196 protein-coding genes, 1 tRNA gene and 1 pseudogene (2 of these 198 only partly in view) are annotated in these 230,686 nt (G+C 56.7%); 113 read left to right on the top strand and 85 right to left on the bottom strand.

Annotation, left to right across the window (positions count from 1 at the left end; translation table 11 throughout):
* A protein-coding gene (locus AM218_RS13070; RefSeq protein WP_054414298.1) for a PA14 domain-containing protein crosses the window boundary here: on the top strand, positions 1-104 show its end. Its footprint begins 2,806 nt before the window's first position; only the last 104 of its 2,910 coding nucleotides appear in the window; its start codon lies beyond the left edge, outside the window; it ends in the stop codon at positions 102-104.
* 86 nt (positions 105-190) lie between these two features.
* Here AM218_RS13070 and AM218_RS13065 read toward each other — a convergent pair whose 3' ends face one another.
* A complete protein-coding gene (locus AM218_RS13065) occupies positions 191-940 on the bottom strand; it encodes a head GIN domain-containing protein (RefSeq protein ID WP_082318228.1) in 750 nt (249 codons plus the stop codon).
* Positions 941-1,124: 184 nt separating this feature from the next.
* On the opposite strand from AM218_RS13065, the gene AM218_RS13060 reads away from it, so the two are divergent.
* Positions 1,125-1,595: a nuclear transport factor 2 family protein gene (locus tag AM218_RS13060; protein WP_054414296.1), complete on the top strand. Its 471-nt coding sequence runs from the start codon at positions 1,125-1,127 to the stop codon at positions 1,593-1,595.
* A gap of 77 nt (positions 1,596-1,672) precedes the next feature.
* Here AM218_RS13060 and AM218_RS13055 read toward each other — a convergent pair whose 3' ends face one another.
* Positions 1,673-3,733, bottom strand: coding sequence for a M13 family metallopeptidase (locus AM218_RS13055; RefSeq protein WP_054414295.1), 2,061 nt, complete (start codon positions 3,731-3,733; stop codon positions 1,673-1,675).
* A gap of 282 nt (positions 3,734-4,015) precedes the next feature.
* Between AM218_RS13055 and arfB the strand changes: the two genes are divergently transcribed.
* Complete coding sequence (arfB, locus tag AM218_RS13050; protein WP_054414294.1) at positions 4,016-4,429, top strand: alternative ribosome rescue aminoacyl-tRNA hydrolase ArfB; 414 nt, start codon at positions 4,016-4,018, stop codon at positions 4,427-4,429.
* A gap of 16 nt (positions 4,430-4,445) precedes the next feature.
* Here the strand turns inward: arfB and mgtE are convergent, their stop codons facing one another.
* A complete protein-coding gene (gene mgtE, locus AM218_RS13045; protein WP_054414293.1) occupies positions 4,446-5,834 on the bottom strand; it encodes a magnesium transporter in 1,389 nt (462 codons plus the stop codon).
* 255 nt (positions 5,835-6,089) lie between these two features.
* On the opposite strand from mgtE, the gene AM218_RS13040 reads away from it, so the two are divergent.
* The 4 genes from AM218_RS13040 (at position 6,090) to AM218_RS13025 (ending at position 10,376) form a co-directional block, all read left to right on the top strand.
* Positions 6,090-6,908 (top strand): cyanophycinase, encoded by an 819-nt coding sequence (locus AM218_RS13040; protein WP_054414292.1) that lies wholly within the window; start codon positions 6,090-6,092, stop codon positions 6,906-6,908.
* A gap of 156 nt (positions 6,909-7,064) precedes the next feature.
* A complete protein-coding gene (locus AM218_RS13035; protein WP_071843789.1) occupies positions 7,065-8,324 on the top strand; it encodes an OmpP1/FadL family transporter in 1,260 nt (419 codons plus the stop codon).
* Positions 8,325-8,345: 21 nt separating this feature from the next.
* Positions 8,346-9,713, top strand: coding sequence for an SGNH/GDSL hydrolase family protein (locus AM218_RS13030; protein WP_054414290.1), 1,368 nt, complete (start codon positions 8,346-8,348; stop codon positions 9,711-9,713).
* Positions 9,714-9,818: 105 nt separating this feature from the next.
* On the top strand, positions 9,819-10,376 hold the full coding sequence (locus AM218_RS13025) for a hypothetical protein (protein WP_157547657.1): 558 nt from the start codon (positions 9,819-9,821) through the stop codon (positions 10,374-10,376).
* 75 nt (positions 10,377-10,451) lie between these two features.
* Here the strand turns inward: AM218_RS13025 and AM218_RS13020 are convergent, their stop codons facing one another.
* From AM218_RS13020 to polA, 3 genes are all read right to left on the bottom strand, one after another.
* A complete protein-coding gene (locus AM218_RS13020) occupies positions 10,452-11,453 on the bottom strand; it encodes a YpdA family putative bacillithiol disulfide reductase (protein ID WP_054414288.1) in 1,002 nt (333 codons plus the stop codon).
* 451 nt (positions 11,454-11,904) lie between these two features.
* Entirely contained in the window at positions 11,905-12,321 is a 417-nt protein-coding gene (locus AM218_RS13015; RefSeq protein WP_054414287.1) for a DoxX family protein, read from the bottom strand.
* A gap of 66 nt (positions 12,322-12,387) precedes the next feature.
* Positions 12,388-15,261 (bottom strand): DNA polymerase I, encoded by a 2,874-nt coding sequence (gene polA, locus AM218_RS13010; protein WP_054414286.1) that lies wholly within the window; start codon positions 15,259-15,261, stop codon positions 12,388-12,390.
* Positions 15,262-15,701: 440 nt separating this feature from the next.
* Here polA and AM218_RS13000 point away from each other — a divergent pair, with 440 nt between their 5' ends.
* Positions 15,702-16,340, top strand: coding sequence for a DUF1684 domain-containing protein (locus AM218_RS13000; protein ID WP_054414284.1), 639 nt, complete (start codon positions 15,702-15,704; stop codon positions 16,338-16,340).
* A gap of 83 nt (positions 16,341-16,423) precedes the next feature.
* Here AM218_RS13000 and AM218_RS17140 read toward each other — a convergent pair whose 3' ends face one another.
* The 3 genes from AM218_RS17140 to AM218_RS12985 form a co-directional block, all read right to left on the bottom strand.
* Positions 16,424-17,245 carry a TPM domain-containing protein gene (locus AM218_RS17140; protein ID WP_054414283.1) on the bottom strand — a complete coding sequence of 274 codons (822 nt, stop codon included), beginning with the start codon at positions 17,243-17,245 and terminating at the stop codon, positions 16,424-16,426.
* A complete protein-coding gene (locus tag AM218_RS12990) occupies positions 17,242-17,697 on the bottom strand; it encodes a TPM domain-containing protein (protein ID WP_054414282.1) in 456 nt (151 codons plus the stop codon). Before AM218_RS12990 ends, AM218_RS17140 begins: the two co-directional genes overlap by 4 nt.
* Before the next feature lie 90 nt (positions 17,698-17,787).
* Positions 17,788-18,366, bottom strand: coding sequence for a LemA family protein (locus AM218_RS12985; protein ID WP_054414281.1), 579 nt, complete (start codon positions 18,364-18,366; stop codon positions 17,788-17,790).
* 225 nt (positions 18,367-18,591) lie between these two features.
* On the opposite strand from AM218_RS12985, the gene AM218_RS12980 reads away from it, so the two are divergent.
* The 8 genes from AM218_RS12980 to AM218_RS12945 all read left to right on the top strand — a co-directional run bounded on the left by AM218_RS12980 (position 18,592) and on the right by AM218_RS12945 (position 30,689).
* On the top strand, positions 18,592-19,590 hold the full coding sequence (locus AM218_RS12980; protein WP_054414279.1) for a sugar phosphate nucleotidyltransferase: 999 nt from the start codon (positions 18,592-18,594) through the stop codon (positions 19,588-19,590).
* Between the two features lie 339 nt (positions 19,591-19,929).
* Positions 19,930-21,273 carry a hypothetical protein gene (locus tag AM218_RS12975; protein WP_054414277.1) on the top strand — a complete coding sequence of 448 codons (1,344 nt, stop codon included), beginning with the start codon at positions 19,930-19,932 and terminating at the stop codon, positions 21,271-21,273.
* Positions 21,274-21,364: 91 nt separating this feature from the next.
* Positions 21,365-21,757, top strand: a complete 393-nt coding sequence (locus tag AM218_RS12970; RefSeq protein ID WP_054414275.1) for a hypothetical protein — start codon at positions 21,365-21,367, stop codon at positions 21,755-21,757.
* Positions 21,758-21,906: 149 nt separating this feature from the next.
* Complete coding sequence (locus AM218_RS12965; protein ID WP_054414274.1) at positions 21,907-23,355, top strand: hypothetical protein; 1,449 nt, start codon at positions 21,907-21,909, stop codon at positions 23,353-23,355.
* A gap of 302 nt (positions 23,356-23,657) precedes the next feature.
* Positions 23,658-27,128 (top strand): hypothetical protein, encoded by a 3,471-nt coding sequence (locus AM218_RS12960; protein WP_054414272.1) that lies wholly within the window; start codon positions 23,658-23,660, stop codon positions 27,126-27,128.
* A 4-nt stretch (positions 27,129-27,132) separates the two neighbouring features.
* Positions 27,133-27,519, top strand: a complete 387-nt coding sequence (locus AM218_RS12955; protein WP_054414270.1) for a hypothetical protein — start codon at positions 27,133-27,135, stop codon at positions 27,517-27,519.
* 54 nt (positions 27,520-27,573) lie between these two features.
* Positions 27,574-29,067 carry a hypothetical protein gene (locus AM218_RS12950; protein WP_157547656.1) on the top strand — a complete coding sequence of 498 codons (1,494 nt, stop codon included), beginning with the start codon at positions 27,574-27,576 and terminating at the stop codon, positions 29,065-29,067.
* A 161-nt stretch (positions 29,068-29,228) separates the two neighbouring features.
* On the top strand, positions 29,229-30,689 hold the full coding sequence (locus tag AM218_RS12945; RefSeq protein WP_054414267.1) for a MotA/TolQ/ExbB proton channel family protein: 1,461 nt from the start codon (positions 29,229-29,231) through the stop codon (positions 30,687-30,689).
* Positions 30,690-30,730: 41 nt separating this feature from the next.
* On the opposite strand, the gene AM218_RS12940 is transcribed toward AM218_RS12945, so the two are convergent.
* Positions 30,731-31,420: a DUF4386 domain-containing protein gene (locus AM218_RS12940; RefSeq protein ID WP_054414265.1), complete on the bottom strand. Its 690-nt coding sequence runs from the start codon at positions 31,418-31,420 to the stop codon at positions 30,731-30,733.
* Positions 31,421-31,584: 164 nt separating this feature from the next.
* On the opposite strand from AM218_RS12940, the gene AM218_RS12935 reads away from it, so the two are divergent.
* The 4 genes from AM218_RS12935 to AM218_RS12920 all read left to right on the top strand — a co-directional run bounded on the left by AM218_RS12935 (position 31,585) and on the right by AM218_RS12920 (position 35,544).
* Complete coding sequence (locus AM218_RS12935; protein WP_054414263.1) at positions 31,585-32,268, top strand: hypothetical protein; 684 nt, start codon at positions 31,585-31,587, stop codon at positions 32,266-32,268.
* A 104-nt stretch (positions 32,269-32,372) separates the two neighbouring features.
* On the top strand, positions 32,373-34,589 hold the full coding sequence (locus AM218_RS12930) for a prolyl oligopeptidase family serine peptidase (protein ID WP_054414261.1): 2,217 nt from the start codon (positions 32,373-32,375) through the stop codon (positions 34,587-34,589).
* A gap of 96 nt (positions 34,590-34,685) precedes the next feature.
* Positions 34,686-34,922 carry a hypothetical protein gene (locus tag AM218_RS12925; RefSeq protein WP_157547655.1) on the top strand — a complete coding sequence of 79 codons (237 nt, stop codon included), beginning with the start codon at positions 34,686-34,688 and terminating at the stop codon, positions 34,920-34,922.
* A gap of 118 nt (positions 34,923-35,040) precedes the next feature.
* A complete protein-coding gene (locus tag AM218_RS12920) occupies positions 35,041-35,544 on the top strand; it encodes a GNAT family N-acetyltransferase (RefSeq protein ID WP_054415604.1) in 504 nt (167 codons plus the stop codon).
* Positions 35,545-35,629: 85 nt separating this feature from the next.
* Here AM218_RS12920 and AM218_RS12915 read toward each other — a convergent pair whose 3' ends face one another.
* The 6 genes from AM218_RS12915 to AM218_RS12890 all read right to left on the bottom strand — a co-directional run bounded on the left by AM218_RS12915 (position 35,630) and on the right by AM218_RS12890 (position 41,958).
* On the bottom strand, positions 35,630-35,983 hold the full coding sequence (locus AM218_RS12915) for a DUF4286 family protein (RefSeq protein WP_231717490.1): 354 nt from the start codon (positions 35,981-35,983) through the stop codon (positions 35,630-35,632).
* Between the two features lie 16 nt (positions 35,984-35,999).
* Complete coding sequence (locus tag AM218_RS12910; protein ID WP_054414258.1) at positions 36,000-36,449, bottom strand: DUF6526 family protein; 450 nt, start codon at positions 36,447-36,449, stop codon at positions 36,000-36,002.
* A gap of 99 nt (positions 36,450-36,548) precedes the next feature.
* On the bottom strand, positions 36,549-37,787 hold the full coding sequence (locus tag AM218_RS12905) for an MFS transporter (protein ID WP_054414256.1): 1,239 nt from the start codon (positions 37,785-37,787) through the stop codon (positions 36,549-36,551).
* 153 nt (positions 37,788-37,940) lie between these two features.
* On the bottom strand, positions 37,941-38,891 hold the full coding sequence (locus AM218_RS12900; RefSeq protein ID WP_054414254.1) for a cation diffusion facilitator family transporter: 951 nt from the start codon (positions 38,889-38,891) through the stop codon (positions 37,941-37,943).
* Positions 38,892-38,999: 108 nt separating this feature from the next.
* Positions 39,000-41,426, bottom strand: a complete 2,427-nt coding sequence (locus AM218_RS12895; RefSeq protein ID WP_071843788.1) for a TonB-dependent receptor — start codon at positions 41,424-41,426, stop codon at positions 39,000-39,002.
* A gap of 169 nt (positions 41,427-41,595) precedes the next feature.
* Entirely contained in the window at positions 41,596-41,958 is a 363-nt protein-coding gene (locus tag AM218_RS12890) for a hypothetical protein (RefSeq protein ID WP_054414252.1), read from the bottom strand.
* Between the two features lie 423 nt (positions 41,959-42,381).
* Between AM218_RS12890 and AM218_RS12885 the strand changes: the two genes are divergently transcribed.
* The gene (locus AM218_RS12885; protein ID WP_054414250.1) at positions 42,382-42,843 is read left to right on the top strand and encodes a hypothetical protein; all 462 of its coding nucleotides are present in this window, start codon (positions 42,382-42,384) and stop codon (positions 42,841-42,843) included.
* 137 nt (positions 42,844-42,980) lie between these two features.
* On the opposite strand, the gene AM218_RS12880 is transcribed toward AM218_RS12885, so the two are convergent.
* A complete protein-coding gene (locus AM218_RS12880; protein ID WP_054414248.1) occupies positions 42,981-43,280 on the bottom strand; it encodes a YidH family protein in 300 nt (99 codons plus the stop codon).
* Positions 43,281-43,479: 199 nt separating this feature from the next.
* Here AM218_RS12880 and htpG point away from each other — a divergent pair, with 199 nt between their 5' ends.
* Together htpG and AM218_RS12870 are read left to right on the top strand one after the other, a co-directional pair.
* Positions 43,480-45,312: a molecular chaperone HtpG gene (gene htpG / locus AM218_RS12875; RefSeq protein WP_054414246.1), complete on the top strand. Its 1,833-nt coding sequence runs from the start codon at positions 43,480-43,482 to the stop codon at positions 45,310-45,312.
* Between the two features lie 132 nt (positions 45,313-45,444).
* Entirely contained in the window at positions 45,445-46,398 is a 954-nt protein-coding gene (locus AM218_RS12870; RefSeq protein WP_071843787.1) for a toxin-antitoxin system YwqK family antitoxin, read from the top strand.
* Positions 46,399-46,407: 9 nt separating this feature from the next.
* Here the strand turns inward: AM218_RS12870 and AM218_RS12865 are convergent, their stop codons facing one another.
* Positions 46,408-46,767 (bottom strand): YraN family protein, encoded by a 360-nt coding sequence (locus AM218_RS12865; protein ID WP_054415597.1) that lies wholly within the window; start codon positions 46,765-46,767, stop codon positions 46,408-46,410.
* A gap of 131 nt (positions 46,768-46,898) precedes the next feature.
* On the opposite strand from AM218_RS12865, the gene AM218_RS12860 reads away from it, so the two are divergent.
* From AM218_RS12860 to porN, 11 genes are all read left to right on the top strand, one after another.
* Positions 46,899-47,900 (top strand): bifunctional phosphoglucose/phosphomannose isomerase, encoded by a 1,002-nt coding sequence (locus tag AM218_RS12860; RefSeq protein WP_054414242.1) that lies wholly within the window; start codon positions 46,899-46,901, stop codon positions 47,898-47,900.
* Positions 47,901-47,956: 56 nt separating this feature from the next.
* Positions 47,957-48,754, top strand: coding sequence for a lipoyl(octanoyl) transferase LipB (gene lipB, locus AM218_RS12855; protein ID WP_082318225.1), 798 nt, complete (start codon positions 47,957-47,959; stop codon positions 48,752-48,754).
* A 7-nt stretch (positions 48,755-48,761) separates the two neighbouring features.
* Positions 48,762-49,178 carry a hypothetical protein gene (locus tag AM218_RS12850; protein WP_054414239.1) on the top strand — a complete coding sequence of 139 codons (417 nt, stop codon included), beginning with the start codon at positions 48,762-48,764 and terminating at the stop codon, positions 49,176-49,178.
* A 70-nt stretch (positions 49,179-49,248) separates the two neighbouring features.
* Entirely contained in the window at positions 49,249-50,304 is a 1,056-nt protein-coding gene (locus AM218_RS12845; RefSeq protein ID WP_071843786.1) for an MraY family glycosyltransferase, read from the top strand.
* A 13-nt stretch (positions 50,305-50,317) separates the two neighbouring features.
* Positions 50,318-51,487 (top strand): DUF4271 domain-containing protein, encoded by a 1,170-nt coding sequence (locus tag AM218_RS12840; RefSeq protein ID WP_071843785.1) that lies wholly within the window; start codon positions 50,318-50,320, stop codon positions 51,485-51,487.
* A 95-nt stretch (positions 51,488-51,582) separates the two neighbouring features.
* Entirely contained in the window at positions 51,583-52,416 is an 834-nt protein-coding gene (locus tag AM218_RS12835) for a uroporphyrinogen-III synthase (RefSeq protein WP_054414235.1), read from the top strand.
* 124 nt (positions 52,417-52,540) lie between these two features.
* Positions 52,541-53,533 carry a PorP/SprF family type IX secretion system membrane protein gene (locus AM218_RS12830; RefSeq protein ID WP_054415591.1) on the top strand — a complete coding sequence of 331 codons (993 nt, stop codon included), beginning with the start codon at positions 52,541-52,543 and terminating at the stop codon, positions 53,531-53,533.
* Positions 53,534-53,773: 240 nt separating this feature from the next.
* Complete coding sequence (porK, locus tag AM218_RS12825; RefSeq protein WP_054414233.1) at positions 53,774-54,793, top strand: T9SS ring complex lipoprotein PorK/GldK; 1,020 nt, start codon at positions 53,774-53,776, stop codon at positions 54,791-54,793.
* A 110-nt stretch (positions 54,794-54,903) separates the two neighbouring features.
* Entirely contained in the window at positions 54,904-55,668 is a 765-nt protein-coding gene (gene porL, locus AM218_RS12820; protein ID WP_231717488.1) for a type IX secretion system motor protein PorL/GldL, read from the top strand.
* Between the two features lie 63 nt (positions 55,669-55,731).
* Entirely contained in the window at positions 55,732-57,312 is a 1,581-nt protein-coding gene (porM, locus tag AM218_RS12815; protein ID WP_054414229.1) for a type IX secretion system motor protein PorM/GldM, read from the top strand.
* Between the two features lie 46 nt (positions 57,313-57,358).
* Positions 57,359-58,267 carry a type IX secretion system ring subunit PorN/GldN gene (gene porN, locus AM218_RS12810; RefSeq protein WP_054414227.1) on the top strand — a complete coding sequence of 303 codons (909 nt, stop codon included), beginning with the start codon at positions 57,359-57,361 and terminating at the stop codon, positions 58,265-58,267.
* A 76-nt stretch (positions 58,268-58,343) separates the two neighbouring features.
* Here the strand turns inward: porN and uvrC are convergent, their stop codons facing one another.
* The 3 genes from uvrC to porW form a co-directional block, all read right to left on the bottom strand.
* Positions 58,344-60,161 carry an excinuclease ABC subunit UvrC gene (gene uvrC, locus AM218_RS12805; protein WP_054414225.1) on the bottom strand — a complete coding sequence of 606 codons (1,818 nt, stop codon included), beginning with the start codon at positions 60,159-60,161 and terminating at the stop codon, positions 58,344-58,346.
* A gap of 145 nt (positions 60,162-60,306) precedes the next feature.
* Positions 60,307-62,643, bottom strand: coding sequence for a penicillin-binding protein 1A (locus AM218_RS12800; protein ID WP_082318223.1), 2,337 nt, complete (start codon positions 62,641-62,643; stop codon positions 60,307-60,309).
* Positions 62,644-62,710: 67 nt separating this feature from the next.
* Positions 62,711-65,668 carry a type IX secretion system periplasmic lipoprotein PorW/SprE gene (porW, locus tag AM218_RS12795; RefSeq protein WP_071843784.1) on the bottom strand — a complete coding sequence of 986 codons (2,958 nt, stop codon included), beginning with the start codon at positions 65,666-65,668 and terminating at the stop codon, positions 62,711-62,713.
* A 220-nt stretch (positions 65,669-65,888) separates the two neighbouring features.
* Here porW and AM218_RS12790 point away from each other — a divergent pair, with 220 nt between their 5' ends.
* From AM218_RS12790 to atpG, 8 genes are all read left to right on the top strand, one after another.
* The gene (locus AM218_RS12790) at positions 65,889-66,122 is read left to right on the top strand and encodes an AtpZ/AtpI family protein (protein WP_071843783.1); all 234 of its coding nucleotides are present in this window, start codon (positions 65,889-65,891) and stop codon (positions 66,120-66,122) included.
* A gap of 88 nt (positions 66,123-66,210) precedes the next feature.
* A complete protein-coding gene (locus tag AM218_RS12785) occupies positions 66,211-66,618 on the top strand; it encodes a hypothetical protein (RefSeq protein ID WP_054414221.1) in 408 nt (135 codons plus the stop codon).
* A gap of 33 nt (positions 66,619-66,651) precedes the next feature.
* Positions 66,652-67,725: a F0F1 ATP synthase subunit A gene (gene atpB / locus AM218_RS12780; protein ID WP_054414220.1), complete on the top strand. Its 1,074-nt coding sequence runs from the start codon at positions 66,652-66,654 to the stop codon at positions 67,723-67,725.
* Positions 67,726-67,787: 62 nt separating this feature from the next.
* Positions 67,788-68,048 (top strand): ATP synthase F0 subunit C, encoded by a 261-nt coding sequence (atpE, locus tag AM218_RS12775; RefSeq protein WP_044511419.1) that lies wholly within the window; start codon positions 67,788-67,790, stop codon positions 68,046-68,048.
* 153 nt (positions 68,049-68,201) lie between these two features.
* Positions 68,202-68,693 carry a F0F1 ATP synthase subunit B gene (locus tag AM218_RS12770; protein ID WP_054414218.1) on the top strand — a complete coding sequence of 164 codons (492 nt, stop codon included), beginning with the start codon at positions 68,202-68,204 and terminating at the stop codon, positions 68,691-68,693.
* Positions 68,694-68,784: 91 nt separating this feature from the next.
* Entirely contained in the window at positions 68,785-69,345 is a 561-nt protein-coding gene (atpH, locus tag AM218_RS12765) for an ATP synthase F1 subunit delta (RefSeq protein WP_054414216.1), read from the top strand.
* Positions 69,346-69,351: 6 nt separating this feature from the next.
* Positions 69,352-70,935, top strand: coding sequence for a F0F1 ATP synthase subunit alpha (gene atpA / locus AM218_RS12760; RefSeq protein WP_054414214.1), 1,584 nt, complete (start codon positions 69,352-69,354; stop codon positions 70,933-70,935).
* Between the two features lie 93 nt (positions 70,936-71,028).
* Positions 71,029-71,919, top strand: a complete 891-nt coding sequence (atpG, locus tag AM218_RS12755) for an ATP synthase F1 subunit gamma (protein ID WP_054414213.1) — start codon at positions 71,029-71,031, stop codon at positions 71,917-71,919.
* A gap of 162 nt (positions 71,920-72,081) precedes the next feature.
* On the opposite strand, the gene AM218_RS12750 is transcribed toward atpG, so the two are convergent.
* Complete coding sequence (locus tag AM218_RS12750; RefSeq protein ID WP_054414211.1) at positions 72,082-72,807, bottom strand: HAD family hydrolase; 726 nt, start codon at positions 72,805-72,807, stop codon at positions 72,082-72,084.
* A 159-nt stretch (positions 72,808-72,966) separates the two neighbouring features.
* Here AM218_RS12750 and pafA point away from each other — a divergent pair, with 159 nt between their 5' ends.
* The 4 genes from pafA (at position 72,967) to AM218_RS12730 (ending at position 77,158) form a co-directional block, all read left to right on the top strand.
* On the top strand, positions 72,967-74,685 hold the full coding sequence (gene pafA, locus AM218_RS12745; protein ID WP_054414209.1) for an alkaline phosphatase PafA: 1,719 nt from the start codon (positions 72,967-72,969) through the stop codon (positions 74,683-74,685).
* Positions 74,686-74,795: 110 nt separating this feature from the next.
* A complete protein-coding gene (locus tag AM218_RS12740) occupies positions 74,796-75,368 on the top strand; it encodes an inorganic diphosphatase (protein WP_054414208.1) in 573 nt (190 codons plus the stop codon).
* Between the two features lie 131 nt (positions 75,369-75,499).
* A complete protein-coding gene (locus AM218_RS12735; protein ID WP_054414207.1) occupies positions 75,500-76,183 on the top strand; it encodes a DUF6766 family protein in 684 nt (227 codons plus the stop codon).
* Between the two features lie 75 nt (positions 76,184-76,258).
* Positions 76,259-77,158, top strand: coding sequence for a UbiA prenyltransferase family protein (locus AM218_RS12730; RefSeq protein WP_054414205.1), 900 nt, complete (start codon positions 76,259-76,261; stop codon positions 77,156-77,158).
* Positions 77,159-77,160: 2 nt separating this feature from the next.
* Here the strand turns inward: AM218_RS12730 and AM218_RS12725 are convergent, their stop codons facing one another.
* Positions 77,161-78,678, bottom strand: coding sequence for a bifunctional ADP-dependent NAD(P)H-hydrate dehydratase/NAD(P)H-hydrate epimerase (locus AM218_RS12725; protein ID WP_054414203.1), 1,518 nt, complete (start codon positions 78,676-78,678; stop codon positions 77,161-77,163).
* Positions 78,679-78,788: 110 nt separating this feature from the next.
* Between AM218_RS12725 and msrB the strand changes: the two genes are divergently transcribed.
* The gene (gene msrB / locus AM218_RS12720) at positions 78,789-79,250 is read left to right on the top strand and encodes a peptide-methionine (R)-S-oxide reductase MsrB (protein WP_054414201.1); all 462 of its coding nucleotides are present in this window, start codon (positions 78,789-78,791) and stop codon (positions 79,248-79,250) included.
* A 154-nt stretch (positions 79,251-79,404) separates the two neighbouring features.
* The gene (sdaAA, locus tag AM218_RS12715) at positions 79,405-80,310 is read left to right on the top strand and encodes an L-serine ammonia-lyase, iron-sulfur-dependent, subunit alpha (RefSeq protein WP_054414200.1); all 906 of its coding nucleotides are present in this window, start codon (positions 79,405-79,407) and stop codon (positions 80,308-80,310) included.
* A 66-nt stretch (positions 80,311-80,376) separates the two neighbouring features.
* Here the strand turns inward: sdaAA and AM218_RS12710 are convergent, their stop codons facing one another.
* From AM218_RS12710 to ispF, 5 genes are all read right to left on the bottom strand, one after another.
* Complete coding sequence (locus AM218_RS12710) at positions 80,377-84,711, bottom strand: T9SS type A sorting domain-containing protein (protein ID WP_197273969.1); 4,335 nt, start codon at positions 84,709-84,711, stop codon at positions 80,377-80,379.
* Between the two features lie 2,294 nt (positions 84,712-87,005).
* Positions 87,006-89,903, bottom strand: a complete 2,898-nt coding sequence (locus AM218_RS12705) for a T9SS type A sorting domain-containing protein (RefSeq protein WP_197273968.1) — start codon at positions 89,901-89,903, stop codon at positions 87,006-87,008.
* 458 nt (positions 89,904-90,361) lie between these two features.
* The gene (locus AM218_RS12700) at positions 90,362-91,750 is read right to left on the bottom strand and encodes a LutB/LldF family L-lactate oxidation iron-sulfur protein (protein ID WP_054414195.1); all 1,389 of its coding nucleotides are present in this window, start codon (positions 91,748-91,750) and stop codon (positions 90,362-90,364) included.
* Between the two features lie 189 nt (positions 91,751-91,939).
* Positions 91,940-93,637: a M28 family peptidase gene (locus tag AM218_RS12695; RefSeq protein ID WP_054414193.1), complete on the bottom strand. Its 1,698-nt coding sequence runs from the start codon at positions 93,635-93,637 to the stop codon at positions 91,940-91,942.
* Positions 93,638-93,732: 95 nt separating this feature from the next.
* Positions 93,733-94,212 carry a 2-C-methyl-D-erythritol 2,4-cyclodiphosphate synthase gene (gene ispF / locus AM218_RS12690; protein ID WP_054414192.1) on the bottom strand — a complete coding sequence of 160 codons (480 nt, stop codon included), beginning with the start codon at positions 94,210-94,212 and terminating at the stop codon, positions 93,733-93,735.
* Between the two features lie 243 nt (positions 94,213-94,455).
* Here ispF and AM218_RS12685 point away from each other — a divergent pair, with 243 nt between their 5' ends.
* The 5 genes from AM218_RS12685 (at position 94,456) to AM218_RS12665 (ending at position 101,613) form a co-directional block, all read left to right on the top strand.
* Complete coding sequence (locus AM218_RS12685; RefSeq protein ID WP_054414191.1) at positions 94,456-95,067, top strand: TetR/AcrR family transcriptional regulator; 612 nt, start codon at positions 94,456-94,458, stop codon at positions 95,065-95,067.
* 21 nt (positions 95,068-95,088) lie between these two features.
* On the top strand, positions 95,089-96,615 hold the full coding sequence (locus AM218_RS12680; RefSeq protein WP_054414190.1) for a TolC family protein: 1,527 nt from the start codon (positions 95,089-95,091) through the stop codon (positions 96,613-96,615).
* A gap of 38 nt (positions 96,616-96,653) precedes the next feature.
* Positions 96,654-97,805 carry an efflux RND transporter periplasmic adaptor subunit gene (locus AM218_RS12675; protein WP_231717486.1) on the top strand — a complete coding sequence of 384 codons (1,152 nt, stop codon included), beginning with the start codon at positions 96,654-96,656 and terminating at the stop codon, positions 97,803-97,805.
* Positions 97,806-97,868: 63 nt separating this feature from the next.
* A complete protein-coding gene (locus AM218_RS12670; RefSeq protein WP_054414189.1) occupies positions 97,869-101,315 on the top strand; it encodes an efflux RND transporter permease subunit in 3,447 nt (1,148 codons plus the stop codon).
* 31 nt (positions 101,316-101,346) lie between these two features.
* Entirely contained in the window at positions 101,347-101,613 is a 267-nt protein-coding gene (locus tag AM218_RS12665) for an acyl carrier protein (protein WP_054414188.1), read from the top strand.
* Positions 101,614-102,045: 432 nt separating this feature from the next.
* Here the strand turns inward: AM218_RS12665 and AM218_RS17135 are convergent.
* Positions 102,046-102,207, bottom strand: a pseudogene (locus AM218_RS17135) (YkvA family protein); the annotation flags it as partial.
* A gap of 369 nt (positions 102,208-102,576) precedes the next feature.
* On the bottom strand, positions 102,577-103,185 hold the full coding sequence (locus AM218_RS12655) for a C40 family peptidase (protein ID WP_054414186.1): 609 nt from the start codon (positions 103,183-103,185) through the stop codon (positions 102,577-102,579).
* 317 nt (positions 103,186-103,502) lie between these two features.
* Here AM218_RS12655 and AM218_RS12650 point away from each other — a divergent pair, with 317 nt between their 5' ends.
* Positions 103,503-103,886 carry a hypothetical protein gene (locus AM218_RS12650; protein ID WP_054414185.1) on the top strand — a complete coding sequence of 128 codons (384 nt, stop codon included), beginning with the start codon at positions 103,503-103,505 and terminating at the stop codon, positions 103,884-103,886.
* A 234-nt stretch (positions 103,887-104,120) separates the two neighbouring features.
* Positions 104,121-104,816, top strand: coding sequence for a hypothetical protein (locus AM218_RS12645; RefSeq protein WP_157547654.1), 696 nt, complete (start codon positions 104,121-104,123; stop codon positions 104,814-104,816).
* Between the two features lie 132 nt (positions 104,817-104,948).
* Here AM218_RS12645 and AM218_RS12640 read toward each other — a convergent pair.
* Positions 104,949-105,021: transfer RNA gene (locus AM218_RS12640), tRNA-Thr, on the bottom strand.
* A 158-nt stretch (positions 105,022-105,179) separates the two neighbouring features.
* On the opposite strand from AM218_RS12640, the gene AM218_RS12635 reads away from it, so the two are divergent.
* From AM218_RS12635 to AM218_RS12605, 7 genes are all read left to right on the top strand, one after another.
* Entirely contained in the window at positions 105,180-105,635 is a 456-nt protein-coding gene (locus AM218_RS12635; protein ID WP_054414183.1) for a hypothetical protein, read from the top strand.
* 68 nt (positions 105,636-105,703) lie between these two features.
* Positions 105,704-106,474 (top strand): FkbM family methyltransferase, encoded by a 771-nt coding sequence (locus tag AM218_RS12630; protein ID WP_157547653.1) that lies wholly within the window; start codon positions 105,704-105,706, stop codon positions 106,472-106,474.
* The gene (locus AM218_RS12625) at positions 106,474-106,758 is read left to right on the top strand and encodes a DUF4834 family protein (RefSeq protein WP_054414181.1); all 285 of its coding nucleotides are present in this window, start codon (positions 106,474-106,476) and stop codon (positions 106,756-106,758) included. The genes AM218_RS12630 and AM218_RS12625 overlap by 1 nt, the downstream gene beginning before the upstream one ends.
* Positions 106,759-106,976: 218 nt before the next feature.
* Positions 106,977-109,523 carry a YfhO family protein gene (locus AM218_RS12620; RefSeq protein WP_054414180.1) on the top strand — a complete coding sequence of 849 codons (2,547 nt, stop codon included), beginning with the start codon at positions 106,977-106,979 and terminating at the stop codon, positions 109,521-109,523.
* A 99-nt stretch (positions 109,524-109,622) separates the two neighbouring features.
* Positions 109,623-110,594, top strand: a complete 972-nt coding sequence (locus AM218_RS12615) for a 1-aminocyclopropane-1-carboxylate deaminase/D-cysteine desulfhydrase (protein WP_054414179.1) — start codon at positions 109,623-109,625, stop codon at positions 110,592-110,594.
* Between the two features lie 125 nt (positions 110,595-110,719).
* On the top strand, positions 110,720-111,352 hold the full coding sequence (locus AM218_RS12610) for a DUF4230 domain-containing protein (protein WP_054414178.1): 633 nt from the start codon (positions 110,720-110,722) through the stop codon (positions 111,350-111,352).
* 25 nt (positions 111,353-111,377) lie between these two features.
* On the top strand, positions 111,378-111,971 hold the full coding sequence (locus tag AM218_RS12605; RefSeq protein WP_054414177.1) for a GNAT family N-acetyltransferase: 594 nt from the start codon (positions 111,378-111,380) through the stop codon (positions 111,969-111,971).
* Here AM218_RS12605 and AM218_RS12600 read toward each other — a convergent pair.
* Entirely contained in the window at positions 111,968-112,468 is a 501-nt protein-coding gene (locus AM218_RS12600; protein WP_054414176.1) for a regulatory protein RecX, read from the bottom strand. The genes AM218_RS12605 and AM218_RS12600 overlap by 4 nt on opposite strands.
* Before the next feature lie 181 nt (positions 112,469-112,649).
* Here AM218_RS12600 and AM218_RS12595 point away from each other — a divergent pair, with 181 nt between their 5' ends.
* Positions 112,650-115,238 carry a DUF5686 and carboxypeptidase regulatory-like domain-containing protein gene (locus tag AM218_RS12595; RefSeq protein WP_054414175.1) on the top strand — a complete coding sequence of 863 codons (2,589 nt, stop codon included), beginning with the start codon at positions 112,650-112,652 and terminating at the stop codon, positions 115,236-115,238.
* Here the strand turns inward: AM218_RS12595 and AM218_RS12590 are convergent.
* Entirely contained in the window at positions 115,235-116,149 is a 915-nt protein-coding gene (locus AM218_RS12590; protein ID WP_071843782.1) for an EamA family transporter, read from the bottom strand. The two genes, AM218_RS12595 and AM218_RS12590, sit on opposite strands and share 4 nt — an antisense overlap.
* A 132-nt stretch (positions 116,150-116,281) precedes the next feature.
* On the opposite strand from AM218_RS12590, the gene AM218_RS12585 reads away from it, so the two are divergent.
* Together AM218_RS12585 and AM218_RS12580 are read left to right on the top strand one after the other, a co-directional pair.
* The gene (locus AM218_RS12585; RefSeq protein ID WP_054414174.1) at positions 116,282-118,780 is read left to right on the top strand and encodes a bifunctional UDP-N-acetylmuramoyl-tripeptide:D-alanyl-D-alanine ligase/alanine racemase; all 2,499 of its coding nucleotides are present in this window, start codon (positions 116,282-116,284) and stop codon (positions 118,778-118,780) included.
* Positions 118,781-118,864: 84 nt separating this feature from the next.
* On the top strand, positions 118,865-119,479 hold the full coding sequence (locus tag AM218_RS12580) for an OmpA family protein (RefSeq protein ID WP_071843781.1): 615 nt from the start codon (positions 118,865-118,867) through the stop codon (positions 119,477-119,479).
* Positions 119,480-119,538: 59 nt separating this feature from the next.
* Here AM218_RS12580 and AM218_RS12575 read toward each other — a convergent pair whose 3' ends face one another.
* Together AM218_RS12575 and AM218_RS12570 are read right to left on the bottom strand one after the other, a co-directional pair.
* Positions 119,539-120,399 carry a carboxypeptidase-like regulatory domain-containing protein gene (locus AM218_RS12575; protein WP_197273967.1) on the bottom strand — a complete coding sequence of 287 codons (861 nt, stop codon included), beginning with the start codon at positions 120,397-120,399 and terminating at the stop codon, positions 119,539-119,541.
* A gap of 122 nt (positions 120,400-120,521) precedes the next feature.
* Entirely contained in the window at positions 120,522-121,418 is an 897-nt protein-coding gene (locus AM218_RS12570) for a carboxypeptidase-like regulatory domain-containing protein (protein WP_054414171.1), read from the bottom strand.
* A 246-nt stretch (positions 121,419-121,664) separates the two neighbouring features.
* On the opposite strand from AM218_RS12570, the gene AM218_RS12565 reads away from it, so the two are divergent.
* Positions 121,665-121,886, top strand: coding sequence for a FeoA family protein (locus tag AM218_RS12565; RefSeq protein ID WP_316937416.1), 222 nt, complete (start codon positions 121,665-121,667; stop codon positions 121,884-121,886).
* A gap of 9 nt (positions 121,887-121,895) precedes the next feature.
* Positions 121,896-124,079 carry a ferrous iron transport protein B gene (feoB, locus tag AM218_RS12560; protein ID WP_082318217.1) on the top strand — a complete coding sequence of 728 codons (2,184 nt, stop codon included), beginning with the start codon at positions 121,896-121,898 and terminating at the stop codon, positions 124,077-124,079.
* A gap of 142 nt (positions 124,080-124,221) precedes the next feature.
* Here the strand turns inward: feoB and AM218_RS12555 are convergent, their stop codons facing one another.
* The 6 genes from AM218_RS12555 to AM218_RS12530 form a co-directional block, all read right to left on the bottom strand.
* The gene (locus tag AM218_RS12555; protein ID WP_054414169.1) at positions 124,222-124,929 is read right to left on the bottom strand and encodes an SAM-dependent methyltransferase; all 708 of its coding nucleotides are present in this window, start codon (positions 124,927-124,929) and stop codon (positions 124,222-124,224) included.
* 176 nt (positions 124,930-125,105) lie between these two features.
* Positions 125,106-125,885 carry an alpha/beta fold hydrolase gene (locus tag AM218_RS12550; protein WP_082318216.1) on the bottom strand — a complete coding sequence of 260 codons (780 nt, stop codon included), beginning with the start codon at positions 125,883-125,885 and terminating at the stop codon, positions 125,106-125,108.
* 66 nt (positions 125,886-125,951) lie between these two features.
* Positions 125,952-126,515, bottom strand: coding sequence for a PH domain-containing protein (locus AM218_RS12545; protein WP_054414168.1), 564 nt, complete (start codon positions 126,513-126,515; stop codon positions 125,952-125,954).
* 33 nt (positions 126,516-126,548) lie between these two features.
* The gene (gene selD / locus AM218_RS12540; protein WP_054414167.1) at positions 126,549-127,610 is read right to left on the bottom strand and encodes a selenide, water dikinase SelD; all 1,062 of its coding nucleotides are present in this window, start codon (positions 127,608-127,610) and stop codon (positions 126,549-126,551) included.
* A 42-nt stretch (positions 127,611-127,652) separates the two neighbouring features.
* A complete protein-coding gene (gene mnmH, locus AM218_RS12535) occupies positions 127,653-128,726 on the bottom strand; it encodes a tRNA 2-selenouridine(34) synthase MnmH (protein WP_054414166.1) in 1,074 nt (357 codons plus the stop codon).
* 31 nt (positions 128,727-128,757) lie between these two features.
* Positions 128,758-129,471 carry a pyridoxine 5'-phosphate synthase gene (locus tag AM218_RS12530; protein WP_054414165.1) on the bottom strand — a complete coding sequence of 238 codons (714 nt, stop codon included), beginning with the start codon at positions 129,469-129,471 and terminating at the stop codon, positions 128,758-128,760.
* A gap of 136 nt (positions 129,472-129,607) precedes the next feature.
* On the opposite strand from AM218_RS12530, the gene AM218_RS12525 reads away from it, so the two are divergent.
* From AM218_RS12525 to AM218_RS12460, 14 genes are all read left to right on the top strand, one after another.
* Positions 129,608-130,069, top strand: coding sequence for a GatB/YqeY domain-containing protein (locus AM218_RS12525; protein WP_054414164.1), 462 nt, complete (start codon positions 129,608-129,610; stop codon positions 130,067-130,069).
* A 76-nt stretch (positions 130,070-130,145) separates the two neighbouring features.
* Positions 130,146-130,667, top strand: coding sequence for a CvpA family protein (locus AM218_RS12520; RefSeq protein WP_054414163.1), 522 nt, complete (start codon positions 130,146-130,148; stop codon positions 130,665-130,667).
* A 51-nt stretch (positions 130,668-130,718) separates the two neighbouring features.
* The gene (locus tag AM218_RS12515) at positions 130,719-131,414 is read left to right on the top strand and encodes an anthranilate synthase component II (protein ID WP_316937415.1); all 696 of its coding nucleotides are present in this window, start codon (positions 130,719-130,721) and stop codon (positions 131,412-131,414) included.
* Positions 131,398-132,180: an alpha/beta fold hydrolase gene (locus tag AM218_RS12510; protein WP_054414162.1), complete on the top strand. Its 783-nt coding sequence runs from the start codon at positions 131,398-131,400 to the stop codon at positions 132,178-132,180. Before AM218_RS12515 ends, AM218_RS12510 begins: the two co-directional genes overlap by 17 nt.
* 103 nt (positions 132,181-132,283) lie before the next feature.
* Positions 132,284-132,961 carry a CBS domain-containing protein gene (locus AM218_RS12505; RefSeq protein ID WP_054414161.1) on the top strand — a complete coding sequence of 226 codons (678 nt, stop codon included), beginning with the start codon at positions 132,284-132,286 and terminating at the stop codon, positions 132,959-132,961.
* A gap of 84 nt (positions 132,962-133,045) precedes the next feature.
* Positions 133,046-134,413 (top strand): BamA/TamA family outer membrane protein, encoded by a 1,368-nt coding sequence (locus AM218_RS12500; protein ID WP_054414160.1) that lies wholly within the window; start codon positions 133,046-133,048, stop codon positions 134,411-134,413.
* 42 nt (positions 134,414-134,455) lie between these two features.
* Positions 134,456-135,352: an NAD kinase gene (locus AM218_RS12495; protein WP_054414159.1), complete on the top strand. Its 897-nt coding sequence runs from the start codon at positions 134,456-134,458 to the stop codon at positions 135,350-135,352.
* 129 nt (positions 135,353-135,481) lie between these two features.
* Positions 135,482-136,420, top strand: a complete 939-nt coding sequence (locus AM218_RS12490) for a DUF6089 family protein (RefSeq protein ID WP_054414158.1) — start codon at positions 135,482-135,484, stop codon at positions 136,418-136,420.
* 39 nt (positions 136,421-136,459) lie between these two features.
* Entirely contained in the window at positions 136,460-137,200 is a 741-nt protein-coding gene (gene porG, locus AM218_RS12485) for a type IX secretion system protein PorG (RefSeq protein ID WP_054414157.1), read from the top strand.
* A gap of 65 nt (positions 137,201-137,265) precedes the next feature.
* Positions 137,266-138,012, top strand: coding sequence for an undecaprenyl pyrophosphate synthase (gene uppS, locus AM218_RS12480; RefSeq protein WP_054414156.1), 747 nt, complete (start codon positions 137,266-137,268; stop codon positions 138,010-138,012).
* Positions 138,013-138,022: 10 nt separating this feature from the next.
* Complete coding sequence (gene bamA / locus AM218_RS12475) at positions 138,023-140,611, top strand: outer membrane protein assembly factor BamA (protein WP_054414155.1); 2,589 nt, start codon at positions 138,023-138,025, stop codon at positions 140,609-140,611.
* Between the two features lie 30 nt (positions 140,612-140,641).
* Positions 140,642-141,322, top strand: coding sequence for an OmpH/Skp family outer membrane protein (locus AM218_RS12470; RefSeq protein WP_054414154.1), 681 nt, complete (start codon positions 140,642-140,644; stop codon positions 141,320-141,322).
* Between the two features lie 38 nt (positions 141,323-141,360).
* Entirely contained in the window at positions 141,361-142,008 is a 648-nt protein-coding gene (locus tag AM218_RS12465) for an OmpH/Skp family outer membrane protein (RefSeq protein ID WP_054414153.1), read from the top strand.
* Positions 142,009-142,102: 94 nt separating this feature from the next.
* Positions 142,103-143,152 carry an RluA family pseudouridine synthase gene (locus AM218_RS12460; RefSeq protein WP_054414152.1) on the top strand — a complete coding sequence of 350 codons (1,050 nt, stop codon included), beginning with the start codon at positions 142,103-142,105 and terminating at the stop codon, positions 143,150-143,152.
* Positions 143,153-143,217: 65 nt separating this feature from the next.
* On the opposite strand, the gene AM218_RS12455 is transcribed toward AM218_RS12460, so the two are convergent.
* The 9 genes from AM218_RS12455 to mazG form a co-directional block, all read right to left on the bottom strand.
* On the bottom strand, positions 143,218-144,849 hold the full coding sequence (locus AM218_RS12455) for a tetratricopeptide repeat protein (protein ID WP_054414151.1): 1,632 nt from the start codon (positions 144,847-144,849) through the stop codon (positions 143,218-143,220).
* A gap of 48 nt (positions 144,850-144,897) precedes the next feature.
* A complete protein-coding gene (locus tag AM218_RS12450; RefSeq protein ID WP_054414150.1) occupies positions 144,898-145,869 on the bottom strand; it encodes a PstS family phosphate ABC transporter substrate-binding protein in 972 nt (323 codons plus the stop codon).
* A complete protein-coding gene (locus AM218_RS16835) occupies positions 145,859-146,107 on the bottom strand; it encodes a hypothetical protein (protein ID WP_157547651.1) in 249 nt (82 codons plus the stop codon). The genes AM218_RS12450 and AM218_RS16835 overlap by 11 nt, the downstream gene beginning before the upstream one ends.
* 176 nt (positions 146,108-146,283) lie before the next feature.
* Complete coding sequence (locus AM218_RS12440; RefSeq protein ID WP_197273966.1) at positions 146,284-147,093, bottom strand: energy transducer TonB; 810 nt, start codon at positions 147,091-147,093, stop codon at positions 146,284-146,286.
* Positions 147,094-147,299: 206 nt separating this feature from the next.
* Positions 147,300-148,124, bottom strand: coding sequence for an energy transducer TonB (locus AM218_RS12435; protein ID WP_231717485.1), 825 nt, complete (start codon positions 148,122-148,124; stop codon positions 147,300-147,302).
* Positions 148,121-148,642, bottom strand: coding sequence for an ExbD/TolR family protein (locus AM218_RS12430; RefSeq protein ID WP_054414146.1), 522 nt, complete (start codon positions 148,640-148,642; stop codon positions 148,121-148,123). The genes AM218_RS12435 and AM218_RS12430 overlap by 4 nt, the downstream gene beginning before the upstream one ends.
* Positions 148,643-148,652: 10 nt before the next feature.
* Complete coding sequence (locus tag AM218_RS12425; protein ID WP_054414145.1) at positions 148,653-149,276, bottom strand: ExbD/TolR family protein; 624 nt, start codon at positions 149,274-149,276, stop codon at positions 148,653-148,655.
* A 65-nt stretch (positions 149,277-149,341) separates the two neighbouring features.
* Positions 149,342-150,214: a MotA/TolQ/ExbB proton channel family protein gene (locus AM218_RS12420; RefSeq protein ID WP_197273965.1), complete on the bottom strand. Its 873-nt coding sequence runs from the start codon at positions 150,212-150,214 to the stop codon at positions 149,342-149,344.
* 253 nt (positions 150,215-150,467) lie between these two features.
* Complete coding sequence (gene mazG / locus AM218_RS12415; RefSeq protein ID WP_054414144.1) at positions 150,468-151,310, bottom strand: nucleoside triphosphate pyrophosphohydrolase; 843 nt, start codon at positions 151,308-151,310, stop codon at positions 150,468-150,470.
* 165 nt (positions 151,311-151,475) lie between these two features.
* On the opposite strand from mazG, the gene glmM reads away from it, so the two are divergent.
* From glmM to AM218_RS12395, 4 genes are all read left to right on the top strand, one after another.
* The gene (glmM, locus tag AM218_RS12410; protein WP_054414143.1) at positions 151,476-152,864 is read left to right on the top strand and encodes a phosphoglucosamine mutase; all 1,389 of its coding nucleotides are present in this window, start codon (positions 151,476-151,478) and stop codon (positions 152,862-152,864) included.
* A gap of 225 nt (positions 152,865-153,089) precedes the next feature.
* Positions 153,090-154,271, top strand: a complete 1,182-nt coding sequence (locus tag AM218_RS12405) for a cysteine desulfurase family protein (RefSeq protein ID WP_054414142.1) — start codon at positions 153,090-153,092, stop codon at positions 154,269-154,271.
* Positions 154,272-154,412: 141 nt separating this feature from the next.
* Positions 154,413-155,036 (top strand): hypothetical protein, encoded by a 624-nt coding sequence (locus tag AM218_RS12400; protein WP_054414141.1) that lies wholly within the window; start codon positions 154,413-154,415, stop codon positions 155,034-155,036.
* A gap of 66 nt (positions 155,037-155,102) precedes the next feature.
* On the top strand, positions 155,103-155,612 hold the full coding sequence (locus tag AM218_RS12395; RefSeq protein WP_082318213.1) for a PRC-barrel domain-containing protein: 510 nt from the start codon (positions 155,103-155,105) through the stop codon (positions 155,610-155,612).
* 77 nt (positions 155,613-155,689) lie between these two features.
* Here the strand turns inward: AM218_RS12395 and hemH are convergent, their stop codons facing one another.
* Positions 155,690-156,736, bottom strand: a complete 1,047-nt coding sequence (gene hemH, locus AM218_RS12390) for a ferrochelatase (protein WP_054414139.1) — start codon at positions 156,734-156,736, stop codon at positions 155,690-155,692.
* 228 nt (positions 156,737-156,964) lie between these two features.
* Between hemH and era the strand changes: the two genes are divergently transcribed.
* The 3 genes from era (at position 156,965) to AM218_RS12375 (ending at position 159,663) form a co-directional block, all read left to right on the top strand.
* Positions 156,965-157,867, top strand: coding sequence for a GTPase Era (gene era, locus AM218_RS12385; RefSeq protein ID WP_054414138.1), 903 nt, complete (start codon positions 156,965-156,967; stop codon positions 157,865-157,867).
* Between the two features lie 80 nt (positions 157,868-157,947).
* Positions 157,948-159,270: a ribosome biogenesis GTPase Der gene (gene der / locus AM218_RS12380; protein ID WP_054414137.1), complete on the top strand. Its 1,323-nt coding sequence runs from the start codon at positions 157,948-157,950 to the stop codon at positions 159,268-159,270.
* Positions 159,271-159,423: 153 nt separating this feature from the next.
* Positions 159,424-159,663, top strand: a complete 240-nt coding sequence (locus AM218_RS12375) for a hypothetical protein (protein ID WP_054414136.1) — start codon at positions 159,424-159,426, stop codon at positions 159,661-159,663.
* Between the two features lie 91 nt (positions 159,664-159,754).
* Here AM218_RS12375 and AM218_RS12370 read toward each other — a convergent pair whose 3' ends face one another.
* The 5 genes from AM218_RS12370 to AM218_RS12350 all read right to left on the bottom strand — a co-directional run bounded on the left by AM218_RS12370 (position 159,755) and on the right by AM218_RS12350 (position 163,072).
* Positions 159,755-160,321 (bottom strand): hypothetical protein, encoded by a 567-nt coding sequence (locus AM218_RS12370; protein WP_054414135.1) that lies wholly within the window; start codon positions 160,319-160,321, stop codon positions 159,755-159,757.
* Between the two features lie 80 nt (positions 160,322-160,401).
* On the bottom strand, positions 160,402-160,686 hold the full coding sequence (locus AM218_RS12365; protein WP_054414134.1) for a hypothetical protein: 285 nt from the start codon (positions 160,684-160,686) through the stop codon (positions 160,402-160,404).
* A gap of 7 nt (positions 160,687-160,693) precedes the next feature.
* Positions 160,694-161,518, bottom strand: coding sequence for an N-acetylmuramic acid 6-phosphate etherase (gene murQ, locus AM218_RS12360; protein WP_231717484.1), 825 nt, complete (start codon positions 161,516-161,518; stop codon positions 160,694-160,696).
* A gap of 6 nt (positions 161,519-161,524) precedes the next feature.
* Positions 161,525-161,821 carry a cytochrome b5 domain-containing protein gene (locus AM218_RS12355; RefSeq protein ID WP_054414133.1) on the bottom strand — a complete coding sequence of 99 codons (297 nt, stop codon included), beginning with the start codon at positions 161,819-161,821 and terminating at the stop codon, positions 161,525-161,527.
* A gap of 102 nt (positions 161,822-161,923) precedes the next feature.
* Entirely contained in the window at positions 161,924-163,072 is a 1,149-nt protein-coding gene (locus tag AM218_RS12350; protein WP_054414132.1) for a formimidoylglutamase, read from the bottom strand.
* Positions 163,073-163,204: 132 nt separating this feature from the next.
* On the opposite strand from AM218_RS12350, the gene AM218_RS12345 reads away from it, so the two are divergent.
* The 6 genes from AM218_RS12345 (at position 163,205) to AM218_RS12320 (ending at position 173,081) form a co-directional block, all read left to right on the top strand.
* The gene (locus AM218_RS12345; RefSeq protein ID WP_054414131.1) at positions 163,205-164,986 is read left to right on the top strand and encodes an AMP-dependent synthetase/ligase; all 1,782 of its coding nucleotides are present in this window, start codon (positions 163,205-163,207) and stop codon (positions 164,984-164,986) included.
* A 152-nt stretch (positions 164,987-165,138) separates the two neighbouring features.
* Positions 165,139-165,618, top strand: a complete 480-nt coding sequence (locus AM218_RS12340) for a MarR family winged helix-turn-helix transcriptional regulator (protein WP_054414130.1) — start codon at positions 165,139-165,141, stop codon at positions 165,616-165,618.
* 62 nt (positions 165,619-165,680) lie between these two features.
* Positions 165,681-168,089 carry a 3-hydroxyacyl-CoA dehydrogenase/enoyl-CoA hydratase family protein gene (locus AM218_RS12335; protein ID WP_054414129.1) on the top strand — a complete coding sequence of 803 codons (2,409 nt, stop codon included), beginning with the start codon at positions 165,681-165,683 and terminating at the stop codon, positions 168,087-168,089.
* A 153-nt stretch (positions 168,090-168,242) separates the two neighbouring features.
* Positions 168,243-169,421 (top strand): acetyl-CoA C-acyltransferase, encoded by a 1,179-nt coding sequence (locus AM218_RS12330; RefSeq protein ID WP_054414128.1) that lies wholly within the window; start codon positions 168,243-168,245, stop codon positions 169,419-169,421.
* Between the two features lie 314 nt (positions 169,422-169,735).
* The gene (locus AM218_RS12325) at positions 169,736-171,523 is read left to right on the top strand and encodes an acyl-CoA dehydrogenase FadE (protein WP_054414127.1); all 1,788 of its coding nucleotides are present in this window, start codon (positions 169,736-169,738) and stop codon (positions 171,521-171,523) included.
* 133 nt (positions 171,524-171,656) lie between these two features.
* Positions 171,657-173,081, top strand: coding sequence for a Glu/Leu/Phe/Val family dehydrogenase (locus AM218_RS12320; RefSeq protein ID WP_054414126.1), 1,425 nt, complete (start codon positions 171,657-171,659; stop codon positions 173,079-173,081).
* Positions 173,082-173,164: 83 nt separating this feature from the next.
* Here the strand turns inward: AM218_RS12320 and AM218_RS12315 are convergent, their stop codons facing one another.
* Positions 173,165-174,616, bottom strand: coding sequence for a hypothetical protein (locus tag AM218_RS12315; protein WP_054414125.1), 1,452 nt, complete (start codon positions 174,614-174,616; stop codon positions 173,165-173,167).
* A 386-nt stretch (positions 174,617-175,002) separates the two neighbouring features.
* Here AM218_RS12315 and AM218_RS12310 point away from each other — a divergent pair, with 386 nt between their 5' ends.
* On the top strand, positions 175,003-175,239 hold the full coding sequence (locus AM218_RS12310) for a hypothetical protein (protein ID WP_054414124.1): 237 nt from the start codon (positions 175,003-175,005) through the stop codon (positions 175,237-175,239).
* 50 nt (positions 175,240-175,289) lie between these two features.
* On the opposite strand, the gene recG is transcribed toward AM218_RS12310, so the two are convergent.
* The 4 genes from recG to mutY form a co-directional block, all read right to left on the bottom strand.
* On the bottom strand, positions 175,290-177,389 hold the full coding sequence (gene recG / locus AM218_RS12305) for an ATP-dependent DNA helicase RecG (protein WP_054414123.1): 2,100 nt from the start codon (positions 177,387-177,389) through the stop codon (positions 175,290-175,292).
* A gap of 103 nt (positions 177,390-177,492) precedes the next feature.
* Entirely contained in the window at positions 177,493-178,089 is a 597-nt protein-coding gene (gene gldD, locus AM218_RS12300) for a gliding motility lipoprotein GldD (RefSeq protein WP_054414122.1), read from the bottom strand.
* A gap of 117 nt (positions 178,090-178,206) precedes the next feature.
* Positions 178,207-178,629, bottom strand: coding sequence for a single-stranded DNA-binding protein (locus tag AM218_RS12295; protein WP_054414121.1), 423 nt, complete (start codon positions 178,627-178,629; stop codon positions 178,207-178,209).
* Positions 178,630-178,728: 99 nt separating this feature from the next.
* Positions 178,729-179,811, bottom strand: coding sequence for an A/G-specific adenine glycosylase (gene mutY / locus AM218_RS12290; protein ID WP_054414120.1), 1,083 nt, complete (start codon positions 179,809-179,811; stop codon positions 178,729-178,731).
* A gap of 193 nt (positions 179,812-180,004) precedes the next feature.
* Between mutY and AM218_RS12285 the strand changes: the two genes are divergently transcribed.
* From AM218_RS12285 to AM218_RS12275, 3 genes are all read left to right on the top strand, one after another.
* Positions 180,005-180,310: an HU family DNA-binding protein gene (locus tag AM218_RS12285; protein WP_044511619.1), complete on the top strand. Its 306-nt coding sequence runs from the start codon at positions 180,005-180,007 to the stop codon at positions 180,308-180,310.
* A 75-nt stretch (positions 180,311-180,385) separates the two neighbouring features.
* Positions 180,386-181,282 carry a tetratricopeptide repeat protein gene (locus AM218_RS12280; protein WP_054414119.1) on the top strand — a complete coding sequence of 299 codons (897 nt, stop codon included), beginning with the start codon at positions 180,386-180,388 and terminating at the stop codon, positions 181,280-181,282.
* Positions 181,283-181,608: 326 nt separating this feature from the next.
* Positions 181,609-183,216: an Rne/Rng family ribonuclease gene (locus tag AM218_RS12275; RefSeq protein ID WP_048825547.1), complete on the top strand. Its 1,608-nt coding sequence runs from the start codon at positions 181,609-181,611 to the stop codon at positions 183,214-183,216.
* Between the two features lie 90 nt (positions 183,217-183,306).
* Here the strand turns inward: AM218_RS12275 and AM218_RS12270 are convergent, their stop codons facing one another.
* On the bottom strand, positions 183,307-183,978 hold the full coding sequence (locus tag AM218_RS12270) for a porin family protein (protein WP_044511624.1): 672 nt from the start codon (positions 183,976-183,978) through the stop codon (positions 183,307-183,309).
* Between the two features lie 106 nt (positions 183,979-184,084).
* Between AM218_RS12270 and gldB the strand changes: the two genes are divergently transcribed.
* Together gldB and AM218_RS12260 are read left to right on the top strand one after the other, a co-directional pair.
* On the top strand, positions 184,085-185,095 hold the full coding sequence (gldB, locus tag AM218_RS12265; RefSeq protein WP_231717483.1) for a gliding motility lipoprotein GldB: 1,011 nt from the start codon (positions 184,085-184,087) through the stop codon (positions 185,093-185,095).
* Positions 185,096-185,244: 149 nt separating this feature from the next.
* Positions 185,245-186,450, top strand: a complete 1,206-nt coding sequence (locus tag AM218_RS12260; protein ID WP_054414118.1) for a glycosyltransferase family 4 protein — start codon at positions 185,245-185,247, stop codon at positions 186,448-186,450.
* Between the two features lie 53 nt (positions 186,451-186,503).
* On the opposite strand, the gene nth is transcribed toward AM218_RS12260, so the two are convergent.
* The 5 genes from nth to AM218_RS12235 form a co-directional block, all read right to left on the bottom strand.
* The gene (nth, locus tag AM218_RS12255; RefSeq protein ID WP_054414117.1) at positions 186,504-187,208 is read right to left on the bottom strand and encodes an endonuclease III; all 705 of its coding nucleotides are present in this window, start codon (positions 187,206-187,208) and stop codon (positions 186,504-186,506) included.
* A 21-nt stretch (positions 187,209-187,229) separates the two neighbouring features.
* Entirely contained in the window at positions 187,230-187,421 is a 192-nt protein-coding gene (locus AM218_RS12250; protein ID WP_231576213.1) for a hypothetical protein, read from the bottom strand.
* Complete coding sequence (locus AM218_RS12245; RefSeq protein ID WP_054414116.1) at positions 187,399-188,034, bottom strand: RNA polymerase sigma factor; 636 nt, start codon at positions 188,032-188,034, stop codon at positions 187,399-187,401. Before AM218_RS12245 ends, AM218_RS12250 begins: the two co-directional genes overlap by 23 nt.
* Positions 188,035-188,317: 283 nt before the next feature.
* Positions 188,318-188,884, bottom strand: coding sequence for a DUF6799 domain-containing protein (locus AM218_RS12240; RefSeq protein WP_054414115.1), 567 nt, complete (start codon positions 188,882-188,884; stop codon positions 188,318-188,320).
* An 83-nt stretch (positions 188,885-188,967) separates the two neighbouring features.
* Entirely contained in the window at positions 188,968-189,375 is a 408-nt protein-coding gene (locus AM218_RS12235; RefSeq protein ID WP_054414114.1) for a hypothetical protein, read from the bottom strand.
* 300 nt (positions 189,376-189,675) lie between these two features.
* On the opposite strand from AM218_RS12235, the gene AM218_RS12230 reads away from it, so the two are divergent.
* Positions 189,676-190,974: an MFS transporter gene (locus AM218_RS12230; protein WP_082318211.1), complete on the top strand. Its 1,299-nt coding sequence runs from the start codon at positions 189,676-189,678 to the stop codon at positions 190,972-190,974.
* 128 nt (positions 190,975-191,102) lie between these two features.
* Here AM218_RS12230 and AM218_RS12225 read toward each other — a convergent pair whose 3' ends face one another.
* Together AM218_RS12225 and AM218_RS12220 are read right to left on the bottom strand one after the other, a co-directional pair.
* The gene (locus AM218_RS12225; protein ID WP_054414113.1) at positions 191,103-192,518 is read right to left on the bottom strand and encodes an alpha/beta hydrolase family protein; all 1,416 of its coding nucleotides are present in this window, start codon (positions 192,516-192,518) and stop codon (positions 191,103-191,105) included.
* A gap of 363 nt (positions 192,519-192,881) precedes the next feature.
* Complete coding sequence (locus AM218_RS12220; protein ID WP_071843912.1) at positions 192,882-194,333, bottom strand: alpha/beta hydrolase family protein; 1,452 nt, start codon at positions 194,331-194,333, stop codon at positions 192,882-192,884.
* 353 nt (positions 194,334-194,686) lie between these two features.
* On the opposite strand from AM218_RS12220, the gene AM218_RS12215 reads away from it, so the two are divergent.
* On the top strand, positions 194,687-195,388 hold the full coding sequence (locus AM218_RS12215; protein WP_071843778.1) for an SGNH/GDSL hydrolase family protein: 702 nt from the start codon (positions 194,687-194,689) through the stop codon (positions 195,386-195,388).
* A gap of 23 nt (positions 195,389-195,411) precedes the next feature.
* On the opposite strand, the gene AM218_RS12210 is transcribed toward AM218_RS12215, so the two are convergent.
* The 4 genes from AM218_RS12210 to AM218_RS12195 form a co-directional block, all read right to left on the bottom strand.
* On the bottom strand, positions 195,412-196,635 hold the full coding sequence (locus AM218_RS12210; RefSeq protein ID WP_054414111.1) for a hypothetical protein: 1,224 nt from the start codon (positions 196,633-196,635) through the stop codon (positions 195,412-195,414).
* Positions 196,636-196,985: 350 nt separating this feature from the next.
* A complete protein-coding gene (locus AM218_RS12205) occupies positions 196,986-197,489 on the bottom strand; it encodes a hypothetical protein (RefSeq protein WP_054414110.1) in 504 nt (167 codons plus the stop codon).
* A gap of 210 nt (positions 197,490-197,699) precedes the next feature.
* On the bottom strand, positions 197,700-198,128 hold the full coding sequence (locus tag AM218_RS12200) for a hypothetical protein (protein ID WP_054414109.1): 429 nt from the start codon (positions 198,126-198,128) through the stop codon (positions 197,700-197,702).
* A gap of 127 nt (positions 198,129-198,255) precedes the next feature.
* Entirely contained in the window at positions 198,256-198,825 is a 570-nt protein-coding gene (locus tag AM218_RS12195) for a dihydrofolate reductase family protein (RefSeq protein ID WP_054414108.1), read from the bottom strand.
* A gap of 285 nt (positions 198,826-199,110) precedes the next feature.
* Here AM218_RS12195 and uvrA point away from each other — a divergent pair, with 285 nt between their 5' ends.
* The 9 genes from uvrA (at position 199,111) to AM218_RS12145 (ending at position 216,065) form a co-directional block, all read left to right on the top strand.
* Positions 199,111-201,948 (top strand): excinuclease ABC subunit UvrA, encoded by a 2,838-nt coding sequence (uvrA, locus tag AM218_RS12190; RefSeq protein WP_054414107.1) that lies wholly within the window; start codon positions 199,111-199,113, stop codon positions 201,946-201,948.
* 281 nt (positions 201,949-202,229) lie between these two features.
* The gene (locus AM218_RS12185) at positions 202,230-204,299 is read left to right on the top strand and encodes a T9SS type A sorting domain-containing protein (protein WP_197273963.1); all 2,070 of its coding nucleotides are present in this window, start codon (positions 202,230-202,232) and stop codon (positions 204,297-204,299) included.
* A gap of 155 nt (positions 204,300-204,454) precedes the next feature.
* A complete protein-coding gene (locus AM218_RS12180; RefSeq protein WP_054414105.1) occupies positions 204,455-205,255 on the top strand; it encodes a TspO-related membrane protein in 801 nt (266 codons plus the stop codon).
* Positions 205,256-205,306: 51 nt separating this feature from the next.
* Positions 205,307-206,071, top strand: a complete 765-nt coding sequence (gene tpiA / locus AM218_RS12175) for a triose-phosphate isomerase (protein ID WP_054414104.1) — start codon at positions 205,307-205,309, stop codon at positions 206,069-206,071.
* Positions 206,072-206,217: 146 nt separating this feature from the next.
* Positions 206,218-206,601 (top strand): 7(1) septoil knot domain-containing protein, encoded by a 384-nt coding sequence (locus tag AM218_RS12170; protein WP_071843777.1) that lies wholly within the window; start codon positions 206,218-206,220, stop codon positions 206,599-206,601.
* 214 nt (positions 206,602-206,815) lie between these two features.
* A complete protein-coding gene (gene prmA / locus AM218_RS12165) occupies positions 206,816-207,646 on the top strand; it encodes a 50S ribosomal protein L11 methyltransferase (protein WP_054415562.1) in 831 nt (276 codons plus the stop codon).
* Positions 207,647-207,870: 224 nt separating this feature from the next.
* The gene (locus AM218_RS12160) at positions 207,871-213,165 is read left to right on the top strand and encodes a hypothetical protein (RefSeq protein ID WP_157547649.1); all 5,295 of its coding nucleotides are present in this window, start codon (positions 207,871-207,873) and stop codon (positions 213,163-213,165) included.
* A 242-nt stretch (positions 213,166-213,407) separates the two neighbouring features.
* Complete coding sequence (gene plsY, locus AM218_RS12155; RefSeq protein WP_054414102.1) at positions 213,408-214,049, top strand: glycerol-3-phosphate 1-O-acyltransferase PlsY; 642 nt, start codon at positions 213,408-213,410, stop codon at positions 214,047-214,049.
* Positions 214,050-214,700: 651 nt separating this feature from the next.
* Complete coding sequence (locus AM218_RS12145; protein ID WP_054414100.1) at positions 214,701-216,065, top strand: dipeptidase; 1,365 nt, start codon at positions 214,701-214,703, stop codon at positions 216,063-216,065.
* Positions 216,066-216,138: 73 nt separating this feature from the next.
* Here the strand turns inward: AM218_RS12145 and AM218_RS12140 are convergent, their stop codons facing one another.
* The 5 genes from AM218_RS12140 to AM218_RS12120 form a co-directional block, all read right to left on the bottom strand.
* Positions 216,139-216,738: a porin family protein gene (locus tag AM218_RS12140; RefSeq protein ID WP_054414099.1), complete on the bottom strand. Its 600-nt coding sequence runs from the start codon at positions 216,736-216,738 to the stop codon at positions 216,139-216,141.
* A 131-nt stretch (positions 216,739-216,869) separates the two neighbouring features.
* Entirely contained in the window at positions 216,870-217,568 is a 699-nt protein-coding gene (locus AM218_RS12135) for a porin family protein (RefSeq protein WP_054414098.1), read from the bottom strand.
* A gap of 149 nt (positions 217,569-217,717) precedes the next feature.
* Positions 217,718-218,326 carry a porin family protein gene (locus AM218_RS12130; RefSeq protein ID WP_054414097.1) on the bottom strand — a complete coding sequence of 203 codons (609 nt, stop codon included), beginning with the start codon at positions 218,324-218,326 and terminating at the stop codon, positions 217,718-217,720.
* A 183-nt stretch (positions 218,327-218,509) separates the two neighbouring features.
* Positions 218,510-219,181, bottom strand: coding sequence for a porin family protein (locus tag AM218_RS12125; RefSeq protein ID WP_071843776.1), 672 nt, complete (start codon positions 219,179-219,181; stop codon positions 218,510-218,512).
* 157 nt (positions 219,182-219,338) lie between these two features.
* The gene (locus AM218_RS12120) at positions 219,339-220,061 is read right to left on the bottom strand and encodes a porin family protein (RefSeq protein ID WP_054414095.1); all 723 of its coding nucleotides are present in this window, start codon (positions 220,059-220,061) and stop codon (positions 219,339-219,341) included.
* 206 nt (positions 220,062-220,267) lie between these two features.
* Here AM218_RS12120 and AM218_RS12115 point away from each other — a divergent pair, with 206 nt between their 5' ends.
* A complete protein-coding gene (locus AM218_RS12115) occupies positions 220,268-221,368 on the top strand; it encodes an acyloxyacyl hydrolase (protein WP_082318208.1) in 1,101 nt (366 codons plus the stop codon).
* A 10-nt stretch (positions 221,369-221,378) separates the two neighbouring features.
* Here the strand turns inward: AM218_RS12115 and AM218_RS12110 are convergent, their stop codons facing one another.
* From AM218_RS12110 to AM218_RS12080, 7 genes are all read right to left on the bottom strand, one after another.
* Complete coding sequence (locus tag AM218_RS12110; RefSeq protein ID WP_054414093.1) at positions 221,379-222,413, bottom strand: quinone-dependent dihydroorotate dehydrogenase; 1,035 nt, start codon at positions 222,411-222,413, stop codon at positions 221,379-221,381.
* A gap of 186 nt (positions 222,414-222,599) precedes the next feature.
* Positions 222,600-224,138, bottom strand: a complete 1,539-nt coding sequence (locus AM218_RS12105) for a YifB family Mg chelatase-like AAA ATPase (protein WP_044511689.1) — start codon at positions 224,136-224,138, stop codon at positions 222,600-222,602.
* Between the two features lie 117 nt (positions 224,139-224,255).
* Positions 224,256-224,840 carry a D-sedoheptulose 7-phosphate isomerase gene (lpcA, locus tag AM218_RS12100; RefSeq protein ID WP_054414092.1) on the bottom strand — a complete coding sequence of 195 codons (585 nt, stop codon included), beginning with the start codon at positions 224,838-224,840 and terminating at the stop codon, positions 224,256-224,258.
* A gap of 9 nt (positions 224,841-224,849) precedes the next feature.
* A complete protein-coding gene (locus AM218_RS12095; RefSeq protein ID WP_054414091.1) occupies positions 224,850-225,356 on the bottom strand; it encodes a hypothetical protein in 507 nt (168 codons plus the stop codon).
* Between the two features lie 144 nt (positions 225,357-225,500).
* Positions 225,501-227,345: an ABC transporter ATP-binding protein gene (locus tag AM218_RS12090; RefSeq protein ID WP_054414090.1), complete on the bottom strand. Its 1,845-nt coding sequence runs from the start codon at positions 227,343-227,345 to the stop codon at positions 225,501-225,503.
* A 61-nt stretch (positions 227,346-227,406) separates the two neighbouring features.
* Positions 227,407-227,766, bottom strand: a complete 360-nt coding sequence (locus tag AM218_RS12085) for a hypothetical protein (RefSeq protein ID WP_054414089.1) — start codon at positions 227,764-227,766, stop codon at positions 227,407-227,409.
* A 21-nt stretch (positions 227,767-227,787) separates the two neighbouring features.
* Positions 227,788-229,728, bottom strand: a complete 1,941-nt coding sequence (locus tag AM218_RS12080) for a hypothetical protein (protein ID WP_054414088.1) — start codon at positions 229,726-229,728, stop codon at positions 227,788-227,790.
* Between the two features lie 156 nt (positions 229,729-229,884).
* Between AM218_RS12080 and AM218_RS12075 the strand changes: the two genes are divergently transcribed.
* Positions 229,885-230,686 carry the 5' portion of a GNAT family N-acetyltransferase gene (locus AM218_RS12075; RefSeq protein ID WP_054414087.1) on the top strand. The gene runs 146 nt beyond the window's last position, so the window shows 802 of its 948 coding nt (coding positions 1-802); its start codon is at positions 229,885-229,887; its stop codon lies off the right edge, out of view.

The following is a 230,686-nucleotide window of genomic DNA, read 5'->3' as shown; positions in this document are numbered from 1 at the left end:
CCGGCGAGTATCGGATAAATGCGCCGGGCCTGGCCCGGGGCGCCTACCTGGTGCGACTGATTACCCAAGGCGGCAGCACCACTCAAAAGCTGTTGATTGAATAGAAGCCCATTATTACACCAGAAAGCCCTGCGCTAGCTTTAGCGCAGGGCTTTTTGTTAAGTGAGGCAGAGAAAATGAGTGACTCTGCTTACGCTTTCCGGACGGTGCCCGAGCCCATAATATGCGAGGTAACCTGCGGGCTGCCCTGGTACAGCACATTGCCGGACCCGGAAATAGAAGCCTGCAGCGTCTGGCTGGCGTGCACCTGGCAGCTCCCGGAGCCGCTGATGCTGATTTGCGTAGCGTTAGTGCGCAGGTTGGGCGCTGCCAGGCGGCCGGAGCCGCTGATGGATACCTTATGCGCATCGGTGCTGCCGGAGAGGCTGATGCGGCCCGAGCCAGACAGGGAAGTGTTGAGTTGGTCGGTGACCAGGTTGAGGCGCATAGCCCCCGAGCCGGACATACTCACTTTCAGCGCTGGTGCTTTAATAGGCGCTTCACTGCTCATGGAGCCCGAACCGCTTACTCCCAGCATTTTGATAGTGGGCATGGTCACGTAGATTTTGATGGGCTGCCGAAAGGTGGTGCCTTTATACCACCCGGCTTGCCGGTCTTTTTCCGGCATCCGAATGCGCAGTCGGTTATCCTTTACCACCGTTTCTATGCGGCGCAGATCTTCATCGGCGCCCACAATTTCTACCCGCTGCGGGCTGCCCTGCCGCAAAACCACCTCCGCGGGAATGTTTAAGGATAGCTCCTCAAAGGCCGCTACTTCCCGCACCTCGCGGCGCTCGTCCACCGGAGCCGCGCTAACGGAATGCACAGGGGCGGGGCGGAATGCTGTCATCAGAGAGATGAAGGCCAGCAAAGGAAGCAGGAGAAGCGTAGCAGATTTCATAGGAAAGAAGATGAAGTTGGGGTGCTTTCCGGATAGATGGTTAGCTGCCCGGAACCGTTGCCTGACGTTCTAAAATTCCTGCCGGATAGGGGCGAAGAATGCAGGCATAAATCCTTAGAAGTCAGAAACGAAATAACGCAGCTTTCTCTACCTTAACCCGCTCACTCCCAAGCATCCTGTGCCCATGCACCCCCACGAAGAACTGCTGCACCGCTTCTATCAGGCCTTTCAGCGCCGCGACTGGCATGCCATGACCATGTGCTACCATCCGCAAGTCACTTTCCAGGATGCTGCCTTCTCCCTGACCGGGGCGCCCGAAATAGGCGCTATGTGGCGCATGCTCTGCGAGCGGGGCCACGACCTGCAGCTAACCTATAGTAACGTGCACGCCGATGACCACCAGGGACAAGCTGACTGGGAGGCCCGCTATACCTTCTCCCAGACCAAGCGCCCGGTGCATAACCGCATCCAGGCCCGCTTCACCTTCTCCGACGGCCTTATCTACTCCCACCACGATGCCTTCAGCTTCTGGCGCTGGTCGCGGCAGGCGTTAGGGCCGGTGGGGTGGCTGCTGGGCTGGTCGCCGTTTCTGCAACGGAAAGTGCAGGCCCAGGCAGCCAAAAATCTGCAGCAGTTCAGAGCGAAGCTTGCGTAGTGCCGGCCGCTATATCAGAATAAAAAAAGCCTCTCCGCAGCAAGCGGAGAGGCTTTTTGAGTAGCAAAAACTAATTGCTACCAGATGGTAACCCGGGTGCTGTCGGGGCGCCAGAGCTGCTGGCCTTCTTTCACGTTGAACGCTTCATAGAAAGCGGGCACGTCGGCAAAGGGGCCATTCACGCGGTACTGCGCCGGCGAGTGCACATCGGTGAGGATGCGCTGGGCCAGCACCTCATCCCGCTGGTGGTGCTGCCAGCCCAGGGCGTAGCCCAGGAAGTAGCGCTGCGTGGGCGTGAGGCCGCCAATTTTCTCGCCTTTCTTGTACTGATCGGTCTTTTTAAAGGCATCGAAGGCAATGACGATACCGCCCAGGTCGGCAATGTTCTCGCCGGCTGTGGCCTTGCCGTTGATGTGCAGGGAATCGAGCACGGTGTAGCCGTTAAACTGGCGCACAATGCTGTTCACGCGCTGCTGGAAAGCGGCGCGGTCCTGCTTGCTCCACCAGTTGCGCAGGTTGCCCTTCTCGTCATACTGGCTGCCTTCGTCGTCGAAGCCGTGCGTCAGTTCGTGGCCAATGGTAGACGCGCCGGCGTAGCCGTAGATGATGGCATCATCGGCATCGGCATCTTTCAGCCCGGGAACGGCAAAAATGGCGGCGGGCAGTACAATTTCGTTGTTGCTGGGGTTGTAGTAGGCATTGTACGTCTGGGGCGTCATGTCCCACTCGGTGCGGTCTACGGGCTTGCCCAGCTTGTTTACCTGGTAGCGGTACTTCCACTCGTTGGCGCGCATCACATTGCCCAGGTAAGAATCCCGGTTAATGGTGAGGGCCGAATAGTCGCGCCACTTATCGGGGTAGCCTACTTTGGGGGTGATTTTGGCGAGCTTCACCAGCGCCTTTTGCTTGGTGGCGTTGCTCATCCAGTCCAGAGCCTGAATATGCTCCCGGAATGAAGCCACCACGTTTTCGGTGAGCTTGGCGTAGCGGGCTTTGGTTTCGGGGGAGAAATACTCTTTTACGAACAGCTGGCCCAGGATTTCGCCCATGCCATCTTCCTCCTCATCCAGCACGCGCTTCCAGCGGGCACGCTGCTCTTTCTGGCCCTGCAGAATGGTGCCGTAGAAGCGGAAATGCTCATTATCGAAGGGGCGGCTGAGCTGGCTGGCAAAAGTATTCACCAGGTGCCACTGCAGGTAAGCCTGCCACTGGTCCAGCGGGGTGGTTTTCAGCAGCTGACCAGCTTTCTGGTAGAACTCCGGCTGCCCCACAATAACGGTATCTACTTTGGCCAGCTCCATTTGCGCGAGCCAGGGTTTCCAGTCGATGCCAGGGGTGAGCTTGCCGAGGTCGGTTACGGCGCGCTTGTTATAGTTGGCGTATGGGTCGCGGAGGGCTTCCAGCTTGCGCGAGGAACCGGCTAGTGCCGTTTCCAGCTGCATAATCTGCTGGCTGTGGCGCTGGGCCGTAACGGAGTCCTGCCCCAGCAGCTGCAGCATGCGCGCTACGTGCCGCACGTACTCCTTGCGGATGTTGCTGGTGCGGGTGTCCTTGTTAAAATAGTAGTCGCGGTTTGGTAAGCCCAGCCCGGCCTGATACAGGTGCAGGGCCATTTTTTCACTGTTTTTAGCGTCCTGCGCTATATACAGGCCAAGCAGCGAGTTCACGCCCAGTACCTTGTGGCGGGCAATTACAGCCTGCACATCGGCCAGAGACTTGATAGCGGCAATGCGGTCCAGCTCGGGCTTCAGCGGGGCAAGGCCCTGCTTATCAATGGCCACGGAATCCAGCCCGGCGGCCCAGAAATCACCAATTTTCTGCTGACTGGTGCCCGCCTTGGCGTTGGCTTTGGCGGCTTCCTGGTTGAGGGCGCGCAGGCGAGCATATACCTCGTCCTGCACCTCTTTGCCAATGCCCCAGGAGCTTTCGGAGGCGGGAATGGGATGCTTTTTCAGCCAGCCGCCATTGGCGTAGGTGAAAAAGTCGTCGCCGGGATGAATGGTGGTGTCCAGGTTGGCCTGGAGCAGGTCGGGCTGGCCGGCCGTGCCGGTAGAGCCGGATGATTGGCAGCCGGCTAACGCCAGGGCCAGAGCGGGGCCGAGCACCAGGCAGCGCCGGGCCGCAGAGGAAATTTTCATGCAGAACAGAGGAGAAGGTTGAGTGCGACGAAGATAGAGCGGCGCCGGGACATAAGACAAGAGCCTGCCGCGCAGGTTGCAATGCGCCGGCACTCGGCTGGCAGCGCCGCCGGGCACCAGCCAAATACTTTCGCCTCAACCTTATACTTGAATTCTGAAGTGCCGCCTGGCAAAAGCCGGCTTACGGTAGGAGAGAAATAGGCGAACTATATTGCCGTAGTGCCGGTATGCGCAGTTTGGTGCTACTTGCCGCCGCTATTCCCTGCTTTACTCTGCTTACCCATGCTGCCTGCTGCCGATGCTTTTCTGCCCGAAATTCAATTTCAAACCAGCCGCAGCAGCGGGCCGGGCGGACAAAACGTGAACAAGGTAGAGTCCAGGGTAGAGCTGCGCTTTCATGTAGCCGATTCCCAACTGCTCAGCGACGAGCAGAAAGAAGTGCTGCTCACGAAGCTGGCCAAGCAGCTTACGGCGGAGGGTTTGCTGCTGGTAGTAGCGCAGGAAGACCGCAGCCAGCTGCGCAACAAGGAAATTGCCCTGCAGAAGTTTCATCAGCTGCTACTGAAGGCCCTGCACAAGCCCAAAGCCCGCAAGGCCACCAAGCCCAGCAAAGGAGCCGTGCGCCAACGCCTGGAGTCCAAGAAAAAGCACAGCACCAAAAAGGCTAACCGCGGCAAGGGTGGCCTGGACTTTTAACGCCCGGCCCGGCCCGTTACAGCAGGGTGCCGCGCAGCACCATGGTAGCCACGGAGAAGTAGATAATCAGCCCGGTTACGTCTACCAGGGTAGCTACAAAAGGCGCGGAGGAAGTAGCGGGGTCCAGGCCCAGGCGCTTGAGCAGCATGGGCAGCATTGCCCCCGATAGCGCCCCCCACAGTACAATGCCCAGCAGCGAGAAGCCCACCGTAACGGCAATCAGCAGCCAGTAGGGGCCAAAATAGCCGGGGTCGATGTAGTTGGCCCACAGGATAATGCGCAGGGAGCCTACCACGCCCAGAATACCGCCCAGCAGCAGCCCCGAAATCAACTCGCGCCGCATAACCAGCCACCAGTCGGAGAGGGTGAACTCGCCCAGGCTCATGGCCCGGATAATAAGAGACGTAGCCTGGGAGCCGGCATTGCCGCCGGCCGAGATAATGAGGGGAATAAACAGGCCCAGCACGGCGGCTTTCTGCAGGTCATCCTCAAAATGGTGCATGGCGGAGGTCGTCAGCATCTCACCAATCAGCAGGATAACCAGCCAGCCGGCCCGCTTTTTCACCATGTTCCAGATGGAAGTGGCCAAGTACGGCTCGTCCAGGGCCTCGGAGCCCCCCAGCTTCTGAATGTCCTCGGTATCTTCTTCTTCCCGGATGTCGAGGATATCATCAATGGTCACGATGCCGAACAGCACGCCTTCGTCGTTCACCACGGGCAGGGCCACCCGGTCGTTTTTGCGGAACACGTCAATGGCCGCTTCCTGGTCCTGCATGGCCTGCAGGCTCACGTAGCGGCGGTCCATCAGTTCGCTCACGCGGCTATCCGGCTCGGCCAGCAGCAGCTGCCGGATGCGGATATCATCAATCAGCACGCCCCGGTTATCCGTAACGTAGAGCACGCTGATGGTTTCGGACTGCCCGCCGTGGCGGCGGATGTAGTCCAGCACCTGCTGCACCGTCCAGTTTTCCCGAATGGCAATGTAGTCGGGCGTCATCAGGCGGCCCACGCTGTACTCGGGGTAGCCCAGCAGCTCCAGCGTTACCTTGCGCTCCGACTCCGACAGGGTCTGGATCAGCTCCTTTACAAAGTCATCGGGCAGGAACTCCAGCAGGGCCGTCCGGTCATCGGGCGACATCTCATTGAGGATGTCGGCAATTTTCTCCTGAGAGAGGTTGGCCAGAAAGTGGCGCTGAATATCCAGGTCCAGATACTCGAATACCTCGGTGGCCAGCGTGAGGGGCAGCAGCCGGAAAATAATCAGCTGTTCGCGCTCCTCTTCCTTCTCCAGCAGCTCTACCAGCTCGGCCGGCTCAAACTGCTTGAGAACCTCCTTCAGCTTAAAGAATTCGCCCTCCTGAATCAGGGACGTGATGGTTTCCGCGGTGGGGTGCTGCTGAATCATCGGACTGAGGGAGCTAGTGCTTCGCTAGGCAAGCAGGTTGAGGTGAAAATCGGCCTGCAAAATTAGGATAAACTGGCGGCTAACCCGCATTGCCGCCCGAAATTTCGACCAGTAAAATGGGTTATTTCCCCTATGCCCGGTCGGTGTCCTGCCAAGGGCCCTGGCTGCCGGTAGTGGTTTTGCGTACAGGCCTACTACTTTCGGGGTAGCAGCCGGGCAACGGAGACCCGTTGTTGCTGTTGCGCTCTACGTTCTATGACCCAGTTATCCGGTTCTGCACTTGGTACGCTCATCGCCCTTGGCGGCGGCGACGATGACGTGCTGCTGTCCCTGCTCTGCGACCTGCTGCCCCATCGAGAGGCTCCTATTGAGATAATTACCACGGCTTCCAGTGAGCCCCTGGATTCGGCCAGGGCCTATGAGCAGGCCCTGCGCGACCTGGGCTGCGTGACCTCCCACCACCTGCACATTGACGAGCACCACCCGGCCGATGCCCCGGCCACGCTCCGGCGGCTGGCGCGTACCAAAGTGGTGTTTTTCACCGGCGGCGACCAGGAGCGCATTGTGCAGTTTTTGCACGGCACCGAGTTTTTGCGCCAGCTGCAGGAGCGCTTCCGCACGGAGGCCGACTTTATTGTTGCCGGTACCAGTGCCGGCGCCGCCGTGCTCTCCGATTTTATGCTGGTAGATGGCTATGGCTGGCGGGCCCTGCGCAAAGGCGGCATTAAAACCGTGCCCGGGCTGGAGCTGCTGCCTAAGCTGCTCATTGATCAGCATTTTGTGGAACGGGGCCGCTTTGGGCGGCTGGCGCATGCCGTGCTGGCCCACCCCATGTGCCTGGGGCTGGGCCTTTCTGAGGAAACCGGCCTCATTATCCGGGGAGGCATTGAGGCCGAAGTGTTCGGCGACGGGGTGGTGATGGTGGTAGATGGCTCCCGGCAGCGCGGCAACAACTTGGGCCGCATTGGGCGCGGCGAGCCGGTTAGCGGGCTGGACCTGCGCGTGCACCTGCTGGTGGCGGGCCAGCGCCTGCACCTGCCCAGCCGCCAGGTGAAAGAGCACCAGCCGGAATAATCCCTTCTTAGGGCCAAAGCCCAATTTTTTGCATACTAGCAGCCAAATTGGTGGCCCGCGTTGCTGTGCGCCGGTAAAATGGTAGGCACGCCGACTAATCGAACGTTTTTTCTCCCTACATTTAGTCCCAACTATCCCAACCCACATTTTTCTTGTATGAATGTAAAATCTCTACTTCTCGTAGGTAGTGCCATGCTGGCGGCAACCGCTGCCTCCGCTGGCGGATTTCAGGTGTCGCTGGCCGGCATCAAAAACAATGGTATGGGCGGCGTGGGCACGGGCTTAGCGCTTGACCAGGCATCCATGTTCTATAACCCCGGCGCCCTGGCCATGGTGCGGGAGCGGGGCGTACAAATGGGCGCAAACGCCACTTTTGCCCGGCAGGCTTTCCGCGCCGAGTTTGGTGGCGAGGAGCGTACCCTGCGTAACTCTGTGGTAAACCCCTTCAGCCTGTTTGCCGGCTTTGGCCCGGCAGAAGGCAAGTGGAAAGCGGGTATTGCCGTGTACACGCCCTTTGGCAGCAACCTACGCTACGCCGATGGCTGGGAAGGCCGTTTCTCCCTGACCGATATTGATCTGAAGTCCGTTTTCGTGCAGCCTACCGTGAGCTTTGCCTTAACGGATCAGCTGAGTGTTGGTGTAGGCGTGGCCGTTCTGGCCTATGGCTCAGTAAACCTGCAGCGCGATGTTCCCGTGACCAACGCCCAGGGCGAGTATGGCCACGTGGAGCTGGATGGCAAGGCCGAGAATAAAGTGGGCTTTAATGCCGGCGTTTTCTTCAAGCCTTCAGACAAGTTGAGCGTGGGGGTTTCCTACCGCTCCAAGATTGATGCTACCGTGAAAGGCGGCGACGTAACTTTAACTAACCTGCCGGCATCGGCCAAGGCTAGCTTCTCCGGAACGGAGTTCGATGTAACCATTCCGTTGCCCGCTACTACCACTATCGGTATTGGAGTAATGCCCACCGAGAAGCTGACGATAGCCGTGGACGTAAACCACGTGCAGTGGAGCAAATACCGCAGCCTCGATTTCACCTTCAACGGGCCCGTGGGCGGCGCTACCAGCAGCACATCCAAGCGCTTCTACCAGGATGCGCTTACCCTGCGCTTGGGTGGCCAGTACAAGCTGACCGACGTTCTCACGGTGCGGGCCGGTGGTTCGTATGATATGTCGCCGGTGAAAGATGGCTACGTGTCGCCGGAAACGCCGGACGCTGACCGTATTGGGGCTACCGCGGGTGTTTCCTACAAAGCAGGCGAGCATTTCTCAGTAGACGTCTCTACTCAGTTCATCAGCCTGATGAAGCGCACGCAGACCCAGCAGGATCTGCTGAACAATAAGACGACTGACCGGGTAGCAGGCACTTACAAAACGCAGATTGTAATTCCCGGTATTGGCCTCAACTACACTTTCTAAGCGTCTACTTCTCTGACTCCGATGATTACTCTGTTTAAAAAATCACTGCCGGGCCTGGCATTGCTGGGTCTGGTGCTGGGCGGTTGCCAGCCTGAGCTGGAAGCTCCCAAATCAGATAAAGGCTCCGCCGACTTCTCGAAATATGTAGCCGTAGGTAACTCCCTCACGGCCGGTTACTCCAATGGTGGTTTGTCCAACGCCTCGCAGGCGCTGTCTTACCCCGCTATTCTGGCCCAGCAGTTTGCCAAAGTAGGTGGTGGCAGCTTTGTGCAGCCTGCTTTCGCCGCCGGCCAGGAGAACGGCAGCGGCTTCCTGCGCTTCACCGGCTTCAACGCCAATGGCACGCCTAAGCTGGAAAACGTAACCGATAAGACGGCTTACACCGGTGCTACGCTCCCCAGCGGCCAGAACCAGCTGGCCGCCTACACCGGTGCCCAGTCTAATAACCTGGCGGTACCCGGTATTTCGGTTCTTTCCAGCGTATCGGCTCTCACGGGTGGTTTGGCTCCTTACGGCGTTATCAACCCCTTCTTCAACCGTTTGCTCCCCGCGGCCGAGGCTCCTTCTACGGATTACCTGACGTACATCGGCCAAGCCAGCCCCACGTTCTTCACCATGTGGCTGGGCAGCAACGATGTACTGACCTATGCCACCGCTGGTGGCGTGGCCAGTGCTACCAACCCGTTCAGCGCCATGACCGATACAACCCGCTTTGGCATTGGTTACCGCGCACTGCTGGCTACCATCTCCAAGAATGGTACGGTAAAAGGTGCCGTGGCCAATATTCCTGCGGTATCGGCCTTGCCTTACTTCACTACGGTACGGGTAGCGGCTATCAACGCCAGCATCAAAGCCAATCCTAATCTGCCCAATGCTTCCACTGCCGGCCTGTTTATTACCACGGGCAAAGGGGAAGTTCGCGCAGCACTGCCCACCGATTTGCTGGTGCTGACCTCCAGCGCTGTTATCGGTACGCCTTCTGCTGATCCGGCTACTAATCCCTTCCCGGTTGGGGTAGGCTACGCGCCCACGATGAGCAACCCGCTGCCCAGCCAGTATGTGCTGGATGCGGACGAGATTAGTGCTATTAACTCCCGCACGGCTCAGCTGAACTCTATCATTGCAAAGTCAGCCCGTCAGTACAAGCAGCCGGTGGTGGATATGAACGCCTTCTTCTCCACTATTGTGAACAATGGCTACGCCGTAAATGCCGTGAACAATACCACGGCTTACATTGCTGGTAACCTGTTCTCGCTGGACGGTGTGCACCCTACGTCCCGCGGTTATGCCGTGGTAGCCAATGAGTTCATCCGGGTAATCAACCAGACTTACAATGCTTCGGTACCTCAGGTAGATCCTAATGCCTACAGTGGCGTAACGTTCCCCTAGGTGTTCCTAAACACCCCAATAAAAAAGGCTCCCTGCCAGCAGGGGGCCTTTTTTATGTATTTTCCAGCCAGAAGTAAGCCGGAAAGACTATACTTGTGCCATACTTTGCGCCGGTTCTATCAGCAGGCATTTACAGACCACTTATTTACTCTTTCATTTATTCGCATAAAACCCATTTTCCGCCTGTTTATTGCCCTGCTATTCGTAGGCTCCTTCACGGCTTGTAAGAAGGATAATGATGACAACAAGCCGAAGACAAAAACGGAATTGCTGACAGCTAAGAACTGGCGTTTGTCAGCTGCCGTTGGGTCGTTGACTTCGGGTTCAAGCACCTATTCTCAGGACATTTTCGCTGATATGGAGCCGTGCCAGAAGGATGATTTCGAGAAGTTCAGCACAGACAAAACCGCTATCCTCGACCAAGGAGCTACTAAGTGTGATGATATGGCAAGCGACCCGCAGACACAGAAAGTAGCATGGAACTTCGAATCTGACGAAACCAAGTTGAAAATTTCTGAGATTGGCGGTGGGGATTCCTACACGGTTGATCTGGTGGAGCTGACGGCGACTACCATGATTCAGAAATACACGGAGAAAGAAGTTGATCCGGATACGGGTCAGGAAACGACTCTGACTTACACGCTTACTTACGCTGCTTTCTAACGGCTGGAATAAGTTATAGTGCTACTGTAAAGCCCGTTTTTCCCTTAGGAAGAACGGGCTTTTGTATTGCCAGTGTTACCCCGCCGTGCAAACCGGAGAAATGTGCGCGGCAATAACGGCCGCATGGTGGCGGCCGTTTTCAATAAACCAGCGGCTGGTGTTCAGGCCGCCGCACACGGTGCCCGCCAGGTATACGCCCGGGCGGTTGGTTTCAAAGGTATCGGAGTTGTGCCAGGGTGTGCACGCGGCATCGTCGCGGGTGGTAATGCCCAGGGCGGCCAGCAGCGCGTAGTTGGGGCGGTAGCCGGTGAGGGCATATACGTGGCTGGTAGGCAGAGTAAGCGGGCCTTCCGGGGTGAGTATCTCCACGGCATCAGGGGTAACGCGCTGCACACTGCTGCTGAAATGGGCCTTAATGCGGCCTTCGGCAATGCGGTTCAGCAAATCAGGCCGGATCCAGTATTTCACTGACTCGCTTACCTCGGCCCCCCGCACTACCATAGTCACCTCGGCTCCGGCGCGCAGCAGCTGAAGGGCGGCTTTGGCCGAGGAGTTTTTGGCCCCGATAACCACCACCGGCTGGCCCACGTGGGCGTAGGGCTCTTTGTAGTAGTGACTCACGTGCGGCAGGTCTTCGCCGGGCACGTTCAGGTAGTTGGGAATATCATAAAAGCCAGTAGCTATTATCACAGCGGCGCAGGCTATGCGGCCTTTCTCCGTGACTACTTCATACCGGCCTGGCTCGCCTTCCAGCCCGGCTACTGCCTCGTAGAGGCGCAGGGGAATTTTTTCAGAACTGGCTACGCGGTGGTAGTAGTCCAGGGCGTCTTCGCGCAGGGGTTTGTAATGCGAGGTGGGAAAGGGGTAGCCGCCAATTTCGAGCAGCTCGGGTGTGGAGAAGAACTCCATGTTGGTGGGGTAGCCCACCAGGGAGTTTACCAGCGCGCCTTTATCTACCACGCACACAGTAAAGCCGCGCCGCTTGGCCTCAATGGCGCAGGCCAGTCCCACCGGCCCGGCCCCAATAATAACCACGTCAAAAGAAGCGGTGGTTTCTGAAAGTTCAATAGCACTCATACAGGGCTTAAACTGCAAGGAGCCGCATAGGTTATAGGCAGATGCTTCCGGGGCATTGTACGCTGGGAAGGAGAATAACATTATTCTTTGCAAACCCCATGCAACCAATATAGGTAGGTGCCGGTCATGCACGTGTAAGACATCCTTCCTCATTTATCCTTCTTTCTATGAAAGCTACTCCTAGGGGATGGGTTTATTGGGCGTTGAGCAGTGTTTACGAAACATCTCAATTAGATGCCTGCCACTTAGTAATGTAGCGTCAATACTTATCATCCCAAAAAGACACTTTATACACTAGAAATTAATGTTTACCAGAGTGGAATAGAGAGTGAGAAGTTAGACACAGGATTATCAGCTACCAGCTTATATTCTTATTTAAACGAGAACTGCCGCCGCTATCGATAGCGGCGGCAGTTCTCGTTTAATGGCTATTGGCTTAATAGGCCAGAACTTACTTACGCTTTAGCGCACGAAGAGCACCCGTCGACCACAGGGCCCAACCCATCAGCACGGGCTGGAAGAATAGCCGCCCAAGCCGTTTAGCATCCGTATCGAGGCCGAAGGCAGAAATATGGTGCGTGTACTGATGCACATTACCTGGAAGCACCAGTGCGTAAAATACGGCTAAGCCCAACCCCAGATCGGCACGGCGCGACTTCCAGACGAGCAGCGCCAGGCCCAGCCCAATTTCTACCACTCCCGATTGTAGCACCACCGTATCCTTATCCAGCGGAATAAAATCGGGTACCTGGGCCTGAAAATCCTGCCGGGCAAAGGTGAGGTGCCCTATGCCTGCCGTTATCATAAAGGTGGCCAGCAAGCCACGGGCAACATTTTGCAGGGTAGTAGTGGGTGGGTTTTCTAGCATACAGAGAGCACCAGGAGTAGCCCGGCCGTGGGGTATACGGCCAATGGGCTGCGCCGGATACCGGGGCTAGTGCGCTTCCAGCCAGTTGCGGCCGGTGCCTACTTCCACTTCCATGGGCACGCCGTGGGGCAGGGGCAGGGCATTAACCATCAGCTCCCTGATTTTGGGCGTGATGTACGCAATTTCCTCTTTCACAGCATCGAACACCAATTCATCGTGCACCTGCAGAATCATTTTGGTGCCCAGCTTTTCTTCCAGGAGCCAGTGATGAATGTTGATCATGGCCTTCTTGATGATGTCGGCCGCGGTGCCCTGGATGGGGGCGTTAATGGCGTTGCGTTCCGTGTAGCCGCGGAGCGTGGCGTTGCGGGAGTTGATGTCGCGCAGGTAGCGGCGGCGGCCCAGCAGGGTTTCGGCATATTCCAGCTCCCGGGCGCGGTTGATGCTGTCGTCCATGAACTGCTTCACCGAGGAAAACTCCGTGAAATAGGCTTCAATAATTTCGGTAGCCTCCTTGCGCGAAACGCCCAGGCGCTGGGCCAGCCCGAAGGCCGAAATGCCGTATATGATGCCAAAATTGACCATTTTGGCCCGGCGGCGCATCTCGCCATCTACCTGGTCCAAGGGCACTTTAAACACCTTGCTGGCAGTGCTGGCGTGAATATCAAGCCCTTGGCGGAACGACTCAATCATGGTTTTGTCGCCCGAAAAATCGGCCATGATGCGCAGCTCAATCTGCGAGTAGTCGGCGGCCAGCAGCAGGTGGTTTTCGTCGCGCGGTACAAAGGCTTTGCGAATTTCGCGGCCCTTTTCCGTGCGAATGGGAATGTTCTGCAGGTTGGGGTTGGTGCTGCTCAGGCGGCCCGTGGCCGTTACGGCCTGGTTGAAGGAGGTATGCACGCGGCCATCCAGCTCGCACACCAGCTGGGGCAGGGCCTCTACGTAGGTGCTGCGCAGCTTAGTAAGCTGGCGGTGTTCCAGAATGAGGCTGGCAATGGGCGCATCGGCGGCCAGCACGCTCAGGATTTCCTCGCCAGTGGCGTACTGCCCGGTTTTGGTTTTCTTGATCTTACCGCCACCCAGGCCCATTTTATCAAACAGCACCTCTCCCAATTGCTTGGGCGAGCCAATGTTGAACTGCTGGCCGGCTTCGGCAAAAATCTTCCCTTCCAGCTCGGTAATGTAGCCCTGCAGCAGCGCCGAGTACTCGCCCATAGCGGCGCTGTCAATCTTCACGCCTTCGTACTCAATGGCGGCCAGCACCGGCACCAGCGGGTTTTCTACCTCATTCAGCAGCTTCAGCAGCCCTACCTCCTGCAGCTTGGGTTCGAAATAATGCTTCAGCTGCAGGGTAACGTCGGCATCTTCGCAGGCGTAGTCCTTCACCTCAGCCGGCGGAATATCGGCCATGGTTTTCTGGTTTTTGCCTTTGGGGCCGATAAGAGCCGTGATGGGGACGGGCGTGTAGTGCAGATAGGTTTCAGCCAGCACGTCCATATTGTGGCGCATGTCGGGCTCCAGCAGGTAGTGGGCCAGCATGGTATCAAACACCTGGCCTTTCATTTCCACCCCGTAGTGCTTCAGAATGGTGAGGTCGTACTTGATATTCTGGCCGATTTTTACAATCTGCTCGGCATCGAAGAAGGGGCGAAACTCATCCACCAGCTTTTGGGCCGCGGTGTGGTCGTCAGACGGCACAGGCACGTAATACGCCTCGCCGGGCAACCAACAGAAGGAAAACCCCACCAAGCGCGAGGTCATGGTATCCAGGCCGGTGGTTTCGGTATCAAAGCTGACTTCCTTTTGCAGCAGCAGGAACCTGAGCAGCTCGCGGCGTAACTCGGGGGTATCAATGAGGTGATACTGGTGCGGGACATCGGCCAGCTGGTGGCGCGGCCCGCTGGGCGCACCCAGGCTGTCGGTTTCGCCTTCTTCCGCGGCAACGGCCACCGCCGCGTCAAACAAAGAACCCTGACCGGCCGCTACACTTGGCCGGCGGGCGCCGCGGGCCGGCGGGGGCGTGCTGGTGGCCGGGCCATTGCCGCCGCCCAGCACGCGGGCCGCCAGCTGCCGGAATTCCAGCTCATCAAACAGCTGGCGCAGTTCCTCGGCGTTGGGCTGCTCCAGGCGTAGGTTTTCCTCATGAAACTCAATGGGGACATCCAGGTGAATGGTGGCCAGCTCCTTGCTCATCAGGCCCTGCTCGGCGAAGTTGCGCACGTTTTCCTGCAGCTTGCCCTTCAGCTTGTCGGCGTTGGCAATCAGGTTTTCCACGGAGCCAAACTCATGGATGAGCTTTTTGGCAGTTTTTTCGCCAATGCCAGGAATGCCGGGAATGTTGTCGGAGGCGTCGCCCTGCAAGCCCAGAATGTCAATCACCTGCTCTACCCGCTCAATCTCGAAGCGCTGCAGCACATGCTGCACGTCCAGCACCTCGGCGGAGTTGCCCATGAAGGCGGGGCGGTAAATCTTCACGCAGTCGGTTACCAGCTGACAGTAATCCTTGTCGGGCGTCATCATGAACACCTCGCCAAAGCCCTGCTGCTCGGCACGCAGCGCCAGAGTGCCAATCACGTCATCGGCCTCAAAGCCATCCACCATCAGAATGGGAATGTTGAAGGCTTTGATGATTTTCTTGATGTAAGGGATGGCCAGCCCAATGTCCTCCGGCATGGCCTGGCGCTGGGCTTTATACTCCGCATACTGCTCGTGGCGGAAGGTTTTTTTCTGCGCATCGAAGGCTACCCCAATGTGTGTGGGCTTCTCCTTTTGCAGTACCTCTACCAGGGTGTTGGTAAAGCCCAGGATGGCCCCGGTATTCAGGCCCTTGGAGTTCACGCGCGGGTTTTTGCTGAAGGCAAAGTGGGCGCGGTAAATCAGGGCAAAAGCGTCGAGCAGGAAGAGTTTATGGTGCTGGGGAGCGGCGGAGGCGTCGGTCATAGGACAGCGAAGGTACGGAAGTGAGCGGGGCAGGGAAACGGAAATTCCCCGGCCCAGCCAGATAAACGAAGATAGAATGGTCCGCGCAATTCTGGTCTTGCGAAACAGGCGGCTTTCAGAATTGCAAAACGGGCTTAACAGAGAACCTCCTATACGCTCAGACTGCCCGCTTGGCTAGTCCAATGCCTATCAAAGCTTTCATTGCCAGCATAACCGTTTCCTGGATGCGCAGTTGGCCGAAACGGCAGGCCTCGGAATCAGGCATTGATTGGCTCTGGACCGGCGCTAACCGAGCCAACCACAGCGCGGAGCAGGCAATAAACAGGTGGTGGATAAAAGCTTGAAAAAGCAAATAGCCACGATGAAAAAACAACCCTGAACGCTGGTTAGAGCCAGAAGGAGGGTAAGGATGTTGCCTCCCCGCAGCCTATCTTGCGGCTATGAAAATCTGGTTTCTTTTCCTGTTCCTGCTACTTGGCCTCACTACCCGGGCGCAGACTCCATCCCCGTCCCGTAGCCACCGCCCCACAGTGGCGGATCATACCCGGGCCGTAGCGGCTTTCCAACAGGAGCTGAACGCGGAATACCGTAACCCCGAAGCGTCACCGCTGACGCCGGAGGACCGCGCGACCTTCACGGGCCTGCCCTTTTTCCCGGTTAACTACGCGGCCTGCGTAGAGGCCCGGTTTGTGCCTGATTCCCTGTCGGTGCCCTTCGCCATGCAAACCAGCACCAGCCGCCGCCCCATGTACCGTAAGTACGGCGAGGTGTATTTCACGCTCAGTGGTCAGCCGCTTAAGCTCACCGTGTATCAAAATCAGGAGCTGATGAAAAAGCCGGGGTTTGAAGACTACCTGTTTGTGCCCTTCACCGACCTGACGAACGGCCACGCCAGCTATGGGGGTGGCCGCTACCTGGATGTGCGCATCGGCCAGATACAGGGCGGCACCCTAGTGCTGGATTTCAACCGCGCCTATAATCCCTTCTGCGCCTACAGCGGCCGCTACTCCTGCCCCGTGCCGCCAGTAGAAAACCGCCTGCCCGTGGCCATACAAGCCGGCGTAAAGAGCCCGCATTAAGGCCAAGCCCTCGTATACCTACAAAAACAAAGCGCCCGAAGCATGCTTCGGGCGCTTTGTTTTTGTAGGTATACGAGGTGGGTTTACCAGCTGCCGCTGGCGCCCCCGCCCCCGGAGCTGCCGCCGCCAAAGCCGCCGAAGCCGCCTCCGCCGCCGCCAAAACCACCACCGCCTCCACCGAAGCCTCCGCCGCCGAAACCACCACTCCCAAAGATGAGGGGCGGAATCATGCCGCCGCCAAAGCCGCGGTTGCGTCGGCCCCCGCCGCCTTTGCCACCACCCATGCGGGAGATGAACAGGAAGATAAGCAGGGCCAGCACTACCCAGAACAGCCAGCCGGAGCCGCCGCCATCATTATAGTCGCCGGTGGGGCGGGGCTCGGCCTGGTACTCGCCGGCCGCCAGGGCAAACAGGCGGTCGGTGGCGGCATCCAGGCCTTTGTAGTACTGGTCGGCGCGGAAGTTGGGCACCAGCACGTTGGTGATGATGCGCTTGGCCAGGGCATCGGGAATGGCGCCTTCTAGGCCGTAGCCGGTGTGGATGTTGATTTTATGCTCTTCCTTGGAAACCAGAATCAGCAGGCCATTATTCTTGCCCTTACGGCCAATGCCCCACTTTTCAAACAGCTGTTGCGCGTAGTCGGCCACCTCGGCACCCTCCAGGTTAGGCACCGTAACAATGGCCATCTGCGTGGAGGTGGAGTCGTCATACGCTACCAGCTTGCGTTCCAGCGCCTCCACTTCCTCGGGGCGCATTAGCCCGGCCAGGTCATTTACCAGGCGGGGAGGGGTGGGGCGTTCCGGTAGGGTTTGGGCTGATAGCTGCGGGACCATCAGCAGGAGCAGCAGCCACAGAAGATAGATGGAGCGCCGGGCGGCACCGGGCCGGAAGAGAGGTAGAATCATATACGCGGCGGCGTAGCGTCGCCAAACGAAATGGAGTCGTCGAGTTCGTTCTGGTCGGTGTGCACGTTGTAGGGGAAATACCGTTGCAGCTGCTCGCCTACCATCTGAATACCGCGCTCCAGGCCCAGCACAAACTTGTGGGTCCTGAAATTATCAAGCACAATTTCCTTCGTGGTTTCCCAGAAGTCATCGGGCACGGCGGAGTTAATGCCCGCATCCCCAATAATGGCAAACTGACGGGTTTCCCAGGCTACGTAAAATAAGACACCGTTGCGCTCCGCCGTTTCCTGCATTTTAAGCTGCGCGAAAATCTGCGCGGCCCGGTCCAGGGGCTCCGGGGTGGGGCAGGTGTCTTCAAAGTGCACCCGAATTTCGCCGGAAGTAGTGACTTCCGCCTGCCGGATGGCGGCTACCAGGGCCGCCTCCTGCTGGGGCGTGAGAGGGTTAACCATAGTTCAGTTGTCAGTTGATCGTTATCAGTGGCCAGCTACTGCAAAGTAAAATGCTACAGGCAGCTGTCCACTGACAACAGGCAACTCCGATTAAAATTGTACGGTAGGCGCTTTCTGCGCACCGGCTTCCGCCTCAAAGTAGGGCTTTTCGGCGAAGCCAAACATACCCGCAAAGATGTTATTGGGGAAAGATTTAATGTAGCCGTTATAGTCGTTGGTCACGGTGTTAAACTTCTGCCGCTCCACGTTAATGCGGTTTTCGGTGCCTTCAATCTGCGCCTGCAGCTCCTGGAAGTTGGCGTTGGCTTTCAGATCCGGATAGTTTTCCGATACGGCCAGCAAGCGGCCTAGACCGGCTGATACCTGGCTTTGGGCTTCCTGGAATTTCTTCAGGTTTTCGGGCGTGAGTTGGTCGGCGGAAAGCTGCACGCTGGTAGCCTTGGCGCGGGCATTAATCACGTCGGTCAGAGTTGACTTCTCGAAGTTGGCGGCGCCTTTCACGGTGTTTACCAAGTTGGGAATCAGGTCGGAGCGGCGCTGGTAGCTGTTCTGCACGTTGGCCCACTGGGCTTTCACGGCCTGGTCTTTCTGTACCATGGAGTTGTACCCGCAGGAAGACTGGCTCAGCATAATGACCAGACCGGCCAGATAAAGGAGGAAACGTTTCATGAGAAAGGATTGGGAAAGAAAGTGAGGGAGAGAAAATCAGAAAAAAGCGTGCTGCCGCTCCGGAAAAGCCGTTGCTGCTGAGCTTACCGGCCCGGCAATACTATGCACGAAATACTATATACACGTGCTGCCAGTACGAAATCAGGACGCAGCGGTTGTATTTGCTGCCGCTTACCGCGCCGAATCCTTATTTTGCGAGTCTATCTGACCACCATTGCACCGCACATGAAAGCAGTCATTCCCGTTGCCGGCATTGGGTCGCGCCTGCGGCCCCATACGCACACCCAGCCCAAGTCGCTGGTACCCGTGGCCGGCAACACCATCCTGGGCCACATCATAGACCGTTTGCGCGATGCCGGCTTCGAGGAGTTTGTGTTTATCATTGGCTACCTGGGCGAGAAAATTGAGCGCTACGTGCGCCGCGAATACCCCGATCTGAAGTCCACCTTTGTGGTGCAGGAACCGCGCGAAGGCATTGGGCATGCCCTGTGGCTGGCCCGCGACACCTTCCGCCACGACCCCGACGGTGTGCTGATTCTGCTGGGCGACACCATTGTGGACATTGATCTGCCCAAACTGCTGGCCATGCCCGGTACCGTGCTGGCCGTGAAAGAGGTGAAAACCCCCGGCATGTTTGGCCTGGTAGAAACCAGCAGCGGCGGCCGCGTAACCAAAGTGGTGGAAAAGCCCAAAATCCCCAAGTCCAACTACGCCATGGTGGGCCTGTACAAAATAGCCCACCCCGAGCGCCTGGCCGAAGCCCTGGAGTACATCATAAATGAGGACCTGCGCACCCACGGCGAGTTTCAGCTGACCGACGCGCTGATGCGCCTCATTCAGCAGGGCGAGGAAATTACCACCACGCCGGTAGACAACTGGTTTGACTGCGGCCGCAAGGAAACCCTGCTGGAAGCCAACGCCCGTCTGCTTAACCGCCCCGAGTTCCTGGCCCGCCTCTACCCCGAGTTTCCCGATACCATTATTATTCCGCCGGTCAGCATTGGCAAGGACTGCCAGATTTCGCACTCCATCATTGGCCCCAACGTGGCAATCGGCGACCGGACCATCGTCAAAAACACCATCCTGAGCGACTCCATCATCGGCTCCTACTCCGAGCTGCGCTCCGCCGTGATGCACGACTGCATTGTGGGCTCTGATGCCTCCTTCCGGGGCCTGAACCACAGCATTAATATTGGTGACAATACGGAAATAGATTATAGCTAAGGAAGGAACTGTGCGGTCCGTGTCATTGCGAGCGAAGCGAAGCAATCCGTCCTTTCCAAAGCCAGATACTCCCTTTTACCAGAAAGCCCTTGACGCGTGGTGCATGCGTCAAGGGCTTTCTGGTTTTATTGGGGCTTTGCATGTTTTAAGGGACGGATTGCTTCGGCTTCTGCCTCGCAATGACACGTAGGAATATCTTCAAACTAAAATTTTCTGCTCAACTGCGCGTTTCGGCACAACCCGCGGGGCGGCTTGGCAGTACGCGGGGTTGCGGCTTCGGCCGTGAAACGTTACTTTGGCTCGATGCGAAACCCTGTTTTTTCTCGCCTGCTGCCGGCTATGGCAGCTGCCCTGTTGCTGGCCGGCTGTTATTCGCGGGAGGATATAAAGTCCGAAGACACCGCTACGGTATCTAAAACCACCCCGTCGGCGGAAGAAAAGCCAGCGGCCCCGGCGCCGGTAGCTGCTGAACCCTCGGTGCCCGAAGGGGAGCAGCCCGAAGCGCCGCTAGCCCGCGTCGCTATTTTCCTGGAAGTATCGGGTTCCATGGAAGGCTTTATGCCAAAACCCGGTGCCAGTGCCGAGAATACCCGCTTTCAACAGCACGTAGCCCAGTTTCTGTCTGACTTAAACCGGAGCACGGCGGTGCAGCAGAAGCAGTTCTTCCGCATCAAGGAAAAGCCCTACCGCGACACATACCAGCAGCTTTCCGGCACCGTACGCGGCGGCATCCGGGAGCCCGCCAAGAGCACCGATATTCCCTCCGTGCTCGATACGCTGGTGAGCCATTATTATGAGCCCAACACCGTCAGTGTGCTGATTTCGGACTTTATTTACTCGCCGAAAAACGCCGGCGCTATTCCCTACATTAAAACCGATATTACCGACGCCCTGAACCGCGCAGGCCGCTCAGATCTGGCCGTTTCTGTGTACGGCTTCACTTCTGACTTTCACGGTATCTACTACCCGGCCCTGAAAACCGGCGGGGCCAAGCGCGCCAACTGCTGCGATACTGACATTCCGTACTATTTCTGGGTAATCGGCCCCGCAGATGCCGTGCGCCGCTTTGATGCGGCCCTGCTCAGCAAGCAGCCCGCCCAGCAGGCCCATTTCGGCGTGAAATACCCCACGCCTTCTTCCTCACTGCTCAGCAAATTCCAGAACCAGGGCGGCTGGTACTATGGTGATGCCGGGGCCAGCAAGCGGGCCGCGGGGGCTTCCTACCACACAGTAGCCGTCAGTGAAGTATCGGCTCAGCAGCCCGTGGAGTTTGTGGTGGGCCTGAACATGGCGCCGTTGCCTGCCCTGTACCGTGACCTGACGTACCTGAAAGCCAACCTGCAGCTGGTAGGCGTGGACACCGATGCCAAAATCACCCAGGTATTTGCCGCCACCGACCAGACCCGCGCCAGCAGCGGCCCCGAGTCCGGCTATACGCACTTTGTAAAAGTGCGCCTTACCCGCATGGCCAAGGCCGAGCGCCCGCTCCAGCTAGTGCTCAATAACAAGCGCCCCACCTGGATAAATGAGTGGACCACCAAAAACGACAGCAATATCAACCAGGCCGGCGCTAAAACATTTGCCTTCAGTTCTTTGCTGGATGGGGTGGAAGCGGTAACCACCAGTGAGCAGGACGTTCGGCCCGTTTTCACGGTGCCCCTGATCCTGCAACCGGCCCGGTAATTGCCCGGCGCAACCTCCCTACGTACTAATACCTGTTCGTTTACCGTTCCTTTACCCACGCACCAGCCAGGCGCGCCTCTCTCCCCGTTCCATGAAAGCATTCTTCCGGTTCCTCTACGAAATCATTGGCTCCCCTCAACCACCTGCGGATACCCCCGTGTACCGCGACGTTATCTTCCCCAACATTGGCCTGCTGAACATCGGTCTTTCCCTGGCGCTGGTGGTAGTGTTCTACTATGTGATTAACCGCGCCATGGGCGTGGCCACCTTCAACAAAGGCCGCCACTGGGGTATTTTCTTCTTCCTGAATGCGGTGCTGGCCTTCATTATTGCCATCTGGCAGGCCAACGCCCAGCAGGCTACCGAGCACAGCTATATCTACTGGCTGGCTACCTGGAATGCCGTTTTGGGGATGCTGTGGTTTTTCGTGTTTTCCCTGTTGCTGCGCCGCGGTTCCACCAACGCCAGCACCACTCCGTTTTAAGTGTAGCGCGAAGCTCCAGCTTCGTGTATCGTTGAACAATGGCCACCGCGCCGTTTTTACGATTCTGATTGTTTTTATCGTTCAGATATTCTGTTGAACGATGCGCGAAGCTGGAGCTTCGCGCTACAGTCATTTAGCACTCGCAACTCATGGCTAAACTGTTTTTATTCGGCATCGGCGGCACAGGCTCGCGCGTCATTCGCTCGCTCACCATGCTGCTGGCCTCGGGCGTAGAGCTTCCCAACTGCGACCGGGTAGTGCCCATCATCATCGACCCCGACGCCCACAACGGCGACATGAACCGCACGGTGGCCTTGCTGCAAAGCTACCAACAGGTGCACCGCCGTCTGGGCCAGCAAGAGGAAGGCTTCTTCAAAACCGACATCAGCACGCTGAGCAATATCTCAGCCGATGCCAATGGCGGCGTGAAGGATACCTTTATCTTCGACTTCGGCGGTATCAACCAGAGTTTCCGCCAGTACCTGCACTACGACCAGCTTTCCGTGGATTCCAAGGCCGTGGTAGAGCTGCTATTCACCCAGGACAACCTGGAAAGCCCGCTTACCATTGGCTTCCGCGGCTCGCCAAACGTGGGCTCCGTGGTGCTGAACAAGGTGGTGGAGAGCCCGGAAATGCGGTTTTTTGCAGATAACTTCCAGGAGGGTGACCGGGTATTCTTTATATCGAGCATTTTTGGGGGTACTGGCGCGGCTGGTTTTCCGCTGCTGCTCAAAAACCTGAAAGACCCCAACACCCGCCTTAGCAACGCCCGTTACCTGCGCGACGCGCTGACTGGTGCGGTAACCGTGATGCCGTATTTTGCGCTGCAAAGCGAGGACAATCAGGTTATCGACTCCAACAACTTCCTGACCAAAACCAAGGCGGCGCTCAGCTACTACGAGCACAATCTGCCGGGCCTGGATGCACTGTACTACCTGGCCGACACGCCCGACACGCCCTACGACAACCAGCCCGGCGGCACCCAGCAGAAAAACAAAGCCCACCTCATTGAGCTGCTGGCCGCCCTCAGCATCGTGGATTTCATGCAGTACTCCGATGCCGAGCTGCGCAGCGGTGCGCCCCACTTCCACGAGTATGGCTTAGGCTCTGATTCGATGGAGGTGCAGTTTGGCCACCTGCCCGATGAAAGCCGCGAGCTGATTGCCAAGCACCTCACGCAGCTGCTGTACTTCTCGCGCTACCACAAGCAGCACCTGCCCGATGACAAGGCACCCTACCACGACAACCTGAAGCTGGACTACGCGCTGCGCAACGAGCCCATCTTTCGGGAGCTGAACAACCTGCTGCACAGCCCTGAGTTTGGGGTAGACCAGTGGCTGCAGGAACTCTCCCAGAACCGCCGTGCCTTCCGCCCCTTCGACCTGACCACCGAGGATTTCAACGCCATGATTGCCGGCAAGCCCGTGGAAAAGAAGTGGAACGACTTCTTCAACAAAGGCCTCAGCCACAACTACATCCTCGACAGCCTCAACAAAGCCGATAAGTCCATCAACGAGCCCGACAACTTCAAGAAGCTGCTGGCCCTGTTCTACGATGTGACCGACAAGGCCTTTGAGGAAAAGGTGAAAGTCGTTTAAACAGAACGTTAATTCCCCTCCTCAGATGAGGAGGGGACGTGGCAGTTTACTGCCGCTGGGGTGGTTGACCTCGTTGCTGATGTTGTTCAGCTGAAAACCACCCGTCATGTCGAGCGTAGTCGAGACATCTCGCTAGTGTGGTAAATAGTGATTAGCACCCCAACATCAGCCCGCGAGATGTCTCGACTACGCTCGACATGACGGAATAAGCAAACAACAAAACAACGCCTGAACCACCCCGCCCTCCGGGCACCCCTCCTTAAAAAAGGAGGGGACTCCGTTCAAATCAAAGCAAACTTAGAATGGCTAAAGTCCTTCGCCTGCATAATAACGGGTCCCAGCAAGTTCAAGGCTGGCAGAAAACCGCCCCCGTCACCAGTACCGAAATCAACACCGTAACGGACCCCACGGGCGGTAAAGCCCGCAATCTGGCCATTAGCATCCCGACGCCGTTTGCGCGGATGCACCTGTTTGAAACGGCGTTTGATTTCCTGGCCCGCGAAGGCCAGCGCAACCCCAACTCCGTGTACCACGAGCTGGTAACGCACTACTGGGATTTGCTGGAGCTGCTTTACAACTTCCACCTCTACTCCCAGGCCGGGCGCAAGCTCACGCTGCGCCGCTGGAACACGGAGGCCGAAATCCGGAAGATGCGCAGCGAGGAAGGCACCCGCCTGCTGGGCGAAACCCTGCAGCTGTTCTTCCAGGACCAGCGCTTCCAGGGCTTCTCCGACATGTACCTCATTTTCTATGAGTCGCCGGAGCTGGCGGGCGGTCCGCGCCTGCTGGGGGGCACCTCGCCGCTCACGCTGCTGTTCACCGGTCCGGCCGTGAAGCCGCTGGATCTGGAGCGTCCGCAGGCCCGGGGTCATTATTTCGATGGCCAGACGGTATTACTGGAGCAGCGTGACCCGCAGTTTCAGGAGTTTGTGTACGAGCTGTTCCTGGCCTATCCGCAGCTGCGCAGCCGCGAGTTTGCCGGTAGTGTGTACGCCGCCCTCGACCGCACCCGCATCAACCAGATGCAGATGCAGGGCGACCGGACAGCCCAGCAGTTCCAGAGCCGCTTCCCGGCCCTGCCCGATGCCCAGGGCAACCTGGTATCAGTAAAAGGGGTGCCGCTGCCCGGCCGCGCCGATCAGTCGGCCGTGACCAGCTCCGATTTGTTCATTCAGCCCACGCGCGAAGCCAGCAACGGCCGCCCGCGCCCGCTGGTACTGCGCCCCAACCTGACCATGGCCGGGGCCAATTACCTCAACGGCCAGCCCTGGGACGACCGCACGCCCGTGCCCTACCACGACGAGCTGGCGCTGGAAAGCCGCGTGCTGCCCGGCAAAGGCTTTAAATACCCATATCTGACGGTAGGCGACTTCCTGGAAGACTCCCTGGTAGAGCTGCCCTACGAGCTGAACACCCAGCGCTACCACACCGGCAAAGTCACGTTCCAGTACGGGGCCGACGGGCAGGGCCGCGCCCGTTTCCCGTACCTGCTGCCGCTGCGCCAGACCTTCTTTGAGTACTTCACGGAGCATGATCTGGCCGAGCTGCTCACCTTCACCATCGACCTGAACCACGTGCGCGTGCAGCTGCGCGTGCCGGTGCAGGGTGGCCGCTTCATCACCTTCGAGCGCAGCTATTACACCAACCCGCAGAACCCGAAAGATGCGCAGGGCCGCGAGATTCTGGAGAAAGGCCGCATTGTGCGGGCCAACGTGGGCGTGGGTATTTTCCCGTTCTATGTGTTCCGGCAGCAGCCCGAGTACAACGATTTGTACAAGGTAATGCTGGTGGATGCCGATAACTCGCCCACCATGCTGCAGCGCCGCTATGAACTGGCCTTCTTTGCCGGTGGTGAGCGGATAACCGACCAGGGAGCCGCTCGTCGGGCCACCAAACAGGAGCGCACTACCAAGAGCGTTGCCAGCGCCGGTAGTACCTACTACGAAATAACCGGCACTCACTTCGATATTGCCGAGCTTACCTGCCCGCCCGCCATGCTGGGCGCGGCGCCGGCCCGAGGGCTGGTAGTGCCCCGCTGGCGTGAGCTGGAGCGCGGAACCCGCCGCTTCACATTTGCAGTAGACTTTGGCACCACCAACACCCACGTAGCCTATGCTGATAGCCCGCGCGCGCATCCCCGGCCTCTTACCATTGGCGAAGCCGATGTGCAGGTGGAATGGCTGCACGCTCCGCTGCCCGATGCCGGGCAGTCGGCAACCCAGCGCTACCGCTCCGGTGCCGGGCAGATGCAGAGTGATATTGCCACGCTGCAAACCCGTGAGTTTGTTCCCAGCTTTATCGGCGAAGGCGGCTCCGCCTATGAGTTTCCGATTCGGACGGCCGTGTGCGAAACCACCAGCTTCGCCAACGAGCCGGCCAAGGTGCTCAGCAACATCAACGTGGGCTTCAGCATCAACACCGAAACCCTCTCGGAGCTGCCCCAGAACCGCTTTGTTACTAACCTGAAGTGGTCGGCCGAGCTGGATCCGCAGGGGGTATCGCGCATTGAGGCGTTCTTCAAGGAAATGCTGCTGCTGATGCGCCATAAGGCGGCTTTGCACGGCGGCATTCTGGAAGATACCCGCGTGGTGTGGTTTGCCCCGCTAAGCTTTGATGGTTTCCTGCGCAATCAGTTCCAGCAGGTCTGGGATGAGAAGTTTCAGGAGGTGTTTAAAGTGCGCCGGTCTACAGTGTGCCTCACCGAATCGGTGGCGCCGTACTACTACCTCACGGCCACCAACCAGGTGGTGCCCAACCGCGACGAAAACGTCATCAACATTGACATTGGCGGGGGTACCACCGACTTGCTGGTGTTTGCCGAGCAGCATCCAGCCTTCAGCACCTCGTTCCGCTTTGCCGGCGACGACCTGTGGGGCGACGGCTACGCCCGTGTGCAGGGTGCGCCCAAGCAAAACGGCCTGCTGCGCCTGGGCGTGGCGCACGCCGAAAGCCTGCCCGACTCGGAGCAAAACCAGGAGTACAAAGGCTACCTCAACGCTGCCCTGCGCAACGCCGACTTCGGCTCCGCTGACGTAACCTCGCTGCTGTTTAAGTACGATGATGCACTGCGTTTCTCGCAGGCGCTGGGCTTGGGCAAAGGCCGCCAGCTGCGGGTGCTGTTCTACCTGCACTACACGGCCATTATCTACCACACCGCCCAGCTGGTGCAGCACCTCGGCCTGAAAACGCCGCGCTACCTGTGCTTCTCCGGCAAAGGCAGTCTGTACCTGCGCCTGCTGGCCGGGGGCAGCAACCTGGCAGCTATTGAGAAGATTACCAAAGCCATTTTCCAGGCCGTAACCGGTACCGAAGCACCGCATAATTTCCGCGTGATTCTGGCCGATAATCCCAAAGAAGCCACCACCAACGGCGGCGTGCTCTTCGAAGACGGTGCTTCCACCGCCGACTACGACCGGATTAAGCCTGTGAAGTTCACCGGCGCCCCGGATTCGGGCGAAATCGGGCAGCGCCGCCTCAAGCTGGCGCAGGTAGATGCCGACCTGAAAGCTCAGGTACTCGAAAACGTACGAAACTTCCTCACCCTGGTATTGGAAGGCGACGAAGTAGCCCCCCTCATGCGCGAAGTAGGCGTAGACGTGGACCGGCAACGGGTGAAGGACATTCTGCTCCGCGAAATCGAGGACAGTCTAAGCCTGGGCCTGCACCAGTTCCAGCGCCTGCTTTCCGCCGACGAAACCCTGCCAGAAACGTTATTCTTCCTCCCACTGAAACAGGCGTTGTATAATCTGAGCCGGGATTTGCAGGCCGGATGAGTTAATGGTAGATAAGAAAGCAAACTTCTTAGTCGAAGTGCTGGAATTGATGCCAGATGATTCGGTATTTGTCTTCGACGGGGTTGACAACGAGTTGACCACTGAACTGGAAATTGCTGGTTATTCCGCAACTGAAACACATGCCTTCGAAATTCGAATAGCTGATAAATCGAAACTATTGGAGTTAATTCAGTTCAAGCATCTATACCGAAGAATTACTCACTTCTTCATTATGAGTGGTCAAGAATACTTGCTTCAAGCATATGACCATATGATGTCTACGTGGCTTTCCAACAAGATTAGTGTCACTCAGTCGTTCATTAATCGATATGCCTTAGAACCAGATGGTGAATTTTGGCTGGTTGGTGAGTTTCCCGAAATGGATGACTGAAAAGCGGCAAAATCTACTTTTAGAATGATTGTCTTTTCCCAATACATCAGATTCATGACTCTTTCCCGCCGCACTGCTTCTTTGCTCTTCGGCCTGTTGCTATTGGCGGCAGGCGCCCACGCCCAAACGCCCCTCGGTCAGCCCACGCTTGATGAGCAAAAGGTGCAGATCTGGTGTGCCACGGTGAAGTTTGTGTATGAAGACACCGGCCGGCCAAATCTTAAGAATAGTCTGCAGTGCGGCAGCTCGCTAAAAGCCTTTGAAAACAGTATAAAAGCCGATAGCCAGCGGGTGTATAGTGCCTTGTACCTGCCGCTGGAAGGGCGCGGAGCAATGTATAAGGGCCTGGGCTCGGATAAGTCGCGCATTCAGAAGCTGGCTACTGAAATCATCAACCGCTTGAAAGCCTCGCCGGCCCGGCGCAAAGACCCAGCCCGTATGCAGGCCCTGGATGCGCTGGCCACTAACCTAAATACCTACGTAGAGAACGGCACCCCGCCCGGTGAGGTAGCCGCTGCTGAAGCCACCGCTGATACTACTTCGCTCACCAATGAAACCAACACGGCTTCGCTGGATGAAGTGGGCGTGAATGAAGGGGAAACGGGTGCTCCGGCGCCACGCGGAGGTAGTGAGAGTTTGATGAGCAAGTTCTTTGCGCCCCTGGCCCTGATTGTGTCGCTGCTCAGCTTGTTCCTGTACGTGCTGATGCGCCGCAGTCTGAATGATTTTCAGAAGGAGCTGAGTGCCCGTATTGATAAGCGCCGCGAGGAAATTATGGCTTTGCAGGGCGCGCCCGCCAGCGGCAGTGCTGCACCGTTAACCCGCTTAACGCCGGAGATGCAGCGCCAGGTAGAGCAGTTGGTGCAGCAATGGGTAGCCCAGGAGCTAGGCAAGCGTCCGGCAGTTGGCGCATCCATTGCTCCCACAGGAAACGATGGTCAGCAGAAACACGGCCAGAATCAAAATCAGAACCGCCCTTCGGTAGAGAAACAGCGGCCTGCACCCGCTCCATCAAATCCAGCCAAAGGGAATCCAGCCCCTGCCGCTACGCCTTTTGCCAACATCAGCCAGGCGCCTTCCGCCTACGAACCGCCTACCGCCATAACCGAAACTCCTGCGCCGCCCGTGGTAACGCCAGCCGGCCCGCCAGCAGCAGCTTCGCGGGATGAGTTTGATAGTCTGGTACCACCTGTAACGTTGCCGGAGCCGCCGCGCCCGGTTGCCCCAGGCCCCGAGCTGCGCTACGTGAAGGTGCCCGTGAATGGCGGTTTCAGTGAGTACGACCTCTCGGATCAGCCCCAGCACGACAGCATCTACCAGATTACGCTCAGCCCCCAAAACCCGGATATGGCCACGTTCCGCGTGAACCCCAACCCGGCCGTGCATGCCTACGCCATTCAAAGCGCCCAGTTCTCCCTGCGCGAGGCATGCCGCTACCAACAGCCCGCCGGCCCGGTGTCGCGCATTATAACGGACGAAGATGGTACGCTACGCCGCGTGGCGGGTGCCTGGCAGATTGAACATAAGGCCGCTATTCGGTTTGAGTAAAAAGCTAGTTCCCCTCCTTTTGTCAAGGAGGGGTTAGGGGTGGTCAACTAGAGCTAAAATTTAGAGCTAGTCATCGTTCAACGAAAAGAACCACCCCTGACCCCTCCTTGACAAAAGGAGGGGAACTAGCTTTAAAGAATAGCTTGTAGTTTCGTAGCACTATGCTTGAAATCATTCTCGAACTGGTTGTTGTACTGGTTATAGTAGGGCTGCAGATACGTGAGTTTCTGCTAACCCGGTCCCGCGCGCGGCGGCTGGAACTGCTGTATCCGGAGCGTAGCGCCCTGCGCGTGGAGCGCCGCCTGGTAACGCCCGATGGGCGGGATATGCCGGATTATGCCGCCGATGCCCCGGCCGATTCCTTTGTAGCCGACCTTATTAAGGCCGACCCGGCCACGGACGACTTCCGCGACATTCTGCTGGATACCAACGAGTACCTGCGCCACAACAAAGGCGCCGCCGCCGACTTCGATATTCTCAAGGATATATCGGAGCGGCGCAGTGAGGTACTGACCAATGAAGTGCAGTCGGGCGTGGCTACGCCGCTGTATCTGGGTTTGCTGGGTACGTTTCTGGGCGTAATTCTGGGCCTGGTGGGTATTGCCCGTAATGGGGTGGCCGATGAAAATGCCCTGACACCCTTCCTGACCGGAGTGCTGATTGCCATGGCCGGCTCCTTTGTGGGGCTGCTGCTCACGCTGCTGGGCAATGGCCTGGTGCGCCGGGCCCGCAAGGTGGTAGACGAGCGCCAGAACCAGTACTACACTTTCCTGCAGGTGAAGCTGCTGCCCATTCTGCACTCAGATATGGCCGGCTCGCTCACCAACCTGAAAGCGGTGCTTGATGCCTTCAATCAGGATTTCGTGGGCAAAGTCACGCTCTTCGAGCCCATTCTGAACACCATTACCGAGAACATCCGGGTGCAGCGCGACTTTTTGGTGAAGCTGGAGGAAATTGGCTACGACCGGATGGCGCAGGCCAACCTGGAAGTGTTTGATAAGGTGCGGGAGTCGGCGGAAATGTTCGGGCAGTTTACCGGCTATCAGCAGAAGCTGAACCAGATGCTGGCCGAGGGCACTAATACCGCCCACAGCGTGGCCGGCATTCTGGACCGTTTGCGCGGCTTTGAGCGCGGCATCAATGACTTGGGCCAGTACATTGGCCAGAACGATAACCTCATCCAGCACCAGCTCGACTTTTTCCAGCGCCACCAGAAGGAAATGGACGCCCTGCGCGGCCGCACCGAGCAGTACTTCGACCAGGCCTCCATGTCGCTGACGGACCTGATGCAGAAACGCCTGCAGTACCATGAGCGCGACGCCCAGCAGGCCTACGAGAAGTGGGGCGAGTACTTCCAGCGCATCAACCAAGACAACGTGTTTGAGCGCATCATGCGCCAGCTGGACCCGCTGAAAAGCGTGGATGCCAGCCAGCAGGCCCTCAGCCGCGACGTAACGGCCACCCAGCGCGAGCTGCTCCGCAAAGTAGAGCTGGATTCTCAGATTCAGGCCAAGCTGCTCGCGGAGTTATCGAACCTGAATACCGTACTGGTGAAGGCCACCGCGAAGAATCGTTTTCAGCGGTTTATGGATAAGCTGTTTGGCGGAGTGCAGCCGCAGTAAGCAAGTATTCCCAGAAGGGTACTCCAGACCAGCATTTGTTGCTAGAGCGTTTCCGGCAATCTTCTCCATCGAACGAGGAGCCAAATCATAAAGAGGATTTCACCATAAAAGGTATACATGGCAAAGTCAATGTTCAGATCGGGCGCGAGGTAGGGCCGTAGGCTGGTCAGGATATAGCCTGCGCCGGTAATCATTAAGGCAAAGCCCAGTAGGCGGGGAATGTAGGTTGATTTTACCACCAGATAGCCCAACAGCACGAGGTGAATACCGAACAGGATGAGCCCCAGATACCAGTGATTTTTAAAGGCCCTGAGGTACACCATGGATAAGGCGTACAGCTGGTCTTTGGCAAACAGCGTCAGGTATTCGGGAGCAGTAATCAGCCGGAAGCCGGTTACCAGGTTGTTGAGGGCTACCAGCGCCAGAATGGTATATACCAGCCGAAACCCGGCGGTAAGTTGTGCCAGGGCCTTACTAACGGGCTTGCATAATAAATACAGTGACCAGCTTAGCACCAGATCCAGAATAAACGTGAAGAAATAAGCGAAGATGCCCGCGGTAAAAAGTCCTTTGTGCGCCAGAATATTCTGGGCAGTTTCCGTGGCTTTGTAGGGAACTACCAGCTTGGGTAAGACATACATTTCGGCAAAAGGGGCCGCGATAACCGAGCCCAGCAGCGCTAGCCCCGTAATAAGTGCTGCCTTGCGTAGAGAAAAGGAGATGTTTGACATACCAAAGAGAAATAGGGCGAGAGGTAATGGGGCAGATGCAACGCCCGGCGTAGGAGTTGCCCTGCTTTGCGCCGAATATTAAAATTATTATTGTGGCATCAGCCCGACTCGTGTAAATGGCCGACCAGAATATCAGCCTGCAAGTCCAATAAAGTCAGCTACTCATGAACAGCTCCTCCAAACGCGAATCCAACGACTTCTTCTGGCCCAGCTATGTGGACCTGATGACGTCCCTATTCGTGGTGATGCTGGTGCTGTTTGTGTACAGCTTCAAGCTTTTCAAGGACCGGGAGCGGGAGTTGAAAGATGCCAACGGCGAGCTGAAAGCCAAGGCCATTGAGCTGGAGCAGATAACCCGAATCCGGGAATCATTACGCCGGCTGGAAGGCCAGTACTTCCGCTACGACCCGCAAAATGAGCGCTACGAGCTAAAGCTGGACGTGCAGTTCAAAGCCGGCCGCGACGAAATTCAGGAGCGCGACAAGCCCGCGCTGCTACGGGCCGGGCGCCTGCTGCAGGACCGCCTGCGCAGCCTGAGCGCCAGCTCCCGGGGCCAGAATGTGCGCTACCTGGTCATTGTGGAAGGCATGGCTGCGCGCTACCTCTACGATGAAGCCCGCACCAAGCGCGACGAGCAGTTTGCCTACCAGCTCAGCTACCGCCGCGCCCTGAACCTGCTGAACCTTTGGTCGCAGAACGGCTTAAATTTCAACCGGGACCAAAGCATTGAGCTGATTATTGGCGGCAGCGGCTTTTATGGCACCGGGCGCTACCCGGCCAGCCGCGAAGGCCAGAATAAACGCTTCCTGATTCAGGTAATTCCCAAGGTGGGCCGCATGCGGGCCTAAGCTCCCAACGGCGCAGCCCAGGAAAATGCGCCCGGGCTACTACCTTAGTGGCCTCCTCTTTTCGGCTGCCTTCTCCCGGCTTATCCTTACTCGTTCCTGATGCTATGAAGACCAGTACTCTTTGCCTGCTTACGTTGTCTGCTTTAACTGCCTGTAGCCCGTCCCGGCCGCTCGGCCAGACCACTGCTTCCTCTACATCTTCAGAAACTGCCGTGTCTACCACTACCAGCTCTCCGGTTTCGCGCCACAAGCTTGTTTATCCCACTCCCCGCAAAAGCAACCAGACCGATGACTACCACGGCACGTCCGTAACGGATGCCTACCGGTGGCTGGAAGACGCGGACTCGCCGGAAACTAAGGAGTGGGTAACGGCTGAAAACAAAGTCACCTTCGGGTATCTGGACAAGATTCCGTTCCGGGATAAAATTCGGGAGCGGCTCACCCAGATCTGGAACTATGAGCGGTACGGCATTCCGCAGCAGGAAGGCGACTACCTATATTTTCAGAAAAACGATGGCCTGCAAAACCAGGCTGTACAGTATGTGCAGAAGGTAGGGGAGGAGAAAGAAGAAGTCCTGCTCGACCCCAACAAATTCTCCGCCGATGGTACCACGGCCCTGGCCGGCACCTACTTTTCCAACGACCACCGCTACATGGCCTACGCCACCTCCGGCGGTGGCTCCGACTGGCAGCAGCTCAAAGTAATGGACCTGAAAACCCGCCAGCCGCTAAAAGATGAGCTGCAGTGGGTGAAGGTTTCCGGCGCCGCCTGGGACAAGGACGGGTTTTACTACAGCCGCTACGATGCCCCCAAAGCCGGCGAAAACAAGCTTTCCGGCAAAAACGAGTTTCACAAAGTATACTACCACCGCCTGGGCACCGACCAAAGCGCCGACAAGCTGGTATACGAGGACAAAACCATGCCCCTGGGCTTCCGCTACGCTGGTACCACCGATGATGAGCGGTTTCTGATTGTCTACCTCACCGATGGCAAAGCCGACGGCAACCGCCTGCTGGTGCGCGACCTGAAAGCCGCGAAGCAAGCGGGCAAGTTCACGGCAGTAGGCAGCACCTACGAGTACCATACCTCCGTGGTGGGCAACATTGATGGCAAGCTGCTGGTGCATACCAACTACAAAGCGCCCCGCTTCCGCCTGGTCCTTATCGACCCCGCAAAACCGCAGGAAACCAACTGGAAAGACGTACTCCCCCAAACCGCCGATAAGCTGGAAGAAGTATCGCAGGTGGGCGGCCGCCTGATTGCCTCTTACCTGCATGATGCCAGCAGTCTGGTGAAAGTATACTCGGAAAAAGGCGAGTTTGAGCGCGACGTCACCTTGCCGGCTATTGGCACCGCCAGCGGCTTTCATGGCCGCCACGAGGATAAGGAGGTATACTATGCCTTTACCTCGTTTGCTTACCCCACCACCATTTACCGCTACAACGTGGCCAGCGGCGAAAGCACGGTGTTCCGTAAGCCCAAAGTAGATGTGAACCCTGATGACTATGTGGTGCAGCAGGTGTTCTACGCCAGCAAAGACAAGACAAAGATTCCGATGTTCATTGTGCATCGGAAAGGCCTGAAGCTGGATGGCCAAAATCCCACCTACCTCTACGCCTATGGTGGTTTTAACGTGTCGCTCACGCCCAGCTTTAGCGTAACGCGCATGCTGTGGCTGGAGAATGGCGGCGTACTGGCTATTCCTAACCTGCGCGGCGGCGGCGAGTACGGCGAGGCCTGGCACCAGGCCGGCATGACGCCCAACAAGCAAAATGTGTTTGATGACTTTATTGCGGCCGCTGAGTATCTCTCCATTCAGAACTACACCAACCCTGATAAGCTGGCCATTGCCGGCGGCTCCAACGGCGGCCTGCTGGTAGGCGCCATCATGACGCAGCGCCCCGAGGTTGCGCACGTGGCCTTCCCGGCCGTGGGCGTGATGGATATGCTGCGCTACCAGAAGTTTACCATCGGCTGGAACTGGGTGCCGGAATATGGCTCTTCCGACAACTACGCGCAGTTCCAGAATCTCTACAAGTTCTCGCCCCTGCACAACCTGAAACCGGGCGTCAACTACCCCGCCACGCTCATCACCACCGCCGACCACGACGACCGGGTAGTGCCCGCCCACTCCTTTAAGTTTGCCGCCACGCTGCAGGAAGTGAATTCGGGTCCTAATCCCCAACTCATCCGCATTGACGTGAATGCCGGCCACGGCGCGGGCAAGAGCACCAAGCTGCTCATTGATGAGTGGACTGATATCTGGTCGTTTGCGTACTACAACATGGGCCTTAACCCCTACGGCCGCGTGCTGAAGTAGCCCCGGCCGCCTTACTTTCCCTTTATGGCTTTCCGGGTGGGCTTTGTATCTTGCGGCCCCAAACTCGAACCTGCCTCGCTTTTTCAAGCTGATACAATGAAAAAAACGCTTTTGCTCCGTCTGCTGGCCGCCGCTTCCCTGACGCTCACGGTGTCGTCGTGCAGCAATCCTGATTATCAGAAGAACGATGAGGTAGTTGATTCGCCGCTGCCCCCGCTGCCGGCTGCCGCCGCAGGTCAGGACTCTGCCGCTGCCGCTGAGGCTGCCGCAAAAGAGGAAATCAACGCGGTGAATGCCACCAATGCCATCAAAAAGATGCAGCCCCAGATGTAATTTCCAGGGTTCTGAATACAAAGCAATGAGCAATGGCCCCCAGGAGCTGTTGCTCATTGCTTTTTCAGCCCAGGCCGTAACTTGCTTTCTCTCCTTATTTCTCTTGATTTCTCTTGCTATGACTACCATTCGCCGCGGCACCGAAGCCGACCTGCCCCGCGTGCGGGAGCTTATTCTGGAACTGGCCGAGTATGAGCGCGCCCCCGACGAAGTAACTACCACCCTGGAGGATATGCGCCGCGACGGATTCGGCCCCCAGCCTATTTTTGGCTTCTTCGTGGCCGAAACGCCCGAGGCCGGTATCCTGGGCATTGCACTGTACTACACCGCTTACTCCACCTGGAAAGGCCGGATGCTGTACCTGGAGGACTTGGTGGTAACCGAAGCCGCCCGCGGTATGGGGCTGGGCAAGCTCTTGTTTGATGCCGTGGTAGCCGAGGCACGTGCCACCGGCGCCCACCGCCTGAAGTGGCAGGTGCTGGAGTGGAACGAGCCCGCCATCGGCTTCTATAAGCGTATCGGCGCCAACCTGGACCCCGAATGGCACAACGGGAACATGTCGGCGGCAGAGCTGCAGGCCTATGTCTGCCACCCGGCCGTAGAAGCGGCCGTACGGGGTTAAATTAGATGGATTAATCTATCAGCAAAAGACCGCTCCTCTGCAGAGGAAGCGGCCTTTTGTTTTGGTGTCTTGTAGAAAAACAGCCTTAGTCCAGTACTTCCAGCGTGGTGCGGAAAGAGGCATAGCGTCCGGCAAAGTGCTTCTCCATATCGGCGCGCAGGGCAGGGGCGGCTACTTGCTGATATTCTTCCAGCTGCTCCAGGCTTATGCAGTAGTACTGCGCCGCATAGGTAATGCCGTTGTCTTCCTCATTGAGGAGGCGGCAAAGCTGGCTTTTCAGAAAGAAGCCGGTTTCCATCACCTCCGGCATATGGGTGTCGCGCATATAGGCCACCCACTGGTCTTCAATTTCCGGGTCGAGGCTGCTGGTTACGTTGTAGAGAATCATGAGAAAGCGGAAAGGAGGAATACGCTTGCCGGCGGCTAGGGCTGCCGGCAAGCCGCAAAGATATTTCTCAGACCCGCATATTATCGGGCTGAAGCAGATTGATACGCTCGTTTATAGCGGCCGGGGAGAGTTTTTCGCGGATGACGGCCTGCACCAGGCCGGGCAATTCGGCGTCGCTTGCGTAGCGCATGGCGGCTATCTGCTTGAAGGTGAGCTGCTGCTCAATGGGCTGAAAACTGTCGCGGGTAACTTCGAAATACCGCTGCCGCATTTCCAGGCGAATGATGCGGTCCTGCAGCGTGAGGGCGTAGTGCTGGCGCGTCATTACCAGCAGTCCCAGCAAAATAAAGGACAGGGCCGCCAGAGAAAACCACAGCCGGGCATCATTATTATTCGTGCCGGCTACGAGGGCATAGTGCCGGCCCGTGTAAAAAGCCATGACCAGCGCCGCCGGAAACAGGATAAAATGGTGGGGTGCGTACCAGCGAATCGTGCGCCGGGGGGAGGAGGGGGCCATGACTAAAAATGGAAAAGAGACGAAGCTGACTCCAGGTCGGGGCCGGAAATGAATACTGGTTTGGCTGTGGAAAGTTTACCCGTGGGCTACTCTCATGGGTTATTCATAATAATCCAGCTCTTTGCCATAGCTCTCGGGCAGAGTAGCCACAGCCCACACCGCCACTAGGAGTACAATGGCCGCCAGTGTGGCGGCGGCCCCAACCAGCGTGAGCGGACCTTTCAGCGCCTGAAAAGCCAGGGTCATAGGCACCACCGAGCCCCGCACAAAGTTGGGAACCGTGGTGGCCACCGTGGCGCGCACATTGGTGCCAAACTGCTCCGCTGCAATGGTTACAAATACAGCCCAGTAACCGGAGGCCAGGCCCAGGGCAAAGCAAACCGCATATACCGTGCTGAGCGTGCTGCCGCGCAGCGTAAACAGATACACCACAATCAGCACCGCACTTAGGCCCAGAAACACCAGCATCACCCGGTTGCGGCTGCGCCAGCGCTGGGAAAGCCAGCCGGTCAGGAAGTCGCCAAAAACCAGCCCGAAATAGCACCAGAATACGCCCTTGCCTGCCGATACCTCCCCGCTGATGCCCAGCTCGCGGCCAAACTCCGGCGCAAAGGTGATGAGGATGCCCACCACAAACCACAGCGGAATGCCCATCAGAATGCATTTGAGGTATTTCTGCAGCCGCTCCTTGTTGGAGAACAAGCTCAGGAAGTCGCCCCGATGAATGTGAGCAGCCGCGGCGGCTTTTTCAAACATACCCGACTCAAATACGCTCACGCGCAGTATCAGCAAGGCCAGGCCCAGCCCGCCACCAATGAAATAGGCCGTGCGCCAGCCAAACTGCTCGCCCACCCAATACGCCAGCATGGCTCCGGATACGCCCACAGTGGCCACAATCATGGTACCGTAGCCGCGCTTTTCCTTGGGCAGCACCTCGCTGACCAGCGTAATACCCGCGCCCAGCTCGCCGGCCAGGCCAATGCCGGCAATCAGCCGGAGAGCGGCGTACTGCCACAATTCCTGCACAAAGCCATTGGCAATATTGGCCAGCGAGTACAGCAGAATCGACCCGAAAAGCACGGTTAGCCGGCCCCGTTTGTCGCCCAGTATTCCCCACAGAATGCCGCCTACCAGCATGCCGGCCATCTGCATGTTCAGCAGCAGTACGCCTTGGTCCAGAATGGCGGCATCGACTATGCCCAGCGCTTTCAGGCTGGGAACGCGCACAATGCTGAACAGCACAAGGTCGTAGATATCCACGAAGTAACCCAGGGCGGCTACTACCACGGCCGCGCTCAGCAGGGAGGCGTGCCGGGCAGGCTTTTCAGACGAAATCAATTGCACGAAAAAGAAAGTGGGGTGGAGGGATAGGGGAGGGAAACCGGGTTTGGCCTGTCGAGATAAGCAGATTTTTTCAAACCGGCCCGCTGTAAACATAAAAAGCCGCTTCAGCGGGGAAGCGGCTTTTTAGGAAAAGGAAGAAAATCAGGCTCAGCTACTGACTGTGTTACCGACTGTGCGGACATCGCACACATCGGAAACGCAGCCGGTAGAGGAGGCTTCTTCAATCTGAATGGTGGCGTGGCCAATGCTGAACTGATGCTGCAAATCGTCCTGCAGTTGGTGCAGAAAGGCGTTATCATGGGGGAAGCCCGGCCGCACCAAATGAACCGTAAGGGCCGTTTCCTGGGTGCTGAGGGGCCACACATGCAGGTGGTGCACCTGCTGCACGCCCGCCTGCGCCAGCAGGAAGCGCTGCACGGCGTCCAGGTCTATATTATTAGGCACGGCCTGCAGGCTGAGCTGCATGGTTTCGCGCAGCAGCCCCCAGGAGCCGAAGGCCACAATGCCCAGAATAATGAAGCTGATGGCCGGGTCGAGCCAGAGCCAGCCCGTCCAGTACACCAGCGCCCCGCCCGCTACCACGCCCACTGATACCAGCGCATCAGTGAGCATGTGCAGGTAGGCGCCGCGCACGTTCACGTCGCCACTCTGGCCCCGGCTAAACAGCCAGGCCGTAAACCCATTCACTGCAATACCAATACCGGCCAGCAGCATTACCATCTGCCCATTCACCGGGGCCGGGTGCCGCAGGTGGTCAATCGTATCCCAAAGAATAATGCCCAAGGCCACATACAGCAGGGCCGCATTCACCAGGGCCGCCTGAATGGTGATGCCTTTAAAGCCATAGGTGTAGCGGGCCGAAGTTGGCCGCTGAGCCAGCAGCATTGCGCCCCAGGCCAGGGCCAGGCTCAGTACATCACTCAGGTTGTGGCCCGCATCAGAAAGCAGGGCCGAGGAGTTGGCCCATAGCCCGCCCGCGGCTTCAGCTGCCACAAAAGCCAGGTTCAGGGCAATGCCCCAGCCAAAAGCCCGCCCGTATTGCATGGGCGCCGCTAAGCTATGCTGGTGGTCGTGTCCGTGATGATGCGCGTGCGCCATTTGGTATGGTAAAAGGAGAAAAGCGGAGGGTTGAAAAGCAGGAACGCTAAGCTACTTAAACGGAAGTCCGCTACGCCCGGCTGTAGCCGCTCACCCGCGGCCGCCTTTTTACTCTCCGGTATTCATGGTCCAGGCCAGCGGCACCACCAGCTTTACACTCACATTGCGGCCCATATTAAACACGCCGGTGCGGCCATTGGCTGGGTTGTACGCCGCGTATTTCAACCGGCTGAGGTGGCTCTGGTACCCTACATCCAGCAGGTTGTTGCCCGTCAGGTACAGGGAAAACAGCGTTTTGCCTTTGGCGTTTAGCACATCGGAGCCCAGACCGGCATTCAGAAGCGTGTAGCCAGGGGTGCGGTTTTCCGTTTCATAAGCGGAGAAAAAGCGGTTTTGGGCGAAGGTGTATTCTACCCCCAGCCGGGCATAGAGGTTGGCCAGGCGCGAGGTGCCCACCTTTCGGAAGTTCACGCGCAGCTCCGACTGTAGCCGGTCGGCGGGAATCAGGGGCAGGAAGCGCAGGCTGTCGGGCTGGTTTAGCTGCACGGCCCGCACCATAGAAAAGCTGTTCTCGAAGTGCAGCCAGTCCAGGGGGTGGGGGTGCAGATCCAGGGTGATTTCGCCGCCGGCCAAGCGGGCGTTGCCCTGGCCGTAGCGGAACACCGGGTCGCCATCCACGGAAACTGAGTCGGCTAGCCGGGTGGGGAAAACGTAGTTCTGGATGCCGTTGCGGAAGGCATCCACGGTCAGCCCAACGTGGTCGGAGGTGAAGCTTACGCCACCGTCCAACTGCAGGCTGGTTTCGGCTTTCAGGTTGGGGTCCCCGATTTCGTAGCGAATGGTGCCCTCGTGAATGCCGTTGGAGCCCAGCTCGGCTATGTTAGGGGCCCGAAAGCCCCGGGAAGCATTGGCTTTTAATACTAGGTTTTCGGTGAGGCTGTAGGCGCCGCCCACGCTGCCGGACAGGTTGCGGAAGTTGGAGGTGAAGTCCATGAACTTCTGCTCTCCTTCCGGAGCGGGCACCGGCTCCTCATTCGCCCCCAGATACAGCGCATCCGCCGAGATATGGCGCAAATCGTAGCGCAGGCCGCCGCTCAGATCCAGCGCCCCGAAGGATTTTTTGGTGACGGCAAACACGCCGCCATCCAGCAGGCGGTAGGCCGGAATCAGAAATTCCTGGCCTTTGTTTACGTTTTCCTGGCGCATGCCGCTCAGGCCTACTGTGGTGTTCCAGCCGTTCGTCTCGGGCAGGAAATAGCGCAGGGCATAGTCAAGCGTGCGCAGCTGGAAATACAGGCTGGGGTCGGTGGGCGTTTCCACCTCGCCGTATTCGCGCCGCAGGTTCTGCTGCCAGCCCACATTCAGGGTGAGCCGGTGCTGGCCAAAAATCAGGTTGTTTTCGCTGCCCACACGCAGGTGATTGATGCGCTGATAAGGCACGGCAATAGCGTAGCCGAGCAGGTCTTCGTCCGGCACCGTCACATAGGGCTCATCGGCCGGCCCAATGCCGGGACGCACAAAGCGGCCCGTGCCGGGGTCCCGGTCGCCTTCCACCAAACCAATGCGCTGGTTGAAGGAGCTGAAGGTGAGGTGGGAGTAGCCCCAGCTTTTGTTGAGGCCCACGTAGCCATTGCCATTTAGCTCCCGGAAACCGGAGTTGAAAACGCGCCCGTCGTAGCGGTTCTGGTAGTTACCGGCCACTTTGCGGCTGCCGCGCACCAGCCAGTTAAAGCCGTGGCGGTTGCCGGCATTCATTAAGGAGTAGCCTTGCTGGTGGTTATTGGTCTGGTAGCCGGCGGCAGCTTCCAGCAGCACTTTGCCGTCGTCCACGGGGTCGGGGGCTAGGAAGTTGACTACGCCGGCCATGCCATCGGAGCCATAGAGCAGGCTGCCGGGGCCTTTAATCACCTCAACGCGGTCAATGCTGTACTCGTCTATTTCAATGCCGTGCTCATCGCCCCACTGCTGGCCTTCCTGCTTGGAGCCATTATTCAGGGTGATGACGCGGTTGCCGCCCAGCCCCCGAATAACGGGCTTGCTGATGGCGGCGCCGGTGGTAATCTGGGAAAGCCCCGGCGTGTGCGCAATGGCATCCACGGCATTGGTAGCGGCCGACTGGTTCAGGCGCGCATGGTCAATAACAGACGTGGGTACCGGCGAGCGGCGCATTTCCGTGCTGGCCGATACGCCCGTGACCACCACCTGCCCAATTTCGGTATCGGCGGGTGTAAGGGCTATTTCCAGCGGAGTGGTGCTGCCGGTTTCTACGGTTCGCACTACCGTGCTGTAGCCAATAAAGCGCACCTGAATCAGGAAGCGCCCGCGGGGCAGGTTGTTAAAGCGGAAAGTGCCATCGGCGGCAGTGCTGGTGCCCTGCTTGAGGTCGGGGAACAGAACGGTGGCGCCGGGCAGCGGCTCCTGGGTGCGCTGGTCCAGCACCCGGCCGGTAACGGGCGCCGTGGTTGGCTTTACCTGCGCCACAATAGAGCTGCTCAGAAGCAAGCAGCCCAGCAAAAAAAGAAGTATTCGGGCCATATAGAATGGACGGATAGCAAAAATCAGGAAAAAGGAAATGGATGAGCGTACGCTCGGGCAAAGCCGGCGTTGTCTCGCACCGGCTTACCGCATAAGCAAGACGGTGGTAGCAGCAGAGCGCCCTATTAAGGCGTAGCCTGAATTAACAACCCGAAGGCGGTGCGGCTGCTTAGGAAATAAGGCGCGGCGCGGTTGGCGGTGGCCCCCGCAGCTGAATGCTGATGATGCGGCTTACCGGCCGCTGCAACACCCATATAGCCCGCTGACTGGTGCCATAGGCTACCGCCGGCGGGGGCAGTTCCAGCGGAAGGGCCGGCTGGAAGGCGGCTGAATAAAACTGATCAATGGGGCAGTGCTGGTGCTTGGTAGTCAGCACTGCCTTTGGGCGGGCACCCTGCTGATGAGGTGCAAAGGATACTTCTTTGTGCGTGTGCTGGTGCGTGTGCAGCGCCAGAATCCAGGAATCGGGCAGCAGTACGCGCAAAAAGCACAGCAGCAGCCAGAAAGCCAGCCGGGAACGAGTAGAGCGCACGTCTATTAGAAACCTCACAACAAATCAAACATACTGACTTTCCGGCAGTAGGCGGAAGGACAAGGACGAATATATGGCCAAGGAGTTGCCCGGTAAGACTCACAAAAGCATAACCGCCTCATCATCTTGCAGTAACACTCTGGCAGTACTTTTGTATTGTACTCTGGTATAACCCCTGCTCCATGAAACGATTTACCCGCTTTTTGCTTCACCGCCTCGCCGTTCGCATCCGTCCTTCGGCCCCGACGGCTAACCCTAAGGATGAACTTTTTGTGTAAATAATAGCCCTATTCGGCTATCTTAATAGGAGTAAAATTCTATTGATTTTGACTTATTGTCTTTTCGACGAATTCATGTTCCAGTCCTAAAAGCGGCCCGTATTTTTGCCTCATCAGTGAGGAGAGAAATTACGTGCCGCCCAGGATGATATTTACCCGCAAATCCCTGTATTTACAGTACCACGAGCCTCTGAAACTACTGCGCTGGCAGTGGCAGGGGCCCCTCAGCCAAGCCCGTTTTGAGGAGGCTTTTCAGGAGCTGCTGTTCATTACCCTGCACTATGATGTGCAGCGCTGGATGGCCGATACGCGCGGCCTGCCGCCCCTGGGGCCGCAGGAGCAGGCCTGGCTCAGCGAGGAATGGCTGCCGGAGTTTGGACTGAATACCGCAGTGCATCATCTGGCTCTTATTCTGCCCGATAGCCTGCACAACCAGCTGGTACTGGAAAGCGCCCTGCACGAAGCCCATCAGTATGACTGCGGCTTAATTCAGTTCTTCAGCTGCGCGCCGGCAGCGCTGGATTGGCTGGCACATAGCCCCGGCGAGGCTGAGATGCTGGAACACCAGTGGCAGACAAGCCTGGGAGCCCGCAAACAGGTTGCCTAGCCTTTGCTTACTCCTTTTTAGGAACCCTGCCCGTACGCGGCCGGGTGGCAGGGCGTATGGGCTATAGTGCCAAATGAACCGGCTGCTCTCAACCGGATAACTCCTGGTAGCCTGTTAGTATAATTATATAATGGAAATTAAGCGGCTGCCGGATTATCCGGGAGGTTTTCCGTGGCGTCCTGGCTCATATGGGCCGTTTTTTGGCGGTAGCGCAGCCAGCCGCCTACTATCACGCCTACTCCTATAGGTACCAGCGCCACGCCAACCCACACAAAGAAGTTGTCCCGGAAAAATTGAATCAGGGAGAACCCCGCTACTATCAGCGTCATGGCGGTGCGCACGTAGGCCAGCATGGTGCGCTCGTTGGCCATATGGGTGCGCTCCAAGGCCATTAACTCACGAAAATCACGGCGGGAAACGGTGCGGAACGGGGCCATGGGAAACAAGCAGTACGGTGGATAGAGCGGAACGTTATCTGTACATACGCAAAGCAGTATAGTCGAGGTTTGAGAATGTCAATCTGACAGCGGGGCCGAGCGTGGAACGTGTTTTGAAGCGCGGTGCCGGACAGCGTTAACCTCCCTGGGGGCTGGCGTTTCGTCCGGTTTTTTAGTTTCCACCCTTTGCCAAAGCGTTATGCAAGAGAAAGGTAGCATCTCGATTCATACCGAGAATATCTTCCCCATCATCAAGAAATTCCTGTACTCCGACCACGAAATCTTCCTGCGGGAGCTGACGTCCAATGCCGTGGATGCCTCCCAGAAGCTGAAGAGTCTGGCGCAGCTCGGCGAGTTCAAAGGCGAGCTGGGCGACCTGACCGTGAAGGTGAGCCTGGACAAGGAAAAGCGCACCATCACCATCTCCGACCGGGGCCTAGGCATGACGGGCGAAGAAATCAAGAAGTACATCAACCAGATTGCCTTCTCCGGGGCCACCGAGTTTGTGGAGAAGTACAAGGAGAAGGATGCCACGGCCAAAGACCAGATTATTGGTCAGTTTGGTCTGGGCTTCTACTCGGCGTTCATGGTAGCCAAGGAGGTGGAAATCTTCTCCAAGAGCTACAAGGAAGACACTGAAGCCGCCCACTGGGTATGCGACGGCAGCACTGAGTTCAGCCTGGATACCGCTGACAAGGCTGACCGCGGTACCGATGTGGTGCTGCACGTAGCCGACGACTCCGACGAGTTCCTGGAGCCGGCCCGCCTGCGCACCATCCTCACCAAGTACTGCAAGTTCCTGCCCATCCCCATTGAGTTCGAAGGCGAGGTTATCAACCAGACGGCCCCTATCTGGACCAAGCAGCCCTCGGAGCTGACCGACGAGGACTACACCAAGTTCTACCAGGAGCTGTATCCTTTCTCGGAGGCGCCGCTGTTTTGGATTCACCTGAACGTGGATTACCCCTTCAACCTGACGGGTATTCTTTACTTCCCCAAGGTGAAGGACGAGCTGCAGTTTCAGCGCAACAAAATCCAGCTCTACTCGCGGCAGGTGTTCATTACCGATGAGGTGAAGGACGTGGTGCCCGAGTTCCTGATGCTGCTGCACGGCGTAATTGACTCGCCCGATATCCCGCTGAACGTGTCGCGCTCCTTCCTGCAGGCTGATGCCGCGGTGCGCAAAATCAACACCTACATCACCAAAAAGGTAGCCGACAAGCTGGCCGAGCTGTTCCGCAAGGACCGCGCGGGCTTCGAGGAGAAGTGGTCGGATATTGGGCTGTTCGTGAAGTACGGCATGCTCTCGGATGAGAAGTTCTACGAGAAGGCCAAGGACTTTGCCCTGGTGCAGAACGCGGCCGGCAAGTTCTTCACCCTGCCCGAGTACCAGGAGTTCATCCAGGCCAACCAGAAAGATAAAAACGAGCAGACCGTGGTGCTCTACACCACCGATGCCGAAGCCCAGCACAGCTTCGTTGAAGCTGCCCAGGACCGCGGCTATGACGTGCTGAACCTGAACGGCCCGCTCGATTCCCACTTCATTGGCCAGCTGGAGCAGAAGCTGGAGAAAACCACCTTCAAGCGGGTGGATGCCGATACCATCGGTAAGCTCATTGAGAAGGCTGAAACCACGGAAAGCGTCCTCAGCGACGACGAGAAAACCAAGCTGCAGGAGGTGTTTGCCAAGGCCATCAACAACGAGCAGATGCACGTGCAGGTAGAAGCCCTGTCGCCGCAGGATGCCCCGGTTATTATTACGCTGCCCGAGTTCATGCGCCGCATGAAGGATATGCAGCGCACCGGCGGTGGCGGCGGCATGCAGATGTTCGGCTCCCTGCCCGACTCCTACACCGTAAGCGTAAACGCCAACAACGCCGTAACCCAGCGCGTGCTGAAAGCCTCTGAGGAGGACGCCAGCCGCTTGGCCCGCCAGGCATTTGACCTGGCGCTGCTGGCCCAGGGCATGCTGAAAGGTGAAGCCCTCACGGCTTTCGTGAAGCGTAGCGCCGAGCTGCTGGCCGCGGAATAAGCGCCACGGCTTAAGTAAAATCCTAAACCCTGACCAGCCCCATGGCGCTAGTCAGGGTTTTTTGCTTTCTGGCGAGGGCACCAAATCCGGCTATATTTACGTTCGATGCTCCGTATCCTGTCTGTTCTTCTGATGCGCCCATTCCTTTCGTCGGTGGGGGTGGGGCTGCTCCTGATGGTGGCGGCCTGTTCGCCCAAAACCGTTTCCTTCTCCAGCAAGCCCGAGCAGCCCCTGATGGCCGCCGGCCTTGATACGCTCACTACCGCCAGCGACACCACCAAAGCGCCGTCGTTGCTGGCTCGGGCGGGGCTTACCAAAGAGCAGGAAAAGAAGGCCAAGGAGCAGGAGAAAGCCAACCAGCGCAAGCCCAAGAAGAAAAAGAACGTTTTCCTGGGCGAGCCTATCAAGAAGGGCTACACGAAATCAGGCCCCAAGGGCAAAAACCAGGTTATCGAGATTTTCTACTACCTGAAAAACTTCCAGCAGCCCAACGCCTACGCCCCGGCCCGCTACTACTTCAATCAGCGCAAAGGCAAAATATTTAAAGCCTCCGGCGAGCTGGACCCCGCCAATGATAAAGTCCTGCACGGCCCCTATAAGAAGCTGCAGGGCGGCAAAGTGGTAGAAACCGGCTTTTACGCCGTGGGCACGCGCCACCTGCGGTGGGAGAAATACAACAAAGAGAACATCCTGCTGAGCAAAACCCACTATGAAATGGGTTTCCCGCGGGATGCGGTTATCTCTTATTATGATGCCGACCGGAAGCAGATAAAGGAAGTGGTGCCCTACGAAAACGGCAAGCTGGAAGGCGACTACGTGCGCTTTCTGGAAAACGGCAAGCGCGACTGGGACGGGCAGTTTGAAAACGGCAAGAAAGTAGGGGAGTGGACCAAATACTGGGGTTTCCGGAACACCAAGGACCGCCGCCACTACGTGTACCAGTATGGCGAAACCGGCTACGACCCCGAAGTAACTGAGCCGGAGCTGATCCGGGAGTATAACCGCAACTCGGTGCTGATTTACGAGAAGGGTAAGCTGGATAAGCGCGACCAGCCCGACCTCTCCCGGCCCGGCGCCAAGAACTAAGGTCGCGCCTCAGTAAAAGGCATCCTCAAAGTGCTCGATGCGGAAGCCGGTGGCACCGGGCGTCACGGCCAGAATATCAAAGCGGATGTCGCCGGTCCAGTTTAGCTCTTCCTGCAGCTGCTCGGCCGCCAGCCGGAAAAGCTGCTGCTTGCGGGCGGTTACAAACGTTTCGGGGTAGCCAAACTGGCTGGAAGAACGGGATTTTACCTCCACAAACACCAGCAGCGTGCTGCCCTGGCGCACTATCAGGTCTACTTCGGCGCGGCGGTAGCGGTAGCCGCGTGCCACCAGCTCATAGCCGAGCGTAGCCAGGTAAGCGGCGGCGGCCTCTTCGCCTGCCCGGCCCAGCGTATGAGCAGCAGTGGTCATAGTTAGCAGAATAGAGTGTTGCTGGGCCTCCATACAGCCTGGGGTATAAAAGCAGGCTGTAGGCGGCTATAAATTGGCGTTGGGTCTAAAACTAGTACCTTTGCGTGTTTTCCGCGAAATTCCAGATACTTATGAAGACACTTGTCGAGCAGTTTAACGAGCAAATGAAGGACGCCATCCGCATCGGACAGGCAAGCCAGATTACGATAGAGAAAAAGGCATACCGCAATGTGGTCATTGCCGGCATGGGCGGATCAGGCATTGGCGGCAGCGTTGTGCAGTCTATTTTGCTTGATAAGCTGCCGGTTCCCGTGTCGGTAGTGAAAACCTACAGCATTCCCGGCTTTGTAAATCAGGATACCCTGTTCATTGCCTGCTCTTTCTCCGGCAATACCGAGGAAACGCTGGCCGGAATGGAAGAAGCCCAGCAGAAAGGTGCTGTAATTGTGTGCGTAACCACTGGCGGCGAAATGCTGAAGCTGGCCCGGGAGCGCAAGTACCCTACTATCGTATTCCCCGGCGAAACCAAGAAGCCCCGCGCTAACATCGGCTACTCGGCTTTCCAGCTCTTCTTTGTACTGGAAGCTGCCGGCCTGATTGATAACTCTTACCTGGCTGATCTGCACGAAGCCGTTTCGATTGTAGAAGAAACCGAGGCTGCCGTACGCGAAGAGGCTCAGGTAATTACTGAAGCCCTCTACGACAAGCTGCCCATCGTATATGGTGATGCCCTGTTGGAGTCTACGGCCGTGCGCTTTCAGCAGCAGGTAAACGAAAACTCCAAGCAGCTGTGCCACGTGAACAGCTTCCCGGAGATGAACCACAATGAAATTGTGGGCTGGGAATTCCCCACTAAGATTCTGCGCGAAACTACCGTACTCTTCCTGCACTCGGCCTTCGACCACAAGCGTGTGGCCCAGCGCATGGAGCTCTGCCGCCCCGTATTTGAGGCCCAGGGTGCCAAAGTGCTGGATGTAACCGCCAAAGGCAAGTCCCTCACCGCTCAGGTTTTCTATCTGATTCACCTGCTGGACTGGGTAAGCATTTACCTGGCTGAGAAAAACGGAACCGATCCGGCTCCCGTGAAGGTGATTGACAAGCTGAAAAACCAGCTGTCGGCTCAGCCAGCCTAAGCTGACCTTGAGAGACAGCAGCCCGTAATTCGGGATTGGCGTTAGATTTTCCCGGCATGGATTCTTTGTATAGTTCCTGCGCTATTACCAGCCCCGCTCCGGCCTCCTTGGCCGGAGCGGCGGCGGCAGTGCCGGGCCAGAACCGGCAAATCCGGGTCGAGCGCCTGGATCTGGTGGATTACGAGTCTGCCTGGGCCTATCAGGAACAGTTGCTGGCCGCGGCGTTGGCGGTTAAAACCCGCAACCGGCTGGCCGCTGAATCCGGTGCGCCGTTGGAGCTTACGCCCAACCACCTGCTGCTGTGCCAGCACCCCCATGTGTATACGCTGGGCAAAAGCGGCAAGCCCGAGCATCTGCTGCTCGATGAAACGGCTTTAGCCGCGCACGGCGCCACCTTCCACCGCATCAACCGCGGCGGCGACATCACCTACCACGGCCCCGGCCAGCTAGTGGGCTACCCCATCCTCGACCTCGACAACTTCTTCACCGACATTCACCGCTACCTGCGGGTGCTGGAAGAAGCCGTTATCCTGACCCTGGCCGAATATGGCCTGTCGGCCGGCCGCATTGCGGGCCTTACGGGCGTGTGGCTGGGTTTTGAGGAAGGTGTGGCCAACCCCCGTAAAATCTGCGCAATGGGCGTGAAATGCAGCCGCTGGGTCACCATGCACGGCTTTGCCCTTAATGTTAACCCTGATCTGTCGTATTTCGGCCATATCGTGCCTTGCGGTATCACCGATAAGGCCGTAACCTCGCTGCAGCAGGAGCTCGGCCATGCAGTGTCGATAACAGAAGTAGAAAACCGACTGTTGCCCCATTTGGCCAACTTATTGCAGGCCAATTTGATCAGCTAAGCCCCTTATGAAAGACGATATAATCTTCGATCCGGTAGAAGGTGTTTCGGTGGCCATAGTGCCCGATGAGGCGGCTGCCACCGAAGAAGGCAAGCAGGGCTGGCAAGTATATTTGTTGAATCATAACGATTTCCCGTTGCGCAACGTCATTGTAAGCTCCAACGGCTACGGGGTGCAGCCCAACGGCGAATCGGTGCGCACCTCCACGCTGCGCCACGTAATTCTGGAAGTAGAGCCGCACACCGCCGTCCCCATTGAGCCCATTGACCCGGATCTGTTTCATCTGAATAATCAGTATTGGGTGAGCTACTATCGGGGCTCGCAGATTTTCGATAAGAAGTTCATTTTCGTTCCTGATTCCATTGTCCCTGAAAACCTTACCCGCATTGCCCTTCTTCAACGGGAAGGTGTTCTGCATAGCTAAGCTTCAGGATTTCATTCGCCAACCAAGCACCGGGCTTCTAGCGTAATTGCTTAACTTCGGGCCCTGCCATATGACTGCATTAGGTATTTCGCTGAGTCTCTCGTTTCTGTGGGCATTTCTGGTGGCACTGTTCGCGGTGCCTTCCATTATTTACATTGCCCACCTCAAGAATATGCTCGATGCGCCCAACCTGCGCACGGTGCATGAGTCTTTGACGCCCCGCCTGGGCGGAGTGGCCGTATTTGCCGGCTTCATGTCGGCGCTTACCATTTTCGGAAACCTGGAGAATGGCGTGCAGCAACTGCTGGCAGGCTGTATTGTGCTGTTTTTCGTGGGGCTCAAGGATGATCTGGTTAGCATCTCCGTCTCCAAAAAGTTTGTGGGCCAGCTGCTGGCTACCGGAGTAGTCATGATTATGGCCGACATCCGGATTACCAGCTTTCAGGGCATACTGGGCATTCAGGAACTGCCCGTCGGCATTAGCTACGCTATTACGTTTGTGGCTATTGTGGGCATCACCAACGCCATTAACCTGATTGATGGCCTGGATGGTCTGGCGGGTACCATTGTGTTGATCATTGTAAGTACCTTGGGTTATTTCTTCCTGCGCTACGGCGGCGAGCGATACGGCAACTACGTGTATGTTTCCGTGTGCGTAATTGGGGGGCTGATGGGTTTCCTGCGCTACAACTTCCACCGGGCTTCCATTTTCATGGGCGACACCGGCTCCCTGGTGTGCGGGTTCATTGTGTCAGTGCTAACCATCCAATTCATTGAGATGCGGCAGCCTTTTCCGGAATCGGCTCCTTCCGTGGCGGCTGGTATTCTCTTTGTGCCGCTGTTTGATACCCTGCGCATATTTATTGTGCGCATGATGGCTGGCCGCTCCCCCTTCTCACCCGATAAAAACCACGTGCACCATCGGATTCTGGCCATGGGCTTTCAGCAGATCAGCACCGTGCTGCTGCTGGCCCTGCTGAATCTTCTGGTGATTCTGTTTGTTATCAACTTTGCTTACCTGGGCAATACTTTGCTGATAGTGTACCTGGTGGCCTTCTCAGTAGCGTTGAGTGTGTTTCTGGGCGTGTACCAGAGCCGTAGCGCCCGGCAGCGGGTGGCTTCTTAAAACAGATAATATAGTGCCAACGGGGCGTCATCGGTGGTGGTGGGCAGTAGCAGTAGGAATACTGCTGCTGGGGCGCACAGCATTGGCCGCCGAGTATCGACCGTTGCCGCCCGCCCCGCAGAAGGGCCTCACCAACGACTGGCTGATTTATAATCCTGCCCAGAACCGGCTGACGCTCTACCTGCCCGATTATCACGCACCTGCCCATGCTTACTACCAGTGGGTAAGTCTCAAGTCGGGGCAGCCGGTGCCTATTACCTTCACGGCCCGGCAGAACCTGAGCCTGTTTCTCGATAACCGGCTGGTATTCACCGCGCCGGAATCCGGGGTGTTTTCCCTTGATCTGGCCCGGTTAATTCCGGCGGGCTCACCGGCAGCCCGTCATCTGTTGTGCATATGGCACCCCGATGAATCGCCTACTTACACCTCGTTTGTAAATGCGGTTCCGCAGCCGGCCATCCAGAAGGGCAGAGCGGCTAATGCTCTGTTACCGCAGGAGCGGGTACCGGGCCCGCAGAATGTGTACATCGTGTTTTTGCTGCTGATCGGGCTGGGCTACGGCAGCATCCGGGCCACCTACCGCCCCGGCTTTACCCGCATATACCAGCTGAGCAACTTCTGGAGTAAATCCTCCACGGACCAGGACTTTCTGATCAAGCCCACCATCACCTGGCTCAACCTGGTGCTGGTGCTGGTGTTTTCCCTATCCTTTGCGCTGCTGCTGGTAGCTATTCATACCAGTGTGCAAAACGTGCCCATTATCCGGCGCATCTTCAACGTACCGGAGTCGGCGCTGGTGGTGCGGGTGTTGCTGTATACCGGCCTGATTGCGGCGTTCGTGCTCCTGAAATACCTGTACCTGCAGGTAATGGGCTATATTTTCGATGTGTCGGGGCTGGTGATGGTGCAGTACCGGGAGTTTATCCGCACCATTCTGCTGATGGGCCTGGTGTTGCCCTTTGTGATGCTGCTCTACCTGGCCCTGAACTCCTCCGCCCCCTCCATGGTGCTGTGGGTTTCTAATGGCGTGGTTACCTTACTATTACTGGTAACGGTCCTGCGCATCGGTAGAACCCTGAATCAACGAACCCCGCTCCTAAATCTGCATTTGTTTTCGTACCTTTGCGCCACAGAAGTCCTGCCTTTTATTGTGCTGCTCAAAATCATCGTTTTTCCTTATTAATCAAGGGGTTATTGGTGACACATAGTTGTCAGTATTAGTTTTAGCACCTCACGGTTCCTCCTTATAGCCCTAGATTTACGCTCTTTTTTTTTACTATGGCCGAAAGCAAAGATATCCCGGGGACTGGCCGTCACGCCAAGCGCATCTCCAGCATCCTTGTCACCCAGCCTAAACCCACCGGCGACGTTTCCCCTTACTTCTCCATTGCTGAGAAATATGGCATTACAGTTGATTTCCGGGAGTTTATTCAGGTAGACCCGGTGTCTTACAAAGACTTCCGGAAGGAGAAAGTCAACATTTTGGAGCATACGGCTATCATCTTTACCAGCCGCAATGCCGTCGACCACTTCTTCCGCATTTGTCAGGAGGCCAAGATTGAAATGCCCGCCGAGATGAAGTATTTCTGCATCTCGGAGCAGACGGCCAATTACCTGCAGAAGTATATTGTGCTGCGCAAGCGCAAGCTGTTTGTGGGTAGCCGCACCGCCGCCGACCTTTTTGACGTGATTAAAAAGCACAAAGGCGAGAAGTTCCTGTATCCCTGCTCCGATATCCGCAAGGATGATATTCCGGAGTTCATGCGGGCCAATAACTTCAAGTTTACGGAAGCCGTCATTTACCGCACGGTAGCCAGCGACCTGTCGGACCTGTCGGATGTAAAATACGATTGTATTGCCTTCTTCAGCCCTTCCGGTATCAGCTCGTTGTTCATCAACTTCCCTGATTTCGTGCAGGACGGCACTCGTATTGCCGCTTTTGGGCCAACCACAGCCAAAGCTGTTGTAGATGCCGGCTTGGAGTTAGACATTCAGGCTCCTCATCCTAACGCACCTTCTATGACGGGTGCAATTGAGCAGTACATCCTGTATCACTCGGGCGGAGCCGAGCATAGCAACACAAAAAGTAAAGTAGGTAAACCGGGCAACTAGTTTGCTCGTTGAGGCAGAGGAGCCTGCTTGCAGGCTCCTTCTCTTTTGCGTGACGTTTTTTTGTTACATTTGGAAGAGAAGAAATCCAGCCCAAATTATCTCCTACTTCTATTCGGTTGCAATTATGAAGGGTTCAGTACTCACTGTTCTTCTGCTGTTTATAGCGGCCGGCATTGCCTTGGGGCAACAGCAGCCTCAGTTTACTCAATATGGCTTTAATGGGATGTACCTCAATCCGGGGTATGCCGGTGTAAAAGGATATGGTGAAATAACTACAATAGGTCGATATCAATACGTAGGATACAATGCTACCGTAGATGCTGGGGGCTCTCCCCAAACCTATCTGCTTTCCGCATCCGTTCCTGTCAAATTTTTGCGCGGCGGCTTGGGTATAAATCTTTACAAAGATAAAATTGCCGAAACGGACGTTACCTCGGCTAATCTATCGTATTCGTATCATCTGAAGATTGGTGAGGGGACTTTAGGCCTCGGAGTACAAGGGATACTCACCAATATTCATCAGGGTAATTTCCGTCCGGCCGAGCCGAATGACCCCGCCGTTCCTGTTGAAAGCTCAGATCGTAAGATTGATGCTGGAGTAGGCGCTTGGTATGAAACGGAGAAGCTTTATGCTGGGTTAAGTGTGAATAACTTATTACGATCTGAGTATAAGTTTCAAAACTATCGTGGAGTAGTAGATTCAGCCAGTGTGATTGGCGAAAACCACGTCTATTTGACCGGCGGCTATAATATTCAGGCAACTTCTTCCGTTGTTGTTACGCCAACGGTACTGGTAAAAATGGTGTTGCCAGGTAAAGTAGGAGACTCAGGTAAGTTTGCGCAGGATAAAACATCCTTTGAGCTGGGCGCCAGGGCCACCTTCAATGACAAGTATTGGGGCGGAGTTGGCTACCGTTTTCAGGAGTCTTTCAACGCATTGGTAGGGGTAAGTTTCGCAAAAGATAACGCATTCAAAGTGGGCTATGGGTTTGATTTTATTGCATTCAACCAAGATGCCCGTGCATTGAGCTCTCATGAAATAATGCTTTCTTATCGGCTGCCCAAGCCTAGTAATATTCTTCGCCCCGCAATTCGCACTCCGCGCTATAGCTTTTAGGACTTGTACGTATATTAGGCGTACTGATAGGGTAGGGTTGATTTAACCCAATACATTCCCTCAGTGCGGGTGCAAGAAGTTGAACTACTTCGATTTATCCGGTGTAAATAGGGTTTCGCAGACAAGTTGGTAATGTTAAACGAATAACTTGTTTGCGTTTGTTTAAAGTACTAAATTTGCCAGCTGCAAAAATTGTAATCTTTGGTTATTGCCTCCTAGTAAGTCTTTCGGTTCCTGACTATGAACAAGCTTTTCGTATTGCCTCTCGTTGCCATGTCGGCACTGCTCCTGGGAGGGTGTGGTTTTGGTAAAGGGCCTCAGGGCGACCTATACGGCTCCGAGGATCGGCCTGAATTTAACCCCCAGGAAGTTCCTTATGGCATGGTACCCTGCCCCGGTGGAACCTTCCACATGGGCCAGACTGACCAGGATATTTCTGCCTCTATGGTGAACATGAACAAGCAGGTAACTATTGCCGGCTTCTACATGGATGAAACCGAAATCACCAATAATGAATACCGTCAGTTCATGGATGCTATCCGGCAGGATTCCATCGATGTGCTGGGCGAAGAGTATGTAATGACCGAACTCTACCCAGACACAACAGTTTGGGTACGGGACTTCACCTACCATATGGGTGACCCGCTGATGGAGTATTACTATACCCACCCCGCGTTCGACGATTATCCTGTGGTAGGGGTAGACTGGTTTGCTGCCAAGTATTTCTGCAACTGGCGCACCAAGCACAAGAATGCCTCCAATGAAGAAGTGGGTCTGGCACCAACGCCAAACTTCCGTCTTCCCTCGGAAGCTGAATGGGAGTATGCCGCCCGTGGCGGCCGCGACCTGGCTACTTATCCCTGGGGCGGTCCTTACCTGCGTAACTCCAAAGGCTGCATGCTGGCGAACTTCAAGCCCGGCCGTGGCGACTATGCCTCCGATGGCTATGCTTACACCTCACCGGTAGGCGCCTTCTTCCCGAACGATTTCGGCCTGTATGACATGTCCGGCAACGTATCGGAGTGGTGCGATGATGCCTACATGGAGGCCTCGGTACCGGTAGTATGGGATTTGAACCCTACCAACCCCGATGATAATGAACCCCGCAAAGTAGTGCGTGGCGGTTCCTGGAAAGACATTGCCTACTTCTTGGAGACAGGTGCCCGTAACTTCGAGTACCAGGATTCAGCCCGTTCTTATATCGGTTTCCGCACAGCCATGATTCAGATTGGCATGGGCACTAACAACGCTCTGAACTAAGCCCTCTTTCGTTCCAACTTATTTAGTGTTTTAACAACCTTCACCTTTTCTTTTTCAACAACACAAGTACAATGGCACAAAAAGGCGGCAGTTTTCTATATGACGTATTAATGCCGAAAATTTACGGCATTGGGGCAGCAGTAGTTATCGTGGGAGCATTGTTCAAAATTGAACACTGGGCTGGCGCTGACTTGATGCTGATTGTGGGCTTGAGCACGGAAGCTGTTATCTTCTTCCTGAGCGCCTTCCAACCCCAGCACAAAGAGCACGACTGGTCACTGGTATATCCTGAGCTGAGCGAAGGCTACGACCCTTCCACCGGCAACCCCAGCTTCTCTACGGACAATGGCAAAGGCCTGACCCGCAAGCTGGACGATATGCTGAAAGATGCTAACGTAACGCCCGAGGCTATTTCTTCGCTGGGTCAGGGCCTGAACCGCCTGAGCGCCACCACGCAGCAGCTGTCTTCGCTGGGTGAAGCTACCAACGTAACCGACGAGTACACCGCTAAGGTTCGTACCGCTGCTAACTCGCTGGAGCGCATCAACGAAGCCTATTCGAACACGGTAGAAGCCATTACGGCTATGTCGAGCGCTACTTCTGATGCCAAGGAATACCATCTGCAGGTACAGAACGTAACCAAGAACCTAGGTGCGCTGAACGCTGTGTATGAAATGGAGCTGCAAGATGCTAACACGCACTTGAAGTCCATGAACAAATTCTATGGTACGTTGAGCCAGGCCATGGAAAATCTGACCGAAGCCGGCAAAGAAACCGAGCAGTTCAAGCAGGAAGTAACCAGCCTGACCACGAACCTGAACTCCCTCAACCGCGTGTACGGCAACATGCTGAACGCTATGCGTGCTACCAGCTAAGCTAGCTGAGTAGTAAGAGCATTAAACGTTTCAGTTCCACTAGTTTTAGAATAGGAAGATACAATGGCGGGAGGTAAGGAAACTCCACGGCAGAAGATGATTGGCATGATGTACCTGGTACTGACTGCGCTTCTGGCCCTACAAGTAAACTCCGCGATTCTGCTCAAGTTCAAGTTTTTGGACGACAGCTTGCTCGGAGTAAATGGAAAAACGGCGGTAGCCAACGAAGGTGCTGTAAAAGGCATTGAAGCCACGGTTGCTAAAAACCGGAACCAGGCACGTGACCTTGCCATTCTGAAGCAAAGCCAGGAAGTACGTGAGCGTACCTCCAAAATGGTGAGCTACCTGCGTGATATTCGGGAGAAGCTATTGGTTGCCACTGAGAACCAGGGCAAGAATGCTTTCAAGAATATGAGCATGGAGGATAAAGTTGCCATCACTATGATTGGCGGCAAAAAGAATGGTCTGGCCTACCCCCTGAAAGATGAGTTGAACAACTACGCTACTTACATCAAGCAGTTTGTACCAGAGGCTGGACCCTTGGCACTCGATGCTAATGAGGATAAGAACGTACTGGAGCCCAGCCAGAAGAGCAAAAACTTTGCTGAGCTGAACTTCGAAAACACTCCGATTGTCGCGGCCTTGGCCACTCTGTCGCAGAAAGAAACCGAAGTGCTGAAATACGAGTCGGATGCTTTGAACAAGCTGGCTTCGCAGGTAGGTGCTTCTACTATTGTATTTGATAAAGTGAGTGCCTTCGCCAGCGCTGAATCAAACACCGTAGCGGCCGGTACCAAGTACAAAGCCGAATTATTCTTGACGGCTTCCGCCAGCAACCTGCGCCCTACCATGACCCTGAATGGCTCACCCTTGTCGGTTGGTCCTGATGGTAAAGGTAAGGTAGAGTTCACGGCTCGCCCTGGTAACTTCGATGCTTCCGGTAACGCTAAGGCTTCCTGGACGGGTACGATCCGCTTCAATCAGAACGGCCGCGATACTACGTTCAAAGTAACCGTGCCTTACACGATTTCGAAGCCTGTAATGCAGATCCAGTCGGCTTCAGTGCAGGCACTGTACTTTAAGTGCGGTAACAAGCTGAGCGTACAGGTTCCTGCTTTGGGAGCTCAATACAAGCCAGGCTTCTCGGCTTCGGGTGCTTCGGTAATCCCAGGCTCGAAAACGGGTGAAGTAACGCTGGTGCCTAACTCACGGGAAGTAACCCTGAATGTAAGCAGCGGTGGCAACGCCATTGGCTCGCAAACCTTCCAGGTGCGTCCTATTCCTAAGCCGGAGATTAAATGTGTAGTAGGTGGCCGCGAAGCCAACGAAAAGCAAGGTACTCCGGTAACGGCAGTCCGGAACATGAGCCTGAAGGCTATTCCTGATGCTGGCTTCGCTACTTTCCTGCCGGAAGATGCCCGTTACCGAGTAACCCGTTACGAAGTTACGCTGGTACGTGGTAAGCGTCCTGCTATGCCAACCCGTACCATCAACGGCCCGGATGCCAACCTGACGGACGTGGTTAACACCGCCCGGGAAGGTGACCGTCTCTATATTGAGGTGAAACAGGTTCAGCGTATGAACTTCCAGGGTAACACTGAGGAAGTAAATGTGTCGAAGCAATTCAATATTCCGCTGCTATAAGCGTTACTCTGCTGAACTAAGTGCTGCGCTTTTTTGATTATCTGGTATGAACAAAATCCTTTCCTTCGCCGCCCTGGTGGCCGGTCTGACGCTGTCAGTGTCAGCTTCGGCTCAGGAACAAGCCACTACTGCGAGCAGCAACGGCTCGTACCGCCCGATTCCGAATTCGGACATCATGTTCCGGAAGACAATCTGGCGTGCTATTGACCTGCGCGAGAAGCAGAACAAGCCCATGTTCTCTCAGGGTAATGAGATTACCAAGGTGATTATGGATGCGGTGCGGCGCGGTGAGTTGCAGGCCTATCGTAACGACTCCCTGACGACGACCTTCACGCCCCAGGAAGTTTCTTCTAACGCTTCGTACGCAGAGGCCAGTGCTGGTCTGAGCGATGAAGAGAAAGCAGCTGGTTTTACCGATGCTGATGCTGGTTTTGGTGCCACTGACGATGCCTGGGGTGCCCCGGCTCCTAAGAAAGGCGCTAAAGGCAAAAAGGCAGTGAAAGCTGCTCCGAAGCCGGTTGCCCCTGCCAGCTACGAGTACCGCCCCAAGGACATCTATCAGATGGAATTGAAAGAGGATATGATCTTTGACAAGAAACGGTCACGGATGTATCACGACATCAAAACCATTACGCTGCTGGTTCCGTCCACGCTGGCTTCCAATACCTCCGGCATTGAAAAGCCAATAGGTACGTTCAAGTACAGCGACCTGGTGCGCGTATTCCGCAACAATCCGGACAAAGCCATCTGGTTTAACCCCCAGAACGATGCCCAGCACAAGAACCTGGCGGATGCATTCGAATTGTGGCTGTTCAACTCCTACATCGTGAAGGTATCTAACCCGAACGACTCCCGTCTGGACGACATCTACGGTGGTGCTCAGCAAGGCATTCTGGCCTCGCAGCAAGCTGCGTCAGACCTGATTGAGTACGAGTACAACCTGTGGAGCTTCTAAGCCTCAGCAGTAACTCTGATCATAAAAAAGCCCCGGCCAACTGGTCGGGGCTTTTTGTTTCCGGATAGGTCAGCGGTTAGCTTTCGGCGGGAGCGTCCTGCTGGGCAAAATAATTCAGCAGCACCCGGGCTTTGGCTTTGCCTACCTCGGCAATGAGCTCGGTTTCTGTCAGCTCTTTGATTTTCTTGACGGACTTGAACTTGGTGAGCAGCTTATCGGCCGTAATGGGGCCCAGACCTTTTACATCCGTCAGCTCGGTTTTAAGCGTGGCGGCGTCGCGGCGCGAGCGGTGGAAGGTGATGCCGAAGCGGTGGGCTTCGTCGCGCATGCGCTGAATAAGGCGTAGCGTTTCACTCTTCTTGTCGATGTATAGTGGAAGCGGGTCGTTGGGCACGTAGATTTCCTCCAGGCGCTTGGCAATGCCAATGATGGGTATCTGGCCCCAGAGGCCCAGGTCCTTCAGCGCCTTCACGCCCATGCCCAACTGGCCTTTACCGCCGTCCACAATGACCAACTGCGGCAGGCTGGCACCTTCATCAATCAGGCGCCGGTAGCGCCGGGTCACAATTTCATACATCGAGTCGAAGTCATTGGGGCCGACGACGGTTTTGATGTGAAAGTGCCGGTAGTCCTTTTTGCTGGGCTTGGAGTTACGGAAGCACACCATAGCGGCCACCGGGTTGTCGCCCTGAAAGTTGGAGTTGTCGAAGCACTCAATATGTTTGGGCAAGTCCTTGAGGCGCAGGTCTTTTTTCATGGTTTCCATGATGCGGACTTCGTTTACATCCTTGCTTCGGTCGTTCATGCTCTCCTTTTCCTTGCGGAGGTACATGACGTTTTTAATACTGAGCTCCAGTAACTTGCGCTTATCCCCAATCTGGGGCTGCGTAATAGTTACGCCGGGCAAAGGCAACTCGGGCAGCGCCACGTTGGTCAGAATTTCCTTCGATTGGCTCTCGAATTCCTCGCGCATCTGCATCACCATGGAAGCCAGAATCTCATCATCGGGCTCGTCCAGCTTCTTCTGCACTTCCAAAGACTGCGTGAGAATGATGCTGCCGTTCATCACCTTCAGGTAGTTGATGAAAGCCAGCTTCTCATTGGAGGCAATACTGAATACATCGATGTTCGAAAGCGAAGCATTGACGATGGTGCTCTTCGCCTGAAAATCATCCAGCCTATCGAGCTTCTGCTTAAACTGATGCGCCAGCTCATACTGCTGTTCCTGCGCTGCCTGGGTCATTTTCTCCCGGAAGTACTGCTTAGGGATGGTCAGGTTACCGTTCAGGATATTGCGGATTTGCTGGATGTACTGGTTGTACGTTTCCTCATCCTGCAGCCCCTCGCAGGGGCCTTTGCAGTTGCCTAAATGATATTCCAGGCACACCTTGAACTTACCGGCCTCTATGTTCTGCGGCGCCAGGTTGTAGGTGCAGGTACGCAATGGGTACAGTGCCCGGATCAGCTCCAGCAGCACGTTCATGGACGTCAGGTTGGCGTACGGGCCGTAGTAGCGGCCGTCGCCGGGGCGCTTGTTGCGGGTAGGAATCAGGCGCGGAAACCGCTCATTGGTGAGCAGCAGGTAGGGGTAGGTCTTGCCATCCTTCAGCAGGATGTTGTACTTGGGCTGATGCTGCTTGATAAGGTTGTTTTCCAGCAGAAACGCATCCGACTCCGAGTCAACGATAGTAAACTCAATGCGGCGGATGTTTTTGACCAGCTGAATGGTTTTCTTATTGTGGTCCTGCTTGGTGAAGTAGCTACTTACCCGCTTGCGCAGGTCAATGGCTTTGCCCACGTAAATGATTGTGTCCTCGTCGCCGAAGTACTTATAAACGCCGGGGCGGTGGGGCAGCTGGCGGATTTGCTCTTGAATTTCGGGCTTAGCGGCCATAAAATGGAAGAAGATGACTACTGCGGAATACTCCGATTCCGGCTTTTTGTTTGGCGGGGCGGGAAGGAGGCAGCCCGTAGTAAGAAAGCAAAAGTGGCAGATGTAGAACACCTGCCACTCCAGTTTTGCACCCGTAGGGAAGAAATTAGATGTCCTGATCGTTCAGATCCTGCAAGTCCGTCTGGTTCAGCTTCTGATCTGAAGGAATAGTGTCCCGCTGCCCACCGTAGTAGCGCGAGCAGTCTATTTCCACGCTCAGCGGTTGGGCCGGCGCGGGGAAGTCGGCGGTGCTGATGCCTATTTCCTTGTTATGGGCATACACCTGCTTCATAAACAGGCCATAAATAGGCAAGGCCAGGCGCGAGCCCTGCCCGTAGGCGCCCGTGCGGAAGTGAATACTGCGGTCCTCGCCGCCCACCCACATGCCGCACACCAGGTCAGGCGTCATACCCATAAACCAGCCATCGGAGTAGTTGGAGGTGGTACCGGTTTTGGCCGCAATCTGGTACGGAAACTTAAAGCCGCCGCGCAGAATGATGGAGGTGCCGCCTTGCTCTTCCACGGCGCCACGCATCATATACGTCATGAGGTAGGCCGTTTCCTCGCTCAGGGCCTCTTTGGTCTGAGGCACGAATTCGCGTAGCACATTGCCGTTCTTGTCTTCAATGCGGGTAACCATCATGGGCGCCGTCCATACGCCTTTGTTCACGAAGGTACTGTAGGCACCGCTCAGCTCGTAAATGCTTACATCGGAAGAACCAAAGCCTACGGAAGGTACGGCCTCAATGGGCGAGGTGATGCCCAAACGCTTGGCGTAGGCCACCACCGTTTCCGGCCCCAGTTTCTGCACCAGCCAGGCCGTAATGGAGTTCATGGAGCGGGCCAGAGCCTGCCGGAGCGTAAAGGTGCGCCCGCTGAATTTGCCTTCGAAGTTCTGGGGCGTATAGGCCTCCCGCCCCGCTACGGCGGGGAAGGTGGTGGCCACGTCGGGGCGCTGGTAGCAAGGCGAGTAGCCCTGGTCAATGGCAGCTACATACACGAAGGGCTTAAACGTGGAGCCCGGCTGGCGCTTGCCCTGCTTCACGTGGTCGTACTTGAAGTACTTGTAGTTGGTGCCGCCCACCCAGGCCTTAATCTGGCCGTTCAGCGGGTTCATGGCCATAAAGCCGGCGTGCAGGTAGCGCTTGTAGTAAGCCAGGGAGTCCATCGGCGACATGAGCACCTCTTTCTCGCCCTTCCAGGTAAACACCTTCATCTTGTACTTCTTATTCAGATAGTACTTAATAGAATCAGGCTGGCCTTCATAGCGGGCGGCCAACGACCGGTACCGCTCCGTGCGCTTGATGGCCGTGCTCAGGAAGTTGGGGATGAGCTTGCCGTTCTCATCGCGCCAGGGCTGCTGGCCTTTCCAATGGGCATCAAACCACTTTTGCTGCAGCTTCATGTGGTCGGCAATGGCCGTTTCCGCATATTTCTGCATGCGGGAATCAATGGTGGTATAGATTTTCAGGCCATCGGCGTACAGGTCGTGGTCGGTTTCCTTGGCCCATTCGCGCAGCATCTTGCTGACCTCCATGCGGAAGTAGGGCGCAATGCCCTCGTTTTGGTTTTCAACCTTATAATCGAGCTTAAGCGGCTTAGCTACTGCCGCCGTGTACATGTCCGGCGTGATGTACTTATACTTCTGCATCTGGCTCAGCACCCAGTTGCGCCGCTTTACGGAGCGCTCCGGGTTGCGCACCGGGTTAAACCAGGAAGGCCCGTTCACCAATCCCACCAGCAGCGCCGATTCTTCCAGTTTCAGATCCTGGGGGCGCTTATTAAAGAAGGTTTTAGCCGCCGTATGCACTCCAAAAGCATTGGAACCATACTCGGCTGTGTTTAAGTACATGCGCAGGATTTCCCGCTTGGTGTAGTTGCGCTCCAGCCGCACCGCCAAAATCCACTCTTTAGTTTTGGTGATGAGCATGCCGATACCCGGGGTTTCGTTCAGGCGGCCGTCGTTCAGGTCTTCGCGGGTGCGGAACAGCATTTTGGCCAGCTGTTGCGTGAGCGTACTGGAACCCCGCCGAATGCGGCCGGAGGCCACATAGTAGGGAATGGCCGCCATGCCTTTCAGGTCGATGCCTGAGTGTTTTTCGAAGCGTACGTCCTCGGTAGCAATTAGTGCATCAATCAGGTTCGGTGGCAAGTCGTCATAGTTGACCGGGGTGCGGTTTTCGCGGAAATACTTACCCATCAGCACGCCGTCGGCAGAATACACCTGCGAGGCCAGCTCACTCTTGGGGTTTTCCAGCGTGCGCAGATTAGGCATGCTGCCAAACAGATTCAGCAGGTTTACGCTAACCGCCCACACATATACAACGGTGCCCACCAGCCCCAATATGAGCAAGGCCCATAATGTGCGGGTAAAAGCGGCAAAGCGGCCGGAGCGAACCGGCTTTCGGGGAGCAATTTTAGGCTTGGCAGTAGAATAAGCCATTGGGGACATTTAAGAAGCAAAATCAAGGGCTGGTAGCACCATCGGACACCAGCACGCTGCCGCAAATTTACGGACGATATACTTGCTGGTAAAAACGGAGGTATTCTTCCACATCCTTGCGTTGGAGCAGCACGGGGATATTCTCAATACCTACAATCAGGGTTTGGTAACCCACGCCCCGCAGGCGGCCCAGCGGGCCCTGGGGGCCGCGCAGTTTCAGACCATAGCTTTGGGCCACTTTAGCCCCCGCCAGCGGCTGTACCACAATCAGTGACAAAGAATCATTCAAACTCTGAGGTTGCACCTGCAGGTTGCTGGCGCGATAAAAACGGTTGTTATAGGTACCGAGCTGGCCTGGCAGATCCTTCAGCAATGGGGAGTTCTTGCTCACTACTAGCACTACCGCATGCGCACCGTTGGTACCGGCCGCATAGGGCGACACCGGAGCCACGGGAGGCGCAGTGGCGGTGGTTGCCGGGGCCGGAGGAGTCTGGCCGGGAACAGCTGGCGCCGCCGGGGGCACACCAGCCCGCGTTGCCTTGGTAGAGTCAGGAGTAGAAACGGGTTTTGCCGATGGGGTAGCAGTAGTAGCCGGGGCTTTAGCATCAGGCGCCGCGGAAGTACCCGGAACTGGAGGCTTGGCAGAACCAGGTGTTACGCCGGGAGGCGGCGTTACCGGCGCGGGGTCATTATTGAAAATCCGCAGCTTATTGTCTACTTCGCCCGGCCGGAAATAGGAAAGGGAAGGCTTCTGGGCCGAAGCCAGCGCCCCGGGCAGCTGCCCCTGCTCGTAGCGGGTAAACGTTGCCAGCAGCTCTTTGGCATCGGGAGCCAGGGGGCTGTTGGGGTAGGTTTTGAGGAAGCGCTCTACCTGGGGCTTGGTAGTAGCCGGGGCCTGGGTGCGCAACGCCAGCAGCAAATCCATGTAAGCCAGTCGGTCACTGTAGTCACTCTCCGGGTATTTCTTGCGGGTGCGGGCCAGCACGGTCCCGGCCTTTTTAAACTCCTGCTTTTTATAGAAGGTGAAGGCAGAGTCCAGCTGTACGCTCACCCCGGAATTAGCCACCGACATCCGGCGCAGATACTCCGGGTCGGCTACCAAGCGGGCGTAGGAAGTGGTAGGATATTCCTGACGCAGGCGTTGGGCGTAGGTTTCCGCCTTAGGGTCCTGTTTGTCCCGGTAGAGCAGGTAGAGGCCGTAATACACCTCCGGCACGTGCCCGCTGCGCGGAAAGCGGCTAAGCAGTGTCTCGTAAGTAGTAATGGCGCGGTCGGGCTCTTTTAGCTGTTGGGAGTAGATAGCGCCCAGCGCAAATAAAGCCTCTTCAATCTGCTTGTTGGAGGCTGCCAACTGTTCCGGGCCAACAGGAATGTTCTTCTGGTATTCAGCCACGAGTGTCGTCAGCTGCGCGGCCGGATCTGCTTCTGCCGCCGTGTTGTTTACTACCGTAGCATCGGTCCCGGCTATCGATATAGGCACATCGCCCTGGTTGGTAACCGGGGAGGTGTTGGCCTGACTGCTGATGCGCCAGTTGTCCTGCAGCTGCCGGTTGCCCCAGCGGCGCACAAACTCAGACCGGGCCGTACTCATGGCCGTGGGGTTATCAAAATACCACTGGGCACCGGTGTTGCTGGCCGCAAAGGCCAGCGGGTCAATATCGGGGTTGCCACTACGCACATCACTGATGCCGGTGGCTGTCTGGCTTTGTTCAGCCCTTTTTTGTTGAGCGGCCAACCGCTCTTCCGCCTGCCGCCGTGTGGTTAGCTCCGCCTGAGCATAGGCCGTGAGGCGGGTTTGTAGCGTAGCGTTATCCAGGCGCGCCAGCATTTGCAGGCTGTCCTGGGTGGTAACGATGTTGAGCTGGTTGGCGAATTCCTTCAGAATGCTGGCGCGCTCGGCCAGGGCCGCGTAGTCCTGGGCTTCGCGGGGCAGCATCTGCATGGTGCTGTCATAATAGGCGGCCGCCAGGGAGTAGCGCTGCAGGTTATCGTAGTAAATGCGTCCGGCCAATAGGTAGGTATAGCCTTTCTGCGCCCGGTTGGGGCCGGCGGCTCTGGCTGATTTCTCCAGCAAGGCAATGGCTTCCGGATAATGCTGCTGGCGGTATTGCAGCCGTGCCATTTCGTAGTAGATCTTGTCGCGGTACTCGGCGTTCTTCCCGTCTTTCAGCAGCTTGGCAAAGTACTTATCCAGGCGGGCCTTGTCAGTGGTATTCAGGTCGGATACCTGGCCCAGCATCAGCTTGGAGTAGAAGTCCAGCTCATAGGGCGGGTTGCGCTTCAGAATCTGGTTAAGCTGGGCGTAGGCTTGCTTATCGTTGCCGGTGGCCTGGTAGAGCTGTGCCAGAATGTAGCGTGTGCGCGACCGTTCATCCTTCGGCTCTATATAAGGTATGGCCTTCTCCAGATTCTCAATGGCCAGGGGCTGGTTATCGGTCAGCAGATAATACTGTGCCCGGGTCAGGAACAGCTCCCGGGCATTCACCTCGGTGCCTTTTTCCTTATCCAGAATATCCGATACGGCGGCGGCGCTTTCGTATTCCTTGGTGGCCAGGAACGTGCGCATCAGCCAGATCAGTGCCTCGTGGCGGGCGTTGGGGTCTTTGCTGGTGGTGTTAACGTACTTAAATGTTTTGGCCGCGTCTTCAAACTCCCGCTTGTAGTAGCGGGCCTTGCCAATGAGGATGTAGCTGTCGTCGGTCCAGTCGCTGGCCGCGTGATGCTGAATGGGGATAGAGGCTTTCTTGATGATGTCCTCCATATCGGCCGCCAGGCGGGTGGCCGTAACAGAGTCCACTACCGGCAGCAGCGGCAGGATGCGGTTGTAATCGTTGTTGCGCGTTTTGTAGAGGCTGGCCTCGGTAGCGCGGATCTTTTCCCGGCCCAGGAAGTAGCCGTTGTCACGGGCCGCTATATTCTGATAGGTGCGCCCTACCACCGAGGTCCGCTCGCCGGAGGAGCAAGCCTGCAGGCAGGCCAGCAGCAAGGCCAGCGCCAGTGGGGCAGAGAAAAGACGTAAAGGCAAATAATTTGTCAAAACGGCGGGATAGGCAGTAGGCAAAAGAAAAACGCGTTCCGGCGGCCAATTCGTTCGGCAGCGCGCGGGAGGTATCTTGCACAACGCAGCACTTCGGGTAAAATTACGGGAAATTCCCGGCCACGGCTGTTTGTTCTGCTACGTATAAGGTAGGAGCCCAACCGGCAGGAGGCAAAAACAATTTTCTCACCCTCTACTCCCGCATCCAATGGCCGATCAACTCCCCTCAGAACCCCCCAAGCCGGCATCGGATAAGATGCGTACCATTGGCAGGTATTCCGGTATGGGTATTCAAATGCTGGCCACTATTGGCCTGAGCACCTGGCTGGGCGTATGGCTGGACGGCCGTTTCGGGAGCGGACCTTGGGGAACGGTGGTGCTCACCCTGCTGGGAGTGTTTCTGGCCATGTACCAGGTTATCCGTTCCGTGTCGGAGAAATAGGGGAGAAGTGGACTTGTTATAGCCGGGAGGTACCAGACTGTGGCGCTAGGTGCTACCTTTGCGCCTCACTTGTGAACACCACCCCGCTTTGCTTCGATTTTTCCGCAACCTTCTGCTGCTGATTCTGCTACTCTACGGCACGGCTTATTTGCTGAATGCCCGCTACGGCACGCAGGTTATTCATCCGCTGGCCGGCTACATTCTGGGCTACTTTGCGGTGCTCACCGCCATTATCTATTGGGTAACGGCCCGGCTGGTAAAAGCCAGTCCCGATAATTTTATGTCTGCCTATTTCGGCTCCATGGTGCTGCGTATGCTGCTTTCCATGGGCATTGTGCTGGTGTATCTATATAAAGGAGGCGCACATGAGGGTATGGGTACGTATACCTTCCTGGGCGCCTTCTTTATTGGGTATTTTCTCTTTACGGGGTTTGAAGTCTGGAGCGTTCTGACTAACTTGCGCCCGTTTTCAAAACCGGGGGAGTCCACCGTTTAAGTACCTCCCGAATCCCACCCTAAGGTCTTCTGAATGAAGCGCTTACTGATAGCCCTCTTCTGCATTCTTACGCTTCCTGTTTTTGCCCAAGAGCAAACGGCCTCCGTCCACGAGGCTACCAAAGAAGAAGGCTTCAATGCCGGCGAGATGATTCTTCATCACGTAGGCGACTCGCACGAGTGGCATTTCTTTGGCGAAGCAAATGAAGGCCCGCACTTCACGCTGCCTTTACCCGTCATTGCTTACCGCGCGGGCCACGGCCTGTCGGTTTTCTCTTCGCATCACCTGTACCCCGAGGGTACCGTGCATGATGGCCTGAAGCTGGAGCACGAGCAACTGGAGTCGGTAGATGGCACCGCGGTGCACGACTTCTCCATCACCAAGAACGTGGCTTCTATGCTGCTGAGCGTGGCTTTGCTGCTGTTCGTATTCTTCTCCGTAGCTGCCGGCTACCGCAAGAACCATGGCCAGGCTCCCCGCGGCATGCAGTCGTTCTTTGAGCCCGTTATTGTATTTGTACGTGACGAGGTAGCCAAGAAGGCCATTGGCCCGAAGTACGAGAAGTACCTGCCTTACCTGCTCACCATCTTCTTCTTCATCTGGTTCAATAACCTGATGGGCCTGCTGCCGGGCGCTGCCAACCTTACCGGCAACCTGGCCGTTACCTTCCTGTTCGCCTTTATTACGCTGCTCATCACCACGTTCAGCTCTAATAAATACTACTGGTCGCACATTTTCTGGACGCCCGGTGTTCCGCTGTGGCTGCGCCCGATCATGATTCCGGTGGAATTGATTGGTGTTATCTCGAAGCCCTTCTCCCTGATGGTTCGACTGTTTGCCAACATCACGGCCGGTCACATCATCATCCTGAGCTTTATTTCCCTGATTTTTATCTTCAATACCATTGGCATTGCGCCGCTATCCATTGCTTTCGGCCTGTTTATTAACGTGCTCGAGCTGCTGGTGGCTGTTCTGCAAGCCTACATCTTCACCCTGCTAACAGCCATGTACATCGGTGGCGCCGTGGAAGAACACCACGACCACGATTACGGCATTGGCGGTGATGATGCCGATGCGCCGGCAGTAGTTGGCGGCCACGGTCACTAAGCACCAAATTCCCCCTTATTTTTCTTTGTTTTTTCTCACACATTCCTCAAAATCTTTGTCTTATGCTGCTCTCTCTGTTGCTGCAGGTTGTTAATGCTGTTGGTCTGGCTGTAATGGGTGCCGGTATCGGTGCCGGTCTGGCTATTCTGGGTGCTGGTCTGGGTATCGGCCGCATCGGTGGCTCGGCCATGGAAGCCATCGGCCGTCAGCCGGAAGCCTCCGGCAAAATCCAGACTGCTATGCTGATCGTAGCCGCTCTGGTAGAAGGTGCTGCTCTGTTCGCAGTAGTAGTTTGCCTGCTGATTGCCCTGAAGCTTCAGTAGAGAACCTGCAAAACCCGATACACCGGCCGGGCTAGTTTCTAGTCCGGCCGGTTCGTCGGGTTTGCGTTTTCTTTGGGTTGTGGCGGCCGGATTTTCCGGTAATTCAACCCCTGGAGTTCACGGCCGATTATTCACCGATTTAGCTGAGCATCCATGCTTACCAACCCTAGTATTGGCCTGCTGTTTTGGCAGCTGGTCATCTTCCTGATCCTTCTCTTCCTGCTCACCAAATTCGCCTGGAAGCCTATCCTCAGCTCGCTGAAGGAGCGGGAAAACTCCATCGAAGGTGCTCTGCGCATGGCCGACCAGGCCAAGCTGGAAATGCAGCTGCTGAAAGCCGGCAACGAAAAGCTGCTGGCCGAAGCGCGCCTGGAGCGCGACAACATTCTGAAGGAGGCATCAGCCATTGCTACCCAGCAAATTGAAGATGCCAAAACCAAAGCTTCGGAAGAAGGCCAACGCCTGATTTTGCAAGCCCGCGAAGCCATTCAGAATGAGAAGAATGCTGCTCTGGCCGAAGTGAAAAACACGGCTGCGCAACTCTCCATTGATATTGCGGAGCGCATTCTGCGCCGCGAGCTGACGGATGCCTCGGCACAAACCCAGCTGGTGGACGCGTACCTGAAGGAAGTAAAACTGAACTAAGAAGTCAGGAGCTAGAAGATAGGTGCTGATAACTGGTCACTCAGCCAACAGCTCCCACCTCCTAACTCCCAGCTCCTAACTCCTAATTAGTATGTCTGAACAACGAGTTGCCTCCCGTTACGCTAAGTCGCTGCTAGATCTGGCAGAGGAGCGGGGCACGCTGGCCCAGGTGAAAGAGGATATGGATCTGTTCAGCAAAACGCTGGATGAGAACCGTGACCTGCGCCTGTTGCTGCGTAACCCCATCGTCAAGCACGACAAGAAGCTCGCTATTCTGCGGGCCATATTTGGGGGCAAGGTGTCGGAACTGACTGAGAAGTTCCTCACCATCGTTACCCAGAAAAACCGCGAAAGCGCACTGGAATTTATTGGCTCCGAGTTTCGCAGCCAGTACAATCTGCTGCGTGGTGTGCAGGTAGCCGAGGTGATTACGGCCACCCCGCTCACGCCCGCGCTGCGCGCTGAAGTGGAACAGCTGGTTCGCCAGCAAGCCGGCCTCCAGCAGGTCGAACTCACCGAGAAAATCGATGCCTCGCTCATTGGCGGCTTTGTGCTGCGCGTGGGCGACCGGCAGATCGACGACTCGGTACGTCACCGCCTGCGCAAGCTGCGCAGCGAATTCTCTAAGAACCCCTACCAACCCCAACTATAACCCACCATGGCAGAAGTACGTCCGGATGAAGTATCCGCCATTCTGCGGGAGCAGCTGTCCAACTTCAAAACCGAAGCCGAACTCGAAGAGGTTGGTACGGTACTGCAGGTTGGCGACGGTGTAGCCCGCATCTACGGCCTGGGCAAAGCCCAGTCGGGGGAATTGCTCGAGTTTGAAAACGGCCTGCAGGCTCTGGTTCTCAACCTGGAAGAAGACAACGTAGGTGCCGTAATGCTCGGTGACTACAGCGGAATCCGGGAAGGAGCCACCGTGCGGCGCACGAATAAGATTGCCTCTATTCAGGTAGGCGAAGGTATCGTAGGCCGCGTGGTAAACACGCTGGGCCTGCCTATCGACGGCCGCGGCCCCATCCAGGGCCAGACTTACGATATGCCCTTGGAGCGCAAAGCGCCCGGCGTTATCTTCCGTCAGCCGGTAAACGAGCCCATGCAGACGGGTATCAAGGCTATTGACGCCATGATTCCGATTGGCCGTGGCCAGCGCGAGCTGATCATCGGTGACCGTCAGACGGGTAAGTCGACGGTAGCCCTGGATACCATCCTGAACCAGCGCGAGTTCTACGACCGCGGCGAGCCGGTATTCTGCATCTACGTTGCCGTAGGTCAGAAAGCCTCTACGGTAGCCCAGATCGTAAACTCACTGCAGCGCGGTGGCGCCATGGATTACACCGTGGTAGTTTCGGCCTCGGCGGCTGATCCGGCTCCTATGCAGTTCTTTGCGCCCTTCACGGGTGCCGCCATTGGCGAGTACTTCCGCGACACGGGTCGTCCGGCGCTGGTGGTGTACGATGACTTGTCGAAGCAGGCAGTTGCTTACCGTGAGGTGTCGTTGCTGCTGCGTCGTCCTCCCGGACGTGAAGCTTATCCCGGCGACGTTTTCTATCTGCACAGCCGCCTGTTGGAGCGCGCTGCGAAGATCAACGCTTCGGACGAAATTGCCCGTGGCATGAACGACCTGCCCGACAGCATCAAGCACCTTGTAAAAGGTGGTGGTTCGCTGACGGCTCTGCCCATCATTGAGACCCAGGCTGGTGACGTTTCGGCGTATATCCCCACGAACGTAATTTCGATTACGGACGGTCAGATCTTCCTCGAAACCAACCTGTTCAACGCTGGTATCCGCCCCGCTATCAACGTAGGTATCTCGGTATCCCGCGTAGGTGGTAACGCGCAGATTAAGTCGATGAAGAAGGTGGCTGGTACGCTGAAGCTCGACCAGGCGCAGTTCCGCGAGCTGGAAGCCTTTGCCAAGTTCGGCTCCGACCTCGATGCCTCGACCAAACTCACCATTGAGCGTGGCCGTCGTAACCTCGAAATTCTGAAGCAGCCCCAGTTCTCGCCCCAGCGGGTAGAAGATCAGGTGGCCGTTATCTATGCCGCTACCAACGGCCTGCTCGACTTAGTACCAGTAAACAAGGTGCGCGAGTTTGAGAAGGAGTTTGTACAGGTGATGACCTCGCGCCACCCAGAGGCTCTGCAAGGGCTGAAGGCTGGTAAGCTGGACGATTCCATCACCGGTGCTATCCGTCAGGTTGCCAAAGACCTGTCGGCGGTATACGCCAATAAGTAATCAGTACTCAGAAGTCAGTTGCCGGCAGCCGGTTCGTTCCGCGAGCCAAGGCCCACCGGCAACTGACACCTGATAACTGGCAAACCATCATCTATGGCTAGCTTAAAAGAAGTCCGTAACCGAATTCAGTCAGTGAGCAGCACGCAGCAAATCACCAAAGCCATGAAAATGGTGGCGGCGGCTAAGCTACGTCGCGCCCAGGATAACATCCTGCGCATGCGTCCTTACGCCCAGCGGCTGAACAGCATCCTGAGCAACCTCACGGGGCTGGCCGGTGGCGAAATTGTAAGCGAGTATGCAGTGCAACGCGAGGTGCGCCGCGTGCTGGTTATTGCGGTTACCTCTGACCGCGGCCTGGCAGGTGCTTTCAACAGCAATGTCTTTAAAGGCGTGAATGCCCTGGTGCAGGAGCGTTATGCCGCGCAGGCAGCAGCTGGCAACATCACCGTTCTGGCCATCGGCAAGAAAGCCCACGACTACTTCGGGAAGCGTGGTCCTCTGCTGGGCGACTACAACCACGTGTTCACCAAGCTGTCGTTCGACACGGTGCGCGTGGCGGCTGAGCAGGCCATGGAAGGTTTCCGCACGGGCCAGTTCGATGAAGTAGTAATGGTCTACAACGAGTTCAAAAACGTAGCTACGCAAATTGTACGCACCCAGCAGCTGTTGCCGCTGGTGCCCGCCGAACTGCCCCAGGGCACTACGGAAACGATGAACGTAGATTACATCTTTGAGCCTTCGAAAGAAGAAATCATTCAGACGCTGATTCCTCAGTCGTTGAAAGTACAGCTGTACAAAGCCGTACTGGAAAGCAACGCCTCGGAGCACGGCGCCCGTATGACGGCCATGGACAAAGCCACCGACAACGCCGGTGAACTGCTGAAACAGCTCAAGCTGACTTACAACCGCACGCGTCAGGCGGCCATCACTACCGAGATTCTAGAAATCGTAGGTGGTGCCGAAGCCTTGGCTGCCAGCCGGTAAGGTTCCTGCATTTTACGAATTGAAAAGGCCCGTTTCCAGCTGGAAACGGGCCTTTTTCTTGTAGCGCGAAGCTCCGGCTTCGCGGACGAGCAGAGCGAGTAGCAGGCGTATGCACTACGTGCAGGAACTCGCTGCGCTCGTGCGCGAAGCCGGAGCTTCGCGCTACAGCTTCATGTACTGCCGTTTGGCTAGCTGCGCATCGGGTTTGGGCGAGTCGGGTTGCTTGGTCAGGAGCTGGAGAACCTGGGCAGGGGTGATTTCAGTGAAGTCCTTGATAACCGCGAGCGGGGCTTGAAATTCAGTTGGCTTCAGGGTGGTGGCTACCCCAATGCACCGCATACCGGCCTTGTAAGCGGCCTGCTCGCCCAGAATAGCGTCTTCAAACACAATGCAGCGCTCCGGCGGGATGCCTAGCTTGCGGGCCGTTACGGTGTAGGTATCGGCGTGGGGTTTGCCGTTCTCCACATCATCTTTCCCGATAATAACATCAAAAAAGCGGCGCAGGTCGAGGTGGTCGATGATATAGTGGATGGTTTCTGTAGCGGAGCCGGTGCCCAGGCCTATTTTGAAGCCGGCAGCCCGAGCTTTTTCCAGAAAGGAAACCAGGCCGGGCAGCGGTTTGCGCTTGTTCCAGTACAAAGTGCGGTACAGGAACTCACGCTGCGAGGCGTATTCTTCCAGCTGCTTTTTGGGGACGGGAGTATTGAAGACGGTTTCGAGAATTTTACTGGCGGGCATGCCGTTCAGGCGCCGCAGCAGGCGGCGGGCGTTGGTGGTCAGGCCCAGGTCCCGGAACAAGAGCTGAAAAGCCCGGGCCTGGGTAGTCGTATTGTCAATGAGCACCCCATCCATATCGAAGATGAGGGCATAGGTAGCAGAGTCGGGCATGGAGAAATCAACGGAGGTAACAAAGAAATAACCGGTAGTGCCTACGCAAGCCGGCCCGATTTAGCTGCCAGCAGTGGAACTCCACGGAGGAGCGGTTATCTTTGCAGCCGCTTTAGGAAGTTTCCTGAAAGCCGATGCGGTGCTTAATAGTCTTTCCATTTGAAAAAGAGCCTGTTGTGGCTGGTAGCTGCCCTAGTGTGGCTGCCCGCAGTTGCCCAGAAGAAAAGTAATGCGCTAACCCTGGAGCGGCCGAAACTGGTAGTAGGCATTGTGGTAGACCAGATGCGGTACGATTACCTGTACCGGTACTGGAACAAGTATGGCAACGGCGGCTTTAAGCGCCTGCTCAGCCAGGGCTTCAGCTACGAAAACACGCACTATAACTACGTGCCTACCTACACGGGGCCCGGCCACGCCAGCATTTATACCGGCACTACGCCCTCGGTGCACGGCATTGTGGGCAACAACTGGTACGTGCGGGAAGAAGGCCGCGGCACGTATGTCACGGAAGATAAATCGGTGAAGTCGGTGGGTGGCTCAGCGGCCGCCGGGCAGCAGTCGCCGCACTACATGCTTACCAGCACCATTACCGATGAGCTGCGCCTGGCAACCAACTTCCAGAGCAAAGTCATTGGCGTGTGCATTAAGGACCGCGGCTCCATTCTGCCCGCCGGCCACGCGGCCAATGCGGCTTACTGGTACGATGGCGCAAATGGCGCTTTCATCAGCAGCTCCTATTACCAGAACACGCTGCCGGGCTGGGTGGCCAGCTTCAATAGCCAGCAGAAAGCGGCCCAGTACCTGAGCAAGCCCTGGGAAACGCTGCTGCCCATTGCGCAGTACACGGAAAGCTCTGCCGATGACGTGCCGTGGGAATCGGCGTACAAGGGCGAAGCCAGGCCGGTGTTTCCGCACGATTTGCCCCAGCTAAGCGCCGGAGCGCCGCCCGCGGTGAAAGACGCCCTCCAGGCGGAAGGCGAGAAAGCGCCGGTGGCCACGCCCCAGAACCTAGACCTGATTCGCGCCACGCCCTTTGGCAACTCCCTGACGCTGGACTTCGCCCTGGAAGCCCTGCGCAATGAGCAGCTGGGCCAGCGCGACGTCACCGATTTTCTGGCCCTGAGCTTTTCCAGCACTGATTACATGGGTCATCAGTTTGGTCCGAACTCTATCGAAGTAGAGGATACCTACCTGCGCCTCGACCAGGACCTGGAGCGCCTGCTGCGCTACCTGGACGATAATGTAGGTAAAGGCCAAGTTTTGGTGTTCCTCTCCGCCGACCATGGCGGCGCCCACGCCCCCGATTTCCTGCTGGATAAAGGCATTCCGGCCGGCAACGTGGGCTCGGCGCTGATGCGTGACTCTTTGCAGCGTGAGCTGGTGCGCCGGCACGGCGCTGGCAAGTGGGTGCTGAGCTTCGAAAATCAGCAGGTGTACCTGAACCGCCTCCTGCTGGCCCAGAAGCAGCTGGATCTGGCGAAGGTGCAGCGCGAAGCAGCCGAAGTGATGCTGGGCATGACGGGCGTGGTGCGCACCTATACCGCGCCGGACTTTCAGCAGTCGCACTGGGAAACAGGAATACCTATGTACCTGGAAAACGGCTTTTTCCCCAAACGCAGCGGCGATGTATCGGTGGTGCTGGCCCCGGGCTGGCTGGAATCGTATACTTACCCCATCAACAAAGGCGCTACGCACGGCTCATCGGGTACATATGATACGCACGTACCGCTACTTTTTTGGGGCTGGCACGTAAAGCACGGCGAGTCCAACTCAGCAGCACGTATTATCGACATTGCCCCCACAGTGGCGCGGTGGCTGCACATTCAGGAGCCCAATGGCTGCACCGGGGAACCGCTGCAGGAAGTGCTGGGCCGATAAAACAGGAGCAGGCCAGCGGTGTTTGTCAGGTAGCTTGCTGTCAAGTAGTAATAAACAGTTTCTTTTCATACAGCTGCCCCCTTGGCGGGGGCGGCTAACGGCACACAAAAATGACTCATTTTAATCCTTGGCACGACGTAGCCCTCGGTGATGACGCCCCACGAGTTGTGAACGGCATTATTGAAATTCCGAAAGGCTCGAAAGGCAAATACGAACTGGATAAAGACAGCGGCTTGCTCAAACTGGACCGGGTTCTGTTCTCCGCCGTGCACTATCCGGCGGCTTATGGCTTTATTCCCCGCACCTACTGCGACGATAAAGACCCCCTGGACATTCTGGTGCTTTGCTCGGTAGATATTGTGCCCATGTGCCTGGTAGATGCCAAAGTAATTGGAGTGATGCAGATGATTGACGGCGACGAGGAAGACGATAAAATCATTGCCGTGGCCGCCAACGATGTATCGGTAAACCACTACAACGATATTGCCGACCTGCCCCCGCACACCCTGCTGGAAATGCAGCGCTTCTTCGAGGACTACAAAGCCCTGGAGCATAAGCTCGTAAGCGTAGAGCGTTTCATGGGTCGCGAAGAAGCATACCAGATTGTGGAGAAGAGCATCCAGCTCTACAACGAAACCTTCCCCGAGCAGCATGCCCGGCAGTCGGCCAGCCTGCAGTCGTAAATCTGGTTTCTGCTGCCTAGCAGTGGTTTATAAAAACACCTTGTTGCTTCCTTACCCGGAGCGGCAAGGTGTTTTTTATGGCGGCATACGTTGGGCCCTACTTTTTTAGTGCGGTTACGTAAGGGGCGGTTATGCGCAAAAATCCTCCCTCATCACCGTTCCGGCGGTTTCTTTATGAAAATGGCCTGCTCCTGGTAGGTGGGTTTCTCGTGCTACTGACTATGGTGGGCCAGAGCATCACGGGTTGGTATGAGTACAACGACGAGCTCAAAGACATGGGCATCGTCTTCCTTTCCTTTGCGCAATATCTCACCTCAGGCCATTTTATAGAAGCCACGTTTGAGAACTGGGAAAGTGAGTTTCTGCAGATGGCCCTGTATGTACTCCTGACCATTGGTCTACGGCAGAAAGGTTCTTCGGAGTCCAAGAAGCTTTACGAAGAAGAAGAGGTAGACCGAAAGCCCAACCCCAGCCGCAAGGGTGCTCCGTGGCCCGTACGCAAGGGCGGCCTGTGGCTGTTGCTGTATAAAAACTCCCTGAGCGTTGCTTTTACACTGCTGTTTTTTGCCAGCGTGTGGCTGCACGCCAGAGGCGGAGCCGAGGTATACAATATTGAGCAGATGCATAAGCAGGAGCCCATAGTTACGATGTGGGGCTACATGGCTACTTCCCGGTTCTGGTTTGAGTCCTTCCAGAACTGGCAGAGCGAGTTCCTGTCCATTGTTTCTATTGTGGGGCTGTCTATTTTCCTGCGGCAGCAGGGCTCCCCGGAATCCAAGCCGGTAGATGCCCCCAACGACGAAACCGGCGAGTAACCGCCGGAAAGCAGCCGGGCAACGTATCTTTACGAAGCACTCCTGCAGTGCCATCCACCCTCTGCTTTATCAGCTATGCGCCCTTCTTTCCCTACCGCCCCGGCTGGCATTGCGGCGCAACTGGTAGGCTGGCTGCGGGGGCTGTTGGATGCCATTCTGTATAGCAGTCTGCTGGTGGCTGCTGCGGCCACCAGCCTCACGGCTGCCACTTTTCTGTTCTGGCAGCAACCCATGCCGCCGCGGCTGGCCCTGCTTATTTTCACTGCCACGCTGTTCCTGTACAACCTCGACAGCATATTACCCTACAAATACACGCAGCCGGCGCTGCTCTCGGCGCGCAAGCGCTGGATGCTGCGCCACCGCCGCGCGCTGCTGGGAGTGGCCGTAATAAGCCTGCTGGTAGCGGGCTGGGTTTTCCTGTTTGATGGCTGGCTGCACCTGACGCCGTTTCTGGGGCACCTAGCCATTATATCGGTGCTGTACTCTTTGCCGGTGCTGCGCCGCCAGGGCCAGCGGCGCAGCCTGCGCGACGTGCCCTTGCTAAAAGGGTTTCTGATTGCCTATGTATGGTCGGCGGTAACGGTCTGGATGCCGGCGCTGCAGCTCCACCAGCCGCTGTTTTCGCCGGTGGTGCTGGTGCTGTTTGCCCGCCGCTTCTTCTTTATCCTGGCGCTTACCTTCGTCTTCGATATCCGGGACTATACCAAGGACCGGCTGAGCGGTACCCATACCTTTCCCGGGCTTTTTGGCGTGCGTGCGGCCAAGCTGCTGGCGCTGGGTGCCCTGGCGCTGGCTACGGTGCTGATTCCGCCGGGGGCCACCACGCTGCACATATGGGTGCTCACGCTGCCGCTCCTGTTAACCGCCGCCATCATCTGGCAGGCCAATGAGTCGCGCTCCGACTATTATTTTGCTTTGCTGGCCGATGGGGTGATGCTGCTCCAGTTCCTGGCCGTGTACTGGGCCGCCCGCTAAGGCTATAAGGCTTTTGGGGGCGTCAGCTCCCGCAGCGCCGGGCCCAGCTGCACCACCAGGTCGCTGGCCGTGAGGCCCATTTCCCCGGTCTGGAGCGCGGCCAGGTCGCCGGCGCGGCCATGGGCATACACACCTACCAAGCAGGCATCCAGCGGAGCCAGCCCCTGAGCGCGCAACGCCGTGAGAACCCCGGTCAGCACGTCGCCGCTGCCCCCGGTGGCCATGCCGGGGTTGCCGGTGCTGTTGAAGTACAGCTCGCCGGTAGGCGTGCCGGTGCAGGTATAGGCGCCTTTCAGCACGGTAAAGCAGCGGTATTGCTGGCAAAAGGAGCGGAGCAGATCCAGCCGATGGTAATCGTGCCGGGCTGGTTCTGTCAGCCGCTCAAACTCTTTGGGGTGGGGCGTCAGGATAGAGTCGGGGGGAAGCAGATCCAGCAGGGGGCGGTTGGTGGCCATTAGATTCAGTGCGTCGGCATCCAGCACCAGCGGCACCTGACTGGTGCAGAGCAGGTCCTCCAGCAAGGCGCGGGTATCATCATGCTGCCCCACCCCCGGGCCCATACCAATTGCAGAATAGGACTTAAGCTCCGGCAGGTCACAAAGGTGATTGGGTTGCGAGTCGGTTAGCGCCATAGCCTCGGGCACGGCGGTTTGCAGAATAGAGTACCCCGCCGCCGGCAGGCTGACTGTCAGCAGCCCTACGCCACTATGCAGGCAAGCCCGGGAAGCCAGCACCCCGGCGCCCATTTTGCTATAGCTGCCCACCAGCAGCAAGGCATGGCCATAGGTGCCTTTATGCCCGAACGTTTGCCGGTGTGGTAAACGGTTCATCAACATTATTTCATCCACAAAGTAGTTATCCACAGGTAAATTGTGGATAACTTCAGCGGCCAGCCCAATGGGAAGAATGTGCCATTCCCCCACATACAGGGCATTTTGGGGCAGTAGAAAAGCCAGTTTCGGCAACTCAAAGCTAATGGTATGGGTGGCGTGTACTACCGTGCTACCCATTGGCTGGGGCGCATCCAGTAGTAGCCCGGAAGGCACATCAACGGACACCACCGTAACCCCGGCCTGGTTGAGGTGCTGAACGACGGTGGCGGCTGTTCCTTCCAGCGGCCGGGTTAAGCCCGTGCCAAACAGGGCATCAACGGCCACTGCGGTAGCAGGAAGTGTGGGCAGTTGTTCAGGGTTGATTTCCTGGCAAGGAATGTCAGCGGGCAGGCGCTGGCGGTTCAGGGTAAAATCAGCGGAATGCTGGCTGGCGGGCAGGAGCCACACGCTTATGGGGTAGCCGGCCTCGTGCAGCAGGCGGCCGGCTGCCAGCCCGTCGCCGCCGTTATTGCCGGGGCCGCAGAAAACGTGAATTTCCCGGGCTGGCGTTTGCAGGGGCAGGCGCTGCATCAGCCACCTAGCCAACGCCGTAGCCGCCCGCTCCATCAGATCTTCGGAACGAATGCCTTCGGCCTGAATCGTGGCCTGATCGGCCTGGCGGGTTTGGGAGGCGGAGAGAAGTTTCATAGCTGAAATCTACGTACGGCAGGCAAACGGACAAGTCTGAAAACTTCAGGTACGTTTTGGGCGTTTGTCCGGTAAGTATTATTTGTCCTCTGAATTTCAATCCTTCTGATATGCAAACCTGGAATGACGTCATCCGGCTGGCCAACCAAGGCAGCCCGGCCCCCGATAAACGCGTAGAAAAAACCGACGAAGAGTGGAAAGCCCAACTTACGCCGGAGCAGTATTACATTACCCGCCAGCACGGCACCGAGCGCGCCTTTGCCGGCGAGTACTGCGAGGCCCACGAAGCCGGCCTCTACGCCTGCGTGTGCTGCGGCACCCCGCTCTACGACTCCCGCACCAAGTTTGAGTCGGGCACCGGCTGGCCCAGCTTTACGCAGCCGGTCAAGGAAAATGCCCTCAAATACAAGAAAGACACCAGCTACGGCATGACGCGCGTAGAGGTGCTCTGCAATACCTGTGACGCTCATCAGGGCCACGTTTTCCCGGATGGTCCCCCGCCCGGCGGCCTGCGCCTGTGCATTAACTCGGCGGCTATTAAGCTGGTGAACGAAGGCGCGCCGGTGCAATAGATAGCCGTGCGCGTACATACAAAGCCCCTTTATGCCGTACAGGCTTATAGGGGCTTTTTTGTGGGTGGGCTTGCCGGAAATTATGTCGATTTTCGCACCACTACCCTGGGCCCGATGTTTCGCTAAAGGCCTGTCCCATTTTAAACTCCCACCCATGTCCTTATTATTCACTGATTTTGCCTCCTGGCAGGCGCACTGCGCCGCCACCAGCGAGCCGCTATACCAGCCCGTTCTCACCTACGAAATAGAGCAGAAAGGCCGTACCGAAGAAGAAATCTGGGCAGGGCTGCAGCGCGCCTATGACGTGATGCGCGACGCCGTGCACACCGGCCTGACCGGCGACATGACCTCCCGCTCGGGCATGATCAACAACGGCGCGAAGAAAATAGCCGCTTCGCCCATTACGGTGCTTTCCCCGGAGTTTAAAAACCTCATCATTCGGGCATTGGGCGCCAAGGAAGTGAATTCCTGCATGGGCCGCGTAGTGGCGGCCCCCACAGCCGGGGCTTCCGGTATTCTGCCCGGCGTGCTGGTCACGCTGCAGGATTTGCATAAGCTTGATGACCGGCAGATTCTGGAAGGCTTGCTGGTAGCCGCCGGCATTGCCCTTATTATTGAGCAGAACGCCTCCCTGGCCGGGGCCGTAGGCGGCTGCCAGGCCGAAACCGGCTCGGCAGCGGCTATGGGCAGCGGGGCCATTGTCTACTGCCTGGGAGGCAGCGTGGAGTACACCTTTGCCGCTGTGGCCATTACCATTCAGTGTATGCTGGGCCTGGTCTGTGACCCGGTAGCGGGCCTGGTAGAAGTGCCCTGCGTGGTGCGCAATGCCTCCGCCGCGGCCATTGCCTTCTCCTCCGCCCAAATTGCCATTGCCGGCGTAGACCCCGTTATTCCGGTGGATCAGTGCGTGGCCGCCCTGGGCGAGGTGGGCCAGAGCATGGAAACCCGCTACAAGGAAACCGCCCTCGGCGGACTGGCCAATACCACCCGGGGCCGCGAAATTGAGAAGATGGTGCTGGTGCAGGATGTCAATATTCTGCCCGACGAGGATACTGAATAAAATCAAGACCATAAAAAAAGCCTCCTGAATAAATCAGGAGGCTTTTTTTGTATGCTTAGCAGCTGGTTATTGCTGCACTACCCTGATGTGCTGGGTGGGCCCGTTAGTGGTGCTGATATTGAGCATATACATACCCAGGGCTTTGGTGTCCGGGGTAACCAGCACGCTGTGTGTGCCCGCCGGTAGCGTCCTGGTAGACGAGCGGTACACTTCCCGGCCCAGCGCATCGTGCATAACGATGGTAATGGGAGAAGCGGCTACCAGGCTTACATCTACGGTCAGCGTGCTATGGAATGGGTTAGGATAAGCCGACATCTGCATGCCGCCTGCCTGCACCACCACCGTTTGCACGGGGCTGTAGCCTGCTTTGCCATCCAGATCTACCTGTTGCAGGCGGTAGTACTGCACGCCGGCCGGCCGGTTGGCCCGGTCAATAAAGGAGTAGTTCTGTACCGTTTGCGAGTTGCCGGACAGAGACTTTACAAAGCCAATGGCCTGGAAACTCACGCCGTTGTGGGAAGTTTCTACCGAGAATCCGTCGTTGTTTTTCTCGCTGGCCGTGCTCCAGTTGAGCAGCGTAGTCTGCTGCTGGCGCTTGGCCGAGAAGGACATAAGCGAAACCGGCAGCGGTAATTCTCTGTTGCCCAGCGTCAGGCGCCCCAGGCTCGTCAGGCGGGCCCCGGCAAAGTTGTTGCCGGCTTCCGATACTGTGCCATAGACCTGGCCCCAGCTCAGACCATTGTTGACGGAGCGGAACAGCATCAGGTTGGCTTCCGCAATACCGTTCAGCTCCGCTTCCCGGTAAGCAAACGTGGCGGTCATATCCATCGGGGGAGAGGTTAAATTCCCACCCGTAGCCGAAACATCAAAGTAGCGCAGGATACTGGTACTGCCCGGCAGGCCACTTTGTGCCGTATTTGGCCCGGTTACCCGCAGCACAGTAGTATTCCCCGGCGACAGACCAGAATTAACCGCCAGCGACAAGCCAATATTGCCAAATGCCTGCGTGCCCGAAGCCGGAACGGTACGGATAGACCTTACCCGGCCGAGAACGTAACTGGCATCGGTTTCACTAATGCTGCCAGTGGTACCTAGGTCAGCCATGTAGCTGGAGGATGTCTCCATCACACCCATCTGCATGTTCAGCAGGTTAGTCACGCCCACATTGCCAGTAAGGGTTTTAATACCGTTCGTAGCAGAGGTGAGATTATAGAACGTGGCGCCGGCAATAGCCTGGTTAAGGCCTTTTAAGGTAAAGGTGCCCGCTTTCTGCTCAAAGGTGCCGTTGCCGCTGGTATCAAAATTCCCGTACAGGTCCAGGTTACCGCCGGGCAGCGTCCACTTGCCGCTCACTGTGAGGGTTAGAACTTCCCCGGTGCCCCCGCTAATAACCGGATAGGGGCGGGTGTCACTAGGTACCGGCACAATACCATTAATGACAGGATCGGGCACACAGGCAGTCCAGTTACGGGCATCAAACCAGTTGTTGGAAACAGCGCCCGTCCAGGTAGTGGTATTGGTAACCACCAGTGGCTGAGAGACGCTGCCGCAGCCGGTGGTGTAAGTAATGATAAACGGCCCGTCGCCAGTCTGCAAGGCGGCCGCCGCGCTGAAGGTGGAGCCCGTAACCCCCGGTCCTGACCAGGTGCCGCCACCTGGGCTAGCCCCCGTGAGAGCGAGCGTGCCATTGATGCAAACGGGCTTCGCAAATGGAGCCAGCGTAGGCGTAGCAATAACCGTTAGGGGGCGGGTAGCCAGGCCGCAGCTGGTGGTATAGGAAATGGTATGGACGCCTGAACCGGCCGCCGAGGGGCTAAACTGGTAAGTGGTTACCCCATTCAGGGTAGAAGAGGTCACGCCGGGCCCGGAATACGCACCACCGGCCGGTGCGCCACCGGTCAGGGCAATGGCGGCATCACTCTGGCACATGGTGCCCAGCGCCGCCAGGGTAGGCGTAGCAATAATGGTAATCGTCTGCGAGACAGCGCACCCATTCGTTGCCTGATAAGTAATCTGATAAGTGCCGGCGGCCAGCGTTTTGGCGGCATTAAACACATAGGTGCCGGCCGTGGGCTGCGTTACGGCCCCGGCCGTGGGGCTGCTATATACCCCGCCTGCTGGTCCGCCACCGGACAACGTCAGCGAAGTGCCTTGACAGATGGGAGCAAAGGCAGCTAAAGTAGGCGCCGGCTTTACCGTAATAGGCTGGGAAATGGAGCAGCCATTTATGGTATAGGTAATAAGGTTGGTCTTGCCTACTAAGTTAGCAGAGGGGGTAAAGAGGTATTTGCCGCTGCTGCCAATAGCCGATACGCCCGGTCCGGAGTAGATACCGCCGGCTGGTAGGCCACCGGTCAAGGTAAATGCATTTTCATTAGCGCACACATCCGGGAAAGCCGCCAGCGAAATATCCTTGACGGTAATGGAGTTGGAAGTGGAGCAGCCGTTGGCCGTGTAGGTAATGGTGTAAGTGCCCACCCCGGTCGTGGCCGGGTTAAACTGATAGTAACTGGTGCCGTTCTGCGCGGGCGTGGTCACCCCCGTACCTGAATACACCCCGCCGGCTGGCGTGCCAGTCGTTAAGTTAATAGCCGCCGCATTCGCGCATACAGCATTGAAGGCTGAAAGCGTCGGTAATGCTTTTACAACCAGGCTTTGGGTCGCCGAGCAGCCGTTGACTGAATAGGTAATGGTGTGGGTACCCACCCCGGCCGTGGCCGGGTTAAACAGGTAGACTCCATTTACCAGCGACACGCCTTTGGCAGCCGAGTAGACACCCCCTTCCGGCAGACCGCCGGTTAAAGTAAATGCTGCTGCATTCACGCAAACATCGGTAAGGAGCGCGAATGTAGGCGGCTCTTTCACAACAATATCTCGCGAAGTGGAGCAGCCATTGGCTGAGTAGGTAATGGTGTAAGTGCCCACCCCGGTCGTGGCCGGGTTAAACTGATAGTAACTGGTGCCGTTCTGCGCGGGCGTGGTCACCCCCGTACCTGAATACACCCCGCCGGCTGGCGTGCCAGTCGTTAAGTTAATAGCCGCCGCATTCGCGCATACAGCATTGAAGGCTGAAAGCGTCGGTAATGCTTTTACAACCAGGCTTTGGGTCGCCGAGCAGCCGTTGACTGAATAGGTAATGGTTCGGGTGCCTGCTGCCGTTGCTGTGCTGGGGTCGAACTGATAGTAGCTGGTGCCGTTCTGTTCAGGCGTGGTCACCCCTGTACCCGAGTACACGCCGCCTTCGGGCAGGCCACCGGTCAGGTTGAAGGCCGGTGCATCGATGCACACGGCACTGAAGGGAGCTAATGTCGGAGCCGGCTTTATAACTATATCTCCCGAAGTGGAGCAGCCATTAGCTGTGTAGGTAATGGTGTGAGTACCCACCCCGGCCGTGGCCGGATCAAACTTGTAATAGCTGGTACCATTCTGCTCAGGTGTGGTGACGCCAAGGCCGGAGTACACGCCGCCGGCTGGGGTACCAGTCGTTAAGTTGAAAGCAGCGGTATTAACACAGCGCGCACCATAGGCGGGGAGAGCCGTTTTCTTTACTGTCAGACCTTGGGTCGCTGAGCAGCCGTTGACTGAATAGGTAATGGTTCGGGTGCCTGCTGCCGTTGCTGTGCTGGGGTCGAACTGATAGTAGCTGGTGCCGTTCTGTTCAGGCGTGGTCACCCCTGTACCCGAGTACACGCCGCCTTCGGGCAGGCCACCGGTCAGGTTGAAGGCCGGTGCATCGATGCACACGGCACTGAAGGGAGCTAATGTCGGAGCCGGCTTTATAACTATATCTCCCGAAGTGGAGCAGCCATTAGCTGTGTAGGTAATGGTGTGAGTACCCACCCCGGCCGTGGCCGGATCAAACTTGTAATAGCTGGTACCATTCTGCTCAGGTGTGGTGACGCCAAGGCCGGAGTACACGCCGCCGGCTGGGGTACCAGTCGTTAAGTTGAAAGCAGCGGTATTAACACAGCGCGCACCATAGGCGGGGAGAGCCGTTTTCTTTACTGTCAGACCTTGGGTCGCTGAGCAGCCGTTGACCATGTAGGTAATAGTATGGGTGCCTACCCCGGCCATAGCGGGAGTAAACTGGTAGCTGCCATCAACCAACAAGACGCCCTTACCCGAGTACACGCCTCCGGTGGGTGCCCCACCACTTAAGGCAAAAGCCGGGGCATCTAAGCACACTTCAGAAAATGCTGTGAGAGTGGGAAGGGCTTTTACTAGGATAGTGCTGGTCGTTGAGCAGCCATTAACTGTGTAGGTAATAGTATGGGTGCCCACCCCGGCCATAGCGGGAGTAAACTGGTAGCTGCCATCAACCAACAAGACGCCCTTACCCGAGTACACGCCTCCGGTGGGTGCCCCACCACTTAAGGCAAAAGCCGGGGCATCTAAGCACACTTCAGAAAATGCTGTGAGAGTGGGAAGGGCGGTTATTTTAATAATCTGCGAAGCACTTGTCCCACAATTCGTCGTGTAAGTGACTTCATATTCACCAGGTGCCAGAGTTTTAGCGGCATTGAATAGGTAGGCTCCGGTTGAGGACTGTGTGATGGCTCCTGCCGTAGGGCTGGCATAACTACCTCCCACAGGTAATCCACCGGAGAGCGTTAAGCTGGTACCCTCACAAATAGCATCAAAGGCGGCTAGTGTCGGCGTTGCAATAACCGTGATGTTCTTAGATGCGGAACAGCCATCGGCGGTATATAAAATAGATTTAATGCCGACCCCAGCTGCCGCTGGATCAAATTGGTATTTCCCATCAACCAGAGAAACCCCGGGACCAGAGTACACGCCACCCTCCGGGCTTCCGCCACCTAGTACAAATGGGCTTGCATTAACACACACACTGGCGAATGAGACCAGTGTTGTGGTTTTAACAGTGATGCTTTGCGAAGCAGTGCACCCATTTACTGCATAGGTAATAGTATGGGTGCCTACCCCGGCTGTACCTGGTGTAAACCAATAGCTGCCATTTACTAAGGAAACACCGGTTCCTGAATATACTCCACCAGCAGGAGCGCCAGTGGTTAACGCAACTGCCGCCGCATCCCTACAAACCGGAGCCAATGCACCCAGCGTTGTAGGAGCAGTAACTACAAGAGGACGGGTAGCAGTATAAGCCGATAGCGGGCAACTAGCACTGCCCTGTGATTTTGGTGCATTGGGAGCCGTATAAGTAATAGTATGAGTACCTATACCGGCTAAAGCCGGATTGAACTGGTAGTTAGCTGTACCATTCTGAGCCGGCGTAGTGACACCAGTACCGGAATAAACCCCACCTAGTGGAAGGCCTCCTGTCAGGGCAAATGGGGCAAATGTGGAGCAAACGGTAGGTTGTGCCGCCAGGGTAGTAGTTGGACAGGACGATATATTGATATCATCAATAATCATAAAGTCCTTAGCCTGGGCTCCTGTGGTTACACTGGGGCTTTGCAACTTAAAGGCAATGTAATACTGCGTTGTAGCCGTTACGGAAAACGTTCCTGAGTAAGAGGTATAAGTGTTAGTCAGGACGTTGTTCGGAACGAAAGAGCTGGTTGTGCCAGATGGCTCATAAATTACTCTTGAAGCGCTATTGGTGGCATTAGAATTAGTAGGGGCCAAGCTGCTAGGTATCCCCATAATGCGTAAAGAGCCAGGCTTTGGCGTGCTGTTGGCAGTAGTAGATACCTTGGCGAAAACCTCTATTTTGTAATTATAGCCCGGCTCAAAAGTGATAAGTTGGGTAATAATGGACCCATCGTACGTTTGAGTATTAGTGCCCTCATTGGTAATTAGTCCAGCAAAACAGCCAGTTCTAGGCACTATGTTATAACCCTGCCGAGTGTCTTTTGCTACTCGCCCAATAGTGGTGCCCACTGCCTTGTCATAAGTAAAGACTGGGTCGAAAGGGTCATTCTCTACTGGATTTGTAGCCGGACAGTCGCCTCCTTCAAAACCCGATTGATAAAAGACCTGGCCCAGGCTGTTGAGGCTGCTGCTCAGCAGGAGAATGCTGAGCAGGAATACGCCTCGCCACATAGTAGCGCAGCCATCCTGAAGAAGCCCGGAAAGTAGGCTGCGTACAGGTCCCCTTTCCCTTGGTGCAGAGGGAATAGTGGTAGTAAGTAGAATGTGTTGCATGATGTATGTAGTATATAACCGGTAAGAAATTTCCTTTTAAGAAGAATAACTGGCAGCTTTGTAACCTTTTCAGTAATAATATTAGAAGATTGTTTTTGATTAACCTATGATAACGTTCATATTTTTTTATAATAAATTATCATTCTTCAATTTGAATTGTACTTGGAATAATTATTATGAAATTTATAAGGATATACATGAGAGGGTAATTTCATATATCTTCCAGTAGAGAAGCTTCCCTGTGAATAGTTCACTTGAAAAAGTAATATATTATATAATTTGTCAGCCTGCTTGTGCTGTATCTGGTAGTTAAGCAGGAGGTTAAGAACTTTCTGATGAGAACGTGTCAAAACTGCCCATCCTGCTAAAGGAGAATACCGGCGCCTTGGCAACTCTGTAGACCTTGCTACCCTTAGCGTTTACCCTGCGCCCTTTTCCGCTTTACTTAAGCCTGACATGGACCCCAGAAAACTGCAGCGCACACAAACCACACGAGGGGGCGGGGTATGAACTGCTTCACACCCCGTCCCCTCGTGTGAGGAAGGCCCGCCTCAGCAGTAACCTGCTGTTTATTCCTGCACTAACCTTATGCGCTGTACCGGCTGGTTTGCAGTAAGGATGCTCAGTATATACACCCCCGGCGTGCGTGTATGGGGGGTAATGATCAGCAGCCCGCTATTGGTGGAGTCGGCCTTACCGGAGCGGTACACTTCCCTGCCCAGCGCATCATGCAACACCAGCGTGACGGGCTGTTGCCGCAATTGCGCGGGCAACTCTACCGTGAAGGAGTTACTAAAGGGGTTGGGGTAGGCCTTGGCGCTGTTTGCTCCACGGCTTATCGTGACGGAACGTACCGGGCTGTAGGAAGTGGCTCCATCATTATCTACCTGGCGCAGGCGGTAGAAGTAAATGCCAGCAACCCGCGGCGTGGCATCAGTGTAGGCGTAAGATTGCAGCGTGGTGCTGCTGCCCACCCACGACGGCACGAAAGCCAGCTCCTGGAAGTCAGTAGAGCCCTGGGCGGCTACTTCCACCCCAAAACCACGGTTATTTGCCTCTGTAGCGGTACTCCATGTTAGGTGTACTGCCTGATTCATGCTCTTCGCCTCAAAGGCCACCAAAGAGACGGGCAGCGGGTTGGTCAGGTCGCCGAGCGTGAGGCGCCCCAGCGCTACCAGGTTCGAAAAGTCCACCAGATTAGCGGCCGGATTTACTTTGCTTTCCAGTGGGGTCCACGGGATGCCGCCATCTGCGGACCGGAAGGCCTTGAGGTTGCTTTCCTGAATGCCGTTCAACTCTGCCTGGCGGTAATTAATAGTACCTGCCAGCGTAAAATCAGCAGTTGGAGCTGTAAGGGGTGTCACATTAAAGTAGCGCAGGATACTGGTGCTGTTGCCTTCGCCGCTTTGGGCAGTGCCGGGGCCCGATATCCGGTCCACTACCACAGTGCCGGGCGTGGTGCCCGCCGTTAACCCGAGTGCTAAACCAATGCCCCCGAAGTTTTGCACGCCCAAGGCCGTAATGGTGCGGGTAGCCCGTACGCGCGCCACTACATAGCTGGTTTCAGATTCTACAATGGTGCCGGTAGTGCCCAGGTCTACCCGGAAATCAGCCAGTGAATTTAGCGTGCCGGTGTTCAGCACGCCACTCACCATATTAAGGGTGCCGTTTACAATGATGTTGCCATTCAGAGTGGTGGTGCCAATGGTTGCTATCGTCAGGTTATTGAATGTGGCCACTCCCACAATCTGACTGCTGCCACGCAGGGTAACTGTGCCTCCGCTATGTTTAAATATGCCGGGGCCGGAAATAATCAGGTCGCCGTAGATATCGATATTGCCTGAGGAGGGTTGCCAGTTACCGGCCACCGTAAGGCTGCGCACCGCCACGGTAGTGCCATCTGGAATAACTGGGTAATTGGACGCAGAAGCCGGAATAGTAGCACTAATGGTGCTGGAAGGAACGCAGCTTGACCAGTTAGCCGGATCAGTCCAGTCGTTTGAGGCAGTGCCCTGCCAGGTAGAAGCACCACTTACGTTCAGATCAACAGAGATACTACCACAAATGGTGGTGTAAGTAATGGTAAATGGGCCGGTCCCATCAAGCCCACTCGGATTAAATATACCAACTGAACTCACGCCAGGCCCGGAAAAGGTACCGCCGGCCGGGATAACATAGGGCTTCAAATCAAGGGTAGAGCCGGCGCAAACCGCCAAAAAGCTCTGCGTGAACTTCGGGTCTGGAGTAATGGTGATGGTTTGCGAAGCACTGCCGCACTCGGTGGTGTAAGTGATGGTGTAGTCGCCGGGTGCCAAAGTGCCATTGGCATTAAACGCGTAGGTGCTCCCCGATTGTATGGCAACCCCGGTTCCGGAATAAATGCCGCCCGCTGGTTTCCCCTCCGAAAGCGTCTTGGAATCTCCTTCGCAGATAGACCCTAAACTACCGAGAGTAGGCAGCGCAATGACGGTAAAGGTTTGGGAGGTGCTGTTATCGCACGGGGTATTGTACACCACCGTATGGGTGCCCACGTTGCTGGCGGAGGGGGTAAAGGTGGTAGCCGTTACGCCATCCACCGTATAGGTGCCGCCTGCCGGTGCCCCACCGGAGAGCGTGAAGGGGAAATTGTTGGCGCAATACTGCGTTTGCGGGAGGGTAAGCGTTGGGAGGGCATTGACGGTAATGGTTTGCGCAAGGCTGGTGCCGCATACCGTAGTATACGTGATGCTATATGTACCTACCCCCCGGGCTGCAGGATCGAAGTTGGTGGCCGTGGTGCCATTGACTGCATACGTGCCACCGGCCGGACTCCCGCCAGTCAGGGCAAAGCTTGAACTGTTGGCACAATACTGCGTCTGGGTCAGCGTCAGCGTGGGAATGCCGCCACAAGTGGCTACCGTTATATCATCCAGAGAAAGGAAAGAGTTGTTATTGCCTGATCCACTTGGAATCAGCATTCTGATGGCAATAACGGTGTTGGTGGCCGAGGTAGGAGTAAACGATAAGGTGAATGGCCTATATCCTGCCACAGCTTCTGACACGGTGAAGGAGGCTAAAGGGGAAGTTGTGGGCCGGGAAGCCGTACTGGGTACCAGATAGGCCTCTAATACCCCCGGTCTCAGATTACTATTGCCAGCTACCCCCACTGTGGTATAACCATATACAACGTATGGCACATTGGCCTGCAAGCTACTAAGCGAGATAAAAAGGTAGCCATCGGCAAAGTTGGTTTGGGCCTGAATACTGGCAAAACCGCTCCCCGTGCGGGCTACCGCGCCGGTTATGTAGTTATTGGATTTAGTGCCAATAGTAGTGCCGCTAACCAACGCATAACTTACCTGGCCACTCGCTGCTTCAAATCCATAAGGACCAAAAACAGGGTTTTGCGCAGATACGCGCTGGCCAGTGCCTAAAAGGCTGGTGGCAAGGACCAGTAAAAACAACAGGCGGCTAAGTGGAAAAACCATTTGCTTCCTGACAGAAGCGCCGGAGCGGGAGGAGGATAACGTGGCTACTCCTTCCGGAGTACTACTGCTGCCACAGTCTGCGATACGGGATGTAAAAAGTTGCATGGCCTATACGCTTTAGAGGTCCTATCCACTACACTACCCACCGCCAGCCCGGCACTTCGGGCCACTCAGCAGCCTTTATATAAAAATAACTATTTTTATTTTTAATTACACTTGATTTAGAATAATACTTTGTCTAATTAGGAATATTTTGCCCAAAATCCGGCTCCTCCAGTAAATGGGCGGCTTAGCTTAACTGGTCTTTCGAGCACCCGGCCAGCACAGCAGTCAGGCCCTGCATTATTGGCCTCATACCAGAGTAGCAAGAACAGGCTTACAGATAGTCAGGAAAAAACAGCCGGCCATCCTGATCAGGATAGCCGGCTGCCGATATAGCACAAGAAAAGAGTACCGCCCTATGGTCGCTTGCCTTGCCGCCAGAGCTTGTTGAATGACTTCTCGGCCACCAGCAGCGGCTCGCGGCGCTTGCTCCAGCCCACCTGGCTCAGCAGGCGCATCAGCACCCAGTTCTTGGCCCGCATGGGCAGCAGGTTAAACAGCGTGCGGCTCAGCATGGCGCGCATCCAGAGTTTAATAGCGCGGGATTCCTCTTTTTCGGAGAGGCCTTCCTCCACACTTTGCTGGCGGTTTTTGAGTAGCAGGTTGTGAATGGGGATTTTCACCGGGCACACCGAGGTACAGGCCCCGCACAAGGAAGAGGCAAAGCTCAGGTGCTTGTTCTCGGCCATGCCGGAAAGGTGGGGCGAGATAACCGAGCCAATGGGGCCGGAATACGTGTTTTCGTAGGTATGCCCGCCAATGTTCTTGTACACTGGGCACACGTTCAGGCAGGCGCCGCAGCGGATGCAGTTCAGCGCCTCACGCTTGTCGGGCTGGGCCAGCAGGGTGGTGCGGCCGTTGTCCAGCAGCACCACGTACATTTCCTCGGGGCCGTCTTTTTCCAGGGGCTGGCGCGGACCGGTGTATACTGTATTGTACACCGTTACCTGCTGGCCGGTGCCGCTGGTGCTGAGCAGCGGCCAGAATAGGTCGAGGTCTTCCAAAGAGGGAATTACCTTCTCAATGCCCACAATGGCAATGTGGGTACGCGGGAAGGTGGCGGAAAGACGGGCGTTACCCTCGTTCTCCGTCACGGCCACGCCGCCCACATCGGCCACCAGAAAGTTGCCGCCCGTAATTCCCACCTCGGCCGAGGTGTACTTGTTGCGCAGCAGGCGCCGGGCCGTGAGCACTAGCTCCTGGGCATCATCGGTAGGGGCAATGCCCAGGTGCTTCACGAAAATGTTGGCAATGTCCTGCTTGCTCAGGTGCATGGCCGGCGTTACAATGTGGTAGGGCCGCTCGCCATTCAGCTGCACAATGTATTCGCCCAGGTCGGTTTCAATGGACTCAATGCCGTGCTTTTCCAGGAAGGGGTTCAAGTGAATTTCCTCTGTGGTCATGCTTTTGGCCTTTACTACCGTGCGTGCGTGCCGGCGGGCCATAATTTTGCCGATTTCGTGCAGGGCCTCTTCCGCATTCTGCGCCCAGATTACGCGGCCGCCGCGCTCGGTAAAGTTGCGCTCAAACTCCAGCAGGTACTGGTCCAGGTTATTGATGACCTTAGACTTGAGGTACGATGCCCGCTCCCGCGCCAACTCGTGGTCCTGGTAGAAGCCCAGTCCGGTTTCCACGGCCGCGTTGTACTTGCCAATGTTAAACCGAATCTTGCGCCGGTGCTCCAGATCGAAGGCTTTGGCATCAGAATCAACAAGAAATTGGGCGGCTTTTGGTGTGGCAGACATAGCAGGAACGGTAGAGGCGGCTTTCGAAACGAGAACAGAACAACCGAAACCTATATATAAAAGGGCCTCTTATGCTTCGTTCCAGTAAATAACCTTATCGGAAGATAAAGTTACTACTCTAACGGCGCAAAAGAGGCCCTTTGTATACCGGGCGCAGCACCTGATTCAGGGTCAGCGCCTTGGATTAGCTTACTGCTTGTTGGAATCCACTACCGGGCGCTGGTCACGGTTAGCCAGCTCCCAGGCGGCGTAGTACACCAGGCGGGCGCGCTTTTCCATTTTCGGGAATTCGATTTTGCTTACTTCGTCGCCGGCGCCGTGGTAGTCATCGTGCACGCCATTGAAGAAGAAGGCCACCGGAACGCCGTTTTTGGCGAAGTTATAGTGGTCGGAGCGGTAGTAGAAGCGGTTGGGGTCCTGTGGGTCGTTGAAGCGGAAGTCCAGGTCCATCTTCGTGTACTGGTCGTTGGCGGCCAGCACAATGGTGTGCAGCTCGGAGGAAAGCTTGTCGGAGCCGATAACGTACACGTAGTCGCCTTTGCCCTCGTGGTCCTTGTCGGTGCGGCCTACCATGTCAATGTTCAGGTCCGTTACCGTTTGGGCCAGCGGGAAAATGGGGTGGCTGGCGTAGTATTCCGAGCCCAGCAGGCCTTTTTCCTCGCCCGTTACCGTCAGGAACAGGATGCTGCGGCGGGGGCCGTGGCCCTCAGCCTTGGCCTTGGTGAAGGCTTCGGCCAGCTCCAGTACCGATACCGTGCCCGAGCCGTCGTCGTCGGCGCCGTTGTTTACCTCGCCGTTGATGATGCCGATATGGTCGTAGTGGGCGGAAACCACCAGCACTTCATCCTTCTTATCGGTGCCTTCCAGGTAGCCCATCACGTTTTCCGTGGTGAACTGCTCCTGCGTTTTGGGAGCCGTTACGGTGAATTTAGCGGGCTTGAAGCTGGCTTTCACCGGCTTACCGGCCTTGCTCAGGGCCGCATCGTACTTGGCAATGCCGGCGGCATTGGTGCCCAGCAGCTTGTAGCCCACAGCCGGCGACACGAAGAACGTGGTGGCGCGGGCATCCTTGGCATCAGCAAAGGAAATGGTAGGCTTCTGCAGGTACGGCGTCATGCGGGCGGCCGTCTTCTCGAAATTGTCGTTCGGGTTAAAGCTCACGAAGAACACGCTGCGGGCGCCTTTCTGCGTAGCCAGCGCCGACTTAGAGCGGTATTCTTTGCCCCATTTGCTGGGCTGGCCATCTTTGCCCAGCAGCGGCTTGCCGTCTTTCATCGGCTCGCCCATCAGCACAATAACGTCTTTGCCTTTCACGTCCAGCCCCGCGTAGTCAGAGTAGTCGTCCTGCTCAATGCCGTAGCCCACAAACACGGGCTGCACGGTAGTAGGCTGCTGGAAAGGGGAGGTGCCGGAAGCGTAGAAATCCGTGAGCCACTTGTAGCTCTGGCTGCCTACTTTCAGCGTGGGCGCCTTGGCGGCGTCCCAGCTGGAGCGCACCATGGTGAAGTGCTGCACATAAGGGTTATCGGAATTGGGCACCGGGCCTTTGAGGCCCAGCTCCTGGAACCGCTTGGCAATGTACTCAGCGGCCATTTTCTGGCCCTTCTCGCCGGTTTCGCGGCCTTCGTACTCATCAGAAGCCAAAATGGTGAGGTGGCGGCGCAGATCTTCCTGCGTGATGCTCTCGGCGTAGGTCTGCTTCCAGTCGGTGGTGGCTGCTGCGGGTGCGGCGGCCGGGGCAGCGGCTTCCGCAGCGGGAGCGGTGGTTTTTTCGGTTTTCGGCTTGTGCTTAACCTTAATCTTGTGCTTGGTGGGGGCTTGTTGGGCCACCGCCGCGGTGCTGCACATGGTGGCCAGCAGCAGCGCATACAGGGAATGATGCTTCATACAAAAGTAAATGCGGGGAGAAAAAGAAGATGGGAGCAAAGACACCAGCTTAAAGAAAAGCTTGCATGCCCCCGGAAAAATTACGGAACGGATTTTTAAGACCGGGTAATCAAAACTGAAGCGTAGGCGGCCACGCCTTCCTGCCGGCCTACAAAGCCCAGCTTCTCGGTAGTGGTGGCTTTAATGGAAATATCCTCGGCGGGAATGCCCATTACCTCGGAGAGCACGCGCTGCATGTCCGCAATGTGCGGGTTTACTTTGGGCTGCTCCAGGCAAATAGTAGAGTCAATGTTGCTGATCTGGTAGTGATGCTCGCGGAGCAGGCGCATTACTTCGGCCAGCAGGCGCTTGCTGTCGATGCCTTTGTACTGCGGGTCGGTGTCGGGGAAGTGGTAGCCGATGTCGCGCAGGTTGGCGGCGCCCAGCAGCGCATCACAGATAACGTGGATGAGCACGTCGGCATCGGAGTGGCCCAGCGCGCCGTGGGTGTGCGGAATCTGTATGCCGCCGAGCCAGAAGGGCAGGCCCTCGCGGAGTTGATGAACGTCGTACCCGAAGCCGGTGCGGATCTTCATAAGGAGCAGAAAAAAGGAAAATGTGGGCCGACAAGGTACAACCGTCGGCGCGTTTTTACGGTCTGGCCTAGCAGCAGCTCATCCGGCGCGAAAAAAATGCCGGAAAATCAGCGTAACCCTAAAGTAAAAGCAGGGTTTCGGCGTCAGAAATACTACAGGCCATGACCCGACCAGAAAACATAGAAAAAAATTAATGGAAACTTTGAAGTCATACAAAGTTTCCATTGTACCTTTGCCCCCGCAATGGAGATTAAAGAACGGATTTTAGTAGGGGCAGTGGAGCTTTTTATGCGGAATGGCATCCGCAGCGTGTCGATGGACGACATTGCCAGCCGCCTGGGCATGTCGAAAAAGACGCTCTACAAATGGTTCGAGAACAAGGACCAGATTGTGCTGGCCGTGATGCAGCAGCATCTTCAGAAGGAAGAGGTGGACTGCGAAACGGCTTTCGCCAAAGGCAACAATGCGCTGGAAGCCATGTTCAATATGATTGACTGGCACCGCGACATGCTGTCCAACATTCACCCCGGCATTTTTCACGACCTCCAGAAATACTACCCCCAGGCCTGGACGCTGTTTGATGAGCACAAGAACACTTTCATTCTGGCCAAAGTAGCCGCCAACATTCAGCGGGGCATGGAAGAAGGCCTGTACCGCCCGGATCTGGATGTGGAGGTGCTGGCCCGCCTGCACCTGGCCGAAATCGAGCTGATGTTTAACAACGTGGTGTTCCCGCCCAAGCAGTTTGGCCTGCAGCGCGTGAACTCGGCCATGATTGAGCACTTCCTTATCGGTGTTTCCACTATCAAAGGCCACCAACTGATCAACGAATACCGTCAGGCGACGGAAGAATAGCCCTTTCCCTTTTCACTATCTATGAAAAACATGCTTCGCTTCCTGCTGCTGCTTGCGGTGCTGGGTTTTCTGGGACTGCACCAGCTGCTGGCCCAGACGCCTTCCACGGGCCAGACAGTAGCCTCCGCTACCCCCATGCCCCTGACCCTGCAGCAGGCCATTGATTACGCTCTGCAGAACAAGTCCACGCTGCAGTCTACCCGCCTGAATGAGCAGGTAGCCAAAGCCCGCGTGGGTGAGATTCGTTCCCAGGGCCTGCCCCAGATCAATGGCAACGCGGCCATTACCGATAACTTCAAGCTGCAGAAGTCCCTGGTGGATTTCTCCCGCTTTGGAGGCGCGCCGCTGTCCGGCACTACGCTTACCCAGGAGGATATTGTGAAGGCCCAGAGCGGTCCGGTAGTGCTGCAGCCCAAGTACGGCGAGGCCCCCCAGACCGGCCCCACGCCGCTGGCTTTTGGCCTGCAGTATGCCGGCAACGCCGCCATTTCGGCCTCGCAGCTGCTGTTTGATGGTTCTTATCTGCTGGGCCTGAAAGCGGCCAGCGTGTATGAGAAGCTCTCGGTAAAGCAAACCAAGCAAAGCGAAATTGATGTGGTGGAGCAGGTAAGCAAAGCCTACTACAGCACGCTGGTGGCCCGCGAGCGGCTGAAGCTGCTGGCCCGCAACGTCACCCGCCTCGACACCTTATTATACCAAACTACCCAGACCTATAAAGAAGGGTTTGTGGAAAAGCTGGACGTGCAGCGCCTGCAGGTACAGGCCAACAACCTGAAAATTGAGCAGCAGAAAGCCCAGCGTCTGGTAGACCTGAGCGTGGACCTGCTCCGCTTCCAAATGGGTCTGGACCAGCGCCAGCCCATTCTGCTGGCCGACTCCCTGGGCGCCGCCATTACCGAAGCCCAAACCTCCGTGCAGACAACGGATAATTTCAATTACAGCAACCGCATTGAGTATTCCCTGCTGGAAACCCAGCGCGACCTGGCCGTGCTGGACGTGCGCAACCGCCGCTCGGGCTACCTGCCCAAGCTGAATCTGGTGGCCGCGTATGGCGTAACCGGCTCTGACCCCCGCTTTAGCGGCCTGATGGAGTTCCGCGGCCCGGATTCCCGCAACTCGGCCGGCTACATCAACCAGAACTGGTTTGGCTTCGGCAACGTGGGCGTGCAGCTGCAGGTGCCCGTGTTCGATGGCTTCCGCAAGAAGTACTCTATTCAGCAGGCCAAGCTGGCCCTGGAGCAGGTAAACAAAGGCTTCACCACCCTGCAGCAGAGCGTGGATCTGCAGCGCCAGCAGGGCGAAACCACCCTGCAAAACTCGCTGGACGTGCTGAATAACCAGAAAGCCAACCTGGATCTGGCCACGGAAGTAGCCCGCGTTTCCAAAATCAAATTCCAGGAGGGCGTAGGCTCTAACCTGGAAGTGATTACCGCCGAAACCGACCTGCGCCAGGCCCAGACCAACTACTACGCCGCCCTCTACGATGTGCTGGTGGCCAAAGTAGACTACGCCAAAGCCAACGGTACGCTGTACCAGGCCCAGAAATAAGCCGCCGCCGGCACCCCACTATAAACTCCCGTCCTCTGATGAAAGCGACTCGCTTTTCCCTCATGAACTTTACCAATACTACTTCGGCGGCCGTACTGGCCCTGGCCCTGCTGGCTGCTTCCTGCGGCGGCAAAAATGACCCCGCGGCTGAGCTGGCCAAACTGAAACAGGAGCAGGCCACCAACGCGGCCAAAATTGCCGATCTGGAAGCCAAAACCGGCAAGCCCGCCAACCCTGCCCTTCAGGCCACGCCCGTATCGGTTATCAGCGTAAAGCCCGAAAGCTTTAAAAGCTACCTGGAAGTCCAGGGACGGGTAGAGTTTGATGAAAATGCCAACGTCTCGCCCCGCGTGCCGGCCCTCATTACCAACATCCGCGTGCAGCGCGGCGACCGGGTAAGCAAAGGCCAGGTACTGGCCACCCAGGATGCCGCCGTGCTGGAATCCGGCATTGCCGAGCTGCGCACCCGCCTGGAGCTGGCCCGCACCGTGTACGAGAAGCAGGAGCGCCTCTGGAAGCAGCAGATTGGTACCGAAATCCAGTACCTGCAGGCCAAAAACAACTACGATGCCCTGCGGCGCAGCCTGGCCACCCAGCAGCGCCAGCGCGCCATGTACAACGTGGTAGCGCCCTTCAGCGGCACCGTAGATGATGTGCCCGCCAAAGTAGGCGAGATGGGCAGCCCCGGCGTGCCCGTAGTACGCCTGGTAAGTGGCAGCGGCGGCAAGATTGTAGCCGATGTATCCGAAGCCTATGCTAACCGCATTAAAGCCGGCGACCAGGCCCTAGTTACCATTCCGGACCTCGGCGGCGAAGAAATTACCTCCACCGTACGCACCGTGAGCCGCACTATTAACCCCACCAGCCGCACGTTTGTGGTAGAGCTGCGGGTGCTGGGCAGCAAAGCCTCTCAGCTGCGCCCCAACATGGTAGCTACGGTGCGCATCCAGAACTACGCCCAGAGCAACGCCACCGTACTGCCCGTTGATCTGGTGCAGAAGGATGAACAAAACAGCTACGTGCTGGTAGTGGAGCAGAAAGGCAACCAGAAAGTGGCGGCCAAGCGCATCATCAAAACCGGCAATACCTACAACGGTAAGGTGGAGGTAACCAGCGGTTTGAAGGCCGATGACCAGGTTATTTCAGCCGGGTATCAGAATCTGAACGAAGGACAGACGGTTAGTCTATAAAGGAATATCACTCCCGGCCTCAGTAGCGCCGGCGAGTATCGTCCACCCCGCAAAGACCATATCATGCAGGACGTTGAAAAAGAGTTTGGCCCCACCAGTTGGTCCATCAACAACAAAACCAGTATTTACATCATCACGGTGATACTCTGTATCGCGGGTATCTTCGCCTATATCAAGCTGGGCAAGGAGAAATTCCCCGATATCGTGATTCCGCGCATCATCGTGGCCACGGTGTACCCCGGCACCTCGCCCACGGACATTGAGAACCTGGTGACGCGCCAGCTGGAGAAGGAAATCAAGAGCGTGAACGGGGTGAAGAAGATCAGCTCTACTTCTAACCAGGACTATTGCATCGTGGACGTGGAGTTTGACTCCGGCGTGGACGTGCAGTACGCCAAGCAGCTCATCAAGGACGCCGTAGACAAGGCCGGCAGCGACCTGCCCAACGACCTGCCCACGCCGCCCACCGTGCAGGAAGTAAACCTGTCGGAGATGCCCATTATGACGGTGAACCTGGCCGGCAACCTGCCCGTGAGCCAGCTGAAAAAGTTTGCCGATGACTTCCAGGACAAGATTGAGGCCCTGCCCGAAATCACCCGTGTCGACATCATTGGCGCCCTGGAGCAGCAGGTGAACGTGGACGTGGACCTGAACAAGCTGCGCGCCTCGCGCCTGGGCTTTTCGGACATCCAGCGCGCCATTGCCAGCGAGAACATCACCATTTCCGGCGGCTCTATTGATGTAGGCAACCAGAAGCGCGCCGTGCGCGTGGCCGGTCAGTACACCAAGGCCTCCGACATTGCCGATATTCAGGTGAAGAACCTGAACGGTGCCGCCGTGCGCCTCGGCGACATTGCCACCGTGGAAGATGCCTTCAAGGACCGCGAAAGCTACGCCCGCCTCGACGGCAAGCCCAGCATCAGCCTGAACGTGGTGAAGCGCCAGGGCGAAAACCTGATTGACGCCTCCGACAAGATCAAGCAGATCATTGCGGATTCGAAGACCAACCTCCCCAAGGAGCTGACCATCACCGTCACCGGTGATACGTCCAACGACACCCGCGTCACGCTTCATGACCTGATCAACACCATCATTATCGGCTTCCTGCTGGTAACGCTGATTCTGATGTTCTTCATGGGCACTACCAACGCTCTGTTTGTGGGTCTCTCGGTGCCCATTTCCATGTTCCTGGCGTTCCTGCTCATCCCCATCTTCGGCTTCTCGCTGAACATGATTGTGCTGTTCGCCTTCCTGCTGGCCCTGGGTATTGTGGTAGATGATGCCATTGTGGTGATTGAAAACACCCACCGCCTGCTGCACGAGCACCCCAACTTGGACACGCCCCGCGCGGCCAAGTTTGCGGCGGGTGAGGTATTTGTGCCCGTACTGGCTGGTACCCTGACCACGGTAGCGCCTTTCGTGCCGCTGCTGTTCTGGCCCGGCATTGTGGGCTCGTTCATGTACTACCTGCCCGTTACCCTGATTCTGACGCTGATGTCGTCGCTGGTGGTAGCCTTCATCATGAACCCGGTATTTGCCGTGAGCTTCATGCAGCGCGAAGACCACCACGCCGAGGACAACCAGCCGAAAATGAGCCGCAACTTCCTCATTGCCATTGGTATTATGGCGCTGATTGCGGTGTTGGGTTATGTATTCGGCTCGTCTTTCACGGGCAACCTGATGCTGACCGTTATCCTGTTCGTCTTCCTCAATAAGTTCGTGTTTGTGAAGATGATTGCCTGGTTCCAGACCCGGGCGCTGCCGCGCTTCCAGAATGGCTATGCCAGCCTGGTACGCACGGTAACCGGTGGTACGCTGTGGCGGCAGGTGGCCATTATGGCCGGCATGATTGTGCTGTTCTTCCTGTCTATTGTGGCCGTTGGCATTCGCAAGCCCAAAGTGGCTTTCTTCCCGAAGGGTGACCCCAAGTTTGTGTACACCTACCTGAAAATGCCGGTAGGTACCCGCGTTGAAATCACGGATTCTGTAACGAAAGTGCTGGAAAAACGCATCTACAGCGTCATTGGTCGCAATAACCCTGATGTGGAATCCGTGCTGACCAACGTGGCCATTGGTGCTACCGATGGTACCGAAGGCGGCGCGCCCGGCGTGTCGCAGTCGCACCTGGGCAAGGTGGGCGTGGCTTTCAAAGAGCTGAGCGAGCGGACCGGCCCGCCCACCAGCACTTATATGAATAAAATCCGGGAAGTGGTGAAAGGCATTCCCGGCGCCGAGGTTTCAGTAGACCAGGAAGCCAGCGGCCCACCCACGGGTAAGGAAATTGCCATTGAAGTAGCCGGCGACGACTACGTGAAGCTGGCTGCGCTGTCAAAGGAAGTGATTCGCTATATCAACTCGAAGAACATTGGTGGTGTGGAGCAGCTGCGCTCCAACCTGGAAGACCGCAACCCGGAAATTGCCGTGAACATTGACCGCACCCGCGCCAACCGCGAAGGCATCAGCACGGCCCAGATTGGTATGGAAGTACGGACCTCGATTTACGGTTCGGAAGCCAGTAAATTTAAGACGCCGGATGATGAGTATCCCATTCAGGTGCGCTACGCCAAGCCTTACCGCGAAGACGTAAACGCCATTGTGAATGCCCCACTCACGTTCCGTGACGCCACCGGCCAGGTGCGCCAGGTACCCATCTCGGCTGTAGCCGATGTGACCTATGGCACCACCTACGGCGGCATCAAGCGCAAAGACGTGAAGCGCGTTATCACCATTTCCTCCAACGTGCTGAACGGCTTTACCGGCCCCGATGTGGTGGCCAACATTCAGCAGGCGCTGAAGGCTTTCCCCACGCCGCCCGGCTACACCATTAAAATGGGTGGCGCGCAGGAAAACCAGAAAGAAACCTCTGACTTCCTGCCCCTGGCCGGTCTGGGCGCTATTGGCCTCATCTTCCTGATTCTGGTTACGCAGTTCAACTCCTTCAGCAAGCCGCTCATTATTCTCACGGAGGTAATCTTCTCCATCATCGGGGTGCTGCTGGGCCTGGCCATTACGGGCATGAACATCAGCATTGTGATGACGGGCGTGGGCATTATTGCGCTGGCCGGTATCGTGGTGAAAAATGGTATTCTGCTGGTGGAGTTCACCGACATGCTGCGCACCCAGGGCATGCCCCTGCGCGAAGCCATTATTTTGGCCGGCCGCACGCGTCTGAACCCGGTTATTCTGACGGCCACGGCCGCCATTCTGGGCCTGATTCCGCTGGCTATTGGCCTGAATATTGACTTCTACGAGCTGTTCAACTCCGGCAATCCGCACTTCTTCATCGGCGGCGAATCGGTGGTATTCTGGGGCCCTCTGGCCTGGACCATCATTTTTGGACTGTCTTTTGCGACGGTTATTACCCTGGTGGTGGTACCGGTAATGTATCTGCTCAATGAGAAGATCCGCGAGAAGGTAACCGGCCGTCCGGCTGATGGCCCTGGTGCTGCTGAAAGCGCTGATGCCGAAGAACTTGAGGCGGCTACCCCACCGGTATTCGCCAACTACTAACACTCTCGTTTTCCTGAACGTCGCCCCTTATATGATTGCCTCGACGAGCCCTTCCTCGCGTGCCATTGCCCAGCAAGTAGTGCGCATTATCAGCAAGCGCAAAGCCATTAAGCCTTCGCGCCTGCGTATTTCCAGTAACCTCAGCCGTGAGCTGGGCTTCGATACGGTAGATGTCGTGGACATCATTCTGGAGCTGGAGCGTAGCTTCCACATCATCATCCCGGATGAGGTGCCCATCAGCACCGTGGGAGATTTTGTGAACTATGTAACCACCCACACGTCCGAAGTTGCGGCCTAGCCTAACGGCTGCCCGGAGGCATTAAAAAAAGCCCGGCCCCAAATAGGGGCCGGGCTTTTTTTAATGCCTTTTAAAGATGGTTTAGCGGACGTTGCCGCCCGTGTCGCCGTTGGCATCGTTAGTGGTGTTCCGCTCCCGGCTGCTGTCAGTGGTGTTGGCGGCCACATCGGCGTGAGGCTTGGCTGAAGCAGCAGAAGGTCTTTTCTCCGTGTATACCGGATCGGTGCCGGCTTTCTTGGCTGATTCCGCCTCGGGCGTGGCCGTGGCATTGGCTTTGGCCGGAGCCGCCTGCTCGGGGCTTTGCTCAGTGGCCTTTACGTGCGGAGTAGAGGCTTGGGAAGCGGAGGAAGAGCTGGAAACCACTACGGCCTGGGTTTTTTCCCATTCCTCAAACTTGTCCATCTCATCCTTCAGCGTAGAGGTAAACCACGCTACCAGGGCTACGTCATCCAGCAGACCCAGTACGGGAATGAAATCCGGAATCAAGTCGATGGGGCTCAGGAAGTACAGCAGTACGGCCACGGCCGCTACAATTGTAGGAGTGGGTAGACCTTTGTACTCGCCGCTGGCGGCGGCGCGTACCAGCCGGAACATGCGCTGCAGTCCTTCCCAGGCTTCGTGGGCCAGGGTGCCTACGTCCTTTTTGTCGCTGGCTTTCTGGTAGGCATCATTCAGCAGCTGCTTGATGCGGGTAGGTTTTTGAACGTATTCTTCGGCGGTGCGCAGGGCCCGCTTGAAAAAAGGCGAGGAGCTTACCTGTTCGCCTTTGGGTGGTTGAGTAGCCATGGGAAAAGAAAGAATGTAGTTTGCAGGGAGAGCTCCGAAAGGAACCGGGAGAGGTCTTCTATACTGTGCGGGCCCAAAAATAGTTGACCTGCCGGCTTTCAACTCACCCGGCCTAAAAAACTACTGCCCGGCCTGTAGAACAGACCGGGCAGTAGCGAAAGAGGGCTGCTGGAGAGCTTAGTTTTGAGCTACGCGGCCAGCTGCATAAAAATTGCGGTGATAGTAGGCTTGGTTCAGGGAGCTAACCATAACACCACCGTTGGTAGCGGAATGGGCAAATTTGCCATCCTTCAGGTAAATGCCTACGTGGTAGATTGGCTGGCCGGGGCCGCGACGGAAGAATACCAGGTCGCCGGTCTGCATTTCGTTTTTGTCTACGCGCTTCACGTTCTGGAACATTGAGCGGGAGCTGCGCTGCAGCGTTACGCCGTATACTTCTTTGAAAACGCGGGTTACAAAGCCGGAGCAGTCGGTGCCGCGCTTGGTATTGCTGCCAAAGCGGTAGGGAGTGCCCATCCAGTCGGCTACGGTACGGAGGAGGTCTTTATCCTCGGTGTAGGCCAGCTTCACGCCCAGGGCGCTGGAGTAGTGCTGGTATAGAACAGAGTCGCGGTAGGACGCTCTGTCGTTGGCGGCTTCACCGTCGGAGCCGGTGAGCAGGTATTCGGGGAAGAGAGAGGCTTCTGCTACCACCGGCGCGCCGACAGTAGTAACGGGTGCTTTCTCGAAGAAAAAGGATAGAGCCAGAGAGGCAGCGGCGAGGCAATACAGTATTCTGTTTTTCATTGTCCGTCGTGAGGTGGCAGAATCGTTTTGGTGGGTCGGCCCAGCCAGGGCCTTAGCATACTCCTTTGTTACTCAATAACCAGGTGTGAAGCAGCTGTAATAAATGGTTGAAGAAAGAGGTAAGCCAGGGAAAAGTCAGCCTTGGCTGAAATACCCTGCTGAGTAAAACTAGGCATAGCCGGGGGGTGTATCCAAGCTAAATCCTTAAAAAAAATCAAAATACATGGTTAAATACAAAGAATAGGGGGAATGATCCAGACCTATAATGCAACTTCCTGCAAAGCCGCCCCGTATATTCCGGCCGTTTCCTGTGAGCTATGAGTACCCCCCGCATTTTAGAAAACTCACCCTTTGCCCGGGTTGCCCGGGTAGTGCTTCGCTCCCAAAGTGTGGCCATGGTGCTGGGCAATACAGTGCACCTGAGCGGGGCCCGGCGCGAAGAGTTTTTGCAGGACCCCTACTGGGTAGCGCATGAGATGTGCCATATCCGGCAGTTCCGGGAACACGGCTTTACGGGCTTCCTGTGGAAGTATTTGGTGGAGTCGGTGCGGGTGGGATATTATGCCAACCGCTTTGAGGCCGAGGCCCGGCAGGCAGGCCGTGATGAGGCCCACCTGTACGCTGCCGGCCGTCCCCTGCCCGACCCGGCACAGATGCACCAGGGCGCCCGCGCCCCGGGCCAGGACGGCACCCTGAGTTAAGGTTTTACGGGAAATCTGCCCTGGCTTTGGCAGGAGCAGCGCGGCCCGTACCAGCGCCTGCGGGTAAGGTTTTTCGGGCGGCGCCCCGGCTTCTTTTAGTGCTACTGCCGATGTACAGATTCATGGCAAAAGCGGGGGAAAGCTGTAACCTCTAAGGCGTTACTTACGAATAGGGAGAGTAGCCCGGCCCGAATGCCGGTGCAGGTTAATGTACTCCTAATTCTGATATGCCTTATGGAAAACACCCCCAAGAATCCCTCGTCTTCGTCAGCTTCATCAGCTGCTAATAAATCTTCCCAGTCTTCTACTTCAGGCGTAAATCGTCAGAATTCGCCTGCTGCCGGTGCTTCCGGTGATGTTGCTTCCCGCTCCAATCAGCCTTCTTCTGTGGGAGGGGTGCAGAACAGCGGCCAGAGTGGTGATGTACGTAACCAGCAGAATCAGAATCAGCCCTCGGGCACTAGCCGCCAGAATCAGTCGGGCTATGGCTCAGAGCAGCGGAACAAGGTTTCCGGTGAGGACCGTAACTCGTGGATCGACCAGGCTAACCTGCGCGACACCGTTAATCAACTGCCCCAGTCCATTAAGGATATTGGCTCCAAAGCCGCTGAGCAATTCAACAAGCTCACCACCACGCAAAAAGTAGTAGGCGGTGCCTTGCTGCTGGGAGGCATCAGCTACCTGGCCTCCCGTTCTTCCGGCTCGCGCACCAGCAACCTGATGGACTCAGCCACCCGCCGGGCCCGCGACTACCGCTCCGGCAACATTCCCCGCACGGAGTCGTCGCACCGTTCCGACTGGAATAAGCCATCCACCTCTTCGTCTTCCTGGGATAAGCCTTCTTCGGAAACCAACCGCTCGTTCCGGAAGTCCGGCAGCGAAACCGACACCCGGTTTGGCTCATCTTCTGACTACGACAACGTGCTGTAAATCTGCCGTTGGTTTGTAATACAAAGGGCCGGGTAGCTTGCTACCCGGCCCTTTGTATTTCTCGGCGTTTGACCAATTATCATAAAAAAAGCCCCGCTATGCACGCTGCATAACGGGGCTTTTTTATGTGTGAGCCTTCTACGGGACTCGAACCTGCGACCTGCTCATTACGAATGAGCTGCTCTACCAACTGAGCTAAGAAGGCGTTTCCCCGGGGCCGGTTGCCGCTAGGGGCAGCAAAGATAAAGAGCCCGGAAGACAATGCGCAACCTGCCGGGCAAAAATTTACCGTACCCGCCCCTAACTCCCTGGCATGAAGCATCGTTGGAACCAAGGCTTATCCGTTACCACATCTTCTGATTTATGAATTCATCCACCGTTACACAGTCATTAGGCAGCGGCCTGGCCGGCGCGCTGGTGCTCAACGCCCTGCACGAAACCGTGCGCCACCTGCGCCCCGCTGATGCCCCCCGCATGGACGTTCTGGGCAAAAGAGGCCTGCGTAAGATATTATATAAGGCTGATGCGCCCCAACCCAATGACCAGACGGCGTATGCCCTCACCATGGCCGGCGACGTGCTGAGCAATGGCCTCTATTATAGTCTGGTAGGCACCGGCCGGGGCGTGTGGCTGCGCGGCGCCGCGCTGGGCCTGGCGGCTGGCATAGGTGGCGTAATGCTACCCGGGCCCATGGGTTTGGGCGAGGCGCCCAGCAACCGAACCCCGCAAACCCAGGCTATGACTGTAGCCTGGTACCTGATAGGTGGCCTGGCCGCGGCCGCAGCTTCCAGACTATGGAGCCGGAGCAGTAGCTGCTAAAAGAGCAAAGCGTCTGTTTGTAAAGAAGGCTGCGCGTTTCCCGGGTTTCCGGCATCTTTGTGGCCGTAATGAAACAACTCCGCAAACTTCTGGTGCAGGCGCTCGGCTTTGAGCGGTATATCCGTCTGGTAAGCCGCGTATACCTGCGGCTGGTGGGCGCGGGGTGGGGTAAACAGAAGTATCCCGAGCTGTTTTTCCTGTCGAAAATTGTGCAGCCGGGCTTTGTGTGTGTGGATATTGGCGCCAACCTGGGCTACTATTCCGTGGCGCTTTCCCGCCTGGTTGGCCCGCAAGGCCGTGTGCTGGCCGTAGAGCCTATTCCGCTGTTTCAGCAGATCTGGCAGGATAATGTGCGCCTGAGCGGCTATGACAATCTTACCCTTTTGCCCTACGCCCTGGGCGGCGAAAACGCCACCGTGCAAATGGGCACCCCGGAGCGCGACGGCCTGCTGCACCACGGTATGACCAAAGTAGCGGCCAGCAACACCCAGGAACAGTATGCCCGCACCTACGAGGTGCCCATGCGCGTGCCCGATGAGCTGTTTGCCGATCTGCCCCGTCTGGATTTTGTGAAGTGTGATGTGGAAGGCTTCGAATACGAAGTGTTCCGGCACATGCAGCACACACTCCGTCGCTTCCGCCCGCTTATCCAGACGGAGCTCAATGGCCTGGAAAACCGCCGCCAGGTAACGGCCCTGCTGGAAACGTTGGGCTACAAACCATTTGTGCTGTCTAAGCGTTCTGACCTCGTACCGTGCAGCCCGGCGCAGCTGGCCAGCGCCGTTACCGCTGATTTTTACTTTCAACCCACCAACCCTGCCGCTCCGGCGGCTCTCTGATGGTTAAGTTCCTGCTCACCCTTCTCATTATTTCTCTGATTATACGCTTCGTGGTGCCGGTGGTGCTGCGGCTGGTGGTAGGCCGGTTTGTGCAAAAGCAGGCCCGCCGCTATAGTCAGCAGTTTGGCGGCCAGACACCTTTTGAAGCTCCCTTTGGCCAGCCCAAGCCTAACGGCTCCACTACTACCGGTGATGTGCGCGTGGACTACGTTCCGCCCAAGCCCGCCGAAAAACCGCAGGAATTCAAAGGCGGCGAGTATGTTGACTTTGAGGAGGTGAAATAAGCTGCGCCACATCCCGCTACCAGTGGCTTGCGTTCCGAAAGCAAAATCAACCCTTCTGCCGGCTCCGGTAGGAGCGTTTTTTTGTGGCAGATAGCCGATGGGGTAGACCTGGGAATCTGAAATTGTACTGCCAGAAATGAAATAATCAGGCTACCTTGGGGCTGCTTTCCCGGCTTGTATGCCGCCAAAGCAGGTTTTTAGCTTTCTCTTTTCGCCGAATGACAACCGTTACCTCCGGCCCCGCGCCGCTGTGGCGGCGGGTGCTGCCGCACCTGCTGGCCGTCGTGTTTTTCCTGGTGCTGGTCGCCGTGTATTTTTCGCCTATCCTTTTCGATGGCAAAACCTTGTCCCAGCACGATATTGTGCAGTTCAATGGGGGTGCACACGAAGCTGCCCAGTACCGCGAGGTAACGGGCAAGGAGGCCCTCTGGACGAACTCCATGTTCTCCGGCATGCCCACGTACCTCATCAGCACCCGCTTCCCCGGCGACCTGTCCCTGTACCTGCATCAGCTCTTTACCCTGCATCTGCCGGCCGTAGTAGCTAACCTGTTTCTGGCGCTGCTGTGCGGCTACGTGCTGTTTATTGCGCTGGGCGTGCGGCCCCTGCTGGCAACCGTAGGCGCCATTGCACTGGGTTTTACCAGCTACAACCTCATTATTCTGGCTGCCGGACACAATACCAAGTCCCTGGCGCTGGCTTACGCGCCTCTGGTGCTGGCCGGCCTGCTGGTCACCTTCCGGCGCAATAAGCTGCTGGGAATGGCGCTGTTTGCGCTGGGCCTGGCCATGAACCTGCGCTCCAATCACCTGCAGATTACCTACTACCTGCTGCTGCTGGTGCTGGTTTTTGGAGTAGTTGAGTTGATTTTTGCCATTCGGAACAACCGCCTGCCCGATTTCCTGTCCCGCACGGCGTTGCTGGGCGTAGCTGCGCTGCTGGCCGTGGGCGTAAGCTTCGGCCGCCTGTACACCACGCTGGAATACGGCAAGTACAGCATCCGGGGCCGCTCTGAGCTAACCACCCCGCCACCCACGGCTCCCGGCCAGGCGCCGGCTGCCACGGAAGAAGGCGTGGGCTCCGGCCTCGACCGGGACTATGCCTTTGGCTGGAGCTACGGCGTAGGCGAAACCATTACGCTGCTCGTGCCCAACTACTATGGTGGTGCTTCGCAGGGCAAGCTGAGTGAGTCGTCGGAAACGGCCAAGGCGCTGAGCGCACTGGGCGTGCCACCCATGCAGCTGAAGGATTACCTGGCGCAGCTGCCCCTGTACTGGGGTGCCCAGCCCAGCACCAGCGGCCCGGTTTACCTGGGCGCCGGCATTATGATGCTGTTCTTCCTGGGCTTGTTTGTGGCTGACCGCCGCACCCGTATCTGGCTGCTGTCGGCTACTATTCTGTCTATTCTGCTGGCCTGGGGCAAGAACTTCGAGGTGTTCAACAACCTGATGTTCGATTATTTCCCCGGCTACAACAAGTTCCGCTCGGTGAGCATGGCGCTGGTTATTGCCCAGCTGGCCGTGCCGCTGCTGGCCGTGCTGGCCCTAGCCCGCGTGCTGCGCAGCCGCCCGGAAGTAGTGCCCGCGGGTGGTCATCCGGCCTTAACTCCCAAAGCCGTTGATACGCCCGAAACCGCTGACCTCAAGCGCAAGCTGCTGTATGCCGTGGGTATCACGGCCGGTATCTGCGTGCTGGCCTTCCTGTTTGGCCTGGGGGCTGATTTCGCCTCGCCCATCGACGGCATGCTGCAGCAGCAGGGCTTCCCGCTGGATGCCCTGCGCCAGGACCGCGCCAGCCTGATGCATTCGGACATCTTCCGCTCCCTGGTGTTCATTCTGCTGACGGCCGGCGTGCTGTGGTTCTACCTGCAGCGCAAGCTCTCCGCTACCCTGGCCGTGGCCCTGGTGGGCGTGCTCACGCTGGTAGACCTGTGGAGCGTAGATAAGCGCTACCTCAACGACAGCAACTTCCAGCGCGAAACCGTGGCCCAGCAGTTTGTGCCTTCGGTGGCCGATCAGATTATTCTGCAGGACAAGGACCTGAGCTACCGCGTGCTGAATGCGGATAATCCTTTCAACGAAGCCAATACGTCCTACTTCCACAAGAGCCTGGGCGGCTACCACGGCGCCAAGCTGCGCCGCTATCAGGATCTGATTGAGCGGCAGATATCCACCAAGAACCCGCAGGTGCTGGGCATGCTGAACATGCGCTACATCATCACCGGCGACCAGAAAACACCCGTGCAGCGCAACCCCGGGGCGCTGGGCAATGCCTGGTTTGTGCGCGAGATTGAGAAGGTGCAAAACCCCGATCAGGAAATCAATGCCCTGAGCAATACCAACCTGGCTACCACGGCCGTAGTGGATGTGTCGAAATTCCCCGTAAGCAAAACCAGCTACTCGGCGGAAGGCTCTACCATTCGCCTCACCAATTACGCCCCCGATGCCTTGCGCTACGAGGCCAATGCCGTGCAGGATGGCTTTGTGGTATTCTCCGAAATCTATTACAAGGATGGCTGGAATGCGTACATCGACGGCAAACTGACCCCGCATATGCGCGCTAACTACGTGCTGCGCGCATTGCCCGTGCCCGCCGGCAAGCACATCATCGATTTCAAGTTTGAGCCTACTTCCTATAAGCTGGGCAATACGGTGTCGCTCATCTCATCGGTTGTGCTGATTCTGGCCCTGATAGGGACGCTGGTGTATGCCCTGCGGCAAAAGCCAGAGCCGGTACTGGAAGAGCAGGAGAAGCTGGTCGCCTAACCGGCGTAATATTCGGTCCGTTTTCTGACCCCGCTTCCGGCCCTGATCTGCCAGAAGCGGGGTCAGTTGTTTTAGATAAGTATCCAGGATGCATTACTTATGAATCGGGAAGCAGAAGAGTTGCATCAGCTGGTACTGCAGGAGTTGGCTGAGCCCGTTGCCCTAACACGCGGGGTACGGCTGGTGCTGCTGCGCGATGACCTGACGCACCCTGAGCTGCCCGGCAACAAATGGCGCAAGCTTAAATACAACCTGCAGGAGGCCCGGCGCCAGAGACATCATACCCTGCTCACTTTTGGGGGCGCTTATTCCAACCACCTGGCTGCCGTGGCCGCCGCCGGCCGCCTGACCGGCCTGCGTACCATTGGCGTAGTGCGCGGCGAGGAGCTGCAAAACCGCCCAATACAGGCGCTGAACCCTACGCTGGCCCAGGCAGTAGCCGATGGGATGCAGCTCCTGTACCTGGACCGTACCACCTACCGACGCAAGCAGGAACCGGATGTGCTGGCCGATCTTCTCCAAGAAACCGGGCCGGCGTATGTAATTCCCGAAGGCGGTTCCAATGCGTTGGCCTTACCCGGTTGCGCTGAGCTGGTAACAGCGCTGCAAAGCCAAATGCCATTTGATTATCTATGCGTGGCCTGCGGCACAGGCGGCACGCTGGCCGGCCTGCTCACCGGCCTGCAGGGCACTCAGCAGGCAGTTGGAGTAGCGGCTTTAAAAGGAGGGGAGTTTCTGCGCCAGGAAGTGGATGGTTTAACGCTAGCCGCTACCGGCCAGGCTTTCACCAACTACGATTTACAGACGGGGTATCATGCCGGCGGCTACGCCCGATTCTCACCGGAGATACTCGGGTTTATTCGCTCGTTTCAGGAGCGCCATGGCGTGCTGCTTGACCCTGTTTATACCGGCAAGATGCTCTGGGCCGTGCTGGACCTGCTCACGAAGGGGTATTTCCCGCCGGGCAGTACGGTAGTAGCCGTGCACACCGGCGGTCTGCAGGGGTGGGCCGGCTTCCGGCAACGCTTCGGGAGCCGCAGCGCGTGGTGGCCGGAGGAGAAGGACTTATAGGGTCGTCAGCAAATAACGGACGGATACCGTATGCACTCTTAGGACGCTGGCGGGCATACTCCGTTTGTGTAGCCTGTCCTTGCCGTGCCATTCCCTGTAACAAGAGCAATCCACCCATTTAGCAAATGCCATTAGCCCGCTTACTACGTCAACTGCTGCCCCTCGCGTTTCTCCTGGTGCTGGGGTGGTTTCTGTGGAAGAAAGTAGAGCCCGCCCTCACCGGTTTCGACCCGCTACGGGCCGACCCGCGCGTAACTGTAACGCACAACACGGTGCTGCAGAAAGTGGAAAACCTGGGCCGGCTGGAGCTCGTGCGCTATCGTTTTAAAGATGTAGTGGAGTATAAAAAAAGCACCTACCGCTTCCTGCCCGAGGCCAAAGTGGCCCTCATTGTGGCCGGAGATGCTGTGGGCTGCCTGGATTTGCGCAAGGTGCGCCCGCAGGACGTAGTATTTGAAGGCGACTCGGTAGTGCGCATAGCGCTGCCCCCGGCCGAGCTGTGCACCTGGCAGGTAGACCACAGTGCCAGCAAGGTGTACAGCGTAGAAAACGGATTTTTTCAGGATGCTGAGCTGGTAGATGAAGGCTACCGCTACGCCGAGAAAAATGTGCGCCGCGCCGCCCTCCAATCCGGTATTCTGGCCCAGACTACCCAAAACGCGGAGTTGATTCTGCGCCCCATGCTGGAAACCATGACCGGCCGCCGCGTAGTGCTTACCCAGCAAATGACGGTACCCACCTTGCCTAAGCGGCGGTAAGCCCGGAAAGCAGTAATATTGGGCTATGACTGCCGCTACCAATTTCCTGCCCGGACTCCCGCACCTACCCACCATTACGACCAGCCGTTTACAGCTGCGCTGGCTTACGCCCGCCGATGTGCCCGCATTATTTACCATTTTCTCTGACCCCGCCGTGATGCGCTACTGGAGCCGCCCGCCCATGACGGCGGCAGCCGAAGCGGCAGCCCTGCAGACCCAGATAGCAGAACACTTTGCCAGCCGCAGCCTATTCCAATGGGGCCTAGCACGACGCTCTGATGATGTAGTGATTGGTACGGGTACGTTGTACAGCCTCAGCAGCACAAATCAGCATGCGGGTATTGGGTATGCACTGGGCTCCGCGCATTGGCGGCAGGGCTACGGCTCCGAGGCCGTGGCAGGGCTGGTAGAATTTGCCTTCACCGAGCTGGCCTTACACCGCCTGGAGGCAGATGTAGATCCGCGCAATACGGCCTCCCGGCGCTGCCTGGAGCGCATCGGGTTTCAGCAGGAAGGCTACCAGCGGGAACGGTATTTCCTGTACGAGGAATGGCAGGACGCCGTATTGTATGGCCTTTTGCAATCGGAGTATAAGCCAGCGGCTTTGCTCGGTGGTTAATCTTCCGCCTCAGGCTCTTTACCCAGGTCGTCCATAGCCATCCGGATCAGGTCCGATTCGTAGCCTTTCAGCGTCAGGAACTGCATCAGCTTCTGGCGGCGCTTAGCCGGGTGCCGCTCTTTTTCCTGGGCATCTTTCTTCTCCAGCAGGTCTACCAGGTTCTGGTAGTACTCGTCGCCGTCAATTTCCTTCATGCCGGCCTTAATGCAGAACTCGGAAATGCCTTTCTGCTTGAGCTCCTGCTGAATGCGGCGGCGGCCCCACTTCTTCTGGCGGTATTTGCCGCGCACAAAGCTTTTGGCGTAGCGCTCCTCGTCCAGCAGTTTCTCGCGGCTCAGACGGATAATAATTTCCCCGGCTTCGTCTTCGTCCAGGCCATACTCGCGCAGCTTGGCTTCCACTTCTTTAAAGTTGCGCTCCTGGTAGGTGCAGAACGCGGCTATTTTCTGAAGCGCCTCAGCAGGCGTATAACTTTTCTTTTTCGAAGACTGAAACATAGGATAGGGGTTGGCGGAGCCTGTAGCAGGCAGTAAAGTAACGATGACAGGGGCGAAGTCGTTCGGTTAGCATGCCATACCTAAGCAACCAATCAAGCCCGGTTTGTCTCTATCTTCACCGGGAATAAGACTGAGTTGAGCTGGTATGCTGCGTGTTGTATTACTAAGTATAGGGTGCTTATTGAATGCCTTACTGGTCCACGCCGGCGTGGTGCGCGGCCGGGTAACCGGCCCCGATAAAGCGCCGCTGGCGTTTGCCAACGTAGCCGTGCGCGGCACTACCCAAAGCACCGGCACCAATGAACAGGGCCAGTACCAGCTGCGCCTAACTCCCGGCAGCTACGAGCTGGTATTCCAGTACGTAGGTTACCGGCCGCACTTTCAAACCGTGCGCGTTTTCGGCGGCGACACCGCCACTACTCTTGATGTAATTCTGCAGCCCGAAAGCTATAAGCTGAACGAGGTGCTGGTGCGCGCCAAAGACCGGGATCCGGCCTACGCCCTGGTGCAGCACGCCATTGAGTGGCGCCGCTACCACCGCGCCGAGGTAGCCGCGTTTTCGGCCCGTACCTACATTAAAGGCCTGGTGCGCCTGATTGATGTCCCCAGTAAAATTCTGGGCCTGTTTAAAACCGACCCCAGCCTGAAGCCCGGCGTCATTTATCTGTCCGAATCAGTTTCGGAGCTGAGCTTCCGGCAGCCCAACGTGGTACGGGAGCGGATGATAGCCTCCCGCGTGAGTGGCAGCAGCAAGGGCTTCAGCTTCAACCGGGCCTCGGGCCGCAACTTCAATTTCTACGATAACCTACTGAACTCCGGCTTCTCGGAGCGCGGCTTTGTTTCGCCCATTGCCCAGAATGCTATGCTGTTCTACCGCTACGAGCTAGTGGGCACCACGGAGCGCAATGGGGAGCAGATTCATAAAATCCGGGTAACGCCCCGCCACCGCACCGACCCCGCCTTCACCGGCTATATCTACCTGGTAGATGGCTCCTGGCGGCTGCACAGTCTGGAGCTTTCTTTGGATCAGAACTCCGGCATTGAGTACGTAGAAACCGTGCGCATTGAGCAGCAGTTTATGCCCGCGCCCGGCCGCCCCGATATCTGGGTGCTGCAGTCGCAGAAAGTAAACCTGACCGGCAAGGGTATGGGCTTTAAAGGCAGCGGCTACTTTAATGCCGTGTTCTCCAACTACCGTGTGCAGGCCACCTACCCGGCCCGGCCCCAGGAAAAAGCTGTTCCGCAACCTGTCACACCGGAGGTAGCCGGACCCGTGCGCCGCGAAACCGTGGCCGAGGCCAAAAAGCAGCGCCCTGACCTGCGTAACCTGAACCGCCGCGTGCGCCAGCAGGTGAAAGCCGCCGAGGCCCAGACGGAAGCAGCAGTAGGCATAGAGCCACTGGCTAAAGGGGAGGTGATGCGCATCGAAAAAGGCGTAAATGAGCGCGACTCCGCCTTCTGGGAAGAAGTGCGGCCCATTCCGCTCACGCAGGAAGAGCAGAAAGACTTCCATGTGAAAGACAGCGCCGAAGTAGTCAAGAAATCAAAGCCCTACCAGGACTCCCTGGACCGCAAGCGCAACGTGCCCGATGCTACCAAGCTGCTGCTCACAGGCTACACGTACAGCAACTCCTTCCGGCGGCGCACCGTGTTTGTGCAGCCGGTATTCAACCTGCTGCAGTACAGCACCGTGGAGGGCGTTATCATCAACCCGGAAGTGACCTACACTCAGCGCTACGAAGACCGGCGCAGCTACTCCCTCACGCCTGCCTTGCGGTATGGGGTAGCGGCCAGGCTCTTCAGCCCCAGTCTGGCGGGAGGCTATACCTTCCGGCCGCTTTCTTTTACCCGGTTTGGGTTTATGGTAGGCCGTACCGTGGAAGATTTCGACCCCAACTCCCAGCTCACGCCCTTTATCAACACGCAGTACACGCTGCTGCGTAACCATAACTACGCCAAGTACTACCAGCGCGACGGCGGCGAGCTGAACCTGCGCCATGAGCTGGTAAATGGCCTGATGCTGCGCACCGCCCTGGGCTACGCCGACCGCCGGGAGCTGCAAAACCACAGCCGCAAAGTGCTGATTGACGTGCCCGGCCGCGCTTTCACGCCCAACCAGCCCGTCAGCGAGGAGCTGACCGACCCTTCTTTCGGCCGCAATCAGTCGCTCACGGTGCAGGTGGAGCTGACGTGGCAACCCGGCCAGCAGTACATCATTCGGCCCGACGGCAAGTTTAACCTGGGCTCCAAGTACCCCACGCTGCGCCTGGCCTGGCGGCAGGGGCTGGCTGGTGTGCTGGGTTCCGATGTGCGCTACACGCGCCTGGAGGCCGGGGTGCGCAAAGAAGCCTCGCTGGGTCTGGTAGGCGAAACCCACCTGAACGTAACAGCCGGCGCCTTTCTGGGTCACCCGCAGCTGTCGTTTATGGACTACCGTCATTTCTCTGGCAACCTCACGGGCTTCGCGGCCAACTTCGAGCAGTTTCAGCTACTGGATTACTACCAGTTCAGCACCCGCAGCCGCTACCTGGAAGCCCACGTAAATCACCACTTCAATGGGTTTCTGCTGAACAAGGTGCCGCTATTGCGAAAGCTGAAATGGCAGGAAGTGGCCTCGCTGAATTACCTGAGCACGCCCACCGTAGGCCAGTATGTAGAGCTGGGCGTTGGTATTGAGCATATTTTCAAAGTACTGCGCATAGATGCCTACACGGCGCTCCGCTCCGGGCAAAAGCTGAGCACCGGGGTGCGCATTGGGGCCGGCTTCTAGCGCTCCTGCAGCGCGGGCTGCGGCGCCTTACGGCGGTCCGGCAGGTTATAGAGCACTACCGAAGCCAGAATAACGGCGTAGGCAATAGCCTGCGTGGTGCCGGAGGCCTCGTGGTAGTACACAAAAGCCAGTACAAAGCTCACCAGCGGGTTGATGTACATCAGGATGCCCACGGTGCCGGAGGGCAGCACGTTCAGGGCGTACAGGTTCAGAAACAGCGGCAACACGGTAAAGCCCACGCTCAGAATGCCGGCATACAGCAGCAGGTGGGCGTCCTGGAAGCCAGCCAGCGGGTGAGCATCCAGTGGCCCGGTCAGGGGAATTAGTATTACCGCCGCCAGACTGAGTTGCAGGGTTAGCAGAATCAGCTTATCGTAGTCGCGCAACAGCCGCTGGGTAATCAGGTAGAAGGCATAGGAAAAGGCCACCAAGCAACTCAGCGCTACGGTATACGCATCACCTGCTCCCAGCATGACGCAGCTGATAGCGCTCAGCCCAATGGCCAGCCACTGTTTGAGATGCAGCGGCTCGTGCAGCAGAAAAAAGCCTAACAGAGCCGTCAGAATAGGGCAGATCAGGTACGCAAACGACCCGGCCTGCACGCTGACGTGGTTGATGACATAGATAAACAGCAGCCAGTTGCCCACGAGCAAAAGCCCGCCCACGGCCGTCAGGGACAGTACCCGGCGCTGCTCCCGGGTTTGGGCCTGCTGATATTGCTGCCAGGTGGCCCGCACGGCCGACAGGCGCAACACGCCATTAATCAGCAGCAACAGCAGCAGAGACAACACCACCCGAAAAAACAGAATCTGCCCACTGGCGTAGCTGCTCAGCATGCGCAGGGGCAACGGGAAAAATCCCCAAATCAGAAAGGCCATAAAAGCGGCCAGATGGTAGCGCGAGAACTTCACAGGAAAGCAATGGTTGAAGGACGAAGGCGCAAAAATACGGCTTGTTTGCCAGGCCGTTGTCGTGCCGGTCATTTTATACAGCGGGGCATGCCTGCAAACTCCCGTACCTTGGCCGCTGTTTCCTTTTCTGGTATGCTGCTATTCTCCCACCTGCCCGATATTACCGGCGGTACGTTGCTGCCAACGCCCGCCGCTCTGCACCGCCCCGTGCAACACCTGCTGCTGGATAGCCGGCACGTGGGCGTAGCGGCCGGGGCGCTGTTCTTTGCTATTCGGGGTGCCCAGCACAATGGACACCGTTACCTGCCGGACCTGTATCAGCAGGGCGTGCGCCAGTTTGTGGTAGACCGCGCCGAAGAAATTCCCCAGGGCCTGGAAGCCTACCCGGAAGCCTGCTTTTTGCTGGTAGCCGATAGCCTGCTGGCCCTGCAGACCGTAGCAGCGCATCACCGCCTGCAATTCCACGTGCCCGTGGTAGGCATTACGGGTTCCAATGGCAAAACCATTGTGAAAGAATGGCTGGCCCAGATGCTGAGCCCCGATGAGCTGATCTGCAAAAGCCCGCGCAGCTATAACTCCCAGGTAGGCGTGCCCTTGAGCGTATGGGAGCTGAACAGCACCCACACTTTTGGTATTTTTGAAGCCGGTATTTCCGAGCGGGGAGAGATGGAACGGCTGGCCCGCGTAATTCAGCCCACACTGGGTATTTTCACCAACCTGGGCACCGCGCACGATGCCGGCTTTACCTCCGCCACCGAGAAAGCGCGGGAGAAAATGCGCCTTTTTGCCGGCGTCGATACGCTGTTCTACTGCCGCGACCACGCCCTGGTGCATGCAATAGCGCAGGAAGTGCTGGATGAGTCCCGCACGTTTACCTGGAGCCGACAGCACCCGCAGCAGGCCCACGTAGCCGTTACCGTAGCCGAAGCCAGCGCCGACCGCACCGTGGTGCACGTAGCGCTGGACCGCCCCCTGCCGCAGGAATACACCTTCACGGTGCCCTTCGCCGACGAGCCTTCCCTGGAAAATGCGCTGCACGTGCTTACCGTACTGCTCTGGCTGCAGGTGCCGGCCACCGAAATTCAGCACCGTCTGGATAGGCTGCACCCCGTGGCCATGCGCCTGGAAATGAAGCAGGCCCTGAACGACTGCTACATTCTGGATGACACCTATAACAACGACTTAGCCGGCCTCTCGCTGGCGCTGGATATGCTGGCCCGCCAGCCGCGACGGGGCCGCCGCAGCCTGATCCTGTCTGATTTACTGGAATCCGGGCTGCCGGCGGCGGAACTATACGCCCGTGTGGCCACGCAGCTGGCCACGCACGGCGTAGAGCGCCTGTTGGGCGTAGGACCCGATATCAGTGCCCACGCCGAGGTTTTTCAGGATATAGACAAAGAGTTTTTTGCGGATACTGAAGCGTTCCTGACGCAGGTGCGACCCGAGCAGTTTCGCCACGAAACCATTCTGGTGAAAGGCGCCCGCCGGTTCGGCTTTGAGCGGATTGTGTCCGCGTTTCAGCAGAAAATCCACGGCACGGTGCTGGAAGTGAATTTTGATGCCCTGGTGCACAACCTCAACTTTTACCGCACGCGCCTGCAGCCCGGCACTAAGCTCATGGTGATGGTAAAGGCCTTTGCCTACGGCAGCGGCAGCTACGAAGTGGCCAATCTGCTGCAGTTCCACCGCGCCGATTACCTGGCCGTGGCTTACACCGATGAAGGCGTGGAGCTGCGCGAGCAAGGCATCAGCCTGCCGCTGATGGTCATGAACCCCTCGCCCGACAGCTTCCAAAAGATGCACCAGTACCATCTGGAGCCCGAAATCTACTCGTTTGAGGTGTTGCAGCAGTACTTGGCCGTAGCCGCCGAACAGCCGCTGCCGGCCATTCACTTAAAGCTGGATACCGGCATGCGCCGCCTGGGTTTTGCCGAGGAAGATATGCCGCAGCTGTGCGCCCTGCTGCGCGCCAACGCCGACCGGCTGCGCGTAGCCAGCGCCCTCACGCACCTGGCCGGCGCCGATGAGGAGCAGCACAATAGCTTCTCGCAGCAGCAGCTGGCAGCCTTTAGCCGTATGACGCCGCTGGTAGAAGCGGCGCTGGGCTATTCCATCATCAAACACGCCCTCAACTCAGCCGGCATTCTGCGCTTCCCGCAGGCCCATTTCGATATGGTACGGCTGGGCATCGGGCTGTATGGGGTAGAGGCCACCGGGCAGGAGCAGGAAGCGCTGCGGCCCGTGAGTACGCTGCGCACCACCGTATCCCAGGTGAAAACGCTGGCGGCGGGGCAAACGGTGGGGTATGGCCGGCGCGGCTCAGCTACCGCCCACGACCGCCGCATCGCCACCCTAGCTATCGGCTACGCCGATGGCTACGACCGGCGCTTCGGGAACGGAGGCGGAGAGGTGGTTATCCGTGGGCAACGGGCGCCTATTGTCGGCAATGTGTGTATGGATATGTGCATGGCCGACGTCACCCACATTACCGGCGCCCAGGCCGGCGACACGGCCGAGGTATTTGGTCCAGGCATCACGCTTTCCGAGTTGGCCACCCGCATCGGCACCATTCCTTACGAGTTGCTGACCAACGTAAGTGAGCGGGTGAAAAGAGTGTTTTTTGCTGAGTAAGGGGCGGAGTGGCCCGGGGCTGAGCGGGATTAACCTTTTGATAACCGGGGCGTAAACCCAGGTTCACCTTTCCCGCCAACTACTATGTATAAGTCCATTCTTACGGCTGCGGCCATGGTTGCAGTACTCTCGTCTTGTGATAATATGAAGAACAAGGCCGAGCACGATGAGCTAACCGAGGCCAGCACCGACACCGCCGTGGTAGCCCGCACTGGCGAAACAGCCGGAGCCGCCATGTCCGATACCGTGGATGCTGACAACTGGGATGTGGATGCCAATATGCCTGATGTAACGACCTATACGGAGGTAAAAAACCCGAAAGTGAAAGTGCGGGCCAACGACACGTATAAAGTGTACGATGTGGATGAAACGGTGCTTTTCGATACCGATAAAGCCACCCTCCGCGCTTCAGCGAAAGATGCTCTGGAAGAAGTAGCCGGTTCTATTAAACAGCGCTTCAGCGGGAAGAAAGTGCGCGTAGTAGGCTACACCGATGCCCGCGCTGGTCAGGAATACAACAAGGACCTGGGCCGGGAGCGGGCCGAGGCAGTAAAAAACTGGCTAGTACAAAATGGCAACATTGCCGCCGAAAACATTGCGGTACAGTCTATGGGCGAGAAAGAGCCCACTGCAAGCAATGCCACGGCCGCTGGCCGGCAACAGAACCGTCGGGTAGAAATTGTGGTAGCCACCAAGTAGCGCCTACCGCTCATCTGATTACCGCCCCCTTTGATTAGAGCTATAGGAGTTACTCCTGTTTACTTATACATGTCTACTTCGGCCTTAATCATGGCATTGTAGCGCATGCCGTTGTTGGCCAGGGTAATCAGGGTCCAGCCCCGGCCCATGCTGTAGGTCCAGGTGCGGCTTTCCTTGAATTCGAAGGTAGGACGCAGGATCTGCCCGTAGGGCGTGTAGGAGTCCATAAAGTTGGTGGTGTAGAATTTGTCACCGCTCACAATCCACTCCATGGCTACGTAGAAGCCTTCTTCTGGTGCTGGTATATTATAAGAGGTCAGGTCGATAGTGTACCACTGGCCACCGCCGGGGGCCGATACTACCACGTTGTCCGTGAGCAGGTCGGTGTTGGGGGAGCTATAGTTGCCATCAGGGGCGTAGATGCGCACACGGAAAGGCTCCCGCGGAAAGCCGCTTTCACTGATGTAGAAGGACACCGACCGAATCATGCCCAGCTTGCGGCCTTTCTCATTCTTCACCCAGAAAGCATACTGGCTGCCGGGCTGGCCCTGAATCATGCCGGAGCCGGGCGTGTTGGAGCGGGAACCCAGTTCCAGCGCCTTCATCTTACCGGCCGTTACGGTAACGTTTTGCAGTACAATGTTGCGCTTGGGTACCTCAATAATGAGCTCGTCCATGTTGGTGCCGCGCTTCACCAGAATGGCTTTGCGCTCAAAGCCCAGGGCCATGATGATCAGCGAGTCGAGCGGGCCTTTCTGCGGCATGGGCAGCTGGAAGAAGCCATACTCGTTGGACAGAGCGCCCGTCTGCTCTTCCTTCAGGTTAACCGAGGCAAAGGCAATCGGCTCCTTGGTCTTGGCGTCTACTATCCGGCCGGCAATCCGGTCGTTCTGGGCAAAAGCCAGAGCTGGCAGCAGCACAAGCAAAAAGGTGAAAAGTGAGCGTACGCGCTGTTGCATAGAGAGCCGTTTATCTGCCAAAAATACAAGGAGTTCAATCAAATCCGGAAAACATTTTCCGAACCCGGAAAGCACTTGGGGGCTTATTTATAAGCGTCTACCTCGGCCTTAATCATGGCATTGTAAAACTTGCCATTATTTACCAGGGTAATCAGGCTCCAGCCCTTGCCGATGCTATAGCTCCAGGTGCGGCTCTCTTTGAACTCGAACGTGGGGCGCATAATCTGGCCGTAGGGCGTGTAGTTATCGGAGAAGTTGGTGGTGTAGAACTTGTCGCCGCTCACTACCCATTCCATGGCCACGAAGAATCCTTCGTCAGGGGCGGGAATGTTGTATTGGGTCAGGTCGATAGTATACCACTGGCCGCCGCCGGGGGCCGATACTACCACGTTGTCCGTCAGCAGGTCGGTGTTGGGGGAGTTGTAGTTGCCGTCGGGCTTGTAGATGCGCACCCGGAAAGGCTCCTGCGGGAAGCCGTGCTCCCCGATGTAGAAGGACACCGAGCGAATCATGCCCAGATGCTTACCCTTCTCATTCTTCACGAAGAAGGCATACTGGCTGCCGGGCTGGCCCTGAATCATGCCTTCACCGGGGGTAGAGGAGCGGGCACCCAAAGCCAGATCCTTGATTTTACCACCCTGCACTTTTACCTCGCCCAACTCAATCACACGCTTGGTCACTTCAATGGTGATGTCTTCCATCTTGGCGCCGCGCTTTACGGCCACGGCTTTGCGAAAGAAGCCCAGCGCCTGAACAATCAGGGAGTCCTGCTCGTTTTTCTCGGGCATGGCTATCTGGAAGAAGCCATATTCGTTGGTGAGGGCTCCGGATTGCTCCTCTTTCAGACCAATGGCCGAAAAAGGAACCGGCTCTTTGGTTTTCTGATCTACAATGCGGCCGGTGATGCGGTTTTCCTGCGCCTGCGCCAGGGCCGGAAACAGAAGGATAATAGCAATGAAAGTGAGTATACGTTGAAGCATATGCAGCGGATTATATGTCAAAAATACAAGGAATACCCCTAACTGGTGCATATATTCTGTGATTATTTATAATAATCAATTACGTTTTGAAATAATTATACAACCGCGGGTTGTTTGGGAAAAAAAGGGCTCAATCGGTGCTTTTTTTGGCCGAAACTTAATTGGGGTGTACCTTTGTTTAAATAGAATCTAAATAACTCCGCCGTGTCTACTCGTTCCACCCTTGCCAAGCCTGCTGCCCGAAGTGTGAAAGACCTTCGCATGGGCGAAGCCGGAACGATTTGCTGCCTCAACGATCCGGAAATGGCGTTGAAGCTGCTGGAAATGGGCTGCATCCCGGGCACGCAGGTGCGCCTGAACAGCCGCGCCCCCCTGGGCTGCCCCATTACACTGCTGGTAGGCGAAGGCGAGGATTATACCCTTTCCCTGCGGGTGAGCGAGGCAGCCACCATCCTGCTGAAAGACTAGCCCGAACGAATGGCAGGTCCAGAACTGATTACCAGCCGGGCCGGAGCGGCGCTTTCAGCGGCCGCGCTGGAAACCTCTGCGCCCCGTCTGCCGGGCTCCCTTACGCGCATTGCCCTCATTGGCAACCCCAACTCCGGCAAGTCCTCGCTGTTCAACCAGCTCACCGGGCTTAATCAGAAGGTAGGCAACTTTCCCGGCGTTACGGTAGACCGCAAAACCGGCGTAGCGCAGATTACGCCCGGCATGCGCGCCGAAATTATTGACCTGCCCGGCACCTACTCGCTCTACCCCAAGAGCCTGGATGAAAAGGTCATCACCGACCTGCTCTACGACCGGACCTCGAAGCAGTACCCGGATTTTGTGGTGGTAACGGTAGATGCCTCCAACCTGCGCCGCAACCTGTTGCTGTTTACCCAGCTGGCTGATCTGGGCCTGCCCATTGTGCTGTCGTTGAACATGATGGACGTGGCCGCCCAGCACGGTGTTGCCATTGATGTAGCTGCCCTGCAGGAAGAGCTGGGCGTGCCCGTTATTCCCATGAATGCCCGCAACGGCATTGGCGTAGCGGCCCTTAAAATTGTGATGGCGCAGCAATTGGCCGCGCCCACCATACACTTCTACGAGCCCGAGGAAGACCTGCTGCCGATGATCCGGCAGATCCGCTACTACTTCAACCTGCACAACGACTACCTGGCGCTGCACTACGCGCACCAGTTCCGGCATATCAGCTTCCTTTCTGCTGACGATAAGACGTACATCGGGGAACTGGTGCAGAAGTATGGGTTTGAGGTCACACCGCGCCAGGCGCAGGAAACCATTGCCCGCTACGCCCGCATCAACGACATCCTGCTGAACACGGTATCCGTGACGCGCACGGAAAAGGAGGAGCCCTACAGCAACCGCCTCGACCGGGTACTCACGCACCGCGTGTGGGGCTACCTGATCTTCTTCGGGGTGCTGTTTATGATGTTTCAGGCTGTATTTGCCTGGGCCAGCTACCCCATGGAGCTCATTGACCAGAGCATAGCGCTCATCAACGGGCTTATCCAAACAAACTTTAAAGGCCCGCTCATCAACCTGCTGACGGAAGGCGTGCTGGCCGGCCTGGGCGGGGTGCTGATGTTTGTGCCCCAGATTGCCCTGCTCTTCGCCTTTATTGCCGTGCTGGAAGAAACCGGCTATATGGCCCGCGTCACGTTCATGATGGACCGCATCATGCGCAAGTTCGGGCTGAACGGCAAGAGCGTGGTGCCGCTGATTTCGGGCGTGGCCTGCGCTGTGCCGGCCATTATGAGCGCGCGCACCATTGAGAACTGGAAAGACCGGATGATTACCATCTTCGTCACGCCGCTCATGTCCTGCTCGGCGCGCATTCCGGTGTACACCGTGCTCATCGGGCTGGTAGTGCCCGACCGGGCGGTGCTGGGCATATTTAACCTGCAGGGGTTTGTATTGATGGGGCTGTACCTGCTGGGCTTCTTCGCGGCTATTTTCTCGGCGCTGGGTTTGAAGTTTCTATTGAAGACCAAGGAGCGGAGCTACTTCATCATGGAGTTTCCGGTGTACCGCTGGCCGCGCTGGAAAAACGTGGGCATTACCATCGTAGAGAAAGTAAAGACCTTCGTATTTCAGGCCGGTAAGGTGATTGTGGCCATTTCGGTGCTGCTGTGGGTGCTGGCATCTTTCGGCCCGGGCCAGTCGCTGGAGCGCGCCGAAACCCAAGCCCGTCAGCAAGGGGTGGCCCAAGGCCTCACTGCTGAAGAAACCGACATCAACGTAGCCTCCGCCCGCCTGGAAAACTCCTACGCCGGCGTATTCGGCCGTAACATGGAGCCCGCCATCCGCCCCCTGGGCTTCGACTGGAAAATTGGTATTGCGCTGCTTACTTCCTTTGCCGCCCGCGAGGTGTTCGTGGGTACTATCTCCACCATTTACAGTGTGGGGCAGGATGCGGACATGCGCACCGTGCAACAAAAACTGGCTTTGGCCAAAGATACCGAGGGGCAGCCGTTCTTCACGCCTGCCCGGGCCGTGTCACTGCTGGTTTTCTATGTGTTTGCCATGCAGTGCATGAGCACGCTGGCTACCACCTACCGCGAAACCAAAGGCTGGAAATGGCCCATGATGCAACTGGTGTACATGACGGGGCTGGCCTATTTCTCCTCGCTGCTGGTGTACCAGTTGATGAAGTAAAGTGGATGGAGTAGCGCGAAGCTCCAGCTTCGCGTATTCGCGCAGCGAATTCCTACGCGTTTGTAGTTGCCAGTAACATCAGCAAACGCCTGCTACTCGCTCCGCTCGTACGCGAAGCTGGAGCTTCGCGCTACTTCATGCACTACATTCCTACCAGAAATACGGCCGGTTGCTTGTGGATATCGGGTATTCCGGCTTTGCGCCAGCCGGCTACGGTGTTGGTGCGCACAAGCTCGTTGGGGGCGGTTAGGTTGGCGGCAATGCAGAGGCGGGTGGTGCCGGTCAACTGGGTAAGTAAATCCTCCAGCATTTGCATGTTCCGGTAGGGCGTTTCAATAAACAGCTGGGTTTGCTTTTGGGCCAAGGCCACGCGCTCCAGCTGCTTAATAGCCGCACTACGCCGGCTACGGTCAATGGGCAGGTAGCCGTGAAACGCAAAGCTTTGCCCATTCATGCCGGAGGCCATCAGGGCCAATAGGAGGGAGGATGGGCCCACCAGCGGTACTACTTTAATGCCCAGTTGGTGCGCTGCCCGGGCCAGTTCCGCGCCGGGGTCGGCAATGCCGGGGCAGCCCGCTTCGGAAATCACGCCCGCGTCCTGCCCGGCCAGCACCAGCTTCAGTGCCGCCTGAATCTGCGCCTCGGAGCTGTCTTTATCAATCACCGAAATGCGCAGCTCCTCTATCACGTGCTGGGGCGCCACCTGCTTGATAAAGCGCCGGGCCGTTCGCGCATTCTCCACCAGAAAATACGACAGCGCCGCTACCCGCTCGGCCACCTGCGGGGGCAGTACCTGCGTGGCCGTGTCCTCGGCTAAAACGGTGGGAATGAGGTAGAGCGTGCCGGGCATTTATGGTGGGTTGGGGTTGATTTAACTAGGTGTTGAATTCAATATAGGTTGTCATCCTGAGCTTTGCGAAGGACCTTATCACGCTAGAAAGAGTCGTGGTTACGATGGTCGTTGAGGCGTGACAAAGTCCTTCGCAAAAGCTCAGGATGACAGATTATGGTAGGTGACAGGATAGACTACTGTTCGATAAACGCTTTTACCAGCGCAAACACTTCGTCGGGTTTTTCGGCGTGTACCCAGTGGCCGGCATCTACTATGGTTTCTACCTGGGAGTTGGGGAACAGCGCCGGAATGCCATAGAGCTTGTCTTCAGTCGAAATGTAGTTCGACCGGCCACCGCGGATAAACAATGCCGGCTTCAGGAAGGGCTGCGTGCTGCTGATTTCCGCCCCTACGGCCGGCATTTGCGCGGTTAGCACTTCCAGGTTCTGGCGCCAGGCAAACGTGTTATCCTCGCGGCGGTACAGATTTTTGAGGAGAAACTGGCGTACATCGGGTTGGGGAATGTACTGGGCCAGGGCCGTATCAGCTTCCTGGCGGCTTTGCAGGGTGGCCAGAGGCAAGGAATTCAGGCCGGTGATGATGTCGTCCTGATGATTCATGTCCGAAAGACGCGGCGCAATATCTACTACCACTAGGTTGGCGAGCCGGTCGGGGTGGTCCAGGGCAAAGCGCATGGCTACTTTGCCGCCCATGCTGTGGCCCAGCAGCGTGGTATCGGGGCCCAACTGTAGTTGGTCAAACAAGCCCAGCACGTCCTGGCTCATCAGCTCATAGCTATGTTCCGGGGTGTGGGGCGAGCGGCCATGGTTGCGCAGGTCTACTACGATAACGCGGTGCCCGGCCTCGGCCCAGCGGCGGGCCAGGGTTTGCCAGTTATCCAGGGTGCCAAACAAGCCGTGCAGAATGACCAGCGGCTTGCCCTGGCCCATTTCGCGGTAATGAAGTTGCAGCATAATGGGTACAAAGATGCGAAAGCAGGAATTAGTGCGCCGCCGAAAGGCAGCGCTACTGTTGAGGCACTACGCAAAGCATATCCAACGGGTACGCTTCTCCAGATTGGTGTTGCGCAGGAATTCCGCCACCGGCTCCAGATTCAGCAGGAGAGAGGTGAGCGTGATGGGCGGGCCCTGCCGGAAGTGCAGGCGGATAAAATCGTAGTTGCTCCAGAACATGCGTTTGGATGCACACGTCACCCGCTCCACCCGCACAATATCCTGGCGGCTGAAAGCCAGGCGGGCACCGTTCTCATACACTTCCAGTACATTCTGCTTGGGCTCGAAGACCAACGTAGTCGGCTGATTTCGCAGATAATACTGCATATGCAGCACCAGCGCCGGCACCGAAAAGCCCAGTATTACTGCTGCCAGGGCTACCAGCAGCACTAGCTCAAAAGTGGAAAGGCTATCCATCAAAAAGAAGGAAGCCAGAAACGGCAAGCCCACCGCCAGACACAGCAGCGGCCAGAATAACAGATACAGCTGCCGGGTGAAGTTGGGGCGGTACACCTGCCCCCGCTTGCTAAACAGGCCCGTAACAAAGCGCAGTGCCAGCAGCACCGCCCCCAGTCCGATGCCTATTTCCAAAAACTGGCGCAGAAGAGGAAAAAGCTTCACCCGTTAGCGCACCAAAATCCAGGGCTCATTGGCCGTGTGGGGGCGGAGCGCACCGAAGGCTTCCAGCTGCAACCCGTGACGGGCAAATACTTCCTGCACGGCCGCGCGGCCTTCCGGCGCTACGCACACCAACAGGCCACCGGACGTTTGCGGGTCACAGAGCCAGTTACGCTGCTCATCGGTGATGAGGCCTACTTTGTGGCCGTAGCTGTCCCAGTTGCGCACCGTGCCGCCCGGAATAGACTTCTGGGCCCGGTATTCCTCGGCTTCCCGAATAAGGGGCACTTTGCCGAAATCAATTTCGGCGGTCAGGTTACTGCCTTCGCAAACTTCGCTTAGGTGGCCCAGCAGGCCAAAACCGGTTACGTCCGTCATGGCCGTTACCGCAGAGAGCTTGCCCAGGTCTTCCCCAATTTTATTGAGGTGCATCATGCTTTGGGGAGCAATCTGCTCGTGCTCGGGGCGCAGAATGCCGCGCTTCTGGGCCGTGGTCAGCATACCTACGCCCAGGGGCTTGGTCAGGAACAGCTCGCAGCCCGCGGTGGCGGTGTCGTTGCGCTTCAGGTTTTTGATGTCGAGCATGCCCGTAACGGCCAGCCCGAAGATGGGCTCGGGCGAGTCGATGCTGTGGCCGCCGGCCAGCGGAATGCCGGCTTCCAAGCAAATGCTACGGCTGCCTTCAATTACGCGGCGGGCCACTTCCGGCGCCAGCTTATCAATGGGCCAGCCCAGCACAGCAATAGCCAGCACGGGGCGGCCGCCCATGGCGTACACGTCGGAAATGGCGTTGGCGGAAGCAATGCGCCCAAAATCGTAGGCGTCGTCTACGATGGGCATGAAAAAGTCAGTGGTACTGATAAGCGCCTGCCCGTTGCCGATGTCGTACACGGCGGCATCGTCGCGGGAGCTGTTACCCACCAGCAGCTTGTCGTCGTGGGGCTGGGCAATGCTGGTGTGCAGGATCTGGTCGAGGACTTTGGGCGCGATTTTGCAGCCGCAGCCGGCCCCGTGGCTGTATTGGGTCAGGCGGATAGCGTCGGCGGCAGTGGCGTTTTCAGGAGTCATAAGGCAGAAATAGCAAAAAGGAAGGGCCAGCAATCAGCTGGATTACGCAACGTCCGTATCGGGCAGGCTCATGGTAGCCGGTAAATTGCTGATGCCTTCGCGGCGAAGGGCAGCCATCACACGGCCGGCATTTTCCACCGGGTCGCAGGTTTCCGAAGGCACCTGTATCAGCTGGGTGCCGGTGCGGGCCGCCAGGGCGTAGCGGTAGGCTTTATCGTAATAGGTAAGGGCAATGTCCACCATCTTTTCCATGTCGCCGGCATCAATGGCGGCCAGGGCTTCCTGGGTAGCCAGGCCGCCCAAGCGCTTGCTGATGCGCTGGATGGCGGCCTTCAGCAGTTCGGGGTCAGCCTGACAATACTCCTCGGCCAGCTTGCGGGTGCGCATGGGTCGGGGTACTTCCAGCAAAATCAGGGGGGCGCGGTGCATTTGCTCGTACAGGGGCTTAGGCAGGTGTACCGCGCCTATCATCAGGCTTTCGTCTTCTACCCAAATCAGGTTATCGAGCGGGGTGAGGGAAAGGGCACGGGCCAGGTCGTTTTCAAACTGCTCGGGCGTGGGCTGGGCCTCCATGCCAATGCCGCCAAACGACGAGCCTTTGTGGCGGGCCAGGCCTTCCAGGTCAATAATAGTTTCGCCCCGGTGAGCCAGCACCTGCAGCACATCGGTTTTGCCGGAGCCCGTCAGGCCGCCGAGTACCAGTAAGGGCAGGTGCTGGGAAAACTGCTCCAGCACCCAGCGGCGGTAGTCTTTGTAGCCCTTATCGAGCAGATGCACCCGGAAGCCGGCCAGCTCCAGCAACCACTGCACAGCCCCGCTGCGCATGCCGCCCCGCCAGCAGTGCAGCCGCACTTCTTTGTTGGGCGCCAGCTTTTGGGCCTGCTTCACCATGCTGCTCATGTTCGGCCCAAAGAAATCGAGGCCCTGCAGCACGGCTTTCTCCTGGCTTACCTGCTTATAGATAGTGCCAATGCGGGCCCGCTCTTCGTTGGAAAACAAAGGCAGATTCAGGGCCCCCGGTATATGGCCGTGGGCGTACTCCAGCGGAGCACGCACATCCAGAATGGGCGCGTGCGTGGGGCCGGAGAGAAAATCAGTAAGCTGAATGCGAGGCATAAGGCAGGGTAGGAGCGGGGCAGGCTGCAAGTTACACCAGCTGGCGCCGGTATAGCTGAATGGTATTTTCCAGCCCCAGATAAAGCGCGTCGCAAATCAGGGCGTGCCCAATACTGACTTCGGCCAGGCCGGGCAACTCCTGTTTTAAGTAGGCCAGGTTATCCAGGTCGAGGTCGTGGCCGGCATTCAGGCCCAGGCCCAGCTCATGGGCCATGGTAGCGGCCAGGCGGTAGGGCGCTACAACAGCTTCGCGGTTGGTGTGGTAGCCGGTGGCGTAGGCTTCGGTATAGAGCTCAATCCGGTCGGTGCCGGTGCCCACGGCGGCTTTCACCATGGCCGGGTCGGGGTCGAGGAAGATGCTCACGCGGCAGCCAATGGATTTCAGTTCCTGCACCACGCCCATGAGGTACACCAGATGCTCCACCGTGTTCCAGCCGGCGTTGGAGGTAATGGCATCGGGCGCATCCGGCACCAGGGTTACCTGCTCGGGGCGCACTTCCCGTACCAGGGCCAGAAAGTCGGGCGTGGGGTTGCCTTCCACGTTCAGCTCGGTCGTCACCACCCGTTTCAGGTCGCGCACGTCCTGGTAGCGGATGTGGCGCTCATCGGGCCGCGGATGCACCGTGATGCCCTGCGCGCCAAACCGCTCACAGTCACGGGCTACCTGCAGCAAATCAGGACGGTTATGGCCGCGCGCATTCCGCAGCGTGGCTATTTTATTTATGTTTACGCTTAGTTTCGTCATTCTACAAGGCCAAAACAGGTTCCCGGCCCTCCGGGTTGCCCCAAAAGTACGCGGAAATCGTGGGAGCCGTTGATTTTGCCTTTGCCTGCTGCCCGGCTTCTTCCGGGCGTTTTCATCTTCTTATTTTTCCTGACCTATGGCTCTGAAAGAAATCATCGACGCTGATATTAAAAAGGCCATGCTGGCCAAAGACAAAGTACGCCTCAACGCCCTGCGCAGCATCAAATCCCAGATTCTGCTGGCCGAAACCGCGGAAGGCCAGCATGGCACCATCACAGAAGAGGCCGAGCTGAAGCTTCTGAACAAAGCCGCCAAACAGCGCCGCGAAGCCGCCGAAACCTACCAGAAGCAGTTCCGTTCCGATCTGGAAGAAATTGAGCTGGCCGAGCTGGCTATCATTGAGGAATATCTGCCCCAGCAGCTTTCTGAGGCTGATGTGGTGGAGCGCCTGGTGGAAATTATTCAGCGCGTGGGTGCTACCGGCCCTTCTGATCTGGGCAAAGTAATGGGCGTGGCCGCCCGCGAGCTTTCCGGCCAGGCCGATGGCAGGATGATTTCGCAGGTAGTAAGCAACCTGCTGAACAACACCAATGTGTAAGTAGTGAAGCTGAAAGTCAGGAGTGGCAGATACCCTGTTCGCTGCTCCTAACTTTTGCTTACTAGCCCCTTAAGCAATGTCCGGGTTTGATATTCTGCTGCTGATTCCGTTGGGCATAGGCGCCGTGAAAGGCTTCCGTCGCGGCCTGGTGCTGGAGGTAGCTTCCCTGCTGGCCTTTATTCTGGGCGCAATTGGCGGGCTGATGCTTCTGCACGATGCCATTCCGCTGGTGCGGCATTATGTAGGGGAGGCATTCGGATTTTTGCCTTTCGTATCGTTCCTGCTGGTGTTTGTGCTGATTGTGTGGGGCGTGCATCTGCTGGGTACCTTCCTGAAAACGGCAGTGCACCTCACGCCGCTGGGCGTGCTCGATAATGCCTTGGGCGGCGCGGCGGGCGTGGTGAAGTGGGTGCTGGGCCTGAGTTTGCTGCTGCACGGTGTGGGCATGGCCGGTCTGCAGCTGTTGTCGCCGCAGATGGTGGCGCAGTCGCAGGTGTTGCCGCTGGTGCGGCAGGCCACGCCATTTGCCCTGCAGGTAGTGAGCTTTGTAATGCCCTTTGCCGGTACCCTGCTGGAGAAACTGCGGGGCGTATTTTAGGGTTATCCTCCCGGAATATCGGCCCGCGTAACGGCTGCCGACTCAATACCAGTGATTCAACCCGCCGCTTCCGACGCCAACATTTCGCCGCTGGCCCCCCAGCCTGCGCCGGAGCCCCTGCGCCTGTTGCTGCTTGATAACTTCGACTCCTTCACCTATAACCTGCTGGACTACCTGCAGCAGTTGGGTGCCACCGTGCAGGTATTGCGCAATGACGTGCCAGTGGCGGAGCTGGCGAAGCACCGGTTTGATGGGTTGGTTTTGTCGCCGGGGCCGGGAACCCCGGAGTCGGCGGGTATTCTACTGGCGGTAATTGCGGCTTATCATCAGCAGGTGCCCATGCTGGGCGTGTGCCTGGGCCACCAGGCACTGGGTCAGTATTTTGGGGCCACCCTCACGCGGGCCAGCCGCCCCATGCACGGCAAGGTTTCGGATATTGATGTGGCGCTGACGGATCTGCTCTTTGCCGGTCTGCCGGCGCGCATACCGGTTACCCGGTATCATTCGTTGGGGCTGCAGTTGTTGCCGGATACCCTGGTGCCTTTGGCATATACGGCCGATGCGCATGCGGAAATAATGGCGCTCCGGCACCGCACGCTGCCGCTATACGGCGTACAGTTTCATCCCGAAGCCCTGCTCACGACTCATGGGCTGGCGCTCTTACGCAATTGGGTCAAGTGTTGTATCATTGCAAAGACCGGTGCGCCCTCCGCCCCGGCTCCCTCACTCGATGGAACTTCAAATTAAGGAACACAACGGCTTTCAGTATGTAGACGAAGGAAGCGGCGACGTGCTCCTGTTGCTGCATGGCTTGTTTGGAGCCCTCAGCAACTGGGAAGACGTAGTAGAAACTTTCCGTCCGCACTACCGCGTGGTCATTCCGCTGCTGCCTATCTATGATATGCCCCTGCTGAAGGCTGGCGTACCGGGTCTGGTAAACTTTGTGGAAGACTTTGTGGCGGCCGTGCAGCTGCCCGGGCCATACACGGTGCTGGGAAACTCCCTGGGTGGGCATATTGCCCTGGTGTATACCCTGCATAACGCACCGCAGGTAAGCCGCCTGGTGCTCACCGGCAGCAGTGGCCTGTTTGAAGACTCCATGGGCGGCTCCTTCCCCAAGCGCGGCAACTACGCCTTTGTGGAGGAGCGCGTGGCCTATACTTTCTACGACCCCACTGTGGCAACCAAAGAGCTGGTGGACGAAGTATTCAGCATCACCAACTCCAACTCCAAGTGCCTGCGCATTATCAGTATTGCGCGCTCAGCCCAGCGCCACAATCTGGGGAAGGACCTAAGCCGTATATCGGTTCCTACGCTGCTCATCTGGGGGCTGAATGATACCATTACGCCGCCCCAGGTGGCGCATGAGTTTCACCGGCTGCTGCCTAATTCTGAGCTGCACTTTCTGGATCATTGCTGCCACGCACCCATGATGGAGCGTCCCAAAGCATTTAATGCTCTGCTGGCGCAGTTTTTGGAGCGTACGAAGCCGCAGGCCGTGGCCAGCCGGTAAAACCTATCAGGTTACTTTCCAGTAGGTTTAGAACAAAGTACCACGGCTGAGGTTTGTTCCCCGCGTGGCCAGCGCTTACCTTCCGTTTTTCTGCTTCTAGCCGATGCTCTCGATGATTGCCGAAGACATGATTAATCAAATGATTCCGCCACTGAAAGTGACGGACTCAGCCGGCAAGGCAGCGAAGTGGCTCGATGAGTTTCACGTAGAGCAGCTGCCGGTTATTGAAAACCGCCGCTACCGGGGCCTGATTACGGAAGCCGATATTCTGGACGTAGACAGCACGGAAAAGCTCTTGGCCAATATCCCGTTTGGCTTCGCCGATGTGCACGTACAGCGCGACCAGCATTTCTACAACATCATTGAAATGGCGGTGCAGAATAAAGTGCAGCTCATTCCGGTGCTGGATGACCGGCACGATTATATGGGCGTGGTGTCGGTGAGTGATACGCTGGCGGCCTTCGGCGAAACTCCGGTGGCCGTTGGCAGGGGAGGAATTATTGTGCTGAGCATGGATGAGCGTGACTATTCTCTTTCCCAGATCAGCCGCTACGTAGAAGAGAATAATGCCAAAATCCTGAGTGCCCACGTGGCCCGGGACGAGAACGAGCCCTACAAAATCCGACTCACCCTGAAGCTTAATACTCCGGATCTGTCCAGTATTGTGGCCACGCTGGAGCGATTTGGCTATATCATCAGCGCCCAGTTCAGCGGCAGCAGTGAGTTGGGGGAGGACGAGCAGGATCGGTACGATGCCCTGCTGAAATACCTGAGCCTGTAAGCGCGGCTCCGGGTGCTCGGATTTTTATTTGCCTGGTTATTAGCCTGGCCATCCGCTAACACATCGGCCGGAGGGCCAGATACGGTGCGCCGTTCTCCTATCGACAGCCTGGTGCGGGTGTATTGCCCTTCCTACACCAGGCTGCGGGTTTCCTCAGTTGTTTTTGTAGGGAATGAGGTAACCAAAGAGCGCATCTTACGGGCCGAGCTGGACTTTCGGGAAGGCGACACGCTAGCGGCCGCTGCCTTACCCGCACGTCTGGAAGCCAACCGCCGGCGCTTACTCAACCTCCAGCTGTTTCACTCCGTTCTGGTGCAAACCGTTTGCCGCGACGGCGAAATTACGGTGCTCTTCAGCCTGCAGGAACGCTGGTACACGTTTCCCATTCCCATTTTCTCACTGGCCGACCGCAACATCCGCTCTTGGCTTGACCGGCCCGACCGGTGGCGGCGTGTAGATTACGGCGTGCACGTAGTGCGCAACAACTTTCGTGGCCGTAACGAGCAGCTACGGGGCAACCTGCAGCTGGGCTTCAATCAGAAATACGAGGTCTTCTTTGAGAACCCCGGCACCCGGCAGCGCCCCGGGCTGGCGCTGGGTGCTTCCTTTGCCCGCAGCCGCGCGCTGGATTACCGCACCGTTCAGGATCAGCTTCTTACGTATCGCTCCGAAAGCGGCTTCGCTTTTCACCACACCTACTTCGTGGCCGGGTTGCGGTGGCGCAATACCGTACAGCGCCGTACTGCCCTGGATGTAGCCTGGCGCCAGGATCAGATATCCGATTCTATCCAGATTGGCAATCCGGGGTACTTTTCCGGCGACCAGCAGCGGCGCTATGTCGATGTAGCTCTGACGCGAATTATTAACCGGCGCAATAATTTTGCTTACCCGCTTTCCGGGCGCTTTGCGCAGGTTACCCTGTCCCAACGCCTGTTTCTGCACTCGGCCAGCCCCAGCTATGCCACGCTCTATGCACGGTATACGCGTTATGTCCCGCTGCCTCATAAGCTGTATTATAGTGCCGGCCTGGAAGGGCAAACCCGCCTGACCAACCGCCGCCTGGCCTACGCTGATTCACGGGCGCTGGGTTATGCCGCTCTCGTGCGCGGCTACGACCGGTATGTGGTAGATGGGCAGCACTACGTGTTACTGCAGCAAGGACTCTCTTATCCCCTCCTGCCGGCCCGTCAGCTTCAACTAGATGCCACCAGCAATCCAAAGTTCAGCACCCTTCCGCTGGCCATATATTTAAATACCTTTGCCGACATGGGCTATGTTGCGGCCCCGGCCTCGCTGGCCGATGCTAACAACCAGTTGCCCAATCAGTTTCTGTTGGCAGCCGGTATTGGCCTGCATCTGGTCACTTATTACGACCGGGTTTTTGCGGTCGAATATGCTCTCAATGCGCTTGGTGAAACCGGAATCTACATTCGCACGGCCTTTCCCATCTGAGCCGCTACCGGCTCCACGGCACATAATAGTCTGCCTCTTAATATGAAAATAGCCATCCTCGGTAAGCCCTTCGATGACAGTGTAGCTCCGGCTATTCAGGCGTTGCTGCATAATTTACTGGCCCGCAATGCCGAGCTGTATATCGTGGAGTCGTTCCGGGTGTACTTGGATACCCGGCTGGAGTTACCGGATACCATCACCACCTTCCGGCGCGGCGACTCCCTGAAGGGAATGCAATTTGTGCTTAGTATTGGCGGTGATGGTACCCTACTGGATACCGTAACCTACGTAGGTAGCCTGCAAATCCCTATTCTGGGCATTCATACCGGCCGCCTTGGGTTTCTGGCCACTATCACGCCCGACCGTATTCCGCAAGCTATTGAAGCCCTGTTTAAGGGACATTTCGTAGTAGAAGAGCGCAGCCTGATTCGGGTAGATACCGATCCGGAGGTATTTGGGGCGGTGAATTTCGGCCTGAATGAATTCTCCATTCTGAAGCGTGACACCTCTTCTATGATTGTGGTGCACACCTATATTGATGGGGAGTATCTTAATTCTTACTGGGCCGATGGCCTGATTGTATCCACGCCCACCGGCTCTACCGGCTATTCGCTGAGCTGCGGCGGCCCGGTAATGTTGCCGCAGACCAACAATTTTATCATCTCTCCCGTATGTCCGCACAACCTGAACGTGCGTCCTCTCGTTGTATCCGACCGCAGCGTCATTTCATTTGAGATTGAAGGAAGGAGCAATAACTTCCTGCTTTCCTTGGATTCGCGCTCGGTTCCCGTGGATGCTACGGTACAGATTGCCGTGCGCCGCGAAACTTTTAATGCACGTTTGATACGTCTTAACCACGTAAATTTTTTAAGCACCCTGCGCAGCAAACTAAATTGGGGGTATGACCGTCGGAATCCTGATGGCAGCATACGCCCTTAAAATAAGGACTTTTTGAAGCTTTTATTTTTAATCTTGCTGGCAACCACTACTTTTGTCACTGACTGTAATCGTGTCCGTACGGATCAATAGCTTTTCCTGCACCCCGATATACTTAACCTTCGTTCGATTATGAAGAGATTTTTCCCCCTTATCCTGGCGCTTATACTGGCCTTTGCGCTGGTAGCTTCAGATGCAAGCGCTCAACGGTTTACCAAGCGGAAAATGTATAACTCGGTAGGTGTGAACCTAAACGCCATGAATTATTTTGGCGATATCGTACCGCGTACTAATATTACCAGTCTACGGCTGGGCGCTACCCGTCCCAACTTAGGCTTTACCTTTACTCGTCGTTTTGCACCCCGGATTTCGGGTCGTTTCGGTTTGTCGTATGGCCGCGTTACTGGTGATGACCAAAAAGCAGCTGATGATAAAGACAAGGATGCAAAGTTCCGATATACACGGAACATGAACTTCCGTAATGATATTTTTGAGGCCTCTGTAGTTGGTATGTTCGACCTGATCGAAAACCGTAACAACTATATTCGCCGCCCTGACTTTGTTCCTTACGTATTTGCCGGGGTAGCTGCTTTCAAGCATAACCCTAAAGGCTTAGTGGGTTCAGAAGCTGACGCTCCTGCCAATTTGAAAGGCCAATACGTAGCGCTTCAGCCTTTGGGAACCGAAGGTCAGAACGTAAGCGGTAAAGGATATGATAAACCTTATAAGCGTGGTCAGATTGCCATTCCTTTCGGTGCCGGTGTGCGTTACAAGCTGGACCGTCACTTTGACTTAGGTTTTGAAATCGGCTGGCGCAAAACTTTCACTGACTATATTGATGACGTAGGTGGTGATTTTGTTCAGGATAGATCTGATTTGAAAAGCCCTGCTGCTCAGTATTTTGGTTATGATATCACCCGTAACGATGGTGCTCAGTTGGGTACGTTCGGCGAATACAACCAAGCTGGTGAAATTCGTGGTCACAACAATGAAAAGGACTGGTACATCGTTACCGGCTTGACCTTGAATTACATCCTTTCCCCCAAAATCAAGAGCCCCAAATTCCGATAGCCAACAATTGGCTGTCATGTTTAATCCACAGCCAGTCTGATGATCTATTTGAACTCGCATAAAACACTCCTTATTTGCCTGGCGCAAGTAGGGAGTGTTTTTTTTGCCTGCCGTGCGCTAGCGCAGAATACCAGTGAAGTAGGCTTAGGCCTGGGCGCCGTAAACTATAAAGGGGAATTATCCCCTGAATACCGGTTTGCGAACAACCGTCCGGCAGTTTCCTTATTCTATCGGAAAGATATATCTGCCCCAGTTACGCTGCGGGGCAACCTGATGGCGGGGCTGCTACGGGCCGATGATAAGCAGGTAAAAGGAGTAAATGGTGATACGGCACCGCTAAACGCTTATCGGGGAGGCTACCTGAAAGGGAGTATCTATGAAGTAGCAGGCACTCTGGAGTATAACTTCTTCGATTATTACGGTACAAAAGCCAAGACCCGGTTTACACCCTTTGTATTTGTGGGGGTAGCAGGTTTTCTGGCACCGGTAAAAACTGTGCTGAAGGATGGACAAACCTTCTCTAACACAGTAATAGGCGTGGCTGTGCCAGCAGGCATAGGAGCCAAAGTAGGTTTATCACGCCACTGGAACCTGGGAATGGAAGTGGGTGCCCGGAAAGCTTTCACGGATGAGTTGGACCAGCTCAGCCAGCAGAATGATGTTATTGCTAACCGGCACGATCAGGACTGGTATTTCTATAGCGGTTTGAGCGTTTCTTATACGTTCTACAAAATACGGTGCCCGGAAGTGTACAAAGAGAATAGCCGGTTACTGCAATAGCAAAACCGGCTAAGGGTAATGCAACCATTTGCGTAACTTGCAGCCTCTTTACGCAAAACACACGAATGGCCGCCCGGTCCGAAATAGATCCTACCAGAATTCCCGCCCATGTTGCCGTCATTATGGATGGCAATGGCCGTTGGGCCAAGCAGAAGGGCGGGCTACGCATCTTTGGTCATCAGAATGCCATAACCGCCGTGCGTGAAACGGTGGAGGCGGCTGCTGAGCTGGGTGTGCAATACCTGACGATGTATGCGTTTTCAACCGAAAACTGGTCGCGCCCCAAGCATGAGGTAATGGCGCTGATGCAGTTGCTGGTGCATACCATTCGGCAGGAAACGCCTACGCTGTTAAAAAATAACATCCGGCTGGAAGCCATTGGGGAAACTGAAAATCTGCCTGCAGCCTGCCAGAAAGAGCTGGCGGAGGCGAAAGAGCTTACCAGCACGGGTACACGCATGACGCTGGTGCTCGCCCTGAGCTATAGTGGCCGCTGGGACCTAACGCAGGCGGCCCGCCGGATGGGAGAAGCAGTAGCGGCTGGCTCCTTGTTGCCCGCCAACATTACCGAGCAGACTATTGCGGGCTATCTGGTTACTGCCGGAATGCCCGATCCGGAACTGCTGATCCGCACCAGTGGCGAGCAGCGCATCAGCAACTTCTTGCTGTGGCAGCTGGCCTATACCGAACTTTATATCACGGAGCTGCTCTGGCCCGATTTCCGCCGCGAACATTTTTATGACGCAATTTGTGCCTACCAACGCCGCGAACGGCGCTTCGGTAAAACCAGTGAGCAGCTCACCGTTTCGTAAGTCCTGTCGAATGAATTTCACCAGTATCCGGGTTTTTAGCCTGCTCATTTTCCTGTTGGCGTTTAGCTGGCTGGCCACACCTGCCTTAGCTCAAAATGCACCCGCGGCGCCCGAGCCGCAGCGGTATCAGGTGGGCGGCATCACCTTTACCGGCACCCGTTACCTCGATCCAAATACGCTGGTGGGTATTACCGGCCTGAAAATAGGCGACCCTGTTACCATACCCGGAGAGGAAATTGGTAAGGCTATTCGCAAGTTGTGGGACCAGGGTATTGTAGGCGACGTGACTGTGGCCATTGACCGGATTGAAGGCACCAAGATTTTCCTGGTATTTGATGTAAAAGAGCGGCCACGTCTTTCCAACTTCGTGTTCACCGGTATTGGTAAAACTCAGGCCGATGATGTGAAAGCGAAGATTAAGCTCATCCGCGGTAAAGTAGTGACCGATGCTCTGCTCAGCAATACACGTGACCAGGTGCGTAAGTTCTTTACCAACAAGGGCTTCCTGAACGCGCAGGTAGACGTCACGCAACGCCCAGATTCTACCTTGCCCAACAGTGTTGTGCTGGTGTTTGCCGTAAACCGGGGTGCCCGGGTTCATATCAGCGACATTACCTTCCTCGGCAACTCCGCTATTAAAGATGGCAAGCTGAAGGGGCAGATGAAGAAAACCAAGGAGAAGAAGTTCTACAAGTTCCTGAACGCCGGTAAGTTCCAGCGCAAAGAATTCGAAGAGGACAAAGACAAAGTCATTGAGTACTACAACTCCCAGGGCTACCGCGACGCCATTATCCTCTCTGACTCTCTGATTACTACGGCGCAAAAGCGCTCCTACCACTGGTTAGGTACTGAAGACGGCAAATTCGGGATTCACAAAACCACCGTGCAGGATGTAGATAAGCTAGCGCTGCAGATTCGGGTGGATGAAGGTCCGAAGTACTACTTCCGCAACATTACCTGGGCAGGCAACTACCTCTACGATAACAAAACCCTGGCCTCCGTGCTGGGCATAAAGGAAGGCAGCGTGTACAGCAAGGAAACGCTAGACAAGCGCCTGAACTACAACCCCACCGGGCAGGATATTACCTCGCTCTACATGAACGATGGCTACCTGTTCTTCTCCATCGACCCCATTGAGACCAAGGTAGAAGGAGACTCCATTGATATTGAGATGCGCATTAATGAAGGTGTGCAGGCCCGTATCAAAGACATCAACATTGCCGGCAACACCAAAACCAGCGACCATGTGATCCGGCGCGAGTTGCGCACCCTCCCGGGTGAGAAGTTTAACCGCGAACTGCTGATCCGTTCCCAGCGCGAAATCTCTTCTCTGGGTTATTTCGACCCAGAGAAAGTGGGCATCAACCCGGTGCCTAACCAGGCCGATGGCACGGTAGATATCAATTACACCGTAGAAGAAAAGCCTTCTGACCAGATTACCCTGTCGGGCGGCTGGGGCGGTTATGCCGGCTTCATCGGCACCGTAGGCCTTGTTTTCAACAACTTCTCGTTGCGCAAAGCCGGCTCCTTGAGCAACTGGCGCCCCGTGCCGGCCGGTGATGGCCAGCGTCTGGCTCTGAACATTCAGGCCAACGGTCTGCAGTATCAGGCCTATTCCTTCTCCTTCACGGAGCCCTGGCTGGGTGGCCGCAAGCGTAACTCACTGTCGGTATCGCTCAACAAAAGCATTCAGCGGGTAGGCTCCAACTTCGATGTGAAGACGGGTAGCTCGATTAAAGTAAACAGTGCCTCCGTTAGCCTGGGCCGCTACCTGCGCTGGCCCGATGACTATTTCTCCCTGAGCAATTCGCTGTCGGTTAGCCAGTACAAGCTGAATAATTACACTTACCTGCAGGGCTTCCAGAATGGTACGGGCAATGCCAACAACATCACCCTGAACACCACCCTGTCCCGCAACAGCACCGATAACCCAACGTACACCCGTCGTGGCTCGGCCCTGTCGCTCAGTGTTAACCTGACGCCGCCTTACTCGGCGTTTAAAGGAGCGCACCCCAACGTGAATGAGTGGGTAGAATTCCATAAATGGATGTTTGATGCTTCTTGGTTTACCCCCATCATTGGTAAGCTGGTGCTGAACACCCGGGCGCACTTCGGCTTTATTGGTACTTACAATTCCAGCCGTCCTATTGGCCCGTTTGAGCGCTTCAAGCTGGGTGGCTCCGGCATGGCCTCGGGCGGTTCTTCCAACTTCCTGGTGGGTACCGAATATGTGGGCCTGCGCGGTTACGATGACCCCAACGAGGTAAATGCTATTCAGTCGCCTAATTCCAGCGGTGGCGTGGCGTACAATAAATATGTGATGGAGCTGCGTTATCCGGTTTCGTTGAACCCGGCCGCTACCGTTTACCTGCTCAGCTTTGCCGAAGCGGGCAATGCAGTGGAACGCTACTCTGATTACAACCCTTATAAACTGTACCGCTCGGTGGGTGTTGGTGCCCGCGTATTCATGTCGGCATTCGGTTTGCTAGGCTTCGACTACGGCTACGGTTTAGACACAGTGCCGCGTTACCCCGGCGTTACGCAGGGCCCACAGGACAAAGGTCATTTTCACTTCATCATCGGCCAGCAGATTCGCTAGTCTGCCGGGCCGCTCAGCACGGTATTCCGCATGAAAAAACTAGTGTGTTTGCTGCCACTGCTGCTCCTGCTGGCCGTTCCGGCAGCCTGGGCCCAGAAATTCGGCTACGTCGACTCGGAGTACATCATGAGTAAGATGCCGGAGTATGGCGCCGCGCAGCAGGAGCTTAATACCCTGTCCCAGAACTGGCAGAAGGATATTGAGTCGATGCGCAAGGACCTCGACAAGATGTATCGCGCTTATCAGGCAGAAGAAGTTCTGCTGACGGAGCCGATGAAAAAGAAGCGCCAGGATGAGATTCTGAAAAAAGAGCAGGACATCAAGGCGTACCAGAATAAAATTTTTGGCTTCGAAGGCACCCTGTTTAAAAAGCGCCAGGAGCTGACCAAACCGGTGCAGGACAAGGTATTTGAAGCCATTGAGAAGGTGGCCAAGAAAAAGCAGCTGGCCATTGTCTTCGATAAAGCCGGTGACCTGACCATGCTCTATACCAACCCAACGCACGATTACACAGAATTTGTGTTGGAAGAGTTGGGACTGGGTTCCGAGGAACGCAACCAACCCGGGCAGAAAGGGGCCGTGCGTACCGTTACCACACCGGCCACGCCCGCCTCAGATGAGCCGGGCAGCGAGCAGGATAATGCCAAGCCCGCCACGCCGGCTCCCAAAACCACTAAGCCCGCGCCACGCTCAAGTGGCCGAAAAAATTAACTTTGCTCTCTCACTTTAGAAATTTCCTTTCCCTTCGAATGAACGCATTTCCTAAAATTCGTCTGATGCTGGCGGCTGCGGCCTTAATGGTTGCTTCCGCTACTGCTTCTATCGCCCAAACGGCTCCGCAAAAAATTGGCTACACCAACGTAGACTATGTGCTGAGCAAAATGCCCGAGAGCAAGCAGGTAGAGTCGCAGCTGAAAGACTACAGCACCCAGCTGGAAAACCAGCTGAAAGCCAAATACACCGAGTTCCAGACCAAAGGCGAAGCCTACCAGAAAGGGGCTTCCACCATGACGGACGTAGTACGCGCCGACAAAGAGAAGGAGTTGCAGAACCTGCAGCAGTCCATCCAGGAGTTCCAGCGCAATGCTGATGCTTCCATTCAGCAGAAGCAGCAAACCCTGCTGAAGCCCGTACTGGACAAGCTGCAAAAGACCATTGATCTGGTAGCAGATGAGAATGGCTATGCCTATGTGTTCAACTCCGATGCCGGCTACGGCACTACGCCTATTCTGCTGCACGGCCCCAAGGATGGCGACATCTCGGATCTGGTGTTGAAAAAAATGGGTATTGACCCCAATGCAGCTCCTGCTGCTGCGGCTCCTGCCGCTGCCAAGCCCGCAGCCGCTACACCGGCTCCCGCTGCTGGCAAGACCAAAACCAAGACGAAAAAGAACTAATCTGCCTCCACGCAGTAGCTTTGCAGAAAGCCGGAACCCAAGGTTCCGGCTTTCTTGTTTGTTTGCGCTTACCCTTTGCGGCTCTGTACCCCTTATGATTGATTTAGCTGACGAAAAATTCGAGTCCGACGACCTGGAAACCAGTGACGAACTGTATGAGCACCACCGCATTCGCGCCGACCGCGGGCAGGAGCTGCTGCGGCTCGATAAGTTTCTGATGAACCGGCTGCCTAATGCGTCGCGCACCAAAATTCAGAATGCCATTAAAGCCGAAGCGGTTCAGGTAAACGACAAGTCAGCCAAAGCCAATTACCGTGTCAAGCCGCTCGATGTCATCACCATCACGCTGCCCGAGCCCCCGCGGGAAGTAAAGGTGACGCCCGAGCCCATGGATTTGGACATTCGCTACGAAGACGAATCGGTGCTGCTGGTGAATAAGCCGGCCGGCATGGTGGTGCACCCCGCCTTCGGCAACTGGCAGGGCACCCTGGTTAATGGGCTGGCCTATCATTTCCGGAACCTGCCTACGGGCCGCAACGGCGAGATACGCCCGGGCCTGGTGCACCGCATCGATAAAGATACTTCCGGTCTGTTGGTAATTGGTAAGACCGAATGGGCCATGACGCACCTGTCCCAGCAATTCTTCCACCATACCATTGAGCGCACTTATCTGGCGCTGGTATGGGGAATACCCAAAGAAACAGAAGGCACCGTACGAAGCCATATTGGCCGCAGCGTGAAGGACCGTAAAGTGCAAGCCGTTTTCCCCGAGGGGGACCAGGGCAAGCATGCCGTTACCCATTATAAAGTGCTACGCACGTTCCGGCATGTCTCGCTGGTGCAGTGTAACCTGGAAACCGGGCGCACGCACCAGATCAGAGTGCATATGAAGCACATTGGTCACCCGCTGTTCTCTGATGCCACCTATGGCGGGGATAAGGTGCTCTACGGGCAGCGTACCGGCACCTACAAGGCATTTGCGGAGAAAGTAATGGCCCTGATGCCCCGGCAGGCGCTGCATGCCAAATCTCTGGGGTTCGTGCATCCGGTAACGGGCGCCCTCATTCAGCAGGAAGTAGAGTTGCCCGCCGACTTCGCCGCCGCCCTGGCCGAATGGGAAAAGTACGCCAATGAATCAGCCTAGCCTTGCTATAAGGCCATAAAAAAAGCCCGCTACCATGGTAGCGGGCTTTTTTATGAACCTTAAGATTACTTCTGCTTAACAGTCGTTTTCTTGGTGGTAGTAGTGGTTTTGCGCGGAGCAGGCTTCTTAGTTATCTCATTGATAGCCGTAGCGGCCTGCGCATCGTTCGGGGCCAAAGCCTTAGCAGCCTGCCAGTAAGGAAGCGAAGCCGCCTTGTCGCCTTTCTGGTAGTAGTAGTAGCCCAGGTACTTGTTGGCTTCTACCAAGCCTTCCGTATACTTCGAAGGGTCGTTGGCATTAGCTACCTCAATGTACTTCTCATAGTGCGCCTTAGCGGTACCCTGCTTGGAGTCGGGGTCCAGGTTAGCATTGGCCCGGGCACGCATCAGGTAACCTGGTACGTAGGTTGGGCGAGCAGCCAGAATCACACCATAGAGGCTGTCAGCTTGTGCGTACTGCTTGTTGAACTCGTAGGCACGAGCCAGGTACACGTTGTCCGTCAGCTCACCTTTGCCACCCTGGAGTTTAGCCCGGTAGGTAGCAATGGCCATGGGGTAGTTCTTCGAAGCAATGTACGCCTGCGCCAGGTCATTCTGCAAATCAGCGGCCTGCGTTGGGTCAGCGGCAATTGCCTTCTTAATCATGGCAATACCTTCTTCCGAACGGCCAGCTTTAGCCAGCATCTTACCCTGGTAGATGTAGTCCTGCGTGATAATCTTATCGGCAGGCGTCGTCTTCATGTAGTTCTCCATGGCCGGCAGGGCCTTATCGTTCTGGCCGGTTTCATAGAGAGCGTAAGCCTGCAGACGGTTCATCGTTACGTTCTTCGGATCTGCTTGCAGAATCTTCTGAATTTCGGTGAGAGCCTCGGGGTACTTCTTGGTCAGGAACAGGAACGATGCATATTTTGCCTGCGTGCTGGGCGTGTTTTCCGCCATGTCCCGGTACTTCTGGAACGTGCTCAGGGCATCGTCGTACTTGCCAATCAGGTAGTACATCTCACCCAGCTCCCGGTAAGCAGGGGCATAGTTGGGGTCGATGCTGATAACCTTCTGGAAGGCGTCACGGGCACCATTATAGTTGCGCGAGCGTACGTTCAGCTGGCCCTTACGGAAATAAGCCAGTACGTTGTTGGGGTCGGCCAGCGTAGCGCGCTCATAAGCGTTCATGGCATCACCGCCGCCATTTTCCTGCTTCAGGTAGATGTCGCCCAGCAGAACCATCACCCGTGGGTCATCCTTCTTGTTGAGCTTGGTAGCCAGGTTCAGGTATTCAATGGCCTTCTTAACGTCTTTCTCATTTGACTCGGCATAAGCCTGGCCAATCATCGTCAGAACTTCTTTGTCCTTCGATTTCGAGGCCTTTACCGCATTGTCAAACTGAATTTCAGCTTCGGCTTTTTTGCCTTGAGCCAGAAATGCCCGACCAGCGGCAACCATCGATTGCGGCGACTTGGCGTTGGTTACGCCTTTATTGAAAAAGTAAGCAGCCGAATCCGGCTTCTCCATCAACAGATACAAACGACCCATCTCAACGGCGGCTTCCGGCGACTGGCCTTGTGCCAACAAACGACGGGCTTCGCTATAGCGCTCCAGATTCATGGCTTTTTGAGCGCCAGCAATATCCTGTGCAAAAGCAGCAGTACTGGTAGCAGACAAGGCAACGAGGAGCGAGAGCTTCCAGGGCTTGAACTTCATGTGCGAAAAATTAAGTGGAAAAGCGTAAGAAAAATGAACTAGGGAGTCTTAGTAGTTGGGCGTTGTATTCACAATGCGCGTTTGGCCAATGGCCGGTACCAGTCCGGATTTGAGGATTATGAGCTGGCCTTTGGTCCCGGCAACAAAGGATGCAAAACCGGTGCCAAGTCCGGCGCGGGCTTCCCGGCTGATTACATAAACGTTGCGGCGCAGGGGATACGTCTTCAACGCTAAGTAGGCTTGGTAAGGTTGTACGTACTCATCGGTTTTCTGGGGCCGGGGCGAAGTACTAAGGCCCACCACCCGTATTTTCTTCAGAAAGCCGCGCACTTCCTTGTCGTCCTGGTCGCTAATCCAGTTTACCCCAATTACGCCAATGGCCTTGGGGTGAGTAGCAACGTAATCCAGCAGGGCAGGGTTTGACTCGGAGGCGAAGGCGCCTTTAGCCAATGGCATGCCTTTCGTAACTGAATCCTGCATGTAGCGGCTGGTACTGGAGTTATTTGAGTCGAAAACGACGGTAATATCGCCCAGCTTATTTTTCCGGTTAACCTGCTGCCATTGCTTGGTCTGGCCGCTAAAGATATCCCGCAGCTGCTCCATCGTCAGGAGCGTATCGGGGTTGGAGGGGTGCACAATAATGGCCAGGCCATCGGTGGCAATGTGCGTGGTACGCGGAAATAACTTCTGGCGGTCAAATGCCGCCTTCTCATCAGCCGTCAATTCACGAGTTACAACAGCCAAGCGCACTTTATCGTTCAGCAGGTCGCGCATGGCGTCGGCCTCCGGTTCATAACGGGCGCTGATCTTGGCGTACTGATAGAGCTTGTGAAAGGTATCAACCTGCGACTTCACAATGGGCTCAAACGTGGCATCTACGGCAATGGCCACACTGCCACTCGTAGCAGTATCATCATTGGCTGCCCCCGAGGGCCCACCCTGATTACAGCCCGCCAGCAAACAAAAGCCAGCTGCCAGGGCCATGCCCATGGTCCGCAGCGAAGTAGGACTATTCATCATTGGATTGCCTTAAATGTTGCCGATAGGTGCGAACAAATCTAACGATTCCGTAGAATACGAAAAGAGCGCCCAGAATCCGGCGGGGAGTAGAAGGGAGAGTGAAGATCGTAACGGAGCTCAGGAGCAGGTACAGCCCCAGGCCCATATATACCACTGCCATTACCAGTACGAAATACTGGCTGAAGTTGCGGTTGCCACGCGGGCGTAGCCGCTCGTTGGTGGGTGGGCGTTCTAGCATAGAAAAGAATAAAGCGCGGAATGGGCCAATACTACTGTTAAACGTGTAAAAGTAACCAGATGGTTTACCCCTACAACGTACTATATAAGAACAAGTCTATTTAGCGTGAAAAAGCAGGCTACTCCGAAGGAGACTCCGGAATAGCCTGCTTTCACTTGGAACGGTTGTAATAAGGCTTATTCAAGTTGAAAGGTAATGGGAAGCGTGTAGCGCACAGCCACATTCTGTCCGTTCTGCCGACCGGGCGTCCAGTCCGGCATGGAGCGCACCACGCGCTCTGCTTCTTCGCCGGTACCGTAGCCCAGGCCCTTTACTATTTCCACATCTGAAATACCCCCATCAACCTCCACCGTGAAAGCCACATATACGCGCCCCGATACCTGATTCTGGATGGCCTGAGAAGGAAAGCGCAGATGGCGCTGCAAATAGGCCTGGAGAGCCTTCTGGCCGCCGGCAAACTCCGGCATTACTTCCGCATAAACAAAAGGCTTGGCGGGCGGCGCAGCCGGCGCCGTAACGCTACCAGAGTCGATACCACCGCTGCTGCCGGTACCAGCACCAGAATCAGTAGCTACCGTTCCCGAGACGCTTCCAGATGGGCCGTCCGGCGTTGGGGCCACCGGTTGGTCGGCTACTGGTGGTACAGCTTTCGTTAGCGTTTTTACCACTTTGGTTGGTATATCCTGCTGTGGGCGCACAATGGGCTGCGCACTGGCGGCCGGTGGGCTTTTAGGCTCTGCGTAGTGTAGCAGGTCAATTACTTTATCCGGAGCGGTAAGCTCGGGCACTACCACAACGGGAGGAAACAGGTAGTGCACCACCAAAGGCGTGGCAATCAGCAAGGCAAACAGGGCAGTGGCCAGGGTAATGGCCGTAGCCAGGTGGCGGTTGTACAAGCGCCGGAGCAGGTAGGCGCCGTAGACTTTGTTACGGCCCTCAAAAATCATGTCGTCCAGAGACGCAGTCTGCAATTGTGCGGTGTTCATGGCGGTATGGGTTAAAGGTGAGCAAAGGTCCTCGACGCGTATTACCCAAGCCATCCATTTTCCACAGTGCCTACTGCCCGGCTTTCATCAACAAAACGGCTGCTGTATTCCATATAGTATGCATGCCGCGCTATATTTTTAAAAATAAAAAACCGTCCCGGACAAAAGCCCGGGACGGTTTTTCAAGTGGCTATAAAAGCCTTTTACTATCGGATAGCGAAGGTTACTGGTACGGTGAACGATACGCTTACAGCGCGGCCGTTCTGTTTACCAGGCGAGAAGCGGGGCAGCGTTTTGATAACACGCACTGCTTCTTCGTCGCAACCACCGCCCAGGGGCTTAGTTACTTTCACATCCTGCACCTGCCCCTCGGGGTTTACGGTGAAGGCTACGAATACCTTGCCTTCAATCTGGTTGCGCAGCGCCATGGCCGGATACTTGATGTTTTTACCAATGTATTGCAGCAGGGCTTCCTGACCGCCGGGGAATACCGGCATCTGCTCTACATAGGTATATACTTTCGTATCTACCACTTCGGCTACTACCGCGTTGCCTTCACCTTCCAAGCCCTCTAAGTTGGGGTTGTCGGTATTGCCTTTAACAGTAGCCGTAGCTACAACCTTATCTTCCAGCTCCTTCTGATCTGGAATTTCCTCCACTTTCCGAACTTCCTCATCTTTCTTCACTACCGGAGGCGTGAATTTAATGGTAGAAAGCTTGGGTGGTGGTGGCGGCGGCGCGTCTGGTGGCGGCGGTGGTGGTGGTGGTTTGGTTTGGTCCAGAGGAGGTGCTTCCATCAGGACGTTTTCCTTCAGCATCTTCTCGTCATCGTTTACCTCATTGCTGCTAAACATGCGGGCAATGGTTGGGATAAATACCAACAGGGCAAACAGAGCAACGGCGATGAGAAGGGCGCGCGTGACGTGACGGTTGTACAGGCGGCGCAGCACATAAGCCCCGTAGGCTTTATTGCGGCCCTCAAATACAAGATCATTAAGACTCGCACGCGCTATTTGAGAGTTATCCATCATAGCCCGGAAGATTTAATGAGTTCGGTATCAGCCTTCGAGATGTCCACCAACGCGTATTTCTTCTGGTCGGTGATGTTCATCTCATCCAAGATGTCCACCATGTTTTTGTAGTTGGACTTGTCGTCTGGCTTAATCAGCACCACCGTTTTAGGGTTCTGGCGCTGATGGTCCAGCAGAACTTTCCGGATGCCGTTGGCATCGTAGCTGGAAAGTTTCAACTCCGGTTTGTCCTTATCAGAGAGCAGACCGTCGTAGTAGTAGATCTTATTGTTCTCTCCTAGAACAACGGTAAGAGCGTCCGACGCTTTCAACTCCTGTGGCGGATCACCAGGCTTCGGTTTCACCGGCATGGTAATCTGCATCACGTTCGGCTTATTGAACGTGGTGGTCAGCATGAAGAAGGTCAGGAGCAGGAAGGCCAAATCCACCATTGGGGTCATGTCGATTTTGGTCGACATTTTTTTGGCCCGCTTCTTCCCGCCTTTGCCGGAGTCGGCTTGTTGTTGTATTTCTGCCATGGCGCTGCGCTTATTTGCTCACTGTGGGCTTGTTCTCCAAGTCCGTGATGAGGTTGAAACGGTTGATGTTCTTCTCCTGCAGAAACTTGATGACCTTCTTCACGGTCGGTACATCGGCATTGCCGTCGCCTTTAATGGCAATGAAGGTAGGCTTACCAATGGCTTCCTGGTTGGCTTTACGCGCTTCCATTACCCAGTCGATCAGCTGATTGTTCAGTGAGTCGGCCGGAACACCGGGTTGCTTTACTTCTTTGCGCTGCTCACTGCTCATGCTGAGCAAAGAGCCAAGCTGCTGAACGGGTACCCCAAAGCTGTTGAGGCCGCCGAAAGCGCGCTTCTGCTTCTCGGTGAAGGTAACGCCATACTTGGCGCCCATCCGGTCGAGCAGCAGGGGCTTGGCCTTGTCGCTTTCCAGGCCAAAAAACACGCGCTTATCCTTGTCAATCAGGATGCGAATTACGTTGCTCTCGGGCAGTTTCAGTTCCGAGGTAGAAGAGGGGGTATCAACTACTACCACTTCCTCGGGCGAAAACTTAGTCGTGAGCATGAAGAACGTCACCAGCAGGAATGCCAGGTCCACCATCGGGGTCATATCCAGCGAAGGGGACGTTCTATGGGGCTTTACTTTAGGCATTTCGAGCGTGGTTGAGAATATTCAGAAAACGAGACTTACTAAACCTTTAGTGCGTTAACCGCAACTTAGGCCGTGTAAGTTTCCTTTTCGCCGTGTTGAGCAGCGAAGGTCTGAATGATGCTGAAACCAGCTTCGTCGATGCTGTAGGTCAGCTCGTCAATTTTGCTGGTGAAGAAGTTGTAGGCAATGATAGCAATGGCCGAACCGGCAATACCGATAGCCGTGTTGATCAGTGCTTCCGAAATACCTTCTGCCAGGGCAACTGCGTCAGGGTTACCAGCTTGTGCCAGAGCCGAGAAGGCCTTGATCATACCGAATACCGTACCCAGCAGACCTACCAGCGTAGAAACCGAAGCAATGGTAGACAGGATAACGAGGTTTTTCTCCAGCATAGGCAATTCCAGCGTAGTCGATTCCTCGATTTCCTTCTGGATAGCCAGGATCTTCTGGTCTTTGTCCATGCCCCGCTCGCGGGCCATTTCCTGGTACTTCAGCAGACCCGACTTTACTACGGCTGCTACTGAACCTTTCTGCTGGTCGCAGGCAGCAATAGCACCCGAGATGTCATTGCTGTTCAGCTTCTGGCGGATGGTGCGCACAAAGCTCTCAATGCTCTTGGTGCCTTTAGCCTTGCTGATGGTGAGGTAGCGCTCAATCGAGAAGGTAATTACCAACAGGAAGAGAGACATCAGGATCGGCACAATTACGCCGCCTTTGTAAACAGTACCCAAGTAGTTACCTGGCAACGCAGCATTTGCGTTATCGCCACCTTGGAAGTTAGAGCCGTTACCCAATACAAAAATGAAGATAACGATGCTCACAACAAAAGCCAGTGGAATCACGATGGCGGCAAACGCGGAACCGCCTTTGGCTTCGCTCTTAGGCGCAGCGGGAGCGGCAGGCCGCACGTTCTTGTTCATGGCATTCTTTTGTTCCATTGTTCCGGAAAATTAGGGGATGGTTGGTGAAAGGTATTTTTGAAAGTGAAAACGGTACTGGTTTGTATAAAGACGACGAAGCCCCGTTAACCCGCACTACTTAGCCGGTGTGAGGCAAAACAGTGGGTCTGCTTGTGAACGGGGACTACTCCGGAACCTATACTCTCCTTGGCAAACCTAAGCAAAAGCCTTGTCCCTGCCAAATCCAACTTGCGTTTAAACGCTGCCTTGTAGCATTCATCTGGAAAAAAGGCTATTTCTCCGATGTTGGGTTTGTCTCGTCTACGGGCAGAGCCTTGGCTTGGTTCCAATACACATCCATCTGCGCCAGCGTCAGGTCGGCCAGCTGGTGGCCATCCTGGGCTGCCGCAGTTTCCAGGTATTGAAAACGCCGGATAAACTTGCGGTTGGTATGCTCCAGCGCCTCTTCCGGATTAATGCCGGCAAAGCGGGCGAAGTTAATCAGGGAGAAAAGCAGGTCGCCGAATTCAGCGGCGGCGCGCTGCTGGTGCTCGGGGCTGTGCTCGGCCTCGGCAAACTCCTCCCCAAACTCATGTAGCTCTTCCTGTACTTTCTCCCACACCTGCTCCTTCCGCTCCCAGTCAAACCCGGCGCCCCGGGCTTTCTCCTGAATGCGCATGGCCTTCACCAGCGCCGGCAACGACACAGGTACACCGCCCAATACAGAAGAGTTTCCTTTCTCCTTGAGTTTCAGTTGCTCCCAGTTGCGTTTTACATCTTCCTCACTGCTCACGGTCACGTCGCCGTAGATGTGCGGGTGGCGGAAAATAAGCTTCTCGCACTGGGCATTCAGCACATCGGCAATGTCAAAAGCACCTTTTTCCGCCGCTATTTTGGCGTAGAAGACCAGGTGCAGCATCACGTCGCCCAGCTCCTTCCGCACGTCGGAAAGATCATCCCGCAGGATGGCGTCGGAGAGTTCGTAGGTTTCTTCGATGGTCAGATGCCGCAGGCTCTGCATCGTTTGTTTCCGGTCCCAAGGGCACTCGGCCCGGAGCCGGTCAAGCACGTCCAAAAGGCGTCCAAAAGCGGCCAGCTGCTCGGGCCGGCGGTCAGCAGATGAGGTATTGTTCATTAAGTCAAATATACAACCCAGGAGCCGGTGCGGAAAAATATAGCCCTTCCGCCGCCGTATGCGTAACAGCCTTCCGGCCCCATCTTTGAATTGCGGGCATCTCGATAGTCATAAAAACAACGGGCTTTTCCATACTTTTGCCCATTCAAAAAAACAACATTTCTAGTGGCACTCATCAAATCCATTTCGGGCATACGAGGCACTATCGGGGGCGCGGCAGGTGAAGGCCTGACGCCGTTGGACGTGGTGAAATATGCTGCCGCTTTCGGCAGCTGGGTTCTGGACAAAACCCAAAATAATACGATTGTCATTGGCCGCGATGCGCGTTTATCGGGCGAAATGGTCAGCAAGCTGGTGGCCGCTACGCTGCAGGGTTTGGGCATTCACGTCATTGACCTGGGCCTGAGCACAACCCCCACCGTGGAAATGGCCGTGCCCGCCAAAAAAGCCGGCGGCGGCATCATTCTCACGGCCTCGCACAACCCCAAGCAGTGGAATGCGCTGAAGCTGCTGAATGACAAAGGCGAGTTTATTTCGGATGCCGATGGCCAGAAAGTACTGGCGCTGGGCGATGCTGAAGCCTTCGATTTTGCCCCGGTCACCAAGCTGGGTCAGTACAGCACCGACGATACGTTTCTGCAGACCCATATTGAGGCCATTCTGGCCTTGCCTCTAGTAGATGTGGCCGCTATCAAAGCCAAAAACTTCCGGGTAGTGGTGGATGCCGTGAACTCCACGGGCGGTTTTGCGGTGCCCATGCTCCTGGAAGCATTAGGCGTTACTACCATTGAAAAGCTGTTCTGCGAGCCCACCGGCGACTTTGCGCACAATCCCGAGCCGCTGCCCGAGAACCTGCGCGATATTGCCAGGATACTGGAAAAAGGCTCCTTTGACGTTGGTATTGTAGTGGACCCCGATGTAGACCGCCTGGCGCTGGTAAACGAAGATGGCACCATGTTCGGGGAAGAATACACCCTGGTAGCCGTAGCCGATTACGTGCTGCAGCAAAGCGGGGGCGGCAATACCGTCAGCAACCTGAGCAGCACCCGCGCCCTGCGCGACGTGACCGAAAAGCACGGGGGCCAGTATGCCGCCGCCGCGGTAGGCGAGGTGAACGTGGTAACCAAAATGAAGGAAACCAACGCCATTATTGGCGGCGAAGGCAACGGCGGTATTATCTATCCCGAACTGCACTACGGCCGCGACTCTTTGGTGGGCATTGCGCTTTTCCTAAGCCATCTGGCCAAAACCGGCCTCACCATGACGCGCCTGCGGGCTTCCTACCCCAATTACTTCATCTCCAAAAATAAAATTGAGCTGACGCCGGAAATCAACACCGACCAAGTGCTGGAAAAAATGCAGCAGCGTTACGCCAAGCAGCCCATTAACACTATTGATGGGGTGAAAATTGAGTTCGATAAGGAGTGGGTGCACCTACGCAAGTCCAATACCGAGCCCATTATCCGCATTTACGCCGAGTCGGAATCCAATGCTACGGCCGACCATCTGGCCAATAAGATAATTGCCGATATCAAGGAGATTATTGCGGTATAGCGAAACAGGCAACGGCTGGCCTAAAGCAGCCTGGCGTTAGAGCAGAAAGGTCCGGGCCGTATAGGCCGGACCTTTTTTCTGTCCGGGGCGGCCGCTATTTGCCCGGCACTTTCCACAAGCTGTAGGTAACGCCCCGTCCGGCGAGCCACAGAAACCCTTACTTTTGCAGGAGCACCCGGCCAGTAGGAGCAGGGGCGCTACTTACTTATACTTCGTTGCCGGGCTATGTCAACTCCCTCTGATTGTACTCCCTCCTCAGCGCCACGGGCCGTGTATTTTGATAACGCAGCCACCACGCCGCTGGATCCTGAGGTGCTGGATGCTATGCTGCCGTTTCTGCGCGAGCATTTTGGTAATCCCAGCAGTATTCATAGCCACGGCCGGCAGGTGCGGGCCGCCATCGAGAATGCCCGCAAGACCATTGCCCACCTGATTAATGCCGCCCCGGCCGAAATTGTATTCACCTCCTGTGGCACCGAGGCTGATAACTACGCCGCCTTTGGCAGCGTGCGCACCCTGGGCCTGAAACACGGCATTACTTCTAAGTTGGAGCACCACGCCGTGCTGCACACCATGCAGGCGCTGGAAAAAGCCGGCGACCTGCAGCTGAGCTACCTCCGCCACGATGCGAAGGGCCGTTTTGACTTGGAGCATTTAGAAGAGCTGCTGGCCGCCCAGCCGCGCACTTATGTGAGCCTGATGCATGCCAACAATGAAATTGGCAACCTCAACGATATTGTGGCCATCGGCGAAATCTGTGCCCGCCACGATGCCATTTTCCACACCGATACGGTGCAGACGATGGGCCACTACCGCCACGATGTGCAGCAGCTGAAAGCGCACTTCCTAGTCGGCTCGGGCCATAAATTCCATGGCCCGAAAGGCATAGGTTTCCTGTACCGCCGCTCCGGTATCATGGTGGATGCCCTGATACACGGCGGCTCCCAGGAGCGGAACCAGCGCGCCGGCACCGAGAATGTGTATGGCATCATCGGGCTGGCCAAGGCGCTGGAAATTGCCTACCGCGGCATGGCCGACCATCAGCGCACCATTCAGGCCCTCAAAGACCGGTTTATTGATAAGCTGCGCGCTGAAATTGACGGCGTAGCGTTCAATGGCACCTCCGCCGAGGCCGAGCAGAGCCTGTACACGGTGCTGAGCGTGAGCCTGCCGCCTTCGGAGATGAATGAAATGCTGCTCTTCAACCTCGATATTAATAAAGTATCGGTGTCAGGCGGCTCGGCGTGTACCAGCGGGGCGCAGGCCGGCTCGCACGTGCTGCAGGCCCTAGGCTGCGACCCCGACCGGGGTACTATCCGCTTCTCCATGAGCAAGTTCAACACGCCGCAGGAAGTAGATTATGCCGTAGAGCAGCTGGCCAAGATGTACCGCAAAGTGCCGGCCTAATTGCTGCCACGCTTGTTATAGAAAATTTTTACCCTCCTTTAGGCACCTAAGGGAGGGTTTTGTTTTAAGTTGAAAATCAGAAGACGAACAGCACCCAATTCCGAATTGTGCCGTACTGTCTCAGCAACATTATATACCGATATGGCTGACATCAATATTCAACGCAAGAAAAAGTCCCTGAGCCCCTGGCTGGCCGTATTGCTGGCATTGGTGGTGCTGGGCCTGGTCTGGTTTTTCTTCTTCCGCGCCGATCCGGAGCAACCCGTTGACAGCATTCCGCCCACCAATACGGCCCAGCCTTTAGGAGCTACCCGGGATACGGCCGGCACCTCCAACCAGGCCATGGATGCCATGGCCAATGAGCAAGCCGCTACTCCGGAAGCCTTCTACACATTTGCCGCCGACTCTGCCGGTTCCGTAACCAACTACGGCCGCCAGGGCCTGCGCCTGCTCACCGGCGTGCTGGTTTCCCTGGCCGACCGCGACGACCTGCGCCAAGATGCCACCGTGCAGGAAAGACGCAACGACCTGACCAGCGCCACCAGCCGCCTGGATGAGCCCGGCACCAGCCTGCGGCCCGGCTTTACGGCCACCGCTGCCATGCTGCAGGCCATTCAGCAGAAAGCCTACCCCGAACAGGCCGGCCCGGTAAACCGCCTGACCGAGCAAGCCGCCGCCCTCAGCGGCCGTGAGGAAACCGCGCAGCTGGAGCTGCAGCGCGCTTTTTTTCGGCAGGCGGCCCAAATTCTAAAAAGCTTCAGCTAATCTTTCTACGGAAAGCAGGCACCCAACACCCGCTTGCCTTCCCGTACCAGACCTAACGCTACAACCATGGAACCTACTCCCATACCCTCCGCACAAGGCATGCACCTGCGCCGCCTGCGCGACCTGGAAGACTTTGAAGTGGCCGACGACAGCGCGGACGTGCGCGGCTGGGCCGTACGCGGCAGCGACGGTAAGAAGTTCGGGGATGTATTTGAGCTGATTGTGGATGAAGATGCCATGAAAGTGCGCTACCTCGACATTGAGCTGGATGCCTCACTGCAGATTGATAAATGGGCGCGCCACATCCTGCTGCCCATTGGCGTGGCCACCATTGATGAGGATGGCGACAATATTTTCGTGCCCTCTCTCAACCTGCAATCGGTGCTGGAATATCCCCCTTACACGGAGGTTCAGATAACCCGGGAGTATGAAGAAGCCATGTTGCGCTCCTTAAAACTGCCTTTGCCGGAGCACACTTCGCCTTTTTATGATCAGGCGCCTTACAGTGAGCAGCACTTCTACCAGAACCGCCACCCCGCCGAACCGGCCAGCAACCTGCGCCGCCGGATAGGGTAGGCTACCTCCCTAGAAACAGCAACGCCTGGCCTCTGCTTACGAGCGGAGCCAGGCGTTGCTGTTTCTAGGGAGGTAGGTTAATTGCGGTGAACCAAATCGGCCACTGCATCTACCCACATGGGGTTGGCGTTCAGGCTGGGCACCAGCTGCCAGTGCTTGCCGCCGGACTGCTCAAACAGTTCCTTGAATTCCTCGCCTACTTCAATGGTGGTTTCCAGGCAGTCGGCCACGAAAGCGGGGCTGAAGGCCAGCACGTTATGGATGCCTTTGGCCGGAAATTCCTTCAAGACTTCATCCGTGTACGGCTGCAGCCACGGGTCGCGGAGGCGGCTTTGCAGACGGCTCTGGAAGGTAACGGTGTACTGCTCTGGGGCCAGATTCATGGCTTTGGCCAGCAGGCGGGAGGTTTCGTAGCACTGCGCCCGGTAGCAGTAGCGGTTGTTCTTGTTGTAGTGGTTGCAGCAGTTACTCAGCTTGCAATACCCGTTTTGACTGCCCTTCAGCACGTGGCGCTCCGGAATACCGTGGTAGCTGAATACCACATGGTCGTAGTCATGCTTCTGCATTTCCTGCAGGCCCAGAGTGGCAAAGGAGGCAATAAAGCCCGGGTCGTCAGCAAAGGAACTGATGAAGGTGATATTGGGCACCACCCACCATTTGCTCACAATTTCCATCACCTTTTGCTGCACCGAGCCCGTGCTGGCCGCCGCGTACTGCGGAAACAGGGGCAGCACAATAATGCGCTCCACGGCCGCGTCGCGTAGCCCCTGCAGCGCCAACTCAATGCTGGGCTTCTGGTAGCGCATGCCAAAAGCCACTAGGTAGTCTTTGCCCAGCTTCTCCTGCAACAGTTTTTTCAGATCGAGGCCATGGAAGAGCAGGGGAGAGCCCCGCTCCGTCCAGAGCTGCTGATAGATTTTGGCCGATTTTGGGGCCCGCAGCGGCACCACCAAACCCTGAAACAAGGGGTAGCGCACGGCGGCCGGCATATCAATTACGCGGGCATCCGTCAGGAATTCGTTGAGGTAGCGGCGCACGTCGCTGGTCTGGGGTGAGTCGGGCGTGCCGAGGTTCACGAGCAGGACGCCGATGCGGCCTTTAGAAGAAGCGGGGGTAGAGGACATAGAAACCGTAATGCCGAAGGAGGTAAGCAGGCAAGTCGTCAGAAGAGGTCAGAGGAGCCGGCCAGGGGAAAGAACTACAAAGGTCGTACAACCGTTGCCGAACTAAAACTGACTTCCGTCATCTTTCAATTTGGGGTACAGACAATCTGGCCACCCCCGATGTTTTAATAACCAGCGGCCGGGCAGGGTAAAAGTCGTACCTTTGCGGGCCAAATTTCAGAGTCTGAAATGAATACCACCCCTACTCCACACCGCGCTGGCTTCGTGAGCATTATCGGCAAACCCAACGTGGGCAAGTCGACGCTGATGAACGCGCTGGTGGGTGAGCGGCTGAGCATCGTCACGAGCAAAGCCCAAACCACCCGCCACCGCATCCTCGGCATCCTCAACGGCGACGATTTCCAGCTGATCTACTCCGATACGCCTGGCATCATTCAGCCCAAATATGAGCTGCACAACGCCATGATGTCGTTTGTGTACTCTTCTCTGGAAGATGCTGACGTGGTGCTGTTTGTAACGGATATCTACGAAAAGCACGACGAAGAACCCATTGTGGAGCGCCTGCGCAAAATGCAGGACGTCACCATCATGGTGCTCGTCAATAAAATAGACCAGGCCGACCAGGCCGATGTGGAAGCCAAGCTGGCCTACTGGCACGAGCAACTCCCCAACGCCGCCGAAGTGCTGCCCATCTCGGCCCTGAATGCCTTCGGGACCGAACGGGTACTTGAGTTGGTGCTGGAAAAGCTGCCGGTGCATCCGCCGTATTATCCCAAAGATGAACTAACCGACAAGCCCGAGCGGTTCTTTGCGGCCGAGATGATTCGGGAGAAAATCTTTAAACTCTATAAAAAAGAGGTGCCTTACAGCTGTGAGGTCACTATTGATGAGTTTAAAGAGGAAGAAGATATCATCCGGATGCGCTCCACTATTTACGTGGAGCGGGCCAGCCAGAAAGGCATTGTCATTGGCCAGAAAGGCGAGGCGCTGAAGAAAGTAGGCACCTGGGCCCGCGAGGAAATGGAGAAATTCTTTCTGAAGAAAGTGTTCCTCGAAATCCACGTGAAAGTCAACGAAAACTGGCGCGCCGACCCTAAGGCCCTGAGCCGCTTTGGGTATAACAACAGTTAAAAAACGCTTCCGACCTTCCTTCACTTAACTACTCCGGGCACTGCCGAAAATGGTCGGGCCGGCGGCTGGAGTCAGACAATATGAAAAATACGATTGCCATTGTAGGCCGCCCCAACGTGGGCAAGTCTACCCTATTCAACCGCTTGGTTGGCCAGCGCAAGGCCATTATGGACAACGAGTCCGGCGTAACCCGCGACCGTCACTACGGCTACGGTGACTGGATTGGCAAGTACTACACCGTGATTGATACGGGCGGGTACGTGCACAACTCCGATGACATTTTCGAAGGCGAAATCAACAAGCAGGTAAAGCTGGCTATTGATGAGGCTGATGTGGTGCTGTTTATGGTGGATGTGGACGCCGGCGTGCACCACCTCGATGAGGAATTTGCCAGCGTACTGCGGCGCTACCAGGGCAAAAAGCCCATTTACGTGGTAGCCAACAAGGCCGATACCAATGCCCGGATTCACGCCGCCGGCGAGTTTTACTCCCTGGGCGTGGGCGACGGCGAAATCTACCCCATCAGCTCCCAGAGCGGCTCCGGCACCGGCGACCTGCTGGATGCTGTGGTTAGCCACTTTGAAGAGGAAGGCATAGAGGAACCCGATGCCGGCATTCCCAAAATTGCCGTGGTAGGCCGCCCCAACGTGGGTAAGTCTTCCTTCGTGAACCTGCTGCTGGGCACCGACCGCAGCATTGTAACGGACATTGCCGGTACCACCCGCGACTCTATTCAGGCGCGCTACAATGCCTTTGGCAAAGAGTTTATCCTGGTAGATACGGCCGGTTTGCGTCGTAAAACCAAAGTGCACGAAGATGTGGAGTTCTATTCCGTGCTGCGCTCCATCCGGGCGCTGGAAGAGTCCGATATCTGCATTGTGATGCTGGATGCCACCCGTGGTATTGAGTCCCAGGACCTGAACATCATTGGCCTGGCCGACAAAAACCGCAAGGGCATCGTGATTCTGGTAAACAAGTGGGACCTTATTGAGGGCAAGGAAACCAACACGGCCAAGGAATTCGAGGAGAAAATCCGCGAGAAAATTGCGCCTATCAGCTATCCGCCCATCATCTTCATTTCCGTGCTGAACAAGCAGCGCGTGCACAAGGCCATTGAAACCGCCATTGACGTGTACGAGAACAAGCGCCGCAAAATTCCGACCTCGGAGCTGAACGAAGTAATGCTGAAGGAGATTGAGCGGTATCCGCCGCCCATTCAGAAGGGCAAAATGGTGCGCATCAAGTACGTTACTCAGTTGCCCACGCACAACCCGGTGTTTGCCTTCTTCTGCAACCTGCCGCAGTACGTGCTGGAAAGCTATACCCGCTATCTGGAAAACCGCCTGCGCGAGCATTTCAACTTTACCGGAGTACCGGTAGGCATTATTTTCCGGAAGAAATAAGCCGCTGGCGGATGGTTTAAGGCCGATAGAAGAAATTTTTCTTGGCCGCCCGGGTTACCTTTTTCAGTAACGGGCATAAACCCCCAGATTCTACGGAGTTTCTCCACGGAGTCAACCTAAAAAAGACTTTTCATTTACAAATCAACCCCCACCATGAAAAAGGTATTGTTCCTCGCCCTGGCCGCTGTTTCTTTCTCGTTCGCTTCTTGCGACAGCAAAACTGAAAACGCTCAGGAGCAGGCTGCTGACAACGTAGAAGAGGCTGGCGAAGTTAAGGCTGACGCTATGGAAGATGCTGGTGCTAACGAGGCTGCTGCTGATGCAGTACGTGACTCGGCTGACGCTAAGGCTGACGCTATGGAGAACTCGGCTGACGCAAAAGACGCTAAGTAATTTCGTCTGCGCCCAGCGCATGTAAAAAGAGGGCTTCTCTCACGGGAGAAGCCCTCTTTTTTGTTTTAGGCAGTTTGGCTATGAACTGGACTTAGCCCAGGCGGCGCTCCAGCAGCCCGTCAATTACTTTGAAAAGCTTGCGAGGACCGTACGTGCGCCAAGGCAGCTCATCCAGCTGGCCACCAAAATTCACGTAGCTGTCAATATTGTACTGGCGCATTTCCCGGATAACGTGCTCCTGGAAGTTGATGGCCGCAATCCAGCCATCCTCCACGTCCTCAAACCACTCCTCGTAGTAGCAGTCGTCGGAGCCGTGGAAGTTAAATACGTTTTCCCCGATGAGCACGAATTTGCGGACGCCTTCGTGCACCATGGAGTCTACAATATTACGCTTGAGCTGCATGACGTCATTCTCAATGGCATCATTCCACTCGCCGATAAACTCAATAATGCCAATGCCCTGCTCATAGTCCACGAACAGGATTTTCAGGAATAAGGTATCCGACTCCAGGCTGTCCCACTGCGGGTGGATGTAGTAGCCGTAAATAGTATTGACGTAGTGGTCCAGGCTGTTTTCGGAACCGTGGAGCGGTGAGCGAGGATCTTCGGATGCCGAGTATTGCTCCATCCAGTTGTAGTGCGGCTCGATTGTATGCATAGTTGTTAAAGGAATTACCGCCAACCTTCGGATAAACCACCAGCTTATCAAAATGGCACACTGGTAACGCAGGAAACAACTTATCTGTTCGTATTCAGCATGCTGAAAGCCAGCATCAGCCACAGCAGAACAGCTATAAATCCCGGAAATGCTCCCAAGGCAGTGAAAAGCGCTAAAAGCCAGCGCCCCCGAACAATAGCAGCGTAGCTGGTTGCCAGTAGCAGTGCCGTGGTAGGCAGCATAATGATGCCCAGACCAATGAGGCTCATCAAGCCATCCTCTGACTCAGCCCCGATAAGTAACAGGAGCTGCAAAATCAATAAGCTGCCGGCCCGCAAATACAGGTTTTGCCAAAGCCGGGACATGAACCGACTAGCGAAGATGGGAGGCGTCCAGCGCGGCCCGCACGGAGCCGTGTTTCGCCAGCAATTGAGCAGCTTCTGCCTGATCAATGCCCAACTCGTCCATCAGCATCTTCTCGCCGCGGTCTACCAGCTTAGCGTTGCTGAGCTGCATATCTACCATTTTATTGCCTTTCACGCGACCCAGCTGAATCATGGTGGCCGTAGTAAGCATATTCAGCACCAGCTTTTGCGCGGTGCCGGCTTTCATGCGGGTGCTGCCCGTCACAAACTCAGGCCCTGTTACTACTTCCACCGGAAACTCGGCGGCCGCTGCCACAGCGGAGCCCGCATTGCACACAATACAGCCGGTAGCTATGCCGAGCCGGCGGGCCTGCTCCAGGCCACCAATGACATAAGGCGTGCGGCCCGAGGCGGCAATGCCCACCACCATATCTTTCTCATTGATGCCGAAGGCCAGCAAGTCCTGCCAGGCCTGCTCCGCATCGTCCTCCGCGTTTTCCACGGCCTGCCGGATGGCTGTATCACCGCCCGCAATCAGCCCGATAACCAGCCCCTGGGGCACGCCAAACGTGGGCGGGCACTCCGAGGCATCCAGAATACCCAGGCGGCCACTGGTGCCGGCGCCAATGTAAAAAAGGCGGCCGCCTGCCCGCAGCCGGGCTACGGTAGCTTCCACCAACGCTTCTATCTGGGGTAGGGCCTTCGCTACGGCCAGCGGCACCGTTTGGTCCACACTGTTAATGCCGGCCAGCAGCTCGTGGGTACTCAGCGTTTCGAGATTATGGAAGGAGGAAGGGCTTTCGGTGTTGTTCACAAAGAATAGTATGGGCAAAGAATATTAAGACCTGGCCGAAGCAGCCGCGGCTTTCAGCCGTCCTATAACCGGAAACCGGTCGAAAACGTTGGGCGTGTGCGGCGCATCTACGTCCAACTCGCGGGTAAGGTCCTGGCCCGCCCAGTGCTCATAATGGTTGCCGCGCCGCCACAGGCGGGAGCGGGTTACATCGTAAATCAGCCCCTGGTAGCTCACCCAGATTTCGTCCCGGTCCTGCCCGTTGCGCAGGGCCAGCTGGGCGCGGGAGTATTCGGGCAGGCTTTCGGTTGCCGGTTGCGGATTGCCAGTTGCCAGGGTCATTTGGTCGTTAGTTGTCAGTTGATGGTAGTCAGTTGCCGGGTGTTGGTTAGTAAACGGCAGTTGCCGGTTTGTCCTGGCAACTAACAACCGGCAACTGGCAACTCATCCCAACAGGGCCTGCGTCAGAATCCAGCGGTTAGGCAGGTCGCCCTGGGCGGCGTGCAGGTAGTCTTGGTAGCTGCAGGGTACAATGCGCTTGAGGTTGCTGTCGGCGAGGCTTTCCACTTCCAGCCACCATTTTTCTGTGCGCCGCGCCTTGTAGAACACCAGTTTGGCCGGCGTGCCCGGCAGGCCCACGGCGTAGCGCATAAAGCGGCGGCTTTGGAAGTCGGTTTCGCCGTGGCGGTGGTAAAAGCCCTCAATGAAGTACCACAGCATGGTGGCCGTAGCAAACGCGGCCAGCCCATGCGGGTCGTGGTCGGGGCGGTAGCCATACAGGCCGAAGGAGCTCAGCTGGTCGTTGTGGCCGGCATACCAGCACAGCTGGGAGGCCTCCTCGCCGGTAAGGCCGTAGGGACTGGCCGGGTAGTAGCCCGGAAAGTCCGGCCAGCGCAGCGCGGAGAGGTCAAAGCTCATCATATCGGCCTGTCGGATCAGCGGCTCGGCCTGCCGGACATCGGTATGCACTTCGCCCAGGCGCAGGGTTTCAAAATGCAGCTTTTCCAGCGTGGCCAGCACACCAGGCTGCACCAGGTATTGCTGGTGGCCAATCTGACTGAAGGCAAATAGGAAGTTTGGCTCGTGCATCAGAATACGCTGCAGGTGCGATTCTTCAGCCGGGGCCGTATCGTGCTCGGCCATGTCCACGCGCGAATCGATGGTAACGTGGCTGACGGGACGCTCCAGGGTTTCGTAAGCCAGAAACTGGCCGTAGTCCAGGTCGTGGCTGCCGCCCAGCAGCAGCGGAATGGTTTTTTGCTCCAGCAGGGCCGCCACAATTTCCCGCAGGCGCAGGTACGTATCTTCCAGGGTAAGGCCGGGGCGCAGGTTGCCCAAATCCACCAGCCGAATGGGTCCTGTGCCTTTCTGCAGCTGGTAAAACCGCTCGCGCACGGCGTTGGCGGCATGGCTGGCCGGGGCTCCGGCGGCGCTGCCCCGCCACTCATCCAGCCCAATCAGGGCCAGATCAGCCGCGCGCCAGTCGGGAAACGTATCCACAAAGCGTGTGGCATAGGCCCCTAACGTAGTGGGCGCAGGCGCCGCGGCCAGCGGATCTTCGAGAAGCGGATCAAAGAAAATCGCAAGGTTCATCAGGCTCGGGCAGTGCTGCTGACAAAACTAGTTAAAAACGCCGCTGCTACGGTATTCCAACCGGCCGTAAATAGGGTTTCCGCTAAAAAATCAATTTATTTAACGACTATTTCCACCTCACCACCTTTGTTCATGCAAGTTCGTCGCGCTTTTGATGTTCTCCCTTACCAACTGGAGAACACCCCCAAATCTGATTGTCTGGCTGCGAAAGTAAACGGGACGTGGGAGAAAATGAGTACCCAGCAGGTGTATGATGCCGCACAGCTCGTCAGCCTGGGCCTGGTAAAGCTGGGCCTGAAAAAGGACGATAAAGTGGCCATCATCTCCATGAACCGCCCGGAGTGGATGCTGGCCGACTACGGCATCTCGCAGATTGGCGCCGTGAGTGTGCCCATGTACCCCAGCATAACGGTAGAGGACTACAAGTACATCTTTACCGATGCCGGCGTGAAAGCCATTTTTGTGTCGGATATCAAGCTCTATGAGAAAGTAACCGAGGCTATTGCCGACCTGCATATCCCCGCCACGCATATTTTTACCTTCGATAAGATTGAAGGCGCCCGCCATTTCTCCGAGCTGGTGGAAATGGGCAAACAGGGCGACCCGGCTACGCTACAGCCGCTTAAGGATGCCGTGCAGCCCGATGATTTGCTCACGCTCATTTACACCAGCGGCACCACCGGCCAGCCTAAAGGCGTGATGCTGTCCCACGACAACATCCTGAGCAACTGCCGCAACTCGCAGCGCTTTGTGCCGGTGAACAAGGACGATATGGCCCTGAGCTTCCTGCCGCTCTGCCACATCTTTGAGCGCATGGTAACTTACCTCTACATGATTAACGGCGTAAGCATTTACTACGCCGAGAGCATGGACGTCATTGCCGACAACCTGCGGGAAGTAAAGCCCAGCATCTTCACCACCGTGCCGCGCCTGCTGGAAAAGGTGTTCGATAAGATTGTAGCCAAAGGCCACGAGCTGACGGGCATCAAGAAAAGCCTGTTTTTCTGGGCCTTGAATCTAGGTCTGAAATACGACACCCAGAAAGACCAGGGTGTTTTCTACAACGCCCAGCTGGCTTTGGCCAATAAGCTCATTTTCAATAAGTGGCGCGAAGCGCTGGGCGGCAACCTCAAATGGATTGTTTCCGGAGGCGGGGCGCTGCAGCCGCGTTTGGCGCGCGTGTTCTGGGCGGCTGGCATCCGGGTAATGGAAGGCTATGGCCTCACCGAAACCTCACCAGTTATTGCGGTAGGCGGCTTCGAGCCCGAAAACAACATGATTGGCACCGTGGGCCCCATCATCGACAACACCGAAGTAAAGATTGCGCCCGATGGCGAAATCCTGACCAAATCGGCCTCCGTGATGAAGGGCTACTACAATAAGCCCGAGCTGACGGCCAAAGAGTTTGACGAGGAAGGCTGGTTCCACACCGGCGACATTGGCGAGCTGGTAAACGGCCGCTTCCTCAAAATCACGGACCGGAAAAAGGAAATGTTCAAGACCTCGGGCGGCAAGTACATTGCCCCGCAGGTTATTGAAGGCAAGCTGAAGGAGTCGCCGCTGGTAGAGCAGTGCATGGTGGTGGGCGACGGCCAGAAATTCCCCTCCGTACTCATTATTCCCGCTTTCGATCAACTCCGGGGCTGGTGCAAGCGCAACGGGTTAGACTGCACCGGACCCAACGACGCGCTAATCAAAAACGAGAAGATTGTATCGATGTACGAAGACCTAGTGAAGAAATACAACCAGGGCTTTGCGCAGTGGGAGCAAGTAAAGAAAGTGGCCCTGCTGCCCCAGCAATGGACGGTGGAAACCGGCGAGATGACGCCCACCATGAAGGTGAAGCGCAAAGTCATCTTCCAGAACAACACCGATCTGATCGATAGTTTATATCACACCGATAGCCGCCGCTAACCAAAAGGCCCCGCTACTTTAGTAGCGGGGCCTTTTTAATTATAATGGGTGGAAAGCCGGAAAACCTTGCGGCAGGAGGGTAAACTTTTTTTGCCCGAACTAGTATGCAAGCATAACATATTTATGTATGTTTACCGGACTTCACCCCGCTCATGACACCGGAAGAAACCGTCGATTATAACATCAAAGTAGCCTGGCATGCCATTTCGCGCATGTACAATACGCAGGCCGCCAAGCACGACATCACCACCAGCATTGGCTTTGTACTCCTGAACATTGATCAGGAAAACGGCACGCCGGCTACCAAAATTGCGCCCCTGCTGGGCCTGGAAACGCGCAGCCTCACGCGCATTCTGCGCAGCATGGAAGAGAAGGGCCTGATCTACAAACAGGCCGACCAGCTGGATAAACGCTCCGTGCGCATTTTCCTGACCGAAGAAGGCCTGCAGAAAAAGGAAATTTCCCGCCAGACGGTGCGCCACTTCAACCTGAAGGTGCGCGAGAAAATCCCGCAAAGCCAGCTGGATACCTTCTTCACGGTCATTTCTCAGATTACGGCCATGATTGAGGGCAAAACCCTTTTCGAGGACTTTACCCTGAAACCCCTGCGCTCGGAGTCTAAGTCGGCTTAGCCGGTCCGGACCCGGAGCGTATCCTGTTTATAACGCATTCCTGCCACCCGCTTCATCTCCTCATGAATCGAACCATTAAAAAAGTAGCTGTTTTAGGCTCGGGCGTCATGGGCTCCCGCATTGCCTGCCACTTCGCCAACATTGGCGTGCAGGTGTTGCTGCTCGACATTGCTCCCAAAGAGCTGACGCCCGACGAAGAGAAAAAAGGTCTGAAGCTGGACGCGGCGGCCGTCAAGAACCGCATCGTCAACAGCTCCCTGCAGGCGGCCATTGCCAGCAACCCTTCGCCGCTGTACCGCAAGGCCGATGCTTCGCGCATCAAAACCGGCAACTTCGACGATAACCTCAAGGATATTGCCCAGTATGACTGGACAATTGAGGTGGTAGTAGAGCGTCTCGACATCAAAAAGAGCCTGTTTGAGCGCGTGGAGCAGTTCCGCAAGCCCGGCACGCTCATCACCTCCAACACCAGCGGCATCCCGATTCATCTGATGACGGAAGGCCGCTCCGAGGACTTTAAAAAGCACTTCTGCGGCACGCACTTTTTTAACCCGCCGCGCTACCTGAAACTGCTGGAAATTATCCCCACCCCGGACACCGATCCGGCTATTGTGGACTTCCTGCTGCACTACGGCGACCTGTACCTGGGTAAAACCACCGTGCTGGCCAAAGACACGCCGGCTTTCATTGCCAACCGTGTGGGCGTTTTCGCCATTATGGACGTGCTGCAGGTGATGCAGGAGCTGGGCCTCACGGTAGAAGAAGTAGACAAGCTCACCGGCCCGGTTATCGGCCACGCCAAATCAGCCACGTTCCGCACCTCCGATGTAGTAGGTCTGGATACGCTGATGAACGTAGCCAACGGCCTGGCGCAGGGCCTGCCCAACGACGAAGCCAAAGCCGTGTTCCAACTGCCCGACTTCCTCAAGAAGATGGGCGAAAACAAGTGGCTGGGCGACAAAACCAAGCAGGGCTTCTACAAGAAAGTAACCGGAGCCAATGGCAAGTCAGAAATTCTGGCCCTGGACCTGAACACGCTGGAGTATAAGCCCAGCCAGAAGGTGAAGTTTGCCACCTTAGAAGCCACCAAGCCGATTGAAAAGCTGGCGGACCGCTTCAAGGTGCTGGCCGCGGGCAAAGACAAAGCCGGTGCGTTCTACCGCAAGATGTTCGCGGGCCTGTTTGCCTACGTGACCAACCGCATTCCGGAAATCACCGACTCGCTCTACAAGATTGACGATGCCCTGCGCGCCGGCTTTGGCTGGGAGCTGGGTCCGTTTGAAACCTGGGACGCCCTAGGCGTAGAGAAAGGCCTGGAGCTGCTGCAGGCCGAAGGCAAAGAGGCCGCCGACTGGGTGCGCGAGATGCTGGACGCCGGCAATACTTCCTTCTACCAGGTAAATAAGCAGGGCGTAAAGCAGTATTACGACCTCGAATCGAAGAGCTACAAGGCCATTCCGGGTGTTGAAAACTTCGTGATTCTGGACAACCTGCGTGCCACGGGCAAAGTGCTCTGGAAAAACGCCGGTGCTTCAGTTATCGACCTGGGGGATGGTATCCTGAACGTGGAATTCCACTCCAAGATGAACACGCTGGGCTCTGATGTTATTCAGGGCTTGCTGAAAGGCGTGGAGCTGGCGGAGAAAGACTTCCGCGGTCTGGTGGTGGGCAACGATGCCCCCAACTTCTCGGCGGGCGCCAATCTGGGCCTCGTGTACATGTTTGCCCTGGAGCAGGAGTACGACGAGATAAACATGATGATTGCCCAGTTCCAGCAGGCCATGATGCGCATGCGCTACAGCAGCATTCCGGTGGTGGGCACGCCCCACGGCCTCACGCTGGGTGGCGGCTGCGAGCTGAACCTGCACTGCGACCGGGTAGTAGCTTCGGCTGAAACCTACATGGGCCTGGTAGAATTTGGTGTAGGCTTGATTCCGGCCGGTGGCGGCACTAAGGAAATGACCCTGCGCACCGCCGCCAAGTACGAGGAAGGCGAGCCGGAGTACAACATGCTCCGCAACACCTTCATGACCATCAGCACCGCCAAGGTGTCGACCTCGGCTGCCGAAGCTTTTGATCTGGGCTTTATGCGCCGCGGCGACGAAGTGGTAGTGAACTCCAACCGCGTCATTGCCCAGGCCAAGGCCGCAGCCATTGAGCTGGCCGATGATGGCTACACCCAGCCCACGCAGAAAACCAACATCAAGGTGCACGGCAAAGGTGCGCTGGGCATGTTCCTGACGGGCGTTTCGGCCATGAAGGAAGGCCGCTACATCTCCGACCACGACGTGAAGATTGCCAACAAGCTGGCCTACGTGATGTGCGGCGGCGACCTGTCGGCCCCCACGGAAGTATCGGAGCAGTACCTGCTGGATCTGGAGCGCGAAGCTTTCCTGAGCCTCACCGGCGAGCGGAAAACGCTGGAGCGGATTCAGAGCATCCTGACCACGGGTAAGCCGCTGCGGAACTAGCCGTTAAAAAAACGTTGTCATGCTGAGCGAAGCCGAAGCATCTCTACCGCTCTTCGTTGAATTACTACTCAACATCAGCACGCGAGATTCCTCGACTTCGCTCGGAATGACAGACGAATTTTAACCATCCACCTTCTCTAAGACTCCAATAACATGAATGCATATATCGTAGCTGGTTACCGTACGGCCGTAGGCAAAGCCAACCGTGGCGGTTTCCGCTTCACCCGCCCCGATGACCTGGCCGCCGACGTCATCAAGCACCTGGTAGCCTCCGTGCCTGCCCTCGACCCTACGCGCATCGACGACGTGATTGTGGGCAATGCCGTGCCGGAAGCCGAGCAGGGCCTGCAAATGGGCCGTCTGATTTCGCTGCTGGCCCTGCCCATGAACGTATCGGGCCTTATCGTGAACCGCTACTGCGGCTCCGGGGTAGAAACCATTGCCATGGCCGCCGGTAAAATTGCCGCCGGCATGGCCGACTGCATCGTGGCCGGTGGTACGGAAAGCATGAGCCTGGTGCCCACCGTAGGCTGGAAAACAGTGCCCAACTACAAGCTGGCCAAAGAGCACCCGGACTACTACCTCGGCATGGGTCTCACCGCCGAAGCCGTAGCCCAGGACTACAAGATTTCCCGCGAAGACCAGGACCAGTTCTCCTACAACTCCCACCAGAAGGCCATTAAAGCCATTCAGGCCGGCAAGTTCAAGGAGCAGATTGTGCCCATCAAGGTAGAAGAAACCTACCTGGACCCCGCCAGCGGCAAAAAGAAAACCCGCTCCTACGTGGTAGATACCGACGAAGGCCCCCGCGCCGATACCTCGGTAGAAGCCCTGGGCAAGCTTCGCCCCGTGTTTGCCGCCAACGGTACCGTAACGGCCGGCAACTCCTCCCAGACTTCCGATGGCGCTGCCTTTGTCATTGTGATGTCGGAGCGCATGGTGAAGGAGCTGAACCTGGAGCCCATTGCCCGCATGGTAACCTACGCCACCGAAGGCATTGACCCCCGCATCATGGGTATGGGCCCGATTAAAGCCATTCCGAAAGCACTGAAGCAGGCGGGTATGAAGCTGGAAGACATTGACTTGTTCGAGCTGAACGAGGCCTTCGCTTCCCAGAGTCTGGCCGTTATGCGCGAGCTGGGCATGGACCAGAGCAAAGTGAACGTAAATGGCGGCGCCATTGCGCTGGGTCACCCGCTGGGCTGCTCGGGTGCCAAGCTCAGCATTCAGCTGTTCCACGAGCTGCGGGCGCAAAACAAGAAATACGGCATGGTAACCGCCTGCGTAGGCGGCGGCCAGGGCGTAGCTGGCATTTATGAACTGCTGAAGTAGCTCTTGCTCGCCAGCAAAAAAGTATTATCATCCTGAGCTTGCGAAGGACCTTCTCACGAAAGAAAGTGTCGTTGTCACGATTATCGTTCAGCGGTGAGAAGGTCCTTCGCAAGCTCAGGATGACAGAAAAAAGTTAAGAACAACCCCGGCAGTTCGGGGTTTTTTTTCCGGAATATACTCGGCAAGCCTACTATTTTTTGTATATTTCGGTACGACAATTTGTTGAGCTACTGTGTTAATAAGTAGGTGACAGCCATTGGAATAATTTGCTTTCCCCTCGATAATTCCCAACCCCCTCAATACCTCACCCAGTCATGGAAGTAACCAACAAACTGACCAAGGGCGGCGAGTTCATCATCAAAGAAACCGACGCTCAGGAAGTATTTACCCCCGCCGAATTCTCGGAGGAGCAGCGCATGATGTACCAGACCTGTCTGGACTTTGTGCAGACCGAAGTAGACCCTTTGTTGGAGCGCCTCGATAACCACGAGGAAGGCTTGCTGGAAGGCCTCATGAAAAAGGCTGGCGAGCTGGGCCTGTTCGGCGTGAGCATTCCCGAGCAGTATGGCGGATACGACATGGACTTCAACACTGCCCTGCTGGTGACGGAAGGCGTAGGCGGCGGCCACTCGTTTCCGGTAGCCTTCGCGGCCCACACGGGTATCGGTATGCTGCCTATCCTGTACTTCGGTACCCAAGAGCAGAAAGACAAATACATTCCCAAGCTGACCAGCGGCGAGTGGCTGGGCGCTTACTGCCTCACCGAGCCCGGCTCGGGCTCCGATGCCCTGGGCGCGCGCAGCAAAGCCGTGCTGACGGAAGATGGTGAGAGCTACGTGCTCAACGGCCAGAAAATGTGGATTACCAACGCCGGTTTTGCGCACGTGTTCATCGTGTTTGCGCAGGTGGATGGGGACAAGTTCACGGGCTTCATTGTGGAGCGTGGCACCCCCGGCCTCAGCTTCGGCAACGAAGAGCACAAGATGGGCATCAAAGGCTCATCTACCCGCCAGGTGTTCCTCTCGGATGTGAAAATCCCGAAGGAAAACGTGCTGGGCGAGATTGGCAAAGGCCACCTCATTGCCTTCAACATCCTGAATATTGGCCGCATTAAGCTGGCCGCTGCCTGCCTGGGCGCTACCAAGCGCGTTGTAGCTACCAGCGTGAAGTATGCCAATGAGCGGATTCAGTTTAAGCTGCCTATCTCCAAGTTCGGCGCCATCAAGTATAAGCTGGCCCAGCAGGCTATCCGCACCTACGCCGTAGAATCGGCTATTTACCGGGCGGGCATGGACATCCACCGCATGGAGCAGGAGCTGCTGAGCCAGGGCCAGAGCCACAACGAAGCTTTGCTGGGCGCCGCCCGCGAGTTTGCTGTGGAGTGCGCTATCCTGAAAGTAGAAGGCTCAGAAGTGCTGGACTACGTGGTGGATGAAGGCGTACAGATTTATGGCGGTTACGGCTTCTCAGCCGACTACCCCATGGACCGCGCTTACCGTGACTCCCGCATCAACCGCATCTTTGAAGGCACTAACGAAATCAACCGGATGCTGGCCGTAGACATGATCCTGAAAAAGGCCATGAAAGGCGAGCTGGATCTGATGGGCCCCGCCCAAGCGGTGCAGCAGGAGCTGATGGCTATTCCGGACTTCAATACCGAAGAAGAAACCGGCCTGTTTGCTGCCGAGAAAAAGACCCTTCAGAAGCTGAAGAAGGCTATTCTGATGGTAGCTGGCACGGCGGTGCAGAAGTATATGAACTCCCTAGCCAAAGAGCAGGAGGTACTGATGAACATTGCCGACATGGCCATTAAAGTCTACACCGCCGAAAGCACTTTGCTGCGCGTGGAGAAGGAGGCTGGCACCAAGGGCGAAGAAGCCGTGGCCAATCAGATAGACATTGCCCGCGTGTACCTCTACGACACCGTGGACCTGGTGAACAAGGCCGGCAAAGATGCCATTGCCTCCATGACGGAAGGCGACGAGCAGCGCCTGCTGGCCATGGGCCTGAAGCGCTTCACCAAAGCCGATTTGTTTAACGCCAAGGAAGCCCGTCGTCGCATTGCTGATGCCATGATTCAGGCCAACGACTACGTGTACTAGGGGTAGTACACGTTAGGAAAACTCAAGTAAAAAGGCTGCTTCCAATCCGGAAGCAGCCTTTTGGTTTTAGGTACAACGCGGAGCTTACGGATGACGTTTGCAGGTGACACCCACCTTCAATTCCCGCCGAGCTATGACTAATGAACAGGTAAAGGGCAAAGACTTTTACGACAGCGTGCTGCAGTTTTATGATCATGCCGCGAGCTTCTCGAAGCTGGACCCCGGCATTATTGCGCAGATCAGGGCCTGCAACAGCATCTACAAGGTGAATTTTCCGGTGGAGGTGGATGGACACGTGCAGGTGTTTGAAGGAATTCGGGTGCAGCACAGCCACCACAAGCTGCCCAGCAAGGGCGGTATTCGCTACAGCGTGTATGTTGATGAAGAGGAGGTAATGGCCCTGGCCACCCTCATGACTTTTAAGTGCGCTTTGGTAGACGTACCGTTTGGCGGAGCCAAGGGCGGGGTAAAAATCAACCCGCGCACCAGCTCTGTGCAGACACTGGAGCGCGTGACGCGCCGCTACGCCAGTGAGCTGATCAAGAAAAACCTGATTGGTCCCGGCATGGATGTGCCCGCCCCGGACTACGGCACCGGCAGCCGCGAAATGGCCTGGATTGCCGATACCTACATGGCCTTTAAGTATGGCGACACCAACGCCCTGGGCTGCGTTACGGGCAAGCCGGTAGGGCAGGGCGGCATCCGCGGGCGCACGGAGGCCACCGGCCTGGGCGTGTTCTACGGTCTGCGCGAATTGCTGCAGGATGAGCCGATGCTGCAGAAAATGGGCCTGACCAGTGGTATTGCCGGCAAGCGCATTATTGTGCAGGGGCTGGGCAACGTGGGCTATTATGCTGCGCACTTCTGCCAGGAAGCGGGCGCCCTGATTACGGGCATTGCCGAGCGGGAGGGCGCTATTTTCAATGCCAAAGGGCTGGATGTGGCCGCAGTGTTTAAGCACCGGCAGGAAACCGGCTCTATTCTGGGGTTCCCCGGAGCCCAGGATATTCCCCAGTCTCTGGAGCTGCTGGAATACGAGTGCGACGTGCTGCTGCCTGCGGCCCTGGAAAATCAGATCCACGAGGGCAATGCTGCCCGCATCAAAGCCAAAGTCATTGCCGAAGGCGCCAACGGCCCCACTACCAAAGACGCGGAGAAAATTCTGCTGGAACGCGGCATCGTAATTCTGCCCGACCTTTACCTCAATGCGGGCGGCGTGACGGTATCCTACTTCGAGTGGCTGAAAAACCTTTCCAACGTACGCTTTGGCCGCATGGGTAAGCGGGCGGAAGAAGCCGCCATGAAGCGCCTAGTAGATACCATAGAGCGCACCACCGGCAAAACGATTACCCCCGAGGAGCGGCAGCTTATCGTGCACGGCGCCGACGAAATTGACCTGGTCCGTTCCGGGCTGGAAGACACCATGATTACTGCCTACCATGCTATCCGGCAGGTAATGAAGGACGTGGAAGGCATCACCGACCTGCGCACGGCCGCTTTCTACAATGCCATTGAGAAAATAGGCGTGAGCTATCAGGCGCTGGGTATTTTCCCATAAGCTTAAGTACCTAAGTACTGTAAACCAGAAGGGCCAACCGATGTACATCGGTTGGCCCTTCTGGTTTTAGGAGAGGCTTTCGGCTACTTCACCACAATCTTGTTCAGCATTAAAGCTGCTGACTTCTTGTTGGGGCGGCTCACGCCGATGATGGTTTTGGCATCCAGCCAGGTAGTGAAGTCTTTCACGTAGGCCAGGTTCTGGTCGGCGGCTACGTTCAGGCCCAGCTTTTTGGGCTCTGATACCACACCGGTACGGGCATTTACCCGGCGCAGGTACAGGTCTGACTTGCCTTTGATTTTTTCCTGGGTTACAATCTGCAGCTCGTTGCCGAAGGTGGCCATGCGGTAGCCAATACCGGCAAAGCCCTCGGCGGGCGAGGCCACCTGGTCTTTGGCAATGATGGTGTTCCAGGTGGGTGTCTGAAACTGGTTGTAGCCGAACAGGTGCAGCTCGCGGGCGTGTACCGGCGAGTTGTCGCCGCCTTCTTCATACTTCTTCTCGGCTATTACCACCAGCGAGCTGTCGGGCGTCATCACCACATCGGAAAGGTACACGTCTTCCAGGCGCTTGGCATTGCCCTGAGTGGCTTTGTTCACCAGGGTCAGGTACTCGGGCTTAAAGCGGAATTCGGGGGCAAACTTCAGCTCGCCGCCGGCGGTGGGGTCAAATTTCAGAAGCTTGAGGCTGTAATACTGGCCGGTTTCGCGCTCCGTGCAGATGGCCGCCCCCAGAATAACGCCGTTGGGATGCATTGTGAATTTGGTGTCGAACACATTCACCACTTTGCCGCCAAACGTACCGCCTACCACTACCGACATGACCTTCACATCGGGGTTATCGTTGCGGTACTGGCGCACGGCTATCTTTTTCATGCCGTCTGTCACCAGTGCCACGTACTGGGTGCCGTCGTTGGCCACGTACACGGTAGGGGAGAAGAAGTCGCCCAGATCGTGGAAATCGTAGACGCGGCTTTTTAGCTTGGTCAGCTTCTGATCGAAGATGTTAGCGCTCAGGGCCCGGATCTGGACGTCGCGGGTGAGGTAGCGGAAGGCTACGATGTGCGTGCCGTCGGGCGAAATAGCCACGCCGGGGCGCCGGTCACGCGGAGGCGCATCCATCAGTTTTTTCGCGGCGGCTTTCTGGCCGTTGCTCAGGTCTACGGCTATTACCGAGAGGTTCTGGGCGCCGGCATCTTTGTGGTGCACCACCACTAGGGCCTGGTCCTTGTTGCGGGAAAAGGCCTCAATGGTTTCGCCGGCGGCTACGGGAATAATGGCCTGCCAGGCCCGCTTCAGTTCCGTGTTATAGCGCTCTACGGTGTATTCCGTGGCCGATTTGTGGCCGAGTACGATGAAATCAGTGGAGCCGGACAGCGCCAAGGTCTTGTGGGGCACGCGCTGGTTGTAGCGGTCATCCGACTGCTCGGGGACGTAGCTGAAAGCAGTTTTTGCCTTTTGGGCGGTAGCCGGAGCAGCGGCAACGGTCCAGGCCAGAGCAAGGCTGCTTATCCAAAAAAGAAAGTTAAGATGCACGGCAAAAGACAGTTAACAAGAAAAAATGAAAAAAAACTGAAAAAGTCTTCTTCAAAGGTATCAACTCTGCCCTCAGTTCCGTACATGGCCAACAATGCCGCGAATGGCCGCCACCGCTTTTTGAAATCTTCACGAAACCTTAACCGCGCTTTTGCCTTCGTTCTTCTGCTTCACCGTTCCTTTGTCTGTGCCTCCACAGTAAAAAGTATGGATTGACTTATAAATAGGATATATTGTCCTCTAAGATGTTCCTGCGTTTTGCGTCTGCATCTACCAGCCAATCATCGTACTTTTGCCCCTGATTCTTTGATTTACCTCGATCTGACTACCGCTCTGGCTTAATTCTTGCCCCTATCAGCCAGCGCTTATTTGATGCCCACATTCATATGAAATTTTTACTCAAAGCTTTTTTATTATTCACGCTGATTGTAGTTGGTAAGCTTGCCAAACAACCATTGCCGTACGTAAATCTGGTTGCTCAGAAGCCCCAGCCAGCGCTTGCTCCTTCTGCCAACAGCCATTCCTTCTTTGTGCAGCAGGTGAACCACAAATCAGGCGACTTTCATCAGGCCCCCGGTACACCGCCTTCCTCAGGTGGTGATGAAATCTTCACTATTGAGTAAAACGAAAAGCGGAAGTGATTCCGCTTTTTTTATGCCCGCTGCCGCCGGATTTAGCTAATCCGGCTCCAGTTTACGGCCGTGGCCGGCAACGAATCAATATGCTGCCGGATGTTGCGGTTTAGCTCGTGGTTTAGCTCCGGGTCTTCGTTCAGGAGGCCCTGGGCGGCAGCCCGACTTTCGGTTAGAATACGGCCGTCCTTGGCCAGATCGGCAATGAGCAGGTCCAGCACGCCGCTTTGCTGAGTGCCCATCAGGTCGCCGGGGCCGCGCAATTTCAGATCGATATCGGCAATTTCGAAGCCGTTGTTGGTACGCACCATGGTTTCAATGCGGGTGCGCGAGTCTTTGCTGAGCTTGTAGCCGCTCATCAGAATACAATAGCTCTGGTCGGCGCCCCGGCCCACGCGGCCACGCAGCTGGTGCAGCTGGGAAAGGCCAAACCGCTCGGTGCTTTCAATCACCATTACGGAGGCATTGGGCACGTTCACACCCACCTCAATTACGGTGGTGGCCACCATAATTTGGGTTTTGCGCTCAATAAAGCGCTGCATCTCGGCGTCTTTCTCGCCGGCCGTCATGCGGCCGTGCACAATGCTGATCTGAAAGTCCGGGAAGGCGCGGGCCACGCTTTCGTAGCCGTCCATGAGGTCTTTGTAGTCGGCCATGGCCTCGCTCTCCTCAATCAGCGGGTATACGATGTACACCTGCCGGCCCAGCGCAACCTGGTCGCGTAGAAACTGGAATACCTTCAGGCGGTTGGAGTCGAAACGGTGTACCGTAACAATGGGCTTGCGGCCGGCCGGCAGCTCATCAATCACAGACACATCCAGGTCACCGTAGAGCGTCATGGCCAGCGTGCGCGGAATGGGTGTGGCCGTCATTACCAGCACGTGGGGGATGACGTGAGGGTTTTTCTGCCAGAGCTTGGAGCGCTGCGCCACCCCAAAGCGGTGCTGCTCATCCATAATGGTGAGGCCCAGGTTGCGGAACTGCACCACATCTTCCAGCAGGGCGTGGGTGCCCACCAGCATGTGCATCTCGCCGGAGCGCAGCTGCTCGTGCAGCACGCGCCGCTCGGCGGTGCGGGTACTGCCCGTCAGCTTCCCTATTTTCAGCCCCAATAGGTCGGCATACTGCTTCAGACCCACATAGTGCTGGTCGGCCAGGATTTCGGTGGGGGCCATCAGGCAGCTTTGTGCGCCGTTGTCGGCGGCCATGAGCATGCTGATGAAGGCCACAATGGTTTTGCCCGAGCCCACGTCGCCCTGCAGCAGGCGGTTCATCTGCTTGCCGGCGCAGAAGTCCTTGTAGATGTCGTGAATCACCCGCTTCTGCGCTCCGGTGAGGTCGAAGGGCATGATGTTTTTGTAGAAGTGCACCAGCGTGGGCACTTCCTTAAAAATCTGGCCGGCCAGCTCAATCTTGCGCTGCGTTTTCTGGCGCAGCAGCTTGAGCTGCACATAAAACAGCTCCTCAAACTTGAGGCGGAAGCGGGCCGCCTGTAGCAGCTCGGGCGACTGGGGGAAGTGAATCTGCTGCAGGGCCGTGGCCTTATCCATCAGCGCGTAGTGCTGAATCAGGGCCGGCGACAGGGTTTCCTGCACTTGGGGCAGGGCAATCTTCAGCAGGTCGGCTACCATGCGGGCAATGGCCTTGCTGTCGATGCGGTGGTAGTTCTTGAGCTTTTCGGTGGTGTTGTAAACCGGCTGCAGGAAGCTCTGGCCGGGTTTGGCCTCAGTTACTTCTTCCAGCTCGGGGTGCGCCATCTGGGGCCGGCCGTTGAAAATGGTAGGCTTGCCAAAGACAATGTACTCCTGGTGATTCCGGATGATTTTCTCCAGATAGTTCACGCCCTTAAACCAAACTAGCTCCAGCTCGCCGCTGGCATCGGCTACTTTGGCCACCATGCGCTTTTTAGGGCCCTCTCCCAGCACTTCGCGGTTGCGGAGCACGCCTTTCACCTGCACGTAGGGAAGGTCGTCGTGCAGGTCACAAATGTTGTAGAACTGGGTGCGGTCGAGGTAGCGGAACGGGTAGCGCTGAATCAGGTCGCCGTACGTGAAAATGCCCAGCTCCTTTTGCAGCAGCTGGGCGCGTTGCAGGCCCACACCCCGCAGATACTCAATTTTGGTTTGAAAGAAGTTACTCATTTAAGAGCGGTTGGCCAGGGGCGGAAAGCGGATAGCCGTCAAAACTATTCTGTAATCTATTAAGGGAGAGTGAGCAACCATAAGCTGGCCGCCCACTGGTGCGCTACCGATATTTCAGGGTGTTGAGCAGATGCAGGATATCCGTCTTCACATACTCAATAACGGGCGCCAGGGAATCGTTGGCGGTAGCCGTGCGGAAGTACAGTGCCCCCCGGAAGAAATGCCTGGTACTATCGGTAGTGTAAAACTGCAGCTGGCTCGGTACCTCGCCCTGCAGCTCAAACACTGATACGCGCATGCCGCTGGGGGTTTTCAGCAGGCTTTCATCAATGGCCGTGGCTTTAATTTCGTGCTTGCCGGTGAGCTTGCGCGCATCCTCCATCATCTTGTTATAGAGCTTGGGGTTCTGGCGCACATCGGTGTAGGTAATCTGCACGTTGGCCTTCAGCGAGGGGTAGTACACGTTTATCCAGTGCGGCTGGGCCAGGTAAGATGAGTCGCGCAGCACTTTGGCAAAGCGGGAGTACTCAAATGTGTACGGGTGCCCGGGCGCCAGCTGCTGGTAGCGGTGCGGCGGCAGATCAATGCGGTTAAACCCCTTGGGCTTGGGCGTAAAATCGGGGGCAGAAGAGCAGCCGGCCGCAAATAGCAGAAAGCCTAAAGCAGCACCCAGGCTGCGAAGAAAGGAAGAAGCAGGCATTTGAAACAATGCGGAGTTTACTCAAAGGTAGCCACTAACGGGCACTGTGCCGCACAACGCAAAAAAGCCCCGGCAAAGTGCCGAGGCTACTTAACAGCCGCAGAGCGGCTGTACTGATTAGAAAGGGAGCTGGTCGAGTTCGGGCTCCTGGCGAAACGTGGTAGGCGCCGCCGCAGATTGCTCTGCGGCGGGCGTATCATCGTTGTGCGGGCGGCCACCCAGCATAGAAATTTCATCGGCTACAATCTCCGTGATGTAGCGCGTCTGATTATCCTTATCCTGGAACTGGCGGGTGCGCAGCTTGCCTTCTACGTACACCTGCTGGCCCTTTTTGAGGTACTTCTCAGCCATTTCGGCCAGGCCGCGCCAGGCGGTGATGTTATGCCACTCGGTGCGCTCTACTCGGTTGCCTTGCTTGTCTTTGTAATAATCGTTGGTGGCCAGCGTGAAGTGAGCTACATTGGTGCCGCCTTCCAAATGACGTACTTCTGGGTCTTTGCCCAGGTTACCAACCAGAATTACTTTGTTAATGCCTGCCATGGTCTGACAATGAAAATGTTAAGTATGAAATAGGGGTGTTTTATAATAGGTTAAAGATACGCCTATTTATTCAATATTCCAATAAAGTTAGCTGATATTTTATTTACCAATATAATTAGTAATTAATAGCGGTTTGGGTAGCTGTTCAACTTCTTCGGCAGAGAAAGCCGCTAAGCCCGACGCTGAAAGTGAAGCGGATGATAATGGCTCCTGCAGCCACAGGGAGTGAAACCGGGCCTCCAGCTTTTGATGGCTTAGGACCTGCCGAAAAGCGGGTGTTGGCTCTTCTACCCGGTCAGTAGCCAGTTTGCCGCCCAAAGCTTCTACCTGATCAAGAATCAGGTGTGCTGCCAGTTCCGGCAATTCCGTTTCCGTTAAAGCAAAATCGTAGAGCCCCTGCCAGATATCTTTCCCCGTGCGCTTCCGCATATAAATTCTATCGGCGTGGCGGAGCACCAGGTAATGGAAATAGCGGGTGCGGGCCGCTTTGGCTTTACTCTTCACCGGCAACTCCGCTACCAGCCCATGCTGAAAGGCGTAGCACTCGCTCTGCAAAGGACAAAACAGGCAATCCGGCTTCAGCGGGGTGCACTGAATGGCACCAAACTCCATAATGGCCTGGTTGAACTCAGCGGGCGCATCGGCCGGAATCAGCGTATCAGCCAGCTGCTGGAAAACCTTGCGGCTGGCCGGCACGGCAATGTCAGCCGAAATGCCAAACACTCGGGCCAGCACCCGGAATACGTTGCCATCCAGCACCGCTACTTTTTCATCGTAAGCAAAAGAGGCAATGGCGGCCGCGGTGTACTGGCCCACGCCGCGCAGTTGCAGCAAGCCGGCGTACGTACCAGGAAACTGCCCCTCAAATTCCCGTACTACCTGCTGAGCAGTATGGTGCATGTTGCGGGCCCGGGAATAATAGCCCAGGCCCTGCCAGTGGCGCAGTACCTCATCCTCGGGAGCGGCGGCCAGATCATGCACTGTGGGATAAGTGGTGATAAAATCGAGGTAGTAGGGGAGGCCCTGCTTGACCCGGGTTTGCTGCAGAATTACTTCCGAAAGCCAGATGGCATAAGGGTCGCGGGTGTGCCGCCAGGGCAGGTCCCGGCGGTGGCGCGGATACCAGGCCAGCAGGGCGCGGGAGAAGAACGGATGGGCGGCAGAAGAGGAAGAAGGCGTCAAAATGGTGAAGAAGAAAGGCTTGTCAGATGAAGAGCATCCAACATGGATTCAGGAGAAAGTATTGTAAAACAAAAAAAGGAAACTACCTTTGTGGCCCCAATTCGTAGGCGAACCGCCTATTGGGCAAAGGCTTACGTATAGAATCGGGGAGTTTTGCCCGTATATTTTTTCACTCCATAGTACACTTACCAGCGTGACTAAAGCAGAAGTAATCGCCGAAATTGCCGAGAAGACTGGCATTGAGAAAGCAGACGTTTCGGCTACCGTAGAAGCCTTCTTCAAAGTAGTGAAGGATTCCATGGCCGATGGCAACAACATCTACGTGCGTGGCTTCGGAAGCTTCGTCAACAAAAAACGGGCGAAAAAAGTAGCCCGCAACATCTCGAAAAACACGTCGATTATCATCGACGAACACTTCATCCCGAGCTTCAAGCCGTCGAAAACCTTCATCGGCAAGATCAAAAACAGCAAGAAGATCAAGGAGCTGGCTCAGGCATAAGTTCGTTTCTTTGTAACATTGCCGCAGCGCCGCCAGGTTTTCGTGTAAAGCCCGGCGGCCTGCTTTTTTCTTCGCATGGCTCGTACTTCCTCTTCGCATCAACTGATTCTGGTCCTCGTCGCTCTGGTGATAGTGGGGGCCTTGTTTATGTTGCCGAAGGGAATTGTGAAGCCCAAAGAAGGCAAAGGCGAGCTAACGCAAACCGCAGCTCGCACAGCTAACCGCGACAATGGTGCCGCAGCCCCCTCTACAGCTTCTGTAGAAGGGGCTGCGCCCGTTACGGCCGGTGCTACGCCTGAGCAGCCCCATATGGCCGCTACTCCAGCGCAGCAGAAAGAGCTGGCGCAGCTGCGGGCTAAATACACCGCTGCCGATGCCGCGGCTAAAACTCGCATAGCCGGTGAACTGGCCAAGCAGTACGCCGCCGTCAATAAGTTTGACAGCGCGGGGTACTACTATGAGCAGGTGGCCGCAGCCCGCCCCGGCGAGCAAGCCTGGAAGCGGGCCGCTGATCAGTACTTCGAAGCTTTTAGCTTCGCGGCTACCGAGGAACGGGCTAAGCAGCTGAGCGCCAAGGCCCGGGAACTGTATGAGCGGGTGCTCAAGAACAACCCCGATAACCTGGACGCTAAAACTAATCTGGGGATGACGTACATGGCCAGCGAAAACCCCGTACAGGGTGTTGTGCTGCTGCGCGAGGTACTGGCCACCGACCCCCGCAACGAAAAGGCGCTCTATAATCTGGGCGTGCTATCCTTGCAAAGCAACCAGGCAGAAAAGGCCGTGGAGCGTTTCCGGGAGCTGGTGAAATACCACCCCGATAACACCAGCGGCCAGTTTTATCTGGGCGTTTCCCTGGCGCAAACCGGCAAGCGTGCCGAGGCCCGTCAGGTATTCAACGAAGTCAAGAAAAACAGTACCGATCCGGCTCTGTCGGCATCGGTTGATCAGGAATTGCAGAAGCTGCAATAATCATTTTTTAACCTTAACCACTTTCACCCATGCCCTGCGGTAAAAAAAGAAAGCGTCATAAGATTGCTACCCACAAACGCAAGAAGCGTCTGCGCAAGAACCGTCACAAGAAGAAGTAAGCCTTTCGGGGTTTGCTGGCGGGCGTAACGCACTGCGTTTAAGCGTCCGTCTATCTCTCATGTAATATCCCCGAGAGTGGCTAACTGTGCGCTTTCCCCGTGGCTCGAAAGGGAAGCTGGTGCTCTGTGCACTGGCTTCCCTTTGCGGGTTTCTGGTCAGGCCAGCGGGCTGCTCACTCGGAGATATACCTTAAACAGCCTAATCCATTGAGTAACGAATTAATCATTAATTCTACTCAGGACGGAGAACGGATTGCTCTGCTCCAGGACAAGCGGCTCATCGAATATCATTTCGACCGCAACGACACCAACTATTCCGTTGGTGACATCTTCCTGGGTACGGTCAAGAAAGTTATGCCCGGTCTGAACGCCGCGTTCATTGATATCGGGTATCAAAAGGATGCTTTTCTACACTACGGCGACCTAGGGGAAAATTTCCCCTCGCTGACCAAGTGGGTGAAAGGCGTCCAGTCGCAGAAAATTACCGTCGGCCCCCTGAAAACCTTCCAGTTTGATGGGCAGCTGGACAAAGTCGGCAAGATTGCTGACACCGTGAAAAAGGGCCAGCAAATGCTGGTTCAAATCGTCAAGGAGCCCATTTCCACCAAAGGCCCGCGCCTGTCCACGGATATTTCCATGGCCGGTCGCTACCTCGTGCTGGTGCCCTTTTCCAATACCATCAGTGTTTCCAAGAAAATTGTCAGCCGCACGGAGCGGGAGCGTCTCAAGCGTCTCATTGCCTCCATTAAGCCCGATAATTTTGGCGTAATCATCCGCACCGTGGCCGAAGGCCGCGAGGTGGCTGAGCTCGACAAGGATATGCAGAGCATGGTGGACAACTGGAACCAGCTTTACCAGACCCTGCGCACGGCCAAGCCGAACGACAAGGTGCTGGGCGAGCTGGGCCGGACCAGCTCCATGCTGCGCGATATGCTCAACGAGTCGTTCGATGCCATTACCGTGGACTCGGCACCGATGTACGAGGAGATGCGTAGCTACCTCCAGAAAATTGCGCCCGATAAGTTAGGGCTGCTCAAGCTCCACAACGCCAAAGTGAAGGTGTTTGAGCAGCACGGCATTGAAAAGCAGCTGAAGTCGCTGTTTGGCAAAACCGTGACGGTGCCGGGCGGTGGTTACCTCGTTATTGAGCACACCGAAGCCCTGCACGTTATCGACGTGAACTCGGGCAACAAGAGCAACCAGGAAGGCGACCAGGAGGCTACGGCTCTCATGATCAATATGCTGGCGGCCAAGGAAGTAGCCCGGCAGCTGCGCCTGCGTGATATGGGCGGCATTATTGTGGTCGATTTCATTGATATGAAGTCGGCAGATAGCCGCAAGAAGGTAGAAGACGCGGTGAAGGACATTATGAAGCACGATAAAGCGCGCTTCACTATTCTGCCCATCACCAAGTTTGGCCTGCTCCAGATTACGCGGCAGCGCGTACGCCCCGCCGAGAACATTGTAACCGGCGAGGTGTGCCCCACCTGTGGTGGCACGGGCAAGATTTCCGCTTCTATTCTGGTAACGGATGAAATCGACAACAGCATTGAAGACCTTCTGGTAACTCAAAACCAGGCGGGCATCACGCTGTATGTGCATCCGTTCCTGCATGCCTACTATACTAAAGGCCTGGTAAGCCGGCAGATGAAGTGGTACCTCAAATACTACAAGTGGGTGAAAATCATGAAGGACACGTCCCTGGGCCTGACGGAATACCGCATCGAAGACGAGCAAGGCGAAGACATTGCGCTGCACTCGGCCGCTGCGGCTATGAGCCGCCTGCAGGATCGTGAAATAGAAATTACAGACTAACGGTTTTTCTGCGAAAGCCCCGCCTGAACAAGAAGAAAAGCCCGCGCTGCTGGAAGCAACGCGGGCTTTTTTGTGCGGTGGAAAGCTGGTCTAAAACTTCAGGCCCAGATCCAGGGCAAACTCACTGTTCTTGAGTACCACATTGCTGAAGTTGCGCTCATCGCCATAATAGTTGTCGATGTTGGGCAGGCCGCGCTGGTAGTGCAGACCGGCGAATACCTTGGTGCTCTGGCCCATCTGATACTCGGTGCCAAAGCCTATCATCACACCCAGATCAGGCACCAGTAGGAATTTATTGGCTTTGAAAACGGCGTTGTTATTGCCCGGGTCCTTGTATTCTTTCTCGCCGTTGATGCGGGTGCCGATGTTGGCGCCTACCACGCCGCCCAGCTGGAAATAGAGCTTGGTATCGGTGGCAATATCGTTGGTGAAAAGCTTCATGGTGAGCGGTATCTGCAGATACTGGGCCGTGATTTTAGCCGTTTGCGAGGTGCCGGTACCCGGGTCGTTGTAGCGAATGGTGCCGCCTTTGCCGGCCAGTTCCAGCCCGGAGCTGAAGGCGTAGTTCTCACCGAAGAAGTAATCAACTACCAGGCCGCCGCCCAAACCGAGCTTCGATTTTTCTTTCTCGAAGCTATTGGCCGAGCCATCGGCCCGCAGATACGTAATGGAAGGGGACACCTTCAGGCCAATTTCAACCTGCGCCGAAGCGGCAGTAGCGGTGGCGGCCGTCAGGAAAAGGGCTAGGAACGTCTTTTTCATATAAAAGCAAGGAAAAACGGGGTCAGACAATAGCGTCAGTAGCGCGGCGTTTCGTTTTGGCTAATTTCGCCCTAAAGATAGAAGCGTGAAGTACAATCTCCCCCACATGCGCCCGTTGTTTCACTTTCTGCCGTGGCTGTGTGCCATTGGCCTGCTGGCCGGCTGCAGCCGGGATACTTCCTCCTGTGAGCTGGACCCGGCCGTAGCGCGGGTAGAAGCCCCGGTACATATAGAGGACCTGACGCGCCCGTTCTTCCAGATTAAGACGCCCGCCGATGCCAAGCGTTTTCTAGCGGCCGAGCCCCTGTTTGCCACTCATTTCCTGCTACGCCGCCAATACCCCTCCGACGACGTGCTGGCCCAGCGCCTGACGCAGCTGGCCACCAACGAGGGACTGCAGAAGCTGGGCCGCGAAACCGAAGCCGCGTTTAAGGATACCGCGGCCCTGCAACGCCAATTGCACCAGGCTTTCCAGCACGTGCGCTTCTACTTCCCCGATTTCCGGGTGCCGCCCGTTAAAACTTTTGTGAGCGGCCTGAGTCAGGACGTATTCGTGAACGACAGCCTGCTGGTGCTGGGGCTCGATTTTTTTGTGGGCCCCAAAGCCAGCTACCGGCCCAACGTGCCCGAGTACATTGTCCGCCGCTATACGCCGGAGCATTTGTTGCCTACCGTGATGCTGGCCGTCTCCAGCAAATACAACCGCAAGCAGCTGACCAACCAAACCATGCTGGCCGAAATGGTGCAGTTTGGCAAGGCGCTGTACTTCGCCGAAAAAATGCTGCCCTGCACCCCCGATTCCCTGCTGATTGGCTACACGGCCAAAGAAATAGAGGGTGTACAGTACAACGAAGGCAAAGTGTGGGGCCATTTCATTGAGAAAAACCTGCTGTACAATACCACGCCCTTCGTAATTCAGAAGTACGTAGGCGAGCGGCCCGACGTACCGGAAATCGATAAGACGGCGCCCGGCCGCATAGGAGCATGGGTTGGCTGGCAGATTGTGCGTAAGTATATGGCCGAAAATCCTAAGGTGACCTTGCCGCAGCTTATGGCCAACCGAGACGCGCAGCAGATCCTTAACCAGTCGCGCTACCGCCCACAGAAGCGGAAATAGCGGTATGGAAGATGTAGCGCGAAGCTCCAGCTTCGCGTACGAGCAACGCGAGTTCCCACGCGTCTGCATACGCCGGCCACTCGCTTCGCTCATGCACGAAGCTGGAGCTTCGCGCTACTGTGGGCGCTACTGAATTCGCTACTGAATTTATGCACATTCTCGTTTTCAGCCAGTACCACACCAACCCCGACTGTCCGGCCACGAGCCGGCATTACTCCCTGCTGGCGCATATTGCCCGGCACCACCGCGTTACGCTTATTACCACCCGCACCTGGGAGCAACAGCGCCTGACGCAGGAGTTTCCGTGGCTACCGGAAGGCGTTGAGATGCGCGCCGCCGATATACCGTACCACAACCGCATGGGGCCGGCGCGGCGGGTGCTGGCGTTTGGGCAATACGTAGCCTATGCTTATCGGGAAGGACTGAAAGTGGACAAGCCGGATGTTATCTGGGGCATTTCCACGCCGCTCACGGCCGCCTGGGTGGCGGCCCGGGTAGCGCACCGGCGCCGGGTGCCGTGGGTATTTGAGGTGCAGGATTTGTGGCCGTCCTTTCCTATTGCTATGGGGGCAGTGCCTACCGGCTGGGCCCGGCAACGGCTCTTTGCGCTGGAGAAAAGCCTGTACCAGAGCGCCACCCATATTCTGCCGCTTTCGCCGGATATGACGCGCTACATTTCCGATTTGGGAATACCGGCCGCCAAGGTAACTACCGTACTCAACGGCACCGACCTGGACTTGGCTGCCCGTGCTATGGATGCAGCAGTGGCTATGCTGCGCCAGGAGCATGGGCTGGAAGGCAAGCAGGTGGTCTTGTATGCCGGTACGTTCGGGCGCGCTAATGACATTCCTACCTTGGTAGCTGCCGCCGAGGAGCTGGCGGCTCAGAATCCGGAGGTATGCTGGCTGTTTATGGGCCTTGGTTATCATGAGCCGCTCATACGGGAAGCGGCGGCGCGTTGCCCCGCTATTCGGCTGGTGCCGCCGCAGCCAAGGCATGCGGTATTTGCATGGTTTCGGTTGGCGGCAGTATCAGTAGTTTCGTTTCTGGAGATGCCTGTACTGGATGCCAATTCCCCCGCTAAATTCTACGACAGCCTCGCGGTAGGCACCCCAGTGATTGTCACCAACCAGGGCTGGACTAAGGCATTTGTAGAGCAGCACGGAGCCGGTTGGTTTGTGCCGGCCGGGCAGCCTGATGTCCTGGCTACCAAGCTGCTGGAATTGCTCGCGCAGCCAGAAAAGCTGCAGGCAGCCGGCCAACGTGGCCAACAGGCAGCCCGGCAATTATTTGACCGCCAGCAAATTGCTCACACGGTTGAGCAGGTGCTGGAAAAGGCGGCCACCCTGCGCTAAAGCGTTGTGCTGCTTAAAGCTACTTTTATACTAAGTTGTACTAATCAGAAGATTTATTCGGCAGTTCCCTCGGTTTCCAGCTGTTCTGCAGTGTTTAGCCCGAGGGCGGCGGTAGGCTTTACTACCTTCTGGTAATAGGCGCAGATTTCCGTGAGTGGACAGATGCCGCATTTGGGGTGGCGCGCCACGCAGATGTAGCGCCCGTGCAGGATCAGCCAGTGGTGCGCTTTGTTCACCAACTCTTCCGGGATATACAGTACCAACTCTTTCTCCACCGCCAGTGGGGTAGTAGCCGTTTTGCTAACTAGTCCAAGGCGGTGCGACACCCGAAAGACGTGCGTATCCACAGCCATAGCAGGCTGGTTGTAAATCACGGACATGACCACGTTGGCCGTTTTGCGGCCCACGCCGGGCAGGCGCTGCAAATCTTCCAGCTGGCTGGGTACTTCGGAGTTGAACTCCTGCACCAGAAGGCGCCCCAGCCCGGCCAGATGCTTGGCCTTGTTGTTGGGGTAGGATACACTCCGAATGAAAGGGAAAATTTCCTCCACAGAGGCAGCCGCTAGGTGGGCAGGTGTGGGGAATTGCTCGAAAAGAGCCGGCGTGACCAGGTTCACGCGTTTGTCAGTGCATTGGGCACTGAGCACCACGGCCACAATCAGCTCGTACGGGCTACGGTAGTGCAGCTCGGTTTCGGGGGCGGGAAAGTGGGTGGTGAAGTAGTCCAGAAAGCGGCGGTACCGCTCGGTCTTACGCATAAAAAAAGAAAAGCCGCGCCCTTAGGACGCGGCTAAAAACGTACGCGAATACTGCAGAATAGATTGAGTTGTACCAGCACTGGGCGTGCTGCGCACGCCATCTAGCACCCGCTGGGCTAGCAACAGATCGGCGCACTGGCCCGCCAGTTCGGCATCGTGGGTCAGGGCTTGCTCCAGGCCGGCTTGCTCATCAGCCGGCAATTCGTTGTACACGTACCGGAGCAGTTTCTCTTGGGTAAAGGTTTTGATCATAGAAGACAGGATGTGCGGCCATTTTCTTCCGCAGATTGATCAGCGCGTAGCGCATACGCCCCAGCGCCGTGTTGATGCTCACCCCTGTCGCGTCCGCAATTTCCTGAAAGCTCATGTCGCCGTAGTGGCGCATCACCAGCACTTCTTTCTGCGCGGCGGGCAGGTCTTGTATTAACTCCCGCAGCCGGCTATAGGTTTCCTCCCGGGTGAGGCTGGCCTCCACTCCTTCCTCGGCGTGCGAGAGGGAGTTGAAAGCGTGGCTCGAGGTGTCGAGATTGAGCAGCGGGCTGCGCTTCTCCCGACGGAAGAAATCAATGGCCAGGTTGTGGGCAATACGGCCAATCCACGACGAGAACTTGCCTTCCTCGTTGTAGCGGCCGCTTTTCATGGTATGGATAGCCTTGATAAAGGTGTCCTGTAGCAGATCCTCGGCTACGGCTTCGTCCCGCACGATTAACATAATCGTGGTAAAGACGCGGCTTTTGTGCCGGTTCAACAACAGTTCGAAGGCTTCTTCTTTTCCGTTGATATAGAGCGAAATCAACGCGGAGTCGCTCGGCTGCATGGTTTCCATAAAGGCTACGAATAAGGGAACGTAGAGCTTTAAGCCATATTGTGCAGCTAGAGGATAAAGAAGAAAATTAGGGGATTGGCGGAGATGTCTCCTGACCAAATGTAAAGAACCAATCGCCCAAACACAATGCCAGATAAGAATAAAAGCAGAAATTTTTCACATGTTCCTGAACCGGTGCAATTGTTCAGTTTTGCTTTCTATCAGCTTAAAATACTCAAAAAAGGAATGGAAGCAAATAAAAAAGCCCGCTTATGGCGGGCTTTTCAGTGTTGAGAGGGGCTGCTTATGGCTTGGCTGGAGGTGCCAGGGCATTGATCTGGGCATCCAGGCGGGCGGCTTCCGGGGAGACGGGCACGGCCTGGGCAGTGCGCTGCGCGAGGCGGTCGGTGAGCTGCTCCAGCAAGGCGGCTTTGCGCTCCAGGCGCTGCAGGGCGGTAGCGGCCTCGGCGGGTACGGCATTGGGCAGACTAATCACGGTGCCGGTGTAGCCGGTAACCATTTGATCCAGCTGCTGAATGGTGGCCGCCGTCAGCATATCATCACTCAGGCCCACAATCTCGCCTTGCATATTAATAGCGCGCCCATCGGGCAGCTGCTGGCGGGTGCCGTTGGTGGTTACTACATGGCCATCGGGGTAAACAGTGGTGCCGTTGGTTAGCTGGAAGGATGAAGTCAGGCGGGTGATTTTACCGCTTTGGATGCGCATCATTACCCCCTTGCGGCGAAAGGCGCCATCCTTCAGGGATACGCGCACGGCTTGCTGGCCCTGGGTGGTGGGTTGGGTTTGGGCGGAGGCAGCGGTGTTCAGGCAAAAAACTGCCAGAAAGCCAAGGATAGTAGTGCGTAGCATAGGAAAGAGGAAGAACGGCAGACAATAAAAAAGCGAAACCGGGCGGATTTCGCTTAGTACGCAAACCAGTGGAATAAGTCGAATCAGGCAACTTGTTCCTGCTGGCGGGTTTGGCTCAGCCACTCGGTTGCCTGCCGCTCATCGGTAAACACCCGGGCCAGGCAATGGCCCTGATCTTCCGCGAACCAGTCCGGCTGTAGCTGCAACTGTTCCAGATGATCGGGCGAGATGAAATAAGACAGGTAGATGCTGCCCTGCAACTCCCAGGCCGCGTGCGGGAAAAAGGTTTGCTGCACCCACTGCACCAGCTCGGCGCTGACGGGGCCGCGGCGGCGTAAGTCCAGCAGCCAGTAGCGCACTTTATGCAGCGTAGCCACCGATAGCAGCTCATTATAGCCCTGCTGTAGTTCTTCGGGCGTGGCTGCCCGCAGCCAGCGGGCCACCAGCACCGGAGTAGCAGGCTGATGCGTGAGGGCAAGAAAATCGACCATAGCAAAGCGCAGTTAGCTGTATCTGACAGGCCAACGGGCAGAAAAGGGCAGCAGGAGCACCCTATGCCAGAAGACATCGGTAAGAGAAGTGGCAGCTAGGTGGAGGGAGGCGGTGGCGCCGTGGTAGCGTCCTATAAGGAAGGGCAGGTACCTGAAAAAGTGGCCGCACCGGCAGAGCAGGAAGAATAAGTCAATGATACACAGAATACTCAGCTATGTCAAGCAGCAGGAATAAGCGGCCCTTATTCTGTACTTCTGCGGCGCGTTTCGGCTACCTTTGCCGGCTCTGCGAATACCGTTATGACATCCTCCTCCAGCTTTCCGCCCGCCCGGCCGCACGACCCATATGCAGCCCTGCGCGTTCCTGAATTTCGGCGCCTGATTGGGGCCCGCGTGTGCCTGGTAGTAGCTACCCAAATGCAGGCGGTGGTAGTGGGCTGGCAGATCTATCAGCTCACCAAAGACCCCCTGGCGCTGGGCCTTATTGGCCTGGCCGAAGCCGTGCCCAGCATTGTGGTATCGTTGTACGCCGGCCACCTGGCCGACTCTGTACGCCGCAAGAATATTATTCTGGCTGCCGTGGTGGTGCTGCTGTTCTGCGCGGCGGCGTTGCTCTCGTTTACCCGCCCGGAAGGCGCCGGCTGGCTGCTGCGCTATCATGCCCTGCCTTTATACGCCGTTATTTTTACCAGTGGGCTGGCGCGGGGCTTTCTGGGGCCCGCTTTGTTTTCCTTTATGCCGCAGCTGCTGCCCGACCGGGAGCGGCTAGCCAATGCCATAACCTGGAACAGCTCTACCTGGCAGGCCGCCGCGGTGATGGGCCCGGCCATTGGCGGGCTGATCTATGCCAAGCTGGGTATTTCCGCCGCGTACATGACCGATGTAGTGCTGACCACTCTTTCCCTGGCGCTATTTCTGAGTATTGCCGGGCGCCCGCTGCCGCCCATAGAAGGCCAGCGCTTGGGGCTAAAGGAAAGCGTGCTGAGCGGGGTGCAGTTTATCTTTCAAAACCAGATTGTGCTGGCGGCCTTGTCACTGGATCTGTTTGCCGTGCTGTTTGGTGGTGCGGTGGCGCTGCTGCCCATTTTTGCCGATGAGATTCTGCACACCGGCGCCGAGGGGCTGGGCTACCTGCGGGCCGCGCCGGCCGTAGGCTCCGTGCTGATGGCGGTACTGCTGACGTACTTCCCGCTGCGCCGGCACGCTGGCCGCAAGCTCCTGTGGGCGGTGGCGGGCTTTGGTGTGGCTACTATCCTGTTTGCGCTGTCCCGCAACTTCTGGCTGTCCCTGATGCTGCTGTTCATGACGGGCATCTTCGATTCTGTGTCTGTGATTGTGCGCTCCACACTGCTGCACACCTTCACGCCGGAGTACATGAAAGGGCGCGTTTCGGCGGTAAACAACATCTTCATCGGCTCTTCCAACGAAATAGGCGCCTTTGAGTCGGGGGCTACGGCGCGGCTGCTGGGCACGGTTACCTCAGTGGTGCTGGGCGGCACCATGACGCTGGTGGTGGTGGCCGTAACGGCCTGGCGCGCCAACCAGCTGCGCGAGCTGGACCTATCGCCCAAACAAGAAACCGAGCCGGTGCAGGCCTGATAAAGGCACAAAGGAATCCGGGAGGCAAACTCAGCCTGGGGTATTGCAGAAAGTAGCCGCTCCTAAAACCAAAATGCTCCGGCAGCCAGACTGGCTGCCGGAGCATTTTGGTTTATAACTCTCCTGGCTTACCGGCTGGCGGTTTTATCGGGGGCGGGCTTACGCAGCGGCGCCGCCAGCTTGGCTTTAATAGGAGCGGTGAAAGAGGTTCTGGTTTTGGTGCGGTTTTTAAGCCACGTATCCATCGTAGCCAAAGCCTTGGGCGCAAACACCGGCTGTTGCTCGTTATTGATCAGGGCCCATTCGCTGCGGTCGGGCTGGAACAGGTGGTTTACCCCGGGCAGCTTCACTATCGTGACTTTGCGGCTGTTGCGGAGGCCTTTGTGCAGGAGCGAAAGGTTTTTGTTGGCCATCACCTGCAGGTCGGCGGTGCCGTTCATGGCCAGTACCGGGCATTTCACGCTGTGGAGCTTGGAAACCGGGTTGAAATCTAGGTAGTAGCGGTACCAGGGCGAGGTCAGCTGCTCTACGCGGGCCTGCACCATGGTAAAAGCCAGGTCGTTATTAATCTGGCGCAGCAGCACGCCCACTTTGGCGCGGGCCAGTTTATCGTCGGGTGTCTGGCGAATCACGTTCACCATCTGATTATCCAGGGCCAGGGCTGATTTCACCTGGTTGGCATTGGCACCAATCAGCCGCAGAATTTCTACCTGCTGCTGCTGCATTACGGCTTGCCCGGTTTGGCCGGAGCCCGCTAGCGACACCACAAAATCGGGGCCTTTGGGCTGCGCCGCGGCCAGCAGGGCAATGTTGGCGCCTTCGCCGTGCCCAATCAGACCTACTTGGTTTTTCTTTACCCGGTAGTGAGCCCGCAGAAAGCCCATGGCGGCCTGCGCATCTGTCACCAGGTCGGCGGTGGTGGCGGAGTAGTATCGGCCGTTTGACTGGCCCACGCCCCGGTCATCGTAGCGCAACACGGCAAAGCCCTGGCGCGTGAGGTAATCGGCCAGAATAGCAAACATGCGGTATTGCTCCTGGGAGGCGTCGCGGTCCTGGGCACCCAGGTCTGATACCAATGCCACGGCCGGGAAGGGGCCGGCGCCGTTGGGCATGGTGAGCGTAGCACCCAGACGAAGCTTAAACGGCTTATTGGGTACAATTACCTCTTCGCGTCGGTAAGGCGGAGCCGCTTTAAAAGCCGCGTTGAGGATGGAAGTAGAAATACGCTTGAGCACCAGCGGACCTGTAATGCCCGGCTGCTGCCAGGTGCCCTTCATCTCGGTGCCCGCCATATTCAGCTTGCCTGTGAAGCGGCTGCCGGCCTGGTCTATCTTCAGCAGCACATCCTGGTTGGTTAAGGATGCCTTCATGGGCATGCGGCTGATTTTCTGCTTTGGAATATCCAGCGCCGCATAATAGCCGCCGGTAGAAAGCGGAACAATAGTCACAATCATCTCCATCTCCGTGCCCGCCACTTTCAGCATTCCCGACCATTGGCCGTTGAGCTTGGGGTCTTCGGGGCCGGCCAACAAAATACCAGGCATTAAAACCAACAGCACAAGGGCGCAGAACCTGCGGAGGAGGAGTAAGCGTGTATTCATAAAGTGCTATGTAAGGTTGTTGATATGGCGGATGGGTGCAGGTGAAGGTTGAAATCTAACCATTTTTTTAATCCGCAATCATCAAGCCATTTTAAGCCGCCTGGGCCTGCGCCATGCTTATCCGGCTGATGGCGTGGCAGGGAATAAAGGTGGGCTTAGTAAGGATTGGAGCAGGAGCAGCGGAAAGTCCCGGTGCTGCACCGTCACTTAACGGACTAAAAATGAAGGAGGGAGCTTCTGTAGGTACACCCACAGAAGCTCCCTCCAGAGCAGTAGTCTTACGTGACAGATTAACGCAAAAGCCGCTTAACGCTTAGTGTGCTCCGTGACCCAGTCGCCGATAATTTTTAGGGCGGTGGGTGAGAAGGTTTCTTCCAGCTGTGCGTATTCTCCCACGCCGCCGGTGTTGGCGGTCTGGAATAAATGATTCAGGCCCGGCAGCTCTTTTACCGTTACGTCGCGGTTGGGCACGGCCTTCAGGGTTTTCTCAATAGCCGGCAAATTCACGGACGAGGCTACCTGCAGGTCTTTGCTGCCGCCCAGGGCCAGTACCGGGCAGCGCACAGCCTTCAGGGTTTTCTGCGGGTTGTCGTTCAGCAGATAGCGGTAGGCCGGCGTAACCATGAGGGTGGCCTGGCCCTGGGCTACGGCTTTAATCTGAGCCGCTTGCTCGGGAGGCAGGTCAATGGGGGGGATGAGGGCGGCCACCAGCTGGGCCTGGGCAGCATTGTTATCCGCAACGCGCTGCACAATGCCGAGCAGGTTGCGCTGGCGCTGTTCTACCCCGGCCAGAATTTTAGGGTTGGTAGTCTTGAGGCGAGCCTGATCCAGGGCCTGGCGGGTTATTAAATCGGGGCCGGGCACGCCGGGCGTGGCCAGCAGCACCAGAAAGGCCGGGCCCTGGGGCTGACCGGCGGCGGCAATGGCGGCTGTACCGCCTTCGCTGTGCCCAATCAGGCCCAGCTGCTTGCCATTGATTTCACGGCGGGTACGCAGAAAGGCCAGCGCCGCCTGAGCGTCGGTGGTGTAGTCGCCGGCGGTGGCGGTTTTGGCGTTGCCGGTAGACTGGCCCACGCCCCGGTCATCAAAGCGCAGTACGGCAATACCGCGCCGGGCGAGATAATCAGCTATTACCCGAAAAGGGCGGTGGCCGAAAACGGTTTCGTCACGGTCCTGGGCGCCGGAGCCGGAGAGCAGCACCACGGCCGGGAATGGCCCCGCCCCGGGCGGCACCGTGAGCGTGCCGCCCAGCGTGACGCCGCCCGTGCGGTTTGTAAATTTCACTTCCTCCTCCCGGTAAGGGAAAGGGGCTACCGGCTCTTGAGGGCGGTTTTGTTTGGCGCCGGGCCGTGCGGAAGTAGCCGGGGCCGCCGCGGCCGGTGGCGTGGCTACCGAGCTGCGCACCAGCGTGAGGGGTAAGCGGGCATTATTCTGGCGCCAGAAGCCCTGCATCTGGCGGCCATCGGCGCTGAGCCGGCCGGCATAGCGGGCTTTGATGGTGTTGATGGCGAGCAGCATACTATCCCCGCGCACTATCACTTGGTCTACCAGAATGCCGGTTGCGCCCTGGCTGGGCACATCCAGCGTGGCTGAGCGGCGGCCGTTGGCCTCCTGCATGGCAATCAGCAGCGGCAATGCGCCGCCATTGGGCAGTTTCAGAGTGCCGGCCCATTGGCCCGCCAGCCCGGGAACCCGCTGCCCGAAAGCCGCCGAAAAAGAAATCAATAGAAGCAGGCAGGCAGAGAAGATAGAACGCATAAGCTGGTACAGCACAAGATGAGTGCCGAAAATTACGGTGTGCTGGTACAACGTTGGGTAAGGAGGCTCTGTTCCGAACAGGAAAATAGAAAGAAGGGTAGCCAGGATTGCAGATGGCAACAAGACCTGTCACGGCGAGTGTAGTTGAGACATGTTGCGTGGGGGCGTAGTAGGAAAATTACCGTCATGCTGAGCGGAGCCGAAGCATCTCTACCACTCCGTTGGCTTACTACCACAACGTCAGCACGCGAGATGCTTCGGCTCCGCTCAGCATGACGTTCCTTTTTCAACCTAACGACCATTACCAGACAACCTGGTAGCTTGCAGCTTATCATAAGCTGATAATTCTTGCTATGCGTCCATCTATTCTTCGTTCCCTGAGTGCAGGGTTTGCTTTTCTCCTGTTAAGCAGCCTCACGGGTTTTGCTCAGACTTCGCAGGTGCCGGCTATCAATCCGGCCCAATGGGCGGAGGAGCTGCGCGCCTTTGCCCGGCAGGACAGCCTCACGCCGCCTCCTCGCAAGCCTATTCTGTTCTATGGCAGCTCGTCTATCAGGAAGTGGGAAACGCTGCCGCAGGACTTCCCCGGCCGGCCCGTGCTCAACCGCGGCTTCGGAGGCTCCCGCTTTCCCGATGCTATTTACTTTTTCGAGAAGCTGGTGGTACCCTACCAGCCGCGACAGGTACTGCTTTATGAGGGCGACAACGATATTAACGCCGGGGCTACGACGCAGGAAGTGTATGCATCGTTTCTGGCGTTTGAGAAGCTGATGCGCCAGAACAAAAAGCTGCGCCGCGTGCCCGTCGTGTTCCTGTCCATCAAACCCAGCCCCTCGCGCTGGGCGCTTTATCCCAGGATGCAGGAGGCCAACGCCCTCATCCGCCAGTACATTGAGCAACATCCCAAACGGCTTACATTCGTGGATGTAAGCACGCCTATGCTGGGCCCAAACGGCAAGCCCCGCCCGGAGCTTTATATATCAGACAGCCTGCACATGACCCGCGCCGGGTATGAGATTTGGACGCGCGTGGTAGCGCCATATTTGAAGAAGTAGATTTATCAGACCACAAGTGCCAGCTACACAATGCGCGCGGCCAGGCTTTCAAAAAACGGCATCCGGCGCTTTTGGGCAAACCGGCTGATGTGCTGCCGGATCTTGGCAACTGCCGACGGGTCGGGCGGGCCGGCTACGGCAAAATGTAGGCTCGCCAGCCAGCAATGCACCTGATAGTAGTCGCGCAGCCAGGCGTGGGTAGTCAGCACGGCGCCCAGCGGTGCCGAATCCCAGGTGGTAGCAGTGCCGGTACGTAGGGCAGCTACTGCCTGAAAAGCCCGCATTAGCTCGTTAAAAACGTTGTGTTCGTAATGCTGCAGAGTGGGATAAGCTTCCAGCGTAAGCGCTATCCAAGCGGCTAGCGGCTCAAACTGATTAGTCAGAAAGAGGGACTCCGCCACCAGAAAATAATAACCAGCGGGAAAGTAGTTGTAAAAGGCCGGTAAGCTGTCAGCATCCGCGGTGAGAACGGGAATCTGAGCCGCCTCATCCAGCAGCCGCGTCCACAGCGCTGTCGGCATTGGCTGTGTGGGGGCATTATACCAGGTAGCTACAACTTCGGCAAACGCCCGACGGCCGCGCGGGAAGGGATGCGTATCGGGCGGAATGGGGAGAGCCAGCAGATGCTGCAAACGGGCCTGCCACGCAGGTTCATCTTCGGCCAGAAACTCGCCCAAAAACAACACGCTGTTGCCGTAGAGCTGGGCTTCGGGCGTTTTTTTGTGGCGTAAATACTCCCGCACCACCTGGCCGTAGGCGCCATTGAGATAAGCCAGGTCCACATAGCTTTCCACAAAGTATTCCTGCCCGGCCGGGTGGGCGGCCAGGCGCAGGGCCAGGGGATTGGCCGTGAAATCACCGGTGCGGGTAATCTGGCCCAGAAAGTAGCCCATTAAAAGCCGCTCGGCATGCTGCAGCCGGGGAAAGGCCAGCAGCTCAGGAATGTCCGGAATAGCATCTGCGGCGGTACCGGGCGTGAAGGTGCCCGTTACGAAAGCTTCAAAATCGGTGTGGCCGGCGTAGCGGGCCAGGGCATCGAGGGTGTGCAGGTGGTAGCCGCCGGTTTTCTTCACCAGCCCAAAAAAACGGCGCAGCGTATTGGCGCTCAGGCGGCCGTCCTGGGGTTGGGCCTGGGCAATGGAAGCTTCCAGGGCTTCGCAATGGCTGGGGTAGCGGATGGGCTGGCCAAAGCGGGTAGCTACTGCCGCGCAAAGGGCGGCTTGCTGCGTAGCAGATATAACGGGCATAGATAGAACACTAAACAGTAACGAAGGGCCAAAAAAAGAAATTTTTGGCCTTTGTACCACGCTTGGGAAGGCTGCACTTTTGTATAGTGCTATCAGACAGCTTATTCAGTTACCCGGGCTACGAAAGAATACAAACCTTATTGACTTGATTATTACTAAAGTATCATTACACCTATGCAAATAAAAAGGGGCCGCGGCAGCGGCCCTTTTTTGTTGTATTTCCGGCCGGGTTATGTAGCCGCCGAGGCCTTATGCGGGAGATTTAAAAGATCCGCCCTGTTACCTGCGCGGGGCTGGCTTACCGCTTTGCGGCAGACTCATCATCAAGGATGGGCATGAGTTACGCTGCTTTAAACTCGTGCGGGTAGGGGAGTCATCGTTAGCCAAGTAATTCCATACATAATGGCTTGCAGGCTAAGAGCAATGAGCAGTCCGAGCAAAGCGCCTCTTTTAAATTTATTGATGAAGTCCATGCCTTTGTAAGGAAAAGCAGAAATGATAAGTCCCAGAACAAATCCCACGAGAGATGTCAGCCCCAATGCTGTAGTCACAGCAAGTATAAGCTTATTGTCATCTGGGCTGCCACCTACAAAGTCATATACCGCATAGAAAGCAATGATATTGAAGAGAATTACTGCTAATACAAATGGGAGCAGCTTTTTTTCCTGCCGAAGAACTCGCTCCTCATTGTCAGATAAATCAGTCAGCGGTGATGCTGTAGTGAGAAGCACAATAATTCCAATCAGTCCAGCTACCCCAACTATTAGTACCAAACCCCTGCCAAAGGCATCTGTCACGTGGCAAAAAATTGATAGAATGATTGCTGAGAGCATAAATGCTGTGTCCTTTCTCATGGTGTCATTAAATGGCTACTAACATCTAGGTGCAGTCGCTCGGCTGTGCCGAGTGACCTATAAGTCAGAGCGGCTCTGCCGCGAGCGTCCCGCGCCATGTGGGTCAGCGCCTCAGCCGGATTCGCAGCATAGCTGCTCAAGCGCATTAGTCACTCGGCACAGCCGAGCGACTGCAGGGGGCTCAGCATTGCTTGGTGAGGTAATTACTACTTAGCCTTTATGCACGTGTTTTATAATAGCAGGCAAGTTTCCGATGGGTGAAAACCAGCCATTAAGCTCATTGAATCTTAAGCCATATACGCCTTGCGAAGCGAGAGCCAGAAGGTAGTCAATGGCTCTTTGTGTATCCGTGGATATAACCATGACGTTGCCACTTTCATCGACAAACCCGCCGTCTTTTACAGTTCTCCCATACTCCTGCGCTCTTTGCCTATCAGTAAATAAGAATACCCAAGGCTTGTTATCAACCATTCCCACGGCCGGTTTTCTGTCTTCAATATTGGCCGTTTGTTGCGTTATAAAATGCCATTGAGGCAAACTAAGGGCAGCTTTCCACAAAGCGGAAAGGTCTTCATTTCTTCCAGAGCTTTTTGCTTTTTCCAAGAGAAGGTCAATATCGTTGTGGGCAGACGAGTTCATAAGTCCTTTTTAGATTACTGTCGAAGCACTTTCTGCGGTTGGGATACCTTCATGTAGCGCATTTAGTTGTCTGCGCTTCGTTGCGTTATGATTCTCGCGCTACATGAACGTAGCCGTTCGTTGTTATTTATTTGTCCACTACATAACTCAGTTCTGTTACTCCGCAAGTGAATTGTTGGGTGGTCAATAGCTTAAGTTTTATTTTGTCCTGGACGTTGGTAAACAAGGGAATGCCCTGGCCCAGAATTATAGGATTCACAAACAGCCAGTAGCCGTCAATTAAATTCTGTTGCATCAGGGAGTGGGTGGCCGTTGGGCTGCCAAACAGCAGGATGTCTGTATCCCCCTGCTGTTTTATTTCCTGTAGGCTCTCCGCGAGGTTACTATTAATAATGGTGGTGTTCGGTAAATCCGCGCCTTGCATGGAGTTGGATACAACCACTTTGTGCACGTGGTTATACCACGTTGAGTGGTCAATGTCGTGCTGGCTAGCATCGGGCTCGTTTCCCTGCTTTGGCCAGTAACTCTCCATCATCTGATAGGTTGCCCGGCCATAGGCTGCCGTGTCGGTTTTGCTTATCCGCTTATCGATATGAGCGAAGATTTCTTCATTCACGGTAATCCAATTCATTTCTCCGTTCGGCCCTGATACAAAACCGTCCAGGGAGATGTGCATAAATGAAATTAGTTTTCTCATGTGCTTGTAAGTGGTGTAGTTGTCTGTGCGTGGTGACGGTCTTTTTTACAAGGATTGATACTATGTGGTAGTACCACTGGTGCCCAGTGAAGTACCAGCACATGCCTACGCAAGGTAATAGCGTTTCCCAAACCAACAGTAGCCAAATAACCACCCCGCGGCGGACTGTGCAGGTAGTGCCGAGAAGCCTGCCACTACCAATCCAACCGCCCCCGCCGTACCTTCGCCTGACCAAACCGCACTAGCCGGAAACCAAACCCCGGCCTGCGGCTGTTTACCCGTTCTATGGCCGACAATTCCGCTCTGCAAATGGCCGCTCCGGCAGCCGACCCCATTGACCAGCTCGACCCACGCGAGTTTATCCTGATAAAAAATGCCCGGGTTCATAATCTCAAGAACCTGAGCGTAGCGCTGCCGCGCAATAAATTCATTGTCGTTACGGGCCTCTCGGGCTCGGGCAAGTCGAGCCTGGCCTTCGATACGCTCTACGCCGAGGGCCAGCGCATGTACGTGGAAAGCCTCTCATCCTACGCCCGCCAGTTCCTGGGCCGCATGGATAAGCCCGATGTAGACTATATCCGGGGTATTTCGCCGGCCATTGCCATCGAGCAGAAGGTCAGCATCAAGAACAACCGCTCCACGGTAGGCACCAGCACCGAGATTTACGACTACCTCAAGCTACTCTTCGCCCGCGTAGGCCGCACGTTCTCGCCCATCAGCGGGGAGCAGGTGCGCAAGGATAACGTGGCCGATGTGGTGGATTACCTGTTCCGCCTGCCCGGCGGCACCCGTATTATGGTGCTGGCGCCTCTGATGCCCTCGGAAGCCGGCCGGCCCATGAGCAAGGAACTGGATTTGCTGCTGCAGAAAGGCTACAGCCGCGTAGTCGTAAACGGCGAAACATCCTTCATTGAAGAGCTGATTGCCGAGGGCCAGCCCGAGGTGAAGGGCGACGTGTTCATCATGATTGACCGCGCCGTGATTCAGCCCGGCGACGAAGACCTGATGTTCCGCCTCTCCGACTCCGTGCAAACCGCTTTCTTCGAGGGCCACGGCACCTGCATCATCAAGCTCGATGAGGAAACCCGCACCTTCTCCGACCGGTTTGAGCTGGACGGTGAGGTGTTTGAGGAGCCCAGCGTCAACTTCTTTTCCTTCAACAACCCCTACGGTGCCTGCCAGACCTGCGAAGGCTTTGGCTCGGTGCTGGGCATTGATGAAGACCTGGTAATTCCCGACAAAAGTCTCACAGTGTACGAAGGCGCCATTGCCCCCTGGCGCACCGACAAGCAGAGCGAGTGGCTGAAGCCCCTGCTCAAAAATGGCATCCGCTTCGATTTCCCCATTCACCGGCCCTATAATGAGCTGAGTGAGGCCGAGCGCCTGCTGCTCTGGAAAGGCAACAAGTACTTCGACGGCCTCGACGACTATTTCAAATGGGTGTCTACCCAAACGCATAAAATCCAGTACCGCGTGCTGCAAAGCCGCTACCGCGGCCGCACCACCTGCCCCGACTGCCGCGGCACCCGCCTGCGCAAAGACGCCCAGTACGTGAAAATCAGCGGCCAGAGCATCACCGACCTGGTGCTGCTGCCGGTAAGCAAGGCCCTGGAGTTCTTCCAGAACATGAATCTGGACGAGCACGACGCCAAAGTGGCCGAGCGCCTGGTAACGGAAGTAACCAACCGCCTGGAGTACCTCAACCGCGTGGGCCTGGGCTACCTCACCCTGAACCGCCTGAGCAGCACACTTTCCGGCGGCGAAAGCCAGCGTATTTCGCTGGCAACCTCGCTTGGCTCGGCGCTAGTGGGCTCCATGTACATTCTCGATGAGCCCAGCATCGGCCTGCACCCAAAGGATGCTGAGCAGCTGATTGGCGTGCTGCGCTCCTTGCAAAAGCTGGGCAACACGGTTATTGTGGTGGAGCACGAGGAGAAAATCATGGAAGAGGCCGACCAGATCATCGACATCGGCCCCGAAGCCGGCAGCGGTGGCGGCCACCTCATGTTCCAGGGCACTTACGAGGAGATTCTGAAGGACACCGCCACCTACACCGGCCAGTACCTGAGCGGGAAAATGGAAGTGGCCGTGCCCAAAACGCGCCGCCCCTGGCGCAACGCCCTGGAGCTGACGGGCGCCCGCGAAAACAACCTCAAGAACGTATCCGTCAAGTTTCCGCTGAATGTTATGACGGTGGTAACGGGCGTATCCGGCTCGGGCAAGTCAACGCTCATTCGCCGCATTCTGGCGCCCGCGCTCATGAAGCAGCTGGGCGGCGGAGCCGGCGAGGCTACCGGCAAGTTCGATCGCCTCATGGGCGTGAGCGGGCAGGTAACGCACGTGGAATTCGTGGACCAGAACCCCATCGGTAAGAGCAGCCGCTCCAACCCAGTGACCTACGTGAAGGCCTACGATGCCATTCGCAGCCTGTTTGCCGATCAGCAATTGGCCAAGGCTCGCGGCTTCAAACCGTCACACTTCTCCTTCAATATTGATGGCGGCCGTTGCGAGGTGTGCCAGGGCGAAGGCCAGGTGAAGATTGAAATGCAGTTCATGGCCGATATCTACCTGACCTGCGAAGCCTGCGAAGGCCGCAAGTTCAAGCAGGATGTGCTGGACGTGAAATACCAGGACAAGAGCATTAATGAGGTGCTCGAAATGACCATTGAGGACAGCATTGAGTTCTTCAAAAACCAGCTGAAAATTGTGGAGCGTCTCCGGCCGCTCGATGATGTAGGGCTGGGCTATATCCGCCTGGGGCAGTCGGCCAACACGCTTTCCGGCGGCGAGGCCCAGCGCGTGAAGCTGGCCTCCTTCCTGACCAAGGGCGCCACGCTGCAGCAGGATAAGATTCTGTTCATTTTTGATGAGCCCAGCACCGGCCTGCACTTCCACGACATCAATAAGCTGATGACGGCCCTAAATGCGCTGGTAGAGCAAGGCAACTCGGTACTCATCATCGAGCACAACATGGACATCATCAAGTGCGCCGACTGGATTATCGACCTCGGCCCCGAAGGCGGCATCAACGGCGGCCACCTGCTGTTCGAAGGCACGCCCGAGGAGATGGCCAAAATCAAGGACAGCAACCACACGGCGCGCTTTCTGGCGGAGAAGCTGTAGCAACAGCTTCTGGCAGCCTGTCTGGTACAAAGGGCACCCGCATGGGTGCCCTTTCTTTGTGCTTAAGGTGAGTAAAATTGTTTGTCGGCACATGACCCGCCCTCTGCCAAAATGATGCTGGTCAAATTGGACTGGAGCCGGTAAATTCAGTAATTTAAATAGACAGCTCTGGTTGCAGCTTGCCCACCGAGTCCACCACAGCCGAGGCCCGCTGGTATTTCCCATCCACTTATTATCACCGCTGTATGGATACAGTACCACCCACCACTCGCCGCCCGCAGTTGAGGTACGTCCTTGTCCTGATGGTGAGTTTGCTGTTGCCGGCCTCGGCGGCCCTGGCTCAGAATGTAACGATAACCTCGAGCGAGGATATCGGCGGCCTTTACACCAACCTGACCATTGCCCGGGGCGGCAATGCCACGATGCGGGCCAATGTAAATGTAACCGAAACGTTGCGCGTGGAAGACGGCGGCACCCTGATTACCGATGAATGGCTGGTAGGAGGAGGCGCTTTTGAGTTGCAGGCGGGCGGCACGCTGCACATCGGGGACGCATTCGGCATCATGGCAGCGGGCAGCACCTCGCCTAATGGCGGGAGCATCTATTCTGAGAGCCGCTCGTACAGTCCCGACGCCAATTACGTGTACGATGCAGTAATACGCTTCCAGGAGGCGCCTGTGGTGCAGTATACCGGCTCGGGGCTGCCTGCGCGGGTTCGTAGTCTGATAGCAAACGTGGTGAACTTGCAGGGCACGCCGGGCAACAACATTCTGGCGCTGGAAAGCAACGTGAGCGTTGCCGAAGTGCTGGGCACCTACAACAGTACCATCATCGACCCGGATTTTCTGCTGGGACCGGGGCCAGCCCGTACGATTACACTGCTTTCGGACCCCGTGCGCGGAACCGCCCTGATAATGGATCGGACAGCTAACGGGGTGCCACCGGGGCCGGTCATCACCCGGCCCATCGTCATCCAGCGCAGTATCGACCCGAGTCTGAACGCGGGACTTGGCTACCGCCACCTCGCCGCCCCGGTGCAGGGTGCTTCCGTCGGTATGCTGGCTACGGCCGGTTTCACACCTGTAGTCAACCCCGCTTACAATGGGGCCGCCGCGCCGGGCAGCGTCTTGCCTTTTCCCACGGTGTTCGGCTACGACCAAGCCCGGCTGGCCAGCAGCCCGGCCGTGGGCCTGAGTCCGTTCGATAAGGGCTGGGTTTCGCCGGCCTCCCTCAGCGACCCGCTGGCAGTGGGCCGGGGCTATAACGTGAATCTGCCCGCCAGTAGCATCATTAATTTCCAGGGCGTGCCGAACCAGAGTGACGTAACACTGACGCTGAACCGCGGGTCTGAAGCCGATGCAGGCTGGCAGCTGCTGGGCAACCCGTTTCCTGCGCCGCTGGACTGGCGCCAAGTACCCGTGCCCGCCGGCCTTGATGCGGCGCTTTACGTGTACCAGAGTATTGGGCAGTATGGCGGCCGGTACCGCAGCTACGTCAACGGCATTGGCAACCCCGTGCTACCACTGGGTCAGGGCTTTTTTGTGCGCGTGAGTCAGCCCAACTCGGTAGTGAGCCTGACTTTGCCCAATGCGGCGCGCGTTACCACGTTCGGGCAGGAGCATTCAGAGCCGCCGGGCGCTGAAACCCGGCCCTTGCTGCAGCTGACTCTCGCCCGCGCCGGCTCATCCCTGATCGATGAGACCTACGTGTACTTCGAAGCAGGAGCCACCGCCGACTTTGACGCACGCTTTGATGCGCTGAAGATGCAACACAGCCCCGACACGGTGCTTACACTCTGGACCCTGGCGGCGGGCACCGAGCAGGCTATCAATGGACTCTCTCAACTGACCGGCTCCGCAGTTGTGCCGCTGGGCATGGCCCTGCCGCAGGCGGGCAATTACAAGCTGGAAGCTGCTCAACTATTGAACCTAAGCACGGCCACCGTGTACCTGCACGATACCCTGACCGGGCATGATGTCAATCTGAGCCAGCAACCGCGCTATAATTTCGTGGTGGGGGCGGCCGGGCCACTGAATGGTCGGTTTGAGTTGCGCTTTGAGCCAATAAGCACTAGCGCCAGCGCGGCTGCTCTGAGTGCCGCCAGCGTGCAGCTCTATCCTAACCCAGCCCATCAGCGCTTCAGTCTGCTGCTGCCAGCCGTGCCCGGTGCCAAGAAGGTGCAGGCCACGTTGCTCAATACGCTAGGGCAGGCAGTATGCCGGAAAACGGCACTCCTGCCTGCCGCCGGTACTCATTTTAATTTCGATGTGCGGGACCTGCGGGCTGGTGTGTACGTGCTGCGTCTGCAGGCCGGAGCCGAAGTGTTGGTTAAGCGCGTAGTGGTGGAATAGTGCATAGCCATACCCGGAGTTCTCCGATGGCCTACTTGTCTGCCAACCAGGATTTACATTACCAGCAGTGCGGTATTCGTAAGTTAGCGGGTAGTAATCAACGCTGACCAAACCGGTTTCGTAAGTCACTCATTTATCTGCTATTCGCGGCCCATATGGAAATCACCCCGCATCCCCATTTCTCCGCCACCTACACCGAAAGCCGCGTGTGGCGCGGGCTGGCGGCCGTAGCCATTGTGCTCAATATTGCGCTCAACTATGTGTCGCAGCGCTACCCGTTTAATGGGCAGACCAATGCGGTGGTATCGGGCAAATACCCCACGCTGCTCACGCCGGCGGGCTATGCGTTCAGCATTTGGGGGCTGATATTTCTGAGCTTGCTGGCGTATGCGGTGTGGCAGCTGCTGCCTGCTCAGCGGCACAACCCTTTGCCCAGCGCGGTGGCCCGGCCGCTGGTGGTAGCCAACCTGGCTACCGGTGCCTGGCTGCTGGTGTTTGCCTATGAACTGATGCCCCTGAGTGCGGTGGTAATGCTGATTATTCTGGGAAGCTTGATTGTGGCCTATGGCCGGGCCCGTAGACTGGTGCTACAGGAGCAGAGCCCCGCCATTGGCAGCGTGCCGGTGGCGCTGTTTCTGGGATGGATTTCAGTGGCTACGGTCATCAACCTGACCATTGCTTTGCGGGACCTGGGCTGGCGGCCGGAGCTGAATGTGTCGATGCTGCTGGCTTTGGTGTTGATTGCCGTAATAACCGCCCTGGCTATCCTGGTGGGCAGCGCTTTTCGGGACGTGGTAATTCCGCTGGTAATAGCTTGGGCGCTGGCGGCCATCTGGCTGGCGCGGCGCCCGGAATATCCGGAGCTGGCGTGGGCCGCGCTGGTCGGGGTAGTGCTGGCGGGAGGAGTAGGGGTGGCGCTGGCATTGCGCCGGCGGCGCGTCATAACCGGAGTCTGAATTGTCTGCTTACTTTTGACGCATTCTTTCCTCCATCACTACATCTCCGCTATGCGTAAGAACATCGTTGCCGGCAACTGGAAAATGAACATGACGCTCCAGGATGGCCTGGCGCTGGTTTCCGAAATCACCAATATGGTACAGGATGAGGTAACCGGCTCCGATGTGCAGGTGGTTATCTGTCCGCCGTTTCCGTTTCTGTCGGCCATTGGCAAGCAGCTACCCGCTGGCAGCCAGTTCCACCTGGGCGCGCAGAACTGCCACCAGAAGGAAAGCGGTGCTTTCACGGGGGAGGTTTCAGCCAAAATGCTGCAATCAGTAGGAACAGAATATGTGATTCTGGGCCATTCTGAGCGTCGTCAGTATTTCCGTGAGGATGATGAGCTGCTGAGCCAGAAGCTGAAAGCGGCGCTGGCTGCCGGTCTGAAGCCTATTTTCTGCGTGGGCGAAAGCCTGGAAACCCGCGAAGCCGACGAGACCTTCAAATACATTGAGAAGCAGCTGAAAGACGGCCTGTTCCACCTCTCCAATGAGGAGTTTGAGCAGGTAGTGGTTGCTTACGAGCCCATCTGGGCAATTGGCACCGGCAAAACGGCCACCAGCGCCCAGGCCCAGGAAGTGCATGCCTTCATTCGCGAGCAGATTGCCCGCGCTTATGATGCCGAAGCGGCCCTGAACACTACCATTTTGTACGGCGGCTCGGCCAACGCCCAGAATGCCCGTGAGCTGTTCAGCCAGCCCGATGTAGACGGCGGCCTCATTGGTGGCGCCTCCCTCAAGTCCCGCGACTTCACGGAAATCATCAAGTCGTTTTAGCATAGCCACAGAGTAGCACGAAGCTCCGGCTTCGCGCACGAGCGCAGCGAGTAACAGGCGTCTGCATACGTTAGCACTCGCTCTGCTCGTGCGTGAAGCCGGAGCTTCGCGCTACTTTTCGGCCGGATTCTTGCCCCTGTTTACCTATGCTTCATGCACTTCTCCTTTCTGGTTTTCTGGCGCTGAATCCGTTTCAGCCGGCCCCGGCCGTGCCGTTTGTTGCGGCTGGGCCGGTGGGCTCCATTGATGCTTGCCGTATTTATGGCAGCATCTTCCTGGAAACCTACCCACACCGCCGGGCCCAGTGCTTTGCTACCGTGTATGTGGAGCCGGAAGAAGCCTTTGCCGATGTGCTGGTGTATCAGGAAGACAACAAGCTCTTTGCCGATAAAGCCGGCTTCTGGTACTTCACCAAGGCCCGCGACTTTGCCGATTATGTGCTGTTCGTGACGGATAAGCGTGCTTTAGCCGATTTCAGCATTCAGTATACTAAGGTGCGCAGCTACGCTGGCTGCCGTGCCCAGCGGTAATACGGTATAGTGTTTATTAATAAAGAAGCCCTCCTGCATGATGCAGAAGGGCTTCTTTATGTGCTGGCCGTCTGCCTCCACAATTTTCACCAACTCCACACACCGGTTCTTAGCCTTGCCTTTTGTAAGCCGGAAGTGTTAAGGCCGAGTTTTCCTGCGACCTTTGCAGCGCGGCCAGCCCGGCTGCCCTCCTGGATTTACTTACTCAGAGCTGATGGATTTTATAGAACTGTGCGTGAAGGCGCCACGTGAGCTGGCCGATATTTTAGTAGCCGAGCTGGCCGAAGTAGGGTTTGACACCTTTGAAGACAACGACGAAGGCTTTTGCGCCTACACCACCGAGGACGTATTTAACCCCGACAGCGTAGCGGAAATCGTGAGCCGCTACGAAGGCATTGGCGAGGTAGAGCACAGCCACCGCATCATCACCCGCCAGAACTGGAACGCCGAGTGGGAGAAGAACTTCCAGCCCCTGGTTATTGCCGATAAAGTATCGGTGCGGGCGCCTTTCCACGAGGCCCGGCCCGATCTGGAGCATGAAATCGTGATTATGCCGCGCATGTCCTTCGGCACCGGCCACCACGATACCACGGCGCTGATGATTGAGAATCAGCTTACCATTGACCACCAGGGCAAGCGCGTGCTGGATATGGGCTGCGGCACCGGTATTCTGGCCGTTATGGCCGTGCACCTGGGCGCCGATTACGTGCTGGCCGTGGACGTAGAGCCCTGGACCGCCGAAAACGCCGCCGACAATGCCGCCGAAAACAACGTGCAGGACAAAGTGGAAGCCCGCCTCGGCGACGTTACCGCCCTGGAAGGCGAAGCGCCCTTTGATATCATTCTGGCCAACATTAACCGCAATGTGCTGCTGGAAGACATGGGCGCCTATGTCCAGTACCTGAAACCGGGCGGCCCTATTCTGTTTTCCGGTTTCTATGAAGAAGATTTGCCCCTGATACTGGAGGCCGCGGAAAAGGCTGGCTTCCAGTATGAATCTATGCGCACGCGCAACCATTGGGTATCGGCCATTTTCCGGAAATAAGCCGGATAACCAGGCAACAGGCGAGGGGAGGAGCAGTAGCTCTTTCCCTCGTTTTGTTTGGACCCAACGGGCACTTGCGCCTAAGTTTTTAGCGTTGGGTTGGATAATAGCCAGCCGAAAATTTCATCCACCGGGAATTGTGGGGGTTGGCGGCCGTTTCAAAAAGAATGCGCCGATTTTTGATGAAATTGTAGGCGAATAAGTATGTTCTGACGGTATTGAGTATGAAGCAACTTGTATTTGGATGGCTCTGCGTAATGACCCTGGGAATGAGCACGGTGGTGCAAGCCCAGCAGCCAGCCGCCCCCAAGCCCGGTCAGCAACCGGCCGCCACGGCGCGCCCGCAGGCCGGTAAACTTTCCCAGGAGCCGGAGCAGTTTATCCAGGATGTGCAGGCTATGATGGCCTCTACCAATAATGTGGCGGCCAAAGCTACCGCCGCGCAGCTGCAAAGTCTGTGGGGCTCCAACAAGCTCACGGCCACGCAGCAGCGTGCTATCGTGGCTATTTCGCAGCAGATGCTGGCCAAGAAGTTTCGGCCCAAGCCGCACTTTGAGCTGTTCTTCAATACCATTCTGGCCGGCAGCGCCAGGCAGAACCTCTCTGACCAGCAGATGACGGACTTGCTCACCACTATTGGTAAAACGGTGGAAAAGGAGCCGGTAAAGGAAACGGAAAAGCTGCTGAACACGCTGGCCCAGTTTACCGCCAGCAACATGCTGTACCGCTCGCGCTACAACCGCGTAGAGCTGGTGCGCGGTAGCTTTACCTTCGCCTACAATGAAAATAACCAGCCGCTGACCGAGGCGGTAGCCGCGCCGGCACCCACGCCCGCCGTGGTTACTACCGCGCCGCTGAAAACCTCCGCAAAAGCCGCCACCAAGCCAGCAGCTAAGCCGGCCGCCAAAAAGAAGAACGATGGTTGGGACTCGGCTGACTGGTCTGATTCCGGCAGCAGTGGCTGGGGCAATGATGATGGCTGGGGAGCCCCCAAGAAAAAGGCGGTAACCGTTAAAAAGACGCCGGCCAAAACCGCCGCCGGCAAACCCGTGCCGGTAGTTCGCGAGGTGGAGCCGGAACCGGTAGCCGCGCCCCAATACTTTGATGATTACGCCGCGCCCAGCACCCGCGGGCCTGTTATTGTGCTGAAGGAAGTGGATCTGCTGCTGGGCGGTTTCGGGGGTGATTCGGCGCTGATTACCAAAACCAGCGGCATGCTGGTGCCCCTGCAAACCCGCTTTGTGGGTCAGGGTGGGCAGTATGCGTGGCAGGTAGGGCAGAACCCTGCCACCGCCGACCTCACGCACTACGATTTTGACGTGGCTAAGCCGGAGTTTAAGGCTGAGCCCGTAACGCTGACGTATCCGGCCGTGCTGGAAAACCCCGTGCGCGGGGCGCTGGCGTTCAAAAGTCTCAAGAAAAAGCCCGGCAGTACTGATTCCTCGTTCCCGCGCTTTATCTCCCTCACCAACGATGCCCGCGTCAAGAACATCGGCGACAACATTAAATACGTGGGTGGTTTTGCCCTCAACGGGCAGCGCACCTTCAGCGCCAGCCTGGATGGCTCGCTATCTACCATAAGTGTGCAGGCCGATGGCAAAACCAAGTTCCGGGCCGATGCCCGCGCCTATGAGCTGGGCGATACGCTGATTTCCTCCGCCCGGGCGGCTGTCACCATCTACCAGGCCAAGATTGACTCCCTGTATCACCCCGGCGTGAAGCTGAAGTTCTCCAAGCCCCGGCAGGTGCTGCAGCTGGCCCGGGAAGAGGGCCTGTACAAAACCACCCCCTACGCCGACTCATACCACCAGATTGAAATTGCCACCGAGCTGCTGACCTGGCCTATCAATACGCCATTCATCAACTTCACCATGCTCACTGCCAAAAGCCAGGTAGCGGCCACTTTCGATTCCAAAGAATTCTACACCAATACCCGCTATCAGCAGTTGAAAGGCATCAATAAGATGCACCCGCTGCAAATGGTGGTGGGCTACAGCCAGAGCCACGGCAATACCAAAAACTTCACTGTGAACGACCTGATAGAAACGTATCAGGTGAAGGAACCGAACGTGCGCTCGGCTATGGCGGCCCTGGCCCGGGATGGCTACGTGCGCATCAACCCCAACAGCGACAATATTCTCCTGCTGCCCAAGGCCACGCACTACGTTAACTCAGCGCGGGGCAAGAAAGACTACGACCATATTTCCATTAAGTCGGTGGCCGGCGGTGGGCGCAATGCCACACTGAACATGCAGAACGATGAACTGCTGGTGCGCGGCGTAGACCGGTTTAACTTCTCCGATGACTCCGTCACGGTATTTGTGAAGCCCGACAGCAGCCAGATCCGCATTCAGAAAAACCGCAACATCCTGTTCAACGGTACCATGGTGGCGTCGGCCTTCGTCTTTAAAGGCAAGGAGTTCCTCTTTGACTACGATGGGTTCTACGTGGATATGATGAAGATTGACTCCATCATTGTAAAGGGTAAGAACTCGAAGGGCTCGGTGATGAAAGCCCGCAAGGACACGGACTTCACCCTCACCAACAAAAAGAAAACCTCGGCGGGTAAGCTCTACATCAATCACCCCAACAACAAATCAGGCCGCAAGAAGCTGGGGGCGTACCCTTCGTTTGATGCTACCACCGGTGCCTACGTCTTCTTTGATAAGCCGGAAGTATTGGGCGGCGCCTATGATACCACGGTGTACTTCGATATTCCGCCTTTCCGGCTGGATTCGCTGAACAACAAGAACCGCTCGGCGGTAGGCTTCAAGGGTACCTTCGTATCGGGCAAGATCATGCCGCGCTTTGCTACCAAGCTGGCCCTGCAGGAAGATGGCTCCCTGGGCTTCACCTACAACATTCCTAAGGGTGGCTTCCCACTGTATGGAGGCAAGGCGCAGCTGTATAATCAGGTGAAGATGAGTAACCGTGGTATTCAGGGCATCGGGGAAATAAAGTATCTGGCGGCCACCCTGCAGAGCGACCAGTTTATCTTCTATACAGACTCCGTGGTGACGGTGGGCAAAACCGCCACCCTGGCCGAAGGCCCCTACAAAGGGGCAGAGTATCCCAAGCTGAGCCTGCTGCCCGGCTACCAGATGAAGTGGGCCGTAGCCGCCGACTCCATGTACTTCAGCACGGCCAAATCCAGCACGGCCATGCGCTTTTATGATGGCACCTACACCTACCGTGGCGAAGCGGTGCTGACGCCCACCGGGCTGTACGGCAACGGCCGCATGGAAGGGCCGCAGTCGGTGATTCGCTCCCCCAAGTTCACGTTCCTGCAGCACCACTACAAAGGCAATAATGCGGTGCTGAACATCAAATCCAGTGAGCAGAACAAGCCGGCGGTAACGGCTTCTGACGTGGCTTTCGACTACAACATCAAGCAGGGCTTTGCTGATTTCTCGCCGGAAAAGGCCGGCGTGGCTAACGTAGAGCTGCCGTATACCCAGTACAAAACCTCGCTGAGTGGCGGTAAGTGGGACTTCAAGAAGAAGACTATCATATTCCGCGTAGCAGCGGGCGCCGACTCCACGCGCTCCTTCTTCTACTCCACTAAGCCTGATCAGTACGGCCTGAAGTTTCAGGCGTCCAGCGGCATGTATGATCTGAGCAAGTACCGCCTGCTGGCCGGTGGCGTGCCCCATATTGCCGCCGCCGATGCCTGGATTGAGCCCGACAGCAACAAAGTGTATATCTCGGCCAATGCCGATATGCGCGCGTTCAAGAATGCCAACATCACTATGGACACGCTGCATAAGTACCACCAGCTGTACAAAGGGGAAGTGGATATCCTGTCGCGGCGGTCGTTTGTGGGCAATGCGCTCTACAACTACAAAAATGCCTCTGCCGACTCCTTTGCCATCAAGTTTGAAAACTTCCGGGTAGACTCCGCGCAGGCGCAGGGCGACACCCGCAGCCGGGCCGCTAAGCTGCTGAGTAAGAATGACGGCAGTAAATTCTCGCCGCCCACGCTGGCTACCACCAATATTAAGGCCGAGGATAAATTCCATCTGGCCCCCCGCATTGCGTACCGGGGCAGCGCCGTTATGAACTCCCAGCGCAAGCGGTTTGCCTTTGATGGGCAGTCAAGGCTGGAGTTCAGCAAGAACGCCGCGGCCTCTACCTGGTTTGCGGTGCAGGACTCTATTGACCCCAACCGCATCCGTATTCCGGTAAAAGACCCGAAATCCGACGACGGCACTACCCTGTTCACGGGTCTGTTTATGTCGGAATCCAACCGGGTGTACCCGTTGTTTGTGGGTCCCAAGCAGAGCATCACCGACCAGAATATTTTCCAGGCCGATGGCACGCTGGCCTTCGACCCCAAGTCGCGGCAGTTCCGCCTGGGCCCGCAGGATGAGAGCCCCGATATTCTGCAGGGAAATGTGCTGACGTTTAACGACTCGACAACGGCCATGACCTTCCGTGGCAAGCTTAACCTCATCAACTCCAACAAGGACTACACCATGGAGGCCGCCGGCCTGGGCTATGCCAAGCCCGACAGCAGCCGCTACGAGCTGGATACTTTTATGGCCCTGGATATCAACCTGCCCGAAAAGGCCCTGATTGCCATGGGAGATGATATGGCCCGCTACGCCAAAGGCCTGCCCGAAGCCGTGGATAACTCCCGCGAAATGGCCCTGAAGCTGGGCGAGTTTGTGGGCAGCAAAGATGCCGCCGCCTACATGAACCGCCGGGGTGGCTACACGTCTCTGCAGAAAGTATCGTCTAAGCTGGCGCGCACGCTGGTCCTGAACAAGGTAAACCTGGTGTGGTCGGAGAAGCAGCGGGCGTGGTACTCCACGGGCAAGATTGGCCTGGTGAGCGTTCTGAAGAAGGACATTAACGCGCTGATTGACGGCTACATCGAAATCAAGCACGAATCGACGGGCGACGTGGTGGAAATGTATCTGGAGGCCGAGCCGCAGACGTGGTACTACCTTAAGTATGCCAACAACACCATGCTGGCCAAAGCCCAGCACGGCTCCTTCGATGAGATTGTAGGCTACAAAGCCAAGGGCGACTACAACACGGCCACGGAGTATGGCTTCTTCCTCGGCGACGACCAGACGGTGCAGGAGTTCCTCAACCGCTTCCGCAAAACCTATCTGGGCCTGAAAGGCAAAGAAGCCGCCAAGAAAATTGTTACCACCCAGCCTGAACCTGACCCTGCTGTAGAAGAGGAAGGCAAGAAGAAAAAGAAGAAAAAAGGCTCGGAGTTTGACGTTTCCAACACCGACCAGCAGCCCACCGATGCGCCCACCGATGATGCACCGGTAGACCGTAAGAAAAAGAAGAAAAAGGACGACGACCAGGCTCTGATTGATGCGGCTGCCAAGGAGGCTGCCGGCACTGCGCCGGTAGAGGAAACCACCAAAAAGAAAAGCAAAAAAGAGGCGAAGGCCGATGCCGAGAATCCGCCCGCCGATGCATCAGCAGCGCCGGTAGAAGACACGAGCAAAAAGAAGAAAAAGAAGAAAAACGAAGACGACCCCTTCGGCGACCAGTAAAGTAAACAAACAGCCCCGCTCCGCACCGGACCGGGGCTGTTTGTTTATGATAAGTAGCGCGAAGCTCCGGCTTCGCGCACGAGCAACGCGAGTTCCAACGCGTAGGTGCAAGTGGCGCGGTTCCGCCTACTCGCGTTGCTCGTGCGCGAAGCCGGAGCTTCACGCTACCATGCAACCGTTATATTTGGCTTCATTCGGCCTTTCTCCCCGCTGCCTATTTCCCATCGTTACGCTCTCTTTGTATGAATCTGCCCATCGTCATCGGCCTGCTGGTGGCCGCTTACCTGGTTGGCTCCATTCCCACCGCGCTGTGGGTGGGTCGCTGGTTTTTTGGCCTCGATATCCGGGAGCACGGCTCGGGCAACGCCGGCGCTACTAATACCTTCCGGGTGCTGGGCAAAAAGCCCGGCTCCTTCGTCATGGCTGTAGATGTGCTGAAAGGTTGGGCTGCTACTTCTCTGGCTACTGTCATGATGCAACAGGGCGCCATTCAGCCCGGGCAGCTGCTCTACTTTCAGTTGGCCTGCGGCGTGTTGGCCGTGCTGGGGCATATCTATCCCATCTGGGCGGGCTTCCGGGGCGGCAAAGGCGTGGCTACCGTGTTGGGCATGATGCTGGCCATTGCCCCGGCAACCGTGGGCGTGTGTATTCTGGTCTTTATTGTGATGCTGGTGCTGTTCCGCTACGTCTCGCTCAGCAGCATGACGGCGGGCGTAGTGTTTGCCTTGCTGCAGCTATTTCCCCCATTTCAGCCGGATAATAAGCTGCTGCTCTGGTTTGGCTTTGTACTGGCCGGGCTGTTGATTTACACGCACCGCGCTAACATTGGACGGCTAAGGGCCGGTACGGAAAGCCGCGTGCCCATGCCGTGGGATAAGAAGTAGAGGCTACTTATAGCTTATTTATGCGAGCACCTGACTCTGTTGATATGAATTTGAATTATATCTGATTGACACGAAATGGGAGTCGTGTGTATGTATTAGCCTGATGCCTTTAGAGGTATATACACTAAGTAGCTGCTAGTTGCGCCACTGATATGAGTTTAAAAGAAGCTGACACAGAGCCTAAAGTAAGGAGGCCTAGGGTAAGGCAGCACACGTTGCTTACTTACTGGCCAAAGTATGGGGCACCAGTTATGTTCCTTCTGGCAATCATTGCTACTGCCCTAATGGTGCAGTGGGGGAAACTTCCATCTGAAGTCAGTATACCCGTCATATTATTCCTTTCCCTGCTACTAATATTTTCTGTAGTACTGAGCTACTTATTTCATTACGTGTACCTGACGGATGAAGAATTGGTGGTTAAGCGCTATAGCCAAGAAGTATTCTACCCACGTGCTGCCATCAAATCCATTCACTGCATTTTTTCCATTCTGTACGCTATAGAAACATCCGATGGGCAGAGACGCTTGTTCCTGCCCCGTTTGTCACAAGTACACAAGGATATATTTAATTTTTAAGGTGACGGAAAAATTTTATTCTCCCCCTCACTGATCTGCTACTTTTACATCAGCATTTCCACCCAATCTCCTCTGTATGGCTTCTTACCTCGAACAGAATAAAGACCGTTTTCTGAGCGAACTGCTCGACTGGCTCCGCATCCCTTCGGTTTCCGCTGATCCTAAGTTCCACGGCGACGTGCTAAAGGCCGCCGATTACCTGAAAACGCGCCTGGAAGAAGCCGGCATGGAGAATGTGGAACTGTGCCAGACGGCCGGTTACCCCATCGTGTACGGCGACAAAATCATAGACCCCAGCCTGCCCACCGTGCTGGTGTACGGCCACTATGATGTGCAGCCCGCCGACCCGTATGAGCTGTGGACCTCACCGCCCTTCGAGCCTGTTATTAAAGACGGTAAGATTTACGCCCGCGGCGCCTGCGACGACAAAGGCCAGGTGTATATGCACGTAAAAGCCTTCGAGATGATGATGCAGGAAGGTGGCGCACCCTGCAACGTGAAGGTGATGTTTGAGGGCGAGGAGGAAGTAGGCTCCAGCAACCTGGGCATCTTCGTGAAAGGCAACAAGGAGAAGCTGAAGGCCGATGTAATCCTGATTTCGGATACCGGTATTCTCTCCAACGACCAGCCCAGCATTGAGGTAGGTCTGCGTGGCCTGAGCTACCACCAGGTAGAAGTAACCGGCCCCAACCGCGACCTGCACTCCGGCCTCTACGGCGGGGCCGTGCCCAACCCCATCAACGTGCTGTGCAAGATGATTGCCTCCCTGCACGACGAGAACAATCACATTACCATTCCCGAGTTCTACAACAACGTAGCCGTACTCAGCGAAGCCGACCGTGCCGAGCTGAACCGAGTGCCGCACTCCGACGAGGAGTTCAAGGAGAGCATCGGCCTGAAAGATATCTACGGCGAAAAGGGTTACACCACCGTGGAGCGCATCGGCATCCGGCCCACGCTGGACGTAAACGGCATCTGGGGTGGCTACACTGGCGAGGGCGCCAAAACGGTTATCGCCTCCAAAGCCTACGCAAAAATCTCTATGCGCCTGGTGCCAAATCAGACCTCAGATGAAATTACGGCGCTCTTCCAGAAGCATTTTGAGAGCATTGCCCCCGCCAGCGTTACGGTAAAAGTAACCCCGCACCACGGCGGCGAGCCCGTGGTAACGCCCACGGATTCGGTAGCATATCAGGCTGCCGCTGACGCATTGGAAACCACCTTCGGCAAAAAGCCTATTCCAACCCGGGGCGGCGGTTCTATTCCTATTGTGGCCATGTTTAAGTCAGAACTGGGCCTGGATACCGTGCTGCTCGGCTTCGGGCTGGACTCGGACGCCATTCACTCGCCCAATGAGCACTACGGCGTGTTCAACTTCTTTAAAGGCATTGAAACCATTCCACATTTCTACCGCAACTATGCGACGGGCATGAAAAAGTAGTAGCAGTACTATAAAAAAGCCCCGGCATCCATTCAGATGCCGGGGCTTTTTAGTGCTTACCAGGTACGCAAGGCTAGCGGCCGTTGAAGGAGTAGGTGAGGTAAAGCTGAAAGGCGCTGTTGCGAATGTTGCGCTGCACCGTGGCGCTGCCCACCGTGGTGGCTTTTTCTATGTTGGTGATGCCTCCATTATAGCGCAGCCCAATGCCAGGGCCCGTTTTGCGCTGATACCCCAGACCTGCAGCATATCCCAGATCGAAGGTATTGTACCGGCTTTTCCGGTCGTAGGTAACGGTATTGTACTTGTCTTTGGCTGACACTAGGAAGCCCAACTGCGGCCCGGCTTCAAAAAATAAGCCATTGGCATTTACGTGCAGCATCAATGGCACATCTACGTAGCCCAGGTGCGTGTCGTGCGGGTTGGGAACAGAAGGAATTTCGGCCCCTTTCTGGGAGTACAGCAGTTCGGGCTGAAAGGCCAGCATATCGGTGAAGCCAATGTTTGCGAAGCCACCCGCCTGAAAACCAAAAATCGACTTGGCGCTGCCTGCCTGCTTGCCCACAAAGGAGGACAAAGTGCCGCCCGCCTTCAGGCCTAATGATATGTCGCTTTGTGCCTGGGCTGTGCCAGCCAGGCCGGCCAGCAGCATAAAAGAGAGAAATGCTTTCTTCATGGGAAATGAAAGTCAGGGTGACATACTGTACTGGTGCGAAACTACGCCGAAAACCTTCGATGCTTATTCCCGGGCAACAAAAAGCCCCTTTCCTTGGTGGAAAGGGGCCCGGTTTGCAGTAGCCGCGAGGCTTACTTATTGCCAATCAGGTAGCCCAGGGAAACCTGGAAGGCGGAGTGACGGGCGTTTTTCAGGTCACCGTTGAAGTAAGTGTCGTTGTCGCTCTTCACCAGGTCGCTGAACGCGCCAGTGTAGCGCAGGCCCACGCTTAGGCCGTTTTCGGCCTGGTAGCCCAGGCCGGCAGCGTAGCCCAGCTCCGTGCGGTTCAAACCGCTCACGTCGTTCTGGTTTTGCGCCTCATAGGTATCTACTTTGCCGCTCACCGTGTTAGTGCGGGTGGTTTTGGTTTCGTTGCTAGAGCTGAGCAGGTAGGATATCTGCGGGCCGGCTTCAAAGTAGAAACCATCGGCATTGATCTTAGCCAGAATAGGCAGGTCCAGGTAGTTGTAGTTTACCTTGCCTTCGCGCTTTTCCTTGTAGCCGATGCCGGCAATAGTATTGTCGTACTCATTAGGCTTGTTTTCAAAGCCTTTCTGCGAGTACAAAAGCTCCGGCTGAATGGAGAAGAAATCCTCCACGATAGGGGCATTCAGGATAATGCCACCCGCAAAGCCGAGCTTGTTATTATAAGTATTTTCGTTTTTGATGTTGCCGGACAGGTTGCTATAGTTAGCGCCGGCGCGCAGACCCAAACGCACACCCTGGGCTTGGGCTGAAGAAAAGGCCGCGGCTGAAAGCAAGGCGGCTACGAGAACGGTGGACTTTTTCATAAGGTCAAATACGAATTAGGGAAATGAAATCGTATGGCGGCCTCTATTCGAAAAATGTGCCAATATGCTTGAGCTTGGCATGAGTGGCATAAAAAAAATCCTGCTTTCCCGGGAGGAAAGCAGGATTTTGAAGGATAAATAGCTGATTGTTAATACCTGCTGCGGTTGCGGCGGGCACGGTTAAATGATGGGTTATCACTGCCCAAAAACAGATAGCCCACCTGCGCTTGTATCACGGAGTTGTATTTATGTAAGGTGATGTTGCCGTTGTCTTCCATCATAGAAGTTACGTCACGATTATAGCGCAGCTCAAAGTTTAGCCCAGTTTCCGACTGATAGCCTACCCCGGCCGTAGCGCCGAAGTTAACCGGCCGGTAACTGCCTCTGCCGGAATTAGAAGTAAGCAGAATATTGGCCTGCGGGCCCAGCACCAGAAACGGACCCTCCAGATCCAACCGGGCCAGCACGGGCACATCCAGATAATGGATGGTGGATTTAGAAGTGCCCTCATTGCGGCTGGTGCCCTTCATGGAATACAGCAGCTCAGGCTGAATGGACAAAAAGCCATTGGGGGAGGCCGGGAAGTTTACCAGAAGACCACCCAGTCCGCCAAGCTTGAGCTTATTGGCGTCCGGGGCATCGGAGCCGACGATATTGCTCAGGTTAGCCCCGGCTTTTATTCCAAATATGGTTTTTTGTGCCTGCACAGCACCAGTAGTAAAAAGCGCAGCAGCTAGGAGAAAAACGGCCTTTTTCATGCAAAATCGAAGAACAGAGGGGAAAGAAAAGTTCGGGGATGAGGACGAGAGCGGACGTTGCAACAGAGACTGAAAGGTGCTGCAGGAATTATGCCAGTATTCAGAAATTACGATGAAACAGAAAGGCGCTTACTCTCCGAAGAAAGTAAGCGCCCAAGTGTGTTTTGCTTGAAAAGCTACTGCTTATTTAGCACCAAAAAGGTAGCCTACTGAAGCCTGGAACACCGAGTTACGGGAGTTCTTCACATCATTATCCTGATAGCCATCTTTCGCGAAGTCAGTGAAAGCACCATTATAGCGGATGCCCACCAGGAAACCGGCGGTAGACTGATAGCCTAGGCCGGCAGCATAGCCAAGTTCGCTACGCTTCACGTTGTCCAGGTTTTCTACGCCTTCGGATTTTTGGTAAGTGTTCCCGTTAATGGAGCGCTCCGTTTCATCCTTCACTTTCAGCAAATAGCTGTACTGTGGGCCGGCTTCGAAGAAGAAGCCATCGGCGTTAATTTTCAGCAGCACCGGTACATCAATGTAGTTGTAGGTACGGTCGCCTTTGTACTTATACTTGTTGCCTGCAATGGTGTACTCATTATCGGCGTACTGGAAGCCTTTCTGCGAGTACAGCACCTCTGGCTGAATGGAGAAGAAGCCATCATCCGTAACGCTGAAATTGGCCATGAGGCCACCGTGGCCACCAAACTTGCTTTCGTAGCGGTCCTCATCGGTCAGGTCGCCGGAGAGGTTGGAATAGTTTACACCGCCTTTAATACCCAGACGCACACCCTGAGCCTGGGCATGTTGAGCGGAGAAAGTAACGGCAGCAAGGAGAGAAGCGAGTAAGATTGTTGTCTTTTTCATGGTGCAACAAGGGTTTAGTGAACATTGCACATCGGTACCCCAACCCGGGGTTCCATGGGGCCTTAAACGGAGAAATTATTAATGGATACATATTGCCGCAAAAAAAAATGGCCCAGCCGTTCGGCCAGACCATTTTCAGAGGAAGATAACCTCCTGATTATTTGCCCAGTTGCAGCAGGTAGCCCAGCTGTAAAATAACAGCGTCGTTATAGCTCTTGGGCTTGCTCTCAATGGCATCGGTGTCCAGTACGCTCTGAAAGCCGCGGTTATAGCGCAGGCCAATGGTCAAGCCATTGCGGGACTGGTAACCTATGCCAGCCAGGGCGCCATATTCCCACTTGGCCACGTCTGCGCTGGCATCGGATGAAGCCTTGGTGGTGGACTCCTTGCGGCTGTCGGAGAACTTGCTGTAGGTTTCGGTATCGGTGCTGCTGCCCATCAGGTAGCCTACCTGGGGTCCCAGCTCAATATATACGCCCCCATTGGTATTCACGCGCACGGGAACGGGAAAATCCAGGTAAGAAAGAGTGCGGTCTACGGTATTGATGCGCAGTGTTTCGCTTTCGCCCAGCTCCTTAGTGTTGAGGGACGTTTGCGTGAGCTTGTAGCCTTTATGATTCAGCTGCAGCTCGGGCGCTACCGTGAACAGGCCGGTGCTGGAAAGGGGAATGGTAGCCGCCAGACTCACATTAAAGCCCGTGTGCCGGTCGCCCAGCTGCACCCGGTAGTTGGGGCCGGCCAGCATATCCAGCTCGTTGCCCGTCAGGCGGGCCAGAGTTGCGCCGGCTTTCAGGCCCAAACGGGGCTTGCCAGGATTTTGGGCGTGGGCCACCGAGGCCAAAGCGGCGAGAACAACTGCCAATACGGCCTTCTTAACCATGCGAAAGAGAAATTGCGGTGAATGATACAGGAACCCGCGGCCTATTGCCCGGCGGAGCCCAATGAAAAGACAATGTTACGGCAATGGCGTGAGTTGACCACACCCGGCTGCCCTGGTAAGATTGATTTTACCCCCAAGGCGTTGCAGGGCACACCAAGTAAAGCAGCGGCTCGTATTTTTGAGCGTTGGCTAACTCTGATTCCACTATGCGCGTTTGGGCAGCACTTTCCGTAGTAGTGGGGCTGCTGAGCGGGGGCGCAGGCCCCGTCAGAGGGCAGGCTCCACGGGCTCCCCTAGTGGGTGGCCTTTACGCGCAGGGAGGCTTTATAGTGGCGCACTCGCCGCAGGTGCGGCATCTGGTGCGGGCGCATCCTACCGGCCTGGAACTGAATCTGCAGCGCCAGACCACCGGCCTCGCTCCCTGGCATGCCTGGTACGGTTACCCCAAAATAGGCGTGGCGCTGGTGTATTACGATTACCATAACCCCGTGCTGGGGCGCAGCTACGCGGCTTCCTTTTACCTCAATAAAACGTATTGGCGCACTACCCGGCAGGAGCTTAATTTCCGGTTAGGAACCGGCGTGGGATGGTTTACACAGGGATTTTCGCAGGAATTCAACCATAAGAACACCTTGGTTAGCTCCCGCGTCAGCGCTATGCTGCAGGCCCGCGTAGAGTACGACCGGGCGCTGTCCCGGCAGGTAGGCCTGCTGGTAGGAGTGGGGCTGAATCATTTTTCCAACGGCGCAACGGCTAAGCCCAATCTGGGTATCAATATTCCCACCGTCGTGCTGGGCCTCAACTTCCATCAGCAGCGCCCCTTCCATCCGCTGGATGTACCCCCACCTCTAGAGCCTACAGACATTGGCCACAATTTCCTGAACCTAAGCACCAGCCTGGGGCTGAAGCGCCTCAATGAAATTGATCAGGAAAGCTATTTAGTCAACTCCGTTTCGGTAGTAGCCGGCCGGCGCCTCAATCGTAAAAGCAACCTGCTCGCAGGTCTGGAAGGCTTCTACGACCGGTCTCTCCGGGCTGAGCAACGGGACACCGCCCGCCAGGACGCGCCTTTGGTTGACGTAAAAAAAGCCGGCGTTTTTCTGGGCCACGAGCTGCTGTTTGGCCGCCTGGCGCTGGTTACGCACTTGGGCGTGTACGTGTACAACCCCTACAAATCCAACAACTTCTACTACGAGCGAGTGGGGCTGAAGTACCACTTCACCAACCGCCTGTTTGGGGCCATAGACCTGAAAGTGCACCGCGGCGCGGCCGATGTGCTGGAGTGGAAAGCCGGGATAAAGCTGTAATAGCTGCCTTCTATTTGGCGGCCAGGAGCGCCTGATTAATGCGTTTTACTATGGCGGGCCCTTCGTAAATAAACCCGGTATAGAGCTGCACCAGCACCGCGCCGGCTGCCAGCTTTTCCAGTGCATCCTGCGCCGAGTGAATACCGCCCACCCCAATGATGGGCAAGGCGCCATCACTACGCCGGTGCAGGTAGCGAATAACTTCGGTAGCGCGCTTCCGCAACGGCTGCCCGCTTAAGCCACCCGCTCCCAGGCTGGCCACGTGCTGCGGACTGGTGCGCAGGCCTTCCCGACTGATGGTAGTATTAGTAGCTACCAGCCCGCTGAGGTTGGTTTCGCGGGCAATCAGCAGAATATCGTCGAGCTGCGTGTCGGTCAGGTCGGGGGCAATTTTGAGCAGCAGGGGCCGTGGTTTGGGCAGCGCCTGGTTGCGTTCCTGCACTTGCTGCAACAGTTGAATCAGCGGTTCGCGCTCCTGTAGCTGGCGCAGGTTGGGCGTATTGGGCGAGCTGACATTCACCACAAAGTAGTCAACTACCTCATGCAGCGCCTCCACGCAGGCCACGTAATCCTGGGCGGCCTGCTCATTGGGGGTGTCTTTGTTTTTGCCGATGTTCCCGCCGATAATCATATCAGAGTGGCGGTGGCGCAGGCGCTCTGCGGCGGCGGCGGCACCAGCATTATTAAAGCCCATGCGGTTTACCAGCGCCTCATCCTGCGGCAACCTGAACAGGCGTGGCTGCGGGTTGCCGGACTGCGGGCGGGGCGTTACAGTGCCAATTTCCACAAACCCAAAGCCCAGCGCCGCCAGCTCGTCCGTCAGCTCCGCATTCTTGTCAAAGCCAGCCGCCAGCCCCACCGGGTTCCGGAACTTCAGCCCGAACACTTCCCGCTCTAGCCCCGGATTCTGGTAGTCATAAAGCCCCCGCAACAGCGCCAAACCGCCCGGCACGCGGGCCATCCGCTTCAGGTTATCGAATACCAGATGGTGCGCCTTTTCGGCATCCAACTGGAAAAACAGTGGCTTCAGCAGGGCTTTGTACATAGCGGCACAAAGCTACGCAATGGGGAGGAATGAGAAGTAAGCCAGTTCAACTTACCCCCTACTGTCATCCTGAGCTTTGCGAAGGACCTTATCAAGTTAGAACGAGTCGTTGTTTCGATTTCGTGCTAGCGGGAGAGGGTCCTTCGCAAAGCTCAGGATGACAGATGATTTGATTGAATTTACTGTTTACCCTGCCCAGCCTTCTCTATCGAGGCTGCGGTATTGAATGGCTTCGGCTAAGTGCTGAATCTGGATTTCCTCCGAAGCGGCTAGATCCGCAATGGTGCGGGCTACTTTCAGGATTCGGTCGTAGGCGCGGGCGGAGAGGCCAAGGCGCTCCATGGCGGTTTTCAGCAGCAGGCGGCCGGCATCATTTATCTGACACAGGTCCTTCACCATCTGCGGGGGCATCATGGCATTGGAGTGGATTTCGGGGAAATCCTGGAACCGCACGGCCTGTCGTTCCCGGGCCGTGGAAACGCGCTGCTGAATGTCGGCGCTGGTTTCGGAGCGGCGGGTTTCCGTCATTTGGTCAAAGGAAACCGGCGTTACTTCCACGTGCAGGTCAATGCGGTCCAGCAGCGGGCCGCTTACCTTATTGAGGTAGCGCTGCACCACACCGGGACCACACACGCATTCCTTTTCCGGGTGGTTGTAGTAGCCGCAGGGACACGGGTTCATGCTGGCTATCAGCATGAAATTGGCCGGAAAATCAATGCTGATTTTGGCGCGGGAAATAGTCACGCGACGCTCTTCCAAGGGCTGGCGCATCACCTCCAGCACCGTGCGCTTAAACTCCGGTAGCTCATCCAGAAACAGCACCCCGTTGTGCGAGAGGGAAATTTCGCCCGGCTGCGGATTGCCGCCGCCGCCTACCAGGGCCACATCGGAAATGGTATGGTGCGGAGCTCGGAATGGCCGGGAGCTGAGCAGCGAAGCATTAGTACCCAGCTTGCCCGCTACGGAGTGAATCTTGGTGGTTTCCAGCGCCTCATGCATCGTGAGGGGCGGCAGAATGCTGGGCAGGCGCTTGGCCAGCATGGTCTTGCCGGCACCGGGCGGGCCGATCATTATCACGTTATGGCCGCCGGCCGCGGCTATTTCCAAGGCCCGTTTGATGTTCTCCTGACCCTGCACATCGGCAAAATCGGCGGCGTACTGGTTGGCGGCGTGCTGGAAAATGTCGCGTGTGTCCACCTTCACCGGCGCAATATCCTGGCGGCCCTCGAAAAAGTCGATGGCCTCCTGCATGGTTTCCACGGGAATCACATCCAGGTTATTGACAATGGCCGCTTCCTGCGCGTTTTCCTTCGGCAGGATAATGCCTTTAAAACCTTCTTTGCGGGCCTGAATGGCAATGGGCAACACCCCACGAATAGGCCGCAGACCGCCATCCAGGGCCAACTCGCCCATAATAATATAGTCGCCCAACCGCTCGGTGGTCAGCTGTTGGGAGGCGTGCAGAATGCCCAGGGCAATAGGCAAGTCATAGGCGGAACCTTCCTTGCGCACATCGGCCGGGGCCATGTTTACCACCACTTTGGTGCGCGGCATCCGGTAGCCCCTGAACTTGAGGGCGGCTTCTATCCGCTGCTGACTTTCCTTAATAGCATTGTCGGCTAGGCCCACCACATAAAAATTCGTCCCTTGGGATACAACTACTTCAATAGTAATAGTATTGGCATTGACACCCTGCACGGCCGAGCCGTAGGTTTTTGTAAGCATACAGTGGGGGGTAAAGATAGCGCGGTTCAGAAACCGAAGATACTAGGATAGAGTGCCCCGTGTTACAAAAAAAGCCGGCTACAGGAGCCGGCTTTTTTCTGTAAAGCAGTTGCTGAACTACGCCACCAGCTGCTCAATGAGCATAATCATGATGTGGATGGCTTTGATGTGGATTTCCTGAATCCGGTCGGCGTAGCCGCTGTGCGGGGCCCGGATTTCCACGTCGCTGAGGTGGGCGAGCTGGCCCCCGTCTTTGCCGGTGAGGCTAACCACCCGCATGCCGGTGGCTTTGGCGGCCTCGGCGGCCAGCAGCACGTTGGGCGAGTTGCCGCTGGTGCTGATGGCCAAGAGCACGTCGCCGGGGCGCCCCAGGGCCTGCACGTAGCGGCTGAACACATGGTCATACCCAAAATCATTAGCTACGCAGCTCATGTGGGAAGCCTCCGTGAGCGGAATAGCAGCCAGCGCGGGCCGGTTCTGGCGGTAGCGGCCGGTGAGCTCCTCGGCAAAATGCTGCGCATCGCAGAGCGAGCCGCCATTGCCGCAGGTCAGGATTTTGCCGCCGCCGCGCAGGGAATCCGCCATGAGGCGGGCGGCCTGCTCAATGGCTTGCAGATTGGCCGGATCGGCCAGAAAACGGTCGAGCACGGAGCGGGCTTCCGTCAGCTCGGCCCGGATAAGGTCAGAAAGAGATTCAGTCACGGCGTAAAATTACCGTACCGGCCGCTCATCTGCATCAGGCGCGGCCGGCGGGATAAAAGAATTTGGCTTTTGAAGCGGCTCATTCGTGAGGCTGGGGTCTTCCTGCGGGAATACCGGCCGGTGCACCTCCGGCGCTGGCGCAGGGGCGGGAGGGGCGGTATAAGCAGGATCCGGGTAGGTGGTGGTTCCGGTAGCTACCGTTGGGCGCTGCTGAAACTCCCGCTCGCGCAGCTCCATCTGCTGGTCGTAGAGGCGGGCTTTCAGCTCGTTGATTTTGCCTTCGTGCTGGGAAATATTACGGCGCAGCATGGTGCTGTCCAGGTTTTCAACCAGCAGCTGCACAGCCAGTAGCACCACTGCTACAATAAACAGAACCCAATAAAATGTACTCAGGTCCGTGCTAAGACCGAAGGCACCGGCTACCCCCTCACGGGCTGCGGGGCTGAGAATAAATAGCAGCGCCAGGAGCAGATACACCATTACCAGGATGGTGACGAGGCGTTTGAGAGCAAGCATGGGAAAGGGGCTTAGAGAGAGTATAAAACGAACAGCAATGGCCCGCCACAGTGGCTTGGCGAATTAAATATAGGAGATATCCAATTCAGCAGCACTGTGGGCCGTAGCGCCCGTCTAAACGCAAAGTCCCGGTTCCGCGTTGGCTTAGGCTAACGCCACGTTGGTTTGCATCTGGCTCAGGCGCTGGTAAAGGCCGCCGCGCTGCAGCAATTCATCGTGGGTGCCGCGCTCTACAATGCGGCCGTGCTGCAGCACTACAATCTCATCGGCGTGCTGCACGGTACTCAGGCGGTGGGCAATAACCAGGGAGGTGCGGTTCTGCATCAGGCGCATCAGCGCTTCCTGCACCAGCTTTTCACTTTCAGTATCGAGGGCGGAAGTAGCTTCATCCAGAATGAGAATAGGCGGATTGCGCAGCACGGCGCGCGCAATGCTCAGGCGCTGCCGCTGCCCGCCAGAAAGGCGCGTGCCCCGGTCGCCGATGATGGTCTGGTAGCCTTCCGGGGTACTCATAATGAACTCGTGAGCATTGGCAATGCGGGCGGCGTTCATCACTTCTTCTTCGGTGGCCTGCGTCTGGTTGAAGCGGATGTTGTTGAAGATGGTATCGTTAAACAGGATGCTTTCCTGGGTTACGATGCCCATCTGGTCGCGCACGGAGTGAATGGTGCAGTCGCGCACGTCGTGGCCATCAATCAGAATTTGGCCACCGGTGGGGTCGTAGAAGCGGGGAAGCAGGTCAGCCAGCGTGGATTTACCGCCGCCCGAGGGTCCCACCAGCGCCACGGTTTTGCCTTTAGGAATAATAAGGTTGATGTCCTGCAGAACGGGCTGGTCGCCGTAGGTGAACTGCAGGTTGTGAAGCTCAATTTCCTTCTCAAAAGCGGGCAGCAGCTGCGCATCGGGCTTGTCCCGAATCACCGGCTCCGTATCAATAATGCTTAGTACCCGCTCGCCGGCCACCAAGCCGCGCTGAATGTTGCCAAACGCCGACGACAGCGCTTTGGCCGGCGTGAGCACCTGCGAAAACAGTACGATATAGGTGATAAACGATTCACCTTCCAGATCAGAATTACCGCCCAGAATGAGGGTGCCGCCAAAGTAAATCAGGCCCGCAACTACCAGCACTCCGGCAAACTCGGAGAAGGGAGAAGCCAGGTCCCGGGTATTATCAATGCGGCGCGAGGTTTTGGCGTACAGGTCGTTCTGCTGCTCAAACTTCTCCTTGATGTAGTCCTGCGCATTGAAGGCTTTAATCACGCGGATGCCGCCCAGCGTCTCATCAATCACGGAAAGCATAGAGCCCAGCGTGCTCTGGCTGGTTTTGGCCTGGGAGCGGAGCCGCTTGGCCAGGCTGGCAATAATTCCCCCGGATATCGGCAGCAGCACCAGCGTAAACAGGGTGAGCTTAAACGACATGTAAAACAGTACCGCGAAGAAGGCCACAATGGTCAGTGGGTCACGGATGACGGCCGTGAGGGTATTCACCACGGAGCCTTCCACCTCCTGTACATCGTTGGTAAAGCGTGACATCAAATCACCTTTGCGGCCGGTGGCGAAGTATCCCAGCTGCAGCTGAATAACGCGGTGGTAGAGCGCCCGGCGCATGTTGCGGATAACGCGGGCCCGCACCCGGGCTACCAGCCGCAAACTCAGGTAGCGGAATACGTTGCTGAAAAACACCGACACCACCAGTACCAGGCACACAAAAAGCAAAGCCCCCATCTTACCCTGCGTGGCAATAACGTGCGCAAAGAAGTAGTTGAAGGTGCCGGTAACGTAATCGAGGGTGGGGGCGAAGCCGGGGAGGTGGTCCGGCGCGTTCATCTGCACCTTGCCCGTCTTGTCAAACAGCACTTTCAGCAAGGGAATAATCAGTGCAAAGTTGCCAATGCTGAAAATGATGCCCAGGATGGTGTAGAGAAAGTAGAAGGGCAGAAAATCGGCGTAAGGCCGCGCGTACTGCAGAATGCGGAGGTAGGTCTTCATGGAGGCTGCAAAGGTAACCCCCGGATTCCGATTGCGGCCCGGCCGTTTCGCGCTTCCGGTGCTACTCCACGTTGAACACGGCTACTACCTCAATCTGCCCCAGAATATGCTGGTTGAACTCGGCCAGCTCTTCGGCCGGCACCCACAGCTCGTCGTGCTCGGGCCCGCCCACGTTCTGCACCGGGAAGGTGGCGGCGTAATCGGCATCCACGGCAAAGCGCAGCACGTAGCCGATGCCGTAGTAGGGCACGTGCCAGTCGCGGGCAATCTGGCTGGCGTAGGCCTCATGCAGCACCGGGTAGAAGAAGGGCTGCTCAGGCAGGCGCGGCGGAAAGGCCAGCCAGTTGGCGGCGGCTATTAAATCCAGCTCCTGCTGATTGACCGGCCGAAAAAGCAGCAGCGCGGCGGGGTCGTGGCGCATAAACGGAAAGAGGATGGCGGCTTAAAACTCGTGCACGCGCTGGGCAATGTTCCAGCGGAGCGAAAGGGCCGAATAGGCTTCCGTGCCAGCCAACGGGGTAGCAATCTGGGAAGTCTGGTGGCGCACTATCTGGGTAGCGTCAATCCAGAGGTTGTGCCGCAGCTGATAGGTAGCCGTCAGGTCGCCGTGGAATAAATGGGTGGTGTTACCTTGGCCCACGCGGTTGTTGAAGTCCTGCACGCGGGTGGTGTACGGCAGCAGCACATTGCCCCCGTAGTTAATCGTAACGGGCGTGTAGGGCGGAAAATCGGTATTGATGGTGGTATTCAGGCCCTGCTCCGAGAAGAAGCCTTTACCCACCACCATCAGGCGCGGTAGCGGCTGGTAGCTGACCACCCCCAGTATCTCCCAGAGGTTAGCACCCATGGGGTGCGCCAGGGGCTGATTGTAATGCTGATAGTTGCGGAACTTGTCCTCGTGCTCGTAAGTGTAAGGGCGGATGTAGTTGAACTCGGCCTGCAAATCCAGATTGCGGATGCCGGCAGCATCAAAGTATTTGGCGCCCAGCTGGAAGGCCTGCTTATTCGCCCACCAGCCGTTGCCAGAGCGTACCTGGCTGACCACAAACTCATCCAGCATCAGCTGGCCGTACAACTGGGCGGTATGGGCAATATTCCACTTGAAATCCATACCCAGCAAAGCGTTGTCCTGGGAGCCGATTTGCTGCTCTATGCTGCGGTAGAAGATGATGGGGTTCAGGTACTGCAGCTCAAAGCGCCCCTTGCCCCGGGAAAATACCACTGACTCAAACACGCCTATATTGAAGTTAGGGGTGATGTCGAGGCTGAGGTGGTGCAGGGCGAAGTATTTCTTCTGATAAATAGTATCGGCATTGGCCTTGTCGGCCGTCATTTCCGCAAACAGGTTCTGGTAGTTGAACTTCCAGATGCGCGTGTTCAGCTTCAGAAAGAAATACGGGGCAGCGTAGTCGGATAGAATCAGGGAGCGGTACCCGTTGCCGATGACGTTACGGTCGTGGCCCAGCTGCACGTTAATGTGCTTAGAAGCTGCGTAGGTAAGGTAGCCCCGGGCTGAAAGGAAGTCGTACTGGCCGGGCTTGTCTTTGAACGGCTTCCAAAAACCTTCATGCGGCACAATATTATCCCGAATGATACGCTGGCGCACGTATTCCGGTACGGCCGTCTGGTTATCGGCCAGGAAGGTGTAGAAGCCCAGCTTTTCATCAATAGTGCCTTCTACCTGCACCCCGCGGGTGTTCAGGAAGCGGATTCCGTCGCTATCGGTATCCTTACCCAGCTGCACGCCTATCACCGGATTGATGCGCAGGGTGAAGTCCGGGTTGTTCACCGAATACAGGTCGGACTGCCGGCGGTAGAAATGCTTGAGCACCGGGCGGCTGCTTTCATTTACAGCTGCGGCCTGGCTGGTGTAGTTCCAGTTGTCGCGCAGCAGGTAGCGGAGGTTAAACCGGTCGGCGCGGGAGAGGCCGGCGGCGGAGTCGCGCAGCATCTGCTCGGCCAGGCGGGCCACCATAGCGCGTGGGTAGGGCCGCACGGCTGTATGCAGCTCCTGCAAAGAATCGGAGCCGGACTTGGCCGCGTAGCGGTCAATCAGGCGGTAAATATCAGCATCAAGCGGCACGTAGGTCGTGCCCTGGAGGGTGCGCGTGCTAGGCACCGAGGCCACCTGGGGCTGGGGAACTGGTTGCGGCTGGACTACTGGCTGGGCTGCCGGGGCCGCTGGTGCAGGAGTAGGAGCAGCAACCTCTTTCTCTTTGGCCCGGCGTGGCGCCCCTACGGGCTGGTTGTATAGCCGCCAGGGCGAAGCTGTAGTGGTATCAGTAGGGGAGGCCGTGGGGGCGGTGGATAAGGTGTCCTGAGCATTGGCCGGGCCCGCCAGCAGCGTTCCGGTAGCGAGCAAAAACAGGAAAGGTCGTATCATACAGAGGCGGACAACCGCGCTGCCAACGCGGCAGCCAGTGGCGCAAACCTACGCAGTTACGCGCAAGGAGTTGGTTTTTCTCCGCATTACCCCGTTTGCCTGGCCGCGGTGTGGCATATTGCGTACTCTTGTGGGCTATCTAAACCGCCTTATCCCTTGTCGCTCCGCTATCTGCCTCATGCCCAACTAGACCTGCCTGCCTGGGATACCTGCGTGGCGGCCGCCACGGAACCGGTGCCGTACGCCTACTCCTGGTGGCTGGCGGCTACAACCGGCCGCTGGGATGCGGTGGTGGAAGTAGATGAAGTCAGCGGAGCGTACCTGTCGGTGTTGCCCCTGCCCATCAAGCGCCGGCCGTGGGGCCGGGAAGTCTACCAGCCGCCCTTTACCCAGCAGCTGGGGCTGCTTATTACCGCGGGCAGTCGGCACCGCAACCTGCTGGATTATCTTACCCTGATCAAAGGCCGTTTTGCCCGTTTTTACCAACAACTGCATACCGGCCTGGAACTGGCCAGCGCGCCGGCGGGCTTTCATTTGAAGGAACGCTACACCTATCAGCTGAGTCTGGCGCCGCACTATCCGGCGCTGCTGGCCGGGTTTGAGGCCGACTACCGGCGCCGCCTGCGCCGCAACCAGGAGCAAGCTCTACCGCTTAGGGTAACCCCAGCCGCATCCGCCGCGGAGCTGATTGCCCTTTTCCGGGCAGAAGCTGCCGGACAGGCGGCCGGCCTCAAACCGCAGGAGTATGCCCGGCTAGCCAGACTGCTAACAGAGATACAGGCCCGCGGCCTGGGGCAAATACTGGAAGTGCGCGCGCCCCAAACCAACGAGCTATTGGCCGGGGCTTTCTTCGTCACCCATCCGCAGCGGCTTATTTACCTGTTTGCCGCGGCGGCTGAATCCGGCCGGCAGGCGGGTGCACCGCTGCTGCTGCTCAACTATATAATCCAGCATCATG

Source organism: Hymenobacter sp. DG25A (genome assembly GCF_001280305.1).
Lineage (GTDB): Bacteria > Bacteroidota > Bacteroidia > Cytophagales > Hymenobacteraceae > Hymenobacter.
This window is presented reverse-complemented; position numbering and strand designations above follow the sequence as displayed.

Bases quoted from the DNA above. Each gene is read 5' to 3' on its own strand.
- AM218_RS12530 (WP_054414165.1), bottom strand. From the start codon at position 129,471: ATGACGAAACTAAGCGTAAACATAAATAAAATAGCCACGCTGCGGAAT.
- AM218_RS12240 (WP_054414115.1), bottom strand. From the start codon at position 188,884: ATGCTACGCACTACTATCCTTGGCTTTCTGGCAGTTTTTTGCCTGAAC.
- AM218_RS12570 (WP_054414171.1), bottom strand. From the start codon at position 121,418: ATGCTTCAACGTATACTCACTTTCATTGCTATTATCCTTCTGTTTCCG.
- AM218_RS12630 (WP_157547653.1), top strand. From the start codon at position 105,704: ATGAAACAACTCCGCAAACTTCTGGTGCAGGCGCTCGGCTTTGAGCGG.
- AM218_RS12345 (WP_054414131.1), top strand. From the start codon at position 163,205: ATGCAAGTTCGTCGCGCTTTTGATGTTCTCCCTTACCAACTGGAGAAC.
- prmA (WP_054415562.1), top strand. From the start codon at position 206,816: ATGGATTTTATAGAACTGTGCGTGAAGGCGCCACGTGAGCTGGCCGAT.
- AM218_RS12645 (WP_157547654.1), top strand. From the start codon at position 104,121: ATGGAAAACACCCCCAAGAATCCCTCGTCTTCGTCAGCTTCATCAGCT.
- AM218_RS12950 (WP_157547656.1), top strand. From the start codon at position 27,574: ATGACTCTTTCCCGCCGCACTGCTTCTTTGCTCTTCGGCCTGTTGCTA.
- AM218_RS12365 (WP_054414134.1), bottom strand. From the start codon at position 160,686: ATGTCCCGGCTTTGGCAAAACCTGTATTTGCGGGCCGGCAGCTTATTG.
- mnmH (WP_054414166.1), bottom strand. From the start codon at position 128,726: ATGCCTCGCATTCAGCTTACTGATTTTCTCTCCGGCCCCACGCACGCG.
- AM218_RS13030 (WP_054414290.1), top strand. From the start codon at position 8,346: ATGATTACTCTGTTTAAAAAATCACTGCCGGGCCTGGCATTGCTGGGT.
- atpE (WP_044511419.1), top strand. From the start codon at position 67,788: ATGCTGCTCTCTCTGTTGCTGCAGGTTGTTAATGCTGTTGGTCTGGCT.
- AM218_RS12215 (WP_071843778.1), top strand. From the start codon at position 194,687: ATGCGTCCATCTATTCTTCGTTCCCTGAGTGCAGGGTTTGCTTTTCTC.
- AM218_RS12320 (WP_054414126.1), top strand. From the start codon at position 171,657: ATGACTAATGAACAGGTAAAGGGCAAAGACTTTTACGACAGCGTGCTG.
- AM218_RS12980 (WP_054414279.1), top strand. From the start codon at position 18,592: ATGAAAGCAGTCATTCCCGTTGCCGGCATTGGGTCGCGCCTGCGGCCC.
- AM218_RS12235 (WP_054414114.1), bottom strand. From the start codon at position 189,375: ATGGTCGATTTTCTTGCCCTCACGCATCAGCCTGCTACTCCGGTGCTG.
- AM218_RS12105 (WP_044511689.1), bottom strand. From the start codon at position 224,138: ATGCTTACAAAAACCTACGGCTCGGCCGTGCAGGGTGTCAATGCCAAT.
- AM218_RS12525 (WP_054414164.1), top strand. From the start codon at position 129,608: ATGGCTCTGAAAGAAATCATCGACGCTGATATTAAAAAGGCCATGCTG.
- htpG (WP_054414246.1), top strand. From the start codon at position 43,480: ATGCAAGAGAAAGGTAGCATCTCGATTCATACCGAGAATATCTTCCCC.
- AM218_RS12205 (WP_054414110.1), bottom strand. From the start codon at position 197,489: ATGAGAAAGGACACAGCATTTATGCTCTCAGCAATCATTCTATCAATT.
- AM218_RS12340 (WP_054414130.1), top strand. From the start codon at position 165,139: ATGACACCGGAAGAAACCGTCGATTATAACATCAAAGTAGCCTGGCAT.
- AM218_RS12940 (WP_054414265.1), bottom strand. From the start codon at position 31,420: ATGTCAAACATCTCCTTTTCTCTACGCAAGGCAGCACTTATTACGGGG.
- AM218_RS12835 (WP_054414235.1), top strand. From the start codon at position 51,583: ATGGCCGAAAGCAAAGATATCCCGGGGACTGGCCGTCACGCCAAGCGC.
- AM218_RS12430 (WP_054414146.1), bottom strand. From the start codon at position 148,642: ATGGCAGAAATACAACAACAAGCCGACTCCGGCAAAGGCGGGAAGAAG.
- AM218_RS12145 (WP_054414100.1), top strand. From the start codon at position 214,701: ATGGCTTCTTACCTCGAACAGAATAAAGACCGTTTTCTGAGCGAACTG.
- AM218_RS12115 (WP_082318208.1), top strand. From the start codon at position 220,268: ATGCGCGTTTGGGCAGCACTTTCCGTAGTAGTGGGGCTGCTGAGCGGG.
- AM218_RS12460 (WP_054414152.1), top strand. From the start codon at position 142,103: ATGATTGATTTAGCTGACGAAAAATTCGAGTCCGACGACCTGGAAACC.
- AM218_RS12440 (WP_197273966.1), bottom strand. From the start codon at position 147,093: ATGAACACCGCACAATTGCAGACTGCGTCTCTGGACGACATGATTTTT.
- AM218_RS12975 (WP_054414277.1), top strand. From the start codon at position 19,930: ATGGCAGCTGCCCTGTTGCTGGCCGGCTGTTATTCGCGGGAGGATATA.
- AM218_RS12735 (WP_054414207.1), top strand. From the start codon at position 75,500: ATGCGCAAAAATCCTCCCTCATCACCGTTCCGGCGGTTTCTTTATGAA.
- AM218_RS12960 (WP_054414272.1), top strand. From the start codon at position 23,658: ATGGCTAAAGTCCTTCGCCTGCATAATAACGGGTCCCAGCAAGTTCAA.
- der (WP_054414137.1), top strand. From the start codon at position 157,948: ATGAAAAATACGATTGCCATTGTAGGCCGCCCCAACGTGGGCAAGTCT.
- AM218_RS12850 (WP_054414239.1), top strand. From the start codon at position 48,762: ATGAAAGACGATATAATCTTCGATCCGGTAGAAGGTGTTTCGGTGGCC.
- AM218_RS12200 (WP_054414109.1), bottom strand. From the start codon at position 198,128: ATGAACTCGTCTGCCCACAACGATATTGACCTTCTCTTGGAAAAAGCA.
- arfB (WP_054414294.1), top strand. From the start codon at position 4,016: ATGCTGCCTGCTGCCGATGCTTTTCTGCCCGAAATTCAATTTCAAACC.
- AM218_RS12280 (WP_054414119.1), top strand. From the start codon at position 180,386: ATGGCTCGTACTTCCTCTTCGCATCAACTGATTCTGGTCCTCGTCGCT.
- AM218_RS12245 (WP_054414116.1), bottom strand. From the start codon at position 188,034: ATGGAAACCATGCAGCCGAGCGACTCCGCGTTGATTTCGCTCTATATC.
- msrB (WP_054414201.1), top strand. From the start codon at position 78,789: ATGCAAACCTGGAATGACGTCATCCGGCTGGCCAACCAAGGCAGCCCG.
- AM218_RS12470 (WP_054414154.1), top strand. From the start codon at position 140,642: ATGAAAAAACTAGTGTGTTTGCTGCCACTGCTGCTCCTGCTGGCCGTT.
- mgtE (WP_054414293.1), bottom strand. From the start codon at position 5,834: ATGATTCAGCAGCACCCCACCGCGGAAACCATCACGTCCCTGATTCAG.
- AM218_RS12450 (WP_054414150.1), bottom strand. From the start codon at position 145,869: ATGATGAATAGTCCTACTTCGCTGCGGACCATGGGCATGGCCCTGGCA.
- porL (WP_231717488.1), top strand. From the start codon at position 54,904: ATGCCGAAAATTTACGGCATTGGGGCAGCAGTAGTTATCGTGGGAGCA.
- AM218_RS12130 (WP_054414097.1), bottom strand. From the start codon at position 218,326: ATGAAAAAGGCCGTTTTTCTCCTAGCTGCTGCGCTTTTTACTACTGGT.
- AM218_RS12965 (WP_054414274.1), top strand. From the start codon at position 21,907: ATGGCTAAACTGTTTTTATTCGGCATCGGCGGCACAGGCTCGCGCGTC.
- AM218_RS12210 (WP_054414111.1), bottom strand. From the start codon at position 196,635: ATGCCCGTTATATCTGCTACGCAGCAAGCCGCCCTTTGCGCGGCAGTA.
- AM218_RS12350 (WP_054414132.1), bottom strand. From the start codon at position 163,072: ATGAACCTTGCGATTTTCTTTGATCCGCTTCTCGAAGATCCGCTGGCC.
- uvrC (WP_054414225.1), bottom strand. From the start codon at position 60,161: ATGGCCGCTAAGCCCGAAATTCAAGAGCAAATCCGCCAGCTGCCCCAC.
- AM218_RS12955 (WP_054414270.1), top strand. From the start codon at position 27,133: ATGGTAGATAAGAAAGCAAACTTCTTAGTCGAAGTGCTGGAATTGATG.
- AM218_RS12490 (WP_054414158.1), top strand. From the start codon at position 135,482: ATGAAGAGATTTTTCCCCCTTATCCTGGCGCTTATACTGGCCTTTGCG.
- era (WP_054414138.1), top strand. From the start codon at position 156,965: ATGAATACCACCCCTACTCCACACCGCGCTGGCTTCGTGAGCATTATC.
- porN (WP_054414227.1), top strand. From the start codon at position 57,359: ATGAACAAAATCCTTTCCTTCGCCGCCCTGGTGGCCGGTCTGACGCTG.
- atpB (WP_054414220.1), top strand. From the start codon at position 66,652: ATGAAGCGCTTACTGATAGCCCTCTTCTGCATTCTTACGCTTCCTGTT.
- AM218_RS12725 (WP_054414203.1), bottom strand. From the start codon at position 78,678: ATGAAACTTCTCTCCGCCTCCCAAACCCGCCAGGCCGATCAGGCCACG.
- AM218_RS12705 (WP_197273968.1), bottom strand. From the start codon at position 89,903: ATGGTTTTTCCACTTAGCCGCCTGTTGTTTTTACTGGTCCTTGCCACC.
- AM218_RS12400 (WP_054414141.1), top strand. From the start codon at position 154,413: ATGGCTGACATCAATATTCAACGCAAGAAAAAGTCCCTGAGCCCCTGG.
- AM218_RS12310 (WP_054414124.1), top strand. From the start codon at position 175,003: ATGAAATTTTTACTCAAAGCTTTTTTATTATTCACGCTGATTGTAGTT.
- AM218_RS12330 (WP_054414128.1), top strand. From the start codon at position 168,243: ATGAATGCATATATCGTAGCTGGTTACCGTACGGCCGTAGGCAAAGCC.
- AM218_RS12195 (WP_054414108.1), bottom strand. From the start codon at position 198,825: ATGAGAAAACTAATTTCATTTATGCACATCTCCCTGGACGGTTTTGTA.
- AM218_RS12945 (WP_054414267.1), top strand. From the start codon at position 29,229: ATGCTTGAAATCATTCTCGAACTGGTTGTTGTACTGGTTATAGTAGGG.
- AM218_RS12230 (WP_082318211.1), top strand. From the start codon at position 189,676: ATGACATCCTCCTCCAGCTTTCCGCCCGCCCGGCCGCACGACCCATAT.
- AM218_RS12830 (WP_054415591.1), top strand. From the start codon at position 52,541: ATGAAGGGTTCAGTACTCACTGTTCTTCTGCTGTTTATAGCGGCCGGC.
- AM218_RS12685 (WP_054414191.1), top strand. From the start codon at position 94,456: ATGGAGATTAAAGAACGGATTTTAGTAGGGGCAGTGGAGCTTTTTATG.
- polA (WP_054414286.1), bottom strand. From the start codon at position 15,261: ATGACCGACGCCTCCGCCGCTCCCCAGCACCATAAACTCTTCCTGCTC.
- AM218_RS12465 (WP_054414153.1), top strand. From the start codon at position 141,361: ATGAACGCATTTCCTAAAATTCGTCTGATGCTGGCGGCTGCGGCCTTA.
- gldB (WP_231717483.1), top strand. From the start codon at position 184,085: ATGCGCCCGTTGTTTCACTTTCTGCCGTGGCTGTGTGCCATTGGCCTG.
- AM218_RS12160 (WP_157547649.1), top strand. From the start codon at position 207,871: ATGAAGCAACTTGTATTTGGATGGCTCTGCGTAATGACCCTGGGAATG.
- lipB (WP_082318225.1), top strand. From the start codon at position 47,957: ATGGATTCTTTGTATAGTTCCTGCGCTATTACCAGCCCCGCTCCGGCC.
- AM218_RS12260 (WP_054414118.1), top strand. From the start codon at position 185,245: ATGCACATTCTCGTTTTCAGCCAGTACCACACCAACCCCGACTGTCCG.
- porG (WP_054414157.1), top strand. From the start codon at position 136,460: ATGATCTATTTGAACTCGCATAAAACACTCCTTATTTGCCTGGCGCAA.
- AM218_RS12620 (WP_054414180.1), top strand. From the start codon at position 106,977: ATGACAACCGTTACCTCCGGCCCCGCGCCGCTGTGGCGGCGGGTGCTG.
- AM218_RS12395 (WP_082318213.1), top strand. From the start codon at position 155,103: ATGGAACCTACTCCCATACCCTCCGCACAAGGCATGCACCTGCGCCGC.
- AM218_RS12225 (WP_054414113.1), bottom strand. From the start codon at position 192,518: ATGCCTGGTATTTTGTTGGCCGGCCCCGAAGACCCCAAGCTCAACGGC.
- AM218_RS12510 (WP_054414162.1), top strand. From the start codon at position 131,398: ATGGAACTTCAAATTAAGGAACACAACGGCTTTCAGTATGTAGACGAA.
- AM218_RS12670 (WP_054414189.1), top strand. From the start codon at position 97,869: ATGCAGGACGTTGAAAAAGAGTTTGGCCCCACCAGTTGGTCCATCAAC.
- AM218_RS12870 (WP_071843787.1), top strand. From the start codon at position 45,445: ATGCGCCCATTCCTTTCGTCGGTGGGGGTGGGGCTGCTCCTGATGGTG.
- AM218_RS12355 (WP_054414133.1), bottom strand. From the start codon at position 161,821: ATGACCCTGGCAACTGGCAATCCGCAACCGGCAACCGAAAGCCTGCCC.
- AM218_RS12325 (WP_054414127.1), top strand. From the start codon at position 169,736: ATGGAAGTAACCAACAAACTGACCAAGGGCGGCGAGTTCATCATCAAA.
- AM218_RS12110 (WP_054414093.1), bottom strand. From the start codon at position 222,413: ATGTACAAAGCCCTGCTGAAGCCACTGTTTTTCCAGTTGGATGCCGAA.
- bamA (WP_054414155.1), top strand. From the start codon at position 138,023: ATGAATTTCACCAGTATCCGGGTTTTTAGCCTGCTCATTTTCCTGTTG.
- AM218_RS12665 (WP_054414188.1), top strand. From the start codon at position 101,347: ATGATTGCCTCGACGAGCCCTTCCTCGCGTGCCATTGCCCAGCAAGTA.
- AM218_RS12880 (WP_054414248.1), bottom strand. From the start codon at position 43,280: ATGGCCCCGTTCCGCACCGTTTCCCGCCGTGATTTTCGTGAGTTAATG.
- AM218_RS12930 (WP_054414261.1), top strand. From the start codon at position 32,373: ATGAAGACCAGTACTCTTTGCCTGCTTACGTTGTCTGCTTTAACTGCC.
- AM218_RS12920 (WP_054415604.1), top strand. From the start codon at position 35,041: ATGACTACCATTCGCCGCGGCACCGAAGCCGACCTGCCCCGCGTGCGG.
- AM218_RS12675 (WP_231717486.1), top strand. From the start codon at position 96,654: ATGAAAGCGACTCGCTTTTCCCTCATGAACTTTACCAATACTACTTCG.
- AM218_RS13035 (WP_071843789.1), top strand. From the start codon at position 7,065: ATGAATGTAAAATCTCTACTTCTCGTAGGTAGTGCCATGCTGGCGGCA.
- sdaAA (WP_054414200.1), top strand. From the start codon at position 79,405: ATGTCCTTATTATTCACTGATTTTGCCTCCTGGCAGGCGCACTGCGCC.
- AM218_RS12680 (WP_054414190.1), top strand. From the start codon at position 95,089: ATGAAAAACATGCTTCGCTTCCTGCTGCTGCTTGCGGTGCTGGGTTTT.
- AM218_RS12335 (WP_054414129.1), top strand. From the start codon at position 165,681: ATGAATCGAACCATTAAAAAAGTAGCTGTTTTAGGCTCGGGCGTCATG.
- atpH (WP_054414216.1), top strand. From the start codon at position 68,785: ATGTCTGAACAACGAGTTGCCTCCCGTTACGCTAAGTCGCTGCTAGAT.
- gldD (WP_054414122.1), bottom strand. From the start codon at position 178,089: ATGCCTGCTTCTTCCTTTCTTCGCAGCCTGGGTGCTGCTTTAGGCTTT.
- recG (WP_054414123.1), bottom strand. From the start codon at position 177,389: ATGAGTAACTTCTTTCAAACCAAAATTGAGTATCTGCGGGGTGTGGGC.
- AM218_RS12120 (WP_054414095.1), bottom strand. From the start codon at position 220,061: ATGGTTAAGAAGGCCGTATTGGCAGTTGTTCTCGCCGCTTTGGCCTCG.
- AM218_RS12505 (WP_054414161.1), top strand. From the start codon at position 132,284: ATGCTCTCGATGATTGCCGAAGACATGATTAATCAAATGATTCCGCCA.
- AM218_RS12520 (WP_054414163.1), top strand. From the start codon at position 130,146: ATGTCCGGGTTTGATATTCTGCTGCTGATTCCGTTGGGCATAGGCGCC.
- AM218_RS12730 (WP_054414205.1), top strand. From the start codon at position 76,259: ATGCGCCCTTCTTTCCCTACCGCCCCGGCTGGCATTGCGGCGCAACTG.
- AM218_RS12555 (WP_054414169.1), bottom strand. From the start codon at position 124,929: ATGCCCGGCACGCTCTACCTCATTCCCACCGTTTTAGCCGAGGACACG.
- plsY (WP_054414102.1), top strand. From the start codon at position 213,408: ATGAATCTGCCCATCGTCATCGGCCTGCTGGTGGCCGCTTACCTGGTT.
- AM218_RS12085 (WP_054414089.1), bottom strand. From the start codon at position 227,766: ATGCGCCACGACCCCGCCGCGCTGCTGCTTTTTCGGCCGGTCAATCAG.
- AM218_RS12295 (WP_054414121.1), bottom strand. From the start codon at position 178,629: ATGGCAGGCATTAACAAAGTAATTCTGGTTGGTAACCTGGGCAAAGAC.
- AM218_RS12170 (WP_071843777.1), top strand. From the start codon at position 206,218: ATGCTTCATGCACTTCTCCTTTCTGGTTTTCTGGCGCTGAATCCGTTT.
- AM218_RS13060 (WP_054414296.1), top strand. From the start codon at position 1,125: ATGCACCCCCACGAAGAACTGCTGCACCGCTTCTATCAGGCCTTTCAG.
- AM218_RS12550 (WP_082318216.1), bottom strand. From the start codon at position 125,885: ATGCTGCAACTTCATTACCGCGAAATGGGCCAGGGCAAGCCGCTGGTC.
- AM218_RS12910 (WP_054414258.1), bottom strand. From the start codon at position 36,449: ATGGCCCCCTCCTCCCCCCGGCGCACGATTCGCTGGTACGCACCCCAC.
- AM218_RS12605 (WP_054414177.1), top strand. From the start codon at position 111,378: ATGACTGCCGCTACCAATTTCCTGCCCGGACTCCCGCACCTACCCACC.
- AM218_RS12420 (WP_197273965.1), bottom strand. From the start codon at position 150,214: ATGGAACAAAAGAATGCCATGAACAAGAACGTGCGGCCTGCCGCTCCC.
- AM218_RS12180 (WP_054414105.1), top strand. From the start codon at position 204,455: ATGGAAATCACCCCGCATCCCCATTTCTCCGCCACCTACACCGAAAGC.
- AM218_RS12610 (WP_054414178.1), top strand. From the start codon at position 110,720: ATGCCATTAGCCCGCTTACTACGTCAACTGCTGCCCCTCGCGTTTCTC.
- AM218_RS13065 (WP_082318228.1), bottom strand. From the start codon at position 940: ATGAAATCTGCTACGCTTCTCCTGCTTCCTTTGCTGGCCTTCATCTCT.
- AM218_RS12435 (WP_231717485.1), bottom strand. From the start codon at position 148,124: ATGATGGATAACTCTCAAATAGCGCGTGCGAGTCTTAATGATCTTGTA.
- AM218_RS12695 (WP_054414193.1), bottom strand. From the start codon at position 93,637: ATGAAGCATCATTCCCTGTATGCGCTGCTGCTGGCCACCATGTGCAGC.
- AM218_RS12740 (WP_054414208.1), top strand. From the start codon at position 74,796: ATGACTCATTTTAATCCTTGGCACGACGTAGCCCTCGGTGATGACGCC.
- AM218_RS12125 (WP_071843776.1), bottom strand. From the start codon at position 219,181: ATGAAAAAGACAACAATCTTACTCGCTTCTCTCCTTGCTGCCGTTACT.
- AM218_RS12800 (WP_082318223.1), bottom strand. From the start codon at position 62,643: ATGGCTTATTCTACTGCCAAGCCTAAAATTGCTCCCCGAAAGCCGGTT.
- AM218_RS12650 (WP_054414185.1), top strand. From the start codon at position 103,503: ATGAGTACCCCCCGCATTTTAGAAAACTCACCCTTTGCCCGGGTTGCC.
- AM218_RS12625 (WP_054414181.1), top strand. From the start codon at position 106,474: ATGGTTAAGTTCCTGCTCACCCTTCTCATTATTTCTCTGATTATACGC.
- AM218_RS12270 (WP_044511624.1), bottom strand. From the start codon at position 183,978: ATGAAAAAGACGTTCCTAGCCCTTTTCCTGACGGCCGCCACCGCTACT.
- porM (WP_054414229.1), top strand. From the start codon at position 55,732: ATGGCGGGAGGTAAGGAAACTCCACGGCAGAAGATGATTGGCATGATG.
- AM218_RS12845 (WP_071843786.1), top strand. From the start codon at position 49,249: ATGACTGCATTAGGTATTTCGCTGAGTCTCTCGTTTCTGTGGGCATTT.
- hemH (WP_054414139.1), bottom strand. From the start codon at position 156,736: ATGTCCTCTACCCCCGCTTCTTCTAAAGGCCGCATCGGCGTCCTGCTC.
- uppS (WP_054414156.1), top strand. From the start codon at position 137,266: ATGGCCGCCCGGTCCGAAATAGATCCTACCAGAATTCCCGCCCATGTT.
- AM218_RS12790 (WP_071843783.1), top strand. From the start codon at position 65,889: ATGGCCGATCAACTCCCCTCAGAACCCCCCAAGCCGGCATCGGATAAG.
- AM218_RS12585 (WP_054414174.1), top strand. From the start codon at position 116,282: ATGCTGCTATTCTCCCACCTGCCCGATATTACCGGCGGTACGTTGCTG.
- AM218_RS12935 (WP_054414263.1), top strand. From the start codon at position 31,585: ATGAACAGCTCCTCCAAACGCGAATCCAACGACTTCTTCTGGCCCAGC.
- AM218_RS12860 (WP_054414242.1), top strand. From the start codon at position 46,899: ATGAAGACACTTGTCGAGCAGTTTAACGAGCAAATGAAGGACGCCATC.
- AM218_RS13015 (WP_054414287.1), bottom strand. From the start codon at position 12,321: ATGCTAGAAAACCCACCCACTACTACCCTGCAAAATGTTGCCCGTGGC.
- tpiA (WP_054414104.1), top strand. From the start codon at position 205,307: ATGCGTAAGAACATCGTTGCCGGCAACTGGAAAATGAACATGACGCTC.
- AM218_RS12375 (WP_054414136.1), top strand. From the start codon at position 159,424: ATGAAAAAGGTATTGTTCCTCGCCCTGGCCGCTGTTTCTTTCTCGTTC.
- AM218_RS12990 (WP_054414282.1), bottom strand. From the start codon at position 17,697: ATGGTTAACCCTCTCACGCCCCAGCAGGAGGCGGCCCTGGTAGCCGCC.
- AM218_RS12140 (WP_054414099.1), bottom strand. From the start codon at position 216,738: ATGAAGAAAGCATTTCTCTCTTTTATGCTGCTGGCCGGCCTGGCTGGC.
- uvrA (WP_054414107.1), top strand. From the start codon at position 199,111: ATGGCCGACAATTCCGCTCTGCAAATGGCCGCTCCGGCAGCCGACCCC.
- AM218_RS12770 (WP_054414218.1), top strand. From the start codon at position 68,202: ATGCTTACCAACCCTAGTATTGGCCTGCTGTTTTGGCAGCTGGTCATC.
- AM218_RS12925 (WP_157547655.1), top strand. From the start codon at position 34,686: ATGAAAAAAACGCTTTTGCTCCGTCTGCTGGCCGCCGCTTCCCTGACG.
- AM218_RS13055 (WP_054414295.1), bottom strand. From the start codon at position 3,733: ATGAAAATTTCCTCTGCGGCCCGGCGCTGCCTGGTGCTCGGCCCCGCT.
- AM218_RS12895 (WP_071843788.1), bottom strand. From the start codon at position 41,426: ATGGCCCGAATACTTCTTTTTTTGCTGGGCTGCTTGCTTCTGAGCAGC.
- mazG (WP_054414144.1), bottom strand. From the start codon at position 151,310: ATGAACAATACCTCATCTGCTGACCGCCGGCCCGAGCAGCTGGCCGCT.
- AM218_RS13040 (WP_054414292.1), top strand. From the start codon at position 6,090: ATGACCCAGTTATCCGGTTCTGCACTTGGTACGCTCATCGCCCTTGGC.
- AM218_RS12090 (WP_054414090.1), bottom strand. From the start codon at position 227,345: ATGAAGACCTACCTCCGCATTCTGCAGTACGCGCGGCCTTACGCCGAT.
- atpA (WP_054414214.1), top strand. From the start codon at position 69,352: ATGGCAGAAGTACGTCCGGATGAAGTATCCGCCATTCTGCGGGAGCAG.
- AM218_RS12970 (WP_054414275.1), top strand. From the start codon at position 21,365: ATGAAAGCATTCTTCCGGTTCCTCTACGAAATCATTGGCTCCCCTCAA.
- porK (WP_054414233.1), top strand. From the start codon at position 53,774: ATGAACAAGCTTTTCGTATTGCCTCTCGTTGCCATGTCGGCACTGCTC.
- AM218_RS12370 (WP_054414135.1), bottom strand. From the start codon at position 160,321: ATGCATACAATCGAGCCGCACTACAACTGGATGGAGCAATACTCGGCA.
- AM218_RS13000 (WP_054414284.1), top strand. From the start codon at position 15,702: ATGAAAATCTGGTTTCTTTTCCTGTTCCTGCTACTTGGCCTCACTACC.
- AM218_RS12135 (WP_054414098.1), bottom strand. From the start codon at position 217,568: ATGAAAAAGTCCACCGTTCTCGTAGCCGCCTTGCTTTCAGCCGCGGCC.
- AM218_RS17140 (WP_054414283.1), bottom strand. From the start codon at position 17,245: ATGATTCTACCTCTCTTCCGGCCCGGTGCCGCCCGGCGCTCCATCTAT.
- AM218_RS12985 (WP_054414281.1), bottom strand. From the start codon at position 18,366: ATGAAACGTTTCCTCCTTTATCTGGCCGGTCTGGTCATTATGCTGAGC.
- ispF (WP_054414192.1), bottom strand. From the start codon at position 94,212: ATGAAGATCCGCACCGGCTTCGGGTACGACGTTCATCAACTCCGCGAG.
- AM218_RS13020 (WP_054414288.1), bottom strand. From the start codon at position 11,453: ATGAGTGCTATTGAACTTTCAGAAACCACCGCTTCTTTTGACGTGGTT.
- AM218_RS12425 (WP_054414145.1), bottom strand. From the start codon at position 149,276: ATGCCTAAAGTAAAGCCCCATAGAACGTCCCCTTCGCTGGATATGACC.
- AM218_RS12615 (WP_054414179.1), top strand. From the start codon at position 109,623: ATGAATCGGGAAGCAGAAGAGTTGCATCAGCTGGTACTGCAGGAGTTG.
- nth (WP_054414117.1), bottom strand. From the start codon at position 187,208: ATGCGTAAGACCGAGCGGTACCGCCGCTTTCTGGACTACTTCACCACC.
- AM218_RS12580 (WP_071843781.1), top strand. From the start codon at position 118,865: ATGTATAAGTCCATTCTTACGGCTGCGGCCATGGTTGCAGTACTCTCG.
- AM218_RS12750 (WP_054414211.1), bottom strand. From the start codon at position 72,807: ATGCCCGACTCTGCTACCTATGCCCTCATCTTCGATATGGATGGGGTG.
- AM218_RS12600 (WP_054414176.1), bottom strand. From the start codon at position 112,468: ATGTTTCAGTCTTCGAAAAAGAAAAGTTATACGCCTGCTGAGGCGCTT.
- AM218_RS12885 (WP_054414250.1), top strand. From the start codon at position 42,382: ATGATATTTACCCGCAAATCCCTGTATTTACAGTACCACGAGCCTCTG.
- AM218_RS12080 (WP_054414088.1), bottom strand. From the start codon at position 229,728: ATGATACGACCTTTCCTGTTTTTGCTCGCTACCGGAACGCTGCTGGCG.
- AM218_RS12700 (WP_054414195.1), bottom strand. From the start codon at position 91,750: ATGTCTGCCACACCAAAAGCCGCCCAATTTCTTGTTGATTCTGATGCC.
- AM218_RS16835 (WP_157547651.1), bottom strand. From the start codon at position 146,107: ATGCTAGAACGCCCACCCACCAACGAGCGGCTACGCCCGCGTGGCAAC.
- AM218_RS12495 (WP_054414159.1), top strand. From the start codon at position 134,456: ATGAAAATAGCCATCCTCGGTAAGCCCTTCGATGACAGTGTAGCTCCG.
- AM218_RS12865 (WP_054415597.1), bottom strand. From the start codon at position 46,767: ATGACCACTGCTGCTCATACGCTGGGCCGGGCAGGCGAAGAGGCCGCC.
- AM218_RS12655 (WP_054414186.1), bottom strand. From the start codon at position 103,185: ATGAAAAACAGAATACTGTATTGCCTCGCCGCTGCCTCTCTGGCTCTA.
- AM218_RS12405 (WP_054414142.1), top strand. From the start codon at position 153,090: ATGTCAACTCCCTCTGATTGTACTCCCTCCTCAGCGCCACGGGCCGTG.
- AM218_RS12220 (WP_071843912.1), bottom strand. From the start codon at position 194,333: ATGCGTTCTATCTTCTCTGCCTGCCTGCTTCTATTGATTTCTTTTTCG.
- selD (WP_054414167.1), bottom strand. From the start codon at position 127,610: ATGACTCCTGAAAACGCCACTGCCGCCGACGCTATCCGCCTGACCCAA.
- AM218_RS12455 (WP_054414151.1), bottom strand. From the start codon at position 144,849: ATGAAGTTCAAGCCCTGGAAGCTCTCGCTCCTCGTTGCCTTGTCTGCT.
- AM218_RS12900 (WP_054414254.1), bottom strand. From the start codon at position 38,891: ATGGCGCACGCGCATCATCACGGACACGACCACCAGCATAGCTTAGCG.
- atpG (WP_054414213.1), top strand. From the start codon at position 71,029: ATGGCTAGCTTAAAAGAAGTCCGTAACCGAATTCAGTCAGTGAGCAGC.
- AM218_RS12095 (WP_054414091.1), bottom strand. From the start codon at position 225,356: ATGCTTGCTCTCAAACGCCTCGTCACCATCCTGGTAATGGTGTATCTG.
- AM218_RS12635 (WP_054414183.1), top strand. From the start codon at position 105,180: ATGAATTCATCCACCGTTACACAGTCATTAGGCAGCGGCCTGGCCGGC.
- feoB (WP_082318217.1), top strand. From the start codon at position 121,896: ATGGCAGGTCCAGAACTGATTACCAGCCGGGCCGGAGCGGCGCTTTCA.